The following is a 230,686-nucleotide window of genomic DNA, read 5'->3' on the forward strand; positions in this document are numbered from 1 at the left end:
AAGTGACGCCTGTAACATCCCCGAAATCAGCATTTTTAACATGTAAGTCAGTATGACATACACCGCAGTATTCCATCTTAACTTTGGCTTCACCATGTCGCAAAGGACGTAATTCTTTTTGTACGATCGCTATACTTTTGTCTTTTGTTGCTACTACTGCTTTCAAATCATACACCCCTTTCAAATATTAGCAGAAAATTTTTACTTATCTTACAATTTAGCACACTGCCCTTCTTTTGAAAACCCTTACATTTTTTGCGGACAAGTGTCTCTATAAAAATTGAGGGAGCTGTGCAGGGAGGATTCTATGGATGATTTGTCATCTCCAAATGCATAGAATTTACATATATACATGAATGGATACGTTTTCAAAGGAGGCCTTTTTTTGAGCGATAAAAAGCTGACGGAAGATAAATTTGACAATCACCGGCTCACTAAGTTTTTGCCCTTTATCAGCCCTAACCCTGTTACATCATTTAATCCGGTTCAAAGATACCCTAAAATAATGCTGTTATCACAAATGGTGTACGAATTGCACCGAATCGGTTCGTTCCTCCAGGTGCCGACATAGATACACAAAAAAAGCTGACAGACTCAGACGAGTGACAAAAGAGGAACGTGAATTTACATTGGAAGTGCAGCGCGTAAATCAAGAATTCCCCGCTTCTTATAAAGCGTTATTACAAGAAGGGTTGAAGGTGAGCAGGGCGGCGGATTAAAACTGATCTTCCCGCAAATTTATTCCAATAGGACTGACAGGCATAAAAATAAAATGATAAAGCTTCGCGAATGAGCCTAAAAGCGGCTCTTTTATAATTCGCCTTTAACGCTTTAATGGAGAAATGCAGCACTTATGGTTCTGCTGGATAAGACAACTTTTCTTATACAATTAGACATCTTGCAAGTTACTTATTTTTACATAACTGTTGGAAATCGTCTTTCTATCTGAGATAATAAAAATCATATTGATTGATACATGGGGGAGTGAGGATGGGCCGTTTTTATCAAGCAGCAGGCAAACCATTTTACAAACAAATTCCTCAAGCTGTTTTTATAACCGAAGAAATTAGTGCTTTGGATAAACGCTGTAAGAAAGACTTTCTGTTTAAATAAACGAGGTGAAAATCAATGAATGGTATAGAATTCTTAGAATCTGTGTCGCGACTTGGACAACTCATTTTGGTGTTTTCCTGCTACGCCGTTTATTGGAAATTGGGTAAAACGAAAAGGGAGCGAAGACTTACAAAATTCGAAGCTTTGCTTAGGTTCTTTGTAATGTTTGGTCTATCTGCATGGGGGCTGTCGTTTCTTGCTTTGAATTTGTGGTCATAATCTTTCTGCCGATATTTGAGCTTAAACTGCAGAGAATTACACTGGCAGGATATGATTTTACCCTTAGTGAAAAGAATTTCACGGGTAATCATTTGAACTTGAGCGCGGCTGATAAGGTGAATGGTGATGCAAACAGAAATCATTACTTATTGATCACAAAAGGAGCCGGCTGCGGAGATGTGTGGATTAAAGGCTTTTACGGATTCGAACACGATGAGCCGGATGCAGATTGGTGAGAGATACACAGTCAAGGTATTTCCTTGACCTTTTTTAATGGCAATAAAATTTCTGGATATTAAGATAGTGAATTGATGATCTGCCAAAAAACATAGATCTTTTAAAGTGATGGATATATATTGATTTTAAACAGTAGGAAAAAATGAGAAATGTATTTTGATAAAAAGCAGGTGAACTATATGGAAGCAGCGTCTTGGAGCAAAAGTCAAAGCTGTACCTACACATTGGTTTTTTCAAGTTTGTCGTATGGTTTGATATTCGGACTATATATGTTTGTATACTCGGGTTTTGTGCCATTTGCATTGGTTACTGTGGTTATCATTGCTTTTTACGCATTCATTACTTACCTTTTGTTTGCTGTTCCTGTGCAACTATGGCTAAGAAAGAAGCCTAAAAAGTTTAGTGTGGTTCATCTTTTCATTTATACAGCAGTCGCTTTTTTAGCTGTGTTCTTGTTCTGGTACATAGATAATCCGCCAATTGATTTCTCAGTTTTCAGCACTTTCATTTATTACATAATGAGCATTGTTGCTGCGTTCATATATTGGTTCTGGGACTCTATATTTCTGAGAAATTACAATACTCCCCAGAAGTAAAGCTGATGTTCTAAAAAAGACCGACTAGCGCCATGCCCAGTCTGCATTGTTCAAATTGAAATTCATGTGATGAACCCAGAAAGCGGGTGAGGAAAAATGGAATACATTGAGTTGACTAGGGACAATATTGATGACAATCATATTTGCTGTGCATTAGGTACGAAACAATATGAGGATGCGGTAAATGAAAAGAAGAGCTGGCTCAAAGATCGGATGAGTGATGGCTTGGTGTTCTACCGCCTAAACGAACGGGCCAAAGTTTTTATTGAATATTTACCTGCAGAAGAAGCGTGGGTCCCGGTAAGCGCACCTAATTTTATGTTTATTAATTGCCTTTGGGTCTCAGGTAAATATAAGAATAACGGACATGCGAAACACTTGTTAGAAAAATGTGTGTCAGATGCAAAATCCCGCGGTATGGATGGGATAGTTCATATAGTGGGGAAGAAAAAACTCCCTTATTTAAGTGATAAGCATTTCTTCGAGCATATGGGATTTGCTGTGCAAGATGAAGCAGAACCCTATTTTCAGTTGGTGTCACTGACGTGGAAGGAACATGCACATCCTCCTGTATTTAAAAAAACAGGTGAAAAGTAATTCCGTTAATGATGAGGGAATCATAATATTTTATACAGCTCAATGCCCATTTGCAGTCGGAGTGTTAAAGGATTTAAAGGAACTGACTGAAAAGAAAGGGCTTCATTTTCAGGCCCTGAGAATAACGTCAAAAGATATGGCGCAAAAATCCCCGGCAGTTTGGACGACTTTCAGCGTGTTTTATAATGGGACATTTCTCACTCATGAGATGATGAGCGTGAATAAGTTTGAAAAAATACTCAATAGCTTAATTTAAACTATCTTAAGAATAACTTCGAGGGAAATGAATTCTGTAATGCCTTTACTGCGCTGTTAGCTGTTTTTGGCATGAATAATATTGGGTTGTCACATATGAAGGCATCTAGGTGTATTCGTTATCTCACTTCCCTGCATTTAAGACTGGGATCCATATTCTTTATAACCATCAGCCGATGCATTTTCCCCGATTTGACTTGCGGGAGAAAACATCAGTTTGATGGTTATTTTTATGAACGGAGAAAGTTCAACGCAACAAAAAAGAAGTTCTTCAGGCATTATATCCTATGGTAAAATTTAGACAGAAAGAAGCGGAAAGGAGACGTAAATGAAGGTATTTGAAGCATCCTCGTTCATTTCAGCAGCGGAGAAACGAGCAAAAGAATACGATCAGATTAGAGAACAATTTATCAATCTCAGAAAAGCGTTTCAGGGAATGGCTGATCTAGACGACAGTGAGTTTTCAGGTAAAGGTGCTGATAACATCAAAGCCTTTTTTCAAGACCACGCCGGTGTCACAGACAGCTGGCTTAATCTGATCGATATGAAGATTGCGTTTCTTAACAGTATTTCAGGAAAAGTGGCTGATGCCGGATTAGCTGATTCGTTTGTGGAAGAGTCATTTTTAGAACATGAGCTGATTCATGCGAAGAATACATCACAAGCCATCATGCAGGAGCAGCGCAATGAAATGAAAGGTATCCTTGATGAAATCAGCGATATCATTCATCTAGAAGTTTTCTCGACAGAAGATGTCGATCAAAAGCTGGAATCAGCAGACAAAAAACGGGACGATACTGTACATAAGCTCGGCAAGCTTGATCACGATCTAACGAAAGAATACGCAGAAACCGAGGCAAACGAACATTTCATTCAGGCAGATTTTCAGCAGCTCCAAAACGCAACAGGCCAAGGAAAAAACGCCACTCCGCTTCACTATAACGCCAAGGCATACAGGGAAAGTGACATACATAAGAAAAAAGGCGAGATTGCAAGACATTCGGATGATTATTTGACGATTAAAAAGGAAGAAGCGAAGGAGCGGGAAATCAAGGATCTGAAGAAAAAGCTGGCCGCTGGTGTCACCGATCCGGATGAATATTTGGAAATGGCGAAGAAGATCGGCTATGAAAACCTTGAACCTTCCCAACAGCAATATGTCATTCAGCTTGAACAAGCAAAACAGATGGAAGAAGCCGGAGAAGTGACTTGGGATATTTTAAAAGGAGCTGGTGTCGGCCTTTATGATGTCGGGAAAGACACGGTAACAGGTTTATGGCAGCTGATCAGCAAGCCTGATGAAGTTGTTGAAGGTATCATAGGGGCAGTTGCTCATCCGATTAACACGTATAATTCCATTTCAACAGCTATTGAGGAATCATATCAAAAGGATATGGTAAATGGAGATGCGTTTTCCAGATCAAGATGGGTGACATATGCGGTCGGTTCAGTGGCTGTGGCTGTCGTCGGAACAAAAGGCGCAGGAGCCGTTAACAAAGCTGATGCGGCGGGGAAGGTCATAAACAAGGCAGGACAGGCAGGTCAGAAAATTAAGGACATTAAGATTTCAGATTTGCTTCCTTATAACTCTAAGTATGATCTTGCTCTGGCTGATAACGTACCATACAATGTGGTTAACAGCCAAAACCTTAAAAATGGACTTTTGTCCAATGCAAAGAAATTGGATGAAAGCAGAAAGCCATTTACTGGTCAGAAAGTAAATGTCCCTTGGTTAAATAAAGAGAAGTATGAGGCCTATGAAATAGACGGCAAGGTAAAAGTTAAAGGAGAGCCTAGAGATGTAAGCCGTAGAGTATACACAATGAAAGATATTGACCTTAATCAAAAAAATCGTAAAGGCTTTACGAATCTTCAACTGATGAAAAATGGTAATGCTCCTTTTGCTAAAGATGGCACGCAAATAAATTTACATCACTTAATTCAAGAAGAGCCTGGTACTATGCTGGAGATACCTGAAAGCTGGCATAATAAGTACAGTGATGTTTTGCATGGATTAAAAGGGAATGGACAGAGTTTTAGAAATGCTCCTGTGCTTGATAAACAATATAAAAGTTTCAGAAGAAGGTATTGGAGATGGAGAGCTCAGCAATTTGAGAATCAAGAATAAGAGGTGAAAGTTTAATGGATTATTCGAAAATAAAAACTTTCTTTGATGAAAATAAAGAAAATTCAATTCTCACGGGGGGAGTCACTGAAGATCAGATTAGAGAAATAGAAGAGGATCTCAATGTAACTCTTCCAGACAGCTATAAATGGTTTTTAACTGAGTATGGTTCAGGGGGAGCATACGGAACAATGATTCTCGGATATGACTCTCACGGCGCTGAAGTTGTCGAGCAGACCAATGAATATAAAAAATATTATAACCTTTCCGATGGTCTTGTAGTGATCGAATATGTAGATGAATTTTCTTATTGTCTTGACACTAACAAGATGATAGATGGAGAATGCCCAGTCATTCTTTGGGATAACCAAGAGGGATATGGTAAACAAGTTGCTAGGACATTCCAAGAGTTTTTAATAGAAGAGCTTGAAGAATCGAAAGACGACTGGATCGATGATGAGGACTGGGACGATTAAAACTAAAAAGAAGGTCTATATCTGTTTTTCCATAGCATATGAAGGAGTATTAAAATGAGCTTCACTAAGATCAAACAAAAGTTGAAAGAGTTTACGATTAATGCTGGCACAGATCCTAGCATTAATACAAACGAGCAGCTCAAAGAAATTGAAAGAAATTTAGGTAATCAATTGCCTTCCGACTATAAGGATTTTTTGAAGGGATATGGAGGCTGTTATTTAGAAAGTAAAAAAACAACAGATGAGATTGAGTATGACGTTTGCTACAAACCTATAGAGAAAGATCCTTGGATGGGTAAGGGAGATGATACACAATTGTTAGAGGGTTTTTATGGTTTAGCGAACGATCATAGCAGTCTTCAGAAAGCAATCGATACATATTCTGATCGCTTTCCTAGAAATATTATTCCTATAGCAAGCTCGGCAGGTGGGAATGAAATATGCATGGATATCGATAATGAAAAGATATTGTTTTGGGATCATGAATTAAGTCACCCCGATAAAGACTTTTTCCTTATTGCCAACTCTTTTGAAGAGTTTATTCTAAGTTTAGTAGATGAACCAATTGAAACTAATGAACATGGGAGTGATGTGGAAATTGAGATTTTAGACAATGATTTTGGAAAATTGCTCTTTGGTAAGGACAATTAGCTTTTATTTTTAGGAAAAGTATTGCAAAGTTAAGCTCTCAGAAAAAGAGCTTTTTTATTTTCGATAGAAACTAATTATAAAAAGGGAGAGAGGTTATGGATTCGTACCAAATAAAGAAATTAAAACCCGAAGAATACCATAAGTGTAATAATATTTGGGACATGGAAAAGAAAAAGAAAATGGCTAAGGTGTTTTATGACGAATTAGTAAGCGGAAACAGAATTACTTTTATTTACTCAGTGAATGACGAGTTTATAGGAGAAGGATCGTTAGTTTTTCAAAATGATGACCCAGATTATACCATTCCGGATAAACGCATTTATCTATCTCGTATGATTGTTAAAGAAGGATATCGAAATTGCGGGATAGGCGGTATTATTGTTGATTATTTGATTGATTATGCTAAACAACTTGGATTTGAGGAAATAACACTTGGTGTAGATACAGATAACTTAAACGCAAGACATCTATATGAAAAGAAGGGCTTTACAACCGTATTATTTCTTGGTGAAGATGAATATGGTGAATATGTAAAACTCCTTAAAGTATTAAAATAAAATTCCCGAGAATTATGGTGAATGTGTGGGAGGTTAGTTTCACAAACGGTGATAGACGGTAACTTAAACTAATCTAATTGGATCGTTATTTAAGATGCGGATTAGCATTTATTCTCTCAAAACCAACCCGTAATGAAATAGGATACTGTTGGTTGAGGAATTGTTTTTTCCATGTATTGTATTTTGTGGTATTCTTGAAATGAAAGGAGGAGACAATGAAAAAGAAATTAATTGGGGTCTTGATCATTGTTTGTTTTTCTGTGTTCATGTATGGCGCAGTTACACATTCTTTTAAACATCAAAAATCCACTGAGGAAGTATTAGAAAGCGCATGGGATGAATTTGACTTATTTAGCTTTGGGATTGGAGAAACAGACCCAGTCATATCAATTGGTATGGATAAAACAAAAAGTGAAGAAGAATTACGGCGCTATTTAAACGATAACTTATCTGAGGAAGTTAAAGAAGAATATAAAGTTGAGATCATTAAAAAGGATATTAATGTTTTAGAAAGACAACATGAAAAGTATTTGGAAAGTGTTGAAGCACATTGATACATTAAAGCTTCTTCTCGGCTCTAAATAAAATAACGGTGATATCCAATAAACAAAAGTATTGCAAATCATTTCAATGGTTCCATGGTACAGTGTATTTCTTTAATAAGAAATGCATAATAAAAAGACCAGGGTGTTGGCAGCACCCCGGCTCTGTACAAAAAGTTGCCCAACCCTTTAAGTTTCCAGGCTCAAGGGAGGTCTATTTTTTATTTATATACGTCAACAGGGCGATTATAATCGACCCGAATGCAAGCATTCACATTAATGCCTGAAATGTTGACATAAGCATCACCTCCTTTCCATAGGGGATGAGCAAGACTCCCTTGAGCGTAAACGCCTAATATTCAGAAAACATTATACACTAGTTCCATTTATATGTCGTTAAAAACAATATACAGTTACCAAAACGAAAAGAACCTTGTTAGAGACAGGTTCTTTTTGTATTTGAGTTGAATTTATCAATAGAATTACCGATAAATAACGTGAGAAATAATACCAGGTAGTTACAGAATTGAAAAATGCTTAGGTGTGTAATACTTGCACTAGCTGTCACTTTGATACAGAAGCTGCTGAAGCTTCAGTCTTCAGATTCTTCCGTTACATTTTAAAGGCCCCTTTATGGGCTCAAATTCAACCGTCATTAAAGCCAAAGGCGGAAGGAATTTGTTATACAAAGGTGAAGCAAACATATACAAATATGATGCTATACTTGGGCAAAACAGGGTAGTGATAGACATTGAAATTACAATGAACGAACTTCCTTCAAATGAGATTCAAGTTGAAGGGCTTGGAAAAAATGAAAATCATTTATAGTAACGTTGTAAAATTTGAGAGAGGGTGAATGCTATGGAAGGTCTAAATAACTCTTACAATTGAGAAATCAAGCAATTCACGCGTATAAAACATCTATTTAATTTTAAATCGGCGTTTCAGGTGAACTTTATATCATTTCTGTTTTAGTAAACATATTTAAAAACGAAATAGGAATTAAAATATGCAGACAAAGCGGCGAAGCATATCGCATAAAAGGTGTTATCAGATGTATGACCGTTCCTAATAATAAAACTTATGAAGAAAGGAACTCTAACTTGAAATCAAATTTAGTTTCGTTTCTATTAGCATTGTCAGGATTTATATTCAGTATTTATATGCAGTCAATGGCTTACTGGAGCAATGACTCTATGTTGTGGTATTGGGTCGGTGCGGTTTTGTCGTATCTATTTGCTGCAGGATCAGTGGTTACTCTGATTCTTAACAAAAACAAAGACTCAATTCTAACAATAAGTTGTCTCATTTTAATGATTGTAACCGTTATGCTTATTTTAGTCACAACTTTTTGGACGACTTTTATCATTATTGCATGGCAATCTGGGATGTGAGGCTAAGGGGAATATGATCTTCTTAGTATTTTTTTATTCCTGGGATTAGAATCCCTTTTTATTATTCTTTCAAATTAAATGTAACAATTCTAATATTCATACGTTCTAAATGATAAAGGCGGGATGTCATGAAAAAACGTAAAGTCATTAAAACATTGCTGGTTATTATCACTGTTCTCATAATAGCAGCCGGATGTGCACTGTTTTCTTTAATTTCAGGAGAAAAAGTCAAATATATCGGCTATAGCCAAAGCAAGACGTGGGAAGCGTCAATCGAAAAATCAGGCAAGACCTCTATCGGCCCTAACTATTTCTTGAATTTGTATTACAGAGGTAATAAAGTGAATGAAAAGAACACGGTGATTAAGAGATTAACATTATTTGTTGACGGCCGGAAATATGGTGAAGATAAAGACTATCATCTTTCAGAATACACCGGAGAGAAATTAGAAGGCGGCGGAACGGGAGAAGACCATATTCAGACGTTTGAATATATGCCGGAAAATGAAGTGATCGGTCATGAAATCACTGTTGAAGCAGTATGGAAAACCGATCATGAGTCCTATTCAGAAAAATTCAACCTGAAAAGAACGCATTGGTATGACTGAAAGAATAAAAAGAGGGCGGTATAACCCTCTTTTTGACGCGGAGCCTTTATTTTTGTCTGTTTTTCCTCGATTTGCTGAAGTCGATAAAAGAGGCATTGGAGCCGATAAAATTACTTACTAAGACATACATAAAGAAACCATTAAAAGCTCCCTGCCGGCGTCCGTTAAAAAGAATGGATAATGAGATAAGCAATACAGCCGTAAGCAAGTCTGCAGCCAGACTTATTTTACGGTGAGACCGGAAATATTCTCTTAATCTTCTGATGTTGTTCAAAGCGGACACCTCTTGATGCTTATGTATAAGAAAATAATACCATTGAAATATATGTAATATCAATGAATAAGGTTGGAAACGGAGGGGTTCAAAGTTGGGGCGATCTTGTGTAAAAGAAAGGATCAGGATGAATGTGACCAGCATCCACCCTGATCAATGGGGTTCACAGTGTTCTATTTCATTGTATTCCAATCGGAATAATATTACAAGGGTGAAAAAGAAAAAAGCGGAATGTTCTCGGCTCCTTCTGCTTCTGGAGCGGGAAACGGAAAGTGAGATGTTTGTATGAAAATAAATGATTATCTGAAGGAAAGGTTTCCGACTTTAAAATTAGTGCCCGGCATTTATCATCAATGGGACGTTGGAATTCATTTTTCTCTCGGCGGCAATATGTATCAATTTAATGAAAGCGGTGCTTTGAATCTTGAGTATTTTCAGCTTGTTCATCATCAAACCGCCGCACTTTTCAATGAGCTGTTTGAACATAGCGATGACATGTTCCTTGTTGCCAACGTGTATAAGCACAAATCTCAAGGTAATCACGCGAGAAAATTAAAGGTTTATCAGCCGTTTCTGAAGTGTAAGGATGATTTATATCGGATTCAAGTGAAGACCTGTCAATGCCCGGTCGAAGAAGAATATGAAATGCAGCAGTTTTCTTTATTATGTAAACGGAAAGATCTGCGTATCCCCCAATTACTTAAGGCAGCCGTCCACGAAGATTTTCCGCTGAAGCCAAGGTTCGGGGGCTGTTCCGTTGGGTATCCTGATGTTTTCTTTGTGAATATGACAAAAGATATTATTTTCTTCCTGTATGATGACAGAGGGTGTGAAGTCATTGCTCTTGATGCCGGAAGAATACGAAAGCTTTATGATCAATATCACGATTGGATTGAATTGGACTGAAAATGAACACATGAATTCGAATCCGCTTGTGCCGGCTTTGTTCTTGCCTAGTCGGGCTGCATGAGTGTAATGGGCAGAATTGAAGGGCGCCGGAAACTTTTTTTCCTCTCATACCGGCCTTCTGCATGTTAAGCTACTGTATTTATTTTGAACGAATTCCTATTTGTAAAACGGCTGAATAGAATAACATAAAAGCTATTTTACACAGTGCAGGAGGAGAGAAATGTGAGGGCTGAACACCGTGATTGTATGGAAATTGGAATTTATTCATTTGCAGAATTATATCCCGATCCTCTGACAGGGAAAACAGTCAGCGCAAAGCAGCGGATAGATGAATTGATGAAGCTGGCGAAATTGGCTGACGACGCAGGGCTTGATGTATTCGGTGTAGGCGAGCATCATCGTCTTGATTATGCGGTATCTTCGCCGCCGGCCATCTTATCAGCGATTTCACAGATCACTGAAAATATTAAGCTGACCAGTGCCACGACTGTATTATCCACCGCAGATCCCGTCCGTTTATTTGAGGATTTTGCAACGCTTGATCTGATTTCAGACGGCCGGGCGGAAATCATTGCGGGACGGGGCGCATTTTTAGACTCGTTTCCTCTTTTCGGTTATGACGTAGGCCATTATAAAGAACTGTTTGAAGAACACATTGACCTTTTTTTAAAATTAAATTCCGGGGAAGAATCGGTTACCTGGAAAGGACGTTACCGGCCGCCGCTGCGCGAGGCAGAAATTTCTCCTCGGCCTTTTCGCGGAAGCATTCCGCTATGGTTAGGTGTTTCGGGGACTCCGGAAAGCGCAGAACGGGCCGGGCGTGCAGGTGCGGGTTTAGCATTAGCTGTACTGAGCGGTGATCCGGTGTCATCTAAGCCGCTTGTTGACAAATACCGGGAAGCGGCTTCTAAAGCCGGTCATCCTCCGGAAAATGTGAAGGTTGCCGTAACCGGACATATGTTCATTTCAAAAACGAATGAACAGGCAATACAAGAATTTTACCCGTATCATTCAAATTACTGGTCTCATGTTCATTCATATCACGGGATCGATGAGCCTTTAACGAAGGAAGATTTTGAACGGGCGTCCGGAAAAGAAACAGCTTTATTTGTGGGAAGCTCACAGCAGATCATTGAAAAAATCATGCATCAATACGAGTTATTCGGACATCAGCGATTTCTCGCGCAAATCGATATAGGAGGTATGCCGTTTAAAAAAGCCGCGGAAAACATCGAACGATTAGCAGCGGAAGTAGCACCGGTTATCCGAAAAGAAACCGGCAAATCCAGCGAATGAAGTTCTGAGCAAAAGGGGCGGGCCGGTTTTTGGCAATCGCGGATTCGACAACAGAATCGGCCCGGCTTTTTCTTTATGATTATAAAAAACAAAGGGGAAAGCGCGAACCTCATTGCTTTTTCCTATCAAGAAAAGGAAGGTCATTTCATCCTCCATCGTGAAGTGTATATACCGAAAGGTTTTTATTAACAAAAGAGGGAGGATGATGAAGTGATGAAGGGTTTAGTCAAAGCTGCAGTTTTAACTGTTACTCTTGGTATTGGAGGCGCTTTCTATTCAAGTGATGCATCTGCGCACGGGTATATAAAAGAGCCCGTCAGCAGAGCGTACATGGGAGCATTAGAGAAACAAACATTGGGCTGGACGGCCGCTGCCCAGAAATATGGCTCCGTCATTGATAATCCTCAGTCTGTAGAAGGGCCGAAAGGATTTCCGGCTGCAGGTCCGCCGGATGGAAGAATTGCATCTGCAAATGGGGGATCGGGACAAATTGACTTCGGTTTAGACAAGCAGACTGCAGATTATTGGGTAAAACAAAACATCCGCGGCGGTTTTAACACCTTTACTTGGTACTACACGGCCCCTCATGCGACATCAAAGTGGCACTATTATATCACCAAGAAAAACTGGAATCCGAATAAACCTTTGTCAAGAGATGAATTCGAATTAATCGGAACGGTAAACCACGACGGTTCCAAGGCAGATACGAATTTGACTCATAAGATTTTTGTGCCGACTGATCGAAGCGGGTATCATGTCATTTTAGGGGTATGGGACGTTGCGGATACTTCCAATGCCTTCTATAACGTCATCGATGTAAACCTTACACAATAATTTGTGAATTACTGATCGGCTGCATGTTGATACATCGGCCGATCTTTTTAGTTTTAATGTGTGAATGAAAAGGGGAAAAACAGCAGAGCGCCATAAACATTTCATTTATGGCGCCGTACGATCATGGAGGTGCTGCTGACATGGATGCGGAGGTAAGAGGATTCTTAATAACCGCCGAGGAAAGAAGCCCCAACGATGATTAATAAAATGAATAGCACCACGATTAACGCAAAGGAGCTACCATAACCACCTGAGAATCCCATATAATCTCACCTCCTAAAGAGGATTAATACATATTATGCCGAAATGAAAAGTTTGATAGGGATGCTAGTTTACTTTTTGAAAAAAGGGTTTTAGTCTATATTTCCTTTACATGACCATCCGTTAAAATGAGTAAAAGGAGGAATCGTACTGCTTCCTGTAATAGAAACGGATATGCTCATACATTGAGAAGTTGCGAAGAGGATGCGCAGTTTGCTCGTTTTTTTTAAAATGAAAAAGTAACAAGCTATTAGGATTGGAACCTTTTGGTTGGTTTCAAGAGCAGCAGCAAGAAAAAAGGGAATGTGATGAGGAATCGAGAAAAAAGATGCGAAGGGCATAATCGGAACCATGTATCAAAACGGATTGCCTGATGATACACGCGTATACTCCATTCCGAATGGGAACGTTAACGATCTAATAGAAGAGCTTCAAGTGTTCTGCGGTAAATAAAAAAAGCCGATGAAGGCTTAACATTGATTAGACGCTGTAAAGCATTCTTTCCGCTGCGCTTTCTGCAGACGGTGTTTGATTGTAAGAAACGATTCCGATAATCACTAACAAGATGATGAACACCAATATGCTCCACAACATTATTTTTAAAGACTTTGACATGGCATACCCTCACTTTGAAAGACTTTACCGGGGCTGCGATCGGAGCCCGCACTTCAAGTATAGTCGTTATAACGGTGAAAAATGTGCAGTATCCCGTTATCAAAATAAAAACTTGCGGGCGCTGCCGCAAGTTTTCTCCGTATTAAGGTCTGTGGAATTCAATATGCTGATTATCACGATCGAACCACCCTCTGAATGCCCAATTGATCCAGCCCCCGTCCCCTTTGTTATCGAAGGACCCGTCTTCGAAGACCCAGATTCCGTAAGTAATGCCGTCATAAACGGCTGATCCGTAAAACTGAACGCCGTTAAAGCGGTCTTCATATTCTTGATTTAAATTGAACACCATGACGTTGTACTTCTGTCCTGATGCGTAAAATGTTGTTTCCATGACATTTTTTACCCAGCCGGTTCGGTTTTGATCTGACTTAACTGCTTCAGCAATGCGATCTGAGATTCCGAGAACATCTACGTTTACGTTCAGCCCGGCATCAACACCCGCTGCTTTTACGTTTTGGTCTGCTGTTTGGGATAATTTACTTTCTAACGGATTTGCAACGGGTGAAACGTGAGGCGCGTTTGCGTGTTCAGACTGACTGGCTGCTGAGGCACTGGCTGTGAAAGGAATTGTTAGAGATAAAGCTAAGCATGATCCGACTACCGTTCTGGCGATTTTCATGGCTATGACCTCCTGAGGAAATTTTTAAAAATTGTTGCAAATTCATGGTATCGCAGAAAAATTGACCAAGCAAAGAGTAGATTTTCTCAAAAGTCATGTCATTCTATTTGTGTTGTTTTCTGTAAATGAAAACCTTTTAATTAGGCGAAAAGGGAAGAAAATAATAGAGTCTTTTTATGTATTGTGACAGGATGACCGGATTTTGGGTGAAAATAGCCCGGAGAAACGCCATAATAAGAAAAACACCCGGAGTTTACCGGGTGTAAAAAGTGTTGATATGTCAAGTTAGCAGCATTTTTTGCATTTTTTGCATTTTCTTTTATAAACAACGATGTAATCATAATCAAGATGCTTTTTATCTTGTTTCTTCTTTTTTTGTTTAGGCTGCTTTGGGTGGTGATCATAATGTCCGTTCATGTCCATATCCATACCCATATCCATACTCATATTCCTCCTTTTTTCATCTGACGGTAGTATTCTATGACAGAAAGCATGGATGGCTTGGACAAATGAAACGGTATGCTGAAAAAGAGGCATCTCATTCGGTATAAAAAACAGGATCATACCCGCCCGATAGAAAAGAGAGGAGATGATCCTGATATTGAGTCCCTATTTGATAACCGCAATTGCAATGCCGTACCCTTTTTCAGAACTGTATAAGGCTGTCAGTTTCAATACCTTCCAGCCTTCTGCGGCTTTAGTCCCGATTCCGTTATGAGCCGTGATATAATCTCCCGGGCTGACCGTACCGTCGACCCGTACGTAATGCCGGCCGTTGAGTCCGACAATGTGCCATTCGTCTCTGGCCGCGCGTGCTTCATAGTCAGCTTCAAGAGCCGGACTGCAGTCTGGGTTTTGTTTCGGCACGCGTACCGTTTCTCCTGTTTCTTCGTCAGTCACATTTTCGTATATGAAACCGCCGAACTCGTTTGTCAAAAAGCGGCTTTGCCATCCGAAGCTTGCGGCTCCTGAGATAAAAGCGGCTGTTTCTGAAATGACGCCGAGCATGTAATCTCCGACGTGAGCCAATTCAATTTTTTCGCCTTTCACTGTGACGATCGTCCCGGCGGGAATTGTCTGGCCGGTTACACTTTCAAAATATTCTCCATACCCTGACAGGGAAGAGGTGACAGCTCCGGCGAACGTACCGTGGCCGCCCGCTGAATCCAGTTTCCATTTGATGGACTGATGCCCTCCGGCAACCGTGTATGGTTCTTCCAATGTAATGCTTTCTGATGACAGAATCGTTCTGGAGACTTTGCTGCCCGTTATATGGACATTGTTTGAAGCGGCGATAAATGCCCTTGAACCTTCAGAACTTGAACCTCCGGAAGAGCTGATGATCGCATTTCTGTCACCTCTGGCCGTAATATCGCCTGTTCCCGCAATAACGGCGCTTGTCGGGTTGAATGCAAAACCGGAGCTGGTCGCGAGCTGTGCGCCTCCCTTTAAATTGACGGGGATCTGCTCATAAGTCTGTCCTTTTATAGATGCGGCCGCGCTGTAACCTTCCGCTTGCACCCCGAGAATGACGGCCTGACTGTTAGGGGACGTAATTCCGACCGAACCGCCGTCTCCGATCATCGTACCGTTCATAATATTTACGTTATATTGGCCTCCGCCGATTGAGATGCCTTTAGGAGAAGACTTGTATATATCAAAATTTGAAATTTTAACATAATCGGTTTTATTTGATCCGCCGGATATATTGATGTCAACACCGGCTTGTGTAAAGCCGCGTATTTTAATGCCGTTAATCGTAATATTTTGACTGCGGTATTGAAGAGCCACGACTGGATTCCCGCCATAGTCGTATGAGGGATCACCAATAGCTGTGAATCCGTTTACATTAACGTTTTTATAGGCAGAGATGACCAGCGCCCTCGGGGTCACACCGTCATAGAGAGCATTGAATACCGGTTCAATCGCGGTGCAATCGGTTAAAGTAACATCATAAGCCGTCGTGCTTTCGGGGTCTGAGGCCTGATGATGGCCGATATGACGAATATCAAATGAACGTACATCACGATACGAAACATGACCGATAATATGAACATTTTGAGAAGCCGGCCACAGGCTGTGCGCCTTTACCTCAATCCCGCGGATATTTCCGCTCGTATAGTTATTTAAAAGCCATACATGTTTAGAGCCGTCGTCAATTTCAATGCCGTTCGAGTTTGCGCTGCCCTCAGCATGCTCTGTGCCGCGGGGGTTTCCGGAATGGCAGTTGGAAATGAAAATATACTCGCTGTAATGGGTGGTAATGCCGTCGTCTCCGGCGCCGTATGCCACACAGTTATCAATCCATATATATCGGCAGCCGTCTTTCGTCCATTCTGTTTCAGGCAAATGATCGTAAGTCGGAGATGTAATATCAATACCATGGAGACCCGCGTTAACCGTTTCAACATTCTTAATCCAGCCGTATTGCACATTAGCAAACGTTAAACAGCTGGAAAACTGTCCTCCGGGGTTCCTGACCCCGCATTGACGATCAGGATTCCAGTCTAAAGTCATGTTCTGGACAAAAATATTACGGTTTCCATTATCGTAATCATCGTTAGTAATGACCCATTCGTATGCGGGAGTGTCCTCATGAAGCTTAAGCACGGTAATCCCTTGTCCCTCACCGGAAATGGTAGTCCATGAGGGGAGTTTTATCCCTTGAACCAAAAATTCTCCTGCGGGGACATTTACTTTGACCCGGCCGTTCCCGATCGCTCTCCGAAAGGCTTCCGTATTGTCCCGGCCGTCAGGGACCGCTCCGTAGTCCTCCACATTCACTTCCCGGGTGATTTTATTCATAAGCATTTCGTATTCTGTATCAAGCCGTTCTTTTAAAAGTGAGGTGACCATTCCTTCCGCCGTCACCCGGGCATCTGCGATCTCAAGATTATCATCCGTTGCGGAATGCTTAATAAAATTCTGCATCCTTGCTTTGAGATGCTCCAATTCAGAGGGATGTGCAGGGCGAGACTGCAATGGGGCGTTTAAAGACGGATCAGGAAAGTTTTTAAATTGAACCATTCTAAAGACACCTCTTTCTTTTGATATAAGCGCCTGAGGCAGGGGACAGAAAAGAGTCGCGCGCCCTTTAAAGCGCTTATTCTTCAAATTCTTTATTCAGAACGAAATTCCTTTTGAAACCAAGGTGAAATTTAAAAAAAGCTCTGTTGAAAGAACGGATATAAAGCTTTGCATTATTGTAATTGAAGCTGTCATGTGAAAATGGAGGAAAAAACTGATAGGAAGGGCCCTCATTTTAGGTTTATTCTCATTGACTTCGCCGTGCTTCCTCTTCGGCTGCATATACACCAAAATCAACATTCTTATCAGTTAAATGGTATAATGGGGCACGGATTGGTCATCAATACGACTGAAATAGGGAAGCAAAAGGAGCAGCGAACATGACTTTAAAAATCAAAATTAAATATTCAGATGATACGCAAACGAGAATCAGTAAAATTGAACAGGGCGATTGGATTGATCTGCGGGCAGCTGAAGATATCACAATCAAAAAAGGTGAATTCAAACTTATCCCGCTTGGAGTTGCGATGGAACTGCCGGAAGGATATGAGGCCCATGTCGTTCCGCGTTCAAGTACATATAAGCATTTCGGTATCATTCAGACAAATTCAATGGGAGTCATTGATGAATCATATAAAGGCGACAATGACTTCTGGTTTTTTCCTGCATTCGCGCTTCGGGATACCGACATTTCCAAGGGGGAGCGGATCTGCCAATTCAGAATCATGAAGAAAATGCCTGAAGTGGAGCTGATCGAAGTAGACAAGCTCGGGAACAATGACCGCGGTGGACTGGGATCAACAGGCACGAAATAAAACGAAAAAAGACTGCTTAACAGCAGTCTTTTTTTATGGAAACAGCAGTTACATTCAATTTGTTTCGGGGATTCTTGAATTGGGAAATCATACGTCACGTTCGAATTTGACTTCGAAATAAGCGGCCGCTCCGTAACCGTCTATGCCAAGAGCAAATATTTAAGCCTTCCGTCTCTTTGAACAGAAAGACTTTTTTAGGTTAAAGGATAGAAGTTGTTTTGATGTTTTTATTCTTCAAGATGAACGGAGGTTTTGTCCAACGTATATAATATTGTGACAAAAGTGTAAACAAAAGAAAGGATGATGTTATGGCAAAAAGGGTTAGAAGAGTAGACCATAAAGCAGCTGGCAAAGAGGCAGAGCAGAAGAAACCGTCCAAAGTCACCCTGTTCTGCCGTTCGCTTCAAAGGCTGAAGCATTTGTATTGTAACATAAACATACAAATGCCATCAATAACCAAAAAAGGAATTTTAGTTTTGATTTTACCGTTTTTGCTTCTGCCGTTCTTTCGGGCTAATGCCGCTTCAGATATTTACGGCAGTTTCGAGGAATTAAAGTTGAATGAAAATCCTTCCGATTTTTCCATTTCAACGCGAGAGCATAACCCTTCTGTCCTCATATTAGCTATACACGGCGGAGGCATAGAGCCGGGGTCCAGTGAGTTAGCCAGAGAAATTGCCGAAAACCGGAGTTTATATTTATTTGAAGGGTTAAAATCAGCCGGTAATGCGGCTCTGCATTTGACAAGTTCGCATTTCGATGAACCTAAGGCCGTGCAAATGGTGAAAGAGCACTCTAATGTCATTTCATTGCACGGTTACGGCAGTGATGATAAAAAGATAAAAATCGGCGGTACAGACAGAGAACGGGCCGAACTTTTGACCGATGTGCTGAAACGGCACGGGTATCCTGCCGTTCTTCTTGGCATAAATGATAAATATGCAGGCGTCAGTCCGAACAACCTTGCCAATCAATCTTCATCCGGATTGAGTATTCAAATCGAAATGAGCACCGGCTTCAGAAAATCACTATTTGACACTTTTACGCTGAAAAGCAGAGCATCCACACAAAACGGGACCTTTTATCAATTCACAAAAACGATTTCTGATTTTATCAGTGACAATTATGAATAAGCACGCCTATTTTGTCGGCGGGGCTTTTTCTTTTGAAATTTATGAAACTTTAAGTTCTTAAGATCGTATACATAATTGACAGGATGAAAGAAAAGAGGTGGGCAAATGAAAGTGATGATCGGGTCTATCATTCTTCTTGTCATCATCGGATTCGGTTTATGGCTGATGCTTAGTCCAATCTTTAAACAAGTGGGAAGCAGAGCCAAAAAATTCAAAAAGTCATGGGAGGAAGAAGATCAGCATGAGCGAAAATAAGCGCGGAAACACAAAAAAAATTCTCGGCGGTGTGATTATAGGTGCAGCCCTTTTAATTGCGGGCGTTACAGCGTCACTATTCATTGAAAAAATACCGAACGGTTATGTCGGGGTTGTATACTCACCGAATGGCGGGGTAAAATCCGACACATTGGACCAAGGCTGGCACTTAGTCGGTTTATTTAATAAAGTAACGGAATATCCGGTGCGTATGCAGACAGTGAATAATGAAAATATAAAAGTGGCAACCTCAGACGGTAAAAATATAGAAATGGATATCGCTTACAACTATGTCGTGCAGCCTGATAAAGTAGTCGATCTGTTTAACAAATTCGGCGCGGTAAACGTTGAAACGATTGAAAATACATATTTAAAAACAAGGCTGTGGGATGCGGCGCGAAAATCAATCAGCAAATACTCGGTTATTGACACATACGGGCAAAAATCTGCAGAAGCCGCTGCCGATGTTCAAAAGAGATTTGCTGATGATATGAAGAGTCTTGGATTTTTAATTGATGATCTCACGCTTGGCGTACCGAAGCCGGATAAAGCCACACAGGAAGCTATCGATGCAAGGGTGAAGTCTTCACAGGAACTTGAACGGACACAAACTGAAATTAAAATAGCCGAAGCCGAAGCGAAAAAGAAAAAAATTGAAGCGGAAGGGATCGCTGATTACAACCAAATCATAAAGAAATCAATGTCCGATGAAATGATCAAATATAAATGGATTGAAAAATGGGACGGAAAAACGCCGAAAGCGACAGGCACAGACTCGCTGCTGCAGCTGCCGCTGGACGATCAGAAGCAAAAATAAAAAGAGAAGGAGGCGATTGCCTCCTTTTTATGTTTTTTCCTGAGGGTCTTTTTCCGGCACTAATTCTTCAGACGCCTCGGTTTGATAGCTCCATAGCGTGCTATCCGTCTCTGTTGTGTCCTGATAATCTTCGGGAAGTACATATTGCTGCAAATACCGGTGAAAAAATGCCTCGAAAACAGAAATGCAAAGTGCAGAGATAACCGATGCCGCGGCAGGCGAGACATTAAATCCGCCAATGTTCATAAGGAATATCCATAATACAATGAATGAAATTCCGAAATCAGCTGCAACGGCTGTGAAATTGCTTGTTCTCGGCAGAATCATGCAATCACCCGCAAAATAAGTAATTAAACTTAAGATCACTGTAATAAACAGAACGTTTAAAAAGGTTACTTGGTACATAAGATCCAGAACAATGTACAGTAAAGCAAGTGTGAGCGCCGTTTTAGAAGCGAAAGCAATTACGTGTTTCATTTGAACCACCTTCGTTATTTCGTTTAGTCTTCATTGTAAGCAATCCGCAAATTTTTAAACTGGTATATAGTGGTTATAAAGTATACGTTTTAATAAAATGTGAATAGACATCACAGGATTCACAAGTTAAAATATGTAAAAAGGGGGATGCAAATGAAAAAATACTGGATTTGTATTGCTGTTTTTTTATTATGTTTTAGCGGAATACACTCAGCTAAAGCGGCTACCACTGAATTCGGATCAAAAACAAGCTTCACTTTGGAGGGAAATGCAAAAGAGTTTCATATTGAAAATCCTGGGGCTGTAGCTGCCGACGATTACTTTTTAGGATATAAGTTCACCATAATGAACAACTCTTCGTGCGGTTTGAGCATGAAACTCCAGCGGATGGCGCTGAACGGAAATTTTTATACATTAAGCTCTAAAAACTACAGCGGCAGCTGGTTAAACCTTAGTGCCCAGGATAAAAAATCAATTGATCCGTATCACAAATACAGAATTCTGGTTGAAAGTTCTTCAAACGTCTGTGGCCCCGCCTATATTAAAGGGTTATACGGTGTAGAATATTATCATTTTGATTGAAAATAGGTACTCGCTAAAGGCAGCGGGTTTTTTTATATTTAAATATAACCTATTGTACTATGTACTAAATATTCATATATAAATTTTTGATCGCCCTCCCAAAAGAAAAGATAAACAAAAACAAATTCATCACGCACAAATATACAAAGTTGAAAAATGGATGAAAAGTTTCTCTAGGGAAACATTATTAGTTGACTTCAAAAGTGTGATGTCGGATAATAAGAATGTAAGTTTTTCCTCCTTAGCAGATTCGTTTCTTAAGCCAGGGCGAATCTGCTTTTTTTATGCAAAAAAACCCCTCTGTAAGGGGTTTTTTACGATAAATGAAGTTTAATAGAATTAATGTACGGCTCTGAATACGCCGATAACTTTCCCCAAAATGCTTACGTTTTGCAGGATAATCGGCTCCATCGTCGGATTTTCCGGCTGCAGCCGCACATAATTGTCTTCTTTATAGAAGCGCTTAACCGTCGCTTCATCATCTTCGGTCATAGCTACGACGATTTCTCCGTTATTGGCCGTGTTCTGCTGTTTGACGATGACGTAATCTTTGTCAAAAATGCCGGCGTCAATCATACTTTCTCCCATGATTTCTAACATAAAGACATGTTCGCCCGGAGGAACCATCCGGTCAGGAAGCGGAAAATACTCGTCGATATTTTCAACAGCCGTAATCGGAATACCCGCCGTCACTTTCCCGATGACCGGAACGTTTACGACCTGGCTTTTCGGAATTTGGACTTCTTCTTCATCCAATACCTCAATCGCTCTCGGTTTAGTAGGGTCCCGTCTGATCAGGCCTTTTGTCTCCAGCCGCGCCAAATGGCCGTGCACGGTTGAACTGGAAGCCAGTCCTACTGCTTCTCCTATCTCTCTTACAGAAGGCGGATATCCTTTCGTTTTTACCTCTTCTTTAATAAAACGCAGGATATCAAGCTGCCTTTTTGATAGCTTCGTCATATTTCGCACCTCAAAACGTCGATTTTAAGTAGATTATAGCATGATTTTCCTGACAGTACAAACATAGGTTCGAAAAAACGATTGACAGAAACGTTTGTTCGTATATACTGAAAGGTATAAAAAGCGAACAAACATTCTTATTGGAGGTTGTTTACATGGCGAAAGAATCTATTATATTTGTCGGACTGTTTACTGCGATTTTAAGTGCCGCTATTTTACTTGTCTCATGTGCGGGAAATGATCAGTCCCTCAGCCAATATGTTAAAATAAAGGTTCAGGACGGTGATACACTCTGGTCACTTGCGGATCATGTAGCAGAAAAGAAACACATTAATAAAGAAGATTTCATTGAGTGGGTGACGGAGAATAACCATCTCCAAACTGCTGATATAAAGCCCGGAGACGAACTTATTCTTCCGGTTAAGAAGAAGCATCCGGCCGTATATCAGCTGGCCATTGTCAATTAGAGAGGAAAGAGAGAAATGAAGGCGCTCATTTATGCCCGCGTAAGCACAAACAAAGAACAGCAGCAAACGTCATTAAAAAGACAGGAAGAGGAGCTCAGTGAGATCGCTGCTGCAAACGGCATGGAAGTCGTGAAAGTCATTTCTGAGAAAGCCAGCGGTTACGAAATGGACCGCGACGGAGTATTTGAAATGCTTGATGAAATTAAAAAATCACATATTGACGCGATATTGGTGCAGGACGAAACGAGATTGGGAAGAGGAAACGCCAAGATTGCGCTTTTGCATTGCATTTACAGGGAGAACGTAAAGATATATACGACGGCTCATAAAGGTGAACTGGAGCTTTCCGAAGCTGATACGATGGTACTTGAAATCGTCAGTATTGTTGAGGAATATCAAAGGAAAATTCACAATATGAAAATCCGGCGGGGAATGAAAAGAGCCATGAAAAACGGCTACAAACCTGAACGGAATCTGAAAAACAGGCATGAAAACAGCGGAAAAGAAAAAAAAGAGGTTCCGGTTTCGGAAATTATCAGGCTGAGAGCCAACAAGCTTACCTTTGCAGAAATCGCAGCGACCTTAAGAGGATTCGGCTATGATGTGTCCAAAGCCACGGTTCACCGGCGGTTTCAGGAATATACCGCAGATACAGAAGGCAGCTGACGCGCATCAGTTGTAAAAAAGACTGCGTTTTAGTAGTATATAATCAACACGCACCAAAGGAGCTTATTATGATTTCTAAAGAAAAAATCGCAAGAATTAACGAATTGGCTCAAAAAGCTAAATCAAACACAATAACGGATGAGGAAAAAGCTGAACAGCAAAAGCTTCGCCAGGAATATTTGAAAGGATTCCGCTCCTCAATGAAAAATACGTTAAAGAGCGTAAAAGTGATTGATCCGGAAGGCAACGATGTCACCCCTGAAAAATTAAAAAGAGAACAACAGAAAAATAATCTTCATTAAACAGAAAGAATACGGCAATACGTATTCTTTTTTCGTATATACTAATATCAGGATGTGCTTTACGACAATTTTCAACAAGTTTATCTCAAATTTAAGCTGAAAGAGTTGAGAAAAAGTCAGCATCGCTTTATGATGAAAAGGTACAACAATAAGGAAGGGGATTATAATGGATACAATTGAAAAGAAATCAGTTGCCACCATTCGTACACTATCTATAGACGCAATTGAAAAAGCGAATTCCGGACATCCGGGCATGCCGATGGGAGCCGCTCCGATGGCATATACATTGTGGACGAAATTTATGAATGTAAATCCGCAGAATCCGGGCTGGTTTAACCGCGACCGCTTTGTTTTATCAGCAGGCCACGGTTCAATGCTTTTATACAGCATGCTGCATTTAAGCGGATATGACCTCAGCATTGAAGACTTGAAACAGTTCCGTCAATGGGGAAGCAAAACACCGGGACATCCGGAGTTCGGGCACACAGCCGGAGTAGACGCTACGACCGGACCGCTTGGACAGGGTATTGCAATGGCAGTGGGAATGGCAATTGCAGAACGCCATCTGGCTGAGACATATAACCGTGATTCATTCAACGTAGTTGATCATTATACATACAGTATTTGCGGAGACGGCGATTTAATGGAAGGCATTTCTTCCGAAGCAGCTTCTCTTGCAGGCCATCTTGAATTAGGCCGTCTGATCGTATTATACGATTCTAATGACATTTCCTTAGACGGCGATTTAGACCGTTCTTTCTCTGAAAATGTAAAGCAGCGTTTTGAAGCAATGAACTGGGAAGTTCTTTATGTTGAGGACGGAAACAACATCGCTGAATTGACGGCTGCAATTGAAAAAGCGCGCCAGAATGATAAAAAACCGACATTGATCGAAGTGAAAACGACAATCGGTTTCGGTTCTCCAAACCGCGCGGGCACATCCGGCGTTCACGGCGCTCCGTTAGGACAAGAAGAGAGCAAGCTGACAAAAGAAGCGTATGCTTGGACGTTTGAAGAAGATTTTTATGTTCCGGAAGAAGTATACGGGCATTTCAATCAAGCTGTAAAAGAAGCCGGCTCGAAAAAAGAACAGGAATGGAATGAACTGTTCGCGGCTTATAAAGAAAAATATCCTGAGCTTGCTGAACAGCTGTCACTCGGCATGAAAGGCGAGCTTCCTAAAGACTGGGATCAGGAAGTTCCCGTTTATGAAAAAGGCAGCAGCCTTGCTTCCCGTGCATCTTCAGGTGAGGTGCTGAACGGGATCGCCAAGAAAATTCCTTTCTTTGTCGGGGGATCTGCTGACCTTGCGGGTTCAAATAAAACGACAATCAAAAATGGAGGAGACTTCACGGCAAAAGACTACGCCGGGAAAAACTTCTGGTTCGGTGTCCGTGAATTTGCGATGGGCGCTGCATTAAACGGAATGGCGCTTCACGGCGGCCTCCGCGTATTCGGCGGCACATTCTTTGTGTTCTCTGATTATTTAAGACCTGCCATTCGTCTGGCGTCATTGATGGGTCTTCCCGTCACTTATGTATTCACACATGACAGTATTGCCGTAGGAGAGGACGGGCCGACTCACGAACCGATTGAGCAGCTTGCTTCTTTACGCGCACTTCCTAACCTTTCTGTGATCAGACCTGCTGACGGAAATGAAACCGCAGCTGCATGGAAGGTTGCCGTTCAAAGCCAAGATCATCCGACAGCTCTTGTATTGACACGCCAAAACCTGCCGACGATTGATCAGCAGGCTGAAGAAGCGTATGCGGGCGTGGATAAAGGGGCTTATATCGTTTCCAAAGCCCAAACAGAATCACCGGCCGCTCTTCTTTTAGCGACAGGTTCTGAAGTCGGACTTGCGATCGAAGCTCAAGCGAAACTGGCTGAAGAAAACATTCACGTATCTGTAGTCAGCATGCCGAGCTGGGACCGCTTTGAAAAACAATCGGCCGAGTACAAAAACAGCGTGCTTCCTCCGAATGTGACGAAACGTCTTGCGATCGAAATGGGTTCAAGCTTCGGATGGGGCAAATTTACCGGTCTTGAAGGAGACGTTCTCGCAATTGACCGTTTCGGTGCTTCAGCTCCGGGAGAAACAATTATGAAAGAATACGGATTTACTGCAGAAAACGTGGTTGACCGCGTGAAAAAACTTTTAAACAAATAACGAGACAAAAGAGGATGAGTCAAATCATCCTCTTTTTCCTGTTTATGCGACAAAAATAGAAGGGGCGGCGTAACAGTAATAGACAATTCTTTCTTTTCTCCTTTTGTATAATAGAAAGCAATAACGAAGCGCTGTAAAAGGGGATGAGGAAATGGAACGTCATTACTATACGCACCTGATAAAGGATGAGTTTGCGAACCACTACTTCGGGCGGGAAACGGCTATGTTTGAGTTGTTTCGAGACTATCATTGGACAGATCTGACACCCCAGGAATATCAAATGACAGAAAAGCAAGTTCAATATATAACGGAACCGATTCCGGTGATACATATGCATCAGCGTCTCCAGCTGCATTTAAACCGAATGAGTTACAGCCGTTTGGATTCCATTTACCGGCTTACACTGCCCGGAGAAAAGGGCCGCGCCACCTTCATGATGAAAGACAGTTTAATTGAGATTGCAGCTTCGGGAGATTATGAGGCGGAAACGATTTTCTTTGAGATTCTGCGTAAAATCAGCCCCTGTTTTCTTGCAATGGATTTCAAGACACGGCGCTACGGGTGGTTAAATCCGGTCAGAGAAAGAAATTTTGTCTAAAAACGAGGAAAAAGAGATGTAAATGTTGTATAATAGCCTTTGGTTTAGTACACTTTAAACTAGACAACATGAAGGAGGAAATAAAATGACTTTATGGGTTGGCATCCTAGTGGGCGTTGTCGCATTGCTCATAGGTGTTGCACTCGGGTTTTTTATTGCTCGTAAATATATGATGAGCTATTTGAAAAAGAATCCGCCTATTAATGAACAAATGTTACGCATGATGATGATGCAAATGGGAATGAAACCTTCTCAAAAGAAAATTAATCAAATGATGAAAGCCATGAATAATCAAGCGAAATAATACGTACAGATTATGATATAGAGATACATGGTTATAAAAATAAAAAACCCGGAGAGGGTTTTTTATTTTGGTGTCATGTTTCACCCCAACTGCCGGTGTGCAGTTCTTTTTGGTATTGTATGAGAAGGTGGTCAAGCTCCTGGCTGAGTTCTATCGTAATGTTTGATGTCATTCCGTTTGTCATGACGATTTTAAGCAGCTCTGCCCGTTTTTTTTCAATTTCATTTAATAGATGCTCTCTAATCACAGGGATATATCCTTTCATACATAAATCTTTCACCTGAGTCGCTATCATTATATCCACATTTATACTGTTTTTCAAATAAGAAGGAGTATAATATCTCGATGTCAAATTAAATTATATAAGCTTTTTCTATAAAAAGTAATCCTTCTCGGGAAAGTGTTAAAAAAATGAAATGATTTTGTCATAACTCGAAGGGAGTGTGTCATCGTGAGTTTTAATTACTTTCTGACGTTTGGGGCCGGATTTCTGTCTTTCATTTCTCCATGCTGTCTGCCGTTGTACCCCGCCTTTTTATCTTACATAACTGGTGTCAGTATGGACGAGGTGAAAACAGAAAAGGTGATGCTGCAAAAGCGCGGCCTCGTGCATACACTTTGTTTTTTGCTTGGTTTCTCCGTGATTTTTATCGCATTGGGATATGGAACTTCATTTATCGGCAGTTTTTTCACCCAATATCATGAAGCGATCCGCCAGTTTGGCGCTATCATGCTGATCCTTTTCGGGCTGATTACTGCCGGTGTGTTTCAGCCGAAATTCATGATGAAAGAGCGGCGCATTCACTTTAAGCGCCGTCCGGAGGGGTTTATCGGTTCGGTTCTGATCGGTCTTGCGTTTGCAGCCGGCTGGTCGCCGTGCAGCGGGCCTATTTTAGGAGCCGTGTTTTCGCTGGCAAATACAAATCCTTCTTCAGCAGTGCCGTATATGTTTTTATATGTTCTCGGTTTTGCGATTCCTTTTCTTGTTCTTTCATTTTTTATTACCAGAATGAATTGGATTCGCAAGCATCAGCTGCTTATCATGAAAATCGGCGGCATTCTTATGATTCTGATCGGAGTTATGCTGTTTTTTAACTGGATGAGCTACATTCTGATCGTTCTGTCAAATCTTTTCGGAGGATTTACGGGTCTGTAACGGATTAATAACTTTTGAACTATTATATACCCTTTCGTTTTTGGTACAATAAGACTAGTTAATGTTAAATATGTGGAGGGGAATATGACACGAGTTTTAGTTGTAGATGACGCCAAGTTCATGAGGGTGAAAATCAGAGAGATTCTGGAATCGGCGAATTACACAGTGGCCGGGGAAGCGGCTGACGGGGAGGAAGCCCTGGCAGTATATCAAAAAATCCGTCCCGACCTGGTGACAATGGATATTACCATGCCGGTCAAAAACGGTATACAGGCGCTGCAGGATATTTTAGCTTTTGACCCGAAAGCCCGGATCATCATGTGCACCGCCATGCGGCAGCAGCGGATCGTTCTGGAAGCGATTGAATTAGGCGCTAAAGACTTTATCGTTAAACCGTTTGAAGCATCTAAAGTGCTGGAGGCCGTAGGCCGGGTAACGGGAACGTAAACATGTTCTCTTTTCAAATTGGTTTTTTTTATGTTTTTGGAGTATAGTATATAGTATCAAACTCCGTGCAAGCAAAGGAATGATAAAGATGATGATTATAATTTCATCCGTTATTGCAGCGGCCATGGCAATTTCCGTGATGATCGTCAGGATTAAATCCTCCGACAAGCCCGCTTCACCTAAAAAAATAATTCTCCCGCCGATTTTCATGAGTACGGGAGCGCTTATGTTCCTTTTTCCGATTTTCAAAGTGTCGGGCGAAGAATTTTTGGAGGCCATTACGCTGGGCGTAATCTTCTCTATTTTTCTGATTAAAACATCTAAATTTGAGATTAAAAATAATGAAATCTATTTAAAACGGTCAAAAGCGTTTGTGTTTATCCTGATTGGTTTGCTGGTTATCAGAATCGCTATGAAATCCATTTTGAGCACGACGATTGATTACGGAGCTTTAAGCGGGATGTTTTGGATTCTTGCTTTCGGAATGATTGTCCCGTGGCGCATCGCGATGTTTTTGTCTTACCGCAAACTTTCGAATGAACTGAAGACCGCTGATATTCAGATGAATTAAAACCTTTCCGTCCGCCGGAAAGGTTTTTTATTTGAGCAGGGCTTGATAAGGAGTAAGATCAATCTGTTTTTCGCGAAGATGCTTTTTTAAAAATTGATGATCACGCTTAGGAGTGGCCAGTATGTAACCCCTGATGATTAAATCACGGTTTATTTGTTCAGCTTCCTCCGCTAAGGAAAGTTCACCGATTTTTCCGGCGATTTTCGCTTTGGCTACATCCCGAAAGAGCTCCGGCACGGGGGCGACCAATTCATCCAAAAACGCCTTGTCACCCGCATTCCATAAGTGCCTGCTTTTTTCAATATAATAGTCCTGCCAATCCAGTTCTGACCGGCCGTCTTCTTTCGGCAAGCGTTTTAAAAATTTTCGAAACATAAAAAACCCGCCGATAGACAGCAATCCGATCATCACGATGACCCAAAATAAAATAAACCACATAAACCAGCCTTCCAGCATTGTTCTATCTCCTCCTTACTTTAACCATATTGTAAACGAAGACAGAATAGAAGAACACATGAAAAAAAGAATAGAAAAAATGATAGATGTCCAGTCATTCCGGTTGCTAGAACATATTCTATCGTATAGTGATTCTGCTATTTGGCCATGGGAGATTCACTTTGAGGGTATATGACTGATATGACCGGACAAAAAAGCCGCTTCCATTGAGGGATGAAAGCGGCTTTTTTATGTTATAGAGGAAATTGAAAGGAAAATGAGGAAGGAGTCTCATTTGGCTCCTTGTTCATGGAGACGGTCAGAATATGGTTGGTGAAATCAGTGAAAATATGTTTGTCATTCAGATAAAAAGGAAGCACCATTTGTTTGTTTAACGTCCGTTCAAGCGTTTTAACAGAGAGCATAAACTCATTTCCCGAAAGAGTGACGGTGATCGCCTGCACCTGCTTCAGCGCCGTCAGGTCGGCTTCAATGATATATTGACGGCTTGTTTCATATAGATCGATCGGCAGCGTCTCGTCATACCAAGCATACGGGTCCTCGTAAAACTGCCGCAGCCATTCTTCCGTATCATCAAATTCTTCAGCGTTTTTTGAGTGATTCATGGAAGCATTCCTCCATATTAAAAAGCCTTGCTATAACGTATGCAGAAGCTTTGAATGGGTGAATGGCACAAAAAAACAGACACCGGGGTCTGTTTTACATATCGTGGCTTGTATTATGTTTTTGTCTTGTATGGTTGCGGTTTTTCACTTTTTTGCTTCCGCTCAGCGGTTCCGGCTGGCCGGGGTTATGGCCCTTCGGAGCATTTTTATGCATATCTTTACTCGTATTTTTATTTGTCATGTTAAAGCCTCCTTTTTAAGGTGTTCCGGCTATTGGTTTGTTTTTCTTTTTTTATTGTTCTGCCGTTCTTCTTCCGTCAGGACGAGCTGGTCATTTTCTATATAACCCGCGCCTTTGCCTTGGCTTTTCGCATCATTCATGCCGTTAATCACATGATTGGCTTTCCGTTTTACCATGATCATCACCTCAACATTAATATGGCTCTTTACAGCCCGTTGTATGAGGCGGAAAATCGGACAAAATTTACCGAAAATCATCTGATAAGACGATCTTATTGTATTTAATAAAAACATTGATATTTACTTATGTATGATTTTATACTAAGATGAAATTGTGAGAAAATTGTGATGGAATGTGAACATTCATCTAAAGAACGATCTTGATCATTGAAGGGGGATTTTGGAGAATGACAAATCAGCAAAAAGTCGCAACACAAGACGTTTTCCAAGCAAGAAAAACATTTTCTTCAAATGGGAAAACATACAACTACTATTCATTAAAAGCATTGGAAGACGCAGGGGTCGGCAATGTTTCAAAACTTCCTTATTCTATTAAGGTTCTTTTGGAATCTGTTTTGCGTCAGGTAGACGGACGTGTCATTACAAAAGAACATGTTGAAAATTTAGCAAGATGGGGTACTGCTGAATTAAAAGATATCGATGTGCCGTTTAAACCGTCACGGGTTATTCTACAGGACTTTACCGGCGTTCCGGCCGTAGTTGACCTGGCATCTTTAAGAAAAGCCATGGCTTCTGTCGGCGGAGACCCTGATAAAATCAATCCTGAAATTCCGGTTGACCTGGTCATTGACCACTCCGTACAAGTCGACAAAGCCGGTACGGAAGACGCGTTAGCCATTAATATGGACTTAGAATTCGAAAGAAATGCAGAACGTTATAAATTTTTAAGCTGGGCAAAGAAAGCGTTTAACAATTATCAGGCTGTTCCGCCTGCAACAGGTATCGTTCATCAGGTAAACCTTGAGTTTTTGGCAAGTGTCGTTCATACGAAAGAGGAAGACGGAGAACTTGTGACATATCCTGATACATTGGTGGGAACAGATTCCCATACAACAATGATTAACGGAATCGGCGTCCTCGGCTGGGGTGTCGGCGGTATCGAGGCGGAAGCGGGAATGCTCGGCCAGCCTTCATATTTCCCTGTTCCTGAGGTCATCGGCGCGAAACTTGTCGGAAAATTGCCTAACGGAACGACGGCGACTGACTTGGCGCTGAAAGTCACTCAAGTGCTGCGCGAAAAAGGCGTAGTCAATAAATTTGTTGAATTCTTCGGTCCTGGTGTTGCTGAGCTTCCGCTTGCGGATCGTGCGACTATTGCCAATATGGCGCCGGAATACGGAGCGACTTGCGGATTCTTCCCTGTTGACGAGGAAGCACTTTCTTACCTGCGTCTGACCGGCCGTGAAGAAGAGCAGATCGATATTGTGGAAGCATACTGCCGCAACAACGGTTTATTCTATACGCCTGACGCGGAAGAGCCGATTTTTACAGACGTTGTGGAAATTGATCTGTCAAAAATCGAAGCGAACCTTTCAGGACCGAAACGTCCGCAGGATTTAATCCCGCTTTCCGTTATGCAGGAAACGTTTAAAAAACATCTTGTCAGCCCGGCCGGCAACCAAGGATTCGGAGCGGATGCTGCTGAAGAGAACAAAGAAATTTCATTTAAACTTAACAGCGGTGAAGATGCGGTTATGAAAACAGGGGCGATTGCAATCGCCGCTATTACAAGCTGTACGAATACATCAAACCCTTATGTATTAATCGGTGCCGGATTGGTAGCCAAAAAAGCGGTAGAATTAGGCTTGAAAGTGCCGAATTATGTTAAAACGTCACTTGCACCGGGGTCTAAGGTTGTTACTGGATACTTAGTCAACTCAGGCCTGCTTCCTTACATGAAGGAGCTCGGCTTTAACCTCGTAGGGTATGGCTGTACGACATGTATCGGGAACTCCGGCCCGCTTTCTCCAGAGATTGAAGAAGCGGTTGCTAAAAATGATCTCTTGATCACTTCTGTCTTGTCGGGTAACAGAAACTTTGAAGGCCGGATCCATCCGCTTGTCAAAGGAAACTACCTTGCGTCACCTCCGCTTGTTGTCGCATACGCATTAGCAGGCACTGTGAATATCAACCTGAAAACGGATCCGATCGGTGTCGGAAATGACGGACAAAATGTTTATTTCGATGACATCTGGCCGTCCATGGATGAAATCAATTCTCTCGTCAAACAGACTGTTACGCCGGAATTATTCCGCAAAGAGTATGAAACGGTATTTGACGACAACCAGCGCTGGAACGAAATCGAAACGACGGATGAAGCGCTGTACAAGTGGGATCAGGATTCCACTTACATTCAAAACCCGCCGTTCTTTGAGGAAATGTCTGTAGAGCCTGGAAAAGTTGAGCCTTTAAGAGGACTTCGCGTTGTCGGCAAATTCGGCGATTCCGTGACGACTGACCACATTTCTCCGGCCGGAGCGATCGGAAAAGACACACCGGCGGGCAAATACCTGCAGGAAAAAGGCGTTTCTCCTCGTGACTTTAACTCTTACGGCTCACGCCGCGGAAACCATGAAGTCATGATGAGAGGAACATTCGCCAATATCCGCATTAAAAACCAAATCGCACCGGGTACAGAAGGCGGATACACAACACATTGGCCTACCGGGAAAGTGACATCTATTTATGATGCCTGCATGCGGTATAAAGAAGATAAAACGGGTCTTGTCGTCCTGGCCGGAAAAGATTACGGAATGGGCTCTTCACGTGACTGGGCTGCAAAAGGAACAAACCTGCTCGGCATCAGAACAGTCATTGCCGAAAGCTTTGAAAGAATTCACAGAAGCAACCTCGTCTTCATGGGTGTGCTGCCGCTTCAGTTCAAACAGGGTGAAAACGCGGATACACTCGGCTTAACCGGTAAGGAAGTCATCGAGGTGGATGTTGATGAATCTGTACGTCCGCGCGACTTGCTGACTGTCAGAGCAATCAGTGAAGACGGTACGGTAAAAACATTTGAAGTTGTTGTCCGTTTTGACAGTGAAGTGGAAATTGATTACTATCGCCACGGCGGCATTTTACAAATGGTGCTTCGCGATAAAATGAAACAGTAGCAGAATGAACAAAGGAGAGAAAGCAGTCTGCTTTCTCTCTTTTTATGCGGGAGGCCTTGAGATGCTTGCGAAATGGCTGGGCGGAATATTACTTATCGGGTTGTTAGTGTATGCGGGCTGGAACATTTATTCTGTACAAAAAAGTCCGAAAGAAGGGACAGAAGAAGGGATGAAAGCCCCTGACTTTACACTTGATACATTGTCAGGAAAAAGCATCTCCCTTTCTGATTATAAAGGAAAAAAAGTGCTCCTCAATTTCTGGGCGACGTGGTGCAAGCCGTGCCGAATGGAAATGCCCGATATGCAGGAGCTGCAGAAAGAATATCCTGATATTGCGGTAGCAGCCGTTAATTTTACGTCCTCTGAAAAAAATATACAGGCTGTGAAATTATTTGCTGATCATTATCAGCTGACATTTCCTATTCTGATTGACAAAAGCGGAATTAACGGAGATTTCAACGTGCTTTCTTATCCGACAACATACATATTAGACGAAAAAGGAACCATTCAGCATATTCGCGTAGGCACGATGACAAAAAAAGAAATGAAAGAAAAACTGGATCTCGAATAGAGGTTCAGTTTTTTTATTGTGAAGGGCTTAGGTTTTGAAAAATTGGAAAAAATGAATGAAAACACGGAGGTGAGAAGATTGAAAAAAATGCGAAAACGTTCTTTTCATGAATTGGTTATGGAAAATAAACGTGAGCTGATGACCAATACGGAATATTTGAATCAGCTTGAAGAAAAGCTGGAGCAGCGGTTCAAACAAAAATAACCTTTAATTTGCAGTCATGTTTGCACCTCCTTTTGCAAAATATACTCTTAAGGAGGGATGAACATGGGCATAAACAAGAAAGACGGCCAGCCGCAATACGCTCCGAGCCACTTAGGGACAAAACCCGTTAAATATAAACGCAACAAAGGGGAAAAGTTTCATGACAAGTCAAACGGACATCCGATTGTCATGCAGACGAAAGGCGAATAACATCATCAAAGGAGAGCAGACATTATGATAAACAATTATCAAAAACCGAATCCGGATGACCGTTCCGATAACGTTGAAAAGCTGCAGGATATGGTGCAGAATACAATTGAAAATATAGAAGAAGCCAAAGAATCAATGGAATTTGCGACAGATGAGGAAAAACAGCGCATTCAAGAGAAGAATGCCAGACGCAATGAAAGCATTGAATCGTTCCGCAGTGAAATCCAGGATGAATCGGCTGCAAGAGAAAACGGCTATCAATCATAATAAAAACCAGGGAAACCTGGTTTTTTTCTCTTTCCGGCTCGTTGTGATAAAATGGGGCTAATCTGATAATAAGGGAGCAGAGAACGTTGCATGTGTCAAAAAAAGAAATAGAAGTGCGTTATGCGGAAACAGATCAAATGGGCATCGTCTATCATGCCAATTACTTAGTCTGGATGGAGGTCGGCAGAACGGCGCTGATTAAGGAACTCGGATTCCTTTACAAGGATATGGAAGATAGAGGTGTGCTGTCCCCTGTATTGGATATCAGCATTTCTTATAAAAAGCCGCTCCGCTACGGAGAAACGGCTGTCGTACATACTTGGATTGAAGAATATAACGGATTTAAAACCGTTTACGGCTACCACATCTATAATCCGGATCAAGAACTTGCCATCAAAGCGACATCCTCTCATATATGCGTTGATAAAGAGAGCTTCAAACCGATTCAGTTTCGCAAGGCTTTTCCTGATTGGCATGCCGCTTACGAAAAGGCAAAAAAATAAGGAGCGGCTGCACTTATGGCATTTGGAATTACGCGTAAGGAACTGGAAAGATGGAAGCGGGATGTATCGGAAGGGAAAATCGCTTTTTTAACGCATTACTGGCTGGACGACCGCTTTCCGGAGGCTAAGACCGTGACGAAGGCCGGTTCAAGCGATCTCAATAAACTGATCAGATGGGGAGCGGAGTACGGGCTGAAGCCGGAGTGGATTCACCATAAAAATGAATTTCCCCACTTTGACCTGCTCGGTGATACGCAAAGAAGCATATTAGAAAAAGAACATCTGACTGATCATCTCAAAAGGTTCAGGCTGTAAAAAAAAAGAACGCATCCGCTGCGTTCTTTTTTTTTACACATAATCAAATACCGGCTCTTCTGCCTGATCTGAATATGTGACTGACAAATCGTGATTATCAAAGTACCATAAGTCGCTTTCTTCAATAAAAAAGGTAATGCCTTCAACTTCCGTGCTGGTGCCGATGTTCATCGGCCGGTCTTTTAAAATGCCGAGAGAAAAGCCTTTCTGAACGTTGCTGCATCCCCCGTAACGGACAAAGAAACGGACATGGTCGCCTGTTTCCAGATCGAGCTCTTCTTTGTACCAATCCAGCGCGCCTTTCGTTACTTTCATGTTCATCCGGAACACTCCCTTTTTGTTTCTCATATAAAGAAATTATCTCTATTATAAACGCATATGGCATTTTGATGTCAAAATTGAAGTTTCATCAAAACCATTTGATCTTCGGCTCTGTTTTGTTTATAATCCGTTTGATGTTTGCCCTGTGTCTGTAGATAACAAACGCGGTCAAGAGCGTCACTACGATTAATAAATAAGGGTCTTTTACAAACAGACAGTAAATAATCGTATAAATCCCTGTTAACATTGAAGACAGAGAAACAAATTTCGTAAGGAATAAAAATACGAAAAATACTGCAACCATCGTAACGAATAACAGCGGAGCATAAAACAGCAGGACGCCCCCTGATGTGGCTACGGCTTTGCCTCCCTTAAACTTTGCGAACACGGGGAATACATGGCCGATTACTGCTGCCACCCCTGCGAGAAGAGGATGAATGGGGACGTGCAGTAAATATGGGAGCGCCGCGGCCAAGGTGCCTTTTAAAATATCGGCTGCGATGACGACAGATCCCGCTTTAACGCCAAGCGTGCGAAAAGCATTTGTGGCGCCCAAATTGCCGCTTCCGTGTTCTCTAATATCGATCCCTTTCGCAAGTTTGCCTACGATTAAACCTGACGGGATGCTGCCTATTACATAGGCCAAAATAATCAATAAAGCAATCAACATCTACATTTCTCCTTTTCAATGTCCCTTCACTCTATTTTAACACGAGTTGTTACCGTCTGATGACAAGTTTTTTGAGAATTAAGCTGACAAAGCGCTTTTTTTGATTCCGGCGAAGCGGTCATGTACAATATATCAAAAGGAGATGGTAAAGATGCAAAATCCTTCAAAGTCAGAGATTAAAGAAATTCTGGACCGGAGCAAACGGATCGCAGTCGTCGGGCTGTCAGACCGTCCCGACCGGACTTCTTACATGGTTTCCAAAGCGATGCAGGATGAAGGGTATGAAATTATTCCCGTCAATCCAACGATTGATGAGGCGCTTGGCGTTAAAGCCGTCGCTTCATTAAAAGACGTGGAGGGGCCGATTGATATCGTGAATGTGTTCAGACGCTCTGAGCAGCTTCCCGGCGTCGCTGAAGAATTTTTACAGACGGACGCTCCCGTTTTTTGGGCGCAGCAGGGTCTTGCAAATGAAGAAGCGTATCGCATGATTACAGACAAAGGACGGACGGCTGTTATGGATTTATGTATAAAAGTCGCCCGCGCTGTTATAAAATAGGAACAAAAAAGGCAAAAATCCTTGGCTAATCAGGGGTTTTTGCTTTTTTATTGAAAGAATACTCTTTGCGTATGATGATGAAACAGATACAATAAAGCATGAACAGCTTTTTTAGAAACCCCTTTATACGGGGGTTTACAGTCTGTTTGCGATGGCCGGCATAAAGCTATATAATAGAAAGCGAACTCATGTTCTTATCCGCCGAAAAGGGCACCAAAAAGATGAAAAGCCGTTCGAATGTATGTCTTGCGGCCTAAAAAACGAGCCATTCGCTTAAATATGTTGCGAAATCAAGCATATTGGTTATAATTGTGAGTCCGAGGAGAATTGGACCGAAGCTTGCGCATACTGAAAAACAAAGACATGAAAACATTTAAAAAAGAGAATGATTAAGAGCAGGTTTTTTGAAAGGGGTTTGTACGTTTGGCTAGAAAACAGCAATTTGATTACAACGAAGATGCCATACAGGTGCTTGAAGGCCTGGAAGCCGTCAGAAAACGACCGGGAATGTACATCGGTTCGACGGACGCACGAGGCCTGCACCATCTGGTATATGAGATCGTCGACAATTCCGTCGATGAAGTTCTTGCCGGCTACGGAGATCATATTATCGTAACGATACATAAGGACAACAGCATCTCCGTACAGGACAGAGGACGCGGAATGCCGACCGGGATGCATAAGCTCGGAAAGCCGACGCCGGAAGTTATTTTCACCGTGCTGCATGCCGGGGGGAAATTCGGACAGGGCGGCTATAAAACAAGCGGCGGTCTGCATGGTGTCGGCGCATCTGTCGTAAACGCGTTATCGGAGTGGCTGACAGTTACTATTGAGCGTGACGGATATGTTTATAAACAGCGGTTTGAAAACGGCGGCAAGCCCGTGACTTCACTTGAAAAAATCGGAACCACCAAAAAAACGGGAACGCTTACCCATTTTAAACCTGATCCGTCAATGTTCAGCGCAACGGTTTATAATTTTGACACGCTGTCAGAACGTCTGCGCGAATCAGCTTTCTTGTTAAAAGGTTTGAAAATAGAATTAATTGATGAACGGAACGGCGTAAAAGAAGTATTTTATTATGAGAACGGAATTGAAGCATTTGTCGCTTATTTAAACGAGGAAAAAGACGCTTTATGCGAAGTGGTTTCCTTTGAAGGCGAGCATCACGACATTGAAGTCGATTTCGCGTTTCAGTTTAATGACGGGTATTCAGAAAATATGCTGTCATTCGTTAATAACGTCAGAACAAAGGACGGCGGCACCCACGAATCAGGAGCCAAAACGGCAATGACAAGAGCGTTTAACGAGTATGCGCGAAAGGTTGCCCTTTTAAAAGAGAAAGACAAGAACCTTGAAGGCGCCGATATCAGGGAAGGTTTGTCCGCAATCATTTCCGTGCGTATCCCGGAGGAACTGCTGCAATTTGAAGGCCAGACGAAAGGGAAGCTTGGCACAAGTGAGGCGAGATCCGCCGCGGATGCCGTCATTTCCGAGAATCTTGCTTATTTCCTGGAAGAAAACCGCGATACGGCGACCCTGCTTGTCAAAAAAGCGATTAAAGCAAGCCAGGCCCGTGAAGCGGCCCGTAAAGCGAGAGAAGAAGCGAGAAGCGGCAAAAAGCGCAAAAAATCAGAAGCGACGCTGAGCGGAAAACTCACACCGGCCGGTTCCAGAAATCCGGCGAAGAATGAATTGTATCTTGTGGAGGGAGACTCTGCGGGAGGTTCTGCAAAACAGGGAAGAGACCGGAAATTCCAAGCCGTGCTGCCCCTTCGCGGAAAGGTCATCAACACAGAGAAAGCAAAGCTTGCAGACATCTTCAAAAATGAAGAAATCAATACGATTATTCATGCGATCGGAGGCGGTGTCGGCGCAGATTTTGAGATAGACGACATCAACTATGACAAGATCATTATCATGACGGACGCGGATACCGACGGCGCGCACATTCAAGTCTTGCTGTTAACGTTTTTCTACCGCTATATGAAACCTTTAATCGAGCACGGAAAAGTCTTCATCGCCCTTCCGCCTCTTTACAAAGTGAGCAAAGGGAGCGGTAAGAAAGAGATTATTGAATATGCCTGGTCCGACGAAGAAATGGACGGCGTTTTAAAGAAAGTCGGCAAAGGGTATACCATCCAGCGCTATAAAGGTCTGGGAGAAATGAACGCAGACCAGCTCTGGGAAACGACGATGAATCCCGAATCGCGAACGCTCGTCAGAGTCAAGATCGACGATGCGGCACGGGTAGAGCGCCGCGTAACGACATTAATGGGAGAAAAAGTAGAACCGAGAAGAAAATGGATTGAAAAGAATGTTGCCTTCGGATTAGATGAGGAAAGCAATATTTTAGAAAATGAAAACTTGTCGGTCGCTGAGGAGGTTTAATAGTGGCACAGCCAGAATTATTTCATGATTTACCGTTAGAAGAAGTAATCGGCGACCGTTTCGGACGCTACAGTAAATACATTATTCAAGACAGGGCGCTGCCCGACGCTCGTGACGGTTTAAAGCCGGTGCAGCGGAGAATTTTATACGCCATGCACGCAGACGGAAATACATTCGATAAAAATTTCCGTAAAGCGGCGAAAACGGTCGGAAACGTTATCGGTAATTATCATCCGCACGGTGACAGTTCCGTTTATGAAGCGATGGTGCGGATGAGCCAGGATTGGAAAGTGCGGAATGTGCTGATTGAGATGCACGGCAACAACGGAAGCATTGACGGCGATCCGCCGGCTGCCATGCGTTATACGGAAGCGAGATTATCTTCTATCGCGTCAGAGCTTTTGCGTGATATTGATAAAAATACGGTTGAATTCGTTCCGAACTTTGATGACACTAGTAAAGAACCGGTTGTTTTGCCCGCCATGTTCCCTAACTTGCTTGTCAACGGATCAACCGGGATTTCAGCGGGCTATGCGACTGATATTCCCCCTCATCATCTGGGTGAGGTCATTGATGCCGTCATTAAACGGATTGAATCTCCGGATTGCACCGTCGATGACTTGATGCAGGTGATTAAAGGGCCTGACTTTCCGACAGGAGGCATTATTCAAGGAGTCGACGGCATTCGGAAGGCTTATGAAACCGGGAAAGGCAAAATTATTATCCGCGGCAAGGCTGAAGTGGAATCCGTAAGAGGCGGACGGGAGCAGATCGTCATTACAGAAATTCCGTTTGAAGTAAACAAAGCCAATCTCGTAAAGAAAATGGACGAATACCGCATAGACAAAAAAGTCGAAGGCATTTCTGAAGTCCGGGATGAAACTGACCGCACGGGGCTTCGGGTGGTCGTTGAGTTAAAGAAAGAAGCCGATGCAAAAGGCATCCTGAATTTCTTATATAAAAACACTGATCTGCAGACAACATATAACTTTAATATGGTCGCCATACATAACCGCCGGCCGATGCTGATGAGTCTTACAGCCATCCTGGATGCGTATATTTCCCACCAGAAGGAAGTAGTGACAAACCGCTCCGTCTTTGAATTGCAAAAAGCAAAAGAGCGGCATCACATCGTTGAAGGACTGATGAAGGCACTGTCTGTGTTAGATGAGGTCATAGCGGTCATCCGGGCAAGCAGCGACAAGAAAGATGCGAAACAAAACTTAATTTCTAAATTCGCATTTACGGAGCCTCAGGCCGAAGCAATCGTATCCTTGCAGCTGTATCGTCTGACAAACACGGATATTACGGCGCTAAAAGAGGAAGCGGAAGAGCTCAGCAAGAAAATTCAGGAGCTCGAAGCCATTTTAAGTCATGATAAAAAGCTGTTAAAAGTCATTACAAGCAGCCTGAAAAAATTGAAAAAGACCTATGCTGACAGCAGACGGTCTGTCATTGAAGAAAAGATTGAGGAAATTAAAATCAATCTTGAAGTCATGGTTGCCTCTGAGGACGTATATGTGACAGTCACTAAAGACGGCTATGTAAAACGAACAAGCCAGCGGTCATTTGCCGCTTCTAACGGCCAGGATTTCGGTATGAAGGATACTGACAGGCTGATTCACCAATTTGAAATGAATACAACGGATGTTCTCCTGCTCTTTACCAATAAGGGAAGCTATGTTTATTGTCCGGTTCACCAGCTTCCCGATATCAGGTGGAAAGACATGGGGCAGCACGTAACGAACATCATCACGATTGACCGTGATGAAACCATCGTGAAAGCTATACCGGTAAAAGAATTTGATCCATCTTCATATTTATTGTTCATGACGAAAAACGGCATGGTGAAAAGAACTGAAATGACGCATTACAAAGCGCAGCGTTACTCGAAAGCGCTTGTTGCCCTTAACCTTAAAGGGGATGATGAGCTGATTGATGTTCATGTCACAGACGGCGGCAGCCAGCTGTTTATCGCCACCCGCCTCGGGTACGGTTTATGGTTCGGTGAAGATGAAGTAAATGTAGTCGGTGCCCGTGCGGCCGGCGTAAAGGGCATAAATTTAAAAGACGGTGATACCGTCGTATCAGGGCAAATTCTGCATGAAACAGATTCGCTCGTCCTTGTCACACAGCGGGGAGCAATCAAACGGATGAACCTATCTGAATTCGAAAAAACATCCAGGGCGAAACGCGGTGTCATCATGCTGCGTGAGCTTAAAAAGAACCCGCATCGGGCAGTCGGCGTATTTGCGTGCGCTTTGGCCGATATGATCGCTGCGGAAACAGAAAAAGGCGAAAGAATCGAAATCGCCGTGAAGTCCTTGCGGGCGAATGACCGATACAGCAATGGCTCCTTCTTTACCGATGAAGATGAGACAGGGCCGGTAACAGATGTATGGCGTATCCCTGCATACGATGTTTAAGAGTAAAATTAAAATAAAAAACCTCCGCTCATTGAGCGGAGGTTTTACTATTTAGCTTTCATGGCTGCCGAATAAGTCAGTGATAGCGTGAATGACTTCGATTCCCTGCCATACAAATAAATTCAACGCAGTGAATGAAAACAACCCTAAAATCACCATTCGTAAGATAAACAACATGTTTAACAACCTCCTCATTTTATGTTACATAGATAGGCGATGTTGAACATGAAGCTCATCGAAATACGAGGACTGATAAAATTTAGCGATTAAAAAGCTTTTCTTTCGCTGTCTTCTCCGGGAAGCGGGGAGTCTCCTGTCTGATATCACGATCAGTGAGACAGAAGCGGCAAAAAGCGCCGTCAAGATATATGAGCCCGTCAGCGATTTTTTCTCATCATCAGCATTTTGGCCGGCCTTCATTTCGTGCATTTCCTGCTGGTCGGCTACCGCTTTAAAATGATGAGCGGTATCAAACGCATGGGGAATGGAGAGCAAATGAAAGCTTGCAATCGCTAAAAATAAAATAGAAGCTTTTAAAAACAAGATTTTTTTCAAATGTTCTCCCCCCTTCATAAGTCTGAATATTTTTATTATAATACCCTAATTTAAATGTAAAGTAAACACATTTATTAAATTTAAAAAATTATTATCCTGGTTAAGTATATACCATTCCATCCATCTTTTCATCTCTTTTTTCTTAAAGACCTATTTGTTATGATATGCACGCATTCCTTATGACGTGACAACATTTTTCGGGCTGTAAGATAAAAAACGGGGCATGACAGCAAAAGATGTGATGAAGAAACCGAAACATTTTCTTAAAAAAACTTCTCAACCACTGTTGTTGTGATATAATAATACCCGTTGTGTTAAAAGATCTAACATATGCAGCAAAAATGACAGTAAAAGATACGTAAAAGGGAGGTTAAACATGGAGGCTTTCATCAGTGAAATCATAAATGTTCCAAATGATTTTATTTGGAAGTATCTTGTTTATATTTTAGTCGGGATCGGATTGTACTTTACGTTCCGTTTTCGCTTTATTCAATTCCAATACTTTATTGAAATGTTCAGAATCGTCGGGGAGAAGCCGCAAGGAAATAAAGGAGTGTCTTCAATGCAGGCATTCTTTATCTCAGCCGCTTCTCGTGTCGGAACCGGAAACTTGACCGGCGTCGCGCTGGCGATTGCAACAGGCGGTCCCGGCGCAGTATTTTGGATGTGGATCGTAGCGATTGTCGGTATGGCTTCCAGCTTTGTGGAAAGCACCTTGGCGCAGCTGTATAAAGTGCGTTCCGGTGACGAATTCCGCGGCGGTCCGGCATATTACATGGCAAAGGGACTGGGCGCCCGCTGGCTCGGTATTTTATTCGCCGTATTGATTACCGTTTCTTTCGGACTTATCTTTAACGCCGTGCAGTCAAATACGATTTCTGTCGCGTTTGACGAAGCATTCCATGTGAATAAAACAGTTATCGCAATCATTTTAGCTGTATTAACGGCTTTCATTATATTCGGCGGTCTGAAACGTGTTGTTTCCGTCTCGCAATTAATCGTTCCGGTCATGGCGGGTATGTATATTCTGATCGCGCTGTATGTCGTGATTGTAAATATTACAGCGGTACCTGAGCTGTTTGTTACGATTGTGAAAAATGCGTTCGGTCTTGAACAGATCGTCGGCGGAAGCTTAGGAAGCATCATTATTATCGGTGCGCAGCGCGGCCTGTTTTCAAACGAAGCGGGTATGGGAAGCGCGCCGAATGCCGCAGCGGCTGCACATGTGTCGCATCCGGCTAAGCAGGGATTAATTCAGACCCTCGGTGTGTTTTTTGATACATTTATCGTTTGTACATCGACTGCCTTTATCATTTTATTGTACAGCTTTACGCCTAAAGGCGACGGCATCCAAGTGACACAAGCCGCACTGCAGCACCACCTCGGCGGATGGGCGCCGACATTTATTGCGATTGCGATGTTTTTATTCGCATTCAGCTCAGTCGTCGGCAACTATTACTATGGTGAAACGAATATTGAATTTATTAAAACAAGCAAAACATGGCTTAATATTTACCGCGTATTCGTCGTAGTGATGGTGGTATACGGATGTTTGGCTGACTTCCAGATCGTCTGGGACATGGCAAACTTGTTTATGGGACTCTTGGCTCTCATTAACTTAGTGGCAATCTTATTGCTGAGTAATGTAGCCTACAAGATCTATAAGGATTATGCCGCTCAGCGCAAAAAAGGTCTTGATCCTGTATTCAAGGCCGAGAATACGCCGGAGCTCAAGCATATTGAAACATGGGCGGAAGAAGAAGGTACAAGCCCCGAACGTAAGACTGCTAACTAAGGAAACATGCATACAATTTTCAAAAAACCCCTTACATTTTGTTGTGAGGGGTTTTTTTATGTGAAAAACCGGGTTATTTTTGCCGAAAACAGATTTTTTTGAATTTGTTGTATTTTTCTCTTGTGTGTGTAAGGGCTTTCATATAAAGTTTAACTAAACCGGTTTACCAAACCGATTTAGTCTTAAAGGAAAGGAGTATTAATGTGGCTTCTGATTATGGCATTTTTACGATCGGTGATGCGATGATCACCTTAAATCCCGCAAGCACAGGGCCTTTGCGTTTTGTTACCCATTTTGAACGAAAAGCAGGAGGAGCTGAACTGAATTTTGCGATTGCATGCGCCAGATTGAATCTGCACTCAAAGTGGGTCAGCAGGCTGGGGAAGGATGAGTTCGGCAGAGTGATTTATCAGTTTGCCAAAGGAGAAGGAATTGATGTGACTGACGTCTCCTATGTTGAAGGCTTTCCTACATCTTTAAATGTCAAAGAGATCAGAAATGACGGTTCAGGCAAGACGTTTTATTACCGTTTCAATTCACCAATTCTGACTCTTGCACCGGAAGATATAACAGAGAATATGTTTGCCGGCATTCACATCGTTCATCTTACCGGCGTGTTCCTCGCGCTTGATAAGAAAAACCTTGAAATTGCTGAAAGGGTGCTTTCCATCGCCAAAGCAAGGGGGATTCCCGTATCTTTTGATCCGAATATCAGGCTGAAGCTGTGGACGATTGAGGAGGCGCGTGCGGCATTTCATCAAATCTTTCCGCATACTGATATTCTTCTGGCGGGCCGGGACGAAATGAAACAGCTGACAGGTCTAGGGGAAAATGAAGCATTAGCCCGGTTTGCAGAGACCTATTCAATCAGTCAGCTTGTCATAAAAGACGGTGAAGCAGGTTCTGCGCTGTATCATGATCATAAGTGGGTTCACAAAGAGGCTTTCCCGGTTGCGCCTGTTGACACGGTAGGAGCGGGTGACGGCTTTAATGCCGGTTACCTGTACGGTTATCTGCATGGTTTTGAACCGGAAAAACGTCTGGAGCTTGCCAATGCGGTCGGTGCGCTCGTCACCACAGTTTCCGGTGACAATGAAGGGCTTCCCTATCTAGAAGAGGTTCTGTCATTTGTAAACAAAGAGACTGTGATTGAACGTTAGCAAGCACAACTTAAAAAGCGGGTGAGAAAATGAAAGCGGTTCTAGTACGGAAAGCTTTTGATCTGGTGGTGACGGAATGTGAGAAACCGTCTGTTGTCCACGCGGATGATGTTCTTGTCAAGGTGAAGCGGGTCGGAATTTGCGGATCAGATTTGCATATTTATCATGGGACAAATCCGTTAGCGTCCCTGCCGAGAGTAATCGGTCATGAAGTCACAGGGGAAGTCGCAAAGACCGGTTCTCTTGTCCGGCGTTTCAAGCCGGGTGACCGGGTAGTGATTGAACCGATATCTTATTGCGGAACATGCTATGCCTGCCGGAAAGGACGTCCGAACGTCTGCAAAGCGCTTTCGGTGTTCGGCGTTCATGAAGATGGCGGGATGCGGGAATATATCGTGCTTCCGGAAAAGCAGCTGCATGCCGTTTCGCCCGATCTGCCCTGGGAGGAAGCGGTCATGGCAGAACCATATACGATCGGCGCCCAGGCCGTTTGGAGAGGCAGAGTCGAGAAGGAAGATACCGTTTTGATTCAGGGGGCGGGGCCGATCGGAATCTGCATATTAAAAATGGCAAAGCTCAAAGGCGCTTCCGTCATGATAACCGACTTGAATGATGAACGCTTGGCATTCGCTGAAAAAAACGGTGCGGACGTTACCGTCAACGCGCAAAAAGAAGATCCCGTTTTGCGGGTGAACGAATGGACCAAAAATGAAGGCGCCAATGCCGTCATTGATGCCGTCTGTCTCCCCTCAACGTTTGAAACGTCCATTGACGCGGTTTCTCCGGCCGGTCATGTGGTTGTGCTTGGTTTTGATGAGAGGACTGCCGGCATTTCTCAGCTTCCGATCACAAAAAAGGAAGTCACGATAACCGGTTCAAGATTGCAGACGAATCAGTTTCCGTACATTACAGACTTACTGAATAAAGGCCTGTTAACGCACGGCGGTCTTATTACACATACATTTTCAGCAGATGACGTCCATCAAGCATTTCAGTTGATCGAACAGCACCCGGGCAAGGTGGGAAAAGCAATCATTACGTTTGATTAAAGGAGGAGCGAGAATGCTGCCTAAGTACGCTATTTACGAAAAACTTCTGCATGCACAAGTGGTGGCTGTCATAAGGGGACAAAACAGCCAAGAGGCGCTTGAAGTTTCAAGAGCGGCCATTTCAGGAGGTATCAGCGCCATTGAGCTTACATACACAACTCCTGAAGTGGAAGATGTCTTTAAGGAACTCCGGCATCAAGATATTCTTCTTGGAGCCGGCTCTGTAATGGATACAGAAACGGCGAGACACGCCATTTTATCAGGCGCCTCATTTATCGTCAGCTCTCATTTTGTAAAAGAGATAGCATCTCTATGCAACCAGTACAGCGTACCGTATCTTCCGGGATGCATGAGCGTGTCTGATATGGCTTTGGCGCTCGAAGCCGGATGTGATGTGGTAAAGCTGTTCCCCGCTAATTCGTTTGACCCTTCATTTATCAAGTCGGTCAACGGTCCTCTGCCGAATGTCCGCATTATGCCGACCGGGGGTATCTCATTAAACAGCATGAATGACTGGCTCTCTGCCGGAGCGGTCGCGGTGGGTGTGGGAAGCGACTTGACAAAAGCATATCAAAAGGGCGGCTATGAAGCTGCCGTATCCCTCAGCAAAGAATACGTCTGCCGAAAAAACGAATATACGGGGGTGTAACATGAATATCACGTTTCGCTGGTATGGCCAAGGTAATGATACGGTGACTCTTGAACATGTCAGACAAATTCCCGGGGTCAAAGGCATCGTCTGGGCTCTTCACCAGAAGCCCGCGGGCGAAGTATGGGAAAAGGAGGACATTGAAGCGGAAGTCAGAGTCATTCAATCCTATGGGTTTCATGCAGAGGTCGTGGAAAGCGTGAATGTTCATGAAGCCATTAAACTCGGTCATGAAGAACGCGGACAATATATTGAACATTATAAACAGACCATTCGCAATCTGTCCGAATTCGGCGTGAAAGTCATCTGTTACAATTTCATGCCGATATTTGACTGGACGCGTACCGATATGTTCCGCGCGCTGGAGGATGGGTCAACCGCTTTGTTTTTTGAAAAAGCGAAAGTGGAAAGTCTCCCTCCGGAGGAACTGATCCGCACGGTTGAAGAATCTTCTGAATTGACGCTTCCCGGGTGGGAGCCGGAGAAAATGGCCCGGATCAAGGAACTGTTTGAGGCCTATCAAACGGTTGATGAAAAACAGCTTTGGGCCAATCTTGAGTTCTTTTTACATGAAATCCTTCCTGTAGCGGAGGAACGCGGCATTCAAATGGCCATTCATCCGGATGATCCGCCCTGGTCAATTTTTGGCCTGCCCCGTATTATCACCGGTGAGAAAAGTTATGAAAAGCTGCGAGAGATTTCAGATTCACCCGCCAACTGTATTACGTTATGCACGGGTTCGATGGGAGCGGATCCCGCCAATGATATGGTGAAGATCGCCAAACACTATGCGGGAGCTGCGCCGTTTGCCCATATACGAAATGTGAAAATCTGCGATAACGGTGATTTTACGGAAACTTCGCATCTTACCAGTGATGGGTCCATTGATATTACCGGTGTGGTAAAAGAATTGCACGGCCAAGACTATAAAGGATATGTACGGCCTGATCACGGCCGTCATATCTGGGGCGAACAATGCCGGCCGGGTTATGGTTTATATGATCGTGCCTTAGGAATTATGTACTTGAACGGACTGTGGGATGCGTTCTCGTCTCATGAGAAAGGGGTGAAGAGATGAGACCGATTCATGAACGTTTATCAGGAAGAACCGCTGTCATAACAGGCGGGAGCGGTGTTCTCTGTTCAGCAATGGCAAAGGAGCTTTCACGGCAGGGGATGAAAATTGCGATCGTCAGCCGGAATGCTGATAAAGCAGAGCGTGCGGCGGGCGAGATTGCTGACGCTGGAGGAACCGCGGTTTCTGTACCGGCTGATGTTTCAGCCCGTGATTCGCTCGAAAAGGCAAAAGACGAGATTATCAGCCGGTTCGGTTCTGTCAATCTTTTAATTAACGGAGCCGGGGGAAATCACCCTGATGCGATCACTGCCAGTGAGACGTATGAAGAGGATGAGCAGGGCACATCATTTTTTGATATGGACGAAACGGGGTTTTCCAGCGTATTTTCAACCAACTTTACCGGTGCATTTCTGGCATCGCAAGTGTTTGGAAAAGACCTTTTGAAGGCGGAATGTCCCGCGATTATTAATATTTCTTCTATGAGTGCGTATACACCGATGACAAAGGTGCCTGCCTACAGCGCGGCCAAGGCGGCGATTCAGAATTTTACGATGTGGATGGCTGTTCATTTCGCAAAAAAAGGGCTGCGGGTGAATGCCATCGCTCCGGGTTTCTTTTTGACAGCGCAAAACCGTGAGTTGTTATTACAGGAAGATGGAAGTCTGACAGACCGATCCAATAAGATTATGGCACATACACCGATGAAACGTTTCGGGAAACCGGAAGACCTTCTGGGAACGCTCCTGTGGCTTTCGGATGATTCATGCTCGGGCTTTGTCACCGGGGTCACCGTTCCCGTCGACGGAGGTTTTATGGCTTATTCCGGAGTGTGACAGAATCCATGTCCCTGTCAGATTGTAAACCATTTACTTCTGACTTATACTAGTGAAAAATGAAGACAGACGGGGATGAGTCTATGAAAACCATTACAATTTCTGATGTGGCGAAATATGCAAACGTATCTAAAAGCACCGTATCTCAATTTTTAAATCAGCGCTATGACTATATGAGCGAGAAAACGAAACAAAAAATAGAAGCGGCCATTCAAGAGCTGAACTATCAGCCGAATTTCGTCGCCCGCAGCTTAAAACAGAAATCAACATTTACAGTAGGTGTGGTGGTGGCTAATATTCTTCACACCTTTTCCACTCAGGTCATCAGGGCGGTGGAAGACTATTTTCATGAACAAGGATTTCATATTATTGTCTGCAATGCGGATGATGAACCGGAAAAAGAAAAGAAATATATTGAAATGCTGCGGGCCAAGCAGGTGGACGGAATTATTATTTTTCCGACGGGCGAAAATCTCTCTTTATATGAAAAGATGAAACGCGATACGTTTCCGGTCGTGTTTATGGACAGAACCATTGAAGAACTCGGGATTCCGACAGTGATGCTTGATAATCATCATGCAGCCGGTCTTGCCGTTGACCGGTTTATCGAAAGCGGCATAAAGAGAATCGCGATTATTACGACGTCCATTATTCGGGAAATCAGTCCGAGGGTAGAAAGGATTGAAGGGTATAAGAAGGCGCTTGACCGCCACGGAATGATAGTGCGGAACGAATATATCAAAACAGCCGATGCGGCTGATATTTCCAATGTTTTGTCAGAGCTGTTCTCACTTGAAGAGCCTCCGAAAGCGATATTGGCGGCAAACGATATCGTTCTTGTTGAGGTGCTGAAGTATATGAAGGAGCATGATATGACAATTCCGGATAAGGCAGCCGTCATCGGAATTGATGAAGTTCCTTTTGCGGGTTTTTTTACTCCTCCGATTACGACGATCGTTCAGCCTGCGGCAGAAATGGCGCGAAAAGCAGGAAGCCTTCTTCTTCGCCAGATACAAGAAAAAGATGGCGGTGAAAAACGGATTCACCGCTATAAACCGGCGCTGCTCGCAAGGCAATCCGGATAACCGGTTTCATTGCATAAACCGGTTTACTCCGGCAATTTTAATATCTGAATATTAAGAAATAAGAGGGAGGGATTTTATGTTCTCAAAGGATAGATTCCCTATTATTCTTCTTTTATTTTCAGCCGGGGTGATTAACTATTTAGACCGCTCAGCGCTGTCTATTGCAGCGCCGTTCATACAGCAGGATCTCACATTGTCGGCAACCCAAATGGGGCTGATTTTCAGCAGTTTCTCTGTCGGATACGCTGTGTTTAACTTTCTCGGCGGTGTTGCATCTGACCGGTACGGGGCTAAATTGACATTGTGTACGGCGATGATCGTTTGGTCTCTTTTCAGCGGAGCGGTTGCGCTTGCTTTCGGATTTGTAAGTCTTTTGATTATCCGTGTTTTATTCGGTATGGGGGAGGGGCCGCTGTCGGCTGCCATAAGCAAAATGGTCAACAATTGGTTTCCTCCGTCTCAGCGCGCCACGGTCATCGGCCTGACAAACAGCGGAACGCCGCTCGGCGGAGCGATCTCCGGCCCGATTGTCGGGATGATTGCTGTGGCGTTCAGCTGGAAAGTTTCCTTTGTCCTGATCATGATCATCGGTTTAGTCTGGGCGCTCATCTGGTTTAAATTTGTCAAAGAACGGCCGGCGCCGACGGAAGACGCCCCGGCAATGAAAGCAGCGATTCAATCGCATGAGCAGCATATCCCGATGACCTTTTATTTGAAACAAAAAACGGTTCTCTTCACGGCTTTTGCCTTTTTCGCCTACAACTACATTTTATTTTTCTTCTTAACATGGTTTCCGAGCTATCTGGTGAAAGAACGCGGTTTAAGTGTTGAATTTATGAGCGTGGTGACTGTTATTCCCTGGATTCTTGGATTTATCGGTTTGGCGGCAGGCGGAATGATTTCTGATTATGTATTCAAAAAAACCGCCGGAAAAGGGGTTTTGTTCTCACGGAAAGTCATTCTTGTCACTTGTCTGTTCGCTTCCGCTGTACTGATCGGATTTGCCGGACTTGTTACCACTACCGTAAGTGCCGTTATTCTCGTTGCTTTATCAGTCTTCTTTTTATATATAACGGGCTCTATCTATTGGGCGGTCATTCATGATGTGGTTGATCAAAGGAATGTCGGGTCAGTCGGCGGCTTTATGCATTTTCTTGCAAACACGGCCGGTATTATCGGGCCTGCTTTAACCGGCTTTATCGCGGACAAAAGCGGATCATTCTCGGGGGCGTTTTTGCTTGCAGGCGGATTAGCCGTTTTGGCCTCGGCTGCGGTAATCCGTTTCGTGCGTCCGATTATCATTCAAACCGCTTCTGAAGATAAAAAAGACACGATACCTTATTCATAAGTCATCAAAGTCACTGAGGCTGTCCTGCCGATAACGGGATGGCCTTTTCGTTCTGCCGCTTGATCTGTTCCTATGATAATATAGGAATTGTTTACAAAAGAAGGGAAGAGGAGGGGGCATGAAACAGAAGCCGATATATGTCGAAATCTATATTGCATCTGATATAGAAACGCTTTGGGAATATACGCAAACCCCGCATCTTCATAAGGAATGGGATCTGCGTTTTTCTGACATTACATATCTTCATAGGCTGCCAGATGAACCGCAGAGATTTCTATATGAAACACGAATCGGTTTTGGGCTGAAGGTATGCGGCACGGGCGAATCAATAGGTGACATAAGGCCTCGCTCGTCAGAAAGAGTGTCTTCGCTCGCTTTTGCCTCTGATCATCCGCTGTCACTTATAAAAGAAGGCAGGGGCTACTGGAAGTATATAGAGCGGGATAACGGACAAACCGCATTTTTGACTCAATATCAATATGAAACGGCCCGCGGTCTGCCGGGAAGTTGGATAGACCGGTTTTTATTTCGTCCGCTGCTAAGCTGGGCTACCGCATGGAGCTTTGATGCGTTGCGGCTTTGGATAGAACAAAACAGACATCCGAAGATATCAGTCCGTTTCGGATTTGTCTATGTCTGTATGTGTCTCGTTTTCAGTCTGTATTGGTTTTTTCAAGGCTTTCATGATGGCTGTGCCGATGCAGAGATCGTGAGGGGAGCGCTGGAGACAGGGTTAGGGGTATTATGGCTGCTTCCCATGCGGAGAAAGTGGCTGATTCACACCGGGCAGTCAGTCTTCTTTTGTGTAACGGCACTGCTATATTCCGGCGGCGGATTCTTGATCTCATTAGGAGTACTTACGATAGCCGGCATGATTCTTAAGCTCAAGCTGCCGAGCGCCTGGCATACAAAACGAAAGAGAGAAGTGAAATGACGGATTCAATGTATGAAAAAGCGATTACTCATTATCAATCACTGCACCCGATGCTGCAGAAACGGTACAGATTTGACGGATCACGCACGTTTTGCGGAGAAGGCGTTATGTCAGAAATAAAGGGAGGTTCTTTTCTTGTCAGAATGCTTTTAAAGACAGGTGTTTTTTTCAGATGTTTTTTCTCAGAGAGGGGAAACGATATCCCTTTCACTATCGAAAACAAAAACAGGCAAAATGGCGTGGAATGGAATCGTACCTTTTTCTTTAAAGGCAAAACGCGTTTTTTTGATGCGGTCATGGAATATGATGAGCGGGAAAACAGAATTCTTGATTACTTCGGCAAACCTCACATCCTACTGTCTGAACTGCATTTAGAAGCGTCTTCAGAAGGAGGGCTTGTTATTACATCCGGAAGGCAGTGGCTCCTGATAGGCGGAAAGAAAATCCCGCTTCCGGCATGGCTGTGCGGCAGTTCAACCGTTTATGAGGCTTATGATGAGGAAATGAATTGCTTCAGCATAAAGGTTCATGTAAAAAATCGGATACTCGGCACGCTTTTCTCTTACCGGGGGACTTTCCGGGAAACAGAGGGAGAAACATGCTGAAGCGTCATCTCATGGTAAGCGTGATTTGCTTTTTGGGATTTGCGGCGGCTGAAGCTCCGCATATATCAGCTGCTGAGACGTTTGTTTTATTTTCTGTACTTTTTTTCGTTCCTGCTGTATTCGATTTTGCTTTTCGGCCGTCAAAGACCTTAGAGAATGTGTTGTTACGGAGTTATCCTGTTGCCGCTTTATGTGCGGTGCTTGCGCTTGTCACAGACTTCAGTTTTTTTGCCGTTGTGTGGCTCATTTATACGTTTGGGCTGGCACTGTATGCTGTCCGGCGGCTGATGAAAACAAATATTCACAGAACAGAAGAGATGTCTGTTATGGCGGGTTTCATTTATTTGGCCGGGGGCGGATTCTGGTTCTTCACATATGTCCTTGAGATTCCCGTCATGAATTTCGGCCCGCTTATCGTTCTGCTGACGGCGGTGCACTTTCATTATTCCGCTTTTCTCATTCCGATCTTTAACGGATTGCTCGGCAGGATCATACGGGAGAAACGCGAACTTTACCAGTGGAGCACGGTCATTATTTTGATTTCGCCGATCCTTATTGCCTTGGGGATTACATTTTCAAAGACACTTGATGTGATTGCTGTCGCTCTGTATCTGGCGGGTCTGTATGTAAATGCATATCTCGTCTTTAAGGCGCCGTTTGTTACGAAAACAGGCAGGATCTTGATCAGGAGTTCTTCGGCTGTGTTAATGATCACAATTGCTTTTTCTTTGATATATTCGTACGGTGTTTACCGCGAGGAGGCAACGCTCACGATCAGCCAGATGATTTGGATTCACGGGGCCGTCAATGCATTCGGCGTTATCCTGCCGGCTTTGGCGGGGTGGAGGTTGGAAAATCCGAGACCGTTTGATGAGGGCAGTGATAGAACGTTCAGCCGTATTTACGGGAAGAGAACGATAGGCAAAGAATTTTTGACTGATATTCATGCAGCAAATGACATCCATTATACCGGCCTTCTGAATCAGATGAGAGAACTGCATTCTGAAGACTTTTCAATTGAAAAACTGGCGCCGGCCGTTATTTCCTTTTATGAAGAGACAATTGATTATGACATCATGGCAAAAGTGACGTGGAGCAGATGGTTTCGTCCGTTCGCGCGCGTGTACGAGCCGTTCAGCAGAAGAGCGGGGCAGATTCACCTGTCCATGAATCCAGATTGGTATATTATGCACAGTGATATTATAGGCGTTGACTCTGACAAAGACGGCAGAAAAAATGTCCGTGCGTGGATCAGAACAAATGAAAAGCAGGAAACCGTTTTTACTGCGCTGTATTCAGCGTACAGGGCAAAAGGGGAAGGATACATGAATATCTCTCTCCCGCTGCCGTACGGCCAAATGACGGGCATTTTAAAACCTTATGCGCGTAAGCAGAATCTTGTTTTGACAAGCAGACGGCGAAAAAGCGGAGCGGGTGATGAAGGGATTTACCTGCAGACGAAATGGGGGGCGTGTCATCTTCCGCTGGCAGAGACATTTCTTATTTCAGCCCAGAGCGAAACAAGCCTGAAGGCCGTTCATCATATGTGGCTGTTCGGACTGAAATTTTTAACTGTGCATTATCGGATCACTCATGCTTCCGCAGGTAACCGAAGCAAATAACAAGCTGCAGAGCCGTCTGTTCATCAGGCGGCTTTTTCTCATCTACATGGGTTATATTCACCATTTTATTTGCGAGCTATTTTGCGGCGGATGACACGAAAGGAGTCATCCGCTGGATCTCATTTATTCTCGTGTTAGCTCAGCTTGTTGTCTTTTCGTTTATGACTCCCCACGCACTGGCTCCGCTAGTGATAGGAACATTAGTTCGCAGGTGCGGAAACGGGTAACATTAAAGCTGTTTTATTTACTCGCAGCCGTTTTTATTTTTATCATTCCTTTTACCATCAGCCCGATGGCGCTTTATGTGGTTCAGATTTTAATAGGTTTTTCACTCGGCATTATCTTTCCTTTGCTGCTTGGAATGTCGATTGAGTCTGTTCCGGCAGACATGAGAGCAACATCGATGGGGGCATACCAGGCGCTTTATGCACTCGGTATTTTCGGAGGACCTTTGGCCGAGGGATTTTTTAATGATTGGCTGGGGCTCAGAGCCGGATTTTATTTCGCGGCAGGTGCTCGGGCTGGCGGCTGTCATACTTGCTCAGCTCATATGTGGGGAGCCGATGCGAAAGAATCGTCGGAAAAGTGCAGGGAAGATGCGGCAAAGTATTACCAGACATGGTTTTAATTTTGTGTACGCTTTCAAAAAAGAAGAGATCTTATTCGGATAAAATTCATGACAATATATGTATTTTTAGTGAAAATAAGTATCTCATCTACAAAATATGACAAATCCCCTTTGTACAAGATGGTAAAATCAGATTACCTGCTAAGTGAGAAAGCAGCAGGCAATAAATCACAAGGGGGCAATATTAATGTTAAAAAGTAAAATTAAAAAAATAGCCGGTGCGGCTGTAATTGCTGGAGCATTATTGGTTTCTGTGTCGCCAGCAAAAGCAGAAACTCTTCCGGGATTGATCTGGGTCATGGACAAATATACTGACGCTTTTAAATTCGACATGTTTATTAAAAACGGAAATGAAAAATGGGTTTATGTGTACACAAGATTATCCAATGGCAAAACTGATGTAGACGAAGTAAAGTGCGAGGCGATTATTAAAGATCGGTGTTATGTTCAAGATTAATTGTAAATCGTAATACATCCTATTTTTTTAATTCTGTCTCATCAACTAAGTATACTTAAGATAACGAGACAGAATTTTCATTAAAGATTTAACTTCCTAGAATATATATTATGTAAACTAAGAATTGTGAAGAGAATATAAAAGTAGATCTATTCTAACAGCATCCCCTTTTTGTAGTGTAATATTAAAAAACCTCTACGTCCTTAATAAATTAAAATTGGTCATAAAGGTTTTTCAGTTTGAGTATTTTAATCGGTTATGTCACTTGTTGCTGGTCTTCTTGATCAAGGCCACGCCATCGTATGCCGGACTTTCCACACTTGCAGCCTTCTGCAGTATGTAATGATCAAAAAAGTTCTTCGTATAGTCTGTAACAAGATTTCGCATCTCCATGGCATCCCGTTCGCCTCTAAGTTCCTCATTCACACTGGTAAACACGATGTCGCAGTAATCTAAATGCGCAGCACGATCAACAGAGAAATAATAGGTATCCATGCTATTGTTAGCGCCAATGATCGCATTCATGTTGTAGTTAGGTTCAGAAAACAGCAGCAAAAAGGGTTTCTTAAGGTCGCTGCCCTGAAGGCCGAACGCACCGCTATCCAAGCCAATCCCGCAGATGAACCGTTCGTCGTCCCGGCAAACAATCGCCGTCGTAGGCCCTCCATAAGAATGTCCGACTATGCCCATGCCGATGTCAAGCAACAATCTGCCCTTAAAGATGGAATTCAGCTCTCCAGAGTCCAGTTTGACAAGATAATCGGCTACATACCTTACATCTTCTGCCTGTAATTCACTATGCTTTGTTAACTTGGTAAGTATCGGCAGTGTAAGCACGTTTCGGCACATCTCAATGGCAGTTTCATCGTCGGGCCGCATCTCCATCTTACCAGACAAAGCCATCATCTCCGGATCTTCAGAAAACGCCATAATGACATCCGAAAAATCCTTTGATACATTAAACATTCGCCCATCTTTACGCTTATACATCGTGCTATTCTGATGGCCGATGCTTACCACAACATATCCCATGCTTGCCAAGTCTGTACAGATCACTGTACCCCATTCTGGAGAACCGCCCCCGCCGCAAACATAGAATAACACCGGATAGCGTTTTTCCTTCCCGGAGAGAGCAAGGTCGTCGTAACATTGGGTCTTGATATCTATAGAGTAAGCATCCTTCAACGCAGTGAGAAGCGGCTGCTCATCAAGCATTTCGCAGACTTCAGGAAACATGTACGCTGATGTAGTCTTCCCTTCGCTGCTGTCGGACGGATAGTACACAAACGCCGTCAGTTCTCTTTTTATATGATCTGATGCCGTGTACTCAAAATCCATCTGGGTTCGGCCGACAGTATAGCCGCCAATTGGCTCTGGAAATGCGTCATACTTTTTCATTCTCTTGTTCCCCCTTACGTAATAAAAGTGGCGGATGTGAAATACATACATTGCGCTACAAACGCTTTTCATTACATCATATGTTCAGTGAATCACATCTACTCCTTGGCTTTCTTGAGATTGCTAACAACATTTGTACAGGCCCATATGCTGTTTCAGAGTTTCATCCGCCACGTAAACCTCCTTGTATTGCTGTTTAAGATGATAAAAGCGGACATCGTTGCTGATGTCCGCCTAAAGCTTACTAATTGGGTTCTGTTCCCCAAATCAGTTTTCCTTGATGATATAATGTGATTTTTTTCGTTGTTTTAAACGTATTTGATTGGAAAAAGGAATAATCGCCGCTTTGTGCATAATTGCTCCAGTCATCGTTGTGAAGACGAAGCTGAATATTCCCTGTGCTTGCTCCCGGTGACAGTGTTCCTGTTTTAAACCCCAGTTCCAGATAGGTATCTGCATCTTGCTTAGGTTTATGCAGCGTCACAAATTTGTGGGTCAGATTGCCGCATCCAATCTGCGCGTAGTCACAGTCAAAGTTTTGGCCTTTGTTTTTCGTGTTATACCAGTAACGGGCAGTGACATCTTTTAAATCCACCGTCGCATTGCCGTTATTTTTTATGTGAAGCTGCGGGCGGATTTGATTGCTGTTCACACGCCCATCCCCTGCTTTGTATTGTACAGAAATACCTTTTTCCTGTGTGGGGTTATCTTGTGCTGGCGTTTCAGGGCTGTCCTTCGTCGAATCTTTAGTGCCGCGAATGTTTTCTCTTACGAATGTTCCTGAAGCAGTTAAATCTGACAGCGGCCAGCCGCCTGTTTTAGATGCTCCCGGCTTTAAAGCCGAAGATGATTCCTGCTTATCAGAAAGATTCCAGTTCACCCAGCTGATGTTCTTGCTGTCGAGATAATTCAGCCATTCCCGCGACTGGTCAAGGAATACACCGCCATTTCCAGACGCATCGCTTGTTCCCCATTCCGTCACGAAAATAGGCGCTCCTTTGCTGAGTGCGTAGTTTGCTTTATCCCGTAAAGATTGGCCGTGTGTGCCGGCATAAAAATGAAGCGCGTACATGACGTTTGCATCTTTTAGCTGATCATCTGCAGCATCATTCACATCCTGGCTCCATGTACCGGTTCCGACAATGATGATGTTGTCTGGATCATTTTTGCGGATAACGGAAATCACTTCTTCTGCATACGGTTTAATATCACGCTTCCAGTTCACGTCACCGTTTGGTTCGTTTGCAATTTCATAAATGACGTTTGGCGTGTTTCCGTAAAGACTTGACATCTCCTTGAAAAATTCTTTTGCCTTCTCTTTATTTTGGTTTGGGTTGCCGTCATTTAAGATATGCCAGTCAATGATGACATATATCCCAAGTTCTTTTGCCGTTTCAACTGCTTCTTTCACTTTGTTTTTCACAGACGGGTTGTCAATATAACCGCCATCTGCCGTATACATCGCCGCGCGGAAAACGGTGATGCCCCAATCGTCTCTCAGCCATTTTAAGCTGTCTTTATTGACGAAATCGCCATACCATTGCAATCCATGTGAACTGATCCCTTTCAGTTGTACCGTTTTGCCGTCGCGGTTTACGAGCTGTGTACCTTTTATGCTAAGCTGACCATTCTTGGCTACTGGCGTTTTTGTCCCTGCTGCAGATGCCGGCGAAGGCAGCAAGCCGCCCATTGTCAATACCGCAATTAATAAACACATAATAAAAATAGAAATTGACCGTTTCATATCTGATCTTTTCCTCCTTCGCATCATTTATGCTCTTCACTTCTTATGAGCTCGAACTCATTGTAAAAATCTTTCTCATGATTGTCTATCAACCTAATTTCTTGTTTTTGAGAGGTGTAAAAGCCTGTCAATTTGCTCTATCTCTCTTGAATAAGACATACCTGACACGTATAGAACAAAGAAAACCGGACTGAATCGGGACTTTACACGTCATTTTTCAATCGAATCGAAAAATTAAATGTATTTCCAACGCAGACATGCTGAATGTGATGAGTCTCAATATGGCATTGAATCTTATGATTGCTGTAAGAAGACGAGCCCTTGCCCGTCCTTGTTAATGTAAGGTTGATGTAAGGTTTGGATTAATACGGGTTAAGGTTGGAGTTGTACAATAAGATTGTACTTTAGTGAGGGATTCAGCCAGAAGAATTCCCCCTTTAATAAATCATAGAGGTGAAAAGGTTTGAGAGAAAATAAAATTTTGTCTTCATTATGTTACTTCAGTATATTTTTTGCGCCGTTTCTGTTTCCGATTATCGTCTATTTCTTAGGACAGGACGATGTGAAATATCATGCGAAAAAATCTTTGTGGACGCATCTGATTCCTTATTTGATTTTTGGAATTGGCATCATCGCTTCAGGTTTACTTGGTATGAATGACATCAGGCACGCCGGGCCTTTCCTGCTTGCGACGTATGCTGTTACATTCCTTGTGGCGATCTATTTTTTCATTTGGAACATTGTCAAAGGAATCAAAGTATTTTCGGAACAATAGGAAAAAACGGTTCTGTCATTAATCAGCAGAACCGTTTTTTTTGTATAGCCATTATGATAATTGTATATCTATCGTTGTCCCTTCTCCCGCGGTGCTGTGAATGGTGATGTCCCCTCCGTGCTTTTGGATAATATCCTTTGCTATGGCCATTCCAAGACCAGAGCCTGCATGCGTCGTTCCTGTATTTGTCCCCCTGTAATAGCGATCAAACACTTTTTCCAGCTCCTCTTCTTCTATCCCTTTGCCATTGTCCTTAATTATCACATGAGTCCGTTCTTTTTGTTGAAGCCGTACAACGATCTTCACATCAGGATCATTGTGAACGAGGGCATTTAAAATGAGATTCGTGACCGCTCTCCGAATCAATATCGCATCAAGATTCAGCATCAGCTTTTCCAGGTTCGTTTGAAGCTCAATGGACTTATCCGCATATCTAGAATCGTTTAACATATCAATTAACGTTTCCCGCAGCAGCGATACAAGGTTTACCCGCTCTGTATGTAACATCACATCGTTGTTTTTCAGCCTTGTCGTTAAATTTAAATCTTCCATCACATCTTTCATATAGAGGGATTTACTCTCAATGATCTGAGCGTACTCTCTGATCTGTTCGACTGTGAGATGGTAATTTGGATCTTGGATGATTTCTGCATAGCCTTGAATAGATGCTAATGGTGTTTTAATGTCATGAGAAATATGACTGATCCACTCTTCACGCATTTGCTCTAATTTATCTTTTTCTTTTTTGCTTGAAGATAGTTGTTCCGATAAATGATTGACATTATAGAAGACATCTTTATAAATGCCTTTGGATTTCATTTTGATCGTATAATCTCCATTAGCTAACCGCTGGATTCCTTGAATGACACGGCCGAGCGGTTTTGTGAGCTGCCGGCTGAATAGATAGCCGATGAGTAACGCGATCAATGCGTCTATTGATAATAATATGATGGTCCCTGCATTGAACTTCGTCACAAATTCCTTGGTATCATATGAGAGGACATACTTTCCGAGAGAGGGATTTTTAAACCCTATGAAGTAACTGTACTCCTTGCCGTTTACTTTTTTTCCGCCGGCGTAAATGGTTGATAATAATTGTTCATCCTTATATTTATGTAAATTTACAATTTCAATAGGCGTATATTTTTTCTTCAGTCCTTTAGGTTCTCTATCATGATAAACATCTTGTCCGTTTTCATCTAATATTTGAATCCATGCATTCTGCTCTTTTAAAGCTTTTTGGCCCTCTTTGTTTACTGTGATACCATTGTTCGATAACGTGACATATTGCCGGAATGATCTTGTGAAAGTTTCCGGTGTACTTTCTTCGTCATGTTGGCTGTTCGCCTGGAAAACGAGCCAAAACATAAAAATAAATAAATTAATGAAGACTGTAATGATGGTCACTATGATGACAGATACCATATATCTGCCTGTTAATCGCCAATTCATCCTTACGCATCCTTTACAACAAATTTGTAGCCTAACCCTTTCACAGTGACGAGAAAGTCTGGTTTTGATGGGGTGTTTTCTATTTTCTCACGGAGCCTGCGTATATGAACCATCACCGTGTTGTCAGAACCGAAGAAATCTTCTCCCCATACCGCTTGATAGAGTGTTTCTTTACTGATCACCCGATTGGGATGCTGCAGAAAATAGGTCATAAGCATAAGTTCTTTAGGTGTTAACTCAATAGCCGCTCCATTTTTGGTGAGCTCGGCTTGTTGTTGGTTTAATTCAAATGGCCCTTTTTTTATTACGGTTCCGGTTTGAGAAGGCTGTAAGTAAGAGACCCGTCTCAGCTGCGCTTTGACTCGATATGCAACTTCCTTAGGGCTGAAGGGTTTTGTAATGTAGTCGTCCCCGCCGATGGCAAGTCCTACAATTTTATCCGTTTCCTCCCCCTTTGCAGACAAAAAGATAATAGGAACGTGTGAAATGTCTCTTATTTGCTTGCAGATATCATAGCCTTCACCGTCTGGCAGCATGATATCCAATATCACCAGATCGGGATTTTCTTGATGAAATTGAGCCAATCCGTCACGGGCAGTCGAAGCGGTCACTACGCGATCAATGCCTTCTCTTATTAATACGGTTTTGATCAGTTCCAAAATTTCTTTTTCATCGTCTATGATTAATACTTTGCTGTGAAGCCGTGACATATATTGATCACTCCTTGAAGTCATTGTCATTATTATACCCAATGTCCGTGTATCGTTAAAAAAATCAACACTTCTCTCCCACAGAAAATAAGCCAATTTTCTTTTTCGAGTAAGAAAATTGGCTTATTGCGATGCTGATGCCTTTAACGCTTTACAACAAATGTTGTCACGCTTTGAGCCGGAAGATGGGCCCAAAAATGATTGTCCGTTACTTTGAGATCCGTTCCAGGTTGAAGATTGCTGCTGCTGCTCGTGATCCATCTGGATACTTGCGAAGCAGTTCCATTCTGCAGCACAAAGTTTTGGTTGACCCCTGTGTTATTTTTATTAATGGCAACAATCACGACTTTATTGTCTCCTTTATAGGCTGACACGTAAACATTCGGTTCAGGATTTTTCGTTGCATCAATCCTTACATAGCCAGGGCGCACAAATTTTGAGAAATGAGCCATATTGTATCCGCGTTTGCTGATCATCCCATCTTCTTTCATAGGGCCGTATGATCTGCGGATGTACCACCACACATAAGCTTGAAAATCTCCCTCTACCATTGAATGATGAATATGCTCTGAAACACCTAAAGCTTCAGGCCAGCGATCCGCTGAATTGTTGTCACTATTCGGATAGTATACCTCCGTCATCCATAGCTCTTTCCCTCCTCCTTTTTGTTTGAAAAGAGGATAAGGAAACTGACTGACCTGAGTGCCGTACAGGTGGGTTCCGAGGATATCCATATTCCTAAGCGCCTGCGGATCGTTCAAAATGGGGTCCGATATATTTTTCAGGTATTGAAATGATTCTGGCGCAATCACGCGGGCATTAATGGAACCGGCATTTTCTCTCATGAAACGCAGGATTTCTTGGGGCGTCCACCATGTCCATTCGTGAGCGTAATCAGGTTCGTTTTGCATAGAAATCGCATACAGATTCACACCATTACTCTTCATGAAATTAACGAAATCGTTAAGATGCTGCGCGTATGCGGCGTACTTATCGTATCTCAGCCGCTTAGCTGATGTGTCACCATTATGATTGAAAGTCTCAACCATATCGTTCGGCGGATTCCAAGGGGAAGCAAAAACGATTGCTCCATGTTTGATCGCACTCTTTGCAGTCTCCACTTCCTTGTACCAATTGTTTCTATTTTCATCTACATGAATTCTTAAGACCGAAAAATCTAACTGATTCTGTCCATTGCCAAAAGCGGTCTCCCGTTGGGCTGCAGTCAAGTCTCCAATCCAAGCCGGGTGGTTCATTCCTCCAAAACCGCGAATCACTTGTCTTTCTGCAGATATATTAACTGTTGCATCACTTGCTGCTGAAACTTCAGTAACTCCCGGTCCTAAGAGCATGACGGACAGCATTGTGAAACATACCAATAATGCACAAATTGTTTTTTTTACGCTCGACATCATTTTTCCCTCTCCTTCATATGTCGTTTATGGACATAGAAAACGTACCTTTGTCTCCCTTTGCTTATCTTTGTGTAAACTGCCAGTAATCAACATTAAACAAGTTTCCTGTACCAGTTCCGGTAAATACAAAGAATACGTTGTGAACACCGGATGCGCCGCTTACCGCAGTTTCTATTTCTCTCCAGGATTGCGTTCCGCCTGTCGAAGGGACATTCAAGGTTCCGACAAGCTTACCGTTTGCACTGTCTAGCCGCACTTCTATTTTTCCGCCAAGAGCGGACGCTACATTTGCTTTAAACGTCCTAGCGCCGCCTGACCCGAAGTCTGCATTTCCAACAGCAATCCAGTCTCCGTTATGAATGTTTGTGACATGTTGATTATTGACCGGCCCGCCGGGTGCTGAGGATGCCTCTGTCAAAATCCGTCCGTTCCAGGCAAACGTTTCCGCTTCTACCCGGTGATACGGATTCAAGTTGGACAGCTGTTTGACACCTGCAAAATTTGCCGCTACCTCTTGCAGGGAGCCATCTGGATTATGCACAAGCTTATTAATATGGGGAGAACGGTATCCTTTGCCGGCCCCGTAAAGAGCGGAGCTGACAGTTTGAGTATGATACACCACATACCACTCGTTTTTAAAATTGAAAACAGCATGGTGATTGTTCCCGCCGCCTCCGAAAAATGCTCCCGGATTTTTCAGAAAGTGCCCTCTATACGAAAAAGAATCCATAGGACTTGAGCTGGTCATATAGCCGATCTCACCTGGAGGTTTATCGGCCGGGTAAGCGCCCCCGAAATTGATACAATAGGAATAGTAATATTTTCCGTTATACTTATGCATTCCCGAATCTTCAAACATAAAAGGCGCATCAATGGTCGATGCACTTCCGGCGACACTCGTCATATCAGGCCCTAATTTCATGACTCTTGCTGTTTTAGGATTGGCCCATTGCCCCTGTGTGGGATTTGAACCGCCCGGAACGCCTCCGCCGGCATATAGGTAACCGGTACCGTCATCATCTACGAATACTGCTGGATCAAAAAGCCATACAACACCGGACATTCCTGGCGTATTTGGCGTTACCAGCGCTTTTCCGATCGGATCTGTCCATGGGCCGGTCGGGCTGTCTGCGGTGAGAACCCCGATACCTCCGCCGCCGTTTGCGAAATAAAGGAAAAATTTATCCTTACCATTGATCTTTTTCACCGCGGCTGACGGGGCCCATGATGCTCCTGCCCATTTGGCAATCCCCCGGCCGCCATTCGCCCCATTGGCACCCGCTGCGGGAATCGCTCCGTGATCTGTCCAGTTCACCATATCCGCTGAAGATATGACGGATATTTTATTCAAATTGGCAAATGAATTATCCTTAATCGTGCCGTCGCTATTATATTCATAGTCATCGCTTGACATATAGATGTAGACTCTTCCGTTATAGGTCAGCGCAAACGGATCTGCGCCCAGATGATGGTCGATAAGCGGATTTGAATTCCCGGCATGTTTTGCAATTGGAGTGCTTACCGCATTCGCATATTCCCCAGGTAAACAGCTCAATAATAAAGCAAGAATCAATAAACATACGCTGCACTTTTTCATCTGCTTAACATCCTCCTGTTTCCGCATATTAGGTTTTTAAAAAATATGATAACAACAGGTCATGAAGAATGCGTAAAATGAATGATTTTTAGAGTGAAAACGCTGCAAATATCTGACCCTCTTTTATGAAAAATGCCGCCGATTGCAGTCAGCGGCATTTTTCCCTGGATCATTTACATTTTGTCAAACTTCGTGTCGCCGGCAAACGATCCTATTGACAGTTGTTCTTCAAGAACAAGTCCGTGATGATGCCGTTCTTCAATCCTTTTGATAATAGATCGAATTGCATCCGTATTTTCTTCGATATTGTGAGGGTCAAAGATCGTCACATGGTCTCCTTTTAATTTGTACTCAAGGTAATGCTGTGCGGTTGATTGCGTCCATCCTCTATCGGTCAACTCGCCGCATTGAAAATGATGAATGTTGGCGTTCACCGCGCCGGAATTGATCAGTTTATTGTGATATGTGAGATAGCTTCTGATTTTATCCTTAATGGAAGGAATGGTTAATAATTCTCTATAATAATCCGGAATGATATCCAGATTCCGATGAATGATCTCTTCGGTTTCCTCTTCCGAAAAATAATTCACCGAAACGGCTCTTTTAGAATCAAGCATCATAATGTCCGATACGATGCGTCCGCGCTTCTCCAAGGCTTTGGCGACCTCAAAAGCCAAATTCGACCCCGAGGAGTAACCAAGTAAAAGAAAGGGCCCTTGTTCCTGAATGCCTATCATGCTTTCTGCATACCGGTCAACGATCTCTTGCTCGTAAGACGGCTCTTCTAGGAAATCAGCGGCATAGACGGTGCAGCGGCCGTCAAGTCTTTTCGCCATTTCATTATAGACCAGCCCGTACCCGATTAAAGGCGGGAAACAGAACACAGGGATTGAACCGTTCTGATTCATCTTGACGAATACGTTATCCGTCTTGGACTCGAAAACTGCCGCTTGAATGGCGCGTGCCATTGTTTCGATGGTAGGAAAATCGTATACGGCTTGATAATGCATTTTGATTCCCATACGGTCGTTGATTTGATGAATAACTTGCAATACTTTGAGCGAATGGCCGCCAACGTCAAAGAAGTTATCTTTAATTCCCGGGTCACTGAGTGCTAAAATGTTCTTCCATATCTCGGCCAGCTGCTTTTCAATTAACGTTCCGGGCGCTTCGTATTCGGTTCCGGTGAGCCTATTTCCCTCAGGAGCCGGCAAAGCTTTTCGATCGATTTTTCCATTTGCGGTTATCGGCATCTTCTCCATTTGTACAAAGTAAGCCGGTATCATATAAGCGGGCAGTTTGTTCAGTAAATGACGCTTCAGCTGCGCCGTATTTAATGAATCGTCTCCTGACAAGTAGGCGCACAGCTGCTTTGAGCCCTCTTCTTCAATCGCGATGACGACCGCTTCTTTGACAGATTCCAGTTGCAATAGAGCCGCTTCGACCTCGCCAATTTCAATCCGGTAGCCCCGGATTTTCACCTGATGATCAATTCTTCCCAAATACTCGATATTGCCGTCAGGCAGCCACCGGGCGACATCTCCCGTTTTGTACATTTTTTCGCCTGCGGCAAACGGGTGTTCAACAAATTTCTCAGCCGTTAATTCCGGGCGGTTCAAATATCCTCTGGCCAGTCCCTCTCCTGCCACATAGAGCTCGCCCGGTATGCCCATTACCTGAATGCGCTGATATTCGTCCAAAATATACGCTTGCAGAGTAGGAATAGGTTGTCCGATGTTGCTTCTGCCCTCGTCGATTTCCCGTTCCGTGATTTCTTTATATGTGACATGAACGGTGGTTTCGGTGATGCCGTACATATTGATTAATTGGGTTAAAGGATATTTAAGCTTCCAGTCTTTCAAGAAGGATGGATTTAACGCCTCTCCGCCAAATATGATTTTTCGGATGTTTAAATTGGATTCGGGATCTTCTCTCTCCTCCTGCATCAGTTGATAGAAATAACTCGGCGTTTGATTTAAAATGGTCACAGCTTCCGATTTTAACAATTGCAAATACCTTTCCGGGTTTTTTGCTATTTGTTTCGGAACAATCACTAATTTGCCCCCATACAGCAGCGCTCCGTACATTTCCCATACTGAAAAATCAAAGCAGAAGGAATGAAACAAAGTCCAAGTGTCCGATGCGTTAAAATCAAAAACATTTTTGTTGTTAAATAACAGACGAACCACGTTTTTATGTTCAATGAGCGTGCCTTTCGGATTCCCCGTTGTTCCTGATGTATAAATAACGTAGGCTAATTGATTTGGCATCACGTTCAGATTGAGATTAGATGCTTCGGCGCCGTATGATGACGGATCGTCAAGGAAGACAGTATGACTTTGATAATCGGTATCTTCCAGAAGATGGTGCTGCAATAATAAGATAGAGACGTTAGAATCCTCAAGCATATAATGGATGCGTTCTTTCGGATAATCCGGATCGATCGGTACGTAAACGCCCCCGGCTTTCAAAATAGCAAGGATGCCTATCACCATCTCCGGTGAACGTTCCGCCATAATGCCGACAAGCTCCTCGGCCTGAAGTCCTTTGGCAACCAAGGTTCGGGCCAGCTGATTGGCGCGTTCATTTACTACCCGATACGTCAGCTCCTTATCTTCAAAAACAATCGCCACGTGCTCCGGCGTTCGCTCCGCTTGTTCTTCAAACAATTGATGAATCGTCTTCCCCTTTGGATACTCCGCCGCCGTATCGTTGAACTTGTCTATCAGGAGCGAACGTTCATCCGCTGTTACGATATCAAGGTCTTGAACGCGAATTTCCTGATCGTCCGCCATTTGCTTCATAATTTGCATGAAATGCGTCTGCATCCGTTCGACACTTGCTTGATCATAAACATCGCGATTGTATACAAAACGAATGTCAATTTCTCCATCCGGCATCACGATAAAAGTAAAATCGTAATGTGTATGTTCTTCCATATGAAAATCGAGAATGTCTAATGCGTTGTCATCCTGCTTCATATGTTCTATTTGTTTCTCAACCGGGTAATTCTCAAATACCATAATATGATTGATCAACTGCTGCTTTTGCTCAGTTTGAGCCTGAATGTCATACAGCGGAAATGTATCATATTTTTGAGAAGCCAGTGCCCGCTCCTGATTCATTTTCAATACTTGTGCAGCTGTCATTTCAGGCTGCGTATGAATACGTACGGGAATGGTATTGATAAATAAACCGACCATGGTTTCAATTCCCGGAATTTCTGCCGGTCTGCCGGATACGACCGTGCCGAAGACGACATCCTGACTCCCGTTGTATCTTTGCAGCAATAAGCCCCATGCGGTTTGTATCCATGTATTGACGGTGACTTGCTGGCGGCTTGCGGCCCGTTTGATTTCGTCTGTGAGCCGCTTTCCTAAACGAAACTCATGCTCACCTTTTTCGTATCCTTTCACCCGGCCGGAAGGTTGTTCTTGTAACAAAACAGTTTGCCCTTCATAACCTTCTAAATAGTTCCGCCAATAGGCTGACGCCTGCTTGTGGTCTTGTTGATCCAGCCATTCGATATATCGGCTGTATGGAGTGACGGCTCCCCGCTTCGGCTGCCTTTGCTCGAGTATCGCATAATAGGTTTCAAACACTTCTTTCGTAACAAGAGGCAAACACCAGCCGTCCATTAAAATATGATGAAAGCTCCATATCAATCGCGCTTGGTCTTCCTCTGTCCGCAGGATCGATACGCGCATTAAAGCATCCCGGGTGAGATTGAATCCCCGCGCCTTATCTCTTCTTGCAAAATCGGCAATAAACTCGCTGCGCTGGTGACTGTTCATGCTGCGAATATCTTCAACGGCCGTTTCAATCGGCTTTTGCCGGAATACAATCTGTAAAGGCTGATCTTTCCATTCTGTATAAAAAAGAGTCCGAAGAATGTCATATTTTTCGGCAAGATGCGCCAAACTCATCCTGAATGCATCGATATCCAAGAATCCTTTCAGATCAAAAGCGGCTTGTTCAAAGTAAGCTTCGGAAGCCGAATCGATCAAGCTGTGGAACAACATTCCTTTCTGCATCGGGGTTAATGGGTATATATTTTCAATGTCACCGAGATGACTCGTTTGCTGCACAAATTGATCCAATTCACCGATCGTTATACCTTTTAACGAAATATCGCTTGGCGTCAGGTGAATTTGATCTTGAGCATCACAATGTGCGATGACTTGCTGCAGGCTGTTTTTTAAGAGATCGGCACAGGCTTCCATTGTTTCTCTCTGATATTGTTTACCGCAATAGCTGATGGCCAGCGACAATCGGCCGTCTGAAATCATGCCGTTGATATCAAGTGTATAGGTCAAGGGACGGTTGTCACTGGCTGTTTTCCCGCTTGAGTAAGGGGATACCTCCATCTTGCCGTTCCGGACATCTTGATCAAATTGACCCAAATAATTGAAACGTATTTCCGGATGTCCGGTCCATTCATGTGCCTTCGGGTGATCGGATAAATATTTGATCAGGCCGTAACCTATTCCTTTTTGGGGGATCTGACGCAAATTTTCTTTCACTGTTTTAATCCGCCCGGGGATATCCTGATCAGCTTTGATTTGAAGCGAAACCGGATATAGGCTTGTGAACCATCCCACCGTACGCGAAATATCGAGATCCGGGATGATAGACTCTCTGCCGTGTCCTTCAAGATCAATGAGAATGTCTTCATGTCCGGTCCAACGATGAATAGCAATTCCCAGACCGGTCAGTAATAAATCATTCATATCGGTCGAATAAGCCCGGTGAGCGTTTTTTAATAAACGTTCGGTTTCCTCAACGGTCCATTGAACGATGACCGTTTCCCGGTCTTTGGCCAGACCGGTCTCCTGTTCATTGTCCTTTGGCAATGTATGCTGCGGATTATGTTTCTGTCTGAACCAGTATTGATTTTCCGCTTCGAATTCCTGACTTTCTGCATAACGATTCAACTGTTCAGCCCATAACAGGTAAGAGTCCGTTTTCTTCGGAAGCCGGATCGCTTCGCCGTTTTGGAGCTGCTCATAAGCTGCCGCTATATCCTCAAGTAAAATCCTCCACGATACGCCGTCGATGACCAGATGATGAACCGCAATCAGCAAATGATCTCCCTCTTGACACCGGAACAATCCTAGTTTCATGAGCGGTCCTTCGGCTAATTGAATGGATTGCTGAATCTCATTGGAAATGGTTTCTATCGTCTGGGACACATTTTTTTCTTCGCGTAATGAGATCACTTCAAGGCTGAACAGATCACCTTCTTCGATCCCCCGATTTCGGGCTTCATATCCATCTTCTGTCGGAACATAGACCATGCGCAAAGCATCGTGATGCTCTGTGATCTTCTTCATGACGTCCCGAAGCTTTGATTCATTCAGTCCCTCTTTCCAATAAAGCATAACCGCTTGATTATAATGGTGTAATTCCGGGTATTTCTGGTCAAAAAACCAATGCTGAATCGGTGTCAGCAGCGCCCGGCCTTTAATTTCTCCTTGTTCTGCGATTCGGGTTACCGGCTCTACGTATGGAACAAGCTCGGAGATCGTTGGGTATTTAAACAAGTGTTTGATTTCAAACTTATACCCGGCTTGGTATAATCTTGAGGACACTTGAATCGACTTAATGGAATCGCCCCCCAATTCGAAGAAATGATCTGAGATTCCGACCCGTTCTAAGCCTAAGACCGACTCCCACACCGCGGCCAGTATGTTTTCCAGTTCTGTTCGAGGAGCTTCATAGTTCATGCCTGTAAGATTCTCTCTTGGAGAAGGAAGGGATTTACGGTCTATTTTTCCGTTGAAAGTAAGCGGCATCTCTTCCAGCTGAACGAAATAAGCAGGTATCATATAGGATGGAAGCTGCCGGGACAGCTCTTCACGGAGCTCGCCTGCAGTTAAAGCATGTTGTGCGGTATAATAGGCGCACAAGGATGTTTCCCCATCGATTTCCCGGGCGATAACGATGGCTTCTTTGATCGCCGGCAGCTGAAAAAAAGCGCCTTCGACTTCGCCGATTTCAATGCGGTAACCGCGGATTTTCACCTGGTGATCAATCCGGCCCAAATACTCGATATTGCCGTCCGGCAGCCATCTTGCCAAGTCTCCCGTCCGGTATATCCGTTCTCCTGCTGCAATCGGATGGTTTACAAACTTCTCGGCCGTCAGTTCGGGACGATTCAAGTAGCCCCTTGCAAGCCCATCGCCCGCTATGCACAGTTCTCCCGCTACACCGGTCGGCTGCATATGTTCCAAATCAGCATGTAATATATACAATTGAATGTTGGAAATCGGTTTGCCTATCGGAATCGATGCATACGTTTCTTCCGTCTGGCAATCAAAGTATGATACATCAATTGTTGCCTCAGTCGGTCCGTACAAGTTGATGATTTGAGCCTGGCTCACCGACGTGATGATGCGTTTGAAGCCTGCGACATGTACAGGCTTCAAAGCCTCCCCGCTTGCAAACACATGTCTTAATGACGCTAATTTTTGTTTCAACATCCCGCTTGGCTTCTGATCCATGGATTCCAGGAAGGCATGCAGCATCGCCGGTACAAAATGCATTGTGCTGACACCTTTTTGTGCAATTGTATCTAAAATCAGCTCGGGATTCTTTTCTCCTCCGCTTGGCAGCAGCACCAGTTTAGAACCTGACATCGTCCACCAGAACAGTTCCCACACTGATACATCAAAGGTGATCGCAGTTTTTTGCAGAATCGCATCCCGCTCATCGAGAGGGTATTTTTCCTGCATCCACACCAGCCGATTGATGACCGACCGGTGCTCAACCATAACCCCTTTCGGCTTGCCCGTTGAACCCGATGTATAAATAACATAGGCCAGATGATCCGGACCAGCAGCCGGCTCTACATTCGACCCGTCTTCACAAAAGTTTTGCGGATCTTTCATATCCAGCACTTTTCCCGTAAAAGGTACTCTCTCTTGCGATTGATTCTGCACGAGTAACAACTTCGTATCCGAATCCTCCAATATGTATCGAACCCGTTCCTCGGGATAGCCCGGGTCAATCGGTACATACGCCCCGCCGGCTTTCAAGATCCCGAAGATCCCTACAATCATATCCAGGGAGCGTTCGGCCATAATCCCGACCGGCTGATCCGGCTGCACGCCTTCAGATTGCAGTGTCCGAGCGAGTTGATTCGCCCTTTCATTCAATTCACGGTACGTCAGACGGCTATCCTCGTAGACAACAGCCGTTTGATCAGGGGTACGTCCCGCTTGTTCCTCCAAAAATTGATGAATCGTTTTTTCTCTTGGATACTCTGCAGCCGTTTGATTATAGGCGATGAGTTGATTTGTCTCTGAGTCTGACAGAATATTAAGCTGGCGGATCATAAGGTCGGGTTGGAATAACAAAATCGAAAAAATCCGGTTTACATGTTCGATCACTTGCATCATATACTGGCGATCATAAGCTTGTTCATTATAAGTTAACTTTAAATGAATCGAATCATTTTCTATGGAAAACTGAAATAACGTATCAGCAGCGGCCGTTTCTATAAAACGAATGGGGTGAAGCTGATCTAGTGATACGATCGTGTGGATCATTGGCAAATGATTTGAATCGTAGTTCAGATTTAATGGACCGGCCATTTTATCGAAAGGAACGTGCTGATGTAAGATGGCTCCGTTCAGCGTATGCTTGAATTCATTAAATATGGATTTAAATGTGCCGTCCGCATTTATGTTTTGTTTGATTAACATGACTTGATCTAAACGAAGGTCTTCATCGGTTTCGTCTTCAAAGGTCGGAACACCTACAATAACGCCCTCTTCCCCCGTATATTTGTATAAAAGACACTCGATTCCGACCAGGAGAACCATATAAACGGCCATTGGCGATTTATTCGTCATCTTCATGATGCGCAGGGATACATCGGAGCTCAATGAACTGTGAATACGGTTGGGTGCACTCGGCGCATCGTGCTCTATTGTTGAGTCCGACATTTGAAACGAAGGGATTGCACTGGGACGATCTTCCGCATTGAACATGCTGCTCCAGAACAACTCCTGTTGCTTAAATTCTGACATTAATATCCCTCCAGTAAGTTTTAGCCGGCTGATGGCTGTCCCCGTAAAAACACCATGCCGGGGACAGCCGGTACCGGCCGTTTTTAGAAATTCAATTCGATTTCGCTTGCAAAGTGTTCACTTTTGTTTACTTTCTCACTTAATTGAATTTCTTTTAAAGGAATCGATGGGTCTTTTATGATTGCCGACAGAATCATGGCGTAATCCTTGCTCAGCGTAGCGATGGTTTTCTGTTTGAACAGCTTCGTGCAGTACTCAAAGCTTCCTTGTATCTCGTGCGGATTCATCACGAAGGTCAGCTGCAAATCAAATTTGGCCGCCGTATTTGTTTGTTCATATGGTCTGACCGCGAGAGAGTCCAATTCGATATCCGTTTGTTCCGTATTTTGCAGAACAAACATCGTATCGAATAACGGATTACGGCTTAAGTCCCGTTTCACTCCCAATTTCTCAACTAATTCTTCAAAAGGATATTCTTGATTTTCATAAGCTTTCAGCATCGTTTCTTTTGTTTCCGTTACATAGTCCATAAAGGTCTTTTCTCCAGCCGGGGCCGTACGGATGGCCAGCGTATTCACAAACATCCCGATAATATGCTGTAAATCTTCATGCATTCTTCCCGCAATAGGCGTACCGACGACGATATCTTCCTGACCGCTGTATTTGGCCAGCAGTATGTTATAGGCTGACAGCAAGATCATGTAAGCGGTCGATCCGGTCAATTCTTCCATCTGTTTTATCCCCTGGACCACGGTCTCATCGAGAGCGAAATTGTATCGCTTGCCTTCAAAGCTTCGAATTCGCGGTCTGGCAAAATCTTTCGGCAGCTCAAATGGCGGGAGTTCCTCATGAAATACGTTCAGCCAATAGTTCTCCTGCCTCTTGATGCGTTCCCTCTGCTCCGCCTGCTGCTGCCATACAGTGTAATCTTTGTATTGAATCCGGAGCGGGGTTAATTCTTTGCCGTCATACAATTGAATCAGTTCTTCAACAAAAATATTCATAGAAGCGCCGTCTGAAATGATATGATGCATGTCAAACATGAAAACATGTCTGTCCTGTTCTAATTCGATGAGTCCGGCCCGAAGCAACGGAGCCTGACTGAGATCGAAAGGCCGCACGAAATTGCGGAACAGCTCCTCGACCTGCTCATCAGCTGCTTTGTACCTTTCTATAGAGAAATCCGCCTGCGGCTTGATCACCTGCACCAGCTCTCCGCGGACCATTTCAAATCCGGTTCGTAGCGATTCATGGCGCTGGATCAGACTTTGGAACGCAGATTGTAAACGATTCATGTCCATCCTGCCTTCCAATGTCAAAATCCCCGGCATGTTGTAACTTAGTTCTCCGCCTTCAATTTGTGTAGACAGGTAAACCATCTTTTGCACAGAAGATACAGGATAAACATCTTTGGCTTCTGCAACAGGGATTTCATCCGGTCCGCTGGTTTCCGCGCCTGCAATGACCCTCGCTATTTCTTCAATCGTCGGGTATTGAAACACTTCTCTCAATGAAATGCTTTTGTCGAATTGCTTATGGATCTTGGTAACGAGCGTCATCCCCCGTAACGAATGCCCGCCGAGATCGAAAAAGTTATCTTTGACGCCGACTTGTTCTACCTTCAATACTTCTTTCCAGATGTGAACCAGCTGCTCTTCCGGCTTTGTCCTTGGAGCAACATAGTCAATCCCGGTCTGCAAGCCTGCTTCAGGCAGCGGTAACGCGCTGCGATTCACTTTTCCATTGGAGGTTAACGGCATTTGCTCCAGCTGCATCAAGTATGAAGGAACCATGTAGCCTGGTATTTGATCGGAGAGTTTTTCTTTAAGCTGATTGATCGGCAGTGACTTCTCCCCTGTAAAATAGGCATACAAATCGCTTTGCCCCTCTGCATTTTCTCTGGCCAGGATCACCGCTTCTTGTACATGCTCGATGTTGAGAAGAGCGGCTTCCACCTCGCCAAGTTCGATCCGGTAACCGCGAATTTTAACCTGATGATCCTTTCTTCCGGCATATTCAATGTTTCCATCCGGCAGGTAACGGGCAAGATCGCCTGTTTTATACATCCGCTCTCCGATTACAAACGGATCGGCCACAAACTTTTCACCCGTTAATTCAGGCAAGTTCAGATACCCTCGTCCTACTCCGTCTCCGGCGATGCACAGCTCACCCTTTACACCTATAGGCAGCATCCGATCATGGGAATCAACAATATACACACGGTTGTTGCCCAGCGGTTTGCCGATCGGCACGTAACCGCCGTCGTCAGCGGATGCCAATGTCCCCGGTACGATATGAAAGACCGATGCATCCACACAGGTTTCCGTCGGACCGTATACATTGGTTATGAGCGGCATTGATGACCCGTTCGAAGCAAACAATTCAAGCAATTGCGCCGCCGTCGCCTGCGGGAGCGCCTCTCCTCCAATAAGCATGTGGCGGATCGTTACCCCATGAAGGCTGTCTGCAGCGATAAGCAATTGCAAATGTGACGGTGTTCCGTCTGTTACGTCAATGCGGTGGGTGCGATAATAGTTTGACAAGGCATAACCGTCTGATACTGATGCTTTAGGGACGATATACAGTGCATGTCCCCCTAACAGTGCCGCGAAAATTTGCTTGACCGATGCGTCGAAATAGTACGGTGCCAACAGAGACACACGCAATCCCGAATCATAAGCACCGTACACTTGTCCGCGGAGCCCCTCCATCAAATGAAGGACCTGGCGATGCTCAATCAGCGTGCCTTTTGGCTTGCCGGTTGTGCCTGATGTGTAGATCACATACGCCAAGTGATCCGGTCCGGCTGCCGTCACCAGATTCGAGCCGTCCCCGCTGTTCATTCGTTCGTCATTCAGCAGTAAAATCTCTCCGGCAAAGGATACACGATCTTGTAAATGGGGCTGTGCCAGCAGAACCTTTGCTCCTGAATCCTCCAGAATATAGCGGATGCGTTCCTGCGGGCTGTCCGGATCCATCGGCACATACGCGCCCCCGGCTTTCAGGATCGCCATAATCCCCACGATCATTTCCAGAGAACGTTCTGCCAGAATACCCACAGGCTGGTCAGGCTGCACGCCTTCGCTTCTTAAAATCCGCGCCAGGCGGTTGGCCCGCTCATTCAGCTCACGGTATGTGAATCGGCTTTTCTCGTAAACTGCGGCCGTATGTTCCGGCGTGCGCTCCGCCTGCTCCTCGAACAATTGGTGAATTGTTTTGTCCCTTGGGCAGTCTATCGCCGGTTGACCCCATCTCTCCACAATCTGCTCTTTCTCCTTCGCGGTGATCATCTCCAGCGATGAAAGCGGCGCCTGCGGATCATTCGCAATCGCCTCGATCAATTGGATAAAGTGCTTTGCCATGCGTTCCGCAGTTTCCTGCTTGTACAGCGCTGCCGCGTAACTGATCATACCTGTAATTCCGTCTTCATTTTCTGCCGCTTGGAACGTCAGGTCGAACTTCGCCATCGCATGGTTGTCCGGATAAGGGGTAAAACGCACATCATCGAGGCTCAATTCTCCCCGTTCTGTGTTTTGCCATATGAACATCGTGTCAAACAGCGGATGGCGGCTGAAATCCCGGGACACATTCAGCTTGTCCACCAGTTCGTCGAATGGATACTCCTGGTTTTCGTACGCTTTTAATGTATGCTCTTTGACTTCCTGCACGTACTCCCGGAATGTTTTTTCCCCGACCGGATTCGTTCGTATCGCCAGTGTGCCCACGAACATGCCGATTAAGCTTTCCAAATCCGAATGGGTTCTTCCGGCAATCGGGCTGCCTACTACGATGTCTTCTTGCCCGCTGTATTTGGCAAGCATGGTCGTATAAGCAGCCAGCAGCACCATGTACAGCGTGCTTTCGCTCTTCACCGCCAAGCCTTTCAGCTGTTCCGTCAACTCCGGTCCGATGACAAACTCGATTTGTCCTCCTTCAAAGCTCCGCGCAGCCGGTCTTCCGTAGTCGGTTGGCATATCCAGCACCGGAACCTCTCCGCTGAACACATCCAGCCAGTACGCTTCCTGTTTCTTCATCCGTTCGCTTTGCATATCCGACAGCTGCCACGCCGCATAATCTTTATACTGAACCCTTAATGGCGGCAATTCTTTTCCTTCATATAATGAAACGAACTCTTCAATCAAATTCTTGATAGATACGCCATCGGAAATGATATGATGCATGTCAAACAGCAGCAAATGGCGGTCTTTTGCAAGCTCGATCAGTCCTACCCGCAGCAGCGGCGCTTTCTCCAAGTCAAATGCCCGCACAAACCCATGAACGAGGGCTTCCGCCTGTTCTTCTTTCGCCTGAGTGAATTCCACTGCAAATGGGACGTCGTCATAAATCCGCTGCACCGGTTCTCCATCTATCAGTTCAAAGCCGGTACGCAGCGTTTCATGGCGCTGAATCAGCTTGCGGATCGCCTTCTCGACAAGTTCCCGATCCAGAGCTCCATCGGCTCTCATGACACTCGGCATGTTGTAGCTCAGCTCTCCGCCTTTCAGCTGATTCAAAATGTACAGCCGTTTCTGCGCCGAGGAGACGGCATAGTATTCTTTTGCTTCAACGGTCGGGATAGATGTATATGCTGTGTGTTTCATTCCGGTAATCGTTTCTGCCATTTCATCAATTGTTGGCGATCGGAACACTTCCCGCAGCGGCAGGCTGACCCCCATCTCTTTGTGCAGCTTCGCTGTCAGCGTCGTTGCCCGCAGCGAGTGACCGCCGATGTCGAAGAAATTGTCTTTCACGCCGATACGCGGAAGTCCAAGCACCTCTTTCCAGATATGCGCCAGCTGCGCTTCCGCCGCTGTACGGGGAGCAACGTATTCGCCCCCCGTTTGCACGCCTCCTTCTGGTGCCGGCAATGCTTTGCGGTCGACTTTTCCGTTTGCCGTGAGCGGAATCGATTCAACAAAAGCCCATTTCACGGGAATCATATAGTCAGGAAGGTTTTTGGCCAGATCTTTCCGTAATGCTGAAGGATCAGTCGCTTTTGAGACGCTGCAGTACGCGCACAATTCATTTTCACCCAAAGCGTTTTTTTGAATAAGGACGGCTGCTTCTCTCACCGCCGGGTGATTGGCCAATATGACCTCAACTTCTTTCGGTTCGATCCGGTAGCCCCTTATTTTCGCCTGATCATCAATGCGGCCGAGGTATTCGATTTGCCCGTCCTCACGCAGCCTTGCCAAATCTCCGGTGCGGTACATAACGGCTCCCTCTCTGAACGGATCAGGCAAAAATTTCTCTCCCGTTAAAGCCGGGTTATTCACATAGCCTCTCCCGGTATTTGCTCCGGAAATATACAGTTCTCCCGCAATGCCCAAGGGCTGAAGCTGTTTGTTCTTGCTGATGACATACATATTGTTATGGCATATCGGTTTGCCGATCGGCGGATATTCAGGAATATCATCTCCCGGTTGAATGGTATACGTCGACACTACATGAGTTTCTGACGGACCGTAATGATTGTGCAAATGCAAGCCGTGTGTGCGGAGCACTTTCTGAAATAAACGGGATACTGTTAATTGTTCTCCTGCTGTAATCAAATGCTTCACACAGCGTGGAAATGAATATGCATAGCTCTCTTCGTTAAAAAGCATTTTGGCAAAAGCAGTCGGGAAAAAGACGATGTCCGTCTGATGTTTATTAATAAACGAAAACAGCTGAGCCGCGTCCCGCTTTATTGATTCAGGCACGATGTGGAGTGTGCCGCCGCTGAGCAGGGCTGAAAACAGCTCTTGATAGCAGACGTCAAATGCCGGAGATGCGTATTGAAGCACATTGGTTTTGAAATCGATGCCTGAGTTTGTAAATTGGTCATACAGCAAATTGGCCATATTTCTATGTTCAAGCAGCACACCCTTCGGTTTCCCCGTCGTTCCTGATGTATAAATAACGTAAAGCAGATCCTCCGCCGTGTTTATCGTCTGCACATTGCTCCCGTCCGGTTCTGTCTCCGCTTCTTCTATGAATGTGACAATCTGCGTTGCTGCCTCGGGGACTGACCGGTCTTTCTCTGTCACAACATGAGTGCAGCTGCTGTTTTCAATGATATAGCGGATTCGTTCGGCAGGATGGCTCGGATCAATCGGAACAATGGCACCGCCCGCTTTTAAAATGCCTAAAACAGCAATCGCTAATGATGGTGAACGCCCGGCGATCACAGCCACCGGCTCCTGATGCTTCACACCTCGCTTACGGAGAATCCGCGCCAGTTTATTGGCCGTTTCGTTCAGCTCTTTGTAAGAAATCTCCGCCCCTTCGTATTGAATTGCGATTTCTTGCGGCGTTTGTGCCGCCTGGCGTTCAAACATAGTATGAATCGTTTCGTATTCAGGCTTCTCTATTCCCCCGGAAAGCGGAGTGAGCAGCTGTTCTTTTTCTTGCTGCGTCAGAAGTTCCATTTCTTCTATTTTGACAGACGGCTGCTGCAAAATTTGGTGAATGAGCTGTTCAAAATGTCCGCGAATCCGCTCTGCCTCTGATAGTCCATATTCATTTTGGTTGAAATCAAAATGAATGGTGAGTTGTTCGCCAGGAATGACAACTACATTAAAATCGTAATGAGTATGTTCTTCTATATGGAAATTCACGATATTTAAATCCGCAGCATCATGACCCTCTTCGACTTGCTGCCCTATCGGATAATTTTCAAAGATCATGATATGATCAATTAAGTTTTGCTTTTGTTCCGTTTGGGCCTGAATTTCGTATAAAGGATAGGTATCGTACGATTGGGAACCCAGCGCGTTTTGTTGAACCATTTGCATCGTATCAGCAAAAGTGCTGTCTTCATCGCAGCGGATGCGAACCGGAATGGTATTGATGAACAGGCCGATCATCTGTTCCACATCAGGAATTTCCGCCGGCCTTCCCGACACAACACTGCCGAAGACAACGTCTGCGGACCCGCTGTATTTCTGTAATAAAACTCCCCATAACGTTTGGATCAACGTATTTAATGTAACCTGATGCTGATTTGCGATCTGCTGTAATTGTTTTGTCTGTTCGTGATTAAATCGGCAGATCACATTGGCATAGGCGTATTCTTTTTGTTCATGCTGCTCTATTTTATGAAGAAGCGTGGTTTCACCTTTATATCCTTCAAGATACCCGCTCCAGTACCGCTTTGCCGCTCCCTGATCTTGGCGGTCAAGCCACTCGATATAGTCGCTGTAAGGAGCTGCCGATGACGGTTCTGGTTCCCTGCCTTCCTGTAAGGCGCTATAATGATCAAACACTTCCTTCGTGATAAGAGACAGGCACCAGCCATCCATCACAATATGATGGAAGCTCCAAATCAAATGATATTTGCGGTCTTCCATACGGAAAATCGCTATGCGCATCAGCCGATCCCGAGCCAAGTCAAATCCTTTTGCCTTATCTTCTCTTTGATAGGCTGCGATTGCATCCTCGCGCAGGTGCTCCTCTCTATCACGCAAATCTGCAAAATGAATTTGCGGTGTTTGCGTTTTATAGACAATTTGTAAAGGAGTATCGTTCCAGCCGCTGTAAAAACGGGTTCTGAGCACGGCGTATGTTTCAAATAATCGTTCAAGGCTTGCTTTAAACCAATCAATCTTTAACTCTCCCTGCAAATCGAACGATGCTTGTTCAAAATAAGAACTTGAGGCCTCGTCCAGCAGGCTGTGGAAGAGCATTCCTTTCTGCATCGGAGTGAGCGGATACACGTTTTCAACCTCACCTGCATGCGGCAGTTGAATGAGGAGCTGATCCAATTCGTCAATGGACATGCCTTTTAACAAAATATCGCTTGGCGTCAGTTCCGATTGTTCTTTATGAACGCAATGCGTAATGATGGTCCGCAGGCGGCTTTGAATCGTTTCCGATAACCGCATGATCGTTTCTTTTGCGTACTGTTTGCTGCTGTAGCTGATCGTAAGCTTCAGCCGGCCCTCGGTGATCATTCCGTTTATATTCAATACATACGGTCTTTCTTGATTTCCGCTTGAGTCTGAACCGCAAGAATAAGAAGATAATTGAACCCCATGCTGCTGTAAATCTTGGTCAAACTGTCCCAGGTAGTTAAAGCTGATCTCAGGATTGAGTTTCGATGGCATTCCGCCGCTTAAGTACCTTGCTATTCCATATCCGATCCCTTTATGCGGAATTTGACGCAATCCTTCTTTGGTCGTCTTGATATAATCAGAGATTTCTTTGCCCGGCTGCGCGTGCAGCACAACCGGATACAGACTTGTAAACCACCCGACCGTGCGGGAGATATCTATATCCTGTATAATCTGTTCTCGGCCGTGTCCCTCTAAATGAATCGGAATTTGTTCCAGTCCTGACCAATGCGATATGGAAAGACCCAGAGAAGTTAAGAGCAAATCGTTTATTTCCGTGTTATAAGCGCGATTCGCTTGTTTTAATAAGAGCTCCGTTTCCTCTTTCGTCCATTCCACAGCTGCTGTTTCACTGTCTTTTGCAGTTGTATGGGTTTCATGAAAATCTTTAGGCAGCGGTTTGACTTCGGTTTGTTCGATCTTTGTCCAATATTCCTGTTCTTGTTTTATGGTTTCACTTTGCGCGTATTCTGACAGTCTCTTAGCCCATAATTGGAAAGAGTCTGTTTTTTGCGGCAGTTGAATCACTCGCCCGTTCTCGGCTTGCTTGTAGCCGCTAACGATATCTTCCAGTAAAATGCGCCATGAAATCCCGTCTATAATCAAATGATGGATGGCAATGAGCAGATGATCTCCATTTGCGCATTGAAACAACCCGGCTTTCATTAACGGCCCATCACTTAAACGCATACTGCTTTGTATCTCATCAGCCTTGACTTCAATTGTACGCCCCGGATCGGAATCTTCTTTCAGATTCAGGACGTCTAAGCGGTACAGTCCGCTTTGGGCGATTTCTTCATTCTGTGCCTCACAGCCATTTTCCGTAGTCCGGAACGTCATGCGGAGCGCATCGTGATGTTCAGCAAGCTTTTGAAGGGTTTGACGAAGCTGCGTTTCCTGAAAACCTTCCGGCGCATGCAGCATGACGGCTTGATTGTAATAATGCTGATCTGTCGTTATGTGATCAAAGAACCAATGCTGAATAGGAGTCAGGCTGACTTTTCCTTTGACCTCACCTTGATCGGCTATACGCAGATTCTGCTTGATATGCGGACTCAATTCTGCAATTGTTGCATATTGAAACAAGTCTTTGATTTCCATTTTGTATCCTTGCTGATTTAATCTGGAGGATACTTGAATGGATTTAATGGAATCTCCGCCAAGATCAAAGAAATTATCAAGAATACTGACGTTTTCAGCGCCTAATACCGATTCCCAGGCAGAAACTAATATTTCTTCCGCTTTTGTTCGGGGAGCTTTATACTCTGCTCTGTCCTGCAGCTCGAAATCCGGAGCAGGCAGCCCTTTTTTGTTTATTTTTCCGTTAGAAGTTAAAGGCATTTCATCAAGCTCGATAAAATAAGCCGGAACCATATAACTTGCAAGGGTTTGAGACAATTGTTTCCGGAGCCGGGCTGCCGTTGTTTGCCCGCCGCTCACGTAATATGCACACAATTGTTTAAATCCGTGGACGTCCTCTCTGGCTGTAACGACAGCTTCCTTGATCGCTTCTTCTTGAAGCAGTGCCGCCTCGATCTCGCCTAATTCGATACGATAGCCTCTGATTTTCACTTGTTCATCTATTCTGCCCGCATATTCAATGTTTCCGTCCGCCAGCCACTTCGCCAAATCTCCGGTCTTATACATCTTCGCTCCGGGCTCAAACGGGTCATCGACAAATTTCTCTGCCGTTAATTCGGGACGGTTCAAATATCCTCTTGCCACACCGGCGCCGCTGATATAGATTTCTCCCGGGACACCGATCGGTGCGGGTTTCATATTTTCATCAAGAACGTAAATGCTCGTGTTTGCCGCAGCGGTTCCGATCGGTACCGATTCCCGTCTGTCCTTTGCGGCATCATAACGGTAAATCATGCAGCCGACAACGGTTTCCGTCGGTCCGTACTCATTGCATATTTCAATCCGGCCTTCGAACTGTTCATGAATGCTGCGGGCTAACCGGGTGCTTAAGTTTTCCCCGCCCACAATCATTCTTCGGACAGCCGTTTGATCGGCAATGTTCATTTCTTTCAAAACCTGCAAATGGGCCGGGGTCAATTTAATGATATCCACCCTCGGGTCCCGCACAATCGATTCAAGCAGAGCTGTTTTATCCTCTCCGTCATAGACGATGATTGCATTGCCTGTGACAAGCGGCGTGAAAATAGAAGTCACCGTCAGATCAAAAGAAATTGACGAATACAATGGGAAGTTGGCTTTCTCGCCTTTTACATAAACCTCTTTCGCCCACCAAATATAATTGGTCAAGCCTCGGTGCTCGATTAGTACGCCTTTTGGCCGGCCTGTGGAACCTGACGTATAAATGACATATGCCAAATGGCTCGCATTATTTATCGGAGCAAGGTCAGAGTCATCTTGGTGATAAGAACTTTCATCATCAAGTAAAACCGTGGCGCCTTCATAGGCAAGCTGTTTCCTGACATCCCGCTGCATTAAAACGATTCCGGCTTGGGAGTCATCCAGCATATACCGGATGCGGTCTTGCGGATATTCCGGATCTATAGGGACATAGGCTCCGCCTGATTTTAAAACGGCAAGGATTCCGACCACCGATTCGATGCTGTTTCTTGTGATGATGGCTACAGGCTGATCCGTCTGCACTCCTTTCGCTCTTAACGTTCGCGCCAGGCGGTTGGCCCGCTTATTGAGCTCTCCGTACGTGAGCTGCCTATCCTTATCAATGACGGCTGCTTGATCGGGCGTACGCTGCGATTGCTCTTCAAATAATTGATGAACCGGCGTCTGCGGAAACGGCGCGGCCGTGTCGTTAAGCGTCTGCAGAAGGGTTTTTCTTTCGCCTTCCGTTAACAATTCCGCTTGATCCACCCGGATATCCGCATCTGTCACGACTTGATGCAGGATTTGCATGAAATGTTCCCGAACCCGCTCTATGCTTGCCCGCTCATACACATTTGCATTGTATTCAAAAGAGATGTTCATCTCGTCGCCCGGTATAACGGTCAAATTAAAATCGTAGTTGGTCTGTTCTTCCATTTGTACGTTGGAAATTTTGATGGATGTTCCGTTCTGGCGGCCTATACTTTCCATATACTGATCAACCGGATAATTTTCGAATATCATTAAATGTGTAATTAAATCTTGCTTTTGCGTTGTACGCGCTTGAATATCGTACAGCGGGTGCGTCTCAAATTGTTGAGACGCTACAGCCCTTTCCTGCGCCTCTTTCATAAGCCCGGCAAACGTTGTCCCGGCTTCACACCGGAACCGGACGGGAATGGTGTTAATGAATAAACCGATCATGGTTTCCACGTTTGGAATTCCAGCAGGTCTTCCGGATACAACACTTCCAAACACAACGTCCCGGCTTCGGTTATATTTTTGCAGCAAAACCGCCCATGCTGTCTGCAGCAGCGTGTTCAGCGTGACATGATGCTTGCCTGCCGTCCGCTTCATTTTCGAAGTGAGATCGGAGCTTATGTCACACGCCACTTTTTCAGGAACGTATCGTCCGTCTTCCGCTGCATGGTGATCCTTAGGAAGGCCGGTTTGCTCCTCATATCCCTCCAAGTACTGATCCCAATAAGCCGCGGCCTCTTTCGCATCTTGCCGGCCGAGCCATTCAATATATTGACTGTACGGAGTAATTGATGATTGTTCAGGCTGCTTTTGCTGAAGCAAGGCAAAGTAATTCTCGAATATTTCTTTTGTAATCAGCGGCAGGCACCAGCCGTCCATCAAAATATGGTGGAAACTCCAGATAAAACGGTATGTTTTTTCATCCGTACGAAGGATGAATAACCGCATTAACGCGCCTTTTTCTAAGTCGAACCCCCGCATCTTATCTTCTCTGGCATACTGCTGAATCATCGCTTCTTTTTGTGATTCCTTCATCTCTCGTAAGTCATTGAATTGAAAACCGATTTTTTTCGTTTTGAATATGATTTGGAGCGGCTGATCCTTCCAGCCTCTGTAAAAATTCGTGCGGAAAATGTCATATTTTTGCGATAAGCCGTCCAAGCTTTTTGAAAATGAATCAATCTCCAGATCTCCATGCAGATCAAACATCGTTTGCTGAAAATAAGCACCTGAATTCGGATCAAATAAGCTGTGAAACAGCATGCCCTTCTGCATCGGCGTTAATGGATAAATATTTTCCGCTTCGCCTAATTCACGCGTCTGCTCCAAAAGCTGTTCCAGTTCGTCGATTGAGATATCTTTTAACAGGATGTCACTTGGTGTGAGAGAAGTCTGCTGCCGGCTTACGCAATGCGCAATGACTTCTTGCAGACTTTCTTTCAACCCCCGGGCAAATTGCGCCATAGTAGATCTTTCGTATTGTTTGCTGCTGTAGCTCAGTGTCAGTGATAATGTCCCTTCGGCAATCATGCCGTTCAAATCAAGCACGGCCGTTCTCTCTTGGTTTTCGTTCATTGATAACCCTGTGGAAAAAGGCGAGATGCGCAAAGCCTGATGCTTCAGGTCTTGGTCAAATTGTCCCAAATAGTTAAACGATATCTCCGGATTCAGCCGCAGGCTGTCGGCTTCCGGATGCCCGGATATATATTTGATGATGCTGTAATTCATTCCTTTGTCAGGGATACGGCGCAGCCCTTCTTTTACGATCTTGATCCGCTGCGACAGGTTTTTTCCGGCTTCCATCCTCAGGACGACAGGGTACTGGCTTGTGAACCATCCTATCGTGCGGGAAATGTCAGCATCCGGAATAATCGGTTCTCTCCCGTGGCCTTCCAAATTCACGACAATGTCTTCCGTGCCTGTCCACTTGTGAACAGCCAGCCCTAACGAAGTCAGCAGCAGATCGTTGATATCCGTGTTGTAGGCGCGGTTCGCATGTTTTAATAATTGCTCCGTTTCCTCTTTTGTCCATTGAATCGTCACTTCTTCGCTGTCTCTTAATAACGATCTTTCGCTGATAGTGTCCTTAGGCAATGGCTGAGGCTTTATACTTGAAAGCTCAGTCCAATACGCAATCTCCTCTTCCATATCGGTTTCCGCCGCATATTTGGACAATTGATCGGCCCAGAATGGAAACGAATCTGTTTTTTGCGGGAGCTGGATCGTTTGTCCGCGTTCTGCCTGTTCATAACCGCTTGCAAAATCTTCGAGTAAAATACGCCAGGATACTCCGTCAATCAGCAAATGATGAATTGCAATCAGCAAATGATCTCCGTCCGGACATTGGAACAAACCGAGCTTCATCAATGGCCCTTTGTCTAATACCATGCTGCTTTGAATCTCATTCGCTTTATCGGCAATCGCTTGAGCCGGATCGGTTTCCCCTTTATAATTCATCACTTCCAGATGGTATAGTTCACTTTCATCTGTTCCTGTAATTCGCGGAGCGTATCCATCCGGCGTTTTTTCAAAAATCATCCTCAAGGCATCGTGATGCGACGCGATCTGTTCCATCGTCCGGCGAAGCGGAGCCTCTTTAAAGCTTTCCGCCGAATATAACATGACGGCCTGATTGTAATGGTGTGCATGCGGCATGTTTTGTTCAAAAAACCAATGCTGAATCGGGGTCAGCTTGGTTCCGCCATTCACTTCTCCTTGATCAGCCACCCTGCTGACCGGCGCTACAAACTGACTAAGTTCAGCAATCGAGGGGTGTTTAAACAAATGCTTCATATCAACCTTGTATCCGGCTTGATACAATCTGGATGACACCTGAATTGACTTAATCGAATCTCCGCCAAAATCAAAGAAATTATCCAGAATTCCTATACGTTCTGCCCCTAATACTTCTTGCCAGATAGACGCCAGCAGTTCTTCTATTGTGTTCCGCGGGGCTATGTATTCGTATTCCGCCCGCGTATTTTCGTCAGCAGCAGGCAAAGCTTTCAGATCAATCTTCCCATTGGAAGTGAGCGGAATGCGTTCCAATGGGATAAAGCGGGAGGGAATCATATAATTCGGCAGTTCCCGGGATAATTCTTTTCTGAACTGCGCAGCGGTCAAAGAAGGCTCGCCGACATAATAGGCATACAATTGTTTGGCCCCGTCTGCGTCTTCCCGCGCGGCGACTGCGGCTTCATGAACGTTTTCCAGATTGAACATGGCTGCCTCTACCTCGCCGATCTCAATCCGGTAGCCGCGAATTTTCACTTGATGATCAATCCGCCGTAAATATTCGATTCTTCCATCCGGCAGCCATCTGGCGAGATCACCCGTTTTATACATCTTTTGACCAGGGACATGCAGATGCTCCACAAATTTTTCCTCCGTCAATTCAGGACGATTGAGGTAGCCGCGGGCCACTCCCGCTCCTCCGACATACAGCTCTCCCGGTACGCCGATCGGCTTGATTTGATGGTGCGCTCCTAAAATATAAGCTTGATGGTTGGCCACCGGGCTGCCGATTGTGATCTGTTCATCAGCGGACTGAACAGGGTGAAATGTAGATACCACGCTGTTTTCTGTCGGTCCGTATTCATTATTGATCCGAATGCGAGGCTGCAGAGAATGGAGCTTCTCAACTGTATCTGTTTCCAGCTGCTCACCGCCTACAACAACATGCTGAACATGGATGAAGTCCTCTGTGTTCATCTGTTCGATCATCATTTTCAGAAGACGGGGAGAAGTTGAGAAATGAGTAATTCTCTCTTGTTTTATGGCATTTTGAATGGCGAAAGTTTCTTTATTCTCTTCATTAGGCAAAAGGTGCAAAGTTGCCCCCGAGATGAGCGGGCCGAAGAAATTTAAAATGAACGCATCAAAAACATACGGGTACAAGACAAGCACGCGATCCGCCGGAGAATGCTTAAAAAACGCCTTCTTCCATTGGAGCGAATTCACAATGCCGCCGTGTTCAACCATGACTCCTTTCGGCTTTCCTGTTGTACCCGACGTATAAATGACATAGGCTAAATGGCTGTGTCCCGCTACTGGTGATAACAATGAGCTATCGGCATGGTATGATGTTTCATCATTCAAATCAATCACCGGGCCGTCAAAGGTGAGACTGTTTTTTAAATGACGCTGAACAAGAAGAACGTCTGCATCCGCATCATGAAGCAAATATTGAAGCCGCTCTTTTGGATATTCAGGATCCAGGGGCACATAAGCGCCCCCTGCCTTCCAAACAGCTATAATGGATACGATCATCTCTAATGAACGATCAGCGAGAATGGCGACTAACGTATCGGGTTGAACCCCGCAATTACGCAATGTTCTTGCCAAACGGCTCGCCTTCTCATTCAGTTCCCTGTACGTCAAATGGTCGTTTTTAAACTTGACGGCCGCATGCTCAGGCGTTCTTTCTGCCTGCTCTTCAAATAATTGATAGACTGTTCTGCTCCCGGAGAAATCTCTGACGGTGTCGTTAAAATCAAACAATAGCTTCTGTTTTTCCGCTTCCGGTAAGATCTCTGCCGTATGGATCGCGGCTTGAGGCTGAAACAGGATCACAGACAGCAGCTGATCCAAATGGGATACAATTTGATTGATATAGCGCTCATCGTACAGATTGCCGTTATAAAAAAGTTTCAAATGAATCCCGTTGTTCTCCAAATCAAAGTGAAACAGCGTATCGGCTGCAGTATCTTCTTTAAATTGCAAGGAATGAATTTCGTTAAGCGAAACGACGGTATGAATCAGAGGCATATGCTCGTCATTGTATTGCACGCTCAGATGCCGGACCATTTTTCTAAACGGCAGGTTTTGATTTTTCAGAGAATCATTAACGGCTTCTTTCAGCTGCCCGAATACGGTTTTAAATGTGCTCTCATTTGAAAGCGTATTTTTTAAGAGAACAATGTTGTTAACGGCTGACTGGCCGGCTTTTTGCTTCGATACCGTTGGAATGCCAAGAATCAGGCTCGTTTGATCCGTATATTTATATAACAAGCATTCAATACCCGCCAATAAAATCAGATAGGCCGCCATATCGGAATGATTCGCCATTGTGATGATTCTTTGAGATACTTCCGGAGATAAGGAACGGCAGATGCATTTTTCCTGGTAGCCGGTACGGGCCAACGATGCTTTATCCGCTGCTTTAAAGTAAGGGAATGCGCTTAGGCCGTCTTCTTCATCAAACAGGTTTTCCCAGTACGTTTCTTGAGTTTTAAATACCGACATTGGAGCACCTCATTTTATATAATTTAAAGAAATAATGCTTTTCCCTAAAAGTTCAATTGAATAGAATCAAGCGCGTTCTCTTCTTCCTCATTGCTGCCGCTCAATCCGATATGTTCGATTAGAATGCTAGGCTGTTCCAAAATCGCCGATAGGATGTGTAAGTAGTCGTTTGATAAAACCTCGATTCTGCTTTTCTTAAACAGTTTTTTCGAATATTCAAACAGTCCGTGATAGTTGTCGCGGTCCGCCTGAATCGACAAGGTCAAATCGAATTTGGCAACCGGATGATGAAATGGATACGGCTTGAGTTGAAGGGAATCGAAAGTCAATTCAGCATGATCAAGATTTTGCAGCACAAACATCGTATCGAATAAAGGATTACGGCTTGAATCTTTTGGAAGATGCAGATGCTGAATTAATTCTTCCAATGGATAGTCTTGATTTTTATAGGCGTCCAGCATGTTTTCTTTTACTTCGTTTAAGTAGGCATCAAATGTTTTACGGCCCGCCGGGTGATTGCGAATGACTAACGTATTGACGAACATTCCCACGACCGGCTCTACATCCAAATGAGTCCGCCCGGCAGATGGCGTTCCTACGATAATATCTTCTTGTCCGCTGTATTTGGATAAAAGAATCGTATAGGCTGCCAATAAAATCATATACAGTGTTGCTCCTGTGTCTTCTTCCATTTGGCTTAAACGCTGTTTCAAGTGTTCTGGTATAAGAAATTCAAATGATTCGCCTTCGTAATCGCGTATGGCAGGCCGCTCATAATCCGCAGGCATATCCAGTACAGGAATATCACCGTGAAACTGATCCAGCCAATACGCTTCCTGGCTCTTGATGTTCCGTTTCTGAATGTCCGATTGCTGCCAAACTGCAAAGTCTTTATATTGAATAGAGAGCGGGTCCGGTTCGTTCCCCTCGTAGATTCGGCTTAAATCTTTCATCAGAATATTGACGGACACGCCGTCAGAAATGATATGATGCATATCAACCACAAGCACGTGCCGCGCAGGTTCAATTTCAATCAGTCCGGCCCGCATCAGCGGCGGTTTGGCTAAGTCAAACGCTTTGATGAAATCAAACACACGGTCTTCCGCTTCTTCTTCGCTTGCTTGAATTCGTTCTATCGTAAAGTTGACGTTCTGATGAATACGCTGTGCCGGCTCGCCTTCATATAAATCAAAGCTGGTCCGCAACGCTTCATGACGCGCGATTAATTTTCGGAAAGCGGCGTTTAACCGTTCGGGATCGATCGTCCCTTCTACATTCATGGCACCCGTCATATTGTAAGTCAGCTCGCCGCCTTCTGTGTGACTTAACAAATACATCCGCCTCTGAGCTGAAGAAACCGGATAATATGGCATTTCCTTTGCTGCCGGAATCGGTACATATCGATTTTTGTCCATGTGTAACGCCTTGTCAGCCAATTGTTCAATGGTAGGAAACTTGAATATGTCTTTGAGAGACAGATTCACATCCAGCTCTTTGTGAATTCTGGCGGCTAAGGCAGCCGCTCGGATGGAGTTGCCTCCGAGATCAAAGAAATTATGTTTGATCCCCGCATGGCTTATTCCGAGCACTTCCTTCCATAAATCTGTCAGTTTGGACTCCGTCTCATTACCCGGCGGAACATATTCAGCTGTCTGCTGCAGACTCGCTTCTGGTGCAGGCAGTGCCTTACGGTTTATTTTCCCGTTGGATGTTAACGGCATATGCTCCAGATGGACAAAATAGGACGGAACCATGTAGTCCGGAAGCTGCGATGACAATTGTTCCCTAAGCTGCGCAGCCGCTATAGGCTTGTCGCTTACGTAATACGCGCATAATTGTTTTAAGCCGTCTTCTTCTTCTTTCACTGTAACCGCGGCTTTTTGCACCGCTTCCGCGTTATGCATTGCTGCTTCAATTTCACCAAGCTCGATTCGGTGTCCCCTGATTTTGACTTGTTCATCAACGCGCCCAATATATACGAGATTTCCGTCCTTCAATCGCTTAGCCAAATCCCCTGATTTGTACATCTTCGCTCCCGGGACATACGGGTTTTCAACAAATTTCTCTGCCGTTAAATCCGGGCGGTTCCAATACCCTCTGGCAACACCCGGTCCGCTGATATATATTTCGCCGATTACCCCGAACGGAACCAGGTTTCTGCTTGCATCGGCCACATAAATATCCGTGTTGGCAGCCGGAGTGCCGATCGGGACAAATTCCCGCTTGTCCCGTTCTGCGTCGAAGTGATAAATCATACATCCGACGACAGCTTCCGTCGGTCCGTATTCATTGAAAATGTCCAGCCGGCCTTTAAACTGCTCGCTGACACTTTTGGCCAGACGGGTGCTTAAATTTTCTCCGCCGACAATCATTTTCCGTATTGCAGTGCCGCCAGCGATATTCATCTCCTTGATGACGTGCAGGTGTGCCGGGGTCAATTTGATCATGTCTATTCTTGAGTCCCGCATAATCTCAGAAAGCACAGCGCTTTTGTCTTCGCCGTCAAAGACAATGATGGTATTTCCCGTAACCAGCGGTGTAAATATCGAGGTCACAGTCAGATCGAAAGAGATGGAAGAGTATAATGGGAAGTTGGTTTTCTCACCTCTTACATAAACCTCTTTCGCCCACCAAATATAATCAGCCAGTCCCTGATGCTCAATGAGTACACCTTTTGGATTTCCCGTCGAACCTGACGTATAGATCATGTAGGCCAAATCATGCGCATCGCTGTCCGATTCAAGATTCGAGTGATCCTCATGGTATGAGTTTTCCTCATCCAAAAGCACAATGTCACCATCATACGGTAATTGATCCAGCAGGCTGCGCTGTGTCAACACAACCTCCGCCCTTGAATCTCTCAGCATATATTGAATCCGATCTTCCGGATATTCAGGATCAATGGGCACGTATGCGCCGCCGGCTTTCAGAACAGCCAAAATTCCGACAATCAGCTCGATCCGATGCGGGCAGATGATGGCAACGAATTGATCCGCTTGTACGCCTTTTGTCCGTAACGTCCGCGCCAATCGGTTCGCCCGTTCATTGAGCTGTCTGTACGTATACCGCTCATTGCCAAAAATAACAGCTTCATGATCGGGACTCTGTTCCGCCTGCATTTCAAACCATCGATATACCGTTTCCTTATGCGGATACGGCGTCTTTGTGCCATTACACTCCGTCAGCAGTTGATGCCGTTCGGTTTCAGACAGCATAGGAACGGAAGACAATGTCATCTCCGGCTGCTCAACAAGACTGTTTAAAATGGCGGTATAGTGTCTGGTGATCTGTTCAATGGTGTCTTTTGTGAATCGTCCCGGTTTATAATCAAAATGCATCTCTATCTGTTGACCGGCATCTTCGATCGTAAGCATCAAATCATATAAAGAGACCCCTGGATTTCGTTCTTTCACTTTAAATGTACATTCATTGTGCCGGATTTCATGAAATTCAATGTTTTGAAACACAAACATCGTGTTAAACAGAGACTTTCCGGTTGTTTCCCGCTGCACATTTAATTTTTCCACAAGCCGGTCGAATGGATAGTCTTGGTTTTCGAAAGCGTCAAGCGTCTGCCGCTTTACTTCTTCCAGATAATCCGTAAACGTTCTATTGGCGCGCGGCTTCGTCCGGATTCCGATGGTTTGTATGAAAATACCGATGATCTTTTCGATATCGGGATGATTTCTTCCTGAAGCAGGCGTGCCTACGACAATGTCTTCTTGTCCCGTATATTTATGAAGCAGCACATTATAGGCGGCCAGAAGCACCGTATAGAGAGTCGTTTCCGCCTTTTGTGCCAAGTCTTGAAGCGAACGGATGACATCCTGCTGTAAGGAGCATGTCACACGCTGTCCCTCAGAAGACCGTTCTGCCGCTTTTGAACCGTCTGTCGGCAGGTCAAGGATGGGAATTTCGTCTTGAAATTGTTCCAGCCAATATGTCTCCTGCCGCTTCATGGCATCGTCATTCAGCCGTTGGTTTTGCCATTCTGCGAAATCTTTATATTCAAATTCAATGTCCGGTAATGGTTTCTGATGATATAAAGCCAGCAATTCATTTGTCAGGATGTTGACGGAATAACCGTCCGAAATGATATGATGCATATCGATGAGCAGTTCGGCCTGCTCGTTTTCAATCTTGATCAGCTCCGCACGAACTAACGGAGCTTGGTCCAGGCGGAACGGTTTTACAAACCCTTCTGAATAGGCATCAAATTCGTCCCGGCTCATTGTCCGGACATGAACGTTAAAATCAACTTCGTTTTCAAGTTTCTGAACGATATCGCCATCTATAATGTCGAAATACGTGCGAAACGCTTCGTGCCGCTGCATCACTTGTTGAAGAGATGAGATCAGGGCTTGCTCATCGTACTTCCCTGTTATTGAGATGTGGCCGAACATATTTTGCGCCAGCTGATCCGGTTCCAGTTGGTGCAGGAAATATACTCTTTGCTGCGCCGGCGATGTCGGGTAATACGCTTTTTTCTCGGCAGCCTTCATCGGGAGGTGCACGACTTTCGTTTCGTTCTGAATGAAACGTGCTAATTCCTTAACAGTCTGGTGATTGAAAAATTGTCCGATGGAAACCTTTTGATGAAATGTCTTCTGAATTTTGGAAAGCATAAGCGTCGCCTGGAGCGAGTTTCCTCCCAGAGCCAGGAAGCGATCTGATCTGCCGACCCGTTCAAGGCCGAAAAGTTCCTCCCAAATCCGCGCCAGCTGCCGCTCCGTTTCATTTACCGGCGCCTCGTAGGCTTCAGTAAAATTTGCCGTATTGCTTCCTATTGAAGAGACCCGCTTCTGGTGTTCGGCGTAAAGTGCTTGTAAAGCATGCTGTTCTTCATCGGAAAACATCATCATGGCGTCAAGAGGGATTGAATCTCCCTCAACCATTTTTTGCAGCAATTTTGTAAAACCCGCTCCCCACTTTTTCATGATTTCCGGACTGATGACGTTCGTATTAAAGTCGAAATCAAGAACATATTCTTGATGTGCGTCTGTTATGTTCAGAAATAAATCGTACAGGGTGCATTTTACCGGGTATGCAACGGGCTCCGCTTCCGCCTTTCCGAAATGCAGTTTTCGAAAAGGCCTGTCTAAATTAAAGATAATACGCATATCCGGCACTTGATCGTGCGGAAGCTCTCTGGCCACCAGTGTCATCGGGACGGCTTGGTGCCGCATTGCAAGATTCACGCTTTCTTTCATATTGCCAAGATAACCGGATAAAGTGCTTTCTGAAGAAGACGTGTTCTTCACCGGAATCATATTGACGCAATTTCCAATCAGAGCATGCTGTTTCATATGCGATTGACCTGCTGCGGGGATCCCGATCACAAGGCCTGACTGTTTGGTAAGCCGGTGCAGAAAAAGATGAAATGCACCCAGCATCGTCACAAATACGCTATTTTTCATCTGAATGCTTAATGACCTTAAAGCCTCGCTCAATGGCCGTCCAAGCCTGACGGTACACCGGTCTCCCTCATACCCGTTCGGATAACGGACAGAAGCTGTGCTTGGCAGAATTGGCTGCTGTATCGGTTCAGAGAAATGACGCCGCCAATAACGGACCCCTTCTTCATAATGGCCGCTGTCAATCTGTGCCTGCTGCCAGTCTAAGTATTGGCGAAACGAAACATCTGCCTCTTTCGGTGAAATCGGTTTTCCTTGTACTATTGCCGCGTAGTTGCTCTCCAGTTCTTGAACAAAAACGGCGATTGACCATCCATCGGCAATGATATGATGGAACGTGAGCACAATCAGATGTTCATTGTGAGCCGATGTAAGCACATGGATTCTAAACAAAGGCTTTTGTTCATGGAAATGAAACGGCCGCTTGGCATCTTCTGTCAGCCATTTTTGGATTTCCGGCTCCCGATGTTCATGCGGGTGACCGGTAAAATCAATGACAGGTATTTCTATATTCATCCGTTCCTGCACTTGCTGTACCTCGTCATCGGGATGAATCACCGTACGTAAAGCTTCATGACGGTCAACGATATGCCGGACGGCTTGTTTTAATGATGTATACTGCAGTTCGCCCTTCACTTTCAGCATAATGGACTGGTTTAAAGCGGCGGAAGCTTCATTCCCGTAATGGGATGCCATAACCAACTGCTTTTGTTCAGGTGAAAGCTCGCGCGTCCCGGACTTTTTACGGCCTCCGCCATCAGGGGAATCCGGACCTTCCGGGATAAATCCGCCTCGGCGAAGATCCTCCACCGTGTCTTTCACCGCTTGAATAATATTTTCGATATCATCCGCGGTATGCGCGGCAGACAAGAAGCAGTTGCGTCCTTCCCACACATAGACCCCTTTATAGTTGAGGTGGTAAAAGAACAAGTCATTATCAAGCGATGAGACAAACCGGAATAAAGAACCGAATCGAACCATGCGGATAGGCACTTGCGCTTGTTCGAAGCAGCGATTCAGCTCATCGACCAGGTAGGCTGTTTTTTGATTAAGCTGCTCATACAGATGTTCTCCCTCGGTTTGCAAATGGCGAAGGACGGCTAATGACATCCTCATGGTAAGCGGGTGAGTATTGAAGGTGCCGGCCACAAACGTGCGCTTCGCCTCGTCTTGCGGGTAGGAATCGTCCCCATACTGCCAGGTACCCCCGTCGATCGCATTCATGAACTCAGCTTTTCCGGCAACTACCCCTAACGGCTGTCCGCCGCCGATGATTTTTCCGTAGGTCACTAAATCAGCCTGAATGCCGAACCATTCCTGTGCGCCGCCGAGACCGATCCGAAATCCGGTAATAATTTCATCCATAATCAGAGCTGTTCCGGATTGCCGCGTGATCGCCCGCAATTCTTTCAAAAATGCCTGCGGCTGCAAATCCGGTCTGCGGCTTTGTACCGGTTCCACCAGTACGGCTGCCAATTCATCACCAAGACTGCGGATCACATCCAGCGAATCGGGATTGTTGTAATGTAAAATAATCAAATCATCCATAAAGCTCTGCAATATGCCCGGAGCCAGCGGATTCGCAGACGCAGCCCCGCCTTTTGTGCCGGCAACCCCTAATACGCCGTCAAACGTCCCGTGATAAGATCCTGAGAACGCCACGACTTTCTTTCTTCCTGTTGCCGCCCGCGCCAAACGCAGGGCAACCATGACGGCCTCTGTTCCGGAATTATAGAAAGCGACCCTTTCCACTCCGGTACATGTGCGGATCCGGTCGGCAACTTCACCGGCGACATCTGACATCGGGCCCAGCGGAGGCAATGATGAACGGGTTGAATCATCGATAACCTGTGTAATAAAGGAAGGATGATGCCCGAAAAGGTTAACCCCGAATCCCATGGTGATATCGATATATTCATTTCCGTCAATATCCCACATTTTAGAACCGTCAGAACGTTCGGCGATAATCGGGTATACGATTTCCTTCCAATACGAACGGAAGCTGGACAAATTGCGGTTGTTTGCATGAGCAAATCGGGTGTTGTCCGTATATTGTTTGGAACCTTTCGTTTTATCGGCGTATTTCTTGATGAAATCTTCTAAGTATTGTTTTTGCCGTGCGGTATAGTGCCCCTGATCATTCAGGTTCTGAGGCTGAAAAGGAACATAGGGTTTCGCTTCTTGAGCCGCTTTCTTTTCTGCAGTGACGGTCGGATGCCCCTGCTTGACAGAAGGAATTGATTTCTCTTGCGTTTTAGCGTATTCTTTCTCATCGGAATGATGTCCGCTGTTTCTCAACAAATTAAAGCTATTTAATTGAGCTTGCAAGGTATCCTGAATTAATTGATTCTGAGAAGCGATTATTTTTTCGAGCATATGCTCTTGATGACCTTCTCTGCGATCCGATTCAGACTGCGCTTCTGAAATGACCTGTATTTCCTGCGCCGGAACATTCTCTTGAGGCGGAGCGGATGCAAAGGACGATGGAACGGTCTCAGCCAAGTAATCTATGACACTTTGAAGGTTGTTCATCGTATCAAAAAAACGATCCATCGGGATGTCTGCCCCAAATTCATCCGCAATGGCTTTTTTGACCTGTGACAGCATGATAGAATCCATTCCGAGCCCGATAAAATGAGCATTCAGATCGAGTTCCTCCGCTCTGATCCCTGAAGCATTGCTGATTACAGTTTTCAGGAAGGATTCAATGTGCGCTTTCGATTGATTGATATTCAATGCTGCTCCTCCTTTCTTTTCGCCCTCGTTTAAGCGCAATTGGTCAGCTTCAGCCCAGCATCGGCTCCGTTCAAACGGATACAGGGGCAATGGCGTCTTTTGTACAGTTTCACCGGAATAAAGCGCGCGCCAATCGATAACGGCTCCTTGCACAAATAATTCGGCTGCGCGATGCAGCCATGTGATCCGTTCATCTTGCGTACGTAAACGCTGCTTAATCAGAGCGGCTGCTTGTTGATTCAGCTCTTCTTTATGAGCAGGCAGCATTTCCTTCATATTCTTGTAACCGATGTATACACCGGGAAGGTTTCTGTCTCCCTGAATCAGGCGGGTCAGCTTATCCGATAGTTCTTGTTTACCGGATACAATCATGGCAATGCCATGATCCAAATGAGCCCTGCCCGTACTGGCTGTATAGCAAATGGACTTTAATGAAGCTTGGCTGTCATCCGATACATATTGCCGGTACTGCTGTGCGAGTTCATAGAGTGATTTTTCAGTATGAGCGGATAAAACAAATAGGTGCGGCCCATGTTCATCCTCGGGCGCATACTCACTTTGAGAAATATATTCTTCCAGTACCACATGAGCGTTTGTTCCGCTAAAGCCAAATGAGCTGACTCCGCCTCGCAGCGGCTCATCACCGGATGTGAACTCCGCAGCTTCCTGATTCACATAAAATGGTGATGAGTGAAAATGAATGAGCGGATTAGGTTCATTAAAGTGCGCTAACGGCGGATTTTTCTTGTGATTCAGCATGAGGACAGATTTGATCAATCCGACGATGCCTGCCGCTTCAAACAAATGACCGATGTTCGATTTAACAGAACCAATCGCACAAAATTGTTTTTTTGCCGTATACTTTTCAAACGCTTTACAAAGCCCGTTAAATTCAACCGGATCGCCGAGCTTCGTTCCGGTGCCATGCGCTTCGATGAAAGATAGTGTTTCAGGAGCAATGCCCGCGTCTTTCCAAGCCGTCTCAATGACCTCAGTCTGAGCTGCCGGATTCGGTGCTGTAATCCCGGCGGTTGTTCCGTCTTGATTCATCGCGCTTCCCTTGATTACGCCGTAAATATGGTCTCCGTCGCGAACAGCATCCTGCAAAGGTTTTAGCAGGACTGCGGCCGCGCCTTCACCTGTGCCCGTTCCGTCTGAATCTTTGCTGAACGTTTTCGTGTACCCGTCCGAAGATTCCATATCAAGTCCGATACAGATCGGCAAGAGCGATGTCCGGATACCGCCGGCAAGAGCCATTTCACAATCGCCGGACATTAAAGATTTACATGCCATATGAACGGCGGCAAGCGATGAGGAGCATGCCGTATCCACTGTGACCGCCGGCCCTTTTAAATTTAAGAAATAAGCGATTCGGCTGGCTAGCACGGAAGGGAGATTGCCCACGATATATTGATGAAGTTCCTCCGGATAATTCGCAGAAAGGAGACGTTCATAATCGTAGCCCACCTTCGAGTACCCTGCATATACCCCGACACGGCTCCCGTTCATGCTGCCGCCGGCATAGCCCGCATCTTCAATCGCATGCCATGCAGACTGCAAAAACAGTCTTTGGTTAGGGTCCATAAACTGAGCCGTTTTAGGAGCTAAACCGAAGAACGAATAATCAAAGCGGTCGATTTCATCTAAATAGCCGCCCTTCACAAACTGATTCTCATTGAATTCGCTTTGGATGGACTTTAAATAATCCGCCGCATCTTTCAGCCGGGATTCGGGGTATTCTCGAATGCTGTGCTCACCTTTTTCAAGCAGATTCCAAAAATCACTTTTCGTTGACGCTCCCGGGACATTGAGCGACATCCCAATAATGGCGATATCTTTCGGTGTCACATGGCTTGGTTTCGCTGCCGCGTCCTGCTTGATTTCAGCCCGGCTTTCAGACAGATATACCGCTAAATCAGTGATAGAAGGATACGTAAAGAGATCTGAAACGGAAAGCTCGCGTCCGAATTTCTGTTCTATGCGCTCGGCAATCTGCGATAACTGTAATGAATTTGCTCCCATATCAAAATAACTGTCAGCGAGGTGAACCTTTTTTCCATCGAGCACTTCGGAAAAGATAGACAGCAATTCCGTTTCTATCTCATGAATGGGTGTCTGTCCGGATGTTTCCGTGCTGCTCCCCAAACATTCATTGATGGCGGCAGACTCTGTTGAAAAATTCCCTGCCTCATACTGTCTGGCAAGTTCGTAGCGTTTAACCTTTCCGCTGGTTGTTTTAGGGAGTTTTCGGATCGGAAGGACTTCTTTTATGCTCCAGCCGCCCCGCTTGTACAAATGTTTTTTTATCTCTTTGACAAGCGGTGCGAATTTTTCAGGTGATTTTTTGTAAACAACAAAGAGCACGATTTCTCCGCTTTGTGTCTTTTGATCATATACACCGCAGGCGGCAACCCTTCCTAAGTCAACCTCTTCCATTTCAATCGCGACCCGTTCAATATCGTGCGGGTAGATATTTTTTCCGTTCACGAAAATAATGTCCTTTTCTCTTCCGGTTACGACTAAGTTACCACTTTCACTAATGAATCCGAGGTCTCCCGTTTTTACCCAGCCGTCAGAAGTCAGCGCTTTTTCCGTACTCTCTGGGTTGTTATAATACCCTTGCGTCACATTGTCTCCTTTGATCTGGATATGGCCGATGATTCCGTCTTCTACTCTTTCATTTGTTTCATCGGAGATCCGAAGCTGACAATAGTCAATAGGTTGTCCCACCTCGACGAATGAAGCGCAATTTTGGTCCTCTTTGCTGACTTTTACAGCTCTTTCACCAAGATTTAAATAGTCACGATGCAAATAAACGGGAACGAATTCTTTACCTATTTTAGAGAACGCTGCGCCAACCGAAGCTTCCGCTAAACCGTAAACATTCAAAATGGCGGATCTTTTCAGATTGAATGCTGCGCATCTTTTCAAAAATTCGTCACACAGCTCCGGCAATATCGGTTCTGCACCGTTTGCGATGACCTTGATGTGGGATAAATCCCAGTCTGGTTCGTTTTTCAGAAATTTAAGGAAGTAGTTGTACCCGAAATTAGGAGATGATAGAATACTGGCTTTATGTTCATGAGCTTTTTTCATCCAAAGAATAGGTCTGCGAATAAATAACTCTGTAGGCATTAGATTTTGATTGATTCCGGTTATGAAGGGAACAAGGTGGCAGGCGATGAGCCCCATATCATGCGTTAAAGGCATCCATGATAAGAAAGAGTCTTTCGAATGAATGGCTAGGGCAGTCCCAATGGCGCACGTGTTATGTATTAAGTTGTGATGCGTTAACATGACTCCTTTTGGATCTCCTGTCGATCCGGAAGAAAATTGGATAAAGGCGAGTTCATCCGCATCAGGTTCATAAAACGAAGCGGGGTAATCGTAGGTTTGATCTTGAATGACGTCAGATTTTTCGTTTAATTGATGATGGAAATCCTGTAAATCGTGTTCTGCAGCGTATTTCTTTATTTTGTCCAATACTTTTTCAGAGGCAATCAGAAACGGATGATTTAATATATTCCAAATGCGCCAGACCTTCAGCTTATGGTCATCATCTTCTCCGATACTGACCGGAACCGGGATCATTCCTCCTAATATACAAGCCCAAAAAGCAACGACAAATGATTTGTTCTCTTGGATTTGAAATACAATTTCCTGCTTCGGCTTAATGCCGAGATGCTGTAAATAGCCAAGATACCCTTGCGCCTCTTCAAACAATTGGCGGTAAGAGACAACCGTCTCGTTTTTATCGGATTCGATAAAACGGATCCCGCGATCAGAGATACTGCTTCTTTCCCGAATGACATCTACTAAGGTTTGGAATTGACTGGTATACATAGGTCCCCTCCTGGGCGCTTTATTTTAAAATCCGCAATTCTTCCCAAGCCGGAAGCTGTTTAGCTTCACAAATTAATTTGCATAAATGGATCGAATGTTCGAGTTCTTGTTCTGAAAGCACGTCTTCATGCCTTTTCATTCTCTCTTTCAGCTCTTGGATTTGCGTAAATAATGGCGTCGTCATATTGGAATAAGCCGCTGAATCCTTGTTGTAATTTCGCGCAATGACGGATTGAATCATCAATTTATTCAGTTGTTTTTTGCGTAAATGGACAATATGTTTCTTTCTTTCCGCTGGATTGGAAAGCGGGGGAACATCAGATGTCTGTCCTAAGGGATAAGGTACAATGTGATTCGTTGTTTTTCTCAGCAGACCGGATAAGACATTGTTCGGACCCATTTCGATGACTTCTGTGATTCTATGTAAAAGCAAGTAATGCATCGATTCTGTCCATCTAACCGGCATCGTCATGTGCTGCTTGAGATGTTCGCTGATCGAATTTCCGCTGCTGTAAGGGCGCGCGGTGACATTTGAAATGATCGGCCATGCGGCATCTCGGAAGGAATAGCGGTGTAAAACAGTCTGGAATTGTTCGGAGGCTGATCGTATCATCGAACTGTGAAAAGGCGCACTGACATTCAAATAAGTGTATGCCGCACCCTTTTCCTCCGCCATCTTGATGACACGTTCCACAGCTTGCCGGTGTCCGGAAATCACATGCTGCTGTTCTGAATTCATGCAGGCTACACCTGCCGGAAAGTCTTCCGTCGATACTTTCGAACATATTTCCTGCAACGTTTGGAGAGAGAGCTGTGTCACGGCGGCCATCGTCCCCTGCTGCTGGGGATCCGCATTTTGCATAAGAATTCCCCGCTCCCTTACAAGTGTAACGGCATCCTGAAAAGAAAGGGCGCCGGCACAGACAAGCGCTGAATATTCGCCTAAGCTATGGCCTGCCAGGAAGCGGGGCTCCACCCCTATTTCCTGCATATACACTTGAAAAGCAATCACACTGACCGTTAAAATAGCGGGCTGCGCGTTCATTGTCTTTGTCAATTCATTCATATCTCCGTTAAAACACAGTTTTTTTACATCCAAGGAGATCGCATCGCTCGCTTCTTCAAACAATCTCTTTGCGAGCACAAAATCATTCCAAAATTGTTTGCCCATTCCTACAAATTGAGACCCTTGTCCAGGAAATAAAAAGGCAAGATTGTTCATGAGATTCCTCCGATCATATTGAACAGGGGATACAATATCCTACAAAATATCCCTTTATCTAACATCCTAGCATGATTATAACAAATGTGTATAGAATACTTTCGGAGGAGTTATTGTTCGTTTTCACAAACGAATTAGATATATTTATTCATAAAATAAAACATGGGGGTTTCGCCGAAAATCAGTCTTAAAGAGAGATGATGAAAGCCGGGGTGGAGCCTGTTACCGGCTCTTCTTCACTTAGAACGCGCTCTTTATGTTTCATATGTTTTAGGGCTATCGGCATAATTGTGTCAGAAATTACATATTTTCTGTTTATTGTAAAAATTCATTTGTATATCTGTGAAGGATTGTAAACTGATTGCGCTTAATTATAAATGTGGTGCAAGAGATGGATCTGGATGGGGAAAATCCGCAAGGACGAAATACGCCGCAGAACATGCGAATGACCCTGCCCGGATACCGATTGACGCAGTAAATCGGCCTATTGAGTGAACAAGGTTTTCAGGCATAAAAAAACAGCCGTTCAGAGCGGCTGTTTTTTTAAAAAGTATAAGAACTATTGAGCGGTATACCCGCCGTCCATGACTACGGCCTGACCTGTGACCCCTTTTGCTTTGTCGCTGGCCAAAAATACGGCGTAATCAGCGATTTCCTTCACTGACAGCAGCCGTTTTTGGGGAACGAGCGGAAAGATGACGTCCTCAAGCACCCGTTCGTACGGTACATTCCTTGTTGCGGAAATGTCCTTTAACTGATTGCGGACAAGCTGAGTGTCCACATATCCCGGACAAAGCGCATTGACGGTAATGCCGTCAGCCGCGCCTTCAAGTGCGCCGACTTTCGTTAAACCGATGACGCCGTGCTTGGCGCTGTTATATGCCGCTTTCCCGTGAAAACCGATCAATCCGTTGACAGACGCCATATTAATGATTCGACCGAATTGCTGTTTTTTCATAATGGGGAATGCATGCTTCATTGCGATAAATGGCGCAGTCAGCATGAGACGAATGAGCCGTTCAAACTGTTCGGTGGGAAATTCCTCGATGGGCGCGACATGCTGAATGCCCGCATTATTCACAAGGATATCGAGACGTCCGAATTGTTTCTCGACCGTCTGCAGCATGTCAGCCACTTGTTTTTCATTTGTTACATCGCATGTGATGCTGACTGCTTCACAGCCTTCATCTTTCAGTCTTGCCGCCGCTTCTTTCCCCGCTTGTTCGTTTACATCAGAGATGATGACGGCTGCTCCTTCACGGGCGAATTCTTTTGCGATTTCAAGCCCGATTCCTCCGGCTGCTCCTGTTACAACGGCTGTTTTTTCAATAAGCAATGAATGCATGACGGCACCTCCTCATTTTGGTCTGACCCCGTTTTTTAACGACTGGCTGACAGTAAAATGACCTTCTGTTTTCTCAAAGACCTCCTCCATTGTTACACCTTCCTGCAGTTCGGTGAGCGTCATACGGCCATCATGAAAATCGAATACAGCCAAATCTGTGATCAGCCGATCGACCACCTGCCTGCCGGTTAAAGGCAGCGTACATTCCGTTCTCACTTTAGATTCCCCATATTTATTCACGTGCTCCATAATGACAATAATCCGTTTTGCTCCGTGGACCAAGTCCATGGCGCCGCCCATTCCTTTGATCATTTTTCCTGGGATCATCCAGTTCGCCAAATCTCCCCGTTCGGACACTTCCATCCCGCCGAGGATCGCTACATCAATGTGGCCGCCGCGAATCATGGCAAAGGATTCGGCACTGTCAAAATACGAGGCTCCCTTTACCTCGGTAATGGTTTCTTTTCCCGCATTGATCAGATCGGGGTCCTCCGTTCCTTCCGCCGGATAAGGCCCGATCCCGAGCAAGCCGTTTTCAGACTGAAGCAGGACGTTATAATCATTCGGTATCTCATTGGCTACAAGCGTCGGCATCCCTATCCCCAAGTTCACATTCATTCCGTCCTTAATTTCCTTTACAGCCCGTTTGATCATTCGTTTTCTGCTATCTCTCATTCTGTCAGCCTCCTTTATCATGCTTGCCGGACGGTGCGGCGTTCAATCCGTTTTTCATGAATCCCGCCGTGCAGCACGTGCTGCACAAAAATACCCGGCGTATGAATTTGATCCGGATCAAGCTCTCCGGCATCGACGATTTCTTCAGCCTCTGCAATCGTCACTTTGCCTGCCATTGCAGCGAGCGGATTGAAATTTCTCGCCGTCTTTCTGAACATCAGGTTGCCCAGAGGATCGGCTTTCCAGGCCTTTACGATGGCGGCGTTCCCTGTAATCCCTTTCTCCAGAAGATAGGTGCGCCCGTCAAATGTCTTATGTTCTTTTCCCTCGGCTACTGATGTTCCGACGCCCGCAGGTGTGTAAAACGCCGGAATGCCCGCCCCTCCCGCGCGAATTCTTTCTGCGAGCGTTCCTTGGGGCACCAATTCGACTTCCAGCTCCCCGCTTAAAAACTGCCGTTCAAAGGTTTTGTTTTCTCCCACATAGGATGCGACCATTTTTTTGATCTGCCGGTTTGCAAGCAAGAGGCCTAACCCCCAATCATCAACACCGCAGTTATTACTGACAACGGTCAAGTTTTTTACGCCGCTGTCCCTGATCGCGAGAATTAATTGTTCCGGAATGCCGCACAGGCCGAAGCCTCCTGCGATGAGGGTGTCTCCGTCCTTGATCAGTGCAGCAGCATCTTGATAAGAGTCCATCACTTTTCCTTTTCCCATATTCGTTTCCCCTTTCTGTTTTGGCTACACAAGGCCCGTCAGACTGTAAATGGCGATGATGACAAACACAGCGGCTGTTTTAATGACGGTTATGGCAAAGATATCCCTATAGGATTGGCGGTGGGTCAACCCGGTGACCGCGAGCAGCGTAATGACGGCGCCATTATGCGGAAGAGTGTCCATCCCGCCGGAGGCCATCGATATCACCCGGTGCATGACCTCCGGCGGGATGTGGAATGTATTGATTGCTTCTGTATACGCTGCTGACATCGTGCTTAAAGCGATGCCCATTCCTCCTGATGCCGATCCTGTAATCCCGGCAAGCGCAGTGGTCGTCACCGCTCCGTTGACGAGCGGATCTGTAAACGTCTGCGATATGCCGCTGCTGACCATTTTAAAGCCGGGAAGCGCCGCAATGATGCCGCCAAATCCGTATTCGGCTCCTGTATTCATCGACGCCAGCAAGGCGCCCCCGATGCCCTCATTCAGTCCTTCTTTCAAATTGAAGAGGACTTTTTTCCAATCGAACAAAATCGTTGTCATGATTCCGATGAACAGTGCGAGTTCTACTGACCAGATCGCAGTGACGGAGGAAAGGTCAATCTTCCCGAACGCTTCTAGCCCGAGCGGCGCAAAATCAAATCCGCTAGGGTACCAATGAGGGAGCCACATCGTGAAGCATTTGTTCATGACCCCCACAAGGATAAGCGGAACAAAGGCGAGAACTTGCCGCGCGGGGCTGGGTTCTGCCTCCTGCGGTAAAACAGGCGTATGTGTTTCATTAGCCAGACCTGAGGATTCCTCTGCAGCGGAAACTTCAGATTGAAATCCAGCATAGCCTTCTCCGGCATTAGCCGCTTTTTTGCGCCGGGATTCTAAATAAATCATTCCGGCCGTAAGCACAAATGCTGCACCAATCAGTCCGAGCCAGGGAGCGGCATAAATGTTTGTTTTAAAAAAAGCGGTCGGAATGACATTTTGAATTTGCGGTGTGCCGGGAAGCGCATCCATTGTAAATGTAAAGGCGCCCAATGCAATCGTACCGGGTATCAGACGCTTGGGAATATCAGCTTTAATAAATAGGTTTTTAGCAAACGGATAAATGGCAAACACCGCTACGAAGAGACTGACGCCGCTGTACGTTAAAATCGCACCCATTAAGACGATGGCGAGAATGGCTCTTTTTGCTCCCACAAGCTTGACGATTGTTTTTGCAATCGACTCGGCGAGCCCGGATATTTCAACAACCTTGCCAAAAACGGCCCCTAAAAGAAATACGGGAAAATACAGCTTAATAAATCCTACCATCTTCTCCATAAATATATTCGAGAAGAAAGGAAGTACGAAGCTTGGATCTGTCAGGAGCACGGCAAACAGCGCACAAATCGGGGCGAATAAAATGACTGAAAAGCCCCGGTAAGCCGCAAACATCAGCATGCCTAATGCCAATAAAATAATAACAATGTCCACAAATCCCCCTCTTTTCTGCTCATGTTAGTAAGCGCTTACAAAAAATTGAGAAAATAAAGCAAAAAACATGCCGGTTTTGCACAGTTTCTGAGGCTGAAAAAAAGTGCATCATGGTGAATTCTCCGTTAGGGCGAAAGAAAAGGAGACCCTTGCTGCATTATATTGATTGGCTGAGCAGTGAGTTTTTTAGGGATAGTGAGATGGATCAGAGAGGATTTTTGCTTTATAAATATGTATTCTTTTTTCTTTCATTTATTTCCTGCAAGAGGAACCGATAAAATCCGGCCCTCCTGCATGGTCATTCAGCCAATGACAACCGGAAGCTCTTTGAGCGACCTAAAACCAATGAGCTTGCGGTATTCAAGGCGGTGTGCGGCCAGCCGAAGCTTAGGCATCCGCTCAAACAGTGTGAGAATTGCAATTTGTGCTTCGATACGCGCTAATGAGGAGCCTATACAAAAATGGGCGTTCTTTCCGAATGCAAGATGCGGATTCGGCTTTCTTTGGATATCCATTTTGTGAGGTTGATCGAATATGCTTGGATCGCGATTGGCTGCTCCTAAAAGGATATATACCTGCTCTCCTTTTTTTATGGTCTTCCCATTTATTTCACAGTCTTCTGAAGCGGTGCGTGCCGTCAGCTGCGCGGGGCTGTCGTAGCGCAAACATTCCTCAACTGCAGTTTCAATAAGCGAGGGGTTTTCTCTCAGTGCGCTAAGCTGTTCAGGGTGTTTCAATAAAGTAAACACACCGTTGCACATGAGGTTTACCGTCGTCTCGTGTCCGGCTATGACAAGTAAGATACATGTCGCGAGCACTTCCTCTTTTGAAAGCTGTTCCTCCATAATAAACCTGCTGATCAAGTCTTGCTGAGGGTGAGCTTTCCGCTTGTGAATCAAATCTCTGAAGTATGACGTCAGCCTGCCTGCGGTGTCGCTGGCTCTGACTAACGTCTTTCTTGATCGGGTAAGGTCAATGGCCTGAATGACGTCTGCCGTCCATTGTCTGAATTGATATCTCTCCTCTTTCGGCACTCCGAGTATCTCCGCAATGATAAGGCTTGCCAATGGAAAGGCAAACTCTGAAACAAGGTCAGCGTTTTTTTTGATTTGGACTTGATCCAACAAGTCATGAACCGTTTCTTTTATACAAGGGCGAAGTGATTCCGCCGTCTTTGCGGTAAATTCTTTACCGATAAGCATCCGCATCCGCTTATGGTCTGATTGATTTTTAAATAACAGCATATCGTGCTGGATATGCGATAGATTTTGATATTTCGTTGAAGCTTCCGGAAGAGGAATGCGGTTTTTAAATCGGGTGTCTTTCAGAATCGCTGCCGCCTCTTTGTACCCGGTGACATACCAGCCCGGATATTTTAATACGGTCCCTTTATAAACAGGATCAATGGATCGCAGTTTGTCATAAAACGGGTAAGGGTCATTCCAAAAATCCGAATCCGCATGGAGAGACGGATGTGCAATCGATAGGCCCGCCGTCATCTTATACCTCCGTATTGCAGGCGGATTGCAGGCCGGCTTTCATTTCTTCAACGGATTCGACTTCAAAACCTAAATCATGGAGCATTTGATGATCCTCTGTTTCTTGCTGCCCTGCTGTCGTTAAGTAATCTCCGACGAAAATCGAATTTGCGGCATAAAGTCCCAGCGGCTGCAGCGAACGAAGGTTGACTTCCCGGCCTCCTGAGATACGGATTTCTTTTGACGGATTGATAAAACGGAATAAGGCGAGCACTTTCAGGCAATACACCGGATGTAATTCGCTTACCCCTTCTAACGGAGTTCCGTCAATCGCATGCAGAAAATTAACCGGGATGCTGTCGGCGTCAAGCGCTTTTAAGCTGTTCGCCATATCAATGACGTCCTGTTTCGTCTCTTTCATGCCGACGATGACACCAGAACAAGGTGACATCCCCGATTGTTTCGCCGTTTCCACTGTGTTGACCCTGTCGTCATACGTGTGGGAGGTCGTAATGTTTGAGTGATTCCTTTGTGATGTATTGATGTTATGATTGTACCGGTCTACTCCTGCCTGTTTCAGCCGCTCTGCCTGTTCCGGCTTCAGCAGACCGAGGCATGCGCAGATTTTTAAACCGTACGTTTCTTTAATTTCTTTAACAGCATCAACAACTTGATCTACTTCTCTGTTCGACGGTCCCCGCCCGCTGGCGACGATGCAGTATGTCCCTATATTCAGGTCGTGGGCGCGTTTTGCCCCCTTCAGCAATATATGCTTATCCACCATCCGATAAGACTCGATCGGCGCTTTTGATATTGAAGATTGTGAACAGTACCCGCAATTTTCCGGACACAGGCCTGATTTTGCATTCATAATCATATTCAGCTTTACTTTTTTTCCGTAAAATCGTTTTCTGATATGAAAAGCGGCATGCATCAGCAATAAAAGATCCTCATCAGGACAATTTAAAATGGCCAGCGCTTCTTGATCCGTTACTTCCGCCCCGTCCAGCACTCTCTCTGCAAGATCCATCCATTGATTCATGTTTATCTCCCCATTTGTGTCAGATTCATGAAAGAGGAAACATCTATATGTTTCTCAATCATGTGTTGAATGTTTTCCGGTGAAACGTGTTCCAGCTTCGGTGTGATTCCCAAAATCGGAACTTTGCATAATGTTTCAATCATGCTCGGATTTGTCTTTTCGTCCAGCCCCGGCCTGCTCCTTACGCCGTTGATAATAATGCCGAGAACCTCTATCCCCATGTTTTTCGCATATTCAACGGTTAAATATGTGTGGTTGATGGTTCCGAGATCAGGCCTGGTGACAATCACTGCCGGCAATTCCAAGGCTTTTATCAGATCACTGACTAAGTAATTTTCACCAAGCGGGACGGAAATGCCGCCTGCCCCCTCGACGATGAAACACTCATGACGATTTTTGATCTTACTCCAGTGGGCCATGACTTCATCCATGCTCACGGATTTCCCCTCAAGCATGGCGGCCGTGTACGGCGCAAGCGGCTCTTTCCATTCAAATGGCGTAATTTCTTCATGAGACAGTGCGGTTTGTGACATGTCTTTCAACAGCGAGGTGTCACTTTCCGGATGAGTCCGCGGCACGCCGCTTAAAAACGGCTTAAACACTCCGATATCCGCCTGTTTCTGCCGGAATGCCGCGGCAAGTCCGCAAGAAACGATGGTTTTTCCGACGCCGGTATCTGTTCCTGTGACAAAAAAACTTCTCATTTGTTTATATTCAGCTCTTTTCTAATGGAATCAAATGCTTCTGTCAGCTCGTCTATGTCCTGTAAGCTGCGATCCGCCGTAACGGTCAGCCTGATTCTGCTTTCGCCTTCCGGAACGGCGGGCGGGCGGATGGCCGGGGCGCAGATTCCCTTTTTCTCCAGCAGCGCAGCGGCTGAAACCGCTGTTTTTGCATCACCGATGATAACGGGGATAATCGGTGTATCTCCGCCTCTTACGGTAAAGCCCATATCGGCCAGACGCGTTTTTATCGTTTTGACAGACGACTGCAGCTCACGGCGCGTATCGTGCATATCTGATATGATGTCAAGTGCCGTATGCGAAGCTGCACAAATTGACGGCGGGAGGGCCGTCTGAAAAATAAACGTCCGCGCCTGATTCAGCAAAAAATCAATGAAAATGTTTGATCCCGCGGCAAAACCGCCTTCCGTTCCTACAGCTTTGCTTAATGTGCCGATGACAACATCAGGACAAACACCGAAATAGTCACTGGTTCCTCCGCCGTTTTCCCCGAGTACACCGGTTGCATGCGCGTCATCTGCTATCACAAATGCCTGGTACTGCTTTGCAAGCGCCATTATGCGGTCAAGAGGCGCGATGGTGCCGTCCATGCTGAAGACGCCGTCTGTGACGATAAAGCGGCGGTTCCGAGCCTGGACGGAGGCAAGTTTTTTCTCAAGATCAGCCATATCAATATGGCGGTACACGATGGTTTCCGCTTTTGATAAACGGCAGCCGTCAACAATGCTCGCATGGTTCAGTTGATCGCTTAAAATGACATCGCCTTTTTGAGGCAGTGAGGCAAGCACGCCGATATTCGCCAAGTAACCGCTTGAAAACAATAAAGCCGCTTCCGTCTGTTTAAAGTCCGCGATTGTTTGTTCAAGTTTTTCGTGCCACACAGTATTTCCTGTCGTTAACCGTGAGCCGCCGCTTCCCGCTCCGAACCGGCTCAGCGCCGTTTGCGCAGCTGTGATCAGCCGCTCATCTTTTGACAGGCCTAAATAGTCATTGGACGCCCAGGTCTGCCGCTTTTGCCCCTTGGTTTTGAGAGCGGTTTCCTGTGTTCGCAGCGTCCGATACAGCCCGTCTCTTTTCACCGCATCGAGCCTTTTGAGGAGCCATCCGTCAAAATCCACGGCCGGTCACCTCGGCTATCGCTTCTTTCATAATGGAGATCATGGCTTGTAACTGATCGGTTGTGCTGGCAAGCGGCGGCAGAAAGGCGATGACGTCTCCGAGCGGCCGTGTCAGCATACCAAGCTCTCTCATTTTCAAGGACACCTTGTATCCCATCCGCTTTTCAGGCGGATAAGGCTGTTTTGTCCCCTTATCCTGCACAAGCTCTATGCCGCACATGAAACCGAGCTGGCGGACATCGCCGACATGGGGAAGCTGCTTCAGATCATGAAGAAATTCCGCTGCCGTTTTTGATTTTTCGGCGACTCGTTCAACGATGCGTTCTGATTCGAATAATCGCAGATTTTCAATTGCCGCGGCACAGCCAAGCTGATTTCCTGTATAGGAATGGCCGTGGAAAAATGTTTTCATTTTGTCGTAGTCATCGTAGAAGGCTTCATAAATGGCTTCTGTGGCAAACGTCACAGCGATCGGCAAATAGCCTCCCGTAATGCCTTTCCCTGCCGCCATCAAGTCCGGCTGGACATTTTCATGCTCACAGGCAAACATTTTTCCGGTGCGGCCGAACCCCGTCGCCACTTCGTCAACGATCATTAACACATCATATGCCGTACACAGCTTTCGTACGCCTGCCAGAAAGCCTTCAGGCATGACGATCATCCCGGATGCGCCTTGCACCATCGATTCAATCGTAAGTGCGGCAATCTCTTCGTGGTGCTTTGCAAGCAGCTGTTCGAGCGCGTGAAGGCATTCATCCCGGCACTGTACGGGGGCGCCGCTTTCAGATCTGTATACATACGGAATCGGGGCTTTGTAGCTTTCAAACATCAGCGGGCCGTACACATGGTGGAAGAGTTCAATGGAGCCGACGCTGACGGCTCCGATCGTATCGCCGTGATAGCCGTTCTGCATAGAAATAAACGTCTGTTTCTCGGGTCTCCCTATGTTTTTCCAGTATTGAAAGGCCATTTTCAGAGCGATTTCCATTGCTTCCGCTCCGCTGTCGGAGTAAAAAACGCGTGTCAGCTTTTCCGGTGTGATGCCTGTCAGCATCTCGGCAAGTTCTGTTGCGGGAACGTTCGTCATACCCAGCAAAGTCGAATGAGCGATTTTTTCAAGCTGTTTTTGAATCGCTTCATCCATTTCTTTTTTGCGGTGGCCGTGTACATTGAGCCATACTGAAGAAAAGCCGTCATAATATTCTTTGCCGCTGATGTCTTTCAGCATGATCCCGTTTCCGCTTTCAATGATTAACGGATCTTCATCGTAATCTTTCATTTGTGTGAAAGGCAGCCAAAGATGCTGTTTGCTTTTTTCAATCATTGATTGTTTCATCATTTCTCCTCCCGCTGAATGAATACAGGCTGCTTCTCCAAAAAATGGATACAGCTCTCTGTATCTATGGAGCCATCTGTAAAGAAAATCCGGCAGCCGCTTTCATCTCCGGCATTTTTCATCTTGGCAATCCGCTGATATCCCAGCTTCTTTGCGGCAACGTAGCCTGTTATGTAATCAGGATCATCCGACCAGCACAATTCAGCAATAATCCCCGGATATGCGCAAACTTTTGCCGCGATGGCATGTGCTTCTTTTATTCGTGAATTTTCCGGCATGTTGTGAGTAAAAGCCCATTTTTGAAAATCATGTGACGGCCAATCCACTCGAGATACCCGCACACCTCTATTTCCTCTGCCGTCAATGCGTTTTCCTGCCCGGATATCAAACAGGACCGCTCCTCTTGCGTCTGCATATTCCGCAATGTTTTCGTACGCTTTCTCTATCATGTGCGGGGGAATTCCCGCCTTTTGCAGAAGCTTGCGGGCGATCGCTTGTCCTTTTTCCGGCGTGTCTGTTTGATGGAAAGCAACCGGCAAAGGGCGGATCGTTTCGATCGGTTCATTAACGCTTTCAAGCTGAATCTGCATAAAATCAGGTATCCCTCTTGAGTGCGAGAAGCCTTTATGTAATAAGCCATCTACCGCTTCCTGTAAACCGCCGTAAGTGATGAGCCGTTCTCCGCCGGAAATGTGTTTTCCGCCCTGCTCATGGGGGGCGTTTCGGGAAGCTCTCATTCTGACGCTGTAATAGGTTTCTTCCCGCATATATTCCCCTCCTTTCTCTTACTTTGAAAATTAATGTTAACCAAAATAATTAAAGGTTAACACTTATACAGAATATTAGTGCCCCTCACGGAATATGTCAACCTAAACTATCAAACTGTTAACTTAATGAGTTTTGCAAAGCCTCATTACGTTTTCATGTTTTGTTCATATTTTAGTAATTGTTTATTCAACACTGTCCGTTAAAGTAATCCATATCAACAAATAGGACAGCGATCCGCATCTTACTTATGAAGGGAGGTCAAAGCCGGATGCCGTTATGCTGAAAGAAAAAGTAAAGACAGCAGGCCGTTTTTGCACTGTAGGCGTCGGAAATACGCTGATTGATTTTGGTGTCTTCTTTCTTCTCGCCGCTTGTCATGTCCCCTATCTTCCGGCGCAGATCTGCTCCTATTCGGCAGGGATCATCAACAGCTATGTATGGAACCGGAAGTGGACGTTTCGTGTAAAACGCAAGGCTGACGGGAAAGAGATCATGCGATTTCTCATGATTAATCTTGCCGCGTCGGGAATCACCTTTTTGCTGCTTTACGCGTTTCAAAAAGGCGGCTGTTCGCTATTGGTGAGTAAGTTAGCCGCCACTATCGGCGGAATGATGATGAATTTTATCGGAAACCGAATCTGGGTATTTGGAGATTCGCTGAAAAACATACAGGATCAGGAGTGAAGATGAATGAGAAAAAAAGTGAGAAAAGCGGTCATTCCCGCAGCAGGTTTAGGGACGAGATTTCTGCCGGCGACAAAGGCGCAGCCGAAAGAAATGCTGCCGATTGTCGACAAACCGGCCATCCAATATATTGTCGAAGAGGCAGCAGCGTCAGGAATTGAAGATATACTGATTATTACAGGGAGAAACAAACGCTCGATTGAAGATCATTTTGACCGGTCGGCGGAGTTGGAATTCAATCTTGAGGAAAAAGGCAAGTCAGAGACGCTGAAGGAAATGCAGCGGATTGCCGATTTGGCCAATATTCATTACATCCGTCAGAAAGAACCGCTCGGACTAGGCCATGCAGTGCTGTGTGCGGAGCATTTTATCGGAGATGAGCCTTTTGCCGTTCTCTTAGGTGATGATATTATGGTATCTGACACTCCCGCTCTTTCACAGCTCATAGACGTCTATAACCAACACGGCACAGAAACGATCGGCGTACAGCCCGTCGATCCTGCTGATGTCAGCAAATATGGTATTATACAGACGGGGCGGCAGAGCGGTCATGTGTACCGGGTTGAGGATCTGATTGAGAAACCGGCTGTTGAAAAGGCGCCCTCTCATATTGCGGTGATGGGCCGCTACATATTAACCCCTGCCATTTTTAAAGCGCTGAAGACGATCGGAAGAGGCGCGGGCAACGAAATCCAATTGACAGACGCGCTGCGCGAAGTATGCCGCACCCGAAGCATTTACGCGCGGGAGCTTGAAGGAAGCCGGTTTGATATAGGAGATAAGTTCGGCTGTTTTAAGGCCGGCACGGAGATCGGGCTTCTGCGGGAAGAAATGAGACCGAAACTTTTAGCGTATTTAGAAGAGGTGTTAAAAAGAGAATCTGAAGAAATCGTGCGTTAAAAAATAATTTGTAACCATTTTGCTTGTCAATCAGTCATATAATTGGGTAAAAAGATAAAGAGGTTGTGAACAGTGTGGGCAATTTTATTAGTGAAATATTATCCTGGCTGACAAGTATGGGCTATTTAGGGATTGCGCTCGGATTAATGATCGAAATCATTCCGAGTGAAATCGTTCTGGCTTACGGAGGCTATATGGTGTCAGAAGGCACGATCAGCTTTATCGGCGCCATTGTCGCCGGTGTGATTGGGGGAACGATCGCGCAGTGCTTTATTTACTGGATCGCCCGTTATGGGGGACGGCCGTTTTTGGACAAGTACGGCAAGTACTTACTTCTGAAAAAGCATCATGTTGATGTTGCGGAAAACTGGTTTCGCCGTTACGGCGCCGGCGTTGTGTTTTCGGCGCGGTTTATCCCGGTCGTCAGACATGCGATTTCCATCCCGGCCGGCCTTGCGAAAATGCCTCTTTCCAAGTTTGTCATATTGACGACGCTTGCCATTATTCCGTGGTCTGTCATTTTCGTTTATCTCGGGTATCAGCTCGGGGGACAGTGGAAAGACGTAGACAGCTATGCCGGAATGTATACAACTCCGATCATTATCTTGGCGCTCGTATTTATTGTTGTTTATTTTGTTGTGAAGAAAATGAGATCAAGACTGTGAAAAAAGACTGCATAAGAACGGCTGTGAGCCGGATCTATGCAGTCTTTTTTTTTATTTATACCGGGTATACGGGGTGTTTCCGGTGTGTGAATGTCAGTTGTTTGGACATGTAAGCAGTGAGGCGTTTATTGAGTTCTTCCCGCAAGGAATCAGCAGGAACAATGCCGTCAATCACCATTTCAGAGGCAAGCCGGTAAAGGTTAATGTCTTCCTTATATTCATCACGCTTTTCTTGAATAAAAGCCGGCCTTTCTTCAGGGGCTAGCTCGCTGATTTTCTTTGCGTAGACCGCATTCACCGCTGCTTCAGGACCCATTACGGCAATTTGCGCAGTCGGAAGCGCTAAACAGCAGTCCGGTTCAAAAGCAGGCCCCGCCATCGCGTATAATCCGGCACCGTAGGCTTTTCTGACGATAACGGAAAGCTTCGGAACAGTCGCTTCCGCCATTGCGGAGATCATTTTTGCGCCATGCCTGATGATGCCCGCCTGCTCAACCTTCGTTCCGATCATGAATCCGGGAATGTCTGCTAAAAACAGAAGCGGAATATGGAATGCGTCGCACAAAGCGATAAATTTTGCGGCTTTATCCGCCGAATCGAGAAATAAAACCCCGCCTTTGACACGCGGCTGATTGGCGATAATGCCGACCGGCTGTCCGTGAATCCGCGCAAGCCCCGTTATTAATTCCTGCGCAAATAACGGTTTAATCTCAAAAAATGAGTCTTCATCAATGACACGTTCAATTAAATCCATCATGTTGAACGGTGCGTTTTGATATGCCGGGATGACATCTGAGAGCGGTTTTTCAAAAGCTTTCGGGTTCTTAGATTTGTTGACGGGCGCTTTTTCAGTATAATTTGCCGGAAAGTAGCTGAGATATGTCTGCGCCATCATGATTGCTTCCTGTTCCGTCGGGGCGAGGAGATCACCGCAGCCTGATACGGAACAATGCATACGGGCGCCGCCCATTTCTTCAAGCGATACTTTCTCGCCAATCACCATTTCCGCCATACGCGGGGAGCCTAAGTACATGGATGCATTGCCTTCGACCATAATGACAATGTCGCAAAAGGCCGGAATGTAAGCGCCGCCCGCAGCGGAAGGGCCGAACAATAAACAGATTTGCGGAATGCGGCCCGACAGCTTTACTTGATTATAAAAGATGCGGCCGGCTCCCCTTCTGCCCGGGAACATGTCGACCTGATCTGTAATTCTCGCACCTGCGGAATCGACTAAGTACAAGAGCGGACACTGAAGCTTTTCCGCCGTCTCCTGAATGCGGATGATTTTTTCCACCGTTTTCGCGCCCCACGAGCCCGCCTTTACGGTTGAGTCGTTTGCCATCACACAAACGGTTCTGCCGCCGATGGTTCCGATCCCGGTAACGACCCCGTCAGCCGGCAGTCCGTCTGACATGCACTCGGCGAAAAAAGCGTCTTCAACGGATATGCCGTCATCGAATAAAAGCTTCAGCCTGTCTCTTACAAAAAGTTTTCCCTTCTTTTCGTTGCTTGCGTGATATTTCGCGGCTCCTCCCTTTTCAATCGTTTTGCTGCGTGTCTGCCGTTCTTTTTCGTAATCCATCCGAGTCCCTCCATGTTTTATTTTCCTTTGTATTCAGGGGGTCTTTTTTCTTTAAAAGCGCGCAGGCCCTCTTCTCTGTCAAGTGTGGGGATGACTTGTTCATATGCTTTTCGTTCGATTTCGAGCCCTGTATTGAGATCTGTCTCCAGACCCTTGTTTATCGCGGATTTTGCTTGTCTGACGGCGATCGGCCCATTAGCGGCGATGCGGCCGGCCAGTGCTTTTGCTTTTTCCATAAGTTCATCGGCTTCACAAACATGCTCGATCAGCTTCATGTCTTTTCCCTCTTCGGCAGAAAGCCTTCGGCCGGTATAGATCAATTCTTTTGCCGCGCCGGGGCCGATAAGCCGGGGCAGTCTCTGCGTTCCGCCCGCTCCGGGAATGATCGCAAGCCCTGTTTCAGGAAGGCCGAGGCCCGCCCGGCTGACGGCGATTCTGATATCGCAGGCGAGAGCGAGTTCAAGGCCTCCTCCGACAGCGGTTCCGTTCAGCGCTGCAATGACCGGCTGCGGGAGAGCTTCAATGGATGCGGCCGTTTCACCGATACGCCTGACGCTTTGTTTGACTTGTTCATGATTCATCCCCGCTCTTTCTTTTAAATCAGCACCGGCACAAAATGTGTTCCCGGTGCCGGTGAGAATGACACAACGAATGGATGGCGAGTTTTTGATGTCTTCAATCACACGCTGTAAATGATCAATCATTTCTGAAGACAGCGAGTTGGCCGCATGCGGGCGGTTCAGCGTGATCAGACCGATTGTTTCTTGACAGACGGAATACAAGACGCAATCTCCCATGGCTTCTCCTTTCTCATTTCGTTCTGAATGCCTGCAGGTTTCTGCTTGGCAGGTCTTTGCCTATTTTATCCGCGATCCAGCCGGCGGCATAAAGAAGTTTATTCATGTCCGTCCCGGTATCAATCCCCATTTGTTCGAGCATATAAATGACATCTTCTGTGGCAGCGTTGCCTGCTGATCCAGGGGCGTACGGGCAGCCGCCAAGCCCGCCTGAGGAAGTATCAAAGGATGTGATGCCCATATCAAGAGCGGGAATGATATTCGCTAGAGCCGTTCCTCTTGTATCATGGAAATGGAGTGCGATTTTTGAGGCGGGAATTCTCGGCAAAAGGGCTTCAAGCACGGCTATGACCTGCAAGGGGTTTGCCGCGCCGATCGTGTCGCCGAGCGATATTTCATCAACACCCATTTCGAGCAGGGTGTCTGACAGGCGGATGACTTGTTCGACCGGCACGTTCTGTTCGTACGGACAGCCGAACACAGTGGACAGATAAGCTCTCGTCGCCATTTTTTCAGCTTTTGCTTCAGTAATAACCCGCCTGAGCTCTTGAACGGTCCGGTCAATCGGTTTGTTTACGTTTTTTTGGTTATGGGTTTCGCTTGCAGATAAAAATACACATGCCTGATCGATTCCGCCTTCTGCCGCATGCTCCAGCCCGATGAGGTTCGGAACGAGAGCCGCGTAGACCGTATGTTCAGATCTGGCAATGCCTTTTGCGACGTCCAGGCTGTCACGAAGAGCCGGAATCCATCTCGGATGCACGAATGATGTCACTTCGATATAGGGAAGGCCTGTTTTTGAAAGCATATTGATCCACTCAATCTTATCTTCTGTATCCACCCACGCCGATTCATTCTGCAAGCCGTCACGCGGTCCTACTTCATTGATGCGGACATGTTTCGGACAGTTCATGCTGCACCTCCCGTTTTATTGAAGTTCAATCAGGACCTCTCCTTCATCAGTGAAATCACCTTCTGATTTTTTCACTTCTTTCACCGTACCCGCTGCATCAGCGATAATCGGAATTTCCATTTTCATAGATTCCAAGATGGCCACTTCCTGTCCTTCTTCAATGACATCACCCGGCTTCACATGAATTTTCCACAGGTTTCCCGCCATCTGAATTTTTATGACGCTCATTTTGACGCCCCCTCGTTCATTGTTTGTAAAAAACCGGTTGTCGCCTCACCCTTTTCAAACACTTCTGAATGGGCAATTTTTGTCAGCAGCGGAATGTTGGTTTTAATCCCTTCTACATGATATTCGCCAAGGGCGGTTTTCAGTTGTTCAATGGCTTGTTTTCTCGTATTCGCCGTGACGATCATTTTGGCAATCATCGGATCGTAAAACGGAGAAATGACGCTTCCCTTTTCGACGGCGCATTCGTGTCGCACTGACGGGTGTCTTAAAACGGAAAAAGACGAGATGGTACCGGGTGACGGGTAAAAGGTGACCGGATCTTCCGCATAAATCCGCACTTCTATCGCATGACCGCGGTGGTTGATATCTTTCTGCGAGAAAGTCAGCGCCTGCCCAGCGGCAATTTTCAGCTGTTCTTCCACAAGATCCAGTCCTGTAATTTCTTCTGTCACCGGATGCTCCACCTGCAGTCTTGTGTTCATCTCTAAAAAATAGATTTGTTTCTTTTGATCGACGAGAAATTCTATTGTGCCTGCATTTTGGTAGCCGATCGATTTTGCGGCTTTAACGGCGGTTTCACCGAGTCTTTGTCTTAATTCATCGTCAACAAACGGTGACGGCGCTTCTTCTATCACTTTTTGGTGGCGCCTTTGGACTGAACAGTCACGTTCAAACAGATGAACGGTGTTGCCGAAAGAATCTGCGAGTATCTGAATTTCAATATGACGGGCATTTTCAATGACCTTTTCCATGTACATTGCGCCGTCTCCAAAAAAGGAGGCGGCCCGCTTTTGATTGCCTTCGAACGCTTTGGCCAGCTCTTCTTCTGAATGTACGATCTGCATGCCGATTCCGCCGCCACCTGCGGACGCTTTCAGCATGACCGGAAAACCGATGGCACGGGCTTCGGCTAAGGCGGAGTGAACATCGGGCAATGGCTCTGGAACACCGGGAACGATCGGGACCTTTGCTTTTTGCATCGTTTTTCGGGCTTCTATCTTGCTGCCCATCTTGGCGATGATATCACCGGGCGGACCGATAAATGTGATTTGTTCCTTCCGGCAGCGTTCGGCGAACAGGCTGTTTTCTGACAGCAGCCCGTAGCCCGGATGAATGGCGTCCGCTCCGGCGGATTTAGCGGCTTCTATGATTCTGTCGATATGTAAATAGCTTTCATTTACTCTCGATTTTCCGATCGGATAGGCCTCATCAGCCGCTTTTACGTGCAGCGCGTCCCGGTCGGCTTCTGAATAGACAGCTGCCGAGGGGATGCCGAGACGTTTGCAGGTGCGGATAATTCTTAAGGCGATTTCTCCTCTGTTGGCAATCAGGACTTTTTTAAACAAATGTGAAGCACTCCTTTTTCATTAAGTTAACTTGAGCTCTTCAATCGTTTTTTCCCGCAGCTTGAATTTCTGAATTTTTCCGGAGGCTGTCATTGGATATTCATCTGTAAACAAAACATACCTGGGGACTTTATAGCGGGCGATATGTTCTTTGCAAAAGGCTCTGATGTCTTCTGCGGAAGCGGTTTGTCCGTCTTTGAGCCTGATCCACGCCGCGGCCTCTTCTCCGTATTTCGGATCAGGCACGCCGACGACCTGAACGTCTGCTACCGCGGGATGCCGATATAACATTTCCTCAATCTCGCGCGGATAGATATTTTCGCCGCCCCTGATCAGCATGTCTTTCAGACGGCCCGTGATTTTGCAGTACCCGTCCTCGTCCATGACCGCCAAATCACCGGTATGCAGCCAGCCGTCTTTGTCTATCGCTTCTTCGGTCGCTTCTTGATTTTTATAATAGCCTTTCATGACATGATATCCGCGGGTGCAGAGCTCTCCTTGTTCGCCCCGGGCGGCTTCTTGGGATGTTCCGGGACGAACGATTCTGACTTCGATATGGGGAAGCGCGCGCCCCGCTGTTTCCACTCTTCTTTCAAATGAATCATCCGTTCTTGTCTGCGTAATAACAGGTGATGCTTCGGTCTGTCCGTAGGCAATGGTAATGTCGGTCATCCCCATTTTGCCGATCACTTCTCTCATGCCTTCCGCCGGGCATGGCGAGCCTGCCATAATCCCGGTTCGGACGTGGGAAAGATCATATTCAGAAAAATGGCTGTCATTTAGGAGGGCGATAAACATCGTCGGTACACCGTGCAGAGCCGTGCAGGCTTCTTTCTCCACCGTTTTCAGAACGGCCGGCGGAGAAAACTGTTCGATCGGAATCATCGCCGCACCCGCGGAAACACATGCCAGCACGCCGAGCACACACCCAAAGCAGTGGAAAAACGGCACGGGAATACATAAACGGTCACATGAAGTAAGCTTCATGCATTCTGCGATATTGGCCGCGTTATTTACGATATTAAAATGTGAGAGCATGACGCCTTTCGGAAATCCGGTCGTACCTGATGTATATTGCATATGAATGCAATCACCCTTTTCCAGGCTGTCCATCCTTCCGTCAAGCTCTGCATCCGTTACAGACTCGGCATCCTTCAGCAAAGAATCCCAACGGTGCATCCCGGTCGGGCTTTTATCACCGATATATAACACCGTCCGTAAAAATGGATAACGTTTCGAACGCAGCCTGCCGCGCTCACAAGTTTTCAGCTCCGGAATCAGCTTATTCACCATCTCAACATAAGATGTCTGCCGGTAGGAATCCATGATTATCAGGGACGAGACATCTGAATGTGCCAGCAGGTAATCGAGCTCTGCGATTTGAAAATTGGTATTAATGGTGACCAGAACGGCGCCGATTTTCGCCGTTGCAAATTGCGCCGCGAGCCATTCCGGAATGTTGGATGCCCATATGGCCACATGATCTCCTTTTTCAACTCCCAGCTTCATCAGCCCTTTTGCGGTTTGCCGGCATAACCGGTCAAACTCGGCATACGTATAACGAAGGCTGCGCTCAGGGTAAACAACCGCTTCATGATCCGGAAAAAGCTTCGCGGTCCGCTCAAGCAGCTTTCCGGCTGTTAAATGGATAAGTTCAGCCATATGACCTGCCCCCTTCCATCCCTGTCTTGGTAAACGTTTTCATTTCACTTCAAAAGCTGTCTTGCGATGACCATTCTTTGAATTTCTGACGTTCCTTCGCCAATCTCCATCAGCTTTGCGTCACGAAGCATACGTTCGACACCGCATTCCTTCATATAACCGGAACCGCCATGAATTTGGATGGCCTGAAGGCACGTTCTGACGGCCATTTCTGAAGCATAAAGCTTGGCGAATGCCGCTTCTTTCGTAAATGGCAGGTTTTGATCCTTCAGCCATGCCGCTTTAAGCACCATCTGTCTGGCAAGGTCAATTTCCATCGCCATATCGGCCAGCTTAAATTGAATGGCTTGAAATGACGATATCGGACTGCCGAACTGCTTGCGTTCCTTCGCATATGACAGCGACGCCTCCAGCGCGCCTTGAGCGATACCGACAGCCAGTGCCGCAATCGAGATCCGCCCGCCGTCTAATGTATATAAAAATTGTTTAAAACCTTTTTCAGGATCACCGAGCAGGTTATCGGCAGGCACCCTGACATCCTCAAGCACAAGCTCGGCCGTATCCGACCCTCTCACACCCATCTTGTCGTACGGATTTGTGATCGTAAATCCCGGTGTGTCTGTGGGGACGATGAGAGCTGAAATGATCGGTTTTCCGGCGGAGTTTTTTCCCGTAACGGCGGTGACAATGACCGTGCGGGCGTAATTTGCGTTTGTGATCCAGCATTTCTCTCCGTTTATCACATAGTCATCGCCCTTTTTCTCGGCTCTTGTCTGGGTGCCGCCGGCATCTGAACCGGCATTCGGCTCTGTCAGCCCGAATGATCCGAGCGCTTTTCCCGAAGCAAGCGGAATAAGATGTTCTTGCTTTTGCTGTTCAGTACCGAAATAGTATAATGGGCTTGCGCCGAGTGACACGGCTGCCGCGTAGCTCAGCCCCGTGCTGCCGCAGGCTTTTCCGATTTCTTCGACCGCTGCTGCATATGAAATGGTATCACCGCCCGCCCCGCCGTATTCTTCCGGAAACGGAATTCCGAGCAGCCCGAGTTCGCCTATTTTTTTAAATGTGTCTATCGGGAAGACGGCTGATTGATCAACCTCATGGGCTTTCGGGGCAATTTCATTTTTGGCGAAATCTCTGACCATTTCGCGCACCATCTGCTGTTCTTTTGTCAGTTGAAAATTCATTAACCTTCCTCCTTCTGCTGCTTTCTACATTTTATTAATGGGGGTCTTTATTCATTCCATCCAAATGAAGTCTGAACATTCGGACTCATCCGCCGCAAAAAAACTGACAGCGCCGCAACTGTCAGTTTTATTAATAATGGCTATTTAATCGTCCGTTTTGCGGAGGGACGGCTCTCATGGTGTAGCCTGTCAACGGAAGTAACGATATAGGTGCAGGCTTCTTCCGCCCGAATATCAGTATCTGAAAATGTCTGCGTCCGTGACGATGTTTTTCTGACTGTATCCACTAAATAAGGCTGCTTTCCCTTTTCTGCGCGGTAAATGGCGTAATAAGCCGTTTTTTTACCGTTGGATTTCGCATCTTCAATATAGAGTGTATGGCCTGAATCGTTCTTCTCCGCCCGTTTGACAGCCGGTTTTTTTAAAGCGGAATGTCCGAGCCAAGGCATCTCGGGAATTAATGCGGGCCGGCTGTACATGTCTTTGATCAAACGGTTTTTCACATCGAGCGGATTACGGTTTAAATCCTTTAAACTGAAATGCATGCTGCCTTTTATCCATGCTGATCCCCTGTTTAGAGTAATCTGCCTTCCGTATTCCCCCGGGTCGGCCCAGGCCGGATCAGCGTTGTTGTTGATTTTATAAGCTGCCTGCCCGATATATAAATGCACCGGCCGATTGTTCACTTCTTTTCCCCACCAATCCGCTAAGACGTCATATGCCGCCGCTTTAAATCCGATGCTCCAGTAAATTTGCGGTGCGATGTAATCAATGTATCCTTTTTGGATCCATTCTCTCGTATCAGCATATAAATCATCATAGTTCCGCACCCCTGCGGCCGTTTCGGAGCCTGTCGGGTCATCTGCGGCATTTCTCCATACGCCGAACGGGCTGATTCCGAATTTGACATAAGGTTTTTCTCGTTTGATGGTTTGGTTGATTTCTTTTACAAGCCGGTTGACGTTATCCCTGCGCCAGTCATCAACTGATGCAAAGTGAGCTTTTCCGTACCGTTCGTATTCCGCCTGATCGGGGAATTCCTGTCCGGCAATTTTATAAGGATAAAAATAATCATCCATATGAACCGCATCAATGTCATAACGGCTGACCACCTCTTTGATTCCATCCGTTATAAATTGTCTTACTTCCGGAATGCCCGGATTGTAGTACAGCTGTTTTCCGTATGCAGCGACCCAGTCCGGGTGCGAACGCGCGGGATGATCATCTGAAAGCGCATTCAAATTTGTGTGGTTCATCGTGATCCGGTAAGGATTGAACCAAGCGTGAAATTCAAGATTCCGTTTATGTGTCTCTTCAACTAAAAAAGCAAGCGGATCGTAGCCGGGATTTTTGCCTTGTGTTCCTGTCAGATACTCTGACCAAGGCCCGTAATCTGATGGATAAAAAGCATCAGCCGCAGGCTTAATTTGGACGATAACGGCGTTCATCCCCATCTCCTGAACGTCATCCAGCAGCTTGCTGTATTCTCTTTTTTGCTCTTCCGGTGACAGCCCTTTTTTAGAGGGCCAGTCGATATTGGTGACAGACGCGATCCAGACGGCTCTCATTTCTCTCTCCGGCTGAGTGCCGCTTGCTTGTGCGGATGCTGAGAATGTAAAGATGCCGGCTGTCAGTACAACGGCCAAAAACCATATCATGCTAAAACGGCAGCTTTTCATGTTTTTCCCCCTCTCTGCTTTACGGTATTCCGAAGCATTCCGGGCGGTGAATCAGAAAGCCTGCTTTGCTCCTCTCAGCCTAAAAGGGAAAGAAAAAAGTCCTAAAGCGAATAAAACGCTTCAGGACTTTTTATGTTTCATGGCGGCGAGCACGTCAATGATCTTCGTTCCGACGCCGACACAAGTTTCAAGAATGGCCTGCGCTCCGGCGATGGATAAAATGAAAATAACCGGATGTGCATAGCGGGGCCAGACCAAGTAGCAGATGCCGATCAATATGGCGCACCAGACACCCGCACACCAATAACATTGCAGCATATAACCGAATGCGGAGGAAGGGACTTTTTTTTGGACGGCGCGCCCGTTTTGATCGACGGTTTTTTCTTGCTTTATAAAGGGTTTTCTTATGAATTCCGTAATCTTATCAAATACGATCAAATGGGTCATCCGGTAGCTGGCAAGAATAATCATTACATACGTAAGCCAAGATAGGTTCGTCATGTCAAAGCCTCCAAAAAACTGAGTTTGATTCCCCTATCTTGCCCTTTGTCTTCTTCAGCCATTCTGCCGGATGTTACAGATTCCGCGCCAAGCGTCTTCCGCTGTTTGCAATGATGTCCAGTATGACCTCAGCATTCTGCTGTGCAAAGGCGGGTTCAAACATATCTTTATGGGCGCCCCCGCCTTGATATTCCTGATAGAGTCCCGTTGTGGCGCCTTCCCATTTCATCGGCTCGGTCTTATCACTGTGCTCTTCCTTTATGCCGGCCTCGATAAAATGGAGGTTTGCCGCGATTTGGCCGTCATTTATCAGTTCCGCCCAGTACGTTTGATAGCGCTCTGTTTTTCGGATGACCGCTTCCCTGACGGCTTCCGGGACATTTTCGGCTGTTGCGTTTGTTGGCTGCGGCGGCAATGTGTCAAGCTTTCTGTACGCGTCTGCGATAATGACGTCGCTGATTTCTAAGCCGCGCTTTTCCATCGCTTTTGCCGCCTCGAATGCCGTATTGCCGCCTGCCGAATATCCGAAGAGGATATAAGGGCCTTCCGGCTGGATTTCCAGCATTTTATCAATGTATTGTTCCATTCTGCTGTCTTCTTCAATAAAGTTAAAACCGTACACAGCAGCCCGTCCATTTAATGCCGCCGCAAGATCTTTAAAGAAAATGCCGAAACCTGAGATAGGCGGAAAACAGAAAAGATTGCGGCCTTTCGACTGGTTCAGTCTGCTGATATGCTGCTCTGCAGCTTCTGTCAGTGTGTTTGAATACAGCTTTTCAGCCAATTGTTCAATTGTCGGATATTCAAATATCATTTCAATCGGCACATCCATTTGCTGCCTGGTCTTCAGCTGATGAATCACTTGCAATGCTTTCAAAGAATGGCCGCCCAGCTCAAAGAAGTCATCCTGTATGCCCAGCTCCCTGCAGCCGAGGATCGGCGTCCAAATGTCGATCAGCTCACGCTCTACCCAGTTTCGTGGCGGAACGGCTTTTGATGACGTTTTTTTCCGTTCTGGCGCAGGCAGCCCGCGGCGGTCCACTTTGCCGTTTGCGGTAAGCGGCATACGGTCAAGCTTCATCACATACTGAGGAATCATATAGTCGGGAAGCGACCTGGCCAACAGGGATCGAATGGCTCTTTCTTCAACATGTGCGCCTGTATAATACGCACAAAGGATTGCTTCTTGTCCTTCGTCTGACACGATGACTGCCGCTTCCCTGATTCCATCAATTTCAGTCAAGCGCGCTTCGATTTCGGCCGGCTCAATCCGCTTCCCGCGAATCTTGAATTGGCGGTCGATACGGCTGATGTATCCGATGCTTCCATCAGGCAGCCAGTGTGCCAAGTCGCCTGTTTTGTAGATCTTTTCTTCAGGATGAACCGGGTGGCTGACAAACGCTTCACTTGTTAAGTCAGGCCTGTTTAAATAGCCTTTGGCAACCCCGTCACCGCCGACACAAAGCTCACCGGGCACGCCGATCGGCGCAAGTCCGCCATTTTTATCAATGATATACGCGGTTGAATTGCTGATCGGTTTTCCGATTGGGATCGGCTGAGAAAAATCGTGCCTGATTTCGTAAAAGGTGGAAAACGTCGTATTTTCCGTCGGTCCGTATATGTTATAAAGGCTGAGATTCGGACAGCGGTGTCTGACCTTATTGATGAGCGCCGGGGACAATGCTTCTCCGCCGACATATAAGGTGTGCAACCCAGAAAACATCTCCGGATCTGCCTGGGCGAACTGGTTAAAGAGCGCCGTCGTCAAAAACAGAATCGTAATACGGTTGGAAGAAAGATAATTGCCGAACCTCTCAGGGGCAAGCATTGTCGAGCGGTCAACCACATGAAGACATGCTCCGTTCAAAAGCGCTCCGAAGATTTCAAACGTCACTGCATCAAAACCGATGGACCCTGTCAGAATGAGACGGTCCGACATGCCAGCCGACGTGTAATTGCTGTTTGACACGAGCGATACGACGTTTCGGTTGGAAATCATCACGCCCTTCGGTTTTCCTGTTGAACCGGATGTATACATAATATAGGCAAGGTCATCAGGTGCTGTATCGGTATTCAGTTTTCCCGCATCAGGTGTTTGTTTTTCAGCTGCAGCCGGGATAGAGATGATGTGAGAAAAGTCAATGTCAGTCTCAATTCCTTTTTGTACCGTTAACAGCTGTGCTCCGCTCTCAGTGAGCATATCGGCGATCCTGTCGGTTGGCAGTTCTGCATCAAGAGGAAGGTACGTCCCTCCCGCTTTCAATACAGCGAGAACAGCGATGATAAATTCCGGTGAGCGTTCGGCCAGAATCCCGGCAATTCCCTTTGGCGCCAAACCGTTTTCCAGCAGGGTGCGGGCGAATGCAGTTGACCGTTCATCGAGCTCCCTGTACGTCATCGTCAGCCCGCCGGCGTGAAGCGCCTGATGGTCCGGGGTTTTCTTCACCTGTCGGCTGAACAGGCTGATGATGCTTTCATCTCTTTCATAAGTTGTTTTCGTGTCATTAAATTCGCCGATTATTCTTGATTTTTCCTTTTGTCCGAGCATCGGAAGCCGATCAGCCGGAACATCGGGATTGAAGGCGGCGCCGCGCAGAGCTTCTTCCAAGTGTCCTTTTACGCTCTCTATCCATACTTCGTCATAAACGTTCGCATTGTAGCTGAATTTGATGAGCAGCTCATCGCCAGGCGCTATGATGAGGTTAAAATCGTAGCCCGATTGTTCCGAAACGTTGACATTCCCGATCCGGAACGGTGCATCCGATTCCTTTTCCGCGTCTTTCATCTGCTGCTGAATCGGATAATTTTCAAACACGATAATATGGTCAATTAAATCCTGTTTCAGCTCAGTCTGCGATTGGATGTCAGCAAGCGGATGATAGCTGAACGCCTCTGAGTCAAGCATTTCTTTCTGCAAGCGGCCCAGCAGTTCTCTAAAGCTTTCGTCACCCGTTTTAATGCGTACCGGAACGGTATTGATAAACAGCCCGATCATGCTTTCCACGCCGTCAATGACGGAAGGCCGCCCTGATACGACGGCGCCGAATACGGCATCGTCCGTCCGGTTGTAGCGCTGCAGCATCAGGCCCCATACAGTCTGCATAAGAACCGCGAGCGTAGCGCCCTCTTCTTTGGCGATGGTTTTCAGCTTGTCCGTCAGGTTTTGATCTATAGAAAACAGCAGCTCTTCCTTGCGGTAGCCTTTTTCCTGGGGACGGGCCGATATTTTCGGGAGTCCTGAGGGTGTCTCGCAGCCTGCTAAATATCCTTTCCAATACTCAGAAGCCGCGTCTTTGTCCTGATCAGTCAGCCATGTAATATAAGTGCTGTAAGGCTTTGCGGGTGCCAGTGTGACGGGTGAGCCTGATTCAATCGCCCGGTACATATGCATGAATTCCTGAAGGACGATGCCGAGGCACCAGCCGTCCATAAGGATGTGATGGTGGCTCCAGACGCATACATATTTTTCGTCAGCCGTTTTAAACAAAGAAACACGCATCAGCATATCCTTTTGCAAGTCAAAGCCTTTTAAGCGGTCACGTTCCTTAAATCGCTGTAAATAGATGCTCTGTTCCGCTTCGTCCAAATGTGTAAGATCTTCGCGGTGCAGCCGGAATTCCCGCTCACGCAGCACAACTTGGCGGGGGCCGTTCAGCTGAGCGACATGAGGTAAAAAAACCGTTCTGAAAATATCGTGGCGGCTGATGACAGACTGTACGCTTTGCTCAAACAATTCCGGACGAAGCCGGCCTTTTATGGTGAAGACGGATTGCTCGATATATGCAGCCCCCTCCTTTTGCAGAAAGGAATGAAAAAGCATTCCTTCCTGCATTCGGCTGAGGGGATAAATATTTTGGATATTTTTTGTTTTGTCCATGTGTTCCTCCCGCTCGGTTTAGTGGAAGCTGAGTAAGTCGGCAATATCCTGCAATGCTTCCTCAGTCAGCTCCCGATCATCAAAGTCACTGACGGTCTTCTCCGTATCGGTTTTGCCGAGGCAGTGTTCCGACAGTTTCAGGAGATAATATCGGCAGCTTTCGGACAGCCGTTCGATCGTATCTTGCCGGAAGCGCTCCGTTTCATAGGAAATGCTGACGGTCATCCGGCCTTTTGCCGCAATCGCGCTGATTTCAAGTGACTGCTCCCGTTTCCATGTATCTGTCACATCATCTCCGCCTCCCAAAGGAGAAAACTGAAACGCGTCAGGCTGTTCCGTTTCTGCCGGGTTCCCGCCGGGCGCATCGAATTGTCCGAGATAATTAAAGCTGATCTCCGGTGCTTTCCCGAAAGTCATCCCGGCAAGCTTCGGCGGTGTTAAATATTTGAGGACGCCGTATCCGTTCCCTTTATCCGGAATGCGCCGCAATGTGTCTTTGACGGTTTTCAATGTGCGAATTTCATATTCTTCAAGAGGTTCATAAGCTCCGCTCCGGAAAAGCACCGGGTAAATGGAAGTGAACCACCCCACTGTCCTGCTGATGTCCGCACCTGCCTGCTCCGATTGGCGTCCGTGTCCTTCAAGGGCGATTTTCAAAGCGTGCCGCGGCGACCACTTTTGAATGGCAAGCACGGCGGAAGCCAAAAGCACATCTTGCGTATCCGTATTGTAGGCGCTGTGTACATCTTTCAACAGGGCGTCCGTTTCACTTTCTGTCAGAGTGAAGGATACCGTGTTCCGTTTTTTTGCAGGAGTTTGAGATAAATCTGCCTGTTCGTAAGGAAGACTTTCTGTTTCATAGTGTTCAATCTCCCGCCAATACTCCGCCTGCTGAAGAAGCTGTTTACTTTCGGCATAATCGGCCAGCTGCTCCGTATATGTTTTGAATGACATGGTTTTCGGAGGGAGTTTGATTTCCTGTCCAGAGATGGCCTGTTCATAAGCAGAAGCCAAGTCTTCCAATAAAATCCGCCATGATATCCCGTCGACAGCGAGATGATGGACCGTCAGAAACAAGTAATCTTCTGCTTCAGAGCGGAACAGCCCCGCCTGTACCAGCGGCCCGTTCTCTAAATCCATGTTTCTCTGAAGCTCTGCGACGCGGCGTTTTACAAAACGTTCCTTCTCATGCTCATCGCCTTCCGTTTCTAAAATGGTCAGGCTGTAAAGCTGTTCATCTGCGAGGTCAGCCGGTCTGTTGAAGAGGAGAAGACCTTTCTCTTCGTCTTTTTTGCAGACAAGGCGCAAGGAATCATGATGAACGGTAATGGCTTTTAACGTTTTCCTCAGGGCCTCTTCATCTATTGAATTTGTTCTCGTCAGCATGACGGACTGGTTAAAATGGTTTGCTTCCTTCATGTCTTGTGTGAAGAACCATTTGTGGACCGGCGACCACTTCACTTCTCCTTCTGCAGGAGCTTGGCTGACCGGCTGCCGCTCTGTACGGACATAAGGCGCCAGCTCTCTAATTGTCGGCCGGCTGAAAATATCTTTTACGGCGATTTGTTTTCCTGCCTGATGTAATCGGGCTGATACTTGCAGGGCTTTGATGGAATCGCCGCCCAGTTCAAAAAATGATTGATCCGCGGCAATATTTTCAGTCCCGAGCACTTCGCTCCAAATCGCGGAAAGCTCTTTTTCCATGTCGCTTTCAGGCTCGGTAAATGCCCGTCCGGTGTGCGCTTTTTTCTGCGGCTCAGGAAGCGCGCGGCGGTCAAGCTTCCCGTTCGGTGTGACAGGCAGGGCTTCAAGTGTTTCAAAGAACGCCGGCACCATATAAGCGGGCATTTCATTTCTGAGCGCCTGCTGCACGGTTTCACTTTCTGTTCCTTCTTCTGTCACGATATAAGCGCATAGTTCCGTTTGGCCTGCTGATGCGGGCAGAGCGGTGACGGCTGCTTCTTTGACACCTTTTATGCCTGTTAAGGCGGATTCAATTTCTTTCAGTTCCACCCGGTAGCCTCTGATTTTGACTTGCTCGTCCATTCGGCCGATATATTGCAGCGTGCCGTCCGGCAGCCATTTTGCCAAGTCGCCCGTGCGGTACATGCGCCGGTTCTTCCGGAACGGGTCTTGGACAAAGGCTTGAGCCGTTTGCTTAGGAAGATTGCGGTACCCTCTTGCAAGGCCGGAACCCGAAATGCAAAGTTCTCCCGTTACACCGATCGGCTGCGGGTGATCTCCGTTTAAAATATAAACGTGTGAATGCTCAATCGGACGGCCGATCGTGATGTTCTCACTTTGTTCTATATGTCTTGCCGCTGTAGTGGCGACGCTGTTTTCCGTCGGTCCGTACTCATTGGCAAGCTCAGTGTGTGGACAAACTGATAAACTGCGGCTGATAACGTTTTGGTCGACGGCTTCTCCCGCTAATGTGACAATCCGGAGAGACTCGGCATCACCCGGCTCCAGTACGTCAAGCAGTGTGCGATACAGCACGGGAACAATGATCATGTGAGTGATGCGGTAAGATGCAAGATAGTGTTTAATAGCAAGAATATCTTTCGCTTCATCTTCAGCTAAAACGGCCGCTTTCGCACCGGAAATCAGCGGTGTGAACATGCTTGTTACAAAACCGTCAAATGAAAATGAAAAGAGCTGAAGAATCGTATCTTTCTCATTCAGATCATAAAATCCGCTCCGCCATTGAAGGGTTTGGCTGACGGAACGATGTTCGACCATAACCCCTTTCGGCCTGCCTGTCGTCCCGGACGTGTAAATGATGTAAGCCAAATCTTCCGGTGCTGATAATGACTGAACCGGTGATGCGTCTTGTTCTTGGATATCCTCCAGTGCGAGCACTTCACCTTTAAAATGATCAGGCACTTGATCTATTGCGCCGTGTACGGTAAGGAGAAGCGCTGTGCCGCTGTCTGAGATGATATATCGCTTGCGTTCCTCCGGGTATTCAGGATCTATCGGGACGTAGGCGCCCCCGGCTTTCCAAACCCCGAAGACTGCGGCGACTTGTTCCGGTGATCTTGGTATCACAATGCCGACGGCGGCATCCGGTCCGATCTGCCGTTTTTGCAGAGCTCTGGCGATTTTATTCGACCATTCATCTAATTCTTTATATGTGATTAAAGTTTCCCCGCTGATAAGGGCTGCCGCATCCGGTGTTTTTCGCGCCTGGGTGATGAACAGTTCATGAACTGTTTTTTCAGGCAGCTGTTGATCCGCCATGCCGTTAAAGTCCGAAAGAATCCGGTTCCGTTCCGGAGCAGTCAGCATGCTGATCGCTTGTATAGAAGTTTCCGGTTCACGGACAATGTGTTCAAGCATCGTCATAAAGTGGGAAGCCCAGCGCTGCATCGTTTCTTTCCGGAATAATGACGCCGCATATTCAAACAGAAAATGAATCTGTCCCCCGCCTTCAGAAGCCTGCAAAGTGACATCAAATTTGGAAACCGGACGGGACACGTCCGCATTCTGAATATGCAAACCGTCCAACAGCAGTTCCTCATGCTCCATATTCTGAACGACAAGCATGGCGTCAAACAGCGGATTGCGGCTCATGTCCCGCTGCACGCCGAGCCGTTCCACAAGCTCTTCAAACGGGTAGTCCTGATGCTCATACGCTTCAAGCGCCGCCTGGCGGACTTCCGCCAAGTAATCGGTAAACCGTTTGTCTCCTTTCGGCTCCGTTCTGATGGCCAGCGTGTTGACGAACATGCCGAGAATCGGTTCAAGGTCTTTGTGCGGACGCCCGGCAATCGGCGAGCCTACGATGATGTCTTCCTGCCCGCTCAATCGCGCGAGTAACGTATTGTACGCGGCGAGAAGCACCATATACAAAGTGGAGCCGTGATCGCGTGCGATGCGGTGAAGGCCGGATGCCGTTTCAGCGTCAAGCGTGCACGATACGCTGCCGCCCGCAAAGCTTCTGACAGCCGGACGGGGCTTGTCAGCCGGAAGCTCAAGCACCGGAAGCTCTCCTTCTAGCCGCTTCAGCCAATACGCTTCCTGCTTCTGATATCCTTCTTTCTCCTGAAACGACCGCTGCCAGACGGCATAGTCTTTATATTGAAGGCGCATCGGCGCAAGCGAACGGCCTGCGTACAGCTCGCCGAATTCTTTAATCAAGGTGTTGACGGACACACCGTCAGAAATAATATGATGCATATCCGTTAATAAAAGATGACGTTCGTCTGATTCTTTCACGAGGGCCGCACGGAAGAGCGGCGCTTCCTCCAGACAAAACGGCCGGACGAATGCGTCAGCTGACTCGGCCTCATCCAGCTGAAACGGTACGCTGTCATGGATGCGCTGCACCGGTTCACCGTCAGGCCCCGTTTCAAAGGACGTTCTGAGCGACTCATGCCGCTCCACAAGCTGCCGGAACGTCTCCTCCAGCCGGCCGCGGTCAAGCGGGCCCGTCAGTTCCAGCACAGCCGGCATATTGTAGCCGACACCGCCGTCTTCAAGCTGTTGGAGCACATACATCCGTTTCTGCGCCGAAGACACCGGGTAGGTGTCCTGTTTTTGCGCAGGCTGAATCGCTTCATACGGGCTCTCTTCCAAGTCCTGAATAACCGAAGCGAGCTCTTCCACCGTCGGCCGGGCGAAGATGTCCTGTAACGGCACCTGAACACCGAACTCTTTGGCGATGCGGGAGACAAGAGCCGTCGCTTTTAACGAATGGCCGCCCCGCTCAAAAAAGTGATCCCGGATGCCGACGGGGCCGTTTTTCAGCACCTCTTCCCAAAGGGCGCAAAGCTTCATTTCCGTGACGTTCCGCGGGGCGGTGTACGCCTGTCTGTCTGCCGCTCCGCCGGGAGCCGGCAGCGCGCGGCGGTCAAGTTTTCCGCTCGGCGTGACCGGCCACTCGGTCATCTTTATGAACTGAGCCGGCATCATGTAGGCCGGAAGGCGTGTCGCAAGCTCCGCCCGCACGTCATCGCTTTTTCGTCCTTCAATATAGGCGTAAAGCGCGGTTTCGCCGTGTTCGGTCCGGGCGGTGACCGCCGCCTCACGAATGCCGTCGATGCGCCGGATCGCCGCTTCGATTTCTCCCGGTTCAATCCGGTAGCCGCGGACTTTCACCTGTCCGTCTGAACGGCCGAGCCATTCGACAAGGCCGTCTTCTGTCCAGCGTGCGATATCTCCCGTCTGATACATGCGTTCTCCCGGATAAAACGGATCATCGAGAAAACGCTCCTCCGTCAGCTCAGGCCGGTTCAGATAGCCGCGGGCCACCCCTGTCCCCGCGATGTACAGCTCTCCGATACAGCCCGGCGGCAGAAGCTGTTTCTTTTGATTTAAAATATACAGCCGCATGTTATGTCCGGAACTGCCGATCGGAACATTGTGAAATTCCTTTCCTTGCGGCAAATCGAAGTACGCCGCTTCTACCGTCGCTTCCGTCGGACCGTAGGAATTTGTCAATTCCGTTCCCGGCAGAAGGTCATAAAAACGGGAAACCAAGTGCGGGCCCAATTGTTCGCCCCCGGCAAAAACCCTTTTTAAGCAGGTCTTTTTGATCGGCTGTTTTCTGGAATTTATATATTCCAAGAAAGCATGAAGCATGGATGGCACAAAATGAGCTGCCGTTATGCGGTTTTTCTCCAATGCGTTCAGTATCATTTCAGGGTCTTTCTCGCCGCCTTGCGGAAGGAGAAAAACAGAAGCTCCCGCGATCGGCCACCAAAACAGCTCCCAAATCGAAGCATCGAAAGAGTATGATGTTTTATGCAAAATGGTGTCGGAATCCTTTAATCCATAACGCGTTTGCAGCGAGTATAAAAAGTTTACGGCTGACTGATGTTCAACCTGCACGCCTTTTGGGCGTCCCGTAGAACCGGATGTATAGATGATATAAGCCAATGAATCAGGTTTTACCGGAACATTGGGGTTGGCCGCAGCTTCAGGGTTTCCTGTTTGTCCGCTTTTCAGAGAGATCATTTCTCCCTCAAAAAGATCTGCAGCCAAAAGTTCTGGTTCTGCCAGTAAGAATTTCACGCCGCTGTCTTTCAGTAAAAAGCGAATCCGCTCTTTGGGGTAATCCGGATCAATCGGCAGATATGCACCGCCTGCTTTTAAGACAGCGTAAATGCCGATCAGCATGTCAGGAGAACGCCGGCCCATAATGGCAGTTTTATCCTCCAGCCTTATCCCCCGCTTGATCAGCTGATGCGCAAGCTCGTTTGCCCTTTCGTTCAGTTCCTGATACGTAATCGAAATGTCATCAGTTAAAATCGCCGGACGGTCCGGCGTTTTTTCCGCCTGCTGTTCCAGCAGATCATGAAGAGGCTGATGAAGCGGAAACGCTGTTTTCTGCAAGGGGCTGAAATCTTGAAGCAGAGACGCTTCTTCTTTTTCTGTCAAAACAGATATATCGTCTAATTCCAAGCCCGGATCAGCCGCGGCGTTTTCGGCAAGTGTCGTAAAAAATCCCGCCCATTTTTGAATCGTTTTTCTCTTAAACAAATCGGTGCTGTATTCAAACTGGCAGTACAATTCACCGGCGTTTTCAGAGATGTACAGCGATAAGTCAAATTTAGAAATCGGCAGGCTGACGTCTGCCGGCTGCAGTTCAAGTCCGGCTGCCCTAAGCTTCTGCTGTTCCATATTTTGCAGCGCAAATGTTGTGTCAAACAGCGGATTTCGGGACATGTCCCGCGGCACACCGAGCTTATCGACGAGCTCTTCTAACGGGTAATCCTGATGTTCGTAAGCCTCAAGCGCTGTTTGGCGAATTTCCTTTAAATATTCTTTGAATGTCATGCTTCCGTCGGGACGCGTCCTGAAAGCAAGCGTATTGACAAACATGCCCAGAACGGCGTCAAGGTCGGCATGAGGCCTCCCTGCAATCGGAGACCCGACAATCATATCTTCCTGTCCGCTTAAACGGGCTAACAGAACCGTGTACACACCAAGCAGCGTCATATACAGTGTGCATTTGTTTTCTTTCGCTAGCTTTTTCAACTGTGCTGTATGTTTTTCATTGATGACAAATGACACCCGGTCTCCGGAAAAGCTCCGCACCGGGGGACGCGGCTTATCAGCCGGCAATTCAAGCACGGGAATCTCACCGGCAAGCCGGTTCAGCCAGTACTCCTCTTGTTTCCGATATGCGGCGCCCGCCATAAATGATTGCTGCCAGACGGCATAATCTTTGTATTGAATCCGTAACGGCGGCAGACTTCTCTCAGCATACAGCTCACTGAATTCACGTATCAAAAGATTGACGGATACGCCGTCTGAAATAATATGATGCATGTCAGCTAAAAGCAGATGCCGATCTTTTTCTATTTGGACAAATCCCGCCCGGAAAAGGGGCGCTTTGCCGAGATCGAACGGCCGGATAAACGCTTCGGCTGATTGTTCTTTTGTAAATGCAAACGGCACTTCGTCATGAATTCTCTGCACGGGCAGGCCGTTTTTTTCTTCAAAGGACGTTCTGAGCGGTTCATGCCGCCGGATCAATTCCTTGAACACGGCTTCCATCCTGTCTCGGTCAAATGGCCCCTTCACCTCTAAAACGGCTGGAATGTTATAGCTGACACCGCCATTTTCAAGCTGGTGAAGGACATACATCCGTTTTTGGGCGGATGAGACAGGATATGTTTCTTTCGTTTCTGTCTTTTCTATGGATGCGAACGGGTTCTTCTGTTTCACTGATGATTTTGGCGAGTTCTCCTACAGTCGGATGGCTGAAGACATCGCTCAGCGGGATTTGCACACTGCACTCTTTAGCTATTTTTGCAACGAGTGCCGTCGCCTTTAATGAATGGCCGCCAAGCTCGAAAAAGTGATCGTGAACGCCGATCGGGCCGGTTTGAAGCACTTCTTCCCATATGCGGGTAAGCTTCAGCTCGGTCACATTCCGGGGAGCTGTATATCGACGGCCCGCTGCGTACGCCGAAGCTTCCGGAAGGGCCCGCTGATCGACTTTTCCGTTCGCAGTGAGCGGAATCGAGTCAACGAAAGCCCATTTGACCGGAATCATATAATCAGGCAGCTCTTTAGCCAAATCTCTTCGCAGCTGAGAAGGATCAGTCGCTTGTGAGACGCTGCAGTAAGCGCATAATTCATTTTCGCCCGACTCATTCGTTTGAATCAGAACGGCAGCTTCTTTCACGGCATGATGATTTGCCAGGACGGTTTCAATTTCCTTCGGTTCAATCCGGTACCCTCTGATCTTCACTTGATCATCTGTCCGGCCGATGTATTCAATTTGGCCGTCCGCACGCAGTCTTGCCAAATCTCCGGTCCGGTACATGACGGCGCCCTTTCTGAACGGATCGGGCAAAAATTTCTCTTCGGTCAGCGCCGGATTGTTCACATAGCCTCTTCCTGTATTCGCCCCGGAAATATACAATTCTCCCGCAATTCCGTGAGGCTGAAGCTGCCTGTTTTTGCTGAGAATATACATCTTGTTATGATGGATCGGTTTCCCGATCGGCGGATGTTCAGGTATGTCATCTCCCGCAGAAATCGTATACGTTGAAACCACATGAGTTTCTGACGGGCCGTAATGATTATGCAGATGCATACCGTGTAAACGGAGCGTCTGCCTGAACAAACGCGAAACGGTCAGCTGCTCCCCGGCCGTAATGACATGCTTCACACAGCGGGGAAAAGACTGTGCATAACCTTCTTCATTGAAAAGCATCTTGACAAACGCAGTCGGGAAAAACACCACTTCCGTGTTGTGCTGATCAATAAACGAAAACAGCTGAGAAACATCCCGTTTGATTGATTCCGGCACGATACAGAGGGTGCCGCCGCTCAAGAGTACTGAAAATAACTCCTGATAGCAGACGTCAAACGCCAAAGATGCGTACTGCAGCACATTTGTGCAAAAATCAATGTCTGTGTTCGTCAATTGGTGAGAAAGCAGGTTGGCCATATTTTTATGTTCGAGCAGCACGCCCTTCGGTTTCCCTGTCGTACCGGATGTATAAATCATATAAAGGAGGTCGTCCGCCGTATTAATGGATTGCACATTGCTTCCGTCCGCTTCCGTCCCGGCCTCTTCTATGTATGTAACTTGCAGCGTTTGTTCCGCGGGGACTGACTGATGCCGCTCTGTTACAACATGGACGCAGCCGCTGTTTTCAATGACATATCGGATACGCTCCTTTGGACTGCCCGGATCTATCGGGACAAAGGCGCCGCCCGCTTTTAAAATACCGAGAACAGCCGCCGCTAAAGAAGGGGAACGGCCGAGCATGACGCCTACCGGCTCCTCCCGCTTTAATCCGCGTTTTTGCAGCAGACGGGCCAGCTTATTAGCCGATTCATTCAGCTCTTTGTACGTCACTGACCCGCCTTCATACCGGATCGCGATTTGATCCGGCGTTTGTGCGGCCTGCCGTTCAAACATCGCATGAATCGTGTCATACTCAGGCATTTCAGTTTCTTCAGAAATCGGAGCAAGCAGCTGCTCTTTTTCCTCAGGAGTGATGATTTCAAGCTTGTCCGGCGTGATGTCCGGTTTGTCGAGAACTTGGGAGACGATGTGTGCCAAATGGCCTTTGATATTTTCGATAAATTGGCGGTCATACACGCTTGAATCGAATCTCATTTTCAAGTGAATCTCGTCACCCGGCGCCACCATCAGGTAAAAACTGTAATTGGTTTCGTCTTCCATGCTGAAATCATGGATGTGAAAAAGGTCTTTCGTGTCCCCCTTGCTGTTCAGCACATCAAGCTCCTGTTCAACCGGATAATTCTCAAAGACAAGAATGTGGTCAATTAAGCCTTGTTTTACCTGTGAATTCGCCTGTATGTCATAAAGCGGATGATAGCTGTAAGCCTGTCCTTTCAAAGCGTCCTTTTGCACGTTTTTGATCAGCTTTTGAAACGGGATGTCCGCCCCGCTGATCCGGACAGGCACGGTATTAATGAACAGGCCGATCATTCGCTCGATGCCTTCGATTTCAGACGGCCTTCCGGAAATGACAGAACCAAAAACCGCATCTTCTGTCTGGTTATACGCCTGAAGCAAAATGCCCCAGAGCGTGTGGAAAATGGTGCTCAGCGTGACCTCTTCTTTTACGGCCAGCTCTTTCAGCTTAGCCGTGTCCTCTTTTGAAAAGGAAAACGTCACTTCCTCTTGTCTGCTTTTACCGGCTTTTTTCTGCTTCGGCAGTACAGTCTGCTGCTCAAAGCCTTCAAGATACCGCTCCCAGTACGAAGCGGCTTTTTCTTTATCTTGCTCCATCAGCCACTTGATGTAGGTCCCGTACGGCACAGCGGGCTCAAGCGTTAACGGTGTCCGGCGGAGCCGCGAGGCGTATATCTGGAAGAACTCTTTCAGCACGATTCCGAGACACCAGCCATCCATAATGATGTGATGGAAACTCCATATGCACGTATATTCACATTCTCCGGTTTGAAGCAGCGTCACCCGCATCAGCATGTCTTTTTGCAGATGAAACCCTTTCTCACGGTCTCTTCGTTTGGCTTCTTCGATATACTTGATTTGATCAGCCTTATTTAAATTAGTGAGATTTTCCTCAATAATGCTGACGTTCCGCTCTTTTAATACGACCTGCTGCGGCACTGACACGTTCTGGCTGATAAAGATCGTTCTGAAAATATCATGTCTTTCGAAAAGGGCATGAACGCTCTCTTCAAACACGCGGGTGTCAACCTTCCCCGTTATTGAAAAGGAGGCCTGCTCGGCGTAAGCCTGTGATTCCTTTTGCAGGAGGGAATGAAAAAGCATTCCTTCCTGCATATAAGACAGCGGATAAATATCCTGAATTGCATTCTTTTTTGTCATGTTATAATCTCCCCGTCGCCTTTTTCTACAGTTCCTCGACAAAACTCGCTATGCTGTCCAAATCATCAGATGTTAACGTTTTGCTGCTAAAATCACTAACGGTTTTTTCTGCTTCCTCTTTGCCTGTGCAGTGCGCCATAATATCACGCAAATATTGCTGTAAAGTTTGCAGCAGATGTTCCATCGTTTCTTTGCGGAAGCGGCTCGGCGGATAGCTCAAACTGAAGTGCAGTTTATGTTGTGCAGCCATCGCGCTCATTTCCACCGCTTGTTCCCGCTGCCATGTCGGCGTGATGTCGTGCCCGCTCGCAAGACCGGATAAACTGAATGTGTGCTGATCTTCTGTATCATTGAATTGCCCTAAATAGTTAAAGCTGATTTCAGGCGCTTGTCTGAAGCGGATTGTTTTTTGTTCAGATGGTGTCATGTATTTTAAAATGCCGTAGCCTATTCCTTTATCCGGTATTCTTCCGAGTGTGTCTTTGACCGTTTTTACAGCCGTTCCAAGCTCAGCGCCTGCTGTGTTCAAGTCAATGAGCACCGGGTACATGGAGGTAAACCAGCCTACGGTGCGGCTGATGTCGAGCTCCGGCATGATGTGCTCTCTCCCGTGCCCTTCCATCGCGATGCGCAGTCTGCCGCCCCCTGTCCAGTCCCGTAAAGCCAAAGCTGCGGCAGTCAGAAGAATATCTTGCGTATCGGTATGGTAGGCCCGGTTGACCTGCTGAAGCAAAACGGACGTTTCTTCTTCTGTAAGCGTAAAGCTTACCGTTTGCCGAATGCTGTCGGCTCCCGTCTGATACTGCGGTTTTTCATAAGGAAGTTCGGCGGCTGTTTCCTCTTCAATAAAACGCCAATATTCTTCTTCACGCATCAGCTTGCTGCTTTTTGCGTATTCTGAAAGCCTTACGGCGTATTGCTTAAACGAATCGGTCTTTGGCGGAAGCTGGACCGGCTGACCTTTTACGGCTTGTGTGTAAGCGGCAGATAAATCCTCCAGCAGAATACGCCATGACACTCCGTCAACCGCCAGGTGATGTACGGTGATGAATAAATAATCCCCTGACCGGGTTTTGAACCAGCCGGCTTTTAATAACGGCCCTTTTTCAATATCCATCCGCTGTTGGAGCGCAGTAACTTCATCTTCTATTTCTCTTTCCCAAGTATCTGTCTCAGACAGATCCCAAATGTCCAAGCTGTACAGTTCATCTTTTTGAATACCGTGATTGATTTGTCTGATACTTTCGTTTTCTGAACTGACGGTGATCCGGAGTGCATCATGATGAATGACAAGATGCTCCAAAGCTTGTTTGAGCGGCTGTTTATGCAATGCGTCAGAGCTGAACATCATGACGGACTGATTGAAATGATTTCTGTTTTCCATCCGCTGTGATAAAAACCAGTGCTGAATGGGTGTCCAAGGTATGTCTCCTTCCACCGGCCGCTGATCGATGACTCTTTCCGCTTTCCGGATAAGAGGCGCGAGTTCCTTAATGGACGGATGCCGGAATAAGTCACTTGCCGTCATTTTCCGCCCATAGCGTCCGAGCCGTGCGGCAACTTGCAGCGCTTTGATTGAATCGCCGCCCAACTCAAAAAATGAGTCCTCAATCCCGACTTGTTTTGTGCCGAGCACTTCCTGCCAGATCACGGAAAGCTGTTCTTCAAGCTCATTGCGGGGAGCTGTGTACGCGGTTTGAAGCGCGAGCTGCGGTTCGGGCAGATTTTTCCGATCCAATTTACCGTTCGGCGTAAGCGGCAGCTTCTCAAGTTCCATCATATAGGCCGGAACCATGTAATTCGGCAGTTGCTTAGACAGTGAAGAACGCACTTTTTCTGTATCCATGTCCGCCTGCAGACTCATATATGCGATCAGTTCTTTATTGCCGGACTGCCCGGTTCTGACTGACACGGCAGCTTCTTTCACGCCGTCCAGGCTCCTCAGTGCGGCTTCAATCTCTCCCAGCTCGACCCGATAACCGCGGATTTTCACTTGATCATCCATCCGCCCGGCATATTCGATCGTTCCGTCCGGCAGCCAGCGGGCTAAATCTCCGGTGCGGTACATCCGTTCTCCTGGAACAAAAGGATTTGGGACGAATTTTTCTTCCGTCAGCTCAGGGCGGCCGAAGTATCCTCTTGCCACACCGTCTCCTCCAGTGCATAATTCGCCGATGACGCCGATCGGCTGCGGTGTTCCCCTGCTGTTTATGATATATGCGGTTGAATTTCCGACAGGGCGGCCGATCGGGATTGAATGATCGTATGATTGTTCAATCAAAAAGCAAGTCGAGAACGTCGTGTTTTCAGTCGGTCCGTATCCATTCCATACTGAGAGATGCGGCAGCGCATTCCGAACCCGGTTTACATGGCTCGGGGACAGTGCTTCCCCGCCGATAATCAATCGGGATAATCCGGAAAACACGTGTTCATTTTGTTCTGATAAATGGTTGAACAGAGACGATGTCAGCCACAGTGTCGTAATGCCGTTTTGCTGTATAAATGTTTCCAGAACATCAGAGTCGAGATAGGTTTCCTGGTCACTTACATATAAAGAAGCGCCGTTTAAAAGCGGACCGAATATTTCAAATGTCGTAACGTCAAATCCTAATGATGGGGTAGCGTCAGGAAAATGCGGATTTACAACGTTAAGGAAACCAAAATATAAAAAGTCTAATTTCTCGGTGTTATAAGTGAAAAATTAGGCTTTAGTTACTTCATTAAAGCGCCTGATTGTTGAAGACTAAAGTTTATATTCACCAAGAAAATTGATGTGCTCTTATCCTAACAAATTTTATTTAGGACTTACATGTATGCCTTCACTCTCTCGCCAATCTGCGTAAAGTATACGCTTTACATTATCATATCCATTGGTAGTTAATTGGTTATCTAACCACTGTTGATCAAATCCGAGTTCATGTAAATTATCCCATAAAATTTCCCCATCTATAATTAACGATGTTGGGAGGTCTACTGGACTTTCTGGAAGATTGAGATCTGGTTTTTGATACTTGGATTTTAATAATAAACTTATTTGCCCATTAGCTTCCAATATACCGTATTTGACTTCGCGAACTGAAAAGACATTATTTTGACGGAGTATACTCAATACTTGATTTACATCTCTGTCCATAACACCATCTCGAATGATGATGTTAGGATTGCCTAATAAGAGAGAACGTGTCGATTTATTTTTTAGAGTCATAAACTCTATTCCCAACATAAGAAACGTCCACAATCCGATGGCATATAAAAAATGAAAAATCCCTACCTTATCTTCATAAATGTTATTTCCTAAAAAATCTCCAAGTACTAACACAAAAACTAAGTGAAACGGGGTTTAACTGATAGATGGATGTTCTGCCTGTTATGATAATGATAAAAAATAAAGTTGCAAAACCTACTATGACTTTGATTGTCAGTAAACCCAAAAAAACTTCACCCAAAATTTATTCCTCCATTTTATATTTCACTCGATTTCAAAAATCCTCATGTTTTAAAATATTTATATTACAACATGTAAGCTAATTAAAATCAGAAAGATAAATAATACCGGTTTTTTCAACTTATAATAATGGAGAAAGCACGCGAGCACCCTGTTCAACAATGCGCTCGGTCAGGGATCGTTGCAACAAGTCTTCAATTCTTAATGGTACAGAATCAGTAAGATCCCTCTCGAACTGCTCTGTGAGTTCCCTTGCCACATCAGCACTGTACACGACTTGACACACCTCATAATTCAGGCGAAAACTTCTCATATCATAGTTTGCTGAGCCTACGGCAGCAATCTCCTCATCGATGGTCAACACCTTCGCATGTATCATTCCTTTGTCGTACTGGTAGATTTGAACTCCAGCTTCTATAAGTTCTCCGTAATAAGTACGGCTTGCAAGACCCACGATTTTTTGATTATTGTGGCGAGGAACCAGCAATCTTACACGGACACCACGAGTTACTGCTGTCTTTAATGCCATGATAATATCCGTTTCTGGTACAAAATAGGGTGTTGTTAAATCAATAGTCTTGGTCGCCTGTGTTATACATATAAAGTAAGCTTGCCGAATGACTGGGGTAGGAATTCCAGGGTTTCCTTCCAACGTATGGATATACGCTTTATGCAATGTCCTAGTTTTTCCGGATATGTCCATTTCTTTATCATCAAGGGTGCTCAACTCTGATCCCAATTCGGCTGACCATTTGGAATGATCTGCTCTGCCGATTGAATTGATTTTCGTTACCTCTGATTTTGTTTTCAAATTTGTTTTTGATTTTATCCTTTCCGGCACAGCGATTTCCCAATGAACATCAAAAACAGTCTGCAAGTCGCCTGTTGCTTCCCCTATAATTTGCAAATGAGTGTCCCTCCAAAATCCTACGTCTGGCTTTAATCCTGTATATTCATACCCAACGTTCATACCGCCAGTAAAGGATTCCTTTCTGTCAATCGTCACAATCTTACAATGATCCCGATAATTCCAATTGGACAAAATCCAGGGAAATCGCAGAGGAAATATTGTCCTGCATTCTATCCCTGCTTCAACCATCTGCCGGATTTTTTCACGCGGGAATTTATAACTCCCCAAGCTATCTCTCATAAAACGAACCTGCACTCCATTTAATGCTTTTTCGATTAGCAGTTCTGTGATTCGATTACCAATTTGGTCGTTCCGATAGATGAAATATTCCAGATCAATGGTTTCTTGGGCTTTTTGCAGGGATACAAGGAGTTGATCATATTTTGCTATCCCATTGTTAAACACTTGGACTTGGCCCATTCGAAGCCCATTCACAGTGAAATGCCGTAAAGCATTGGCAATTACCGATGCTGAAGCACCGAATGTCTCAGGTAATTTGTTAGATTCATTTTTAGAACAGGTCAATCTTTTTCGATGAATAAACTTAGGGTTTGATATGCTAAGATATAGCCAGAAACCAATGACAGGTAAAAAAAGGACGATTATTATCCAATTCAAAGCCTTGGCAGGCCGACGAACTTCCCAAATTGCTATGAATAAGATAAAGAACGTATTTAACAGGTATAGATAAAAAATCCACTCCAACTGGAATCCCTCCTTCTGTTACTCTTAACATGTACAAACTATGTAACCAGTATACGTATGGATATGAAGGGATTGTCTGTTATATATTATGGACTACCTTTATAAGAACTTGTATAAGATATTAAGAACGAAAAAAAGAGAATTAAGGTTGGGAAAGTTCTGACATCAAGAAAGGCGTAATGATCTGGGCACTGTCCTAACTAGAGACTTAGTGATTTTGAAAATTACCATCTGGTAAATTCCTAAATATAGGTATAATTTTTTATAAATTTGGAAAATGAAAGTGGTAAATGCAATAAGAAGTAAATAAGAGAAAACATTAATTTATATTGGGAGGAAATCGTCTTAAAATTAGTCGTTAACATCTTTTTTGTTAATGGTTAATGAATGATCGGTATCTCTAACAGCAGCATAAAAAAAATCTTTGATTTGAAGATATCCCTTTGCCTTTAGTTCTTCCTTTAACCACTTTTCATTTTTGTTGATAAATTTTAATTTACGCTTTTGCACTTTCCCTTCAATGACAACGGCTATGGGTAATCCGCGGTATTCCACTTTCATATGTAAATCTTTTGGAGTAATAGGAACTAATTCTTTTCTTGGAAAAATGCTAATTTCACCTGTTGCTTCCAAAATCGCATATTCATTATCGTGAATATCCGGATATCCTGTTGTTCTTAAATTAGACAACAGCTCAGGTAAAGGATATCTACTTTCCTTTAACTTTCGATTAAGATAAAAAAAGAATCGCTCCAAAATCATGAGGGGTAAGTTGGGCTAGAGCTGATTTCCCTAAAATATTTACTGCTACAATAAACACAATATAGATAAAAATAACTTTAACTAAAAAAATAGACACTTCTAACACCTCGTAAAAAAAATTCACCTTAGTCCGAAATTGGACTAAGGTTTTTAAACTTATTTCAATTAAAAATGGTATCTTTTTTTCGTCATGTATGAATCTAAGCTAAATCCTTATCCTTTTAAAATAGGGGTCACTTTATCAATGGCTTCTTGTAATTTTTCACTGTTTAACCTATACATTTGTTTGGCGTCTTTTGATTCCGTTCCAAGAGCAAATAGTTCTAAGTCTGCTTGACATTTTTTCAAGGTTGAAAGAATTAAGGGTCTTTCTTGTGGGGGTGCGACTTGTAATTTATCGTCAAACAGATCAATCGTTAACTCTCCGTAAGAATTAACCTGTCCCAGAAATACATTTTCAATCGTTACCCCTAGTTTTTCTAATTCAGTTTGTAACCAAGCCCGACTTCGTCCAATCGTGGCTAGTGGTTCATCCATTATTGTACCATCCATAATAATGGTCTGAGGCTCCTTGATTGAAGCAACCTTCAAGTTTATATCCTTTGCTGTTAAAGGTTGATTTTCTTTCTTTAGCATCACAGATAAATCACCTGTTGCCTCTAAAACAGCAAATTCTACATCAGAGACTTGAAAGACATCCTTCTTGCGAAGGAGATCTAACAGTTCATCTGTCGTATATCTTTCCTTTTTTAAATTATCTTCCATAATCTTCCCATCTTTGATAAATACAGTTGCTTTTCCTTCTATAAAATTGCGAAAACGTTTACTTTTTAATGAAATTAAACCAGCGAAAAAGGGAATAGCCGCAAAAATGACAATTCCAATAATTCCGTGAAAAATGTTCCGTTCAAGTCCTATAGTTACTTCTGCACCAATATTCCCAATAGAAATACCGGTGACATATTCAAAGAAAGTTAGTTCGGAAATTTGCTTTTTCCTTAACCATTTTGTAACGAAAAATAAAAGAGCAACAAATAATGCTGAGCGTACAGCTACATCTAACCATTCAGGCACTGCTTACACCTCCTGTAAATATAGTTTTTCTAGAAACCTTTGTACTGAAGTTCCTCTCCTTCTAGTTCTCCTACTCTTTTTTTTAAATCTTTTGTTACTTCGTGTACTACCATCATAGCCTCATGCAAAGTTCGCTTCGATTCATCATCAAGAGTCCGTAATGCTAAACTTGAGAGACTTGCTTCTACCCCTTTTAGACTGGCAAAACACTGTTTAACATCTGATCCTACTGTCATCCTAATTCTCCTTATCCTTTTGGCTTAAAAATTAAAGCTCCTATCATGCCGAAAACAATGGCAGCTGAAATACCAGAACTAGTTACTTCAAACATTCCTGTCAGTATACCAACTAACCCATGTTTTTCTGCTTCCTGCATCGCACCATGAACAAGCGAATTCCCAAAATTTGTAATCGGAACGGTAGCCCCTGCCCCAGCAAAATCAATCAAAGGCTCGTATAGTCCAAATCCATCTAAAAGCGCCCCAATCACTACAAGAGCACTTAAGGTATGACCTGGTGTCAATTTAAATACATCAAACATAATTTGCCCAATGATACAAATTAAACCGCCTACGACAAAAGCCCAAAAATAGATCATGTTAATTGTTCACCTCCGTATTCAATTGACACTGCATGGGCGATACAAGGAATTGTTTCATTTTGCTGAAAGGACAACGGTGAAAGCAAAGCACCTGTAGCCACAACTAACATGCGTTTAAATTCACCATTTTTCATGCGGTTTAATAAATGCCCATAAACTACCGTTGCTGAACAGCCTGCACCGCTTGCCCCTGCAAGAACGGGTTGTCCTTCCCGATAAATCATAAGGCCACAATCTTGGTATTGTTCTTCACTAATAGGAGTTCCATGCTTTTTAAATAGATCCATGGACACTTCCTGTCCGATTTGGCCAAGGTCACCGGTTACAATTAAATCGTAATAAGATGGCTCAACATTTCGTTCCTTTAAATGGGCTTCAATGGTATCAACCGCAGCTGGCGCCATAGCTCCTCCCATGTTAAATGGATCTGTCAATCCCATATCGATTACACGACCAATTGTGGCAGATGTGACATGAGGTCCTTCCCCAGAATCACTTAATAGGGCTGCACCTGCACCAGTAACCGTCCATTGTGCCGTAGGTGGCTTTTGTCCACCATACTCAGTTGGATACCGAAATTGTTTTTCAACAGCTGTATCATGACTGGAAGCTCCTGTTAACAAATATTTCGCTCCTTTTGTATTTACAATATAAGCACCTAGAGCCAGTCCTTCCATCGAGGTAGAGCAAGCACCGAATAAGCCAAAATAAGGCGCTCCAATCGTTCTGCTAGCGAAACTTGTTGGGGTGATTTGATTGATTAAGTCCCCAGCTAGGATAAATTGAACTTGATCCTTTTGTATGCCCCCTTTTTCCATGGCTTTTTGGCAAGCCTCTTCAAAAAGGATTTTATGTGCTTTCTCATAGGAATCCTGCCCAAGCCATAAATCAGCATGAAGAGTATCGAAATCATCTGGGATAGCACCATTGGCTTCAAATGGTCCACCAACGGTTCCAGTGGAGATAATGACAGGCTTTTGTTCGAAGATCCATGTACGATGACCTGCTAGCATTATAAACCACCCCACTGGATTAAAGTGGTTTTAATTAAGGCAATGACAAAAGCAGAAAAAACACCAAATAAAATAACCGCCCCCGCTAATTTAAATATGTTGCCACCTACGCCCAGTACAAATCCTTCGCTTCGATGCTCAATGGCAGGCGATATAACCGCATTGCCAAAACCTGTTACAGGTACAGCTGTTCCAGCCCCACCAAATTGGGCCATTCGATCATATACGCCAAAACCAGTAAGAAGCATTGTAATAAAAATTAACGTACCCACCGTCGGATTTCCGGCCGTTTGCTCAGTAAAATCGAAATAATAAATGTAAAAGTCTGAAATAAGCTGACCAATCAAACAAATAAGTCCACCGATTAAAAAGGCCTTAATACAATTTTTAACAACCGGTCTTTTGATCTCTCGTTGTTTTTGCAATTTTTGATATTCCTGTTGCACAGGAGTAAGTTGTTTCTTTTGATTGTTAGACATAACTCGATCCTTCCTCTTTAGGTTTGTTCCTTCATAAGACTTTTCAGTTTGTTCAAATCATTTTTTAAGTTCTTCTTATTCATATCGTTTTTTTTCAGTCTTTGCTCGACCTTTTCAAGTTCCCAGAATATTTTTTTATCAGTCGAAACAAAAACTTTATAGTCGGGATATTTTTTTTCTAAGTCGGATTTTACTGACTTCTCGATACTCTTTAATCGAAATCGATCAAAATTCTCAACTTTAATCGCTGCCATAAGCTCTTTATCAGTATTCACAGCTTTTACGTCTGTAATATCTTCCTTGGCAATTATCTTTTCTTTCGCATGATTGGCAACGGATTGATCAATTGGCTTACTTGTATGTACTTGCGAAATACCAAAAGTACTATTACCTTGAATAAATTCATTTTGATTACCATTACATCCTGATGCGAAACCAATGACCATTATAATAAAAAGTAGTTTTTTCAATGTGGTTATTTTATCTTTCAAAAAAATCACCTCCATGTTTTTCCATTATTTGAACAGCTGAAAAAGGTTGGTTAAGAGGCCAACCTTTTTTCGCCTTACTAATTACTGTTGTTTGTATTGAGGTTCTTCTTGTTCGATTTGTTGAACACGTGGTTCAATGCTGTCTACAACGGATTGGGTTTGCTTAGCTGCATCTTGGTAAAGTTGCTTAGCTTGTTGATTATCTGTACTAAGAGCAAATGTTTCAAAACTTGCTTGAGCACTTTTCAATCCTGCTAGAGCTGTTTTAACGTCATTTATTACTGTCATGATAATTTCCTCCTTCTTGAATTTTTTTTTACTCTTTTATTTTGCTTTATGGAGAATTTTTTATTCAATGATTTTTGGGAAATTTAAATCTAAATTATTTTTGACGTATAGCTCCATTTTTTCGATAATAACCCCTTTTCCATATCCCCATCATTTCTTCTATTTCTCGTTGACAGCAATAGCTCTTATAACTTTTCATTTTTTCTTTTCTCAACTTCAATTTCTTTTACACCCCTACCTTTATAAAATAAGATGATTGTATTTCCTGAAAGGACTAATATTTTTCCCATTTTTCGGATATTGTCCCAAAGTTTTAAGAGTTTCTCCCTCTTAATCATCCTATTTATGGGTATTTAACATTGAAAATGTAATAACAAAGATAAACGCATGCATTTGTCGCCGTATTAAGGTTTGTCTAATACATAAAAAGGAACTGTTTTGTTATTAAACATCAAATTTTTCATACATTTTAGAAGGTGAAAAAATGACAACAAAACAAAAAAGGAAATCCTTTCAACGTTTAACGTTAAAACCAAAAAAGGACATTGAAGAAATAAAACTTGGGATTAAACTGGGAGAAAAAAAGGAAACCAAAAATCCGAGATTGGGCGAAAGAGATGTATAGCTATATTTGATGGGGATTAATACAGAATTACAGGTAGGTGACATTGTCAAATTAAAAGTTGAAGATGTGAAAGGGAAAAATTCTTTTATATTCTGGAAGGCAAGACAACAAAAAACAGAAAGTAAATATTAGTATGCTATCTAATAGAATTGATAAAAAAATTGGATACATAATTGTTTCAAACTGGTAGAGACCATATGTATGAGCAGCAATTAATGTTCCATATTTTTCGTGGGTCAGGCAAACTCTTGTTCATCTAGACAGTAGGCTGATTGATTATTGATGCTTCTTTCTTAACAAAACACCTAAGTGATTCTCTGTGCATATACTGTATCATTACTACAGGATTATGATTAAATACAACTCAATCCATACATAAAATAATCAAGGAGAGGTTAATTTTGAAAATTCCAAAGACAGCCAAAGTTAGTATCCCCTTTCCATCCGTATGGGGGATTGATGCTTCTATTGCGGGGAGATCCATTATTAGAGGTATACTTACCATTGATTCCATTGTAGACAACAAAGTAGTAGGTACAGTTAATTTTCGTGGTATACCTATTCCGATTAATGGGTATTGGGACGAAAGCGCTAAACAAATAAGTTTCGATTCACCATATGCCTCCTTTTTTGGCAACTTGACAATAATTGATGAGACCGCTATAAGCATTCGGCATTTCATTTTAAGTGGACGGTTTATAATGAAACCTCCCTCTTTGCTGGCTGGTGAATACGGAAATTGGATTGCTACAACCTTTACAACCCGTTTGGGACCTCCCATATATACTAATGTTTTACCACCTGCTGGTGCCTTTTCAGTCTCAAGTATGCTCTTGGGACAGCAATTGTTTTAATTAGACCATGACTTTATAAAAACAACCTTCCTTTGTGACTAAGGTTGTTTTTTAAAAGTGTTCTCGAAAAATACAGCCTTGCTTTAAATCTGAGTTTAGCGTATATCTCCGTTAAAATGTACTCGGAACCCTTTGATGATCGTGCCTAGTTAGATAAACAAATATTGATACTTCCTTATAGAAATAGCCTGCTTGGTTAGGTACGTTGTTTCACAATCCCCGGAAATTTTTAATATAAGTAATGAATGCTTATTTTTTTCCTTCCGATAGCTTTCTATATAAAGAAGCTCTAGATACATTTGTAATTTCACAAATTTGATTTACAGTCATATTTCCTTCTTTATATAGCTTTACTGCATAATTCATTCCTGCGTGATTTTTATGATATTTCTTTAACCGTCCTTTAAACTTCCCTTCTTTCTTTGCGAGCTCAATTCCTTCACGCTGACGCATACGAATAAGGTCTCGCTCTAATTGGTTAACACCAGCCATTACCGTAATTAAGAATTGGCTATATGGATTATCTTCTGATAAATCTAGCCATGTATCCTTAAGTGATTTTAAGCTTGCCTTTTTATTTCGTATTAAATCAATCAATTCAAATAAATCTTGCGTACTTCGAGTGATCCGAGTTAAATCTGTAACATAAATAATGTCACCTTCCTGTAAATCCTCTAACATTTTTTGAAGTTGTTCACGATCTTTTGTGGCTCCTGAAATTTTTTCTTCATAAATAATATCCATTCCAATTTCGTTCAATTGCCGAAATTGCCTTGAAGGATTTTGGCTAGTCGAACTGACGCGTACATAACCGATTTTCTGCAAAATTTCACCTCGTTTTTGAGACAAGTCTTATGAGACACTCTTAACTATGATTTTATCAGTCTACTATACTTGTATCAATAGAGTACACTCTATTGATATATAATTGAACTAATTAACTGAATAATTATGGAAATGGGATGATACTGAATGAAAATTGCGAGAGGTAGAGAATTGCTTACACTGGAACAGAGGCAGGATTTTATGCAAATCCCTGAAGATGAATGGATATTGGGGACCTACTTCACTTTTTCCAAACGGGATTTAGAAATAGTTAATAAGCGAAGGAGAGAAGAAAACCGTTTAGGGTTTGCTGTTCAATTAGCTGTTCTTCGGTATCCCGGTTGGCCATACACTCATATCAAAAGCATCCCGGAATCAGTCATACATTATATATCGAAACAAATCGGTGCCACTCCATCTTCGATTAGTCTTTATCCTCAAAGAGAAAATACACTTTGGGATCATTTGAAAGAACTTCGAAGTGAATACGACTTTGTAACTTTTACTCTAAGAGAATATCGAATAGCATTTAAGCATCTTCATCAATTAGCTTTTGAAAATGGCGATGCCATACATCTACTACATGAATGTATAGATTTTCTAAGAAAAAACAAAATCATACTGCCTGCTATTACTACACTTGAAAGAATGGTGTGGGAGGCAAGGGCAATGGCTGAAAAGAAACTGTTTAATACTGTTAGTCAATCTCTTACAAATGAACAAAAAGGAAAGCTTGAAGAGATCATTACTTCGCAGCATCCATCCGAATCCAATAAAACGATATTGGGTTGGTTAAAGGAACCGCCGGGTCATCCTTCACCCGAAACATTTCTAAAAGTAATAGAACGACTCGAATACATACGAGGAATGGAATTAGAAACGGTACAAATTAGTCATTTGCATCGCAATCGCCTGTTTCAACTATCTCGCTTAGGCTCAAGATATGAGCCATATGCATTCCGTGACTTTCAAGAAAATAAGCGATATTCGATATTAACCGTCTATTTATTACATCTTACTCAAGAGTTAACGGATAAAGCTTTTGAAATTCATGATAGACAAATACTTAGTCTGTTATCAAAAGGCCGTAAGGCTCAAGAGGAAATTCAGAAACAAAACGGTAAAAAGCTGAATGAGAAAGTTATACACTTTACGAACATCGGACAAGCTTTAATCAAAGCAAAAAAGGAAAAATTAGACGTTTTTGAGGTTTTAGAATCCGTTATCGAATGGAATTCTTTTGTCTCTTCGGTCGAAGAAGCTCAGGAGCTTGCACGCCCTGACGACTATGATTATTTAGACTTACTGCAAAAACGATTTTATTCACTTAGAAAATATACGCCAACGCTATTAAGGGTATTGGAATTTCATTCTACAAAAGCAAATGAGCCACTTTTACAAGCTGTTGAGATTATCCGTGGAATGAACGAATCCGGAAAGCGAAAAGTGCCTGATAACTCACCTGTGGATTTTATTTCAAAACGTTGGAAAAAGCATTTATACGAGGATGATGGTACAACAATCAATCGTCATTACTATGAAATGGCTGTTTTAACAGAACTTCGGGAGCATGTTAGGGCAGGAGATGTTTCCATTGTTGGCAGCAGACAATATAGAGACTTTGAAGAATATTTGTTTTCAGAAGATACATGGAATCAAACGAAGGAGAATACAAGATTATCAGTTAGTTTATCATTCGAGGATTATATGACGGAGAGAACCAGCAGCCTTAACAAAAGGTTAAAGTGGTTAGCTACCAATTCCAACAAGTTAGACGGGGTTTCTCTTGAAAAAGGAAAGCTGTCAATTGAACGCTTAGAAAAAGATGTTCCAGAAGAAGCAAAAAAATTTAGCGCAAGCCTGTATCAGATGCTACCAAGAATAAAATTAACCGATTTACTGATGGATATTGCTTATATAACAGGATTTCATGAGCAATTTATTCATGCTTCCAATAATCGAAAACCGGATAAAGAAGAAACAATTATTATTATGGCTGCTCTTTTAGGAATGGGAATGAATATTGGTTTAAGCAAAATGGCTGAAGCAACACCCGGACTTACATATAAGCAATTGGCCAATGTATCACAATGGCGCATGTATGAAGATGCAATGAATAAAGCCCAAGCCGTATTAGTAAATTTTCATCACAAATTGCAATTGTCCTCCTATTGGGGAGACGGTACAACATCCTCGTCCGATGGTATGAGAATGCAGATAGGCGTTTCATCGCTACATGCAGATGCAAACCCACATTATGGAACTGGAAAAGGAGCCACCATCTATCGTTTTACAAGTGATCAATTTTCTTCTTATTACACAAAGATTATTCATACTAATTCAAGGGATGCGATTCATGTTTTGGATGGTTTGTTACACCATGAGACGGATCTAAATATAGTAGAGCATTATACAGACACGGCTGGTTACACAGACCAAATATTCGGACTGACCCATTTATTAGGATTTAAATTTGCTCCAAGAATACGAGATTTATCAGACTCGAAATTATTTACAATAGATAAGGCAAGTGAGTATCCAAAATTAGAAGTCATTTTACGTGGACAAATAAATACAAAGGTCATTAAAGAGAATTATGAGGATGTTTTGCGATTAGCTCATTCTATAAGGGAAGGAACAGTTTCAGCATCCCTTATTATGGGGAAATTAGGTTCTTATTCAAGACAAAACAGCTTGGCTACAGCCTTACGTGAGATGGGCCGAATAGAAAAAACGATCTTTATTTTGAATTATATTTCGGATGAATCATTAAGAAGAAAAATACAAAAAGGATTGAATAAAGGAGAAGCCATGAATGGACTGGCAAGAGCTATTTTCTTCGGAAAACAAGGAGAGCTTAGGGAACGAACCATACAGCATCAATTGCAAAGAGCCAGTGCCTTAAACATCATTATCAATGCCATCAGTATCTGGAATACTTTACATCTAACAAAGGCAGTTGAATATCAAAAACGGTCAGGTAGTTTTAATGAAGAATTATTGCACCATATGTCACCTCTAGGTTGGGAACATATTAATTTACTTGGAGAATACCATTTTAATTCGGAGAAAATGGTCTCGTTAGATTCTTTAAGACCCTTGAAACTTTCTTAACGTTGTTAAAACTGGGGGAATAGTCGGGGAAATGGGCTTAGCGTTGTAAATCCGCATTTTCCTGACTGTACCCCATGATGAAGTAAACAACAGTCTATCTTCCGGCGTAAAATCAATATAATTGCTGTTTTTCACAAGGCGGATCACGCTTCGCTGTTCAATCATGACGCCTTTTGGCGCACCTGTTGATCCGGACGTATAAATCATGTAGGCCAATGATTCAGGTCCGCCGAGCGGTTCGGGATTTTCCGAACTCAAGCCGGCCTTTGTTTGAATATCCTCTATGAATAAACGTTTTCCTGAAAGCGGCAGACCGTCAAGTTTATCAGATTGGAGAAGAATATCAGCTTTACAGTCTTTAAGCATCCATTCAGCCCGTTCCCGCGGCACATCGTCACCGATAGGCAAGTAGGCGCCTCCCGCTTTTAATATTCCGAGGATTCCGGAGGCAAGCTCTGTTGTGCGGCCGGTTAGTAAGGCGACAACGCTTTCCGGACCGACGCCATTTGATCGGAGAGCCGCCGCTATTCTGTTAGCCCGTTCGTTCAGCTCACGGTATGTCAAGATTTGTCCATCATATACAACTGCCCGGGCATCGGGGGTTTCTTTTGCCTGCCGCTCAAATAAACGGCTGATGGTTTCGTGTCTTGGGTAATCGCTTTTCGTCTGATTAAACTGATAAATGACGCGATTTGTTTCAGCATCATCCAGTACGTGAATGTCACCAAGCGGTATAGTTTGGTCTTCAATTACTTTTGTAAGAATACGGGTAAAATAAGAAAGCCATTTTTCGATTGTCTGTTTTTGATAGATATCTGTATTGAATTCAAAGTCAAAGCTGATGGAACCGTCAGACCCTTCTGCCGCGTAAAGCGTGGCATCAAACTTTGCGGTTTTATGACTTGTATCCGCAGCTTGAGCCAAATGCAGCTTATTTAACACCAGGGATTCACGCTCCATATTTTGGAGCACAAACATAACGTCAAACAGCGGATTGCGGCTCATGTCCCGCTGCACGCCGAGCCGTTCCACAAGCTCCTCAAACGGATAGTCCTGATGCTCATACGCCTCAAGCGCCGCCTGGCGGACTTCCGCCAAATAATCGGTAAACCGTTTGTCTCCTTTCGGCTCCGTTCTGATGGCCAGCGTGTTGACGAACATGCCGAGAATCGGTTCAAGGTCTTTGTGCGGACGCCCGGCAATCGGCGAGCCGACGATGATGTCTTCCTGTCCGCTCAATCGCGCGAGTAACGTATTGTACGCGGCGAGAAGCACCATATACAAAGTGGAGCCGTGATCCCGGGCGATGCGGTGAAGGCCGGATGCCGTTTCAGCGTCAAGCGTGCATGATACGCTGCCGCCCGCAAAGCTTCTGACAGCCGGACGGGGCTTGTCAGCCGGAAGCTCAAGCACCGGAAGCTCTCCTTCTAGCCGCTTCAGCCAATAGGCTTCCTGCTTCTGGTATCCTTCTTTCTCCTGAAACGACCGCTGCCAGACGGCATAGTCTTTATATTGAAGGCGCATCGGCGCAAGCGAACGGCCTGCGTACAGCTCGCCGAATTCTTTAATCAAGGTGTTGACGGACACACCGTCAGAAATAATATGATGCATATCCGTTAATAAAAGATGACGTTCATCCGATTCTTTCACGAGGGCCGCACGGAAGAGCGGCCCTTCCTCCAGACAAAACGGCCGGACGAATGCGTCAGCTGACTCGGCCTCATCGAGCTGAAACGGCACGCTGTCATGGATGCGCTGCACCGGTTCGCCGTCAGGCCCCGTTTCAAAGGACGTTCTGAGCGACTCGTGCCGCTCCACAAGCTGCCGGAATGTCTCCTCCAGCCGGCCGCGGTCAAGCGGGCCCGTCAGTTCCAGCACAGCCGGCATATTGTAGCCGACACCGCCGTCTTCAAGCTGCTGGAGCACATACATCCGTTTCTGCGCCGAAGACACCGGGTAGGTATCTTGTGTTTGCGCAGGCTGAATCGCTTCATACGGGCTCTCTTCCAAGTCCTGAATAACCGAAGCGAGCTCTTCCACCGTCGGCCGGGCGAAGATGTCCTGTAACGGCACCTGAACACCGAACTCCTTGGCGATGCGGGAGACGAGAGCCGTCGCTTTTAACGAATGGCCGCCCCGCTCAAAAAAGTGATCCCGGATGCCGACGGGTCCGTTTTTCAGCACCTCTTCCCAAAGGGCGCAAAGCTTCATTTCCGTGACGTTCCGCGGGGCTGTGTACGCCCGTCTGTCTGCCGATCTGCCGGGAGCCGGCAGCGCGCGGCGGTCAAGCTTTCCGCTCGGCGTGACCGGCCATTCGCTCATCTCTATAAACTGAGCCGGCATCATGTAGGCCGGAAGGCGTGCCGCAAGCTCCGCCCGCACGTCATCGCTTTTTCGTCCTTCAATATAGGCGTAAAGTGCGGTTTCGCCGTGTTCGGTCCGGGCGGTGACCGCCGCCTCACGAATGCCGTCGATGCGCCGGATCGCCGCTTCGATCTCCCCCGGTTCAATCCGGTAGCCGCGGACTTTCACTTGTCCGTCTGAACGGCCGAGCCATTCGACAAGGCCGTCTTCTGTCCATCGTGCGATATCACCCGTCTGATACATGCGTTCTCCCGGATAAAACGGATCATCGAGAAAACGCTCCTCCGTCAGCTCAGGCCGGTTCAGATAGCCGCGGGCCACTCCTGTCCCTGCGATGTACAGCTCTCCTGCCACGCCCGCAGGCTGGATGGTTCCCCCGCTATCTAATACATACAGACGGGCACCAGGAACGGGTTTTCCGATCGGAAGCCGCGTCCGTCCGCTGTCCCGTTTTCGGTCACAGACGTAAAAGGCCGCATCGACCGTCGCTTCTGTCGGTCCATAGCCGTGAATAAGCATGGTCTCAGGCAGAAGATCGGCAAACCGGGAAGCCGTAAGCGGGGAAAGAGCTTCCCCTCCGGCAAACACGCGTGTCAGTGTTCTGCCGAGGCGTGTTCTTGTTTCTGCAGGCTCTGTTTCCAGCGCGTCTAAAAAGCTGTTGACCATCGCCGGAATAAAATGCGCGGTCGTCACCTTTTCTGAGGCAAACGCTTCAATCATCCGCACAGGATCTTTCTCCCATCCGGCAGGAAGCAGATACACGGAAGCGCCGGACATCGTCCACCAAAACAATTGCCAGATGGAAGCATCGAATGAAAAGGATGATTTCAGCACGATGATGTCCTCTTCCGTTAACGGGAACTGCCCTTGCATCCCTGATAAAAAGGCGGCGGCTTGACGGTGTTCAACAGCCACTCCCTTCGGTGTTCCCGTCGAACCGGACGTATAAATGATATAAGCGAGCGAATCAGCATCCGCTTCGTCAGAGACAGCCCCTGTCTCCGTCTCGCCTGTCAGAGAAGAAAGAGACACTTCAAGCGTCTCGCCGGAAAAACCGGAAACGGATAACCCCGGCTGTGCAAGCAGGAGACAAGCGCCGCAGTCATCGAGCATATAACGCAGCCTGTCCTCAGGATACTCCGGGTCAAGCGGCACGTAGGCGCCGCCCGCTTTTAACACGGCAAGCACAGAAACCACCATCTCCGGCGAGCGTTCAGCGAGCACGCCGACCATGCTTTCTTTGCGGACGCCTTTTTGTCGGAGCCAAACAGCGAGTCTGTCTGTGTACTGGTCAAGCTCGGCGTACGTCAGCATACCGCCCGGAAAACAAAGCGCCGGACGATGCGGCGAAAGCGCGGCACGGCGGGTGAACAGCCCGTGAAGCGTCGGAGCCGGCGGTTCAACCGCTTCTGTACGGTTAAACGAAGATAACACCCGTTTCTTTTCTTTTTCATCCGCCATATCAATATGCCGAATCAGCCGGTCTGGATTTCTAACGGCATTTTCAACGATCGTCAGCAAATGAGTTTGAATGCGTTTAATTGATGTTTCAGTAAATAAAGCGGATTGGTAATCAAAATTCAGCTCAATCAATCCCGTATCTGTCCGCTCCTTAATTAAAATGGAGAGCTCGTTTGCGGTATGTCCGCTGAAAAACATGGCCGTTTCATAATCGAAACCTTCTGCCTGACGCCACGCGAGAGGCTGGTATTGCATCGAAATCCCGATGATATTTTGCAGGTCATGATGAGTCTGCCTTAATTCATTCACAAAAAGATTAGATTGTAAGGATATTTCTGGTGCCGCATAACAGACAGCTGCTCTTTTCCTACGCTGCGGACAAAGGACAGGAACTCTGCATCAGGATCTGCCGTCATTCTGATCGGCAGTGTGCTGACGAACATGCCGAGCATATCCTTTTCGAGCCTGGAGCCCCGGTTTCCGTAATAAGTGCCGATGGCAATATCCTTTTTAGCCGTCAGACGGCTGATGCATATGTATAACGAAGCCATAAACAGAGAGATGATGCTGATATTATTTTCTTTGCAAAAAAGCCGGATTGATTGTTCTAAGGAGTGAGAAAGAGTGATTGTATCTCTGGAAGCCGCAGTGCTTTGTCTAAGATGAGAGGTTCGTTCCGCCAGTGAAAGGTGTTCCGGAACGGTTCGGTATGTTTCAGTCCAAAATGAACGGTCCTTTTGAAAACGGGAAGACTGTAAGTATTGCTGTTCTTTTTCCATGTAGCTGAGATAGGAAGGCCTGTGATGTTCAGCTAAATCCTCGCCCCGCATGATCTTTTGGTAGATATCAATGAGCTGGTTGCCGAGCAGGTTGAGCGAGATGCCGTCCATGATAATATGGTGAAATTTTGAATAAAGCCAAACTTCTTCGTCTGACATGACAAGCAGAGTAAATTGATACAGAGGTGAATGAAACAGCTTGAACGGAACACGGGTCTGCGTGTCAATCCATGCGTCCCGCTCTGAGTTATCAGTATGAGTAAAATCAACAGTCTCTAAAGAAATCGGCCGATGTCCCGCCAGATACAGCTGGGGTTCTGATCCGTCCCCTTCTGTCAGTTGAAACCTGAGCGAATCATTTTGCGAGATAGAAAAATCTAAAGCATGGCGCAGTACGTCAAAATCAATGTCCCCCCCTGAATTTGACGCATGCCGCGAGATTGCAGATACTTGTGCCCGGTTCGAGCAGCTCGGTAAACCACACTCTTCTTTGTGCGTGAGTTAAAGAATAAACAGTGTTCTTCAATGGAATCCCTCCGCTTCAATTTAAGAGAATAAGAAAGTGAAATAATTACAATTAAATTTCGACAGCATATGACTAAATCATCCATATAAGCATTATTTTAAAACATATTTTAGAAATCACAATAAAAAATTAAATTTTCTCTAACATTTTTTAGAATATAGTATATATTCCTCACTTCATTTCTTCATTTCTATATCTTTATACCATGTAAAACGGTATGTATGCACACTGCAAACTGGTTCTTAAACACTATAATAAGGAATAAAATGTATAATTAATTGCGCTTTTAAAAAGGTTTTTCCTCCTGAAAAGAAGTTTCATGTTAGAAAATGAAAAATCGGTGAACAAGTAAGAAAGTAGCATGTAAAAAAAAGGAAGTGTATTGCGATATTACTTTTTGAAAAGATTGATTCATAATCGCAATATAATGTTTTACAGACATCAAAAAAAAGCCGAACCCTCTAAGGATCCGGCCCTTCTTATTGATTTGCCAGCACGACTGCGATTTTGTCTTCAATGTCTTTTCCGTCATCTTCGTCAATCAGCCCGTTTTGAAGCACGGAAAAAATAAGCGTATCTCCTGTTTTTGTGTCTGCATAGCCGGCAATCGAACTGACTGATGTTAGTGACCCGGTTTTCGCTTTAATTTTGCCCTCTGCCGGAGTATTCTTCAGCCGGTTCCGAAGAGTGCCTCCCGTCATTCTGTCGCTTGCACCGGCGACAGGGAGCGAACGAAGGAAAGCCGGGTACCACTTTTCTTTCTGAACCGCATACAAAAGCTCTCCGATTTGGCCGGCGGATACGCCGTTAATATGAGAAACGCCGGATCCGTCTCTTGCAATCAATTCATCCGGATTCAGCCCGAACGATTTGAGCTCCGATTTCATCACGTCCAAGCCCTTTTCCCAGCTGCCCTCCCCTTTTTTCACTTTTCCCATTTCCTTGATCAGAATTTCGGCGTGCCCGTTGTTGCTCAGTTTCATAAACGGAATCAATAATTCTGAAAGAGGCATGGATGTCCGTGATGTGACAAGTTGGGTGCGGTGCGGCATTCTCCCTGTTCTGATTTTCCCTTTTACAGTTATACCCTGTTTAGTAAGCGCTTGTTTCCATAAATCTAAAGCATAGGACGACGGATCCCACACCGCCGCCCATTCTCTTGCCTGTGCCGAGCCGACAGGTATGGTTCCCTTTATCGTAATCACATTGCCACCGTGCTCCCGTTCAACCGTCAATTCTTTCTTTTCATCAGAAGCGACGGTTTTCACTTCATTTTTCACACGAACGACGTCCGTATGGGGAGAAATCGAAATGCGCGGCTTTTTACCGGGCTGTTTTGCCGGGCTGATTTCCGCAATCACCGTTCCGGTATCATAATCCTCATTTGGGGAAGCGGTAAGAGCTGATACTTGCGCACCATAATATTGGCCTTCATCGCTCCACGGAAGATCAACTGAATACCTGGTCTCGTCATACCACGAGTCATCCCCGACCAGATCTCCTTTAATGACATGGATGCCTCTGGCTTTGACCTGTTTAGCCATCTTCTCAAAATCAGAAACCAATAGGGTCGGATCGCCTTTTCCCCTGAGATAAAGGTTTCCGCGCAGCTGTTTTCCTTTCACGGCGCCGTCTGCCCGTACTTCTGTCTTAAAGGTGTAATCTTCTCCGAGAACGGAAAGCGCCGCAGATGCCGTCAGCAGCTTCATCAGTGATGCAGGCCTCAGCCGCATATCTTCCCGGCTGCCGAACAGCACCTCCCCTGTTTTTGCTGACCGGACACTGACGCCCGCTGAAGCCCCCTTTAAAGCAGGTTCTTCATCCAGAATGTGTTCCAGCTCTTTTTGCAAAGTATTTTTTTGTTCAGCCGCCTTAGCCGCATCATCAATATAAGGAACTGCGGCAATGATCAAAAGCAGAATCACCGCGCTCAAGCGTTTCACATATATTTTCAATGTTATCCCGCCTCTTTCCTATTCTTCGTCATGCAAAATGGTGATCCTGGATGACGCAGCCGCTTCTTCGCCCGGTTTCAGAATCTGAAGCCCTGTCAGTGATGCAGGCTGATTCAGATTAAATGCATCTGTAACGGAAGTATAAGGCTCAAGACTGACAAACCCCTGCTTTCCGTCACCGTTATATACTACCCAATGCTTGAAAGACGTGTCTGCCTGATACAAAACGGATAATTTCTCATCCGGATGAGAAATAACAGCTTCGTTATTGCCGCCGTTCCGTCCGGAAGAAAGAAAAACATCGTCAAACTGTTTATTTTTCAAAGACATCCCATGACGGAACGCTTCTTTATCAGGCACATCCAATAAACGGCCCGTCGGCACGAAACGTTCATTTAATTCCCACATGCGGTCAGCCGTCAGAAAAAGACGGGATCGCTCTTCATTGAAAACAAATGTGGAATGATAGCCGAGCCCCCAAGGAAAAGCCTCCGTTCCATTGTTGGTAATCAGCGCCCGCTGCGTAAACACATTGTCTTTTAATGTATAGGTCATCCGGACAATGACATCGTGCGGAAATTGTTTATGAACACGGGGAATCTTTGAAAGATCAATTTCTGTTTCGACTGTCATTCCATCCCCCTCTTCTTTCGCTGCCGCCGCTTTCCAATGCTGATTGTGAAGAAAGCCGTGAATATGATTATGTTTATCCTCTTCGTTTATCTCGAATTGATACGCGCGGCCGTCAAAACGAAACGTCCCGTCCGTAATCCGGTTCGGCGGGAATAAAACGGGAATGCCGTACAGCATCGGTTTTGCGCGGAATTGCTCCGCAGTTTCCGGTTCTCTGAGAAGCCGCATACCGGTTCTTTTATCCCGAAGCGATATGACATTTGATCCCCACTCCGGCACAATGATGCATTCAGCCTGATCAGTCTCCGCTTTTATGGCTGAAACCCCTAAATAAGTCGTATGTTCAATCGTCATAAGCACCTGCCCTTTCCTTGTTTTCTAGCATGTATAGGAATTCCATTTTCTAAACTCATTTTCCTGCTCTAAAAAAACATCGCCCGTATGAACTGAGCGATGTGCGGTAAAACCTTATTGAATCAGCCGGGTAATCTGTTTTTTCTTCCATACAAACCGGTAATATCCGTATTGCAGCAGCAGGCTGATGACAAAAGCCGCCGGATAACCGACCCAAATGCCGAGAATGCCGAGATTCGTATAATGAGAAAGAATAAAGGCCACAGGCACTTCAATTCCCCAAATCGCAAAAATGCTGATAATCGTCGGCCATAACACCGTACCGCTCGCCCGCATTGTTGCTGAAACGATCTGAGCGTGACCGAAAATCAAATAGCTCCAAAGGGTAATCATAATCAGATTGCGGGCAATGTGGAGTGTATCCTGATCTGTTAAAAACAAAGCCAGTATCTGCCGGGAGAAGGTGTAAATCAGCAGGATCAACACCCCGCCGATCAAATAATTCAGGCCGATGCCGACTTTGATGACCTGTTTCAGCCGGCCGAATTGATTGGCGCCAATGGATTGGGCGGCAAAAATTGAAACGGCGATACCGAGGCTTACCGCCGGCATCTGCACATAACTCGCCACTTGGTTGACGACCCCGTAAGCAGCCGTCGCGTTTGATCCGTAATGATTGACAAATGAAATGACCGCAATTTCAGAAAGTGACACGAGAATCATATTGATGCTCGACGGAATACCGAGACGGAGTAAAAGCGCGAGCAGCTTTTTGTCCATTTTAAGAGAACGGAGCGCAGTCCGGTCAAATGCCAATGGATGTTTTCTTTTCCGTAAATAAACCATGAGTACGATAAATGTCACGATGTTTGAAATCACGGTTGCATACGCCGAACCGTAAATGCCGAACTTCGGAAGTCCGAAAAGCCCGAGAATCAATAAGGGCAAAAGCCCGATGTTTATGACTGTACTGACGATTAACGTATAAAACGGAGTCTTTGAATCTCCCGTTCCGCGTAAAAATGTCGTATACGCAAAATATAAAAACATCAGCGGCATTGCGCAAAACAAAATGCGCGCATATCGGACACTGACATCTATTACGTTTTCCGGCGTTCCCATCAGCCGCAGAATATCAAGCGTAAACACACTGCCGACAACTGCCAGAACAACACCGAGCATAAAGGTAAAAGTCAGTGTAGTGCCGACAATCGCCTTCATCCTCTCTTCGTTTTTCGCGCCGTAAGCCTGCCCGATCAAAATGGAACTTCCCGAACCGATTCCGATCGTAAAGGAGATCAGCAGAAAAAACAGCGGAAAAAAAGACGATACGGCGGCAAGCGCATCAACTCCGAGCCACCTTCCGACAAATACCATTCCGACCAATTGGCCGACAGATTGCAATACATTGCTTAAAAGCAGCGGCACTAAAAACAGTGACATCGATCGCCAGACAGACTGGCCGCGGCCTTCCGCTGTTTCTAAATGATCTTGTACTTCCATATGTAGGACTCCTTTTTTGATTTTCTTCCATTTTATTATTCAGCAGACAGCTTGTAAAAACCTTTTGTTCAATGAAACTCTTTATCTTTTTCTCACGTCTTACATGGAAATAAACCATAAAAATAAAAAGTCCGGAAAATATTTCTGAAAAGGTATTGTAATCTTACCGTAATTATTGTAACATTTGTAACATAAGAGAAAGAGATTGATTGAAGGAGAGATTATATCATGAAAAAATGGCTATTATTCCTCACTACTATTACATTGATTCTGTCACTGGGCACTGCGGCGACCGCAAAAAATGCACCTAATGACCTTACACAAAAACAAGCGCTTCAGCTGGCCCTGTCAGCGAGAGAACATTTCTGGAACACAATGAGCGGCGGTTCGCTTAAATCAAACGCAAATTGCACTTCTGAACCGTTTGAATATCAAAATCTGCAATATGTATTTATGTGCAAAGACCTCGGAACAAAAGCGAAAGCCGTAAAATATCTGACACCCGCTTTTACAAAGCAAGCGATTGACAAAGGGCTCAAAGATTACCACTTCACTGTAAAAGACGGCAAATTGGCTGTTCCGGTCGGCGACGGAGATAACCTCCTGAATTGGAAAAAAGCAAAAATGACTCTTCTTTCTAAAAAAGGAAGCGCTCAAACATACCGCTTCACTGTACCGACTCTTGACGGTTCTCCGTCAGCAAAACGCGATGTAACATTCGTAAAAGAAAACAACGTTTGGAAAGTCAATCAATTTGATGCTGTCATATAAGAAAAAGCCCGCTTGCTTACAGCGGGCTTTTTTCACATCATTTCCACCAGGTTCTCACAAAATATTCAACTCAAAAACCCCTTGTATAAAAAGGGGTTTTCTGTTTTGCCGACATTATTAATCTGCGCCTATCTTATACAAAAAACGCTCTAGGAGAACGTACAATATACCTCTATATACGTTGATATATAAGCTTTTTTAACAATGCTTGTGCTAAATTTGTGAAAAATATTTTAAGTGTTTTTATCTGTGTGAATTTCGAATTCTTAAAGATATTTATTTTACTCCGAGTTTCAACGTGGTAAAATTTTGAATAACATTTTATCGCGAAAGGATATGAGCATGAAAATCTTTGAAGCAACCACCCTGCTTTCTGCCGCTAAACAACGCGCAAACGAATATAAAGAACTCCGCGGCCAGATGGTTAACCTGAAAAAAGCATTTCAAGGCATGGCTGATCTCGGTGACGGCGATTTCTCTGGCCGGGGCGCAGATAACATCAAAGCCTTTTTCCAGGACCACGCCGGCGTCACAGACAGCTGGCTTGATCTGATCGATATGAAAATCGCATTTCTCACAAGCCTTCCCGGCAAAGTCGAAGACGCAGGCCTTTCCGAATCTCATGTAGAAGAATCTTTTCTGGAGCACGAACTCACCCATGCCCTCAGTAAATCAAAGGCGATTATGGAAGAGCAGAAAAAGGACATGCGCTCCATCCTCGGAGAGATCGAAGACATCATCTCGCTTGATCTGTTTTCAACCGAAAGCACAGATCAGAAGCTCTCTTCAGCTGACAAAAAAAGAATCGAAACGATACATAAACTCGGCAAACTTGATCACGATCTAACGAAAGAATACGCAGAAACCGAAGCAAACGAACAGTTCATCCAAGCCGACTTTCAGCAGTTCCAAAACGCTACAGGCAAAGGAAAAGGCGCCACGCCGCTTCACTACAACGCCAAAGCGTACCGTGAAAGCGACATCCATAAGAAGAAAGGCGAGATTGCTAGGCATTCGGATGCTTACCTTACGATTAAGAAAGAAGAAGCAAGAGAACGTGAGGTTGAAAAACTAAAAGAAAGGCTAAACAATTTCGACTATGCGAATGCCGATGAGTTCTACTCAATGGCTAAAACAATCGGCTATGAAAACCTGACAAAAGAACAGCAGCGTTATTTCACTCAAATTGAAAACACGCAAGAACTCACAGACGGTTTCAAAGGGGTTGCAGTCGGCCTTTATGATGTTGGGAAAGATACTGTGTTAGGTCTGAAAGACCTCGCTGTCGGCGCCTGGGACTTTTATCAGCTCTCTGATGAACAAAAGGTTGTTAAAACGATTTCTACCGTATTGAATACTCCGTCTTACGCAAAAATCATATGGACAAACCTAGCCGATTCGTGGAATGATCAAATGGTGAATGGTGATACGTACTCTCGAGCGCACTATGTCTCCTATGCGGTGGGCAGCCTTGTCGGCCTGAAAGGTGTGGGCTCGACGGTTAAAGTATCAAACAAACTCGCAAAAACAGGCTTCTCCAAGGTGGGAAAATTATTGGAGCCTGGCGCTGCAAGCCATGTACACACAGGAATAAAAAACGGAACAGACTATATCAACTCTTTATTGAAAAATAAAAACGAACCTGCCCTTGTTGGAATAGCAAAAGATATTGAAAACACCCATAATGTAAAAAACACCCCGCTTTTAAAGAAAGAAATTCAAAAAAAGCAAGATATGCTGACACAGGCCGCGCCGTTCACACATAAAGATGCCTTTGGAAATACAGTAACAACTAACTTAAAAAATGGTCATTTAAAAAATGATGTGCATCCTATAACAGGTATACCCTATGATAAAGATGGTTTTCCAATATTTGAGCCCGTTGCAGAAGTGAAAATTGATAAGTCATTATATCTTGAAAAAGATACTGTACAGTTTAAAAAAGCAACCGAACTCCTGTTGCAAGAAATCAACAAAAATCCCGAGTTGAAAAATCACTTTACAGAAATGCAGTTGAAGCAAATTTTAAAAGGGAAAAAACCAAAAGGGTTTACGTGGCATCATCATCAAAATGAAGGTATAATGCAGCTAGTTGATTCAGATATACATGGTAAAACAGGTCACACTGGTGGAAGAAACATCTGGGGCGGAGGTTCCGAATACAGATAAAAGGAGAGTAATAACATGGTTGAATGGGATTTCGGAGAACATCCTATCAGTAACGAAGAAATTCAAGAAGTAGAAAATACGCTACAAGTAAAGTTCCCAAAAGATTACTTAGAATATGTCAAAAGTTATTCTGGCGCAACACCAACTCCTGAGACTTTTGATTTTGAAGGAAGAAAAGGGATTGCTTTCGGATACTTACATAGTTTTCATGAGGATAGTGAGTCATACATAATAAACGTTTCTAATCGTTATCGAGACGGCAGAATGCCTGATAAAGTAATTCCTATTGCTGATGATGTGTTTGGTAATGAGATCTGTTTCGATTTTAGAAAGAATCATAGTAATCCCCCTCTTGTTTTTTGGGATCATGAAATTGCATTTGAAAATCCAGAGGGGGCTCTGAGTCATATATGTAATTCGTTTACGGAATTGGTAGATAAGCTCTGCGAAGAATAGAAACAAAAAGTCCATATAAACAAAGCCCTTCCCTTTTGAGAAGGGTTTTTTGTTATTTCGATAATATTTCCAGTATTGCTTTTGTCTTCGGTTCGCAATTCCAATCATTATCAAATCCTTTACAAAGCATAGAAATGAATCCTCCTTTGCTTTAAAATGTAAACGTTCGTTTTAAAATAAGAGGGGGATCATATGATTATTCTTGGTATTGTTGCAACATTAGCAACCTTTGTCTTTATTACAGCATTGATTTTTATCTTCTTTGAAAAAACTAAGAAAATAGGTAAACAAATAGCTCCAATAAGCCTTGTTTTGGCTTTATCTCTTTTTTTTATTATGGTTACGTTAAATCGAGATTCTCACAAATCCAAAACCGAGGATGTCACTGCTGCCACAGAAAGCACTACAGAGGAGCCAATGAATTCTGAAGACGAGGGGGACTCTTACGTTCAGAGAGTTGAGGATAGCCAAAAAGAATTTAACTTTAGTCTTGATGAATTTGTACAAACTTTCAATGAAACTGCCCAAGATATTGAAAACAATGACCTTAGCCTAATTAATAAAGATGATATCGGAGATTTTAAACTTACCGAAGTCAAAGATGTTACAGTTTACACAAGAGAGCTAAAAACAGATACTGATGGCTCCGGTGGAACTTTCACTTTGGCAGCATGGTATGACAACAATCATAAATTCTACCGTTTACAGTTAAGCACCTCTGGTTCAGATAATATGGCTTCTCCAATAGGTCTGGCTAATATATTTGCTGTTTTTCAAACTTTAGGAATTGATGAAGATCATTTATATGACCTTTTAAAAAGTGACGAAGAAATTCTTAATGCAATTGATGGAGACTACTCTGTTACTATGGCTAAAATTCCATCAATATCGCTAATAATAAATATTGAACCAAAATAAAAACCCCCTCAAAAGGGGGCTTTTTCGTTATTGCTTTACTTAAACCATTTTTCCATATTGTCCAGACACATACCGCCGTTTGCCACCGTGGATGACTTCCCAATAGCCTTTAGAGTTGTTTGAACCTTTAACAGAACCTGAGATGTTAATTGTCTTGCCGAGACCAATTGTATCCACATTCTTGGCGTTTTTACGGTCTGGTTTGTCCATAATAATGGCAGCACTTTTAACACCAACAATTTTAATTTTGCCTACAGACTTAATACCCCCGCTAGTCTTGTTTGAAGGTTTAGCAGGAGCAGATTTTGAAGGGGTTTTCCCTAACTCTGCATCGCTCTTGATATATCTTACATTAACATAACCGCTGTATGTGGCTCCTTTAGAATTGGTATATTTAATGTAACCCCAACCATTTTGAGTCGATCCTTTTTTATATTGGACAGTCGAACCTTTAGGAAGAGCAAGCACAATAGACGAGTTGGCATTGCGTTGAGTTCTCACATTAAGGCTGTCAGCAACAACTGTATTTTTAATATAAGATTCTTTTGTTTTATCAACAGGAGAATTTACCGTTTTAGACGGGGCGCCGCTGATACCTGCTTTAAAGGAGTCCCATCGATCAAGCAGCTTGCGCGGACAATACTTGCCGGACCAGTGCTGGTGAGGGACCACGTTTCCAAGGGAAATGCCCTGCTCCTTCATGAGCTTTTTGATCAGCCATTGAGCATTCGCCACGGCTTTCTCAAAATCCCCATCGCTATTCTCGCAAATTTCAATGCCGATAGATTTCCGGTTGCCGGTGCCATTTCCGTCGCCCGCGTGCCAGCCGCTTTCATTCAAGGGTAGGTGTTGATAAATCTCTTTGTCGTCTACTGTAAAGTGCCAGCTGGTGGGTGTTTCCGGATTTTTCTCATAACGGGCGTGCATGGCAGCGCTTGCCCCTTTTGCCGTGTTCGCCGTGTTGTGAACGGTGATATATGCCGGGTCCATTGCATATCCCGGTCTGTTATTGTGCCCCACTGGAATAAAGTCTTTAGTGATTTTCACCATGTTTCATCGTCTCCTATTCTGTTTTGAAATATAAAAAAGCCGCCGGATTAACCTGCGGCCTGATCGTCTTTTTCTGTTTTTTGATCGTTGTCGCTTTCAATTACGTGAAGCCGGTCAGTGATGACGGCCGGAATTTTAACGCCGATCTGCGCTAAATTCTCTGTGATGGAAAGGCCTTCATTTGCAATATAAAAAAGAACGGTCGCAAAGGTCAGGACGCCGTTCAGATCCATAATCGTATCAATAGCATTCGCCACAATAACCACAAGGAAACTGAGCATCTTACGCACATAGCCGAACCATGCGCTACGGCTCCGAAGCTCCTTGAATTTCCATGCCTTTATCACACCGGTAATGATGTCAATGATGTTCAGCACCAGCATTAAATCAAGATATTTCACCTCCCCAAAAAGATATGCTCTTGCGATCTGTAAGCTCTCAAAATTCATCCACACGTATATTCCCTCCAATTGTTATCACCTCCTTCGAGGCAAAATAAAAAACACCTCTCCGGGTGTTGATCAGTTTGCGGCGCCGCCTAAATCCACACTGACAGGCTGTTTTGTCATCGGATAGGTTAAGCCGGTTATTTGTTTGTATTCATCTTCTGTAATTCTTCCCCACTCAACAAAACGGGCCACGTCTGCATTACTGTAATACTGCGGCCCCCATCCGTAGATGGTTTTTACGCTTGTAAACCAATCCATCATACCCCTTTCCCCCCCTCCGCCAGCATTAGATAAAGATTGGCAATCATTTGCGCTTGTGACTCGGCAAGGCTTTGCGCTTCCGCAAGTTGTTCTGTAATGGCCGCGTTCTGAGCTTTCAATTCATCAACGGTAAAAGGCACCCGCCCGCTTTCAATTTGCTTTTCCAGGGCTTTTTTTTCTTCCTGGGTGGCCGCCTCCGTCCATGTCTTCTCAGCGGGATGATACATCGCCTTTATGAAAGACGGAGGCTGGACGGTTGTACAATTCTCAGGGATTGTGTAGTTCCCTTCTTCATCAGGCTCAACCGGAACGGGTTTAGTCAAAATGAAATTTTCATCGTATTCATAAACCTGAATCATGCTGTCCCTCCTTCCTGAAAGCCGACGACCACATCCAGATAGTAGCCTCCGCCCATCTTACTTGAGTCCGCCGGGTCCGGGTATTTTATTTTTAAATCCCCATTATCATAAATGATCAAATCGGCTGTGCCGCCTGTACCACTTAACGGCACTGTTATAACGGAACCGCCAGCAGGTGCGTATTCCGCGGGGATGGAGCCGAATATAATTTCGGCGTCTGTTTTCACATGCCCCCGTAAGATTAAAAACGCCCCCCACTTTGCGTACATCGGTGTCCGCGTCCCTGCGGCGGCTCCATTCTTCAGCATGATGTTGGCATAGGTGGCAGCTCCGTTCCATGTCTTCCGTTCAGCTTTAGAAATATGTCGTTCTTGGTTGTAATTATGGGCCGTGAACTGACGTAATAATTCTTCCAGTTCATCTTTAAAACCCGCTGTGAACAGCTTTGATAATTCTTCTAATGTATCTTTGAAAGGTTTGGTAACATGAATGTCCGTATTATTGGCGTGAGTATTTACCTTCTCTTGCGCCCCGCTTTCTGTTTCTTTACTGTCCCAAGCCTTCCGATCTGCTGAAGAAACATGCTTTTCTTGATCGTTCGCATGGGCGTCTACTTTCTTTTGCGCGCCGGAGGGAGTTTCCTTGGCATTCCACGCCTTTCTTTCGGCAGCTGTAATGTGCTTTTCTTCGTCATTCGCATGTTCATCCGTATAAGCTCTGGCCTTTTCCTCTGCATCATCCGCCTTCTGCTGCGCGCCCTCTTTCGTTTCAATAGCTTCCAGATCGGCAAATTTCTTCTGTAATTCCTCGACAGTCTGACTGATTTCTTCGACAATGTGGTTTATCCCATCTCTCAGCGTTTCAAAATCATCAATGTAATAGTCAGCTGTCGGAACGATGTTCTGATCCTCTAACGTTTTGGCGATAGAGAAAGTAAAAAATGAAGTCGCCAGCGCTTGGCCGTTCGTGTAATATAGTTTGATTTCCGCCTTAACCGTTCCGTAATGCTTGAGTTCTGCATTGGACAACACATATTCCGCTGTGCCGTTTACCTTGTCAGTGATGGTGAGGCTCTTTTTATAAAACGATCCATCATCATACAGTAGGACAATTTTTGCATCTACGGCTGACAGAGGCAACGGTACACCATCCTTTGTAAAAGAAAAAAACAGCTTTGCGCTGCCCGTGTCTTGCGTCATAAATTGTATATTTGTACTCCGGCCATTGATTGGATTTGTATTAATGTTGATCGGCACGCTGCCCGTTTTATACATCGTCTCTTATCCCTCCTTAGTGCTGCGGTGTAACCATCATTTGCGCCACACCGTATCCTTTTTCCGCATCGTACGGGGATTCAAATCTCATCACAGTTCCGTATCCGCCGCTTTCCGCCTTTGTCGCGATGCCGTCAACTGCTGAAACACTGTCACCGACGTTAACGGTATCATCAACGCGCACAAACACTTGACCAATCAATCCAATAATATGCCACTCGTCTCGTTCCTCTCGTGGCTTGTACTCAGCTTCCGGATCATAGTTCGGGTTCTCAGCTGGAATCGTAATGATGTCCTCACCGTCAAATACTTCCCGGTAGATAATGCCGCCAAATTCATCACGAAGAAAACGATCATTCCAATAGAAGGCAGCTCCGCCAAGCACAACGCCGGCAGTCTTAGAAACGACCCCGAGTATCTTGTCGCCTTCTTGCGCTTTTCGGATTTTGTCCCCCTCTAACGCTACAAGATAAGATGCCTCTATCTTTGCTCCGTCAGCTGATTCAAAATACTCCGCCAAGTCTTTTAAATTCGATACACTTTCTATTGCGCCAGTAGCCTTGACTGTTCCATTCTTTGCGTTTAATTCAATTTTTTTGTTGGCTTCCGAGGCTTTGCCGTTTCCATGGCCTAAAGCCAATGTGTAAGATTTACTATTCTTGGTAGCCTTCGAGAACATGACACCCGAGGACGGCCCGTCTCCTGTTGTATGAGAATCGTATGAAAACATGACGCCGTTGCGCGATCCTTCCGAGGAAGAGCCGCCGGCGTTTCCTGCAAGCAGGTTGCGCTCACCTTTCGCGTACGTCGGCCCCGTACACGCAATAATCGCACTGTATTTCGTAAGTGCATGTCCTGAGCTGGAAGCTGCTCGAAAGCCTCCCTTGACGTTATTCGGAACGACTGAATGTTTTTCTCCGGCAAGGACAGCCGCATCTTTATAGCCGTAAGCTCTGACAAGAAAAATATTGGTCTGGGTGTTCGGGGATGTAATGCCGGCCGTTCCGCTTGCCACATGCATAAGGCCATTTAACAAGTTGACATTATATACGCCACCCCCTATCGCGATGCCGGTTCTTGCGGAATCATGGATAACAAAATCAGAAATAAACACGTCGTCAGTCATCTGATCGCCGCCGGTAATATAGATGTCACAATCAGCCTTTTTAAATCCGGTTATATGCAAGTTGTTTACTGTTATCTTCCTACTCTTATACTGGAAAGCAACGATCGAGCCGTCTTTGTAATCATATGTTGGATCACCTATGGCTTTGAATCCGATAATCTGAACACGCTGGTACGCCGAAACGACAAGGGCTTTCGGAGCTAATCCTTCATAAAGCGAATTATAGACGGGTTCCCGGGATGTGCAATCTACTAACGTCACATCACGAGCCGTCTCGCTCCAAGGGTCTTTTACAAGATGGTGATCAATATGCCGTAAATCAAATGAGCGAACGTCACGAAAAGATTCGTGGCCGCGGATATGAACGTCACAAGGTGCCGGCCATTTCTTGTGGGCTTTTACTTCTACGCCCCGCACATTCCCCTCTGTATAATTATCTATAACCCAGACATGCTTAGAGCCGTCGTCCACTTCAATTCCGTTTGAATTGGCTCCCCCTTTACGGTGTGCAGTGCCGCGGGGGTTCGTCATCACATTATTTGTGATGAAAATATACTCGCTGTAATGGGTCGTAATGCCGTCATCACCATACCCCGAACCGACACACTTGTCGATCCAAATATATTTGCTCCCCGTTGCCGTGTAATCTTTTGCTGTAATGTCATAAGAAGGCGCTGATACATCGAAACAATGTAAGCCGGGATTAATGCCTTCAACGCCGCGCGCAATACCAAACTTTACTTGTGCGAAAAGAAGACAGCTTGAATGTACACCTCCCGTTGCGCCTACTCCGCCCTGACGATCAGGATTCCAGTCAAGCGACATACCTTCCACAACGATATTCCGGTTGCCTTTCGCATGATCAGCATTTGTGACAACCCACTCACTGGCCGGGGTGTCTTCGTGCAGTTTTAGCGTGGTGACGCCCATGCCCTGGCCGATCAAATATGTCCATGACGGCAGCTTTACGCCCCCTATCACGTATTCTCCGGCTGATAGATTGAGCCGCACCTTTCCGTTTCCGATCGCTCTTTTGAATGCTTCTGTGCTGTCTGTCTCCCCGGTAGGGTCGGCCCCGTAGTCGTCTACGTTAACGTTTCTGGTGATCTTACGTAGAAGTTTGTTATATTCCTTATCAAGACGCTCTTTCAACAGTGGGGCAATTTCCCCATCAGCAGTAACACGGGCATCCACTACTTCTTTTACATTTGTCCCGTCGGCATTAAGAATGAGATTACGCACCCGGTTATAGAGTCCGTCAATATAAGTTCGTAAAGAAAAGCCCCCGTGATCAATTTGCTCAGAAGTATGTGCTGTAGCAGCTTTCTTATGACGGGTAATTTCACTTTCAAGTCCGTTTATGCTACTCTCGATCGCTTCCATATCACCAGATAGCTCATCCTCATAACGAGAGTTTCTAGTGGTATCATAATTTTTTTTCAACCTCAACACTGTATTCACTCTCCTTTTCGACAAAATAAAAAACGCCTATCAAAGCGCTGTCAGTATTTGATCAATATATCGTTTTTGTTCTCTCAGCTTCTTCGCTTGATTCACCGCAATATCTTGTATATCTTTTCTGAAATTGGCAAAAGTCAGCTTCGGGCTGCTGTATGGATTTAGCGGATTGTATTGGATCGTTAAGAGCCGCACATCATCCTCATAAGTCGTTCCGTCTGCTGTGTCGGCTAAAATGTGGACTGTATCGCCTTTCCAGAACGGCTTTTCAATTTTAAGCAATTTTGGTTCGTATACATATTGATAATCCACACTGACGACTGTTTCCGGATATGGATTCACATGTTTTTTCAGCGCAGAAACCATGCTGCCCGACTTTTTTATAGTTTCGTCTCTGATCGGGTCGGCCCACTTCGGTTTACCTTCCCGCAGGAATTTCTTTTCCTCTGGATGGATGTACAAGATCGGCTCAAATACGTATTTCGGTTTTTTGTCTGTGCTCTTACTGTCTTTAGACATCGCACCATATCCCCACGCACGGGTAGAGCAGTTTTGCGAGTTGGTTTTGATACTGATGCCCGGCATATTGTAACGAGAGTCAAATGTGAAAGGAATCTCTTTCCCCATTTTCTTATAGACATGAATTTTATAATTATCCACGTCAAGCTCTAACTCATAATCATTTATGAGCTGATCTATTAATTCGGTAGAGTTTTTATCACCAAAATTCTCTTCTTCGGCGGTGGCGAATTTGCTTTGTGGCTCTTCCAGCACATATGAAAAATCAGTACCTTTTAACGCAATGTCAAAGGCCTCTTTTACGGTCAATTTCTTCGTTACTGTATCATCCACTCGATTCTCAGCAAGCAAAACGGTAAATATATGATTGGCCGTGATTGTTTTTGTCAGGACGTTTTTAGCCTGCTTCAAGTCTACATCTGTAATATAGTATTTTTGTTGTTTGAATCTCCTTTCGTCAATGTAAAGAATATTGTCGTTGATCAGTAAATCGAATTCAGTCGCATTGCTCTCTGTTTTGGTAATCGTAAAGGTAAAGCTCTTTTTCCCGGTAGTATCGTCTGTAAGATCAACGATCACGCCTGTTACTTCCACAACGTCATTTCCGTCTTTCGTGGAAACATGCAGCTGAGGAAAGTCCACATCTGACGGCAGTTTTTTATTAAGAGGGATGTCGTTACCCGCATATTCTTTACTCGGAAAGCTCGGTTCCTCTTCTGGGGTCTCCGGGGATTCTGGATCATCAGGCTCGTTCGGCAATTCTGACGTATCGTCATATTGCATCAACTTATACTGTTCGATCATGATAATTAATTTATTAGCATAGTTGATGTCTGTTGCGTAGCCAGCTTTTTGAACGGCCCGGCATGCTTTTTTATAATCCGTTTCCCCTACCACTGCTTTATACCGATCAAGACGATTATATAAGCTTCCCAGATCGGCCAAACTCTCAGCGTATGAAGGGTACTTTCTGAATTTAGCTTGTACCCTCTCAACATTTCCGTATTTGTCCTGCTCGCTGGTCCACATCAAAACGTATTTTCCGTTATAGGTTCCCTTTATCCCAAACAAATTGTAAGCTTGTTTGGAAAGGCCGCTCGTGCCGAACCCACTTTCCAGACAGCCTTGAGCAATGACAAGACTGGCAAGGACGTTATATTTTTTCCGTACCTTCTGCGCTCCTGGTACCAGACTTTTAATAAAGTCAGCCGCAGCCATGTCACCCCTCCTTACTTATAATAAAAACGAGTATCAAATAAAATTTCAAAGTCATTTGAGTTTATAATTTCAAAATCGTTCCATCCTACATCCAGTGTCGGCAGACGGCCGGATGTTTTCAGACGCTTATCCCCGATTACAGTGTACTGCCTGATGAATGTGACTTTTTGCGAGCGTTTTAGCTCCTGCTCAATTTTTAATTTTTCCCCGTTCGTTCGGTTCGCAATGGTTACGTTTGTCCCTTTGGCCCAGAGAAAGACCTTATAATCATGCTGCAGAGTGTTGACCGCGCCGCCGCCGGGGTTGTAAACGCTGAATCGTTTTTGGTTCTTGAAATGATATTCAAGATCATCTCTCCGAAGGATTCCCATGCCGGGACTCCAATGCTCCCCATTGAAATTCTGGATGGTAGAAGAGGTATATTTCGACTCGGCAAGCCCCAGAATGTCCGTGAACCCTACTGTAAATGTGGCATGATTTTTCTGTTTGTCCTTAGTGATAGTAAAATTCCCGTCACACGTAACAAGGAACCGACGGTTAGGCAGAAGGTCCGTCGAAATATAATAAGGAAACGGCTGCACTAACAATGAATAAAGTTCATGCCTGTTCTGATAAAAGGTTTCGGGAATGATGGAATCTAATAAAAAATCAACCTTGATGTCTCTCTCTTTGTAGACAACGTCCCGGGGGTGCTGCGGCAGCACTAAACCGTTTATCCTTGGGAGGGTCGTTGTTTCTCGTTCAATATTCGGTGAGTCAGGCGTGAAGCTGCGCACCTTAAAACGGGGGAGAATGCCTGTTAAACTTTGTTCCCCCATACCGTTATTAAAATCAATATATAAATCTAGCATTATGATCTGACACCGCCTTTATAGGCATTCTGGTTGTATCGGTCTGCAGCTTTCTGATCAAGTATCCTGCCATCTCCTTTTTCAAAAGCGATCGTCGCAATTTGTTGGCCGTCCATATGCACCGCAGCCGGATGGATGATAATAGGCTGCTGAGGTAATGCGGCCTGGCCTGCCCCGCCAGACTGTTGCTGAGACAGGAGTGTGATTAGAGCATCGAGCTTTTGATTTAAGGCAGGCGTGTCAACTTCATTCCGAATGGTAAGCTCCGACTTCATTGAAATGAGCTGATCAGCAGCCCCCTTTATGTTGAAAGCCATCTGATTTAATTCCTGCTTAAACGAGGTCATCGCGTTCTGCGCCATAAAAGCAGCGCTTTGTTTTACGTTTTTGGCTTTGTCCTCTATCCCTAACGCAAACCCATCAGAAAAGTTGTTTCCTTCCGCTTTTGTTAGTTTGGAGGGAGAATGAGAGTCAATTGACTTCTTTAAAGTCCGCAAGGCGGATTTCCCCAAGTTCCATGCCGCGCTGAAGAGAGAGCCGTTTTGCGATCCCATTCCATTTATAAAGCCGGTTACAAAGTCAGAACCGACACTTTGTGTCTTAACGCTTTTCAGCCCTGTTTTTGCGCTGTTTGCAACACTTTTTCCGGCGCTGTTTGCTGTGCCTTTTTTACTGAGAACGCCGCTGGCCAATTCAGTTCCGGCCTTTTTACCGCCTCCGCCGTCTGAGGTTTTGGCTAAATTGTTCGTTACCGACGAGCTGAGAGAGCCGGCCGCAGATGTATTGGCACCTTTGGTAGACGTTAAACCAGCTTTATGCTTATTTCCTTTGTTTTGTCCTGCTGCATTTGCTTGCCCGCCGCCTTTCCTCATCTCATTTAAAGCAGATTGAAGTATAGACGATCCTGCCTGTGCATTACCGGGCTTTGTAGAATTGATACCGGTACGAAAGGCATTTCCTTTATTCTGTCCGGCCTGTGCGGGCGTGGCGTTATCTGCAGAAAGCGAATTGTTAAGGGCTTGCTGTAAGACCGTTCCCCCACCAATAACTGCTGGTGTGGACTGCTTCAAGCCAGCGGAAAAGTCCTCAGCAACCTTCTTTCCTGATTGCCCGGCATTTGTAGGTTTGTTTAATTCATTTTCAAGGTTAGCAACCATCTGAATGGCTTCTTCACGTGCATCTTCTGCTGACAACCCTATTCCTTGGTTAAACTCTTCCAAACCTTTTTGCACCTTCTCGATCGCTTGCTCTTTGCTGTTTCCTAATTCCTGCAGAAAGTCTATTTGCCGCGCTGCCCATCGTTCTTTCCAATTGGCATCATTTTCATCAAATTCTTGCACCATTCCCAGAGAGTTAGTAACAAATTCTTTCTGCTTCTCAAAAGCTTTCCCGGTTTCAAAATCAAGCAGTTTTCCATCTCTAGACATTTTAGAGAAAAGAGAGCTTAGGTTCTTTTCGTATTGAGCAGTATTTTGTGCAATTGCCTCGTTGTTTGCGGCTACTATCCCTGCTAATGCAGCTTTTCTTTGCTCGGGTTCCATATATCCCTGCGCAAATAACTTTTCAATCACAGTTTTGCTGTGCTCCATGTCTTTCTGCGCTGCCTTTGCACCATCTTTATAAACTTTATTAATATCATTGTAGTATTTTTGAGCTTGTTTAAAGGAGAGCTCCCCTTGTTGTTCTGTTACAGCCTTTTGCATAGCCAAAGCCTCTTTTTGATTGGCTGCAAATTTACTGCTGGCCTTTGCGAAGTAAGAGGTAATTTCATCAAATCGTTGTCGCTGAGAGGCATTCATATTAGCTAAAATAAGCCCAGTTTCTTTTTCTAACTCTCTTAATTGTTTAAGTTTATCCCTAGCCTCTTGCTTATCTTTATCAATTGAGCCAACTATCTTATCAGTCATCTTTTCGCCAGCTTTTTTGGTTTTTTCGCTGGTATTAGCATAGATCCCTTTTAAGACGACTAAAGCATCCTTCTTTAACCCCTCAAGTTCTTGGATGAGTTGGTCCCGCATGTTGGAATAAGTTTGAACTATATCAGATGACATTTTTTCAGCTTCTGAACCCGATACCCGGGTCAATTCAAATAGCTGTAGTTCCGCCTTTTCCCTTAAATCCACATAGGCGGAAGCAGATTTTTGTGTTGCTTTAGAAACCCCCTCACCGTAAAGCAAGGCGGATTCTCGCGCCTCTTCTTGCTGCTTTTTCTGGTTCTTCAATTGCTCAGTGTAAGCGTATGTAGCAACTGAAATGCCGCCAAGCAGCGCTGTGCCTCCGACAATCGCAAGGCCAACAGGACCGGTAAACGCTAAAAGCGCCCCTATTCCAGCTGTAAGCGTGGCAACGGCTGTCGTAACCCCTAATACACCTGTCGCCAGAACGGCTGTTTTCGCTATGGTTTGCACGGTGCCGGAATCCAGATTATTAAACATCATAATCAAGTCGCTGCCTTTGTTTGCTAAATCGCCCAAGGCGGGCAGCAGGCTTTCCGTCAGTTTGATTTTTGCTCCTTCGAGTGCTGACTCAAAAGCTATTATGCTTCCGTGTGCATTATCCAGCATTGTATCCGCCATCTTTTTGGCGGCTCCATCTGATTTTTCAAGCGCCTTAGTATTATCTCCCAAAGCCTTTGAACCTTTTTGAAGAAGGACAGCCCAATGTTTATATGCTTCAGCGCCCACAATCGTTTTTAATGCGGCCGCCTGTTGCTCTTTGGTCATGCCTTTCAGACCTTTTTCCATTTCCTCAACGACTTCCGGCATGCTTTTCATGTTTCCGGCTGCATCGAAGAAATCAAAACCTAATTTTTTGACAAGCTTCGAAGCCTTCCCCGTTGGCGAAGCGAGACGGATTAAGGATGTACCAAAAGCCTGCCCTGCAATTGAACCTTGCAGACCTGCGTCACCAAAAGCCATAATGGCGGCCGCTGATTCTTCCATTCCCCAACCAAGAGAATTAGCGTTCGGCGCCAAAAACTTCATGGCTTCGCCCATCTGTTCGACGTTGGTGTTTGCGTTGGCTGCGGCGTAAGCAATGACGTCCGAGGCGTGTCCTGACTCTTTTGCTTTTAGAGCAAAGGCAGACATGATATTTGATGTAATATCCGCGGCTGCGCCTAATTCCAGTTGGCCAGCTGCCGCCAGACTGAGCATCCCGGGCATTGCGTCATAAATGTCATTAACCTTAAATCCGGCCATTGCCAAAAAACCCTGTGCATCCGCTGCCTGACTTGCTGTGAAGACAGTGGTTGCACCGAGTTCTTTTGCTTGTTCTCTCAATTTCGCGATCTCTGCCGCCGATCCGCCGGAAATGGCCTGGACTTTACTCATTTGCTTTTCAAAGTCCATGCCGACCTGAACAGCATCACGTAGGGACAGAGCCAGCGCACCAAAGGCGATGCCCGATGTCATAGCTACTGACGAACCAACGGAACGCATTTTTCCGCCAATTGAATCCATTCGTTCGCCCATGATCCGAACACGGGAGGAAGCTCTTTTCGCTGCCTCCTCTAACGCTTTTATCCTCTGAGTCGTACTATTTAGCGCGTTTTGCGTCTTATTCATTGCGGCAGTAGCGTTATTTAAACGGCGGGCGAGGGTTTGAGTTTCTTTAATGTCTTTCCCTTTTTTTATAGCCGCGTCTGCATAAGCTCGCTCAAGAGCCTTTACTCTGCGTTTATGTGTTTCCAATTGTTGTGTTAATGTTTTTTCGGTTACTTGAGCAGTTTTTAATTCGTTTCCCCACACACCCACTGCCGTACGGTTTTTTTCAAATTCCGACTTCAAATTTTTCATTTGAACAGCACAAGCGCTCATTTCTTTTTTAAACTCAGATGAATTCGAATACAGTCTGACCTTTATGTCTTTGCTCAACCGGGCACCTCCTTATCCGAGAAATTGATCGATATACATAGGTTCGTCATTGTTTTTGGCCTTCGTTTGTGTCTTCTCTTGTGATTTTCTCCGAGCCAGTCTTTTCAGATGATAGACAATGTCCATTTCGTCAATTTGATTCTGTGTATATCCGACTTCCTCAAGTGCGTTATACATATCAAGGACTGACTCGGATAGACTTACTCCCCCGGCTCTTCACCGTTGGAAATCCCCTCGCTATTTAAAAGAGCCGTTGCTTCGGCAATATTCCCCAACACATACTGTGCAGCAGCATAGATTGTTCTTCCTACCAGCCGGGCATCAATTCCTTTTTCAAACTCATCAGGCGTAAATTTCTGGCCAAAGGTATTACAGACAAATTCAACCTGTTCATTAGTAAAAAGACGCTCTGAATCTTGTGATTCAAAATCGTCTGCAATCTTTGCAGCCTTCCGGAACAATAAACCTGTAATGTGGTCAGGTGTAACAAATTTTTTATCTTTGCCATCAAGTCGAAGTGTAATAGACAATGCTTCCATGTAAGTTCCTCCTTTTTCATATAAAAAGAGCGCTCTCAGGCGCTCAATTAATTATTTACCGACATCAACGACAGGCGTTCCCTCTTTCGTGATGTCCTTATAGACAACTTGTTTGAACCATGTTTCAGCGTTAATCCCATTGGCCTTATCTTCTTCTGCTTTTGCATCCCATCTGCGCTTACCCTCTTTTACATTAGTAAGAGGCATGAATTTAATTTTGACCTGCGCTGTTTGGGGCGTAGCTTTCCCCTCGTCCGTTTTGTGTTCAACCGGTACTAATTCTGGGGTTCCTTTAAGCACCCAATAGTATCTGTACCCGCCGGTAGAGAGCTTGGCCCGGAAACCAAGAGCAATCTCCAATGTCTTATCATCAGCACTAGAAAAATGGATGCCATTCTCCACTTGCTTACCGAAAATCCTTGACTGCATGTCAAGAGGGAGGTCGGCAACTTCCATTTCACCATCAATATCACCTAAACTATTAACAGTGGCATATGCCACGTTGTCAGCATAAAAAACCTCTTGTTCGGATTTAGGATCAATTTTCAAGTTAACGGCACCCGGTAATTCTTGCGGATCAGAGAATTTCAATTCATCTTTCGTGTCTTTCAATACTTCGGCGATATGAAACATATCCAAGCCGGATAATACTTTCCCCATCTACTTTCCCTCCTGATAATAGGTTTTTTTATAACGTCTGGCCTTATGAAAGACCTTTGTATCTGTTTCGTATAAATCTTGAGAATCATATCTGCTGTATCCGATTTCCCGCATAAGCCTGTCTATTTCGGCAGCAATCGCTGTTTCTTTGCCGCGGGTACTCGCTTGAGTGAAAATGCTGATCTGATAACGCACCTCAAACGAATAGACCTTGTTGTCTGCAAAATCCGCATCAGCATCTTGAATCTCCGAAAAAACTACTCTTGGAAATGCGCTGACATCATTCGCAACGAGGTTATGAATTCCGCCAGATGCAAGGCTTTTTATTAAGGCACTGGAATTAAGTGTACTCACCAATTCAATTTTAGGAGAGTAGGTCATTTGATCGGCGCTGTAAGTATTCGCTCCATTAATTCCACAGCAGGCCCCTCCCCTTCTTTCCCGCCTTTTTCTATGAACGGTTGCGGCGGCATTTTTGAAGTTCCCCACTCCAAGAAACTCCCGCGATACGCTACCTTTTTATTCGGACCAACGGCCACAAACCTCACTCCGTCCTTGGATTCTCTGACATTGGAGACTGTGATGTTGTCCTGCATATGAGGTTGTTTTTTATCACTCCGGTTAACGTGGGAGCGTTGCTGTTCAGCGATAATTTCACCGCCGACCTTTAGCGCTACGGGTTCCACCTTTTCGACGTCTCCGCCGATTTTTTCAAAATACTGCGTTAGATCATCTATGCCGTCAAAGCTCATATCAGCCATTGATTCCCACCTCCTGACAAAGAATCTCAAGCTCTTCCCCTTGATCATCCGGATCGTTAGTGTCCAAAATATCAAAAACGCGTTCCGTCTTTTCTTTAGGAACGCGCTTAACAATCCGCATATTCGGTTTTATATCCTTCCGGTAACGCACCGTGATTTTTTTGGGGGTCTTGACTCCCAATGCCCCGGCAATCATAGTTTCGCTATTTCCGAGAGAGCCAGCCCCCTCTACAGCTCCCCAGACCGTGAATAAGTCCACATAGGTTGCATTCCAATTACCTTCTTCATCCTGTGTCTCGGTTTTCTTTTGAAAGGTCAGACGGTGCCGGAGTTGACTGATCTTTTTTCTCATTTTCTTGTTCCTCCACAGATACATAACGCAGCTGCGTCAATATATTTTCAGCAGTAAAAGGGATAGATAAGCCGGTTCCCCCGGACTCATATATCCCTTTGTTTTCATACCAATGTTGGACAAGCATTTGAAGCACCAGCTCAAATTGCGGGTGCCCTTCAATATACCGGCCTATCCCGTTGATAATATAGCTTTTGGCCGCCGCCATTTGATTCAAAAGCTGACGATCATCTTCTTCATGCTCGACTTTTAAATAATTTTTAATAGCCTCTAAATCCATTCAGGACACACCGCCTATTCTGTCGGTTCTTCTTCGGTTCCTTTCAAAGCAGCCAGGTCACTTTCAAGGTTATTCATTTTTTGTTTCAATTCATCAAGCACTTTTGTAATTTCGCTGTTTAGATGCTCCGGCATCACGCTGCCAGTTCCAATGTTTTTACTCCGAACGGATTTTTCCCCAAGCATTTCATGCACAATGCTTCCCTCTTCAATAACAGCCGGATCGCCCTTTTGACCTGGCTCACCTGGAGGGCCTGGTTCACCTTGAGGACCCGGCTCACCTTTTTCACCCTGCAACCCTTTTACAAAAAGAGGATTTTCTTCGCTATTTTCTTTGAGATAGACTGGCGTTATCGCTTTGCCGTCTTTTCCTTTTTCAGATGAAGTTTTGACTCCATTACTTTCATATAAATAATCTTCAGCCATCTGTAATCATCCTTTTCCTTTTATTTTTTATTCCGTTTTTCCGTCAGACTGAGAACCGGCAAGCTCTTTCAATTTATCTTCTATAGCCTTGAGACGATCTAAAACAGATGAATTTAAGTGTTCTTCCATTACACTGCCGGTGCCGATATTCCTGCTGCGGACCGACTTATCCGCCAACATTTCATTGGTTACGCTTCCGGGTCCTGGTTCAGATTGGTTACCGCCTAAACTGACCTCTTGTCCATCTTTAATGACCTTGCCCCCGGCAATTTCTAAAACACCGCCGATGACGGTACGATTTCCCCCGTCGGCAGTGTAGTTTTTTGTTGAATAGCTCATATTATCTCTCCTTATTCAACCGTGATTTGTCCGAATACTACAGCATCCTCATCCCATTTACGGACATCTTCTCGTTCAATCCCTCTGACTTTTGTTGAATTTGTCTCAAATGCTCCTGCCCCTGTGTCTGTGGATGCAATTGACTGTTGTTCACGATCAAACAGAACAACCGCTTCTTTTAAATTCCCGATGATGAGAGGAGCTTTACCTTTTTGAGTTTTTAATACTCTGTTAGTAAAAGGCACGACAGGTCGTCCATCAAGCAACTTCTTTGTAGGATTGGTTGGGTCCGGCTGTAATAGGTATCTTCCTGTTCCATCTTTAAGCGTGTCTAACCAGTCATATCCGTCTTGGTTTGTCAGCACGATAGAACCCGGCGCCACCATCGGATCAAGCGTGACATTTAATGCTTTTTTAATACCATCCAAACCATCAATATCTACTTTTTTCAATGATGCAATTGCAGCCAAAATCAAATTGTTACGGGTAACAACTGATTTCTTTGCGAACCATTTTGCTACATATGTCATGATCGCTTGGTCAGAGTCATTCAACATTGAATTAGATAGAGTCATGATGCCACCATAATCTATGATTGAGTAGGATACTTTTGTGAATCTAGGCTGATCAATCTCAGGTAAATTCCCCAATTCCTCTACAGGTGAAAACGGCACCATATCAGCATTTTTCTCAAGTAAACGAGTTCCAGATCGAGTTGTGACAGGTTCAACGGTTACATATTGTTCCAACGGCTCAAACTGACGTTTAAATTCATGGATTTGCCTTCCAATATCCTCTGGGATCAAAATTCCGCCATCTTCATCATTTATACCGGACATCGCTCTAAATTCTGGACTATCCAGAAGGTCACGCTCTTCGTCGGTAAGTCTTTTGCCTCTCAATCCTTTAAGGAAAGCTTTGCTGTATTGCTGTTGCCTTTCCTCATTTCCTTGACCTTGTGAACGCTGCCCCTCTGGGTTGCGCTCTTGCTCGGGCACAAAGTTTACACCGCCCGGTAAATCCGGGACATCAAGTGAACGTCCTTCGGTCATCAATTCGATTTGATTTTTAAGCTGTTTCACTTCATCAAGCAATGCACGCGCTTCATCGGTATTGCCCTCCTGCAGTGCCTTGTCTGCTTGCTGCTTCTTTTCAGTAAACTGTTGTCTTAATGCGATTTCTTTTTTGCTCATTTGCATTGGCATAAAATCATTTCCTCCTTGTTTTCTGAACTAAAAAAGACCTTACTCCGGGAGTACAAGGCCTAATAGTTCCAATTCCATTTTTAACGCTTCATCTGATGAATTACGTCTTTCTTTCAGCTGCTCTACCTTTTCTAAACTGCGGGCACCTACAACCGCCTCAGTATCGCTGTAAGCAGGCGTAGTGACGAGCGAAATATCAAAAATACGATTGATTTTATTAATTCGTCGCTCGTAAATGTCCTCATCTTCATTGATACGCCATTCATCTGCCTCAGCATCCCCATAATCAAGTGAAAAAGCAAAGGAGCACTGATTGATCACACCGCTCCTGACATTCTCCATTAAATCACGCGCATATGACGTGTCTGAGGGCTTGAATCGGAATTTGAGGCCTATCCCATCTGTTTCTAATTCAAGGCGGCCAGTATCCCCGGAAACAGTATTTCTCGCTAAGGGGAAATCTTGCTGATGGTTGAAAAGGGCGATGACGTTAGACATGTCAGCTGAGTCAAGAGCTGTTCTGCTGATTATCTCTTTAAACCAGCCCAAACGTTCTGACCATTTTTCGAATTTGAGAGCGTACCCTTCGATATATTCACTCTGCCCTTCACCTTCGGAACGCAGTTCAATCGGCGTCGTCAGATGCCGCACCTCTTTATCCTTCATTCTTGTTGTCACCCCCCTTCATGGCGCCGCCAGCTTTAAGCCGCTGATATTCTTCCACAAAATCGAGGAACACATAGTTTAAGCTGGAGATATATTTATCGCCGTTTTCAATAGGGTTGCGCTCAAGTAATTCTCTGATTTCGTCTTTATTCAGCACTCCTGTTTCATGAAGTGTTTTCAAATACTCCGCTTGCGTCTTACTGTCGCCGCGCAGCTCGCTATCTATATTGAATTTCACGTAATGGCCGCTTTTCTGATCGTGATCCAAGAACAATTTAACGTTTAGTTCTTGTTCAAAATTCACAATCCACGGCTGCAGCGTGTTTCTGACATATTCAATGGACTGATGCTCAATATTTGAAAATGTCGCTTTATCTAATTCGTTCAGCTTATGCAACGGCACTTTATAAATCATGGAAATCTGTGCTTTGTTAAACTTCATAGACTCAACAAATTGAGCTTCTTGCAGAGGCATGGAAATAGATTGATATTCCAGTCCGTTATCTATAATGGCGATATTTTCACCTTGATTCACCCGTTTCCACTCTTTGCGCACGTTCTCTTTTGGTTTTTCATCCAGGAACGCCGGAACTTTCAATATCCCCCGAGGAGTTGCCTCGTTCTTGTACAGTTTGGCGTTATATTTTGTGGCAGCCGCTTGCGCCCCGATATGCTCCCGCACAACGCCAATAGGTGATTTACCATGTATTCCGTCAGTCGAAAGCCCTTTAAAATGCAGTATTTCGTAGTCGTATAATTCAACGGCTGTCCCGTTTATCACAGTTTGATACCACAGCATGCCTGTTGTCGGATGAACGTAAGCATTCGTGTAATCAGGGCGCAAGGGAAAGAGCGCTTCCGGGTAACCATGTGGTCCGAATTGAATATAGGAATATGCATTCCCCCAAGTCAGAACATGAGTCATCATGAGCTTTTTCCACGTGAAGGCTGTCATGTAAGGATTCGGCCGAGCATAAACAGCATGCGCGGACATGTGCTCGGGTTTCCGCTCTATGCCGCTGTCCGTTCTTTTATATGTGTGAATCGGCAGTTTGGCAATGTCATCCGATAATACATTGACACATGCAAATATGTCCGGCTGCACAAGTGAGTTGCTTTCACTCACTCTCTCACCGCTTGCTGTTTTCCGGCCGCCGAACATATTTAATAAAATGTTGTTAAAACCATCTTCATGATCTGACGAGCCAGAACGTTTCTCAAACATTCGTTCAAGCAGCATTTATATCACCTCGCTTTCTTTGATATGAGGTACGCATAAAACATTAAAAAGACACCCGTCAGAATAAGACCGATGTTTGTGCTCCATCTATAGACAGCTGTCAGAATAAAGGCGGCTCCCGCCATAAACAGCAGATCATTTATTATCAAGCAGAAAAAAGAAAGCAGGGCTTTCATATACTTGGGGTGAAAAAACCACTTAAAAAAAGCTTTGATCTTTTTCCTGACTTTTTTCATTTTCTCACATCCTAAAAACTGAAATTCCCAGAGCCGAAGTGATTATTTAAATCTACTCTATGGTTTGTGTCATGATACATCGCTCTGGCGTAAGCATTTATAACAGCCGCAATAGGGTCAATTCTCTGCGGTGATTTTGCTTTGTCCAGCATGATATTTTCTTGCGGGTCCATTTTTATAATTGCGTTATTAACCGCCCATGTTAAAACCGGATCATTACCATGTACGATTTTTCCTTCATATACCTTCTCACGAAAGCTTTTTGTAGGTAATGAAAGATGATTGATTCTCTGTGGCAGTTCCACCATTGTATGCCCTTTTGATTCGAGCCGTTGTGCTAAATGAAGAGCATTCCACTTGTCATACGCGGTCTCTTGTGGCCGAAAACGGTTTTTATGGATAAATTCAATGATCCACTGTTCGACTAATTGATAGTCAACTGCTTCGCCAGACGTATAAGTGATAAATCCCATCTCTCTCCACAAATCATATGGCACTTTATCCGTCGCCATTTTTTCTTTGGCTCGGGCTTCAGGCATAAAGGAATGTTGACCGACATAGAAAAAGCCGTCTTGCACGGCCACATATCCAACGGAGGTTAAGTCTGTTGTCATTGATAAATCTAGGCCCAAATAAACGGGCAGTCCTTGCAGATCAGGAATTCCCCCGCTGCAAGCGCGCCATTTTGTCATATTCATATAACCATTGTCCTTCTTGTCAACCCATCGGTTCATATTTTTGGTAAGGAAACTGCGCATCTTTTCCGGCACCTCCAGAGCCACTTTTAAAGCAGAACGTAATGATTCCATCCCCTCGGGGTACGTTGCTACAATCGGATTCGCCTTGATCCAGTTTGATTCATCTTTTATGTCATCTTCCGGGTCCAGTTCACAGATCATAACAAAATAATCATCATTCTCCGTGTCAATGTCTGGATCAAGAATTTTGCTTGTATATTGATATTCCTTAAAGCATGGCCGCTCCATGTTGAAACCCGCTGTCGTAATAACAGCCATTAACGGGCTGCGCCGGGCGACCATCCCGCTGTCCAGGACGTCATAAATCTCACTTGTTTCATGTGCGTGGTATTCATCCACAATTCCCAATGATGGGTTTTTACCATCCCCGAGCTTCCGGGCCTCACGGGAAAGAGGCTGGATAATAGAGTTTGTTTTATATTTTTTCACGCGGCCGTTAGCAGAGGTATATTTCCCTTTGAGTATCGGCGCGTGATGCAGCTGCTCAAGAATTGCTTGATATACTTCATCTGATTGTTCGCGGGACCAGCCTGCGATAAATACCCGGTGTTTTTCTTGTGTCGGGAAAATCTCATATGACGCTATTAAAGCTAAAAATTGCGATTTCGCATTTTTACGTGCCAGCTGGATATAAGCTTTCCGGAACCGGCGGGCGCCATTTTCTTTTTTATAGAATCCGTATATATTGGCCGCAATAAAAAGCTGAAAGTCTGTTAGTTCAATCGGCTGCCCCGCAAGTATACCTTCGACATGATTAAATTGCCGCGACCATTCATAAAAATCTACAACAGCTTCAGCATCAAAGTAATAAGGGCAGTCATCTTCTGCGAGCCGGTCAACATCTTTAAAAAATCGCTCTACAGCCCATTTTTGCTTTTTGCCTGCCTTAATTTCCCCGGAGCGAATTTTCTCAGCATATGACCAAACCCGCTCAATGAGAATTTCGGCTGTAATCTCTTCCATTACATGCGGCCCCCAAACCGTTCTTCCTCTTTTGACTTCGGTTTCCCATCATCTTTTTTCGGGATAATAAGTTTACAGCGAGAGGAAATGGTCAGCCCTAAATCACTGGAAGCTTGCCTGCATTGTTTGAACAGCTTGTCTTGATTGATAAGCAAATCACTGTATGTCTTGTTCGCTACTTCAAATTTATTTCCGTCATCATCCTCAACTAATGCAGTAATGGGCGTTTCGAGTAAGACTTCGGTCATTTCCAAGTATTGTTTTCGAGCAAACAAAAAACGGGCAAGCGCGTCCACATCTAAATTAGTCATAATTCCGATGTTTTTTAGCTCATCCGCTATCTTTTTAAACTCTCTTTTTAAGTCTTTTGGCAAATATGATGGAGCTTTTACTTTGTCGTTTGGTGCCTTTATTTCTTGTTCCCGACGTTCCTCAATCTCTTGCTTTGTCAAGTTTTTCTTACCTTTATAAAGTAACAAATCCAAAGGTTCCCGCGGTCTGGCCATTCCCTCACCTCCTTCCGAATTTTCATTTAGGGAATTTTTCAAAATGGGGAGGGGAGCGCGGTCTCCGGCAAACGTCCTCTAGGGATTTAAGGGTGGGGGGTCTCCATCTCCTTCTTCAGCTGGCTCATGGCTGTTTGAATTTCTGTTTGTGCTGCTTCTATTTTCTTTGAATATAGATCAACAGCTGATTCCTTTTTCATGTTACGACGAAGAGCAAACATCTTTCTTATTCTGTGCTGCATTCGTCTGATGTCCTCGTTTGTATAGAAGGATGTATACTCTGCCTTGCAGCGTGGACACTTGATGTAATGCTCTTTGATTCCGTTGTCGTGCTTCCTGATCTTTGAACAGCCTTTGATAAGAAGTCTGGTCATGCATTGATCACACACGCACGTTTGATGTTCTGTTCCCAAATCCTCCATCCTCCTTTGCCGTCTTCCGGCTATGGCACGGCCCGCAGAGAGGCTGCCAGTTACCCGAGTCCCAGAATAGTTTTTTGTCGCCTTTATGCGGAACGATATGATCGACAACTGTCGCCGGGGTTCTTCTGCCTTGCATCAAGCAGGCAGCACATAACGGATGCTTGGACAGGTAGCCAGCGCGCGCCTGCCTCCACTTGCTGTTATACCCCCGTTTGGCAGCAGACTCCCGGTATTGATCATAGGCCGACTTGATTCGCTTATGCTGTTCACAGTAGCCCTCTCGCGTCAGGCTAGGACAGCCGGGTTCATTGCAGGGCTTTAAAGCTTTCTTCATGATTGAATGCCCCCATGAGGAAAATGTATAGTTGTGAATTTTTGATCATCACAATAAAGTGTTTCGGCTACAGCATCATTAACCGGCATTTCATGTCTATCCTCATCTCTTTTTTTGATCGCATCTTGGTATGAATATCCATCCTTATCGGCTAGGAATTCTTTATTCAAAAACAGCAGATAGCCACAATCGAGACCCCGTTCACCTAAAAAGAATTGTTTAACAAAATCAAATTTTTCAATAGCCTCTTCTACAAAGCCCTTGTCTTCATCTAACATTTCACAAAGACGTTCCTTTTGCTTTTTTAGCCGTTCAATTCTTTGATCTATGCCTTTAATTGATTCTTCAAGAGTAGGTATTTTCTCTTCTAAAGCATAACGCGCTTGCTCATAGACCTTGTTTCTCAATATATTTTTCATTACTCATTCACCCCTTCAGCTCTAATCGAACTAATCAACAAATTGTATTCCTCAATCCATTCAGTGGGAATCTCGCAGTTTGCGTCAATGTATCTATTAATAGCTGCCTTTAAATCTTCTGCTCTGCGTTCATTATGCAACCAATTGGGCATTACACCCAACGGCTGCACAGTACACTTTTTCAATGGTCTGAAGGTGCAATGCGTCAATCCTTTTACAACACTCATGCTTATCCTCCTTCATATTCTTTCTAAACTGCCCCCGCACTCAAGCCGTTAACCGCCGATTGTCTATCCTGAGACTTACCGGACGCAGTTTACAGAGAACATAAAAAAGCGACCCCGCTCATCAGCAGTGCCGCTTCCTTTGATTTATTACCTATTACCATAATACCTTATCTAAAACAAAATGGTGTGCCGTTATCGTGCCATCTTTCTGCCAAAATCTTTTTAGTACATTCCTTTTTGCTCTGCAGCAGTCATCCCGCTCACCCCTTCATTACTTGGTATCGTTATATCAAACCATGCCTTTCTCTTCTAACGCTGAACCTGTTGCGCCTCTACTCATGCCGCTCACCTCCTGTAACACGATGATACCACGAAAGGTGTACAAGATTTTCCACATAACCCAATTAATCATAACTTATATTGTGTCCAATTCCCCGAATCGCTGAATCCTTTGCCACCACTATGTTTAATTCATTTCTCTGAAATGAGTTTGACATTTTCTCAATATGGTTTATTCATAGGAAAAAGCATAAAAAAAGCCCGTCTGTTTTTTAAACAGATGAGCTTATAAGCTGAATGCATCCATTGTTTGATCCATGGTGTCTTGAGTAATTCCGATGTATCTGAGCGTAATGTCAGGGCTTGAATGATTAAATATCTCCTGCAGCAAGGCAACGTCTTTGAATTTCTTATAGTGCCAGTATCCGAAGGTTTTTCTCATTGTATGAGTCCCGATACCATCAAGACCAACATAATCAGCCGCTTCCCTTAAAATATTATATGCCATACTGCGGCTTATCGGTTTATTTAGTCCTTCGCGGCTTTTGAATAAGAATTCTTGATCATCCTTGTCCTTGATATAATCGGCAAAAGCCTTCCTTAATGCTTTATTGATTTTGATTCGCTTTTGTTTACTGGTCTTTTGCTCTCGCAGGTCGATATACATGCGCTTCACGTCCCTAACCCTTAAAAGCCGCAAGTCTGATATACGCAGACCTGAATTAATTCCGGCCACAAAAAGAAGGTGATTCCGTTCGCTCCGTTCTTTCAGGTACTTTTTAATATAATATATCTGATCTAAGTCCCTTATAGGCTGAACAAAATTCATTCCGGCGCGCCCCCGTCCTTATAAACTTCCACGCGAAGAGCAAAGGCCAGCCGGTAAAATGCTTTTGCTTTCGTCCGGTAGTAGCTCCGCTGACTGAGTCTCATCTCTGCATAGACTTCATAATCATACATTTCTTCATTCTGCATATAGAGCATGACAAGTATTTGCCGCTCCTTTTGGGAAAGCCGGTTAACCGCTCTTTGCATTCTCTTTAAAAACCGTTCCCTCTCAATTTCCCAATCCATGCGTTTTAATGCTGCGTCTTCTGTGGAGGAATGAAATTCATTCGAAAAGCTGGGTGGAACAAGGCTGTATGTTGCGGTCACTTTCGGCAAAAAATCTTCCGGCACTTGTAGTAAGTACATGCGATATTGTTCGAGCAGCTTTTCAGCTTTCATTCTCGTAGCTTCTTCGTCAATTTGAGGTATGTTCAGTGTCATTTGATTCATCAAAAATCCCTCCCGTTATTATTTCTGTCTAAAAGCTCCACCACGGCCTCTTTTATATGTAGGCCTGTTTACACCCATGAGGTTCTCCAACTCTCTCTCAGTAAGCTTCTGCGGCTTTTTTTCGATACTTTTGTGTGACGATGGCTGTTTTTCTTTAAAATCAATGCTCAGCGTGGCGTTTTTCTTCGTTTTCATGCCGTCCCTCCGTTCAAATAAAAAACGGACACCAATCAGAGCACAGTGATTCTGTGCAATGATCAGTGTCCGCAGGCTTTCCGTCTTGGACGTTTATTTTGTTTTCATCTTCTTTTGTTATGTCTGACTACTAATCTCCATATACAAATTGAATTTCGTAACAATCTGTATCAGCGCCATTTTTGAAATAGTCATTCATGTTTTCGAGAAGACATTCATAACTGCAAAAATCTAAATACCTATAACTGTCTATACTTTCGTTTCCCCACCTGCTATGATGTGTCGCGACTTCATAGTAATGGTTTGACCGATCATTTATAACGATAGTCCTCCCACAAGTATCGCATGTCACTTTTTTCAAGACTTTTTGCGTTTTTGTGACTTCTTTCTCCTCGTACTTCTTCATTTCCTGACCTCTCCCGTCTTGGACTTATTTAGTTTTGTTCCGATGCCCATTTCAATTTTTTATAACCCTCGGAGCTTATAGAAACACCCTCCGTTCCACAATGTGCACAATGAACACCATTCGGGTATTTAAGCTCTTCAATATATGTCCATTCTTCGCATTCCTCGCAATAATAGCTATGCAATTCCTCTTTTGTCACTTGTCTTCTCCTTTCTCTATATACTTATCAATATCTTGAAAAAACGCCGCGGCCGTGAATGCGATGATTGCGCCTATTAACGTGATGTTTGCTTTCATGTCCGGCCTGTATTCGTACTGGAAATAAAACCAGAAACCTAACCCCATCAGCATAAAAACTATTCTCAGCGCCATCGAATCCCCCTTATTTGATTTGAAATTTAGCTGATTCAAATGTTCCGATGTAGTTCCGCTTGCCGGAATCAGAGTAGCAGTCAAGCTGGATGACATAGGTTCCCTTTCCGGTCTTATTCCGGATCGTTTTCACGTTGAATGATTTCAGAGGCGTTGCCGCTTTGAAGCTGCCCCGCTGTACCAGATTCGTATCAGTCAGCCCGCCGCCGCTGAGCTTCTTGTATACGCCAGCCGTGTAATAAAGAGTGCTTGAGCCTTTTTTCTCGGCTTTCCAGTCCACCGTTGAGGCGCCGGCCGTGTATGTCGCGGCATCCGTAAACACCCGGCCGCTGTACCCGGATTCATTTTGCCAGCCGGACCATGCGGCGGAAGCAGACGGCGCAACGGCCGCGGCTCCCGTAAGTAATACTGCTGATAGAATGATTGATTTGAATATTTTTTTCATTATTTCATTTCCTCCACTCCGAGAATCTCTTTCATGTATTCGACTGTCTTACCGATCTCAAACCAACTGCCGTCTGCCAATTCGAGCCGGGAGCCGCCATCCGCTAATCTCACGATGTCCGCAACATCTTTTTTATCGAATGCGTGCAGGATTTTATCCCAGTGCCAGATTTTTATTTCTTTGTTCTTATTCCTGTTTGCGATAGATTCATGAACGGATTTCATAAAGCAGTCAGAGCAAGTGCCTCCACCAAACTGTTCGAGCCGCTTTCCACATTCACAATGCATTAAGTCATTTTCGGCTCCTGTCATTCCGTCACCCCCATAAATAATTCGCGGCAATCACAGCGCCATATACGATCCAAGAGAGGGCGAAAGACAGAATTCGCCAGTTTTGCCCCCGGATCATTTTGTTTTGCTCCTGAATCGTCCGCGCTAAATCTTCGTTACGCGTTTCCAGTTCGATGCACCTTGCTTGCAGTTCTTCGTTTTCTGTCATTGTTCCGCGCCCTCCTCAATAATTCCCTGTCAAAAGACAACCATCCCATGGTCCGGATTCGTGTATCTCCTCAAACTTTTCTATGATGCATTGAAGCGCTTTTTTCGGAAGTAAGTCAATTAGTTCGTTCTCAAAGAAGTCCTGAAGCATGTTATTGTACTCATCATATTCGGCAATTCCTCCGTCTTCATATCCGGCACTTATCATATGTCTGACCTTGTCTCTCATCTGATCGTTTGTCATTTTTCCCCCTCCGGCTCTTCAAACGCTATTTCCTCTTGATCATCCATAAGCGGACTTGACGTAATTGTTACTTCAAGGTAGCTTTCACAAGATTCTTCATCAAAGAAATACTCAACATCGGCTGATAAAATGTGTGTGAAAGTAACGTTCGTTGTCCCTTCTATTTTCAAAGACAATTCATCCCATAGAGGTAATGCGGCCATTACCTCCAAAAATTCAGGAACCTCTTTTAATATTTTTTCTGCATTTTTGAAGTCGACCCGCAATCCGTCTTTTGTTCTAATCGTGTGTTTTTTCATTTCATTTGCCCTCCTGCTGCCGCTGATGATTGACGGCGTTTTTGTCCATGTAAGCCGCTTCAATTTGTTCATGCGTTAACCCAAACATTTTACCTAGACCGATAAAACCCGCAAAAAACTCATCGTAAGTATCAAATAACTTTTCTTCAAACCAATCTTCATGTATTGCTTTATATAAGTCCGATGCATATCCAAACAAGTGGTTAAACTGGTTTACAATAGTGAAGTCAGTCCACTTCCCTAAATTTTCGTGTGCATATCCAATTCGATTCCCAATACTCAAGACAAAATGTAGGCAGTCCACGTATTCCTCAAGTAGTGGGTTTTTATCACGAAAAGCCGTTACATCACCCACGTTACAAACAGGACATATTTCATAATCCGGATCTAATAAGTGTTTAAAATCATCTTTGTTTAAATTTTCTCCGCAATAGTGATTTTCACATCGGAAAAAGGCTGCGTTTTCAGGATTCGCACCAACATTTGTTGATACTTTTGTTCTTGGCTTTTGGTTATTACTCCAATGCTTAAAGCCGCGCCATTCATTCGCACACTCGGCCAGCTCCACCTGTAGAGCAAGAATGAGGTTTGGGAGCAAGTCCTGCCCCTCAAGCCCCTTTTCTTTGATGATCCGATCGTCAAGCACCTTTTGCATTTCAAACATTTTTTGTAGATTCATGATTCAACTTTCTCCCTTCTCCGTTTACGCGGAATGCCTATTTTTCTTGCATGATAGAAATAAGTATCAATACATTTGAAACCGAAATGCTGTGCAATTTGGAAGTGTGTCCAATTCTGGTTACGAAGCTCCGTCCATTCTGCCAGAGTAAACAGGCGATACGGTTTCTGGATTACTATCCCGTTAGCCTTTTTCCAGACGGAAAGAGTGGATGGAGAGCAATGGAGTTCCTCTCTCGCTATTTCCGTATCAGACATACCGCGTTCACGAAGCTCTCGATATTGCTCCTCTGTGAAGCCGATGTCATCAAGTAAAGTCACACTATTCCCTCCTAATTAGCCTTTAGTCTTGTAAACTTGGTCATATGTTCACTTACGCAGAATTCAGGAAGGTTTGCCCTGACAAGCTGCTCGGCGAAGGGCGGCGGAACTGCGTTACCACATCGCTCAATCTGTTTCTTTTTCGAATACGCTACACCGTTTATATCTCTATCAATCACGTAATTAGTCGGGAATCCCTGAGCCGCAAATAATTCATGAGGCTGAAGCATCCTCATCCCAATGTCGGCGATCTGATAGTTTTCGCCTTTAATCGTGACCAGACCGAACCTGTCTTTTGTGGTGACTGTATGCAGAGGGTCACTGAGAGCCTGCCCCGTATCCGATCCGTAATATTTCGTTAAAAAAGCCCTGACTTCGCCGACGTGCAGGCCGCCGGCCGTTATCGTAGGCATTGGGTTCGTCACCGTTTGGCCGTCTCTGCAAGTGCCGCGAAGCTTGATCAAGTGACTTGTGGCAATGGCGAATTTATTGCCGCCGGCCGTTATGGTGCCGAGTGGTTTTTTCAGATCGAACACCCGCCGGCCTTCCGGATCGCCGTATCCCATTTGAATGAGTGAATTACCGCGTTCCCCTATAACAAAAGGTTTTTGACTGTCAATGACAAAACGTTGTATGCCGCGGGCAATGCGCCGCATTGTATTTTCAGAAAGAGGCTTTTTCCTGTTGAAAATCGACGGTGTTTCCAGTGACCAGTCCATGATCTCGGAGGCAGTCCGCCACGGTTTAAGCTTTCCTGATTTCACTGCTACGCTTTTTGGATCGCCATGTGTCGGCTCGGGCCATATGATCGGTCGGCCATCCCGTCGAGCGATTAAGAACAGCCTTTTTCGAATTGTTGGGGCGCCGTAGTCGCACGCTTTCAGCTCTTTCCATTCGACTTTGTATCCGTGTCTGTTTAACGCTCTGACAAAGGAACGGAACGTATATCCTTTTTTGTCCGGATCCGGCCTTCCGTCTTTCCCAAGAGGCCCCCACGTCTTAAATTCCTCGACGTTTTCAAGAATGATTACCCGCGGACTTACCGTTGCCGCCCACCTGACCGCTACCCATGCAAGCCCCCGGATGCTCTTCTCAACGGGTTTGCCGCCCTTGGCCTTTGAAAAATGCTTGCAGTCCGGGGAGAACCAGGCTAAACCAATCGGCCGCCCCTTGGCTGCTTCCCTCGGGTCTACTTCCCAAACAGACTCACAATAATGTTCTGTATCAGGGTGGTTTACTTGGTGCATGGCGATGGCCGCCGGATCATGGTTAATCGCAATGTCCACCGAAAGCCCGGTAGCCAATTCAATTCCGGTACTGGCCCCGCCTCCGCCCGCGAAGTTATCGACAATGATTTCTCTGAAAAGTCCCAGTTGCTGTTTGATCATCCCTTAACCCCCGATCAAATTCGGCAGTACGGAGATAGCGAAGAAGAAAAACCCTACGCATGCCCCGACAAGCCAGATATTTGTTTTATCCCGTTTAGCGATAATGGTATGGTCGCCGATCATTTTCAGATCGTCAGACCGAGCGACAAGCGTCGGGATGTAATCCGGGTGAACCTTTAAAAGCTCGGCCGCCTGCTCGACGGTCATTGCTTCGTCCTTCGTGGCCTTCACGTTCCGCTGAAGTTCTACTTGTAATGGCATCATTCTGCAGCCCCCTCCAATGCTTCAACTTTACCTTCCAATTCCTCTATAACGTCCTCTAAATTGCTGTTTTCCAATTCTAAATCTCTTATTTCTTCTTCCTGTGCCTCGACTTTTGATTTTAGTTCTTGGTTCTCCGCCTGCAGCAACTTAATCTCTTCCTGAGCCTGCCGAAACTGAATGACCGTGACATCCTGCTGCCGCTGGTGCTCCCGATTCATAGCCTGCTGCATGATTAATTCTTCCGCGAGCTTTTCGGCTGCTGCTTCTAAAGAAATTTGCTCAGGTGCACTGGCCGCCGTTTTCGAAAGGGTGCAAATGTAAGAGCCGGTATATAAAACTTCACCTTTTGATAAGTTGATTTTGAATTCTTTCATGCCCGGGCCTCCCGGTCTAAAAGACATGTTTTACATACAACCCAATGAGCTGAATAATATATTTTTCCGCAGCGTTCACACTTGCGGGCAATTTCGTTTCGATACATTTTCCGTTCCTCCCCCGCAGGGGAAAACCCCTGCTAATTGAATTTATGGCCGATCTCGTAATCACAACGAGCCAGACCGCCTTTTACTGTTTGAATGATTGTTTTACCGTGTTCCGGTGCCTCAACGACATATGCGGCGTTTTGGTTGCCGTCTAACACGATGACAGACACCTTCCCCGGCTCAATAAATTGAGAAACACTTGTATTTTGATTGAGTGATATATGTTTTGGCTGCATGTTCAAAGCCTCCGTATGGTATAATAAAAGTGTCTAGGTTTTATTATTCATACAGTGGCGGTTGCTTTAGCGGCCGTCCTTACATCCAATAGTTTGACGGGAATAGTTGTATGCCAACCTTTGGTTTTTCCGTCGAAATGATTGGGTGTTTTTTTATATACTCAACGCGTTCTTCTTCGCTCATCACCCGTGTTGTAACCTCGCCGTGCTGACGCAAGTTTTTGTTTTCTGTCATGGTGCTGTCCTCCTATTCTTTGTTCATACCTTTGATTTGAAGATTATATAAGCGCTCAAGCTCTTCATCTGTCTGGCGGTTTAAAAAATCTCTGCCATAAGAGCCGATAAGCAAAAGCCATTCCATTAAATGCTTTCGTTCTGCCTGTCCCAAACGTCTGCCACTCCCTTCATAATCAGCATTTGTAAAGCCGCGTTCCTTACCTCTGGGGTACAGTCTTCATATCGCACGATGACCATAAGTTGCTGGACGGTTGCTTTTTCAAAATGGAAGCTTTTGCTTGTTGCGTTCATCTTCTGACGCTTCCTTTCCGAGCAAGCCGGATTCCCGAGGCTCAATGAGGTCTCTTTTTGCTTGGTCGATGATAAGGAATAACGTTTCATCTTCATTCCGTTTCAGCTCTTTTGCTATGTTGAGGTAAGACTCATCTGCCGCCCACAGCTCCCGGAAACGCCTGATTTCACTGTCATAAAACATGAAGTTTAGGTCCTGAAAAGGGATATACACCGGGCTTTCTTCAAACAAATAGCGTAGTCGGTACATTTTATCTTTCATCGTTTTCTCGGATATTCTAATTCTTTTGTTAGCGCGTAAGCCGTTTTTACGGGCGGGCAGGATGTTTTTTCTTGCAAAGTCCATGACCAGCAAAATGATTTCATCCGAATCTCTGTTTAATAATTCCGACATATCAAGAATTGATTTCCCATCATGCCAGTATTGAACGACCTTTTTTAGCTGGACCATTGACCATTCATAATTCATATCCTCCAAAGCCAGTTCGAACGGTTCAGCATTGACCGCCTGACTCATGCCCAACACCTCCGGACCGTTCCTGTATTCCGATGAACGATAATAAGCCGGTGTTCATGCTGCAGATTTTTGCTTACAAGCCAGTTATTCGGGTTTAAGCCGTTTGCCTTAATGACATTTTTCTGTGCGCGCGTCGGGCGCTTCCCGTGTTTCACACTGCATTCCCCCTAAAGTTCTGATAGTCTGCTATTTTTTGATCAAGAATCTTGATAAGCTCGTCTATTTCTTTTTTGCGCTGGTCATCCGTTAATTTGCGTTCAGGGACGATCTGCAGCACGCCGGGCATGATTGCCTGTATCAACTGTTTTCACCTCCTTAAAAGGACAGGGCGGGCGCAGTACGGCCTTTTCTTTCCTTCTGCTTCTCTTCGAATTTGACTGTTTCCAAGTGTGCCGTGAGCCGGCTTACGACTTTCTTGTCATAAAGTTTAGTCAGAGCCACGCCGGATAGATTAGTTGTAACGATCGTGAATTTGCCTTGTCGCCCCGTAGAGACGCCGTACCATACGCGATGAATAAAATCATTTGCCGCCCTGTTTTCGTTGTCTGTGTCGCCCACCTCGGCCCCGAGATCGTCAATGACAAGATAATCAACCCTTGTCAGCAGTTCGATCGCAAAAGCTTCCGTAAGCCTTTCAGAGCTGTCCTTGAATGAGTTCTTTATTCGCCTCATAAGGGCGTCACTGTTTACAAACAACGCTGATTTAGCGTATCCTTCTGCGTCCCTCTTGTTCAGCTCTTTAATGGCTGACATAGCGAGATGGCTTTTTCCTGCGTTAGATTCACCCGTTAAGAAGATATTCATGACGGCTCCTGCCCTCACTTGCTTAACAAGCTCCATCATCCGGCGCTTGTTCCGCTCGTCTTCATGGTTATAACTTTGGAATGTCGAGAACGTCGCTTCTTTGAGTGTGGGATCAGCGATTAGTGAATACATAGATAAAACCTTTTGATCCATCCGGCGGCGCCATTCCTCGGTTTCATGCTCAATCTCCTTATTGCGCTGTTCCCGTTCGCACATGGGACACTTTGCAGAGCCATCCCGAAGTTTAATGAGCTGAACTGGATACGGCTTTTCTTCTCCACCGATAATCCGGGTGTGTTTATCGCAGTAAACAGGATTGCCGTGCTCATCAGTATGGAATGTCATCCTCCGAGATATTTCGCCCTGGACTGCGGCCGCTTGTTCCTTTGTAAAATCCTTCATTCGCTGATCCTCCTTTTTGATTTAGGTAAGATTCAAATTTTGTACCGAACAATGTTTCAGGGCGCAAAAATCTATTCATAGCAGGATCATTGAGCCATTCCTCAGTTTTTACTAGAATGACATGTTTAAAATCTTCAAAGCGAAAACCTTCGTTCCAGCGTGCCTTGATGTCTTTTTTTGTTTTTGGTGTAGTAGGTCGGTATCGTTTGCCCGCTACTTTGTTCAGTAAATCAATGATCAGTTTGTAAGGAATCTCGTCCTTTTCGTTTTTGGAAGAAGATGCGTCGTCGGGTTTACCCGACAATATATCTTTTAATTCTTTTTCTTTATCTAATTCTTTATCTATATCTGCACCGTCACGTGACGTCACGCTAACGTCATTCTCTTTTTCTGGTGCAGAAAGCTGCAATTGCTTCTTTCGTTCCCTGTATTGTCTGTTTCTTTCCGCAGCTAATTTCCTTACCCTATCCATACCTTCGACGTTCTGATGTTTCTCCCAATTTGCGATGGAAATAAATTTATTTTCGTCAACTTCAATCATTCCGAATTGTTGAAAGGTGTTGAGGGCCATTCTAACAATTGGCAAAGGCCTGTTGAAAATAGTTGCCAGCATTTCATCTGTATACGGGATATTCTGATTTAGGTAAATGTAACCTGATGCATTGGTCTTACCGGCTTGAGCAAGGAGTTTAACCCAAATAATTAGGATCGTGTCTGACTCTGGCATTTGCTCAATGAGCTTGATTTTTTCATCCTCGAACATCTTGGTACTTAACTTGATCCATTTAACCTCAGACAATAGGATCAACTCCTTCCGCCTTCGTCAAAGGCCATACAGACCGTTTGCCGTTTACAATTACAGAGCCGAGGGTGTTTTGCTGACATTGATCAGACATGCAGGCGCCGCCTTGAGCTTTTAGTTCGGCAATAGCCCTTTCATGAGTATTAACAGACTCACTTATAACTACGTGAATTTGATTATGTAGCCAGATGCGGCTTTCTAAAATCACATGTATTCTCCTTTCGATTATTTGTTGAAAATCTCAGCAAAGTGTTTATCTAAAAAGGCAGCCATTTTAGAAGCTTGAAAGCTCCAGTTTTGCCCTTTAGCTTGCGGATAAAATACAAAACCCCCGTTTGCTGAATCTAAAAATTTGCGGAACCGACTTGGGTATAAAATGTTTTCTTTAATCCACTCGCTTTTGCGCGCTGTCTTTTTCTCAAGGTCTTTCATGTTCCAATAGACGCCGGACAGTGATTGCTCTCTTAGTTCCTGAAGCTCCACCCTACTGATGAGAATTTTGTCAGCAGGGATCGGAATTGACAGGCTAACATCAAGAAGTTGTTCCAAATTATTTGCCCTCCTCAATATTCCTACAAGAAACTTTTTGATTAAAAAAATATCCTGCAGGTACATTTAGTTTTTTACAGAATTGGTTAATGCTTTTGAAAGTTGGATTTATTTTTCCATTCTCTAACTTATAGATATAGGAGGTAGTAAACCCTGTAAAGTTAGCAAATTCATTGAATGACATGTTTTTTTCTTTGCGAATTTTTTTGATTTTTTCACCAAATAGCATATTGCTGTCCAATGTTTCCCCTCCTTTATTATTCCTACAGGAATATTACAAACTCAATATATCACCTTGCCTATAGCTTTGTAAACCCCTAATTTATGAATTTTTATCCTATCGGAAACAATGCATGTTATAATATTACTACAGTAAAAAACAAAATCTGTTGAGTGGAAAGGTGATTGCTTTCTGATGGAAAAAAATAAGATTATTGGACGGAATATAGCAAAATTAAGAAAGCAAAAAAAGCTTACTCTCCGTCAACTCGCCGATGCAACAGGTGTAACGCAGGGGTATCTCTCGAAACTTGAAGCAGGAGATAAAATAAAAAAGCCTTCTTATGAGAAATTAAACGCAATTGCAAAATATTTTAATGTCGATGTTTCATACTTCGCAACAGACGAAGATGAATTAAATAAAATGAGCGATGAAGAAAAAGAATTAGTATTTGCAAGGAATTTAACTCTTGATGTAATAAAGAAAGCAAACATTATTGATAATGAAGGCAATATAATAACAGAAGATGAAAGAGAATTTATGCTTAACGCCCTAAAGTCTTACCGTGAATCTAAGGCTAAATTCTTGGATGACTTAGCCGAAGATTGATTTTGCTGGTTTTTGTTATTCGGTTTGATAATAGTTAAAAGTTCTTCAAATACAATTGTCATTTTCTTGTTACCTCCGAAAGAACATTTGTTCCTGTATATTATATTTTAAAAAAGAATTAAAAAAAATAGTTTTTAAACAATTTCCTGTTTTCGTTTTTTTTGAAAACAGGAAACTTCCCCAAAAAGCACGAAAGACGTTGCCAACAAAGGCATCGTCTTTTTTTAAGTCTGTATCTACTTTTCAGGGTGTTGATGAAATTATGCGCCTACTATAATCTCGGCTGTTTGGAATTCACCTTCTGCATTTGAATGGTCAAATGAACCATTTATGGCCTCTGCAGTCAGTATACCGAACGCCAAGATCAAGACTATTGACATCTTTTTCATCTAAAACACCTCCTGTTACTAAATATTAAAATTAAATCCTAACTTTATCAAGTATATTTTTGGAAGATTAGAACGAAATTGATCTTTTTGCTGTGAAAAAAAGTAAAGCGATAACAGCAACTTTTCTGATGACTCTTCTCTAATTCCGTCAAAAAGCAGCGCGTAGCTTTTATAAAAATCATGCTGATAAAAAGAACTCAATGAATCCTTTTTCGCTAGTGACTTAGCAAAAGTAGTCACCTGATAATCTTCCGGAATCTCCTTATCCCAAAATGCTTGCAGGATGGCTATTTCTTCTTTATTCTGAACTAATTCTTTTTTTCTGTCTGGAAAAGTGCTGAGCAGTTGAATACACTTCTTATAGTATTCATAAGATAGAAAATAAGATTCGTTCATGTAGGACAACGCTAATATGTACAATGCTGTCAAATTTAAATTAACACTAAGGTTTTTCTCACGAAGAGAGTGAGCAACTTCCCTAGCCTTAAAAACAGCATTATCCTGCTTCAAATACAGATTCACAGAAACCTCTTCTAAACGAGCAGAGAATGCCATTTTTAGAAACGGATCAGATATCATATTGATATTCTTTTGAATCGTTCCAATTTTATCAATTGTTAATTCATACTTTCTGCTTTGGTAATTAGCATACATTTCTAAGACAAGAAGTAGTGTTTTTGTATCATGACAATCTGATTTGAGGTCGTTAAGTTTCTCAATATATTCCGAGCTTCCAAGTGACAATCTGTATTCCAACATGAATTTATAGATTCCAGACCACGAACTGATCTTACCCTCTTTTTTAATTTGCCTATCAATTAAGTTTTCTATAACTGAAAAGAGTCTCTTGGCATAACAATATTCTAATGCTGCAGGATAATTCTTCTTCTTAACTCCGTTTAAACAATATTGCTTTATCAGTTCAGTTTCATTATCCGGGTCAAGATACCTTATGATCTCTCGAACCATCCAAAAGTTTATCTCTTTCCCACTGAGAAACTTACTTAAATAACCTTCACTTATCCCAATTTTTGCAGCAATCATATTCTGCTTTTCATTGGATGACTTTATCAATTCTTTTATATGAATCCTTATATCTCTAGTTGCTACTGATTCCATATGATCACCTTTTCACCTCAAATTTAACATAATCACAAAGAAAATTTTGTCGAACGATGGCGATAAGATTTAGAATTTTTTGATTTTTTACGTTATAATTTATTCCTCTCAATACTTATTATACCTTATTTTACAATGGTTAACTAAGCGAAAAGCCTTATTTGAAACAATCTTTTAAATAAATTAAGATAGTGCTATCCTATTATTGGAGAATTAAAGTTCCCCCTATAGGAGTGAATGAAATGGCTAGTTTCCTAAAACGCGGTAAAACGTGGCAGTATTGCGTTAGCGCTAAACCCAAGCCCATCAGGAAAGGCGGATTTAAAACTAAGAAGGAAGCTCAAGTGGCTGCCGCAGAGGTTGAAGATAAATTGAGGAAATATAAAACGCCGGGCACAAAAAAAGTCCTCTTTGATGAATACTTTAAAAGTTGGGTAAATGTTTATAGAGCTGATATTGGTGCCATCACTCGTGAAGGTTACTATATTACACTTAGAGAAATTTCAGAGAATTTTGCAGGAAGATATATCAATGACATCACTAAACGAGAATATCAAGAGTTTTTAAATAAGTTTGGATCTCAACACGCAAAAGAAACTGTTAGAAAAATAAATACGCACATTAGAGCTTGTGTGCAAGAGGCAATTGAAGAAGGGATTATTCAGTTTGATTTTACCAGGAAAGCAAAATTGATTGGAAGCGTGGAATCAAAACGCCCGGAAGAAAAACACTTGAATTATGTTGATAGTCAAAAGCTTTTAAATGAATTATATGTGCGCAAGGATCAGTCTATCGGATATTATTTATTAATACTGGCCCTCACTTCAGGAATGCGTTTTTCTGAAATGTTGGGATTAACACTCGAGGATTTCAACTTTGAATTAAATGAGATTACAATCAACAAAACCTGGGATTATAAAAAAGGAACGGGTTTTGCTACGACAAAAAATGCGTCTTCAAATAGGACCATTAAAATGGATTCTAATACAATGGATTTATTCAAAAAGTTGTTATCCGAAATGCCTGATAACATACATAATCTTGTATTTTATAGTCCTCGCAGTTCTAGAAAAGTCATCACTAACGAATTTGTCAACAAAATATTGAAAAAGACATTGACTGACTTGAAAATAGAACCAATTTCGATACATGGGTTGAGACATACACATGCCAGCGTGTTACTCTACAAGAGGATTTCAATTTATTATGTCTCAGAGCGTTTAGGACATGCTAAGATAGATACCACGCATAATTATTATTCACATGTAATTAAAGAACTACGTGAAGAAGACACCCAAAACACCCTTGATTTATTTGAAAAAATGCCTGACGTGAAAACATCTGTATAGAAATGTGCAAAAAATGTGCAAAAAAAAATAAAATCGCATCGTTTTTCAGCGGTTTCTCACAAAAATAAAAAGCTTGCAAAAACGACAAAAACCCTTGTGTAACAAGGGTTTTTGTGTTTCACCGCCATTATTAATCTGCACCTATCTTATGCCGGAAACGCTCTAGGAGAGATTCGAACTCCCGACCTGCAGTTTAGGAAACTGCTGCACTATCCGCTGTGCTACTAGAGCCTGCTTCTATTATAGTAACGCTGGCGGCCGTTTTTTTCAAGTCTACAGCCCTCCGAACACTTTATAGGCGGCTCTCGTCGTATCTTCATCTATTCCGATATAACGCATTGTAATAGACGGAGAAGAATGATTCAAAATCCTCTGCAGTTCAGCAATGTCTTTTGTCCTCTGATAAAAATGATACCCGAACGTCTTTCTAAGCGTATGCGTCCCGATTTCCTCCAACCCGCAAGCGGCAGCCGCTTCCTTTAATATTCTGTATGCCTGAATCCGGGATATGGGCTTATTCGTCCGTTTCGATTTAAACAAATAGTCATCCTCTTTCATGTCTTTTGTATAAGCGTATATGTCGGCCTTTAAAGACTCCAGTATCAGAATTTTTCTTTTCTTTCTCGTTTTGCTTTCGGTTGCCCACACATGGTCTTTGTTCCTTACATCCCTCACGCGAAGCGGCAGAACATCTGAAATCCGCAGTGCGCTGTTCATGCCGAAAATAAATAAAAAATAATCACGATCACTTTTTTTCATTAAATACTGTTTGACTTCCTGGATCTTCTCCAAACTTCGGATCGGCTGTACGATATGCATCAAAAAACCCCTTATAATTGGTAAAGTAACATATTGAGCATTATGTTACTATTATAACCGAAACCCGTTGAATGATAAAGGATAAAGGGTCTTATGTAACATAATATACATAGTGTTACATAAGGTGAATCAGATAAGCAGTTTCAACGAATTCCTCAAAAACATCATTTTCAGCCCGTTGACAAGCTTTTAAACAAATAGAGACTCAAGGTATTAAAAAATGAAAAAAAGGCCTTAAAATGAAATCTGAGCATCCGTTTTTTTGTGAGCAACCGAAAAAAATGAAAAAAAAAGACACAATATGAAATTGTGTCCTAATCTTCATCTTTTACATCAATGTCTTCAGGAAGCGGCTCATTTAAAAACTCTTGAATCATTTCCTTATATTTTTCCAGCTGTTCGAGATGGGTTTGAAATTGTTCCTTGTTGATTAAATATTGCTGTCCGTCATGGACGGCTCTTATTTTATTCGTCAAAACAAGATTGTGCACATATTCTTCAGGAAGACTGGTAAACTCAGCTGTCTCTTTGATCGTTAAATACATGGCTCACGTTCCTTTCATATGTCATGTGAGTGAATTCTGTTTTGTTTATTGTAGCTTATTTTTTGTCTTTATGCTTGTTTCACAGCTTTTTCAGTCCGGTTTCCCATTTAGCCTATTTGCGACTGATTACATTCACACAGAAACCCCAACTTTTTGCACACCGGACTATTCCGTTTGTCACTTGTGAAAACAGCACATTTTACTTACTCTATAATTGTAAGCGGAAAACAAAGGAGGCAGACTATGAAAAAGAAAAAGTTTATGAATCTCTGTTTTATCGTTCTGCTCAGTACTTTGCTCGCGGCCGGAAGCATCCCTTATCACGCTCAGGCTAAGAAACACCCGTTTTCCTATGACGACTACAAACAGGTAGATGTCGGCAAAGACGGCATGGTTGCCACCGCCCATCCTCTCGCTTCACAAATCGGTGCCGACGTGCTGAAAAAAGGCGGCAATGCAATTGACGCCGCGGTTGCCATTCAATTCGCATTAAACGTAACTGAACCTATGATGTCTGGAATCGGCGGCGGCGGATTTATGATGGTTTATGATGCGAAGACGAAAGACACCACCATTATCGACAGCAGGGAACGCGCACCGGCAGGCGCAACACCGGATATGTTCCTTGACGAAAACGGCAAAGCCATTCCTTTCTCCGAACGCGTTACGAAAGGGACTGCAGTCGGTGTTCCGGGAACATTAAAAGGACTTGAAAAAGCGCTAGACAAATGGGGCACACGCTCCATGAAACAACTCATCACCCCTTCCATTAAACTTGCCTCAAAAGGCTTTCCGATCGATTCGGTTTTAGCTGATGCCATCTCAGATTATAAAGACAAATTATCACACACTGCTGCAAAAGACGTGTTTCTTCCGGACGGAGAACCTCTGAAAGAAGGAGACACACTCATCCAAAAAGACTTAGCCAAAACATTTACAGCTATTAAGTACAAAGGCACAAAAGCATTCTATGACGGTGCATTCTCCAAAAAGCTTGCAGAAACAGTGCAGGAATTCGGCGGCTCAATGACAGAAAAAGACATTAAAAACTTCAATGTGACGATTGACGAACCGATCTGGGGAGATTACCAGGGCTATCATATCGCAACTGCTCCTCCTCCAAGCTCGGGCGGTGTTTTCCTGTTGCAAATGCTGAACCTCCTGGATGATTTTAAGCTTTCTCAATATGATATCCGTTCTTGGCAAAAATATCAGCTTCTCGCAGAAACGATGCATTTGGCTTATGCTGACCGCGCCGCATTTGCCGGGGACCCAGAATTCGTCAACGTCCCTCTCAAAGGTCTCTTGAATCCAGATTATATCAATGCCCGCAGACAGCTGATAGATATTGATAAAGTCAATAAAAAACCGAAAGCCGGCGATCCTTGGTCCTATCAGGAAGGTTCTGCAAACTATAAACAAGTGGAGCAGCCGACTGACAAACAGGAAGGTCAAACGACTCACTTCACGGTAACCGACCGCTTCGGCAATGTCGTATCTTATACGACAACAATTGAACAGCTGTTCGGTTCCGGCATTATGGTTCCCGGATACGGCGTTGTGCTGAATAATGAGTTAACAGACTTCGATGCGGTGCCTGGCGGCGCAAATGAAGTGCAGCCGAATAAACGTCCGCTCAGCAGCATGACTCCGACTATTTTATTCAAAAATAACGAACCAGTCCTGACTGTCGGCTCCCCCGGCGGAGCAACGATCATTTCTTCCGTCCTGCAAACGATCCTGAACAAAGTTGAGTACGGCATGGATCTGAAAGCGGCGGTCGAAGAGCCGAGAATTTACACAAACAGCATGACATCCTATCGATATGAAAAAGGAGTGCCGGAAGAAGCCCGCACAAAACTGAACGAAATGGGGCATAAATTCGGCAGCAGCCCGGTTGATATCGGTAATGTGCAAAGCATCCTGATCGACCGTGAAAACGGCACCTTCACCGGAGTTGCCGACTCAAGCCGAAACGGAGCCGCAATCGGCGTAAACTTGAAAAATTATAAAAAATAACAAGATAAAAAGCCTCGTTTCTCAAGCTGAGAAATGAGGCTTTTGTTTCTTCTGCACTGTATTCAGATGAGGGTTTTTCAGACGTTAATGATGCAAGCGAAAGCACGCCGCACATCGCGATGACAACACCCGCTGATCCGATCCATGTCACTGACGCAAGAGACAGATGAGTGACAACAATGCCCCCGATGCCCGCCCCGGCTGCCATAGCCAGCTGCATCACAGACTGGTTGAGGCCAAGTAATACACCCGATGATTCAGGCTCCATCGTTGCCAAATGATACTGCTGAGCAGGCCCAGATGACCAGGCGGCGAAGGACCAAAATATAAGCACTGCCGCCGCTCCGAAAGCAGAATATGTGACAAACGGCAATAACATGAGCATGATAGCATGAAGCGCCATTCCGCCGATTAATGTCATACGCGCCCCCCATTTGTCTGCGCTGAAACCGCCTGCTTTAGAACCGGCAAGACTTGCAACACCGAAAATAAGCAGCAATGTACTCAGTATTCCGCTGCCGATATGAGTGACGTTCAGTAAATACGGAGAAAGGTACGTATACGCAACCGAATAGCCTCCGAGCCAAAAAAACGTAATGGCCAGCCCGACAGCCACCTTTCGTTTCTTCAAAAGAGAAAATTGCTGAATGAGCGGCACCGGTTTATCTCCTTTTATCTCAGGCAGCGCGAAACGTATAATAAGCATGGCAATGATTCCGATTGCCGCAATTCCGGCGAAAACCACCTTCCAGCCGAAAGCTTCAGACACGGTTCTTCCGATCGGAACACCGATAATGAGCGCCGCCGTAAACCCCATAATGACGGTTGCGAGAGAACTTGCCTGTTTTCCCGGGGGAGCGATTTTTGCTGCGATCGTAAGCGCGGTGACCACCACAGTTCCTGCTCCAAGCGCCATGATCACCCGTGCTCCCGCAAATAAGCCGAATCCCTGCACAAGGAAAGAAATGATATTCCCGATAACAAACAGCCCCAGAGCATAGATCATGAGCTTCCTTCTGTCCAGTTTTGCTGTAAGGGCCATCATGACAGGCGTTCCGATTGCATAAACAAGTGAAAAAATCGTAATCAGCTGCCCTGCCGCTGCCACAGTAACTCCCAAGGAACCTGCAATTTTATCAAGCATCCCGGATATCACATATTCAGACGTCCCCACTAAAAAACTGATAATTGCCAAAATGTAAATCTTCCAGGTATTTTGCACCTGACACACTCCTTCATTGATGATTTATATAAAGATATATTGTGATATATCGATATAAAGAGTTGAACAAACAGAAACAAATCGCAATATGTCGATGCGTAGTCGGAAAAAGAAACTGAATCCCTCTTCTAAAGGATTCAGCCCTACATTTCGCGCTGAAAATAATCGGCCATCGCCTTTATCGCTTCTTCATCTCTTTTATAATAGGTGTATTTGCCAATCCGTTTTGTTTGGATAAGGCCCGCCCGCTGAAGAATGGAAAGATATTGAGACGCCGTTGACTGTGTCATCTGAAGCTTATCGGTGATCTGGCTGACACATACTCCGATCTCATTCATATCAATGCCATCATGCGGGGCGAAGTGACGGTCCGGCTCTTTCAGCCATTGTAAAATCTCAAGCCGTGACTCATTAGACAACGCTTTAAAAACATCAATAGGTTTCATACGCTTTATTATATCGTGATTTTACGATATGTCAATGTTGTTTTTCTTCAATCTCTATTTTTTGTTTTGCCTCTCTTATGATCCGGGACATAAAATCACTCACATTCTCTTCAAATGTGTTTTCCCGCCCGTATTGCCGTACATGTACAGATTGATGGCGGCACTCTCGATCTCCCACAACAGCAATATACGGTATTTTTTTCATTTGTGCTTCTCTGATTTTATAGCCGAGTTTTTCATCGCGCTGATCGAGCTCAGCCCGGATACCCGCTTTCTTCATTTGCAAGTGCACCTGTTCTGCGCAGTCCAGGTGTGCGGTGTTTGATACTGGGATGATTTTTGCCTGTACCGGTGCAAGCCATAAAGGGAACGCTCCCCCGAAATGTTCTGTAATGATTCCGAGAAATCTGTCGAGAGATCCGAATACCGCCCGGTGGATGACAACAGGACGGACTTTTTGGTTTTTTTCATCAATATATGTTAAATCAAATTTCTCCGGCATTTGAAAATCCAGTTGGACAGTGGCACATTGATGGCTCCGGTTCAGCGCATCTTTTATATGAATATCAATTTTCGGTCCGTAAAATGCGCCATCTCCCCGATTAAACCGAAAACGATATCCCTGTTCTTTTAATACTTTTTCTAATGCGCTCTCAGCCCTGTTCCACAAGCGTTCGCTTCCCATGTAATCTTCCGGTCTTGTTGACAGCTCAATATCATAGGAAAAACCAAATGCGGTGTACACCTCGTGAATCAGCTGCAGCGCCGAAGCGATTTCACTCTCGATCTGATCCTGCGTTACAAAAATGTGTGCGTCATCCTGGCAAAAAGATCTGACGCGGAGCAGGCCATTAAGCGCCCCGCTGAATTCGTGACGGTGCACCTGACCGAACTCAGCCATCCGAATCGGAAGATCACGATAAGAACGAAGCTTTTCTTTAAATATGAGCATGTGGCCGGGGCAGTTCATCGGCTTTAACGCGAAGCGCTGATGATCGGCTTCTGAGAAATACATATTCTCTTTATAATGATCCCAGTGGCCGGATTGCTCCCAAAGACGCTGGTTCATCATCATAGGGGTACGCACTTCCTGATAATGATAGGCATCCTGCTTTGAACGCAGAAATGATTCAAGCGTGTTTCGGATAAACTGACCGTTCGGCAGATAAAAAGGCATACCCGGCGCCTCTTCCGAAAACATAAAAAGTTGTAACTCCGCTCCCAATTTCCGATGATTTCTCATCTCCGCCTCTTTCAACAGCTGAAAATGTCTGTTCAGCTCCTTTTCTGAGGAAAATGCTTTCCCATAGATGCGCTGGAGCATTTTTTGGTTGCTGTCGCCGCGCCAATAAGCCCCTGATACATGAGTGAGCGAAAAAGCTTTTATCTGTCCGGCAGACGCCAAGTGCGGACCCCGGCATAAATCAATGAATTCGCTCTGGCGGTATATACTGATTGTATCAGTCTGCGGAATACCCGCTAAGAGCTCAAGCTTCAGCGGTTCATGAGCAAACAGCTGCTCTGCCTCTTCTCTGGGGATTTCTTCTCTGATAATTTCCGGATTTTCCGAAATGATTCGGTTCATCTCTTTTTCAATGACGGCCAGGTCTTTTTCAGTAATCGTTTCATCCATATCAAAGTCATAATAAAAGCCATTGTCAATAACGGGTCCGATCCCTAAACAAACCTTCGGATACAGACGTTTTACCGCTTGCGCCAATACGTGTGCTGCTGTGTGTCTCATCACTTCCAGTCCTGCTTCAGACTGAAAACTGCACAGTTCAATCGCCGCATCCTTATGAATGCTTCTTCTAAAGTCATATAACGATCCGTTTACCTTTCCGGCGGCAGACGCCTTTTTCAGACTCGGACTGATTGATTGAGCGATCTCTTCTAACGTAACGCCTTTCCGGTATTTTTTTTGTTTTCCATCAGGAAAAGTAATCACAATGTGTGGCTTCTTCACGGTCTGATCTCTCCTTTATTTTTAATAAAATAAAAAACACACTCATCCCAAAGAAAGGGACGAGTGTGTGTCAGACCCGCGGTTCCACCCAAATTCCCGCCACTTTAAGTGACGGCTCATTTTTGCCGTAACGCAGCTATACGGTATCGGCTGCTTTCGTTCACCGATACAGCTCAAAAGGCGGTAAGCTCATTCTTCGTGCCGGGAAGGTCTCAGCCGCGCCTCCCCTCTCTGTATGGCCGGTTAAAATGTCTCATGTCCTTTATCATTGCCATTTTTCTTATATAAACATAAAAACACACTCATCCCAAAAAAGGGACGAGTGTGTGTCAGACCCGCGGTTCCACCCAAATTCCCGCCACTTCAAGTGACGGCTCATTTTTGCCGTAACGCGGCTATACGGTATCGGCTGCTTTCGTTCACCGATACAGCTCAAAAGGCGGTAAGCTCATTCTTCGTGCCGGGAAGGTCTCAGCCGCGCCCTCCCTCTCTGTATGGCCGGTTAAAATGTCTCATGTCCTTATCATTGCAGATACTTTATCCGAAAAACTTTCTTTTATTATACATAAATTTTCCGAAAAAGAAAGTTTTTTTAAGAAAAACCAGAACGAAAAAAATTGGCGTACACAGCTGTCCTGTTTTCTCATCTTCCGTTCGGTAATGCTTTTAATCCATTCAGCAGTTCTTCAAACGCCGATGTCAAAAATAAATCACTCCGGTAGATGAATGATATATTCATATTCCGAAAATGTTCAGGGAGCTCATGAAGAAAAAGATTTTTCCTGTTTTGAAAATAACGGACGGCTGATGCAGGCAGAAAGGAAACCCCCATCCCCGCCTGCACCGCCCCAATAATGGCTTCCAACGTACCGAATTCAATGATTTTATATGCGGGCACTGCCTCTTCTTTCAGTATGTTTTTTATTTTGCGGCGGTGCGAACAGCCCGCGGCAAAATACAGAATCGGATCTCGCAACAAGTCTTGCAAACTGCCTTCCCGCTTATTTGAGACCAAGACCAATTCTTCTTGAAATACAGCGACTTGCTCAAGATCTTCGTATTCGACCGGTCCATAAACAAAAGCGCCGTCCAGCTCATAGTGTAAGACGCGCTGCACTAAGGTATGTGTATCACCGGTTGACAGAGACAGCTGTACTTTCGGGTAGCGGCTGCAATACTCTGTGAAAAATTGAGGGAGATGGACGGCTGCCGCCGTTTCAAGAGAACCGATTCGAAGCGGGCCGTTCGGATCGCCTGCCTCTTGCGCCGTTTTTTGCGCCTCATGCAGCAATTGAAGGATTCTGTCTGCGTCTTTCAATAAGTTTTCACCTGCGGGCGTCAGCGTCATCCCCCGATTTGTGCGGTAAAAAAGCTGTGTTTGTAATAGCCGTTCCAGCTGCTGAATCCGGTTTGTCACATTTGATTGAACATAATGCAGGCTTTCTGCCGCCTTTGAAATACTTCCTTTGCGGGCGACAGCCTGAAAAATCTTTAAGTCTCCGCTTTCCATGTAAGGACACCTTCTTGCTATGATTTTTATTGATAGCCGGCTATCAATTTTCATTTATTTACTGCAGCTGATACAGCCTGTAAAATCTTTCTCATCAATTATAAAGGAGAGAAGAATGATGAATGCCCTTATCATACACGAAAATGGCTTTGATTTCAGGCAGGCACCTGACAAACGGCCGGGAAACGGCGAAGTAAAAATAAAGCTGAAAACAGCCGGATTAAACCATCGCGATTTGTTTTTAATGAAAAACCACAAAACCGGAAACCATGAATTTACTCTCGGTTCAGACGGCGCGGGAATCGTAACTGAAATAGGACACGGCGTCCGGTCTCATTTACTGCATGCAGAAGTCATCATCAACCCGGTGCTGAATTGGAAGACTGTTGAGGACGTACCAGCCGTCCCTGATATTTTAGGTGGTCCGAGCGACGGAACATTTTCACCTTATGTCATCGTTCCTGAGGAAAATGCCGTTTTAAAACCCGAACACCTGACTTGGGAGGAAGCGGGCGTGCTGCCGTTATCAGCATTAACCGCTTATCGCGCCTTATTTACAAAAGGACAATTAAAAAAAGGCGAACACCTTATCCTTCCGGGCATCGGAAGCGGCGTGGCAACATATGCCTTATTAATGGCAAAAGCTATCGGAGCGACAGTCAGCGTCACTTCCCGCAGCGAAAACAAAAAACAAACCGCACTGTCATACGGTGCAGACCGGGCGATTGACAGCTACGGTGACTGGAATGAGGCGCTGAATGGCGAAAAAGCAGATATCATACTTGACGGTGTAGGCCCCGCCTTGTTTCAACACTATCTTGACATTATGAAACCGAATGGCCGGATCGTAACATTTGGCGCCAGTTCAGGCGATCAGCTCGGATTTCCTATTCGCTCGCTGTTTTTTCCGCAGATTCATATTCTCGGTACATCAATGGGAAGCAATAAGGAATTCGCGGATATGCTGGAATTGATAAACCGCTGCGGCATCCGTCCCATTATCGACCGTATGTATTCTCTCAGAGAAGCAGCTGCCGCTTTTAACAGAATGCGGGAAGGACGGCAGTTTGGCAATATCGGCTTTCGTTTGGATGTCTAAAAAAGAGGAGCGGACCCGTCCGTTTCCTTATGTGTTTATAAGCGTTTCCGCTCTGACATACTCTTGATAGGCTTCTTTCAAATAAACAAAAAAGTGTTTACCCCCGGCTTTTAAAACTTTTCGATGATAGAGCCACACGACGGGTAAAGTGCCCGTCAATAAAATAAAGCGGGAAAACACAGCACACGTATTGGTGATCTTTAAGCGGCGCCGGCCGAACTTGTGCAGTGCTTCCGCTTGAAATTCAATATGTTTTTCTTCATCAATTAAAATCTGCCCGCAAATTGATCGCAGACACACAGAGCCCGTCACGTTTTTTAAGGCGTCATAATAAACGGCGGCGATGATTTCCGCCGTCAGCAGCACCGTGATCGACTGCTCAAGGCTTGCAAATCGTCTCAGTCTGCGGAAGACTTGATCAACCCAATGCTTTTCCAGCTTTGGGATATTGTGCCGGTTCATGAATATTTCCAATTCACCCGCATGCCTTTGTTCATCCTGAATAAATAAAATCAGCGCTTCCAGATAACTTTTGTCAGCACAATCCTTTAAGAAACGTTTTGCAGCAGCTATCAAAAACAGACCTTCTGAACTTTCGCCGATTTGAAACTGCTGAACTGAAGAACAAATAACGCGGCGCTCAGTTTCAGAAAGCTGATCATATTTACAGTTAGTTCCTTGACTGCTGATTGATTTCTACGAAAATAATCTCTCCACTCTGTAAAACAAAATTCCATTTGTTATCCTCCATTCCCATCACGTTACCCTTATATGACCAATACAGGAAGAAGGAGGTTTCATTTCAATACGAAAAACCGGCTGATCCCAGCCGGTTTTATAAATAAACCCCTTTATTTACGGTAAAACAGTGCTCCCCATTAAATAACTGTCGACTTCGCGCGCTGCTTCCCGGCCTTCATTAATCGCCCATACAATCAGGCTTTGGCCCCTTCTCGCATCCCCTGCGGCGAAAACACCGTCAACATTCGTTTTATAATCCCCATATGCTGCCTGAATTTTATGATTTGCCGAATCGACACCGAACTGTTTCAATAATGGCTGTTCTGTCCCTTCAAAACCGATGGCGATGAACACCAGCTGAGCAGGCCATACTTTTTCTGTCCCGGGCAGTTCATGAAATTCATACTTTCCGAATTCGTTTCTGACTTTTTCCATTTGAATGGTGTGAATCTCTTGTAAGCGGCCCTGCTTATCGGCCACCATTTTTGTCGTCTGAATTGAATATTCTCTCGGGTCTTTGCCGAACTTTGCCTGCGCTTCTTCATAAGCGTATTCAAGGGTAAAGACGTGCGGCTGTTCAGGCCACATATTGTCGTTCGTGCGCGTCTGAGGAAGTTTAGGATGTTTCCCGAACTGGTGCACGCTGCGCGCTTTTTGGCGCAGCGCGGTTGCCACGCAGTCAGCTCCTGTGTCTCCTCCGCCGATCACGATGACGTCTTTCCCTTTAGCGTCTATAAATTGTTTGTCTTTGAAGTTGGAATCTAAATAGCTTTTCGTCGCCAGTGTTAAATAGTCCATCGCATAATGGACGCCTTTTGCTTCCCGGCCTTCAATCAGCAGATTGCGCTGCTTTTGGGCGCCTGTGCACAAAATGACGGCATCAAATTGATCTTTCAGCTCATCTGCCGTTATGTCAACGCCGATTTCGGTATTTGTCACAAAATCTATACCTTCCTGCGTCAAAAGCTTAATACGGCGTTCAACGACATTTTTCTCAAGCTTCATGCTCGGAATGCCGTACATCAGCAGGCCGCCGGCTCTGTCGGCACGCTCATAGACTGTTACGGAATGACCGGCTTGATTCAGCTGATCAGCGCTTGCCAGACCTGCCGGGCCTGAACCGACGACAGCGACTTTTTTACCTGTGCGTTTCGCGGGAATTCTCGGCTGAATCCATCCGTTCTCAAAACCTTTGTCAATGATCGTCCGCTCGATGTTTTTAATTGAAACAGCCGGATCTGAAATGGCCAGCGTACAAGATCCTTCACAAGGAGCGGGACAGACCCGCCCTGTGAATTCAGGAAAGTTATTCGTTTTCAGAAGGCGCTCCAAGGCTTCTTTCCAGCGCCCCCGATAGACGAGGTCATTCCACTCCGGTATCAGATTATAAATCGGGCAGCCGGAGGTAAAACCGTTGATATCAGCGCCGATTTGGCAAAACGGTGTGCCGCAATCCATACACCGCGCCCCCTGCCGCTTTGACGCTTCATCTGAAAATGGAGCCGAATACTCTTTCCAATCCTTTAAGCGAGTGAGAGGGTCCCGCTCAGCCGGTTTTTCTCGTTTTTCTTCCATGAATCCAGTTGGTTTCCCCATGTTCCTCTCCCCTTTCTTACTGTACTACCGCTTGTTTTTGATCTTTCGCAGGCGTTTGGAGGACCTTTGTATTGGCTTCAAAAGCATACATAATTGCGTCTTCTTCTGATAAACCCGCCGCTTTTTGTTCTTCGATGCTGAGGAGCATTTGTTTATAGTTTTTCGGAATGACTTTGATAAAGGTTTCTGCGGCTTTTTCCCAATTGTCCAGGAGATCTGCGGCTTTTTTGCTGTTTGTCAGCGCCGCGTGCCGTTTGACCATTTCTTGCACTTCTTTGATCTCAGCCTCATCCGTCAGCTTTTCAAATGAAATCATTTCCATGTTGCATTTGCGTTTAAATGCTTTGGCATCATCACTCAGGACGTATGCGATACCGCCTGACATTCCCGCCCCGAAGTTTTTGCCGACTTCGCCGAGGACGACAACCCGGCCGCCTGTCATGTATTCACAGCCGTGGTCTCCGATACCTTCTACAACGACATTGACTCCGCTGTTACGGACTGCAAAACGTTCACCGGCGCGCCCGTTAATGTACGCTTCCCCGCTTGTTGCTCCGTAAAATGCGACGTTCCCGATAATAACGTTATCGTGTGTTTCACAATTGAAGGCATCAGGCGCTTTCACGATGATTTTTCCGCCTGAAAGCCCTTTGCCTACGTAGTCATTTGAATCCCCGTTCAAATGAAGCGTCATCCCCTTAGGGACAAATGCTCCGAAACTCTGTCCGGCTGATCCGGTAAAATGAAGTCTGATCGTATCATCCGGCAGGCCTTCCGCTCCGTAGCGTTTAGAAATTTCACTTCCCGTCACGGTTCCGGCTACGCGATTTGTATTATTGATCTTGATTTCAGCTTCCGCTTCCTGACCGGCTTCAATTGCAGCCTGAACCGCCGGAAGAATAACCGTCATATCAAGCGACTCGTCGATTTTATGGTTTTGCGCCGTACGGAAAGTACGTACGCCTTCAGGCTGGTACAGCAGTGTGGATAAATCAAGCTGGCCCGCTTTCCAATGCGCTTTTGCACGTTCACTGACATGAAGAACGTCTGTCCGTCCGATCATTTCATCAAGCGTCTTAAAGCCTAACTCTGCCATATATTCACGCACTTCTTCTGCGACAAACAGCATGTAATTTACGATATGGTCAGGATCGCCCATGAATTTCTTGCGGAGCTCCGGATTTTGCGTCGCGACACCTACAGGACATGTATCTAAATGGCAGGCGCGCATCATGACACAGCCGAGAACGACAAGCGGCGCTGTAGCAAAGCCGAATTCCTCCGCACCGAGCAAGGCGGCCATCACGACATCTCGGCCTGTCATCAGCTTACCGTCCGTTTCCAATACCACGCGATCCCGTAAACCGTTCAGCATCAGCGTTTGGTGAGCTTCTGCAAGACCAAGCTCCCACGGAAGACCCGTATGTTTAATACTTGTTTTCGGCGACGCGCCCGTTCCGCCATCGTAGCCGCTGATGACGATGACATCCGCAGTGCCTTTTGCCACACCGGCAGCAATCGTGCCGACACCGGCTTTTGACACGAGCTTGACGCTGATTCGCGCGCTTCGATTTGCATTTTTCAAATCATGAATCAGCTGCGCCAAATCTTCAATTGAATAAATATCATGGTGAGGAGGCGGTGAGATCAGCCCTACACCTGGTGTAGAACCGCGGACATCCGCGACCCAAGGATATACCTTGTTGCCCGGAAGCTGACCGCCTTCTCCCGGCTTCGCCCCTTGCGCCATTTTGATCTGCAATTCATCCGCATTGACGAGATAATGGCTCTTTACACCGAAACGGCCGGAAGCGATCTGTTTAATCGCACTTCTTCTGTCGTCGCCATTTTCATCCGGAACGAAACGTTTCGGGTCCTCGCCGCCTTCTCCGCTGTTGCTTTTTCCGCCAAGCCTGTTCATCGCTATCGCTAAAGCCTCATGGGCTTCCTTGCTTAATGAACCGAATGACATCGCTCCTGTTTTAAAACGTTTCACAATGGACGCAGCTGATTCAACTTCCTCTAATTTTAAAGGCTTGCGGTCTTCTTTGAAGGCGAACAGATTGCGTAAAAATCCGATTCGTTCTTCATCCGCTGCATGAGAATACTGCTTAAACAGGCTGTAATCATTTTTGCGGCAGGCCCATTGCAGAGTATGGATGGTTTTCGGATTGAAAGCGTGGTGCTCTCCCCCGTTTCGCCATTGGAATTCACTTCCCGGATCAAGAGTTTGGCTGTAATCATCCTTGTACGCCGCTTGGTGGCGCTTCTTCGCTTCTTGCGCAATCGTCTCGATATCGATTCCGCCAAGCTGAGATGCAGTACCGGTAAAGTATTTGGCGATAACGTCTTCACCGATGCCGACCGCTTCAAAAATTTGGGCGCCCCTGTAACTTTGCACAGTTGAAATTCCCATTTTTGACATCACTTTCACGACGCCTTCTGTTACGCTCTTTCCGTATTTGCTGACAGCTTCTTCATACGGAATATCAAGCCGGCCTTCATCGATTTCCTGCTTATACGTAGCGTAAGTCAAATACGGATTGACAGCATCGGCACCATATCCGATGAGAGCCGCAAAGTGATGAACTTCACGCGCTTCCCCGGATTCAACGATAATGCTTGCTTTTGTTCGCAGACCTTGGCGGATCAAATGCTGATGCAGCGCACTGACGGCCAAAAGCGGCGGAATCGGCGTCAACTCTTTACTCATTGCCCTGTCAGATAAAATTAACAGAGATACGCCTTCCTTGATCGCTTTTTCCGCCTGCTGAAACAAATCCTTCAGGCCTTTTTCTAGGTCATCGGAAAACAGCGTGCGGATGTTCTGGCTCTTAATGTCAGGGTGCACAAGTGTTTTCAGCGCATAAAACTGTTCGTTTGATAATACAGGAGTATACAATTTTATGCGGCGTGCATTTCTTTCACTCGGATGCAGCAGATCGCCTTCAGCTCCGAGCCATGTCACCGTGGAGGTCACAAGCTGCTCGCGGATCGCGTCAATCGGCGGGTTTGTGACTTGCGCAAACAGCTGTTTAAAGTAATGAAACAGTGATTGGGCGCGATCGGATAAAACGGCGAGCGGCGAATCATTTCCCATAGAGCCGAGCGGGTCCTTGCCTTCTTTAATAACAGGAATTAAATACTTCTGAATATCTTCATACGTATAGCCAAACGCTTTTTGACGGACGAGAAGATCATCGAATTGTTCCTCTTCCCGGATTTCCGGGTCAGGATTCACTTGAACCAATTCTTCTTCAAGCCATTTTTGATAAGGTAATTCATTGGCAATTTCTGTTTTCACTTCTTCATCTGAAATAATCCGGCCTTCCTCTAAGTCAATGAGCAGCATTTTTCCGGGCTCCAGACGTTTTTTATGAAGAATGTTCTCCTGCTCTACTTCAATAACGCCGACCTCAGATGAGAAAATAATATGGTCATCTTTTGTCACATAGTAACGTGCCGGACGCAGGCCGTTACGGTCAAGGATGGCGCCGATTTGTTTTCCGTCCGTAAACGAAATGGCGGTCGGCCCGTCCCACGGCTCCATTAAAGAGCTGTGATATTCATAAAAAGCCCGTTTCGCTTTAGACATGTGAGTGTTTTCCGTCCATGGTTCCGGAATCAGCATCATTGCCGTATGTGCCGGTTTCCGCCCCGCCATCACGAAAAATTCAAACGCATTATCAAGAATGGATGAGTCACTTCCCTCAGCATTTAAAATCGGCAGTACTTTGTGAAGATCGTCTCCGAAGCTTTCTGAAACGAACTGCTGCTCCCTCGCTCTCATCCAATTGATGTTGCCCCGGAGCGTATTGATTTCTCCGTTATGAATCAGATAGCGGTTCGGATGGGCACGTTCCCAAGTAGGAAAGGTATTTGTGCTGAATCTTGAATGCACGAGTGAAAATGCAGATACGAAGGTTTCATCCTGCAAATCCAAATAAAAAGCGTCAACCTGCTCAGGCGTTAACAATCCTTTATAAACAATAGTCTGGCTTGACAAGCTTGCGAAGTAAAAATCAAGCTGTTCTTGAATGCCCCAATTTTCCGCCTGCTTCCGGATGATATACAGTTTGCGTTCAAAAGCAAGGCTGTCTTTCAAATCATTTGCGGAGCCGATGAATACTTGACGCACATACGGACAAGTGCTTTGTGCCACTGTTCCGATTTTTCCGACATTTACAGGGACGGTTCTCCAGCCGAGAACGATCTGTCCTTCCTGCTCAATGAATGCATTCACCTGTTTTTCGATCTTTTTTCTTTCCTCTTCATTTTGCGAGAAAAAGACCATTCCTACCCCGTAACGGCCTTTTTCCGGCAGCTTCATTTCTCCGCACTCTTTCTTAAAAAAAGCATCAGGGATCTGAACCATCAGGCCGGCGCCGTCACCCGTATTCGGATCACTGCCCTGTCCTCCTCTGTGATCCAGCTGACAAAGCATCTTCAGTCCTTTTTTGACAATGTCATGTGAAGGTTTCCCTTTTAAATGGGCATACAAGCCGATTCCGCATGCATCGTGCTCAAATTCCGGACGGTAGAGACCTTGTGCTTTCGGCATTTGATTGTAAGTCATAATTCCTCTCCCCCGATCAGTTTCCGTTAATTATCGGTCATAAAATCTGACAGCTTTAAATTAATTGTAAGTTTTCAAAACAATATAAACAATATATAATTTAGATCAAATACATCTCAAAATGAGATAGATGGGTGTGAACGCAATGGAATTACGCCAGCTTCGGTATTTTATGGAGGTAGCAGAACGGGAACATGTGTCAGAAGCGGCTGATCATCTGCATGTCGCACAATCCGCCATCAGCAGGCAGATTGCAAATCTTGAAGAAGAGCTGAAAGTCACTTTATTTGAACGGGAAGGCAGAAATATTAAATTAACGCCGATCGGCAAGCAATTTTTAGAACATGTTAAAACGGCGATGAAAGCAATTGATTACGCGAAGGAACAAATTGATGAATATCTTGATCCGAATCGCGGAACCGTCAAAATAGGATTTCCGACGAGCCTTGCAAGCCAGCTTTTGCCGACGGTGATTTCGGCATTTAAAGAGGAATACCCGAACGTTGAGTTTTTGCTCCGTCAGGGGTCTTATAAGTTTTTAATTGAAGCCGTAAGAAACAGGGATATAGATGCGGCGCTGCTCGGCCCCGTTCCGACGGAATTCCCCGACATAACAGGCCATATCTTATTCACGGAAAAGATTTACGCGCTTGTTCCGCTGCATCATCCGCTTGCCAAACAGAAAAATATTCATTTAATTGATCTGCGCGGCGACCAATTCGTTTTATTTCCTGAAGGGTTTATTCTCCGAAACATGGCGATTGACGCTTGCAGACAGGCCGGCTTTGCGCCGCTTGTATCGACGGAGGGCGAGGATTTAGATGCCATTAAAGGATTAGTCTCCGCGGGGATGGGAGTGACTTTATTACCTGAAAGCACCTTTGCAGAAACCACACCCCGGTTTACGGTCAAAATTCCGATTGAATTTCCTCAAGTGAAGCGCACCGTAGGCATTATTAAACCAAAAGGAAGGGAACTGGCTCCGTCTGCAAATGATTTCTATCATTTTGTCATTCAATTTTTCTCCAAACTTGAACAATATCAATAAAAAACAAACCCGAGCTTCAAAACGAAGCCTCGGGCTTTTTCATATTTTTATAGATCTTTCTCAGCCGATCGGAATGGATAGTTCAACGTGGCAGACAAATGCTTCCGGATCAATGACTGATTGATCGGCCTGTTTATGCGGCGTTTCTTTAAATGTCTTCAGCTGGGCTGAGGAATAGTTGACGATGCCGAGTCCGAGCTCTTCTCCCTGCTGATCAAGCAGCCTGACAACCGCTCCGCAGCTGAATCTGCCCTTAATCTGCTCGATGTCCTGCGGTGACAGCTCCATATTTCCGTTCGCGACATCACGGCTGCTTTCTTTTTCCATCACAATTTCACCTTCTGGACCGGAATTAAACGCAAGCCATTGTTCTTTGTGGTTTAACGGCAGGGTTCCTTCCGCTTCAAAATAAGTTCCTTCAGCAGCCTCATCTACCGCTTGAAGCAGAATGTCCGGAATGTTAGCCTGCCCGAGAAAGCCTTTAATACCCGAGGCCATCACAATTTTAAAAGCATCCAGTTTCGAACGCATTCCGCCTGTTCCCATCTCACTCCCGGCATCTCCCGCGCTCGCTTCTATTTCCGGGGTAATGTCACTTACATGTCTGATTCTTTTCGCCTTCGGGTTGCTGCGCGGATTATCATCATATAAACCGTCAATGTCTGATAAAATCACAAGCATGTCGGCATCAATTAAACCTGCCACCTTCGCTGCGAGTGTATCGTTATCTCCGAATTTCAGCCGGTTGACTGTGACCGTGTCATTTTCATTAATAATCGGAATAATTCCCCGTTCCAAAAGGACGTTCATCGTATTGCGGACATTATGGTAGCGGCATTCATCGGAAAAATCGCTTCTTGTAATTAATATTTGTGATGCGACATAACCGTGCGCTAAAAACAGCTTTGAATAAGCCTCCATTAATAATCCCTGCCCGATGGAAGCGGAAGCCTGTTTTTCAGGGAGGCTTTCCGGTTTCTGAATAAATCCGAGCTTCCGATAACCTGCCGCCACTGCGCCGGAAGATACTAAAATCACTTCATAGCCGCTGTCTTTCAGCTGTGCGATTTGATCCACCAATGCTTCCAGCTTTCTTCTGCTGATTTCCCCGTGCAGGCTCGTCAGTGAGCTGCTGCCGATTTTCACCGCGACTCTTTTGATCTTCGTCCGAGACGTCACTGTATCACTCCTGTTTTTTAACGATTATAGTGCTGCCGTTTTTTCAATTGTTTTGCTGATCTCAATAGAACGTTCGGTCGCGTGTTTAATGGCTTTGGCAATGGCTTCTCCGCCGCCTTCTGACCTGAGCGCATCGAGGCCGGCTTCCGTCGTGCCGTTTGGAGAGGTGATGTTTTCCCTAAGCACATCCGGTTTTTCACCCGTTTCCATCAGCATTTTAGCGGCGCCCAATAACGTTTGCGCGCCGATTTTGCGGGACAGCCGTTTGTCTAAGCCGGCTTCTTCACCTGCTTTTTCAATAAACTCCATTAAATAATAAAAGTACGCCGGTCCGCTGCCTGCGATGCCGGTGAAAATGTCCATCTGATCTTCTTTGATCACGTACACTTCCCCGAGGCATTCCAAAAGGGATACCGCGGTTTTTGCTGAACCGTAAGAAACATGGTCTCCGAAAGCCGCAGCTGTTGCCGATTCGCCGATCATGCTGGATGTGTTCGGCATCACTCTTACAACTGGCTGACGGTCATGTAATGATTGTTGTATAAATGAGGTTGTTATGCCTGCCAGAACAGACAGGATGATTCGATGAGGTTGAATACGCCGTTTCAGCGTAGCAAGAGCGATTTCAGCATCCTTCGGTTTCATGGCTAAAATAAAGACATCAATGTCTTCGGTTTTCATGCTGTCAAAAGCAATGCCTTGAATTCCGTATTGATGTTCCAATTCAGCGAGTCGCTCTGTATTGCGGCGGTTTGTCACGCAGATGTTTTGGTTGGGAATTTTTTTTGCGCGGACCATGCCTGATATCATTCCTTCAGCCATTGATCCTGCTCCGATAAAAGCAACTTTCTTTTGATCTAAGATCGGTAACATCTCCCTTGTTCGTATTTTGTTCGTATTTTTCACACGTTTTTTATGTTACCACTTCAGGAGTCGATGTCAAGTTTGAAGGTTTTATTGATGTGTATTGTTCCGAGCCTGTTATTATGTATAATGAATCACAGAACAAACCTTTTGAGCCCGGGAGGCCGGGTGCGTTCCGGCCGGATTTAAAAATTATCTGAAATGGCTTTTTCTATCAGCTTTTTGCAGCGGTCAAGCTCTGTCTTCAGCTGTTTTTTGTAAAGCTTCGCAGCTTCATAGTCTTTAAATTGATAGAGAACGACTTCCTGGAGTTTGGCTCCCTCTTTTTTCACTTTTACTTGCTTTAAAATCCCGTCATCCAAAAGTTCGTGAAGTGAACGGTACACCTCGGTATGATTCGGCTTAAAACCGATGGGTTTAAATTCCGAACGCAGCACCTCGAGAAGCTTCAGTCCGTAAAGCCGTTCCTGCTCTGTCATTGTAATCATGTAAAGCTTTAAAAAAGCTCTTTGTTTCACTAAAAAACCGGTTGAACTTCTTTTTTCTTCTTTCAATATGTGCACACCCTTCCTTCTAACAAATTATTCCATGTACTAAATATTCTCTTTATATCCGTTTTTCCTTTTTATCGTTCGGACAGTTTGATTTGTATTGATTTGTTTTTTGGAGAGCGGGGAAAAATAATCTTAATGAACATTTGGTACATAGTTTATTTAGTTTAATTATAGCTGATATCGGTTTCTTTTTCACTCTTTTTTATGCAAAAACGGATCTTTATGCCTATTTATTCGGGTTGCGGAAACAAAAAAAAGACCCGTCACGAAGACAGGTCCCCTTTTGTTTAAGGATTAGTAGACCACAAACCGGCAGTTTTGATGAAAATGCGCGGATGTAATTTCAATTGAGCAACCATATATTCTGCAAGATCCTCAGGCTGCATGACTTTTTCCGGATTGCCGTCTGTCAGATTTAATTCAATAGACATGTCGCTGGCAACCGTGCTCGGCGTCATTGCGCTGACACGGATATTGTGTTTTCTGACTTCCTGCATGAGAGATTCAGTCAGACCGAGAACGGCAAATTTAGAAGCGCTGTACGCACTTGTCGCCGCGGCGCCTCTTTGGCCCGCCGTAGAAGAAATATTAATGATATCTCCTGATTTTCTCTCAATCATTTCAGGAAGAACGGCGCGTGTCACGTGGTATACACCCATTACATTAACTTGAATGATGTCTTCCCACTCTTCAGGCGTAAGATCCAAAAATCCGCCGAATTTGCTGATTCCGGCATTGTTAATCAAGATGTCAATCTCACCGAGTTCTTCTTTAATAGAGGAGACGGCTTGCTCAACCTCTTTTTGGTTTTTTACATCGGCAGCAGCGAATGATGCCTTTACACCAAGGGCTTTCACTTCTTCCGCAACCTTTTCGACATTTGCTTCTGTGCGGCCGATTAAACCGATATTGACTCCTTCTTTGGCTAAAGCGATAGCGGCGGCGCGGCCGATTCCTCTGCCCGCACCCGTGATAAGAGCCGTTTTGTTTTGTAAGCTTTCCACGTCTTTCACCCTTTCTGAATGTCCTTATGTACGATTTCACATTATAAGCAGAAAAAAAACAATTAGCAAATAAAATGATTCAACACGATCCGTAAAGGGTATCAACTGAAAAAAAGGAGTGAAAAGAAGATGATCATCATTTTGTATATCAGTGCTGCCGTTGCGGCTGCCGCATTAATTTATGCAGCCGTATCCGCCGTGCATTTTAAAAGAAACACAGCGCCTGATATAAAGAAAATTAACGCCGCGACAGCGTCCATGCAGACGGCCGTTGATGAAATCAAAACAGAAACCGATCTGTTATCGCAAAAGCAGAAAGAGCTGAAGGAAGATTTTCTCACTAAAAAAACAGCCGTGCAAACGACGGCGGCCGAAGTTAAAGGAACGTCTCATGTCCTGAAGATGCTCTGGAACGCCGGTAAAAGTGATGTATGAGCCTGCATGTCATCCGACGTTTTTGACGACACTAAGAGAAACCGGCGGATTCAAGGAGGCATAACATGATTTGCGATCGTGAGCGGCTTGCGCGTTTTTTGCAGCAGCTTAAATCACCATCTTCTTCGGGAGGGTTTACAAAATCGGATTTGCTGACTCCGGCTTTCCATTTAGCCAAGGACGGAGATCTGGATTTGTATTATTCGCCTCATAATGAATATATTAACCCTCATGCAGTCGTTGCCATTTCCGGAATCACACCCGGTTTTTTTCAAATGCAGCTGGCTTACAAAAAAGCGGCACAGCTTTTAAAAGATGGCGAAACTCTTGAAACGATAGCGTATGAAACAAAAAAAGCGGCCGGACTTTCCGGTTCAATGAGACAGAACATCATCGAAATGCTTAATGAATGCAGTCTGCCGGCCGCGCTTCACGTTGAGGATTCATCCCGGTTATTTGATTCAAAACGGGAGCTTCTTCATACAACGTCCGTTATCAAACACCCTGTTTTTTATAAACAGAAAAACTATACGGGACATCGGCCGGCAATCAGCAGATCAGCTCTTCTCAGCCGTTACGCGCTGAGATGTTTTCCGGATGAAATAGAAATGATGGAAAAGGACATTCTGCTTATCCCTCTCGGAAAAGCAGCAGAATCAGCCTGCCGCATGCTGAAGAAGAACGGCAGAATGAGGCAGGCGGTCATTCTGGAAGGCTTCCCGCATCCGTCCGGAGCAAACGGACATCGTTTCAAACAATTTCACGAAAACAAACAATCGTTACGTGAACAAATTCAGCGCTTTGCCGGGTTTCTTCAGCAGCTGTAAAAAACGCCCCGAATTTTCGGGGCGCTGCTGTTAAGAAGCGTATTCAGGCAATGCTTTATTGTGTTTTGCCGTTTTCTCTTCAGGTATTTTGATTTGATTTGTCAAGATTGCACTTACGAAATAGAGCGCTGCGAAAATCCATACAACGCCTTGTGCGCCGACAAGTCCGATGAACGCCCAGGCAAGCGCGGGGCCGACAAATGCCGACAGGCCCGCAGCCAGATTTAACACAGACATGGCAGCACCTTTATCGCTGCCGGCCGCCGTCGGCACGATAGCCCCGATCGGAACGAACCCGGCGAGGAGCCCTCCCCATATAAAACCGACAATGCTGACGAAAAGCAAGTTCCCATGTGATACAACAGGAGCATAATATAATAAAAGAGTAAAAATGCCGCAGCCCACTCCCCCGAACCACATGACAGTCTTTTTCCAGCCGAAGGCATCGCCGACTGCGCCGAAGATTAAGTTAAAGACGATATTTCCGAGAAAGATCGTTCCCCAAATTTGAAGCCATACATTTGTAGAAATGCCGTGCTGCGCCATATGCATCGGGAGGAATACCGGAAATCCGTATGTTCCGATGCTGTTAATGATCCGAATGATCCCCCCAGAGAGCACGCGCGGATTTTCAGCAAGGATGGTGATTCCCTTCATTAATTCCTGCGCCTTTTCCCGCTTATCTGCCTTTTTCTTTTCAAAGCGGTCCCTATTTAAAATCAAAGCAAAAAACGCGCCGAGGCAGACCCAGAAAATTGAACTCCACAGCGTGTTCAAATAGCCGAAGGATTTGATGGCCCAGCTTGAATACCAGGCACCGAATACAAACATCCCGCAGCAATATGCAATCCAGAACCAGCCGACCGCCGTACTGAGCCTGTTTTTCGGCGACCGGTAAATCACCCATGTCAAAAATGAATAGGCAAACAGCGGATAACCCAGCCCTTTAATAAAATACGTGACATACATCACCGGCAAATTAAGATTTTCAAATCCGTATGCGATAAACGCGGCTGTTCCGATCACGTAAAACAACAGCCCCATAAACATCGTCCGCTTTGCGCCGAAGGCTTCGAGGCAGACCCCTGAAAACCAAGACGCCACAGCGAGAGAAATACCGTAAACCGTAAACAGGGATGCTGATTGCTGTACCGTCAAGCCGTTTTCAACTAAAAACGGGCTGAGCCAGCCTTGTTCAAGGCCGTCCCCCATCATAAACAGCACGACCCCTAAAAATCCCCAGGCGAGCTGTTTCGGAATTCCTATTTTATTAAGCATTTTTGTTCCTCCTCAGCAATCTTTCATGTTGTCATCTCATCCCCAAGTCAGGCTTTCACCGCCGGCTGAAAATGAGTAAATAATTTTTGCGTATGTTTCCATTCTTCATATAGGAAGAGATCCGTCTGATCCGCTTCCGGCTCAATTACCTTTGTGCGGCTCGAAAGCTCTGCTTTCACACCGAGAGCTTCGTTGCAAATCATTGCCGCTCCCATTGCGGATGCCTGGCTGAACCCCTCTCTCTTATAGATTTTCTTTTGGAGAAGGTTAGCAAGAAACTGCGTCAAAGCATCACTTTGGAAACCGCCGCCGCACACCTTCACATAATCTTGTGAAAAGGAAGCCACCTCTGTTAACGCCTCATAGTTCCATTTGATTGAAAAAGCGATTTCCAGCAGTGCGGCTTTGACAAAATGGGCTCTGCTTAAGTTTTGAGACAGCGGAGCGTCAAAAATAAATCCGCCTTTTGCCAGTGCGTTTTTCTCTGGCGATAAATAGGAGCCTAACGCAGAAATACAAGCATGATCATGTTTCGGCAGACTTGCGATTTCCCGTTCCATGACGCCGTAGGATTCATTCGGATAAAAAATGGATTTTAATTTTTGATAATTGAGTCCTGTTACACCCGGATTCGTTTCAAGGAGCCATTGACCTTCTTCTGTATGGCAATTCAGCCATGCATTCTTTAAACTTTCAGTTCCGGTCTCAGCTGTTATCTTTATAATCGGCGTCGTCGTGCCGGATACGATGACGATATCTC

The 230,686-nt window shown here is 44.9% G+C and carries 196 protein-coding genes, 1 tRNA gene and 9 pseudogenes (2 of these 206 running past the window's edge); 72 read left to right on the forward strand and 134 right to left on the reverse strand.

Features of this window, described 5'->3' with window-relative positions; translation table 11 throughout:
* Positions 1-166 carry the start of an alcohol dehydrogenase AdhP gene (gene adhP, locus NYE38_RS09045; protein WP_017417848.1) on the reverse strand. 851 nt of this gene lie to the left of the window's left edge, so the window shows 166 of its 1,017 coding nt (coding positions 1-166); it begins with the start codon at positions 164-166; the stop codon falls past the left edge of the window.
* Positions 167-385: 219 nt separating this feature from the next.
* Here adhP and NYE38_RS09050 point away from each other — a divergent pair, with 219 nt between their 5' ends.
* The 11 genes and pseudogenes from NYE38_RS09050 to NYE38_RS09100 all read left to right on the forward strand — a co-directional run bounded on the left by NYE38_RS09050 (position 386) and on the right by NYE38_RS09100 (position 7,380).
* Complete coding sequence (locus NYE38_RS09050) at positions 386-571, forward strand: hypothetical protein (RefSeq protein WP_065180804.1); 186 nt, start codon at positions 386-388, stop codon at positions 569-571.
* A gap of 419 nt (positions 572-990) precedes the next feature.
* Positions 991-1,113 (forward strand): hypothetical protein, encoded by a 123-nt coding sequence (locus tag NYE38_RS09055; protein WP_017417851.1) that lies wholly within the window; start codon positions 991-993, stop codon positions 1,111-1,113.
* A 15-nt stretch (positions 1,114-1,128) separates the two neighbouring features.
* Entirely contained in the window at positions 1,129-1,332 is a 204-nt protein-coding gene (locus tag NYE38_RS09060; RefSeq protein WP_017417852.1) for a hypothetical protein, read from the forward strand.
* A 20-nt stretch (positions 1,333-1,352) separates the two neighbouring features.
* Positions 1,353-1,568 (forward strand): annotated as a pseudogene (locus tag NYE38_RS09065) (hypothetical protein); the annotation flags it as partial.
* Positions 1,569-1,748: 180 nt separating this feature from the next.
* A complete protein-coding gene (locus NYE38_RS09070; RefSeq protein ID WP_025649419.1) occupies positions 1,749-2,165 on the forward strand; it encodes a UPF0715 family protein in 417 nt (138 codons plus the stop codon).
* Positions 2,166-2,261: 96 nt separating this feature from the next.
* Positions 2,262-3,018 (forward strand): annotated as a pseudogene (locus NYE38_RS09075) (GNAT family N-acetyltransferase).
* Positions 3,019-3,345: 327 nt separating this feature from the next.
* Positions 3,346-5,145, forward strand: coding sequence for a T7SS effector LXG polymorphic toxin (locus NYE38_RS09080; RefSeq protein ID WP_340802759.1), 1,800 nt, complete (start codon positions 3,346-3,348; stop codon positions 5,143-5,145).
* Positions 5,146-5,159: 14 nt separating this feature from the next.
* Positions 5,160-5,618 carry an SMI1/KNR4 family protein gene (locus NYE38_RS09085; protein WP_017417856.1) on the forward strand — a complete coding sequence of 153 codons (459 nt, stop codon included), beginning with the start codon at positions 5,160-5,162 and terminating at the stop codon, positions 5,616-5,618.
* Positions 5,619-5,672: 54 nt separating this feature from the next.
* Positions 5,673-6,269 (forward strand): SMI1/KNR4 family protein, encoded by a 597-nt coding sequence (locus tag NYE38_RS09090; RefSeq protein ID WP_017417857.1) that lies wholly within the window; start codon positions 5,673-5,675, stop codon positions 6,267-6,269.
* 95 nt (positions 6,270-6,364) lie between these two features.
* Positions 6,365-6,826, forward strand: coding sequence for a GNAT family N-acetyltransferase (locus NYE38_RS09095; RefSeq protein ID WP_017417858.1), 462 nt, complete (start codon positions 6,365-6,367; stop codon positions 6,824-6,826).
* A gap of 215 nt (positions 6,827-7,041) precedes the next feature.
* Positions 7,042-7,380, forward strand: a complete 339-nt coding sequence (locus tag NYE38_RS09100; RefSeq protein WP_017417859.1) for a hypothetical protein — start codon at positions 7,042-7,044, stop codon at positions 7,378-7,380.
* 202 nt (positions 7,381-7,582) lie between these two features.
* Here the strand turns inward: NYE38_RS09100 and NYE38_RS09105 are convergent.
* Positions 7,583-7,666, reverse strand: a pseudogene (locus NYE38_RS09105) (putative holin-like toxin).
* A gap of 380 nt (positions 7,667-8,046) precedes the next feature.
* On the opposite strand from NYE38_RS09105, the gene NYE38_RS09110 reads away from it, so the two are divergent.
* From NYE38_RS09110 to NYE38_RS09120, 3 genes are all read left to right on the forward strand, one after another.
* Complete coding sequence (locus NYE38_RS09110) at positions 8,047-8,196, forward strand: hypothetical protein (protein ID WP_223257613.1); 150 nt, start codon at positions 8,047-8,049, stop codon at positions 8,194-8,196.
* A 230-nt stretch (positions 8,197-8,426) separates the two neighbouring features.
* Entirely contained in the window at positions 8,427-8,762 is a 336-nt protein-coding gene (locus NYE38_RS09115) for a DUF3902 family protein (protein ID WP_017417861.1), read from the forward strand.
* A gap of 128 nt (positions 8,763-8,890) precedes the next feature.
* Entirely contained in the window at positions 8,891-9,370 is a 480-nt protein-coding gene (locus tag NYE38_RS09120) for a DUF4944 domain-containing protein (protein ID WP_014418006.1), read from the forward strand.
* A 46-nt stretch (positions 9,371-9,416) separates the two neighbouring features.
* Here the strand turns inward: NYE38_RS09120 and NYE38_RS09125 are convergent, their stop codons facing one another.
* Positions 9,417-9,644 (reverse strand): hypothetical protein, encoded by a 228-nt coding sequence (locus NYE38_RS09125; protein ID WP_017417862.1) that lies wholly within the window; start codon positions 9,642-9,644, stop codon positions 9,417-9,419.
* A gap of 285 nt (positions 9,645-9,929) precedes the next feature.
* Here NYE38_RS09125 and NYE38_RS09130 point away from each other — a divergent pair, with 285 nt between their 5' ends.
* The 3 genes from NYE38_RS09130 to NYE38_RS09140 all read left to right on the forward strand — a co-directional run bounded on the left by NYE38_RS09130 (position 9,930) and on the right by NYE38_RS09140 (position 12,683).
* A complete protein-coding gene (locus NYE38_RS09130; RefSeq protein WP_017417864.1) occupies positions 9,930-10,550 on the forward strand; it encodes a DUF3885 domain-containing protein in 621 nt (206 codons plus the stop codon).
* Between the two features lie 225 nt (positions 10,551-10,775).
* Positions 10,776-11,849, forward strand: a complete 1,074-nt coding sequence (locus tag NYE38_RS09135) for an LLM class flavin-dependent oxidoreductase (protein ID WP_014418008.1) — start codon at positions 10,776-10,778, stop codon at positions 11,847-11,849.
* Between the two features lie 213 nt (positions 11,850-12,062).
* Complete coding sequence (locus NYE38_RS09140; RefSeq protein WP_003154023.1) at positions 12,063-12,683, forward strand: lytic polysaccharide monooxygenase; 621 nt, start codon at positions 12,063-12,065, stop codon at positions 12,681-12,683.
* A gap of 164 nt (positions 12,684-12,847) precedes the next feature.
* Here the strand turns inward: NYE38_RS09140 and NYE38_RS09145 are convergent, their stop codons facing one another.
* The 4 genes from NYE38_RS09145 to NYE38_RS09160 all read right to left on the reverse strand — a co-directional run bounded on the left by NYE38_RS09145 (position 12,848) and on the right by NYE38_RS09160 (position 17,265).
* Positions 12,848-12,946: a YjcZ family sporulation protein gene (locus tag NYE38_RS09145; RefSeq protein ID WP_003154022.1), complete on the reverse strand. Its 99-nt coding sequence runs from the start codon at positions 12,944-12,946 to the stop codon at positions 12,848-12,850.
* Positions 12,947-13,701: 755 nt separating this feature from the next.
* Positions 13,702-14,238, reverse strand: a complete 537-nt coding sequence (locus tag NYE38_RS09150; protein WP_007611706.1) for a hypothetical protein — start codon at positions 14,236-14,238, stop codon at positions 13,702-13,704.
* A 285-nt stretch (positions 14,239-14,523) separates the two neighbouring features.
* A complete protein-coding gene (locus tag NYE38_RS09155) occupies positions 14,524-14,679 on the reverse strand; it encodes a hypothetical protein (RefSeq protein WP_164512107.1) in 156 nt (51 codons plus the stop codon).
* Positions 14,680-14,847: 168 nt separating this feature from the next.
* On the reverse strand, positions 14,848-17,265 hold the full coding sequence (locus NYE38_RS09160) for a peptidase G2 autoproteolytic cleavage domain-containing protein (protein WP_025650143.1): 2,418 nt from the start codon (positions 17,263-17,265) through the stop codon (positions 14,848-14,850).
* A 380-nt stretch (positions 17,266-17,645) separates the two neighbouring features.
* Between NYE38_RS09160 and NYE38_RS09165 the strand changes: the two genes are divergently transcribed.
* The 4 genes from NYE38_RS09165 (at position 17,646) to NYE38_RS09180 (ending at position 20,285) form a co-directional block, all read left to right on the forward strand.
* Positions 17,646-18,080 carry a dUTP diphosphatase gene (locus NYE38_RS09165; RefSeq protein WP_017417871.1) on the forward strand — a complete coding sequence of 145 codons (435 nt, stop codon included), beginning with the start codon at positions 17,646-17,648 and terminating at the stop codon, positions 18,078-18,080.
* A 308-nt stretch (positions 18,081-18,388) separates the two neighbouring features.
* The gene (locus tag NYE38_RS09170; RefSeq protein ID WP_017417872.1) at positions 18,389-19,213 is read left to right on the forward strand and encodes a poly-gamma-glutamate hydrolase family protein; all 825 of its coding nucleotides are present in this window, start codon (positions 18,389-18,391) and stop codon (positions 19,211-19,213) included.
* Positions 19,214-19,318: 105 nt separating this feature from the next.
* Entirely contained in the window at positions 19,319-19,468 is a 150-nt protein-coding gene (locus NYE38_RS09175) for a hypothetical protein (RefSeq protein ID WP_014418013.1), read from the forward strand.
* Positions 19,455-20,285 (forward strand): prohibitin family protein, encoded by an 831-nt coding sequence (locus NYE38_RS09180; protein ID WP_014418014.1) that lies wholly within the window; start codon positions 19,455-19,457, stop codon positions 20,283-20,285. The genes NYE38_RS09175 and NYE38_RS09180 overlap by 14 nt, the downstream gene beginning before the upstream one ends.
* A 27-nt stretch (positions 20,286-20,312) precedes the next feature.
* Here NYE38_RS09180 and NYE38_RS09185 read toward each other — a convergent pair whose 3' ends face one another.
* Positions 20,313-20,762 (reverse strand): YndM family protein, encoded by a 450-nt coding sequence (locus NYE38_RS09185; RefSeq protein WP_017417873.1) that lies wholly within the window; start codon positions 20,760-20,762, stop codon positions 20,313-20,315.
* A 153-nt stretch (positions 20,763-20,915) separates the two neighbouring features.
* Here NYE38_RS09185 and NYE38_RS09190 point away from each other — a divergent pair, with 153 nt between their 5' ends.
* Positions 20,916-21,344, forward strand: a complete 429-nt coding sequence (locus NYE38_RS09190; RefSeq protein WP_014418016.1) for a hypothetical protein — start codon at positions 20,916-20,918, stop codon at positions 21,342-21,344.
* 339 nt (positions 21,345-21,683) lie between these two features.
* On the opposite strand, the gene lexA is transcribed toward NYE38_RS09190, so the two are convergent.
* Complete coding sequence (gene lexA / locus NYE38_RS09195) at positions 21,684-22,304, reverse strand: transcriptional repressor LexA (RefSeq protein WP_007611720.1); 621 nt, start codon at positions 22,302-22,304, stop codon at positions 21,684-21,686.
* 155 nt (positions 22,305-22,459) lie between these two features.
* Between lexA and yneA the strand changes: the two genes are divergently transcribed.
* The 6 genes from yneA (at position 22,460) to NYE38_RS09225 (ending at position 26,811) form a co-directional block, all read left to right on the forward strand.
* Positions 22,460-22,771, forward strand: a complete 312-nt coding sequence (yneA, locus tag NYE38_RS09200) for a cell division suppressor protein YneA (RefSeq protein ID WP_003154001.1) — start codon at positions 22,460-22,462, stop codon at positions 22,769-22,771.
* Positions 22,772-22,786: 15 nt separating this feature from the next.
* Positions 22,787-23,437: a recombinase family protein gene (locus tag NYE38_RS09205; RefSeq protein WP_017417874.1), complete on the forward strand. Its 651-nt coding sequence runs from the start codon at positions 22,787-22,789 to the stop codon at positions 23,435-23,437.
* 68 nt (positions 23,438-23,505) lie between these two features.
* A complete protein-coding gene (locus NYE38_RS09210; protein WP_003153997.1) occupies positions 23,506-23,739 on the forward strand; it encodes a DUF896 domain-containing protein in 234 nt (77 codons plus the stop codon).
* A 166-nt stretch (positions 23,740-23,905) separates the two neighbouring features.
* Entirely contained in the window at positions 23,906-25,909 is a 2,004-nt protein-coding gene (tkt, locus tag NYE38_RS09215; protein ID WP_014418018.1) for a transketolase, read from the forward strand.
* Between the two features lie 151 nt (positions 25,910-26,060).
* Complete coding sequence (gene sirA, locus NYE38_RS09220; protein ID WP_003153995.1) at positions 26,061-26,507, forward strand: sporulation inhibitor of replication protein SirA; 447 nt, start codon at positions 26,061-26,063, stop codon at positions 26,505-26,507.
* Positions 26,508-26,592: 85 nt separating this feature from the next.
* Complete coding sequence (locus NYE38_RS09225) at positions 26,593-26,811, forward strand: YneF family protein (RefSeq protein WP_003153994.1); 219 nt, start codon at positions 26,593-26,595, stop codon at positions 26,809-26,811.
* A 73-nt stretch (positions 26,812-26,884) separates the two neighbouring features.
* Here the strand turns inward: NYE38_RS09225 and NYE38_RS09230 are convergent, their stop codons facing one another.
* Positions 26,885-27,058, reverse strand: coding sequence for an aspartyl-phosphate phosphatase Spo0E family protein (locus NYE38_RS09230; protein ID WP_012117647.1), 174 nt, complete (start codon positions 27,056-27,058; stop codon positions 26,885-26,887).
* Between the two features lie 201 nt (positions 27,059-27,259).
* Between NYE38_RS09230 and NYE38_RS09235 the strand changes: the two genes are divergently transcribed.
* The 3 genes from NYE38_RS09235 to NYE38_RS09245 all read left to right on the forward strand — a co-directional run bounded on the left by NYE38_RS09235 (position 27,260) and on the right by NYE38_RS09245 (position 28,985).
* Positions 27,260-27,967, forward strand: a complete 708-nt coding sequence (locus NYE38_RS09235) for a cytochrome c biogenesis protein CcdA (RefSeq protein WP_088056486.1) — start codon at positions 27,260-27,262, stop codon at positions 27,965-27,967.
* Between the two features lie 84 nt (positions 27,968-28,051).
* The gene (locus NYE38_RS09240) at positions 28,052-28,414 is read left to right on the forward strand and encodes a response regulator (RefSeq protein WP_007410327.1); all 363 of its coding nucleotides are present in this window, start codon (positions 28,052-28,054) and stop codon (positions 28,412-28,414) included.
* A 79-nt stretch (positions 28,415-28,493) separates the two neighbouring features.
* Positions 28,494-28,985 (forward strand): CcdC protein domain-containing protein, encoded by a 492-nt coding sequence (locus NYE38_RS09245; RefSeq protein ID WP_104843542.1) that lies wholly within the window; start codon positions 28,494-28,496, stop codon positions 28,983-28,985.
* Positions 28,986-29,012: 27 nt separating this feature from the next.
* On the opposite strand, the gene NYE38_RS09250 is transcribed toward NYE38_RS09245, so the two are convergent.
* The 4 genes from NYE38_RS09250 to sspO form a co-directional block, all read right to left on the reverse strand.
* Positions 29,013-29,441, reverse strand: a complete 429-nt coding sequence (locus NYE38_RS09250; protein ID WP_003153987.1) for a DUF2621 domain-containing protein — start codon at positions 29,439-29,441, stop codon at positions 29,013-29,015.
* A gap of 233 nt (positions 29,442-29,674) precedes the next feature.
* On the reverse strand, positions 29,675-30,046 hold the full coding sequence (locus NYE38_RS09255; protein WP_252206787.1) for an Hsp20/alpha crystallin family protein: 372 nt from the start codon (positions 30,044-30,046) through the stop codon (positions 29,675-29,677).
* Between the two features lie 94 nt (positions 30,047-30,140).
* Positions 30,141-30,287 carry a small acid-soluble spore protein P gene (locus tag NYE38_RS09260; RefSeq protein ID WP_003153984.1) on the reverse strand — a complete coding sequence of 49 codons (147 nt, stop codon included), beginning with the start codon at positions 30,285-30,287 and terminating at the stop codon, positions 30,141-30,143.
* 29 nt (positions 30,288-30,316) lie between these two features.
* Entirely contained in the window at positions 30,317-30,463 is a 147-nt protein-coding gene (sspO, locus tag NYE38_RS09265) for an acid-soluble spore protein SspO (protein ID WP_003153982.1), read from the reverse strand.
* A gap of 230 nt (positions 30,464-30,693) precedes the next feature.
* On the opposite strand from sspO, the gene acnA reads away from it, so the two are divergent.
* From acnA to NYE38_RS09300, 7 genes are all read left to right on the forward strand, one after another.
* Positions 30,694-33,420, forward strand: a complete 2,727-nt coding sequence (gene acnA / locus NYE38_RS09270) for an aconitate hydratase AcnA (RefSeq protein WP_017417878.1) — start codon at positions 30,694-30,696, stop codon at positions 33,418-33,420.
* Between the two features lie 61 nt (positions 33,421-33,481).
* Positions 33,482-33,991 carry a redoxin domain-containing protein gene (locus NYE38_RS09275; protein ID WP_017417879.1) on the forward strand — a complete coding sequence of 170 codons (510 nt, stop codon included), beginning with the start codon at positions 33,482-33,484 and terminating at the stop codon, positions 33,989-33,991.
* Between the two features lie 78 nt (positions 33,992-34,069).
* Complete coding sequence (locus tag NYE38_RS09280) at positions 34,070-34,195, forward strand: FbpB family small basic protein (RefSeq protein ID WP_012117651.1); 126 nt, start codon at positions 34,070-34,072, stop codon at positions 34,193-34,195.
* Positions 34,196-34,258: 63 nt separating this feature from the next.
* On the forward strand, positions 34,259-34,405 hold the full coding sequence (locus NYE38_RS09285; protein ID WP_003153977.1) for an acid-soluble spore protein N: 147 nt from the start codon (positions 34,259-34,261) through the stop codon (positions 34,403-34,405).
* 24 nt (positions 34,406-34,429) lie between these two features.
* Entirely contained in the window at positions 34,430-34,672 is a 243-nt protein-coding gene (gene tlp, locus NYE38_RS09290; RefSeq protein ID WP_017417880.1) for a small acid-soluble spore protein Tlp, read from the forward strand.
* Positions 34,673-34,758: 86 nt separating this feature from the next.
* Positions 34,759-35,175 carry a YbgC/FadM family acyl-CoA thioesterase gene (locus NYE38_RS09295; protein WP_003153973.1) on the forward strand — a complete coding sequence of 139 codons (417 nt, stop codon included), beginning with the start codon at positions 34,759-34,761 and terminating at the stop codon, positions 35,173-35,175.
* A gap of 15 nt (positions 35,176-35,190) precedes the next feature.
* A complete protein-coding gene (locus tag NYE38_RS09300) occupies positions 35,191-35,490 on the forward strand; it encodes a hypothetical protein (protein ID WP_007410319.1) in 300 nt (99 codons plus the stop codon).
* 33 nt (positions 35,491-35,523) lie between these two features.
* Here NYE38_RS09300 and NYE38_RS09305 read toward each other — a convergent pair whose 3' ends face one another.
* Both NYE38_RS09305 and plsY read right to left on the reverse strand, forming a co-directional pair.
* Positions 35,524-35,811: a HesB/YadR/YfhF family protein gene (locus NYE38_RS09305; RefSeq protein WP_007410318.1), complete on the reverse strand. Its 288-nt coding sequence runs from the start codon at positions 35,809-35,811 to the stop codon at positions 35,524-35,526.
* Between the two features lie 88 nt (positions 35,812-35,899).
* Positions 35,900-36,481 (reverse strand): glycerol-3-phosphate 1-O-acyltransferase PlsY, encoded by a 582-nt coding sequence (gene plsY, locus NYE38_RS09310; protein WP_014418024.1) that lies wholly within the window; start codon positions 36,479-36,481, stop codon positions 35,900-35,902.
* A 151-nt stretch (positions 36,482-36,632) separates the two neighbouring features.
* Between plsY and NYE38_RS09315 the strand changes: the two genes are divergently transcribed.
* From NYE38_RS09315 to parC, 3 genes are all read left to right on the forward strand, one after another.
* Positions 36,633-37,040, forward strand: coding sequence for a CoA-binding protein (locus NYE38_RS09315; protein ID WP_007410316.1), 408 nt, complete (start codon positions 36,633-36,635; stop codon positions 37,038-37,040).
* A gap of 423 nt (positions 37,041-37,463) precedes the next feature.
* Positions 37,464-39,431, forward strand: coding sequence for a DNA topoisomerase IV subunit B (parE, locus tag NYE38_RS09320; RefSeq protein WP_025650141.1), 1,968 nt, complete (start codon positions 37,464-37,466; stop codon positions 39,429-39,431).
* A 2-nt stretch (positions 39,432-39,433) separates the two neighbouring features.
* Positions 39,434-41,857, forward strand: a complete 2,424-nt coding sequence (gene parC, locus NYE38_RS09325; protein ID WP_032858581.1) for a DNA topoisomerase IV subunit A — start codon at positions 39,434-39,436, stop codon at positions 41,855-41,857.
* A gap of 51 nt (positions 41,858-41,908) precedes the next feature.
* On the opposite strand, the gene NYE38_RS09330 is transcribed toward parC, so the two are convergent.
* Together NYE38_RS09330 and NYE38_RS09335 are read right to left on the reverse strand one after the other, a co-directional pair.
* Positions 41,909-42,034 carry a hypothetical protein gene (locus NYE38_RS09330; protein ID WP_003153957.1) on the reverse strand — a complete coding sequence of 42 codons (126 nt, stop codon included), beginning with the start codon at positions 42,032-42,034 and terminating at the stop codon, positions 41,909-41,911.
* A 24-nt stretch (positions 42,035-42,058) separates the two neighbouring features.
* Complete coding sequence (locus tag NYE38_RS09335; protein ID WP_065180810.1) at positions 42,059-42,412, reverse strand: hypothetical protein; 354 nt, start codon at positions 42,410-42,412, stop codon at positions 42,059-42,061.
* Between the two features lie 376 nt (positions 42,413-42,788).
* On the opposite strand from NYE38_RS09335, the gene NYE38_RS09340 reads away from it, so the two are divergent.
* From NYE38_RS09340 to NYE38_RS09400, 13 genes are all read left to right on the forward strand, one after another.
* Complete coding sequence (locus NYE38_RS09340) at positions 42,789-44,207, forward strand: alanine/glycine:cation symporter family protein (RefSeq protein WP_007410311.1); 1,419 nt, start codon at positions 42,789-42,791, stop codon at positions 44,205-44,207.
* A 203-nt stretch (positions 44,208-44,410) separates the two neighbouring features.
* Positions 44,411-45,367, forward strand: coding sequence for a sugar kinase (locus tag NYE38_RS09345; protein WP_014418026.1), 957 nt, complete (start codon positions 44,411-44,413; stop codon positions 45,365-45,367).
* A gap of 29 nt (positions 45,368-45,396) precedes the next feature.
* Positions 45,397-46,416 carry a zinc-binding alcohol dehydrogenase family protein gene (locus NYE38_RS09350; protein WP_014418027.1) on the forward strand — a complete coding sequence of 340 codons (1,020 nt, stop codon included), beginning with the start codon at positions 45,397-45,399 and terminating at the stop codon, positions 46,414-46,416.
* Positions 46,417-46,429: 13 nt separating this feature from the next.
* Entirely contained in the window at positions 46,430-47,065 is a 636-nt protein-coding gene (locus NYE38_RS09355) for a bifunctional 2-keto-4-hydroxyglutarate aldolase/2-keto-3-deoxy-6-phosphogluconate aldolase (protein WP_014418028.1), read from the forward strand.
* Position 47,066: 1 nt separating this feature from the next.
* Entirely contained in the window at positions 47,067-48,143 is a 1,077-nt protein-coding gene (gene uxuA, locus NYE38_RS09360) for a mannonate dehydratase (protein WP_025650137.1), read from the forward strand.
* On the forward strand, positions 48,140-48,976 hold the full coding sequence (locus tag NYE38_RS09365; protein ID WP_017417885.1) for an SDR family oxidoreductase: 837 nt from the start codon (positions 48,140-48,142) through the stop codon (positions 48,974-48,976). Before uxuA ends, NYE38_RS09365 begins: the two co-directional genes overlap by 4 nt.
* Before the next feature lie 83 nt (positions 48,977-49,059).
* Positions 49,060-50,061, forward strand: a complete 1,002-nt coding sequence (locus NYE38_RS09370; protein WP_025650135.1) for a substrate-binding domain-containing protein — start codon at positions 49,060-49,062, stop codon at positions 50,059-50,061.
* Between the two features lie 76 nt (positions 50,062-50,137).
* Positions 50,138-51,409: an MFS transporter gene (locus NYE38_RS09375; RefSeq protein ID WP_053285108.1), complete on the forward strand. Its 1,272-nt coding sequence runs from the start codon at positions 50,138-50,140 to the stop codon at positions 51,407-51,409.
* A gap of 118 nt (positions 51,410-51,527) precedes the next feature.
* A complete protein-coding gene (locus NYE38_RS09380; RefSeq protein WP_017417888.1) occupies positions 51,528-52,343 on the forward strand; it encodes a hypothetical protein in 816 nt (271 codons plus the stop codon).
* Positions 52,340-52,948 carry a DUF4166 domain-containing protein gene (locus NYE38_RS09385; protein WP_017417889.1) on the forward strand — a complete coding sequence of 203 codons (609 nt, stop codon included), beginning with the start codon at positions 52,340-52,342 and terminating at the stop codon, positions 52,946-52,948. Before NYE38_RS09380 ends, NYE38_RS09385 begins: the two co-directional genes overlap by 4 nt.
* The gene (locus NYE38_RS09390) at positions 52,942-54,570 is read left to right on the forward strand and encodes a YndJ family protein (protein WP_340802736.1); all 1,629 of its coding nucleotides are present in this window, start codon (positions 52,942-52,944) and stop codon (positions 54,568-54,570) included. Before NYE38_RS09385 ends, NYE38_RS09390 begins: the two co-directional genes overlap by 7 nt.
* A gap of 211 nt (positions 54,571-54,781) precedes the next feature.
* Entirely contained in the window at positions 54,782-55,198 is a 417-nt protein-coding gene (locus NYE38_RS09395) for an MFS transporter (protein WP_017417891.1), read from the forward strand.
* A 187-nt stretch (positions 55,199-55,385) separates the two neighbouring features.
* On the forward strand, positions 55,386-55,655 hold the full coding sequence (locus NYE38_RS09400; RefSeq protein WP_017417892.1) for a hypothetical protein: 270 nt from the start codon (positions 55,386-55,388) through the stop codon (positions 55,653-55,655).
* A gap of 261 nt (positions 55,656-55,916) precedes the next feature.
* Here NYE38_RS09400 and NYE38_RS09405 read toward each other — a convergent pair whose 3' ends face one another.
* Both NYE38_RS09405 and NYE38_RS09410 read right to left on the reverse strand, forming a co-directional pair.
* Positions 55,917-57,053: a choline esterase gene (locus NYE38_RS09405; RefSeq protein WP_017417893.1), complete on the reverse strand. Its 1,137-nt coding sequence runs from the start codon at positions 57,051-57,053 to the stop codon at positions 55,917-55,919.
* A 244-nt stretch (positions 57,054-57,297) separates the two neighbouring features.
* On the reverse strand, positions 57,298-58,797 hold the full coding sequence (locus tag NYE38_RS09410; protein WP_340802732.1) for a cellulase family glycosylhydrolase: 1,500 nt from the start codon (positions 58,795-58,797) through the stop codon (positions 57,298-57,300).
* Positions 58,798-59,260: 463 nt separating this feature from the next.
* On the opposite strand from NYE38_RS09410, the gene NYE38_RS09415 reads away from it, so the two are divergent.
* On the forward strand, positions 59,261-59,572 hold the full coding sequence (locus tag NYE38_RS09415) for a DUF4870 domain-containing protein (protein WP_017417895.1): 312 nt from the start codon (positions 59,261-59,263) through the stop codon (positions 59,570-59,572).
* Between the two features lie 51 nt (positions 59,573-59,623).
* Here the strand turns inward: NYE38_RS09415 and NYE38_RS09420 are convergent, their stop codons facing one another.
* The 18 genes from NYE38_RS09420 to NYE38_RS09505 form a co-directional block, all read right to left on the reverse strand.
* Positions 59,624-61,024, reverse strand: a complete 1,401-nt coding sequence (locus NYE38_RS09420) for a HAMP domain-containing sensor histidine kinase (protein ID WP_063636651.1) — start codon at positions 61,022-61,024, stop codon at positions 59,624-59,626.
* A gap of 2 nt (positions 61,025-61,026) precedes the next feature.
* On the reverse strand, positions 61,027-61,734 hold the full coding sequence (locus tag NYE38_RS09425) for a response regulator transcription factor (RefSeq protein WP_017417897.1): 708 nt from the start codon (positions 61,732-61,734) through the stop codon (positions 61,027-61,029).
* Between the two features lie 143 nt (positions 61,735-61,877).
* A complete protein-coding gene (locus NYE38_RS09430) occupies positions 61,878-63,149 on the reverse strand; it encodes a glycoside hydrolase family 30 beta sandwich domain-containing protein (RefSeq protein ID WP_017417898.1) in 1,272 nt (423 codons plus the stop codon).
* 61 nt (positions 63,150-63,210) lie between these two features.
* Positions 63,211-64,746: a glycoside hydrolase family 43 protein gene (locus NYE38_RS09435; RefSeq protein ID WP_340802727.1), complete on the reverse strand. Its 1,536-nt coding sequence runs from the start codon at positions 64,744-64,746 to the stop codon at positions 63,211-63,213.
* Between the two features lie 173 nt (positions 64,747-64,919).
* A complete protein-coding gene (bamC, locus tag NYE38_RS09440; RefSeq protein WP_340802725.1) occupies positions 64,920-72,779 on the reverse strand; it encodes a bacillomycin D non-ribosomal peptide synthetase BamC in 7,860 nt (2,619 codons plus the stop codon).
* Positions 72,780-72,862: 83 nt separating this feature from the next.
* Positions 72,863-88,954, reverse strand: a complete 16,092-nt coding sequence (gene bamB, locus NYE38_RS09445) for a bacillomycin D non-ribosomal peptide synthetase BamB (RefSeq protein WP_340802723.1) — start codon at positions 88,952-88,954, stop codon at positions 72,863-72,865.
* 44 nt (positions 88,955-88,998) lie between these two features.
* Positions 88,999-100,947: a bacillomycin D hybrid PKS/NRPS BamA gene (bamA, locus tag NYE38_RS09450; protein ID WP_289395030.1), complete on the reverse strand. Its 11,949-nt coding sequence runs from the start codon at positions 100,945-100,947 to the stop codon at positions 88,999-89,001.
* Between the two features lie 19 nt (positions 100,948-100,966).
* The gene (gene bamD, locus NYE38_RS09455; protein ID WP_017417904.1) at positions 100,967-102,169 is read right to left on the reverse strand and encodes a bacillomycin D biosynthesis malonyl-CoA transacylase BamD; all 1,203 of its coding nucleotides are present in this window, start codon (positions 102,167-102,169) and stop codon (positions 100,967-100,969) included.
* Positions 102,170-102,728: 559 nt separating this feature from the next.
* The gene (locus tag NYE38_RS09460) at positions 102,729-103,514 is read right to left on the reverse strand and encodes a 3-hydroxybutyrate dehydrogenase (protein ID WP_014418050.1); all 786 of its coding nucleotides are present in this window, start codon (positions 103,512-103,514) and stop codon (positions 102,729-102,731) included.
* A gap of 12 nt (positions 103,515-103,526) precedes the next feature.
* Positions 103,527-104,189 carry a CoA transferase subunit B gene (locus tag NYE38_RS09465; RefSeq protein ID WP_007410136.1) on the reverse strand — a complete coding sequence of 221 codons (663 nt, stop codon included), beginning with the start codon at positions 104,187-104,189 and terminating at the stop codon, positions 103,527-103,529.
* 17 nt (positions 104,190-104,206) lie between these two features.
* Positions 104,207-104,908, reverse strand: a complete 702-nt coding sequence (locus NYE38_RS09470) for a CoA transferase subunit A (protein ID WP_017417905.1) — start codon at positions 104,906-104,908, stop codon at positions 104,207-104,209.
* A 24-nt stretch (positions 104,909-104,932) separates the two neighbouring features.
* Complete coding sequence (locus NYE38_RS09475) at positions 104,933-106,378, reverse strand: GntP family permease (RefSeq protein ID WP_017417906.1); 1,446 nt, start codon at positions 106,376-106,378, stop codon at positions 104,933-104,935.
* Between the two features lie 302 nt (positions 106,379-106,680).
* Complete coding sequence (locus NYE38_RS09480; RefSeq protein WP_022553266.1) at positions 106,681-107,877, reverse strand: cytochrome P450; 1,197 nt, start codon at positions 107,875-107,877, stop codon at positions 106,681-106,683.
* Between the two features lies 1 nt (position 107,878).
* Complete coding sequence (gene bioB / locus NYE38_RS09485; protein WP_017417908.1) at positions 107,879-108,898, reverse strand: biotin synthase BioB; 1,020 nt, start codon at positions 108,896-108,898, stop codon at positions 107,879-107,881.
* 2 nt (positions 108,899-108,900) lie between these two features.
* Positions 108,901-109,602 (reverse strand): dethiobiotin synthase, encoded by a 702-nt coding sequence (bioD, locus tag NYE38_RS09490; RefSeq protein WP_017417909.1) that lies wholly within the window; start codon positions 109,600-109,602, stop codon positions 108,901-108,903.
* Positions 109,599-110,705 carry an 8-amino-7-oxononanoate synthase gene (gene bioF / locus NYE38_RS09495; RefSeq protein WP_224443240.1) on the reverse strand — a complete coding sequence of 369 codons (1,107 nt, stop codon included), beginning with the start codon at positions 110,703-110,705 and terminating at the stop codon, positions 109,599-109,601. The genes bioD and bioF overlap by 4 nt, the downstream gene beginning before the upstream one ends.
* 43 nt (positions 110,706-110,748) lie before the next feature.
* Complete coding sequence (bioA, locus tag NYE38_RS09500) at positions 110,749-112,095, reverse strand: adenosylmethionine--8-amino-7-oxononanoate transaminase (RefSeq protein WP_017417911.1); 1,347 nt, start codon at positions 112,093-112,095, stop codon at positions 110,749-110,751.
* Positions 112,095-112,862, reverse strand: a complete 768-nt coding sequence (locus NYE38_RS09505; protein WP_014418059.1) for a 6-carboxyhexanoate--CoA ligase — start codon at positions 112,860-112,862, stop codon at positions 112,095-112,097. The genes bioA and NYE38_RS09505 overlap by 1 nt, the downstream gene beginning before the upstream one ends.
* Before the next feature lie 277 nt (positions 112,863-113,139).
* Between NYE38_RS09505 and NYE38_RS09510 the strand changes: the two genes are divergently transcribed.
* From NYE38_RS09510 to NYE38_RS09520, 3 genes are all read left to right on the forward strand, one after another.
* Positions 113,140-113,547, forward strand: a complete 408-nt coding sequence (locus NYE38_RS09510; protein WP_017417912.1) for a GtrA family protein — start codon at positions 113,140-113,142, stop codon at positions 113,545-113,547.
* 6 nt (positions 113,548-113,553) lie between these two features.
* A complete protein-coding gene (galU, locus tag NYE38_RS09515) occupies positions 113,554-114,447 on the forward strand; it encodes a UTP--glucose-1-phosphate uridylyltransferase GalU (protein ID WP_237586692.1) in 894 nt (297 codons plus the stop codon).
* 74 nt (positions 114,448-114,521) lie between these two features.
* Positions 114,522-115,112 (forward strand): DedA family protein, encoded by a 591-nt coding sequence (locus tag NYE38_RS09520; protein WP_007410125.1) that lies wholly within the window; start codon positions 114,522-114,524, stop codon positions 115,110-115,112.
* Between the two features lie 55 nt (positions 115,113-115,167).
* Here NYE38_RS09520 and NYE38_RS09525 read toward each other — a convergent pair whose 3' ends face one another.
* From NYE38_RS09525 to NYE38_RS09635, 23 genes and pseudogenes are all read right to left on the reverse strand, one after another.
* Positions 115,168-116,697, reverse strand: a complete 1,530-nt coding sequence (locus NYE38_RS09525; RefSeq protein ID WP_017417914.1) for an acyl-CoA carboxylase subunit beta — start codon at positions 116,695-116,697, stop codon at positions 115,168-115,170.
* A gap of 17 nt (positions 116,698-116,714) precedes the next feature.
* A complete protein-coding gene (locus NYE38_RS09530) occupies positions 116,715-117,494 on the reverse strand; it encodes an enoyl-CoA hydratase (protein ID WP_015239964.1) in 780 nt (259 codons plus the stop codon).
* A gap of 13 nt (positions 117,495-117,507) precedes the next feature.
* Positions 117,508-118,407, reverse strand: coding sequence for a hydroxymethylglutaryl-CoA lyase (locus NYE38_RS09535; protein ID WP_007410122.1), 900 nt, complete (start codon positions 118,405-118,407; stop codon positions 117,508-117,510).
* A gap of 15 nt (positions 118,408-118,422) precedes the next feature.
* Entirely contained in the window at positions 118,423-118,635 is a 213-nt protein-coding gene (locus tag NYE38_RS09540) for an acetyl-CoA carboxylase biotin carboxyl carrier protein subunit (protein WP_007410121.1), read from the reverse strand.
* A complete protein-coding gene (locus tag NYE38_RS09545; protein ID WP_014418065.1) occupies positions 118,632-119,981 on the reverse strand; it encodes an acetyl-CoA carboxylase biotin carboxylase subunit in 1,350 nt (449 codons plus the stop codon). The genes NYE38_RS09540 and NYE38_RS09545 overlap by 4 nt, the downstream gene beginning before the upstream one ends.
* A 21-nt stretch (positions 119,982-120,002) precedes the next feature.
* The gene (locus NYE38_RS09550) at positions 120,003-121,643 is read right to left on the reverse strand and encodes an AMP-binding protein (RefSeq protein WP_017417915.1); all 1,641 of its coding nucleotides are present in this window, start codon (positions 121,641-121,643) and stop codon (positions 120,003-120,005) included.
* A gap of 44 nt (positions 121,644-121,687) precedes the next feature.
* Positions 121,688-122,830: an acyl-CoA dehydrogenase family protein gene (locus NYE38_RS09555; protein WP_017417916.1), complete on the reverse strand. Its 1,143-nt coding sequence runs from the start codon at positions 122,828-122,830 to the stop codon at positions 121,688-121,690.
* A gap of 140 nt (positions 122,831-122,970) precedes the next feature.
* Positions 122,971-124,509: a family 10 glycosylhydrolase gene (locus NYE38_RS09560; RefSeq protein WP_065180823.1), complete on the reverse strand. Its 1,539-nt coding sequence runs from the start codon at positions 124,507-124,509 to the stop codon at positions 122,971-122,973.
* 120 nt (positions 124,510-124,629) lie between these two features.
* Positions 124,630-125,010 carry a DUF1360 domain-containing protein gene (locus tag NYE38_RS09565; RefSeq protein WP_017417918.1) on the reverse strand — a complete coding sequence of 127 codons (381 nt, stop codon included), beginning with the start codon at positions 125,008-125,010 and terminating at the stop codon, positions 124,630-124,632.
* A gap of 73 nt (positions 125,011-125,083) precedes the next feature.
* Complete coding sequence (locus tag NYE38_RS09570) at positions 125,084-128,887, reverse strand: non-ribosomal peptide synthetase (RefSeq protein WP_017417919.1); 3,804 nt, start codon at positions 128,885-128,887, stop codon at positions 125,084-125,086.
* Between the two features lie 18 nt (positions 128,888-128,905).
* Positions 128,906-139,679, reverse strand: a pseudogene (locus NYE38_RS09575) (amino acid adenylation domain-containing protein).
* Between the two features lie 25 nt (positions 139,680-139,704).
* Positions 139,705-142,293, reverse strand: a pseudogene (locus NYE38_RS09580) (condensation domain-containing protein); the annotation flags it as partial.
* Between the two features lie 180 nt (positions 142,294-142,473).
* Complete coding sequence (locus NYE38_RS09585; RefSeq protein WP_076983292.1) at positions 142,474-142,884, reverse strand: DUF421 domain-containing protein; 411 nt, start codon at positions 142,882-142,884, stop codon at positions 142,474-142,476.
* 60 nt (positions 142,885-142,944) lie between these two features.
* Positions 142,945-142,998 (reverse strand): annotated as a pseudogene (locus NYE38_RS09590) (hypothetical protein); the annotation flags it as partial.
* Positions 142,999-143,245: 247 nt separating this feature from the next.
* Entirely contained in the window at positions 143,246-144,739 is a 1,494-nt protein-coding gene (locus tag NYE38_RS09595; RefSeq protein WP_017417921.1) for a phospholipase D-like domain-containing protein, read from the reverse strand.
* 351 nt (positions 144,740-145,090) lie between these two features.
* Positions 145,091-145,598: pseudogene (locus NYE38_RS09600) on the reverse strand (DUF421 domain-containing protein).
* 116 nt (positions 145,599-145,714) lie between these two features.
* Positions 145,715-146,575 carry a DUF421 domain-containing protein gene (locus NYE38_RS09605; RefSeq protein ID WP_017417922.1) on the reverse strand — a complete coding sequence of 287 codons (861 nt, stop codon included), beginning with the start codon at positions 146,573-146,575 and terminating at the stop codon, positions 145,715-145,717.
* Positions 146,576-146,604: 29 nt separating this feature from the next.
* Positions 146,605-146,811 carry a DUF1657 domain-containing protein gene (locus tag NYE38_RS09610; RefSeq protein WP_009336483.1) on the reverse strand — a complete coding sequence of 69 codons (207 nt, stop codon included), beginning with the start codon at positions 146,809-146,811 and terminating at the stop codon, positions 146,605-146,607.
* 11 nt (positions 146,812-146,822) lie between these two features.
* Positions 146,823-147,173 (reverse strand): stage V sporulation protein AE, encoded by a 351-nt coding sequence (gene spoVAE, locus NYE38_RS09615; RefSeq protein WP_017417923.1) that lies wholly within the window; start codon positions 147,171-147,173, stop codon positions 146,823-146,825.
* A complete protein-coding gene (gene spoVAD / locus NYE38_RS09620) occupies positions 147,170-148,189 on the reverse strand; it encodes a stage V sporulation protein AD (RefSeq protein ID WP_013352386.1) in 1,020 nt (339 codons plus the stop codon). The genes spoVAE and spoVAD overlap by 4 nt, the downstream gene beginning before the upstream one ends.
* Positions 148,189-148,668: a stage V sporulation protein AC gene (gene spoVAC, locus NYE38_RS09625; RefSeq protein WP_013352385.1), complete on the reverse strand. Its 480-nt coding sequence runs from the start codon at positions 148,666-148,668 to the stop codon at positions 148,189-148,191. The genes spoVAD and spoVAC overlap by 1 nt, the downstream gene beginning before the upstream one ends.
* 17 nt (positions 148,669-148,685) lie before the next feature.
* On the reverse strand, positions 148,686-149,159 hold the full coding sequence (locus tag NYE38_RS09630; protein ID WP_017417924.1) for a YhcN/YlaJ family sporulation lipoprotein: 474 nt from the start codon (positions 149,157-149,159) through the stop codon (positions 148,686-148,688).
* Between the two features lie 81 nt (positions 149,160-149,240).
* Positions 149,241-149,447 carry a DUF1657 domain-containing protein gene (locus NYE38_RS09635; protein ID WP_013352384.1) on the reverse strand — a complete coding sequence of 69 codons (207 nt, stop codon included), beginning with the start codon at positions 149,445-149,447 and terminating at the stop codon, positions 149,241-149,243.
* A 484-nt stretch (positions 149,448-149,931) separates the two neighbouring features.
* On the opposite strand from NYE38_RS09635, the gene NYE38_RS09640 reads away from it, so the two are divergent.
* Complete coding sequence (locus tag NYE38_RS09640; protein WP_013354185.1) at positions 149,932-150,072, forward strand: hypothetical protein; 141 nt, start codon at positions 149,932-149,934, stop codon at positions 150,070-150,072.
* A 401-nt stretch (positions 150,073-150,473) separates the two neighbouring features.
* On the forward strand, positions 150,474-150,926 hold the full coding sequence (locus NYE38_RS09645) for a hypothetical protein (protein ID WP_000701228.1): 453 nt from the start codon (positions 150,474-150,476) through the stop codon (positions 150,924-150,926).
* 249 nt (positions 150,927-151,175) lie between these two features.
* Here the strand turns inward: NYE38_RS09645 and NYE38_RS09650 are convergent, their stop codons facing one another.
* On the reverse strand, positions 151,176-151,751 hold the full coding sequence (locus NYE38_RS09650; protein ID WP_001169292.1) for a recombinase family protein: 576 nt from the start codon (positions 151,749-151,751) through the stop codon (positions 151,176-151,178).
* 147 nt (positions 151,752-151,898) lie between these two features.
* Here NYE38_RS09650 and NYE38_RS09655 point away from each other — a divergent pair, with 147 nt between their 5' ends.
* Positions 151,899-154,865 carry a Tn3 family transposase gene (locus NYE38_RS09655; protein WP_000684982.1) on the forward strand — a complete coding sequence of 989 codons (2,967 nt, stop codon included), beginning with the start codon at positions 151,899-151,901 and terminating at the stop codon, positions 154,863-154,865.
* Between the two features lie 72 nt (positions 154,866-154,937).
* On the opposite strand, the pseudogene NYE38_RS09660 reads toward NYE38_RS09655, so the two are convergent.
* From NYE38_RS09660 to NYE38_RS09675, 4 genes and pseudogenes are all read right to left on the reverse strand, one after another.
* Positions 154,938-159,995: pseudogene (locus tag NYE38_RS09660) on the reverse strand (amino acid adenylation domain-containing protein); the annotation flags it as partial.
* Between the two features lie 479 nt (positions 159,996-160,474).
* Positions 160,475-161,950, reverse strand: a complete 1,476-nt coding sequence (gene dacB / locus NYE38_RS09665; protein ID WP_017417931.1) for a D-alanyl-D-alanine carboxypeptidase/D-alanyl-D-alanine-endopeptidase — start codon at positions 161,948-161,950, stop codon at positions 160,475-160,477.
* 18 nt (positions 161,951-161,968) lie between these two features.
* A complete protein-coding gene (locus NYE38_RS09670; RefSeq protein ID WP_022553248.1) occupies positions 161,969-162,937 on the reverse strand; it encodes an aldose 1-epimerase in 969 nt (322 codons plus the stop codon).
* A 114-nt stretch (positions 162,938-163,051) separates the two neighbouring features.
* Positions 163,052-164,440 carry an MATE family efflux transporter gene (locus tag NYE38_RS09675; RefSeq protein ID WP_017417933.1) on the reverse strand — a complete coding sequence of 463 codons (1,389 nt, stop codon included), beginning with the start codon at positions 164,438-164,440 and terminating at the stop codon, positions 163,052-163,054.
* A gap of 228 nt (positions 164,441-164,668) precedes the next feature.
* Here NYE38_RS09675 and NYE38_RS09680 point away from each other — a divergent pair, with 228 nt between their 5' ends.
* From NYE38_RS09680 to NYE38_RS09695, 4 genes are all read left to right on the forward strand, one after another.
* Positions 164,669-165,211 carry an IseA DL-endopeptidase inhibitor family protein gene (locus NYE38_RS09680; RefSeq protein WP_017417934.1) on the forward strand — a complete coding sequence of 181 codons (543 nt, stop codon included), beginning with the start codon at positions 164,669-164,671 and terminating at the stop codon, positions 165,209-165,211.
* Between the two features lie 342 nt (positions 165,212-165,553).
* The gene (locus NYE38_RS09685; RefSeq protein WP_342400437.1) at positions 165,554-167,380 is read left to right on the forward strand and encodes a T7SS effector LXG polymorphic toxin; all 1,827 of its coding nucleotides are present in this window, start codon (positions 165,554-165,556) and stop codon (positions 167,378-167,380) included.
* 15 nt (positions 167,381-167,395) lie between these two features.
* Positions 167,396-167,836, forward strand: coding sequence for an SMI1/KNR4 family protein (locus NYE38_RS09690; protein ID WP_061046729.1), 441 nt, complete (start codon positions 167,396-167,398; stop codon positions 167,834-167,836).
* A 192-nt stretch (positions 167,837-168,028) separates the two neighbouring features.
* Positions 168,029-168,754, forward strand: coding sequence for a hypothetical protein (locus NYE38_RS09695; protein ID WP_061046728.1), 726 nt, complete (start codon positions 168,029-168,031; stop codon positions 168,752-168,754).
* A gap of 39 nt (positions 168,755-168,793) precedes the next feature.
* On the opposite strand, the gene NYE38_RS09700 is transcribed toward NYE38_RS09695, so the two are convergent.
* The 50 genes from NYE38_RS09700 to NYE38_RS09945 form a co-directional block, all read right to left on the reverse strand.
* On the reverse strand, positions 168,794-169,804 hold the full coding sequence (locus NYE38_RS09700) for an N-acetylmuramoyl-L-alanine amidase (RefSeq protein WP_065180829.1): 1,011 nt from the start codon (positions 169,802-169,804) through the stop codon (positions 168,794-168,796).
* Positions 169,805-169,851: 47 nt separating this feature from the next.
* Complete coding sequence (locus NYE38_RS09705) at positions 169,852-170,274, reverse strand: holin family protein (RefSeq protein WP_025852350.1); 423 nt, start codon at positions 170,272-170,274, stop codon at positions 169,852-169,854.
* 51 nt (positions 170,275-170,325) lie between these two features.
* Positions 170,326-170,514: an XkdX family protein gene (locus NYE38_RS09710; protein WP_015387951.1), complete on the reverse strand. Its 189-nt coding sequence runs from the start codon at positions 170,512-170,514 to the stop codon at positions 170,326-170,328.
* Positions 170,511-170,873: a hypothetical protein gene (locus NYE38_RS09715; RefSeq protein WP_014305128.1), complete on the reverse strand. Its 363-nt coding sequence runs from the start codon at positions 170,871-170,873 to the stop codon at positions 170,511-170,513. The genes NYE38_RS09710 and NYE38_RS09715 overlap by 4 nt, the downstream gene beginning before the upstream one ends.
* Positions 170,870-172,147, reverse strand: a complete 1,278-nt coding sequence (locus NYE38_RS09720) for a phage baseplate upper protein (RefSeq protein WP_129093683.1) — start codon at positions 172,145-172,147, stop codon at positions 170,870-170,872. The genes NYE38_RS09715 and NYE38_RS09720 overlap by 4 nt, the downstream gene beginning before the upstream one ends.
* Before the next feature lie 16 nt (positions 172,148-172,163).
* Positions 172,164-174,656 carry a peptidase G2 autoproteolytic cleavage domain-containing protein gene (locus NYE38_RS09725; RefSeq protein WP_340802691.1) on the reverse strand — a complete coding sequence of 831 codons (2,493 nt, stop codon included), beginning with the start codon at positions 174,654-174,656 and terminating at the stop codon, positions 172,164-172,166.
* Positions 174,657-174,764: 108 nt separating this feature from the next.
* A complete protein-coding gene (locus tag NYE38_RS09730; RefSeq protein WP_063636438.1) occupies positions 174,765-176,468 on the reverse strand; it encodes a phage tail spike protein in 1,704 nt (567 codons plus the stop codon).
* Positions 176,469-176,479: 11 nt separating this feature from the next.
* Positions 176,480-177,319: a phage tail domain-containing protein gene (locus tag NYE38_RS09735; RefSeq protein ID WP_063636439.1), complete on the reverse strand. Its 840-nt coding sequence runs from the start codon at positions 177,317-177,319 to the stop codon at positions 176,480-176,482.
* Positions 177,319-181,194, reverse strand: a complete 3,876-nt coding sequence (locus NYE38_RS09740; protein WP_340802687.1) for a phage tail tape measure protein — start codon at positions 181,192-181,194, stop codon at positions 177,319-177,321. The genes NYE38_RS09735 and NYE38_RS09740 overlap by 1 nt, the downstream gene beginning before the upstream one ends.
* Positions 181,195-181,394: 200 nt before the next feature.
* Positions 181,395-181,733: a hypothetical protein gene (locus NYE38_RS09745; protein WP_063636441.1), complete on the reverse strand. Its 339-nt coding sequence runs from the start codon at positions 181,731-181,733 to the stop codon at positions 181,395-181,397.
* 51 nt (positions 181,734-181,784) lie between these two features.
* Positions 181,785-182,393, reverse strand: a complete 609-nt coding sequence (locus tag NYE38_RS09750) for a major tail protein (RefSeq protein ID WP_065180837.1) — start codon at positions 182,391-182,393, stop codon at positions 181,785-181,787.
* Complete coding sequence (locus NYE38_RS09755) at positions 182,394-182,774, reverse strand: DUF3168 domain-containing protein (protein ID WP_065180838.1); 381 nt, start codon at positions 182,772-182,774, stop codon at positions 182,394-182,396.
* On the reverse strand, positions 182,771-183,154 hold the full coding sequence (locus NYE38_RS09760; RefSeq protein ID WP_065180839.1) for an HK97-gp10 family putative phage morphogenesis protein: 384 nt from the start codon (positions 183,152-183,154) through the stop codon (positions 182,771-182,773). Before NYE38_RS09760 ends, NYE38_RS09755 begins: the two co-directional genes overlap by 4 nt.
* Positions 183,147-183,506, reverse strand: a complete 360-nt coding sequence (locus NYE38_RS09765) for a phage head closure protein (protein WP_039251289.1) — start codon at positions 183,504-183,506, stop codon at positions 183,147-183,149. Before NYE38_RS09765 ends, NYE38_RS09760 begins: the two co-directional genes overlap by 8 nt.
* Positions 183,439-183,786, reverse strand: coding sequence for a head-tail connector protein (locus NYE38_RS09770; RefSeq protein WP_065180840.1), 348 nt, complete (start codon positions 183,784-183,786; stop codon positions 183,439-183,441). Before NYE38_RS09770 ends, NYE38_RS09765 begins: the two co-directional genes overlap by 68 nt.
* Before the next feature lie 14 nt (positions 183,787-183,800).
* Entirely contained in the window at positions 183,801-184,211 is a 411-nt protein-coding gene (locus NYE38_RS09775) for a hypothetical protein (protein ID WP_065180841.1), read from the reverse strand.
* Between the two features lie 27 nt (positions 184,212-184,238).
* Positions 184,239-184,550, reverse strand: coding sequence for a hypothetical protein (locus tag NYE38_RS09780; RefSeq protein ID WP_063636446.1), 312 nt, complete (start codon positions 184,548-184,550; stop codon positions 184,239-184,241).
* 11 nt (positions 184,551-184,561) lie between these two features.
* Positions 184,562-185,755: a phage major capsid protein gene (locus tag NYE38_RS09785; RefSeq protein WP_139885407.1), complete on the reverse strand. Its 1,194-nt coding sequence runs from the start codon at positions 185,753-185,755 to the stop codon at positions 184,562-184,564.
* A gap of 39 nt (positions 185,756-185,794) precedes the next feature.
* Positions 185,795-186,421 (reverse strand): HK97 family phage prohead protease, encoded by a 627-nt coding sequence (locus tag NYE38_RS09790; RefSeq protein WP_015968215.1) that lies wholly within the window; start codon positions 186,419-186,421, stop codon positions 185,795-185,797.
* A complete protein-coding gene (locus tag NYE38_RS09795) occupies positions 186,411-187,661 on the reverse strand; it encodes a phage portal protein (RefSeq protein WP_048367364.1) in 1,251 nt (416 codons plus the stop codon). The genes NYE38_RS09790 and NYE38_RS09795 overlap by 11 nt, the downstream gene beginning before the upstream one ends.
* Positions 187,662-187,908: 247 nt before the next feature.
* Positions 187,909-189,618: a terminase TerL endonuclease subunit gene (locus NYE38_RS09800; protein ID WP_063636448.1), complete on the reverse strand. Its 1,710-nt coding sequence runs from the start codon at positions 189,616-189,618 to the stop codon at positions 187,909-187,911.
* Positions 189,618-190,124, reverse strand: a complete 507-nt coding sequence (locus NYE38_RS09805) for a phage terminase small subunit P27 family (RefSeq protein WP_046559655.1) — start codon at positions 190,122-190,124, stop codon at positions 189,618-189,620. The genes NYE38_RS09800 and NYE38_RS09805 overlap by 1 nt, the downstream gene beginning before the upstream one ends.
* Positions 190,125-190,210: 86 nt before the next feature.
* Positions 190,211-190,546 (reverse strand): transglycosylase, encoded by a 336-nt coding sequence (locus tag NYE38_RS09810; RefSeq protein WP_223255067.1) that lies wholly within the window; start codon positions 190,544-190,546, stop codon positions 190,211-190,213.
* Positions 190,506-190,880 carry an HNH endonuclease signature motif containing protein gene (locus NYE38_RS09815; protein ID WP_063636450.1) on the reverse strand — a complete coding sequence of 125 codons (375 nt, stop codon included), beginning with the start codon at positions 190,878-190,880 and terminating at the stop codon, positions 190,506-190,508. The genes NYE38_RS09810 and NYE38_RS09815 overlap by 41 nt, the downstream gene beginning before the upstream one ends.
* Positions 190,877-191,299, reverse strand: coding sequence for a hypothetical protein (locus NYE38_RS09820; protein ID WP_048367370.1), 423 nt, complete (start codon positions 191,297-191,299; stop codon positions 190,877-190,879). Before NYE38_RS09820 ends, NYE38_RS09815 begins: the two co-directional genes overlap by 4 nt.
* A complete protein-coding gene (locus tag NYE38_RS09825; protein ID WP_063636451.1) occupies positions 191,299-191,526 on the reverse strand; it encodes a hypothetical protein in 228 nt (75 codons plus the stop codon). Before NYE38_RS09825 ends, NYE38_RS09820 begins: the two co-directional genes overlap by 1 nt.
* A 565-nt stretch (positions 191,527-192,091) precedes the next feature.
* On the reverse strand, positions 192,092-192,634 hold the full coding sequence (locus NYE38_RS09830; RefSeq protein ID WP_017417279.1) for a site-specific integrase: 543 nt from the start codon (positions 192,632-192,634) through the stop codon (positions 192,092-192,094).
* The gene (locus tag NYE38_RS09835; protein WP_017417278.1) at positions 192,631-193,083 is read right to left on the reverse strand and encodes an ArpU family phage packaging/lysis transcriptional regulator; all 453 of its coding nucleotides are present in this window, start codon (positions 193,081-193,083) and stop codon (positions 192,631-192,633) included. The genes NYE38_RS09830 and NYE38_RS09835 overlap by 4 nt, the downstream gene beginning before the upstream one ends.
* Positions 193,084-193,101: 18 nt before the next feature.
* On the reverse strand, positions 193,102-193,278 hold the full coding sequence (locus NYE38_RS09840) for a hypothetical protein (protein WP_017417277.1): 177 nt from the start codon (positions 193,276-193,278) through the stop codon (positions 193,102-193,104).
* A gap of 601 nt (positions 193,279-193,879) precedes the next feature.
* Positions 193,880-194,056 (reverse strand): hypothetical protein, encoded by a 177-nt coding sequence (locus tag NYE38_RS09845; protein ID WP_164461502.1) that lies wholly within the window; start codon positions 194,054-194,056, stop codon positions 193,880-193,882.
* A 10-nt stretch (positions 194,057-194,066) separates the two neighbouring features.
* The gene (locus NYE38_RS09850; RefSeq protein ID WP_071181579.1) at positions 194,067-194,501 is read right to left on the reverse strand and encodes a hypothetical protein; all 435 of its coding nucleotides are present in this window, start codon (positions 194,499-194,501) and stop codon (positions 194,067-194,069) included.
* Positions 194,501-194,812: a hypothetical protein gene (locus NYE38_RS09855; protein WP_071181578.1), complete on the reverse strand. Its 312-nt coding sequence runs from the start codon at positions 194,810-194,812 to the stop codon at positions 194,501-194,503. Before NYE38_RS09855 ends, NYE38_RS09850 begins: the two co-directional genes overlap by 1 nt.
* A gap of 4 nt (positions 194,813-194,816) precedes the next feature.
* Complete coding sequence (locus NYE38_RS09860; protein WP_071181577.1) at positions 194,817-194,999, reverse strand: hypothetical protein; 183 nt, start codon at positions 194,997-194,999, stop codon at positions 194,817-194,819.
* Between the two features lie 15 nt (positions 195,000-195,014).
* Complete coding sequence (locus NYE38_RS09865; protein WP_063636452.1) at positions 195,015-195,242, reverse strand: hypothetical protein; 228 nt, start codon at positions 195,240-195,242, stop codon at positions 195,015-195,017.
* Positions 195,239-195,541, reverse strand: coding sequence for a hypothetical protein (locus tag NYE38_RS09870; protein ID WP_063636453.1), 303 nt, complete (start codon positions 195,539-195,541; stop codon positions 195,239-195,241). Before NYE38_RS09870 ends, NYE38_RS09865 begins: the two co-directional genes overlap by 4 nt.
* A 1-nt stretch (position 195,542) precedes the next feature.
* Complete coding sequence (locus NYE38_RS09875; protein ID WP_063636454.1) at positions 195,543-196,220, reverse strand: dUTP diphosphatase; 678 nt, start codon at positions 196,218-196,220, stop codon at positions 195,543-195,545.
* Entirely contained in the window at positions 196,217-196,540 is a 324-nt protein-coding gene (locus NYE38_RS09880) for a hypothetical protein (RefSeq protein ID WP_017417266.1), read from the reverse strand. The genes NYE38_RS09875 and NYE38_RS09880 overlap by 4 nt, the downstream gene beginning before the upstream one ends.
* A gap of 11 nt (positions 196,541-196,551) precedes the next feature.
* Complete coding sequence (locus NYE38_RS09885) at positions 196,552-197,928, reverse strand: DNA cytosine methyltransferase (protein ID WP_065180846.1); 1,377 nt, start codon at positions 197,926-197,928, stop codon at positions 196,552-196,554.
* A 3-nt stretch (positions 197,929-197,931) separates the two neighbouring features.
* Positions 197,932-198,192, reverse strand: coding sequence for a hypothetical protein (locus tag NYE38_RS09890; RefSeq protein WP_065180847.1), 261 nt, complete (start codon positions 198,190-198,192; stop codon positions 197,932-197,934).
* The gene (locus NYE38_RS09895; RefSeq protein ID WP_225623122.1) at positions 198,189-198,566 is read right to left on the reverse strand and encodes a hypothetical protein; all 378 of its coding nucleotides are present in this window, start codon (positions 198,564-198,566) and stop codon (positions 198,189-198,191) included. Before NYE38_RS09895 ends, NYE38_RS09890 begins: the two co-directional genes overlap by 4 nt.
* 140 nt (positions 198,567-198,706) lie before the next feature.
* A complete protein-coding gene (locus NYE38_RS09900) occupies positions 198,707-198,910 on the reverse strand; it encodes an XtrA/YqaO family protein (protein WP_024085436.1) in 204 nt (67 codons plus the stop codon).
* 79 nt (positions 198,911-198,989) lie between these two features.
* Complete coding sequence (locus NYE38_RS09905; protein ID WP_164461509.1) at positions 198,990-199,145, reverse strand: hypothetical protein; 156 nt, start codon at positions 199,143-199,145, stop codon at positions 198,990-198,992.
* A gap of 12 nt (positions 199,146-199,157) precedes the next feature.
* Positions 199,158-199,298: a BH0509 family protein gene (locus tag NYE38_RS09910; RefSeq protein ID WP_015387918.1), complete on the reverse strand. Its 141-nt coding sequence runs from the start codon at positions 199,296-199,298 to the stop codon at positions 199,158-199,160.
* Between the two features lie 108 nt (positions 199,299-199,406).
* A complete protein-coding gene (locus NYE38_RS09915) occupies positions 199,407-199,955 on the reverse strand; it encodes a hypothetical protein (RefSeq protein WP_065180849.1) in 549 nt (182 codons plus the stop codon).
* On the reverse strand, positions 199,952-200,110 hold the full coding sequence (locus NYE38_RS09920; protein WP_015387915.1) for a hypothetical protein: 159 nt from the start codon (positions 200,108-200,110) through the stop codon (positions 199,952-199,954). The genes NYE38_RS09915 and NYE38_RS09920 overlap by 4 nt, the downstream gene beginning before the upstream one ends.
* A complete protein-coding gene (locus tag NYE38_RS09925; RefSeq protein ID WP_015387914.1) occupies positions 200,107-200,256 on the reverse strand; it encodes a hypothetical protein in 150 nt (49 codons plus the stop codon). Before NYE38_RS09925 ends, NYE38_RS09920 begins: the two co-directional genes overlap by 4 nt.
* Positions 200,257-200,270: 14 nt before the next feature.
* Entirely contained in the window at positions 200,271-201,161 is an 891-nt protein-coding gene (locus NYE38_RS09930) for an ATP-binding protein (protein WP_223255069.1), read from the reverse strand.
* Positions 201,088-201,960, reverse strand: coding sequence for a phage replisome organizer N-terminal domain-containing protein (locus NYE38_RS09935; protein WP_038458327.1), 873 nt, complete (start codon positions 201,958-201,960; stop codon positions 201,088-201,090). The genes NYE38_RS09930 and NYE38_RS09935 overlap by 74 nt, the downstream gene beginning before the upstream one ends.
* A gap of 228 nt (positions 201,961-202,188) precedes the next feature.
* Positions 202,189-202,512 (reverse strand): DUF771 domain-containing protein, encoded by a 324-nt coding sequence (locus NYE38_RS09940; protein WP_038458333.1) that lies wholly within the window; start codon positions 202,510-202,512, stop codon positions 202,189-202,191.
* Position 202,513: 1 nt separating this feature from the next.
* Entirely contained in the window at positions 202,514-202,753 is a 240-nt protein-coding gene (locus NYE38_RS09945) for a helix-turn-helix transcriptional regulator (RefSeq protein ID WP_051590111.1), read from the reverse strand.
* A gap of 174 nt (positions 202,754-202,927) precedes the next feature.
* Here NYE38_RS09945 and NYE38_RS09950 point away from each other — a divergent pair, with 174 nt between their 5' ends.
* The gene (locus tag NYE38_RS09950; RefSeq protein ID WP_038458336.1) at positions 202,928-203,341 is read left to right on the forward strand and encodes a helix-turn-helix transcriptional regulator; all 414 of its coding nucleotides are present in this window, start codon (positions 202,928-202,930) and stop codon (positions 203,339-203,341) included.
* Between the two features lie 260 nt (positions 203,342-203,601).
* On the opposite strand, the gene NYE38_RS09955 is transcribed toward NYE38_RS09950, so the two are convergent.
* The gene (locus NYE38_RS09955; RefSeq protein WP_257986730.1) at positions 203,602-203,730 is read right to left on the reverse strand and encodes a hypothetical protein; all 129 of its coding nucleotides are present in this window, start codon (positions 203,728-203,730) and stop codon (positions 203,602-203,604) included.
* An 18-nt stretch (positions 203,731-203,748) separates the two neighbouring features.
* Entirely contained in the window at positions 203,749-204,849 is a 1,101-nt protein-coding gene (locus NYE38_RS09960; protein WP_065180850.1) for an AimR family lysis-lysogeny pheromone receptor, read from the reverse strand.
* 242 nt (positions 204,850-205,091) lie between these two features.
* Between NYE38_RS09960 and NYE38_RS09965 the strand changes: the two genes are divergently transcribed.
* A complete protein-coding gene (locus NYE38_RS09965) occupies positions 205,092-206,198 on the forward strand; it encodes a tyrosine-type recombinase/integrase (protein ID WP_024085448.1) in 1,107 nt (368 codons plus the stop codon).
* A gap of 158 nt (positions 206,199-206,356) precedes the next feature.
* Here NYE38_RS09965 and NYE38_RS09970 read toward each other — a convergent pair.
* From NYE38_RS09970 to NYE38_RS09980, 3 genes are all read right to left on the reverse strand, one after another.
* Positions 206,357-206,429: transfer RNA gene (locus NYE38_RS09970), tRNA-Arg, on the reverse strand.
* Positions 206,430-206,471: 42 nt separating this feature from the next.
* Complete coding sequence (locus tag NYE38_RS09975; protein WP_003153850.1) at positions 206,472-207,017, reverse strand: site-specific integrase; 546 nt, start codon at positions 207,015-207,017, stop codon at positions 206,472-206,474.
* A 314-nt stretch (positions 207,018-207,331) separates the two neighbouring features.
* Positions 207,332-207,562 (reverse strand): excisionase family DNA-binding protein, encoded by a 231-nt coding sequence (locus NYE38_RS09980; RefSeq protein ID WP_003153848.1) that lies wholly within the window; start codon positions 207,560-207,562, stop codon positions 207,332-207,334.
* A gap of 243 nt (positions 207,563-207,805) precedes the next feature.
* Here NYE38_RS09980 and ggt point away from each other — a divergent pair, with 243 nt between their 5' ends.
* On the forward strand, positions 207,806-209,581 hold the full coding sequence (gene ggt, locus NYE38_RS09985; RefSeq protein ID WP_017417935.1) for a gamma-glutamyltransferase: 1,776 nt from the start codon (positions 207,806-207,808) through the stop codon (positions 209,579-209,581).
* Positions 209,582-209,630: 49 nt separating this feature from the next.
* Here ggt and NYE38_RS09990 read toward each other — a convergent pair.
* The 4 genes and pseudogenes from NYE38_RS09990 to NYE38_RS10005 all read right to left on the reverse strand — a co-directional run.
* A pseudogene (locus tag NYE38_RS09990) lies at positions 209,631-210,803 on the reverse strand (MFS transporter); the annotation flags it as partial.
* A 143-nt stretch (positions 210,804-210,946) separates the two neighbouring features.
* Positions 210,947-211,249, reverse strand: coding sequence for a metalloregulator ArsR/SmtB family transcription factor (locus tag NYE38_RS09995; protein ID WP_007407355.1), 303 nt, complete (start codon positions 211,247-211,249; stop codon positions 210,947-210,949).
* Positions 211,250-211,280: 31 nt separating this feature from the next.
* A complete protein-coding gene (gene thrS, locus NYE38_RS10000) occupies positions 211,281-213,215 on the reverse strand; it encodes a threonine--tRNA ligase (protein ID WP_017417937.1) in 1,935 nt (644 codons plus the stop codon).
* Between the two features lie 643 nt (positions 213,216-213,858).
* On the reverse strand, positions 213,859-214,725 hold the full coding sequence (locus NYE38_RS10005) for a LysR family transcriptional regulator (RefSeq protein ID WP_014418081.1): 867 nt from the start codon (positions 214,723-214,725) through the stop codon (positions 213,859-213,861).
* Between the two features lie 118 nt (positions 214,726-214,843).
* Here NYE38_RS10005 and NYE38_RS10010 point away from each other — a divergent pair, with 118 nt between their 5' ends.
* Positions 214,844-215,824, forward strand: a complete 981-nt coding sequence (locus NYE38_RS10010; protein WP_017417938.1) for a zinc-binding dehydrogenase — start codon at positions 214,844-214,846, stop codon at positions 215,822-215,824.
* Positions 215,825-215,851: 27 nt separating this feature from the next.
* Here NYE38_RS10010 and NYE38_RS10015 read toward each other — a convergent pair whose 3' ends face one another.
* The 3 genes from NYE38_RS10015 to gltB all read right to left on the reverse strand — a co-directional run bounded on the left by NYE38_RS10015 (position 215,852) and on the right by gltB (position 222,737).
* Positions 215,852-216,400: a hypothetical protein gene (locus NYE38_RS10015; protein ID WP_017417939.1), complete on the reverse strand. Its 549-nt coding sequence runs from the start codon at positions 216,398-216,400 to the stop codon at positions 215,852-215,854.
* A gap of 279 nt (positions 216,401-216,679) precedes the next feature.
* Entirely contained in the window at positions 216,680-218,161 is a 1,482-nt protein-coding gene (gltD, locus tag NYE38_RS10020) for a glutamate synthase small subunit (RefSeq protein WP_017417941.1), read from the reverse strand.
* 16 nt (positions 218,162-218,177) lie between these two features.
* Entirely contained in the window at positions 218,178-222,737 is a 4,560-nt protein-coding gene (gltB, locus tag NYE38_RS10025) for a glutamate synthase large subunit (protein WP_017417942.1), read from the reverse strand.
* A 145-nt stretch (positions 222,738-222,882) separates the two neighbouring features.
* Between gltB and NYE38_RS10030 the strand changes: the two genes are divergently transcribed.
* Positions 222,883-223,785 carry a LysR family transcriptional regulator gene (locus tag NYE38_RS10030; protein ID WP_014418086.1) on the forward strand — a complete coding sequence of 301 codons (903 nt, stop codon included), beginning with the start codon at positions 222,883-222,885 and terminating at the stop codon, positions 223,783-223,785.
* A 60-nt stretch (positions 223,786-223,845) separates the two neighbouring features.
* Here the strand turns inward: NYE38_RS10030 and proB are convergent, their stop codons facing one another.
* From proB to NYE38_RS10050, 4 genes are all read right to left on the reverse strand, one after another.
* Positions 223,846-224,964, reverse strand: coding sequence for a glutamate 5-kinase (proB, locus tag NYE38_RS10035; RefSeq protein WP_017417943.1), 1,119 nt, complete (start codon positions 224,962-224,964; stop codon positions 223,846-223,848).
* A gap of 24 nt (positions 224,965-224,988) precedes the next feature.
* A complete protein-coding gene (gene proC / locus NYE38_RS10040) occupies positions 224,989-225,837 on the reverse strand; it encodes a pyrroline-5-carboxylate reductase (RefSeq protein ID WP_017417944.1) in 849 nt (282 codons plus the stop codon).
* A 176-nt stretch (positions 225,838-226,013) separates the two neighbouring features.
* Positions 226,014-226,382 (reverse strand): replication termination protein, encoded by a 369-nt coding sequence (gene rtp / locus NYE38_RS10045; RefSeq protein WP_003153833.1) that lies wholly within the window; start codon positions 226,380-226,382, stop codon positions 226,014-226,016.
* A 287-nt stretch (positions 226,383-226,669) separates the two neighbouring features.
* The gene (locus NYE38_RS10050; protein WP_007407344.1) at positions 226,670-227,386 is read right to left on the reverse strand and encodes a 3-ketoacyl-ACP reductase; all 717 of its coding nucleotides are present in this window, start codon (positions 227,384-227,386) and stop codon (positions 226,670-226,672) included.
* A 129-nt stretch (positions 227,387-227,515) separates the two neighbouring features.
* Here NYE38_RS10050 and NYE38_RS10055 point away from each other — a divergent pair, with 129 nt between their 5' ends.
* On the forward strand, positions 227,516-227,821 hold the full coding sequence (locus NYE38_RS10055; protein WP_017417945.1) for a hypothetical protein: 306 nt from the start codon (positions 227,516-227,518) through the stop codon (positions 227,819-227,821).
* A gap of 65 nt (positions 227,822-227,886) precedes the next feature.
* Positions 227,887-228,648 carry a hypothetical protein gene (locus NYE38_RS10060; RefSeq protein WP_017417946.1) on the forward strand — a complete coding sequence of 254 codons (762 nt, stop codon included), beginning with the start codon at positions 227,887-227,889 and terminating at the stop codon, positions 228,646-228,648.
* A 30-nt stretch (positions 228,649-228,678) separates the two neighbouring features.
* Here the strand turns inward: NYE38_RS10060 and NYE38_RS10065 are convergent, their stop codons facing one another.
* Entirely contained in the window at positions 228,679-229,926 is a 1,248-nt protein-coding gene (locus tag NYE38_RS10065) for an RbtT/DalT/CsbX family MFS transporter (RefSeq protein WP_007407341.1), read from the reverse strand.
* A gap of 47 nt (positions 229,927-229,973) precedes the next feature.
* On the reverse strand, positions 229,974-230,686 hold the final stretch of the coding sequence (locus NYE38_RS10070; protein WP_017417947.1) for an FGGY-family carbohydrate kinase. 754 nt of this gene lie beyond the right edge of the window; only the last 713 of its 1,467 coding nucleotides appear in the window; its start codon lies off the right edge, out of view — the gene reads right to left on this strand; the stop codon is at positions 229,974-229,976.

Origin of the sequence: Bacillus sp. EU63 (assembly GCF_038592915.1) — a bacterium.
GTDB classification, from domain to species: domain Bacteria; phylum Bacillota; class Bacilli; order Bacillales; family Bacillaceae; genus Bacillus; species Bacillus velezensis.

Coding starts and splice junctions, on each gene's coding strand:
- NYE38_RS09055 (WP_017417851.1), top strand. CDS start 991: ATGGGCCGTTTTTATCAAGCAGCAGGCAAACCATTTTACAAACAAATT.
- NYE38_RS09060 (WP_017417852.1), top strand. CDS start 1,129: ATGAATGGTATAGAATTCTTAGAATCTGTGTCGCGACTTGGACAACTC.
- NYE38_RS09070 (WP_025649419.1), top strand. CDS start 1,749: ATGGAAGCAGCGTCTTGGAGCAAAAGTCAAAGCTGTACCTACACATTG.
- NYE38_RS09080 (WP_340802759.1), top strand. CDS start 3,346: ATGAAGGTATTTGAAGCATCCTCGTTCATTTCAGCAGCGGAGAAACGA.
- NYE38_RS09085 (WP_017417856.1), top strand. CDS start 5,160: ATGGATTATTCGAAAATAAAAACTTTCTTTGATGAAAATAAAGAAAAT.
- NYE38_RS09090 (WP_017417857.1), top strand. CDS start 5,673: ATGAGCTTCACTAAGATCAAACAAAAGTTGAAAGAGTTTACGATTAAT.
- NYE38_RS09095 (WP_017417858.1), top strand. CDS start 6,365: ATGGATTCGTACCAAATAAAGAAATTAAAACCCGAAGAATACCATAAG.
- NYE38_RS09100 (WP_017417859.1), top strand. CDS start 7,042: ATGAAAAAGAAATTAATTGGGGTCTTGATCATTGTTTGTTTTTCTGTG.
- NYE38_RS09115 (WP_017417861.1), top strand. CDS start 8,427: ATGACCGTTCCTAATAATAAAACTTATGAAGAAAGGAACTCTAACTTG.
- NYE38_RS09120 (WP_014418006.1), top strand. CDS start 8,891: ATGAAAAAACGTAAAGTCATTAAAACATTGCTGGTTATTATCACTGTT.
- NYE38_RS09130 (WP_017417864.1), top strand. CDS start 9,930: ATGAAAATAAATGATTATCTGAAGGAAAGGTTTCCGACTTTAAAATTA.
- NYE38_RS09140 (WP_003154023.1), top strand. CDS start 12,063: ATGAAGGGTTTAGTCAAAGCTGCAGTTTTAACTGTTACTCTTGGTATT.
- NYE38_RS09145 (WP_003154022.1), bottom strand. CDS start 12,946: ATGGGATTCTCAGGTGGTTATGGTAGCTCCTTTGCGTTAATCGTGGTG.
- NYE38_RS09150 (WP_007611706.1), bottom strand. CDS start 14,238: ATGAAAATCGCCAGAACGGTAGTCGGATCATGCTTAGCTTTATCTCTA.
- NYE38_RS09155 (WP_164512107.1), bottom strand. CDS start 14,679: ATGGATATGGGTATGGATATGGACATGAACGGACATTATGATCACCAC.
- NYE38_RS09160 (WP_025650143.1), bottom strand. CDS start 17,265: ATGGTTCAATTTAAAAACTTTCCTGATCCGTCTTTAAACGCCCCATTG.
- NYE38_RS09165 (WP_017417871.1), top strand. CDS start 17,646: ATGACTTTAAAAATCAAAATTAAATATTCAGATGATACGCAAACGAGA.
- NYE38_RS09170 (WP_017417872.1), top strand. CDS start 18,389: ATGGCAAAAAGGGTTAGAAGAGTAGACCATAAAGCAGCTGGCAAAGAG.
- NYE38_RS09175 (WP_014418013.1), top strand. CDS start 19,319: ATGAAAGTGATGATCGGGTCTATCATTCTTCTTGTCATCATCGGATTC.
- NYE38_RS09180 (WP_014418014.1), top strand. CDS start 19,455: ATGAGCGAAAATAAGCGCGGAAACACAAAAAAAATTCTCGGCGGTGTG.
- NYE38_RS09185 (WP_017417873.1), bottom strand. CDS start 20,762: ATGAAACACGTAATTGCTTTCGCTTCTAAAACGGCGCTCACACTTGCT.
- NYE38_RS09190 (WP_014418016.1), top strand. CDS start 20,916: ATGAAAAAATACTGGATTTGTATTGCTGTTTTTTTATTATGTTTTAGC.
- lexA (WP_007611720.1), bottom strand. CDS start 22,304: ATGACGAAGCTATCAAAAAGGCAGCTTGATATCCTGCGTTTTATTAAA.
- yneA (WP_003154001.1), top strand. CDS start 22,460: ATGGCGAAAGAATCTATTATATTTGTCGGACTGTTTACTGCGATTTTA.
- NYE38_RS09205 (WP_017417874.1), top strand. CDS start 22,787: ATGAAGGCGCTCATTTATGCCCGCGTAAGCACAAACAAAGAACAGCAG.
- NYE38_RS09210 (WP_003153997.1), top strand. CDS start 23,506: ATGATTTCTAAAGAAAAAATCGCAAGAATTAACGAATTGGCTCAAAAA.
- tkt (WP_014418018.1), top strand. CDS start 23,906: ATGGATACAATTGAAAAGAAATCAGTTGCCACCATTCGTACACTATCT.
- sirA (WP_003153995.1), top strand. CDS start 26,061: ATGGAACGTCATTACTATACGCACCTGATAAAGGATGAGTTTGCGAAC.
- NYE38_RS09225 (WP_003153994.1), top strand. CDS start 26,593: ATGACTTTATGGGTTGGCATCCTAGTGGGCGTTGTCGCATTGCTCATA.
- NYE38_RS09240 (WP_007410327.1), top strand. CDS start 28,052: ATGACACGAGTTTTAGTTGTAGATGACGCCAAGTTCATGAGGGTGAAA.
- NYE38_RS09245 (WP_104843542.1), top strand. CDS start 28,494: ATGATAAAGATGATGATTATAATTTCATCCGTTATTGCAGCGGCCATG.
- NYE38_RS09250 (WP_003153987.1), bottom strand. CDS start 29,441: ATGCTGGAAGGCTGGTTTATGTGGTTTATTTTATTTTGGGTCATCGTG.
- NYE38_RS09255 (WP_252206787.1), bottom strand. CDS start 30,046: ATGAATCACTCAAAAAACGCTGAAGAATTTGATGATACGGAAGAATGG.
- NYE38_RS09260 (WP_003153984.1), bottom strand. CDS start 30,287: ATGACAAATAAAAATACGAGTAAAGATATGCATAAAAATGCTCCGAAG.
- sspO (WP_003153982.1), bottom strand. CDS start 30,463: ATGGTAAAACGGAAAGCCAATCATGTGATTAACGGCATGAATGATGCG.
- acnA (WP_017417878.1), top strand. CDS start 30,694: ATGACAAATCAGCAAAAAGTCGCAACACAAGACGTTTTCCAAGCAAGA.
- NYE38_RS09275 (WP_017417879.1), top strand. CDS start 33,482: ATGCTTGCGAAATGGCTGGGCGGAATATTACTTATCGGGTTGTTAGTG.
- NYE38_RS09285 (WP_003153977.1), top strand. CDS start 34,259: ATGGGCATAAACAAGAAAGACGGCCAGCCGCAATACGCTCCGAGCCAC.
- tlp (WP_017417880.1), top strand. CDS start 34,430: ATGATAAACAATTATCAAAAACCGAATCCGGATGACCGTTCCGATAAC.
- NYE38_RS09300 (WP_007410319.1), top strand. CDS start 35,191: ATGGCATTTGGAATTACGCGTAAGGAACTGGAAAGATGGAAGCGGGAT.
- NYE38_RS09305 (WP_007410318.1), bottom strand. CDS start 35,811: ATGAACATGAAAGTAACGAAAGGCGCGCTGGATTGGTACAAAGAAGAG.
- plsY (WP_014418024.1), bottom strand. CDS start 36,481: ATGTTGATTGCTTTATTGATTATTTTGGCCTATGTAATAGGCAGCATC.
- NYE38_RS09315 (WP_007410316.1), top strand. CDS start 36,633: ATGCAAAATCCTTCAAAGTCAGAGATTAAAGAAATTCTGGACCGGAGC.
- NYE38_RS09330 (WP_003153957.1), bottom strand. CDS start 42,034: ATGTTGTTTATCTTACGAATGGTGATTTTAGGGTTGTTTTCATTCACT.
- NYE38_RS09340 (WP_007410311.1), top strand. CDS start 42,789: ATGGAGGCTTTCATCAGTGAAATCATAAATGTTCCAAATGATTTTATT.
- NYE38_RS09350 (WP_014418027.1), top strand. CDS start 45,397: ATGAAAGCGGTTCTAGTACGGAAAGCTTTTGATCTGGTGGTGACGGAA.
- NYE38_RS09355 (WP_014418028.1), top strand. CDS start 46,430: ATGCTGCCTAAGTACGCTATTTACGAAAAACTTCTGCATGCACAAGTG.
- uxuA (WP_025650137.1), top strand. CDS start 47,067: ATGAATATCACGTTTCGCTGGTATGGCCAAGGTAATGATACGGTGACT.
- NYE38_RS09365 (WP_017417885.1), top strand. CDS start 48,140: ATGAGACCGATTCATGAACGTTTATCAGGAAGAACCGCTGTCATAACA.
- NYE38_RS09370 (WP_025650135.1), top strand. CDS start 49,060: ATGAAAACCATTACAATTTCTGATGTGGCGAAATATGCAAACGTATCT.
- NYE38_RS09375 (WP_053285108.1), top strand. CDS start 50,138: ATGTTCTCAAAGGATAGATTCCCTATTATTCTTCTTTTATTTTCAGCC.
- NYE38_RS09380 (WP_017417888.1), top strand. CDS start 51,528: ATGAAACAGAAGCCGATATATGTCGAAATCTATATTGCATCTGATATA.
- NYE38_RS09385 (WP_017417889.1), top strand. CDS start 52,340: ATGACGGATTCAATGTATGAAAAAGCGATTACTCATTATCAATCACTG.
- NYE38_RS09390 (WP_340802736.1), top strand. CDS start 52,942: ATGCTGAAGCGTCATCTCATGGTAAGCGTGATTTGCTTTTTGGGATTT.
- NYE38_RS09400 (WP_017417892.1), top strand. CDS start 55,386: ATGTTAAAAAGTAAAATTAAAAAAATAGCCGGTGCGGCTGTAATTGCT.
- NYE38_RS09405 (WP_017417893.1), bottom strand. CDS start 57,053: ATGAAAAAGTATGACGCATTTCCAGAGCCAATTGGCGGCTATACTGTC.
- NYE38_RS09410 (WP_340802732.1), bottom strand. CDS start 58,797: ATGAAACGGTCAATTTCTATTTTTATTATGTGTTTATTAATTGCGGTA.
- NYE38_RS09420 (WP_063636651.1), bottom strand. CDS start 61,024: ATGAATTGGCGATTAACAGGCAGATATATGGTATCTGTCATCATAGTG.
- NYE38_RS09425 (WP_017417897.1), bottom strand. CDS start 61,734: ATGTCACGGCTTCACAGCAAAGTATTAATCATAGACGATGAAAAAGAA.
- NYE38_RS09430 (WP_017417898.1), bottom strand. CDS start 63,149: ATGATGTCGAGCGTAAAAAAAACAATTTGTGCATTATTGGTATGTTTC.
- NYE38_RS09435 (WP_340802727.1), bottom strand. CDS start 64,746: ATGAAAAAGTGCAGCGTATGTTTATTGATTCTTGCTTTATTATTGAGC.
- bamC (WP_340802725.1), bottom strand. CDS start 72,779: ATGTCAGAATTTAAGCAACAGGAGTTGTTCTGGAGCAGCATGTTCAAT.
- bamB (WP_340802723.1), bottom strand. CDS start 88,954: ATGTCGGTATTTAAAACTCAAGAAACGTACTGGGAAAACCTGTTTGAT.
- bamA (WP_289395030.1), bottom strand. CDS start 100,947: ATGTATACCAGTCAATTCCAAACCTTAGTAGATGTCATTCGGGAAAGA.
- bamD (WP_017417904.1), bottom strand. CDS start 102,169: ATGAACAATCTTGCCTTTTTATTTCCTGGACAAGGGTCTCAATTTGTA.
- NYE38_RS09460 (WP_014418050.1), bottom strand. CDS start 103,514: ATGCATTCATTGCTTATTGAAAAAACAGCCGTTGTAACAGGAGCAGCC.
- NYE38_RS09465 (WP_007410136.1), bottom strand. CDS start 104,189: ATGAGAGATAGCAGAAAACGAATGATCAAACGGGCTGTAAAGGAAATT.
- NYE38_RS09470 (WP_017417905.1), bottom strand. CDS start 104,908: ATGGGAAAAGGAAAAGTGATGGACTCTTATCAAGATGCTGCTGCACTG.
- NYE38_RS09480 (WP_022553266.1), bottom strand. CDS start 107,877: ATGACGGCGGGCCTATCGATTGCACATCCGTCTCTCCATGCGGATTCG.
- bioB (WP_017417908.1), bottom strand. CDS start 108,898: ATGAATCAATGGATGGATCTTGCAGAGAGAGTGCTGGACGGGGCGGAA.
- bioD (WP_017417909.1), bottom strand. CDS start 109,602: ATGAGAAGTTTTTTTGTCACAGGAACAGATACCGGCGTCGGAAAAACC.
- bioA (WP_017417911.1), bottom strand. CDS start 112,095: ATGAAACAATCAATGATTGAAAAAAGCAAACAGCATCTTTGGCTGCCT.
- NYE38_RS09505 (WP_014418059.1), bottom strand. CDS start 112,862: ATGCGGGAAGAAACCTATTACAGCGTCAGAATGAGAGCTTCCCGAAAC.
- NYE38_RS09510 (WP_017417912.1), top strand. CDS start 113,140: ATGCTGAAAGAAAAAGTAAAGACAGCAGGCCGTTTTTGCACTGTAGGC.
- galU (WP_237586692.1), top strand. CDS start 113,554: ATGAGAAAAAAAGTGAGAAAAGCGGTCATTCCCGCAGCAGGTTTAGGG.
- NYE38_RS09525 (WP_017417914.1), bottom strand. CDS start 116,697: ATGGATTACGAAAAAGAACGGCAGACACGCAGCAAAACGATTGAAAAG.
- NYE38_RS09530 (WP_015239964.1), bottom strand. CDS start 117,494: ATGGGAGATTGCGTCTTGTATTCCGTCTGTCAAGAAACAATCGGTCTG.
- NYE38_RS09535 (WP_007410122.1), bottom strand. CDS start 118,407: ATGAACTGTCCGAAACATGTCCGCATCAATGAAGTAGGACCGCGTGAC.
- NYE38_RS09540 (WP_007410121.1), bottom strand. CDS start 118,635: ATGAGCGTCATAAAAATTCAGATGGCGGGAAACCTGTGGAAAATTCAT.
- NYE38_RS09550 (WP_017417915.1), bottom strand. CDS start 121,643: ATGGCTGAACTTATCCATTTAACAGCCGGAAAGCTGCTTGAGCGGACC.
- NYE38_RS09555 (WP_017417916.1), bottom strand. CDS start 122,830: ATGAATTTTCAACTGACAAAAGAACAGCAGATGGTGCGCGAAATGGTC.
- NYE38_RS09560 (WP_065180823.1), bottom strand. CDS start 124,509: ATGAAAAGCTGCCGTTTTAGCATGATATGGTTTTTGGCCGTTGTACTG.
- NYE38_RS09565 (WP_017417918.1), bottom strand. CDS start 125,010: ATGACGAACCTATCTTGGCTTACGTATGTAATGATTATTCTTGCCAGC.
- NYE38_RS09570 (WP_017417919.1), bottom strand. CDS start 128,887: ATGGACAAAACAAAAAATATCCAAAATATTTATCCCCTCAGCCGAATG.
- NYE38_RS09585 (WP_076983292.1), bottom strand. CDS start 142,884: ATGACTCTAAAAAATAAATCGACACGTTCTCTCTTATTAGGCAATCCT.
- NYE38_RS09610 (WP_009336483.1), bottom strand. CDS start 146,811: ATGACAGTAGGATCAGATGTTAAACAGTGTTTTGCCAGTCTAAAAGGG.
- spoVAE (WP_017417923.1), bottom strand. CDS start 147,173: ATGATCTATTTTTGGGCTTTTGTCGTAGGCGGTTTAATTTGTATCATT.
- spoVAD (WP_013352386.1), bottom strand. CDS start 148,189: ATGCTAGCAGGTCATCGTACATGGATCTTCGAACAAAAGCCTGTCATT.
- spoVAC (WP_013352385.1), bottom strand. CDS start 148,668: ATGTCTAACAATCAAAAGAAACAACTTACTCCTGTGCAACAGGAATAT.
- NYE38_RS09635 (WP_013352384.1), bottom strand. CDS start 149,447: ATGACAGTAATAAATGACGTTAAAACAGCTCTAGCAGGATTGAAAAGT.
- NYE38_RS09640 (WP_013354185.1), top strand. CDS start 149,932: ATGACAACAAAACAAAAAAGGAAATCCTTTCAACGTTTAACGTTAAAA.
- NYE38_RS09655 (WP_000684982.1), top strand. CDS start 151,899: ATGAAAATTGCGAGAGGTAGAGAATTGCTTACACTGGAACAGAGGCAG.
- NYE38_RS09670 (WP_022553248.1), bottom strand. CDS start 162,937: ATGACGATTGAACATACGACTTATTTAGGGGTTTCAGCCATAAAAGCG.
- NYE38_RS09675 (WP_017417933.1), bottom strand. CDS start 164,440: ATGGAAGTACAAGATCATTTAGAAACAGCGGAAGGCCGCGGCCAGTCT.
- NYE38_RS09680 (WP_017417934.1), top strand. CDS start 164,669: ATGAAAAAATGGCTATTATTCCTCACTACTATTACATTGATTCTGTCA.
- NYE38_RS09685 (WP_342400437.1), top strand. CDS start 165,554: ATGAAAATCTTTGAAGCAACCACCCTGCTTTCTGCCGCTAAACAACGC.
- NYE38_RS09690 (WP_061046729.1), top strand. CDS start 167,396: ATGGTTGAATGGGATTTCGGAGAACATCCTATCAGTAACGAAGAAATT.
- NYE38_RS09695 (WP_061046728.1), top strand. CDS start 168,029: ATGATTATTCTTGGTATTGTTGCAACATTAGCAACCTTTGTCTTTATT.
- NYE38_RS09700 (WP_065180829.1), bottom strand. CDS start 169,804: ATGGTGAAAATCACTAAAGACTTTATTCCAGTGGGGCACAATAACAGA.
- NYE38_RS09710 (WP_015387951.1), bottom strand. CDS start 170,514: ATGATGGATTGGTTTACAAGCGTAAAAACCATCTACGGATGGGGGCCG.
- NYE38_RS09715 (WP_014305128.1), bottom strand. CDS start 170,873: ATGATTCAGGTTTATGAATACGATGAAAATTTCATTTTGACTAAACCC.
- NYE38_RS09720 (WP_129093683.1), bottom strand. CDS start 172,147: ATGTATAAAACGGGCAGCGTGCCGATCAACATTAATACAAATCCAATC.
- NYE38_RS09725 (WP_340802691.1), bottom strand. CDS start 174,656: ATGGAAGCGATCGAGAGTAGCATAAACGGACTTGAAAGTGAAATTACC.
- NYE38_RS09730 (WP_063636438.1), bottom strand. CDS start 176,468: ATGGCTGCGGCTGACTTTATTAAAAGTCTGGTACCAGGAGCGCAGAAG.
- NYE38_RS09735 (WP_063636439.1), bottom strand. CDS start 177,319: ATGCTAGATTTATATATTGATTTTAATAACGGTATGGGGGAACAAAGT.
- NYE38_RS09745 (WP_063636441.1), bottom strand. CDS start 181,733: ATGGAAGCATTGTCTATTACACTTCGACTTGATGGCAAAGATAAAAAA.
- NYE38_RS09750 (WP_065180837.1), bottom strand. CDS start 182,393: ATGGGGAAAGTATTATCCGGCTTGGATATGTTTCATATCGCCGAAGTA.
- NYE38_RS09755 (WP_065180838.1), bottom strand. CDS start 182,774: ATGACCTACTCTCCTAAAATTGAATTGGTGAGTACACTTAATTCCAGT.
- NYE38_RS09760 (WP_065180839.1), bottom strand. CDS start 183,154: ATGGCTGATATGAGCTTTGACGGCATAGATGATCTAACGCAGTATTTT.
- NYE38_RS09765 (WP_039251289.1), bottom strand. CDS start 183,506: ATGAGAAAAAAGATCAGTCAACTCCGGCACCGTCTGACCTTTCAAAAG.
- NYE38_RS09770 (WP_065180840.1), bottom strand. CDS start 183,786: ATGGATTTAGAGGCTATTAAAAATTATTTAAAAGTCGAGCATGAAGAA.
- NYE38_RS09775 (WP_065180841.1), bottom strand. CDS start 184,211: ATGGCTGAAGATTATTTATATGAAAGTAATGGAGTCAAAACTTCATCT.
- NYE38_RS09780 (WP_063636446.1), bottom strand. CDS start 184,550: ATGAGCTATTCAACAAAAAACTACACTGCCGACGGGGGAAATCGTACC.
- NYE38_RS09785 (WP_139885407.1), bottom strand. CDS start 185,755: ATGCCAATGCAAATGAGCAAAAAAGAAATCGCATTAAGACAACAGTTT.
- NYE38_RS09790 (WP_015968215.1), bottom strand. CDS start 186,421: ATGAAGGATAAAGAGGTGCGGCATCTGACGACGCCGATTGAACTGCGT.
- NYE38_RS09795 (WP_048367364.1), bottom strand. CDS start 187,661: ATGCTGCTTGAACGAATGTTTGAGAAACGTTCTGGCTCGTCAGATCAT.
- NYE38_RS09800 (WP_063636448.1), bottom strand. CDS start 189,618: ATGGAAGAGATTACAGCCGAAATTCTCATTGAGCGGGTTTGGTCATAT.
- NYE38_RS09805 (WP_046559655.1), bottom strand. CDS start 190,124: ATGGCCAGACCGCGGGAACCTTTGGATTTGTTACTTTATAAAGGTAAG.
- NYE38_RS09810 (WP_223255067.1), bottom strand. CDS start 190,546: ATGGAGGATTTGGGAACAGAACATCAAACGTGCGTGTGTGATCAATGC.
- NYE38_RS09815 (WP_063636450.1), bottom strand. CDS start 190,880: ATGAAGAAAGCTTTAAAGCCCTGCAATGAACCCGGCTGTCCTAGCCTG.
- NYE38_RS09820 (WP_048367370.1), bottom strand. CDS start 191,299: ATGAAAAATATATTGAGAAACAAGGTCTATGAGCAAGCGCGTTATGCT.
- NYE38_RS09825 (WP_063636451.1), bottom strand. CDS start 191,526: ATGAGTGTTGTAAAAGGATTGACGCATTGCACCTTCAGACCATTGAAA.
- NYE38_RS09830 (WP_017417279.1), bottom strand. CDS start 192,634: ATGAATTTTGTTCAGCCTATAAGGGACTTAGATCAGATATATTATATT.
- NYE38_RS09835 (WP_017417278.1), bottom strand. CDS start 193,083: ATGAATCAAATGACACTGAACATACCTCAAATTGACGAAGAAGCTACG.
- NYE38_RS09840 (WP_017417277.1), bottom strand. CDS start 193,278: ATGAAAACGAAGAAAAACGCCACGCTGAGCATTGATTTTAAAGAAAAA.
- NYE38_RS09845 (WP_164461502.1), bottom strand. CDS start 194,056: ATGGCGCTGAGAATAGTTTTTATGCTGATGGGGTTAGGTTTCTGGTTT.
- NYE38_RS09850 (WP_071181579.1), bottom strand. CDS start 194,501: ATGAAAAAAATATTCAAATCAATCATTCTATCAGCAGTATTACTTACG.
- NYE38_RS09855 (WP_071181578.1), bottom strand. CDS start 194,812: ATGACAGGAGCCGAAAATGACTTAATGCATTGTGAATGTGGAAAGCGG.
- NYE38_RS09860 (WP_071181577.1), bottom strand. CDS start 194,999: ATGACAGAAAACGAAGAACTGCAAGCAAGGTGCATCGAACTGGAAACG.
- NYE38_RS09865 (WP_063636452.1), bottom strand. CDS start 195,242: ATGACAAACGATCAGATGAGAGACAAGGTCAGACATATGATAAGTGCC.
- NYE38_RS09870 (WP_063636453.1), bottom strand. CDS start 195,541: ATGAAAAAACACACGATTAGAACAAAAGACGGATTGCGGGTCGACTTC.
- NYE38_RS09875 (WP_063636454.1), bottom strand. CDS start 196,220: ATGAATCTACAAAAAATGTTTGAAATGCAAAAGGTGCTTGACGATCGG.
- NYE38_RS09885 (WP_065180846.1), bottom strand. CDS start 197,928: ATGATCAAACAGCAACTGGGACTTTTCAGAGAAATCATTGTCGATAAC.
- NYE38_RS09890 (WP_065180847.1), bottom strand. CDS start 198,192: ATGATGCCATTACAAGTAGAACTTCAGCGGAACGTGAAGGCCACGAAG.
- NYE38_RS09895 (WP_225623122.1), bottom strand. CDS start 198,566: ATGAAAGAATTCAAAATCAACTTATCAAAAGGTGAAGTTTTATATACC.
- NYE38_RS09900 (WP_024085436.1), bottom strand. CDS start 198,910: ATGCAGCCAAAACATATATCACTCAATCAAAATACAAGTGTTTCTCAA.
- NYE38_RS09905 (WP_164461509.1), bottom strand. CDS start 199,145: ATGACAGAAAACAAAAACTTGCGTCAGCACGGCGAGGTTACAACACGG.
- NYE38_RS09915 (WP_065180849.1), bottom strand. CDS start 199,955: ATGAGTCAGGCGGTCAATGCTGAACCGTTCGAACTGGCTTTGGAGGAT.
- NYE38_RS09930 (WP_223255069.1), bottom strand. CDS start 201,161: ATGAAGGATTTTACAAAGGAACAAGCGGCCGCAGTCCAGGGCGAAATA.
- NYE38_RS09950 (WP_038458336.1), top strand. CDS start 202,928: ATGGAAAAAAATAAGATTATTGGACGGAATATAGCAAAATTAAGAAAG.
- NYE38_RS09955 (WP_257986730.1), bottom strand. CDS start 203,730: ATGAAAAAGATGTCAATAGTCTTGATCTTGGCGTTCGGTATACTGACT.
- NYE38_RS09960 (WP_065180850.1), bottom strand. CDS start 204,849: ATGGAATCAGTAGCAACTAGAGATATAAGGATTCATATAAAAGAATTG.
- NYE38_RS09965 (WP_024085448.1), top strand. CDS start 205,092: ATGGCTAGTTTCCTAAAACGCGGTAAAACGTGGCAGTATTGCGTTAGC.
- NYE38_RS09975 (WP_003153850.1), bottom strand. CDS start 207,017: ATGCATATCGTACAGCCGATCCGAAGTTTGGAGAAGATCCAGGAAGTC.
- NYE38_RS09980 (WP_003153848.1), bottom strand. CDS start 207,562: ATGTATTTAACGATCAAAGAGACAGCTGAGTTTACCAGTCTTCCTGAA.
- ggt (WP_017417935.1), top strand. CDS start 207,806: ATGAAAAAGAAAAAGTTTATGAATCTCTGTTTTATCGTTCTGCTCAGT.
- NYE38_RS09995 (WP_007407355.1), bottom strand. CDS start 211,249: ATGAAACCTATTGATGTTTTTAAAGCGTTGTCTAATGAGTCACGGCTT.
- NYE38_RS10005 (WP_014418081.1), bottom strand. CDS start 214,725: ATGGAAAGCGGAGACTTAAAGATTTTTCAGGCTGTCGCCCGCAAAGGA.
- NYE38_RS10010 (WP_017417938.1), top strand. CDS start 214,844: ATGAATGCCCTTATCATACACGAAAATGGCTTTGATTTCAGGCAGGCA.
- gltD (WP_017417941.1), bottom strand. CDS start 218,161: ATGGGGAAACCAACTGGATTCATGGAAGAAAAACGAGAAAAACCGGCT.
- gltB (WP_017417942.1), bottom strand. CDS start 222,737: ATGACTTACAATCAAATGCCGAAAGCACAAGGTCTCTACCGTCCGGAA.
- NYE38_RS10030 (WP_014418086.1), top strand. CDS start 222,883: ATGGAATTACGCCAGCTTCGGTATTTTATGGAGGTAGCAGAACGGGAA.
- proC (WP_017417944.1), bottom strand. CDS start 225,837: ATGTTACCGATCTTAGATCAAAAGAAAGTTGCTTTTATCGGAGCAGGA.
- NYE38_RS10055 (WP_017417945.1), top strand. CDS start 227,516: ATGATCATCATTTTGTATATCAGTGCTGCCGTTGCGGCTGCCGCATTA.
- NYE38_RS10060 (WP_017417946.1), top strand. CDS start 227,887: ATGATTTGCGATCGTGAGCGGCTTGCGCGTTTTTTGCAGCAGCTTAAA.
- NYE38_RS10065 (WP_007407341.1), bottom strand. CDS start 229,926: ATGCTTAATAAAATAGGAATTCCGAAACAGCTCGCCTGGGGATTTTTA.